The following is a 225,542-nucleotide window of genomic DNA, read 5'->3' as shown; positions in this document are numbered from 1 at the left end:
CTCGCGTTCGCCAACACCGCCACGGTCGTCTACCGCGTCGAGAAGGTCCGCAAGCAGGCCGTCGCGGCCGATGCCGCCGCCGGTGACCAGGGGCCGACGCAGAATCGGTCGGCCGGGTAAACGCCGCGTAGAATCGGGGGCATGACGCAGACGCCCCAGCAGCCCGCCACCGACCAGCCCACGACCGGTACCGACCGGGTCAAGCGGGGCATGGCCGAGATGCTCAAGGGCGGCGTCATCATGGACGTGGTGACCGCCGAGCAGGCGCGCATCGCCGAGGACGCCGGCGCCGTCGCGGTGATGGCCCTCGAGCGGGTCCCCGCCGACATCCGCGCCCAGGGCGGCGTCTCGCGCGCCTCCGACCCCGACATGATCGACTCGATCATCGAGGCCGTCTCGATCCCGGTGATGGCCAAGGCCCGCATCGGCCACTTCGTCGAGGCCCAGGTGCTGCAGAGCCTCGGGGTCGACTACGTCGACGAGTCCGAGGTGCTCACCCCGGCCGACTACGCCAACCACATCGACAAGTGGCAGTTCACGGTGCCGTTCGTCTGCGGCGCCACCAACCTCGGCGAGGCGCTGCGCCGCATCACCGAGGGCGCGGCGATGATCCGCTCGAAGGGCGAGGCCGGCACCGGCGACGTCTCCAACGCCGTCACCCACATGCGCACCATCCTCGGCGAGATCCGCCGCCTCAAGGGCCTGTCGAAGGACGAGCTCTACGTCGCAGCCAAGGAGCTGCAGGCCCCCTACGACCTGGTGGCCGAGGTCGCCGAGCGCGGCAGCCTGCCCGTCGTCCTCTTCACCGCCGGCGGCATCGCCACCCCCGCCGACGCCGCGATGATGATGCAGCTCGGCGCCGACGGCGTCTTCGTGGGCTCGGGCATCTTCAAGTCCGGCAACCCCGCCCAGCGCGCCGAGGCCATCGTCAAGGCCACCACCTTCCACGACGACCCGGCCATGGTCGCCAAGGTCTCCCGCGGCCTGGGCGAGGCGATGGTCGGCCTCAACGTCGACGAGATCCCCGCCCCGCACCGTCTCTCCGAGCGCGGCTGGTGACCCACGCCGACCCGGCCCAGATCTCGCGCTGACCCGGCGCAGATCTCGCGCTGACCCGGCCCGAACTTCGCGTCGACCCGGCGCAGATCGCGCGCCGACCAGTCGATGGTGCGAAATCGACCGGTGGGTGGTGCGAAAGTGACTGCTCGTGCCTCACCTGAGCTCGGGGCAGTCCAGCTGGTCGCGGTCGGCGGCGCCGAGGGCGTCGTAGTCGCCGACCAGGTCGAGCACCCGGCCCCGGGCGTCGAGGTAGGCGCGGAAGTCGTACTGGTCCTGGGCCCACCACAGCTGCGGCTCACCGCCGTCGTCGAGGGTGTACTCGCCGGACGGCTCGCCCATCCGCGCCACGACGTCGCCGCGCTCGGCGCCCACCGCGAGGTCGCACCACTCGCGCACCCAGCGCTGGGGCGCCCCGTCGGTGGCGCCGGGCAGGGGATCGGTGCGGCTCGCGGTGCTCAGCACCCGCCACTGCGCCCGGTGGTAGACCAGCTGCGCGGTCTCGGAGCCTGCGTCGAACCGCGCGGCCACCGTCGCCTTCTCCTCGGTGGCCCGCGTCGTCTCCAGCTCGACCGGGTCGACCTCGCGCAGCGGGTCCTCCCACAGCAGCGCGACGAACCCGGTGCAGGGGTCGCCCAGCTCGGCGCGGTCGAGCAGGATCGCCTCGTAGCGCAGCTCGATCGTCAGCTCGGGCGCGTGCCGCTCGCACGCCGCCGCGGCGTCGCGCGCCCCGAGCGCGTCCAGCCAGGCCAGGTACGCCGCCTGCGGCTCGTCGGCCGCCTGCACCTCCGCCGGGTCCGCGGGCGACCCGGTGGGGTCCACCGAGGCCAGGCTCCGGGGCTCGGCGGCGACCGGCTCGTCGCCGTCGCCGTCGCCGTCGTCGCCGCAGGCGCCGGCTGCCAGCGCGACCACGACCAGGGGCACCGCCAGCCTCGTTGCACGCATGCGACCACTGTGCCACCGGCCGGGAGCGCCCACGCAGCGGTCCCTAGACTCCGCCCGTGCCCTCGCCCCCGCCCGCGCCCGCAGCCCCGCAGCCGACCGTCGGCGTCCTCGCGCTCCAGGGTGACGTGCGCGAGCACGTCGCCGCCCTCGAGCGGCTCGGCTGCGCCACCGTGCGGGTACGCCGCCCCGACGAGCTCGCCGTCTGCGACGCGCTGGTGCTGCCGGGTGGCGAGAGCACCACGATGGCGCGGCTGGCGCGCAGCTTCGGGCTGCTGGAGCCGCTGCGCGAGGCCGTCGCCGGCGGGCTGCCGACCCTGGGCACCTGCGCGGGCATGATCCTGCTCGCCGAGCGCGTCGTCGACGGTGCCGAGGGCCAGGAGACCCTCGGCGGCATCGACATGACGGTGCGCCGCAACGCCTTCGGCCGCCAGGTGGCCTCCTTCGAGGGCGCGGTCACGATGGCCGGTCTCGACGAGCCCGTGCACGGCGTCTTCATCCGCGCACCGTGGGTGGAGGAGGTCGGCCCCGGGGTCGAGGTGCTCGCCCGTGTCGACCACGGCGAGGCCGCGGGTAGGATCGTCGCGGTCCGTGAGGGCCACCTGATGGCGACGTCGTTCCACCCCGAGGTGGGTGGCGACTCCCGGGTCCACCAGCTGCTCGTGGACCTGGTGCGGCCACGCAGCAGAGCCGAGTAGACGGGAAGACGCATGTCTGGACACTCCAAGTGGGCGACCACCAAGCACAAGAAGGCGATCGTCGACGCCAAGCGCGGCAAGATGTTCGCCAAGCTGGTCAAGAACGTCGAGGTCGCGGCCCGGATGGGCGGCGGTGACCCGACGGGCAACCCGACGCTCTACGACGCCATCCAGAAGGCCAAGAAGTCCTCGGTCCCCAACGACAACATCGACCGCGCGGTCAAGCGCGGCTCCGGGGCCGAGACCGGCGGCGCCGACTACCAGACGATCATGTACGAGGGCTACGGCCCCAGCGGCGTGGCGATGCTCATCGAGTGCCTCACCGACAACAAGAACCGGGCCGCCATGGAGGTCCGCACGGCGATGACCCGCAACGGCGGCTCGCTGGCCGACCCGGGCTCGGTCTCGTTCCTCTTCCACCGCAAGGGCGTCGTGGTCGTGGCCAAGGGGCAGGAGGGCCGCACCGTGGCCGAGGACGACCTGCTCGAGGCGACCCTCGACGCGGGCGCCGAGGACGTCAACGACCTGGGGGAGTCCTTCGAGGTCGTCTCCGAGGCCACCGACCTGGTCGGGGTGCGCACCGCGCTGCAGGCCGCCGGCATCGACTACGACTCCGCCGAGGCGCAGTTCGTGCCCGACATGCAGGTCGCGCTCGACAAGGACGGCGCGGCCAAGATGTTCCGCCTCGTCGACATCCTCGAGGACCTCGACGACGTGCAGAACCTCTACGCCAACTTCGACGTCCCCGACGTCGTGCTGGCCGAGCTCGAGGACAGCGAGGACTGAGCGGCCCCGCCGCGTGTCGTACGACGCGCGGACCGGGTGGTCGCGTACCGTCGGCACGTGCGAACAGACGTTCGACGGGAAGGTGGTCCGATGCGCGTGCTGGGGATCGACCCCGGGCTGACCCGCTGCGGGATGGGCGTGGTCGACGGCTCGGTCGGGCGTCCGCTGAGCCTGGTCGACGTCAACGTGCTGCGCACCAGCAGCGACCTGCCGGTCGCCCAACGGCTGGTGACCATCGAGAAGGGCGTCGAGGCCTGGATCGAGGAGCACCGTCCCGACGCGGTCGCGGTCGAGCGGGTCTTCGCCCGCTCCGACGTCTCCACCGTCATGGGCACCGCCCAGGCCAGCGGCATCGCCATGGTGGTGGCCGCCCGGCTGGGCCTGCCGATCGCGCTGCACACCCCGAGCGAGGTCAAGGCGGCCGTCTCCGGCAGCGGCCGGGCCACCAAGCAGCAGGTCGGCGCGATGGTGACGCGCATCCTGCGCCTCGACGCACCGCCCAAGCCCGCCGACGCCGCCGACGCGCTCGCGCTGGCCATCACCCACATCTGGCGCGGGGGAGCGCAGGCGCGCCTCGAGCAGGCCGTGGCCCGCCAGACCCGCGCCGTCCCCAGCCGCGCCGTCCCCACCCGCACGCTTCCCAGGAGGACCCCGTGATCGCCTACGTCCGAGGCCCGGTGGCCGCGGTGACGCTCAACAGCGCGGTGCTGGAGGTGGGCGGCGTCGGCCTCGAGCTGATGTGCACCCCCGGCACCCTGGCCACGCTCTCGCCCAAGATCGGCACCGGCCAGCAGGCCACGCTGCCCACCTCGATGGTGGTGCGGGAGGAGTCGCTGACCCTCTTCGGTTTCCTCGACGACGACGAGAAGGCCTGCTTCGAGCTGCTGCAGACGGCCTCGGGGGTCGGCCCCAAGCTCGCCCAGGCGATGCTCGCCGTCCTGGCGCCCGACGACCTGCGCCGCGCGGTGGGGGCAGAGGACGTCAAGACCCTGACCCGGGTGCCGGGCATCGGCCAGAAGGGCGCCCAGCGGATCATCCTCGAGCTCAAGGACCGCCTCGGCGCTCCCGTCGGCGGGCGCGGGGTCGCCGCCCCGGCCGCCAGCGCGGAGCCCTGGCGCGACCAGGTGCACCAGGGACTCGTCGGGCTCGGCTGGTCGGCCAAGGACGCCGACCGGGCGGTCGACGAGGTGGCGCCGCAGGCCGCGGCGAGCCCCGACGTCGCGACCCTGCTGCGCTCGGCCCTGCGCATGCTCTCGAAGGCCTGATCACCCGTGCACGACGACCCCCACGACGAGTACGCCGCCGCCGAGGAGAGCCACCTGCGCTCGCTGACCGTGGCCGAGGCCGACGGCGACGAGCGCGCCGTCGAGGCCGCCCTGCGCCCGCGCACCCTCGACGAGGTCGTGGGCCAGCAGCGGGTGCGCGACCAGCTCGGGCTGGTCCTCGAGGCCGCCCGGATGCGCGAGCGGGCCCCCGACCACGTGCTGCTCTCGGGCCCTCCCGGTCTGGGCAAGACCACGCTGGCGATGATCATCGCCCACGAGATGAGCGTGCCGCTGCGCCTGACCAGCGGCCCGGCCATCACCCACGCCGGCGACCTCGCGGCGATCCTGTCGGGTCTCAACGAGGGCGACGTGCTCTTCATCGACGAGATCCACCGGATGTCGCGGCCGGCCGAGGAGATGCTCTACATGGCGATGGAGGACTTCCGGGTCGACGTCGTCATCGGCAAGGGCCCCGGCGCCACCGCCATCCCGCTCGAGATCCCGCCGTTCACCCTGGTCGGCGCCACCACCCGTGCCGGGCTGCTCCCCGGTCCGCTGCGCGACCGCTTCGGCTTCACCGCCCAGCTGGAGTTCTACGAGCCCCGCGACCTCGACACGATCGTGCACCGCTCGGCCGGGCTGCTCGGCGTCGACCTGACCAGCGAGGGCTCGGCCCAGATCGCCTCGCGCTCGCGCGGGACCCCGCGCATCGCCAACCGGCTGCTGCGCCGGGTGCGCGACTTCGCGCAGGTGCGCGCCGGCGGGGTGGTCACCCTCGAGGTCGCCGAGGCCGCGCTCGACCTCTACGAGGTCGACGCGCTGGGGCTCGACCGGCTCGACCGCGGCGTCATCGACGTGCTGTGCCGTCGCTTCGGCGGCGGGCCCGTCGGTGTCTCGACCCTCGCGGTCGCCGTGGGGGAGGAGCGCGAGACGGTCGAGGAGGTCGCCGAGCCGTTCCTGGTGCGCATCGGCTTCCTGGCCCGCACCCCGCGGGGACGGGTCGCCACCGCGGCGGCCTGGTCGCACCTGGGGCTCACGCCTCCGGCGGGCGGCGAGGAGACGCTGTTCGGGGTCGAGCCCGACTGAGTCGGCCCCGCGCGCCGCGGCGATGCCGTGGGTCACAGGGGCGCGGCTACACTTTCGCGCGGCCGTCCCCGGGCCAGCTCCCGGCGGTCACCCCCTGTCGTCGTACGTGGAGAGGTCCTTCGTGGAGGCCATCGCCCCCTTCCTGCCCCTGCTGGGCATCGCGTTCGTGTTCTGGCTGCTGATCATCCGTCCGCAGTCCCGGCGCAACCGCGAGCTCGTCTCGATGCAGCAGTCCATCGCCGTCGGTGACGAGGTGATGCTCACCTCCGGCATCCAGGGCACCGTGCGCGGGCTCGCCGAGGACACCTTCGAGCTCGAGGTCGCCCCCGGGGTGGTGCTGCGCGTCGCGCGCGGTGCCGTCGGCCGGATCGTCGCGCGTGACGACGCCCGCGACGAGCCCGCCGGCCCCGAGGAGCTCTGAGGTGGCCCGACGCACCTCCGGCCCCGGCCGGACCCTGGTCGCCTTCTTCGTCTCCACCGCCGTCCTCTTCGGGCTGGTGGCCCTGGCCGGCAGCTGGACGCCCCAGCTGGGCCTCGACCTGCAGGGCGGCACCAGCATCACCCTGCGCGCCGAGGGCGACCCGAGCGAGGAGTCGCTCGAGGAGGCCCGCAAGATCATCGACGACCGCGTCAACGGATCGGGCGTCGCCGAGGCCGAGGTGACCACCCAGGGCGGTCAGGACATCGTCGTGGAGGTGCCCGGCGAGAACCGGCGCGACCTGCTCGACACCGTGCAGCGCACCGCCCAGCTGCGCTTCCGCCTGGTGGCCTGCTCGCAGGTCGACGGGCGCTGCCAGAGCACCACCGGGCTGCCCGACGACATCATCCCGCAGGCGCCGTCCACGAACGGTTCGGGCGGCTCCGACCAGCAGGGCGAGCAGGGCGAGCAGCCCGGGCAGTCCGAGCAGCAGCAGGGCAACAACCGGCCCACGGTCGGCTTCGGCGTCAAGGCCGGCGGCGAGGGCGAGCAGCCCACCGACGAGCCGATCGAGGAGCCCACCCAGCAGGGCAACGGCGGCAACGGCAACGGCAACGGCGGCAAGGGCGGCGACGTCTACGCGCAGTGCGTCACCGCGGCCGCCGACGACCCGCTGACCGACGACCCGCTGGCGTGGATCGACCAGCCGACGTCGGAGTGCGTGGCCGCCTTCAGCCAGTACCAGTGCCCCGCCGACGGCCCGGCCACGCCGATGACCGACGACCCCGACGCCCCGCTGGTGACCTGCGACGAGGACGGCGTGGCCTACCTGCTCTCGCCGGCGATGATCGAGGGCACCGAGCTCTCCGACGCCTCGGCCGCGATCCCTCAGGGCGAGATCGGCTACGTGGTGCAGCTGTCCTTCGACGGTGGTGGCACCAACACCTTCGCGGACATCTCGCGCTCCCTGTTCGGCACCGAGAAGCAGTTCGCCATCGTGCTCGACGGCGAGGTCCTCTCCGCGCCGACCATGAAAGGTGTGATCGTCGACGGCAACGCGCAGATCAGCGGCGACTTCAACGAGGAGACCGCCGGCAGCCTGGCCACCAGCCTGAAGTTCGGCGCGCTGCCGATCGCCTTCGAGGACGACCCGCTGACCCAGGTCGTGGGCCCGACGCTGGCCGGTGACCAGCTCTCCGCCGGCCTGCTGGCCGGCGGCATCGGCCTGGGCGTCGTGATGCTCTACTGCCTGCTCTACTACCGGGGGCTCGGCACCGTGGTGATCGCCTCGCTGGTGGTGGCCGGCGCCGTCACCTACGGCATGGTCCTGCTGCTCAGCGAGACGGCGGGCTTCACGCTGACCCTGCCCGGCATCGCCGGCCTGATCGTGGCCGTCGGCATCACCGCCGACTCGTTCATCGTGCTCTTCGAGCGGATCCGCGACGAGATGCGCGACGGCAAGTCGATGCGTGTCGCGGTCGAGTCGGGCTGGAAGCGGGCCCGCAACACCGCGGTCGCGGCCGACGCCGTCTCGATCCTGGCGGCGGTGATCCTCTACATCTTCGCCGCCGGTGTCGTGAAGGGCTTCGCATTCGCGCTGGGCCTGACCACGATCATCGACCTGGTGGTCTTCTTCTTCTTCACCAAGCCGGCCGTCTCGTGGCTGGCCCGCTTCCCGTTCTTCCACAGCGGTCACAAGCTCTCGGGCCTCAACGCCGAGACGCTCGGCGTCGACCGCGCCCCGGCAGGAGGGACCGCCTGATGGGCCGGTACTCACGACTCGGCAACGCCCTCTACACCGGCGAGCGCTCGGTCGACTTCGTCGGTCGCAAGTGGGTCTGGTACGCCATCTCCGCGGTGCTGGTGGCCGTCGCGGTCCTCGGCATCAGCGTGCGCGGCCTCGACCTGGGCATCGAGTTCACCGGCGGCACGCAGTACCGCGTCAGCGTCGGTGCCGAGGCGACCCAGCAGAACGCCGACGAGCTGCGCGAGGTCGTCGCCGACAGCGGCGTCGAGGGCGCGGCCTCGCCCGTGGTCAGCACCCTGGGCGACGACGCGCTGCTGGTGCAGACCGGCCAGCTCTCGCAGGAGGAGAGCACGACGGTGGCCCAGGTCATCGTCGAGGCCACCGGGGTCGACCCGGCCGCCGACCTGTCCCAGGAGGACATCGGAGCCAGCTGGGGCGCCGACGTGGCCCGCTCCTCGCTGATCGGCCTGGCCGTCTTCCTGTTCTTCGTGGTGCTCTTCATCTGGGCCTACTTCCGCGAGTGGAAGATGTCGGTGGCGGCCCTGGTCGCCCTGGCCCACGACGTGGTCATCACCGTGGGCGTCTACGCCTGGTCCGGCTTCGAGGTCACCCCCGCCACCGTCACCGGCCTGCTGACGATCCTGGCCTTCTCGCTCTACGACACGGTCGTGGTCTTCGACAAGGTGCGCGAGAACACCGCCGGCCTCGGCCGTGGCGGTACGACGTACGCGCGCGCGGCCAACCTGGCGGTCAACCAGACGCTGGTGCGCTCCATCAACACCTCGCTGGTCGCGCTGCTGCCGGTCGGCGCGATCCTCTACGTCGGCGCCGTCCAGCTCGGCGCGAGCTCGCTGCAGGATCTGGCCCTGGCGCTCTTCGTCGGCATGGCGGCCGGCACCTACTCCTCGGTCTTCATCGCCACCCCGGTGCTGGTGGACCTGAAGTCGGGGGAGACCGAGGTCGTGATGGCCGAGCGCCGCGCCAAGGCACGCGCCCGCCAGGGCGACCGCTACGCCGCGGTGCCCGGCTACCGCGACGACCTGCCGCCCGCCGACGAGCCGGGGACCCGCGCCGGCGCGCCGGTGCCGACCACCCTGGCCGGCGAGCCGCGCCAGACCCCGCCGCGCACCGCCCCGCCCCGCGCGCAGGAGCCGATGGGCCGCGGCCGCACGCTACCGACGGCCCGCGGCGAGGTCCGCCCCAGCGGCGCCTCCGGGCGTCAGCAGCCCAGTCGCCAGACCCGTTCGAAGCGGGGCAAGAAGTGAGCCTCGCCGGCGCCCGCGAGGCGCTCGCCCGGCTGGTCCGCGACGTGCCCGACTACCCCGAGCCGGGGGTCGTGTTCAAGGACATCACCCCGCTGCTGGCCGACCACACCGGCCTCGCGGCGGTGGTGGCGGGGCTCGCGCACGCCGGTCGTGACGAGGCCGGCCGCCCGGTCGTCGACGTCGTCGTGGGCATGGAGGCCCGCGGGTTCATCCTCGGCGCCCCCGTGGCGCTCGCCCTGGGCGCCGGGTTCGTGCCCGTGCGCAAGGCCGGCAAGCTGCCGCGCGAGACCCACGCTGTCTCCTACGACCTCGAGTACGGCTCGGCGACCCTGGAGATGCACACCGACGCGGTCGGCGCCGGCAGCCGGGTGCTGCTGGTCGACGACGTCCTGGCCACCGGCGGCACCGCCCGCGCCACCGTCGACCTGGTCGAGCGCTGCGGCGCCGAGGTGGTCGGCGTCGCCGTGCTGATGGACCTGGCGTTCCTGCCCTGGCGCGAGGCCCTGGGCGACGTCGCGGTCACCACCTTGATGAGCGTCGGCGCCGAGCCCTCCCTCGACGCGCCCTAGACTGGTCGCCGTGAGCCAGGACCGACCCGCCCCGACCCCCGAGGCGGGGCCGGAGCGCGTCCACGACGTGGTCCCGGCCTCGGCCCGGAGCATGCGCGCGCGACTGGCCCGGATGGGTCACCGCAGCCCGACGGCCAACCCGGTCCTCGACCCGCTCTTCCGCGCGGTGCGCGCCAACCACCCCAAGGCCGACCTGGCCCTGCTGGAGCGGGCGTACACCACCGCCGAGCGGCTGCACGGCACCCAGATGCGCAAGAGCGGCGACCCCTACATCACCCACCCGCTCGCGGTGACCACGATCCTGGCCGGCATCGGCATGACCGAGCCGACGCTGGCCGCCGCCCTCCTGCACGACACCGTCGAGGACACCTCCTACACGCTCGAGGAGCTGACGACCGACTTCGGCGAGGAGGTGGCGCTGCTGGTCGACGGCGTGACCAAGCTCGACAAGGTCGTCTACGGCGACTCGGCGCAGGCCGAGACGATCCGCAAGATGATCGTGGCGATGTCGCGCGACATCCGGGTGCTGGTCATCAAGCTGGCCGACCGCCTGCACAACATGCGCACGCTGCGCTTCGTGCCGCAGAAGAGCCAGGAGCGCACGGCTCGCGAGACCCTCGACATCTACGCCCCGCTGGCCCACCGGCTGGGCATGAACACCATCAAGTGGGAGCTCGAGGACCTCGCCTTCGCGACCCTGCACCCCAAGATCTACGACGAGATCGTGCGGATGGTCGCCGAGCGCGCACCCTCGCGCGAGCAGTTCATGGCGCAGGTGATCAGCCAGGTCGAGGAGGACCTGCGCGAGGCCCGGATCAAGGCCAAGGTCACCGGCCGGCCCAAGCACTACTACTCGATCTACCAGAAGATGATCGTGGGCGGACGCGAGTTCTCCGACATCTACGACCTGGTCGGCATCCGCGTGCTCGTCGAGGAGGACCGCGACTGCTACGCGGTGCTGGGCATCCTGCACTCGCGCTGGAACCCGGTGCTGGGGCGGTTCAAGGACTACGTCGCGATGCCGAAGTTCAACATGTACCAGTCGCTGCACACCACCGTGATGGGCCCGCAGGGCAAGCCGGTCGAGATGCAGATCCGCACCTTCGCCCAGCACCGGCGCGCCGAGTACGGCGTCGCCGCGCACTGGAAGTACAAGGAGGACGGCCGCGCCGGCGTCGACACCGACCGGCGCGCCGACCAGGCCGCCGGGGCCGGCGACATGTCGTGGGTGCGCCAGCTGCTCGACTGGCAGAGCGAGGTCGAGGATCCGGGCGAGTTCCTGGAGTCGCTGCGCTTCGAGATCAACCGGGCCGAGACCTACGTCTTCACCCCGCGCGGCGACGTGATCGCGCTGCCGGCGGGCTCCACCCCGGTCGACTTCGCCTACGCCGTGCACACCGAGGTCGGTCACCACACCATCGGCGCACGCGTCAACGGTCGCCTGGTGCCGCTGGAGTCGAAGCTCGAGAACGGCGACGTGATCGAGGTCTTCACCTCCAAGTCCGTCAACGCCGGCCCCTCGCGCGACTGGCTGGGCTTCGTGAAGTCGCCCCGCGCGCGCAACAAGATCCGCCAGTGGTTCACCAAGGAGCGGCGCGAGGAGGCGATCGAGCAGGGCAAGGACCAGATCGCCAAGCTGATGCGCAAGGAGGGCCTGCCCCTCAAGCGGCTGCTCTCGCACGAGTCGCTGACGCTGGCCGCCGAGCACTTCAAGATCGCCGACGTCACCGCGCTCTACGCGGCGGTGGGGGAGAACAACCTCTCCGCCCAGGCCGTGGTCAAGCAGGTGCTCGAGCTGCACGGCGGCGCGCAGGGCGCCGAGGAGGACCTCGCCGAGGCGGTCACGATCACCGGGCGACGAGCCCACCGGCGTACGTCGGGCAGCGGCGACGCCGGCGTGGTCGTCAAGGGGGCCTCCGACCTGTGGGTCAAGCTGGCCAAGTGCTGCACCCCCGTGCCGCCCGACCCGATCCTCGGCTTCGTCACCAAGGGCGGCGGGGTCTCGGTGCACCGCCAGGACTGCACCAACGCCTCATCCCTGCAGACCCAGCCCGAGAAGCTCCTCGACGTCGAGTGGGCCCCGACCACGACCTCGACGTTCCTGGTCAACATCCAGGTCGAGGCCCTCGACCGCGCACGCCTGCTCTCCGACATCACCATGGCGCTCTCCGACGCCCACGTGAACATCCTCTCCGCCCAGCTGGCCACCAGCCGCGACCGTGTCGCCAAGAGCCGCTTCACCTTCGAGATGGCCGAGACCAAGCACCTCGACACCGTGCTGCGCGCCGTGCGCGGCGTGCCCGGCGTCTTCGACGCCTACCGCGTCACCCAGTAGCCGCTCCCCGAGCAGTGACGAGCGCCAGCGAGGAGCGTCGCCGAGACCGGGTGAGCGACGCGCTCGCCGTACGCCGGGTGGTCGCGGGGTCTCGGCGTCGCTCGAGCCTTCGGCCCTCGCTGCTCGCCCAACGGGTGGTCGCGGCGTGGAGTGGTCACAGACGACGCTGGCGGGGGCTCAGTGCTCGTCGTTCGTGACCACTGCGGCCCGGTCGTTGGTCGAGCAGTGACGAGCGCCAGCGAGGAGCGTCGCCGAGACCGGGTGAGTGATCCGCTCGCCGTACGCCGGGTGGTCGCGGGGTCTCGGCGTCGCTCGAGCCTTCGGCCCTCGCTGCTCGACCCACGGCGTTGGCGCGGTCGGCCGACGGCAGAGCGAGGAGGGTCAGCCGCCGTACTCGGCCGAGGCGCGGCGGGCCATCTCGAGGAAGGCATGGCGGGAGGCGAGGTTCTCCTCGAGCTCGGCGACCTTCTTCTGGTTGCCGGCGGCGCGGGCCTTCTCGAGGTTCGTCTCGACCTCGTCGATGGCCGCCTGCAGCTTGGCGACCATGTCGTCGGCGCGGGCGGACTTCTCGGGGTCGGAGCGGCGCCACTGCTCGTCCTCGTGGCCGCGGATGGTCTGCTCGACCTTGCGGATGCGGGCCTCGAGCTCCTTCATCCGCGAGCGGGGCACCTTGCCGGCGGCGTCCCAGCGGTCGGCGATGTCGCGGAAGGCGCGCTTGGCGGCCTCGATGTCGCCGCTCTGCTCCAGCGCCGGCAGCAGCGCCTCCGCCTCGACGAGCAGCGCGTCCTTGACCTCGGCGTTGGCGGCGAACTCCTCGTCGAGGGCGGCGTTGGCGGCGTCGCGGGCACCGAAGAAGTGGTCCTGGGCGCCGCGGAAGCGCTTCCAGAGCTTGTCGTCGATGTCCTTGGGGGCCGGGCCGGCGGCCTTCCAGTCGCGCATCAGGTCGCGGTAGCGGCCCGCGGTCGGGCCCCAGTCGGTGGAGTCGGCCAGGGCCTCGGCCTCGACGGCCAGGCGCTCCTTGACCGCCTTGGCGCCCTCGCGCTGCTCGTTGAGCTGGGCGAAGTGGGCCTTGCGGCGACGGGTGTAGCTCGTGCGGGCGGTGGAGAAGCGTCGCCACAGCGCGTCGTCGGAGGCGCGGTCGATGCGCGGGATGGCCTTCCACTGCTCCAGCAGGTCGCGCAGCCGGTTGGCGCCGTGGCGCCAGTCGTCGCTCTCGGCGAGCTTCTCGGCCTGGGCGACCAGCTTCTCCTTGGCCGCACGCGCCTCGGCGCTGCGCTTCTCCTTCTCCGCACGCCGGGCGTCGCGCTGGATCGCCAGGATCGGCGCCAGCGCGTCGAGGCGGGCCTCGAGTCCGGCGAGGTCGCCCACGGCGTTGGCCTCGTGGACCTGGGCGCGCACCGTGCGCACCGACTCGGCGGCCTCCTCCGGCGACATCACCCCGGAGTTCACGCGCTTCTCGAGCAGCTCGACCTCGAAGGCCAGCGCGGCGAAGCGCTCGGTGAAGAAGGCGAGCGCCTCCTCGGGCGTGCCGGCGGGGTAGGACCCCACCGACCGCTCGCCGTCGCTGGTGCGGACGTAGACGGTCCCGTCGTCGGCGACGCGTCCCCACTGGTGGCTCGTCACAAAGATTCCCTGTGTCCTCGGTGCCCCGGTGCGAGAGGCAGGTGCAGATGTGAGGTCACATGCTAGTGGCGCGGTCCTGGTTCGGCTCCCGGCGCCCCGGTCGATAGTGTGGCGCCGTGTTCATCGCCGGCTTCCCCGCAGGTCCCTGGGGCACCAACTGCTACGTCGTCGCCACCGGTCCGGGCTCCGAGTGCGTGGTGGTCGACCCGGGCAAGGACGCCGCCCAGGGCGTCGCCGAGGTGGTGCGCGAGCACCGGCTCAAGCCGGTCTCGGTGCTGGTCACCCACGGCCACGTCGACCACATGTGGTGCGTGGCCCCCGTGGCCGGCAGCTACGACGCCACGGCGTGGATCCATCCCGCCGACCGGCACCTGCTCACCGACCCGATGGCCGGCATGTCTCGCGAGACCACCCAGATGCTGCTGGGCGGCTCCTACGAGTGGGCCGAGCCCGACGACGTCCGCGAGCTCTCCGACACCCAGGTGCTCGAGCTGGCGGGGCTGCGCTTCGTCGTCGACCACGCGCCGGGCCACACCGAGGGGTCGGTCACCTTCCGCACGCCGTACGACGCGCAGGACGTCTCCGAGGTGATGTTCTCGGGCGACCTGCTCTTCGCCGGCTCCATCGGGCGCACCGACCTGCCCGGCGGCGACCACCCCACGATGCTGCGCAGCCTGGCCTCGAAGGTGCTGCCCCTGGCTGACGACATCGTGGTGCTGCCCGGCCACGGCGAGCAGACCTCCATCGGTCGCGAGCGCGCGACCAACCCGTACCTGCAGGACCTCTGAGGACACATGAGCGCCAAGATCCGCCCGCTGAGCGGGTTCCCTGAGCTGCTGCCCGAGCAGCGCGTCGTCGAGCAGCAGGTCATCGACACCCTGCGCCACACCTTCGAGCTGCACGGCTTCGCAGGCATCGAGACCCGCGCCGTCGAGCCCCTCGACCAGCTGCTGCGCAAGGGCGACACCTCCAAGGAGGTCTACCTGCTGCGCCGGCTGCAGGAGGAGTCGCCCGAGGGTCACGCCGGCCTCGGGCTGCACTTCGACCTGACCGTCCCCTTCGCCCGCTACGTCCTCGAGAACGCAGGCAGGCTGGAGTTCCCGTTCCGGCGCTACCAGATCCAGAAGGTGTGGCGCGGCGAGCGGCCGCAGGAGGGTCGGTTCCGGGAGTTCACCCAGGCCGACATCGACATCGTCGGGCGCGACACCCTGGCCTTCCACCACGACATCGAGGTCACCCGGGTGATGCTCGACGCCCTGTCGCGTCTCGAGCTGCTGCCCGGCTTCCGGCTCCAGGTCAACAACCGCAAGCTGATCCAGGGCTTCTACGCGGGGTCGGGCATCGACGACGTCGACGAGGTGATGCGACTGGTCGACAAGCTCGACAAGCTGCCGGTCGACCGGGTCCGCGCCATGCTCGTGGACGAGGCCGGGGTCACCGACGACCAGGCCGAGCAGGTCCTGGCTCTGGCCGCGATCCGCAGCACCGACGCCTCGTTCGTCGAGCGCGTCCGCGCCCTGGGCGTGGAGCACCCGCTCCTCGACGAGGGGCTCACCGAGCTCGAGGCGCTCGTGGCGGGCTGTGCCGGCCTGGTCGACGACCGGGTCCGCATCGAGGCGGACCTGTCGATCGCCCGCGGGCTCGACTACTACACCGGCACCGTCTTCGAGACGCGGCTCGACGGGCACGAGTCCCTGGGCTCGATCTGCTCGGGTGGCCGCTACGACGCCCTGGCCAGCGACGGCCGCACCACCTACCCCGGCGTCGGCATCTCACTCGGCCTGAGCCGGGTGGTGGTCACCCTGCTGGCCCGCACCGGCACGACGGCCGACAGGTCGGTGCCCAGCGCGGTGCTGGTGGCGCTCAACGACGAGGAGTCGCGTCCCGACGCCGACGAGGTCGCCGCGGCCCTGCGCTCGCGCGACATCGCCTGCGAGGTGGCGGCGAGCGCCGCGAAGTTCGGCAAGCAGATCCGCTACGCCGAGCGACGCGGCATCCCCTTCGTCTGGTTCGCCGGCGAGTCCGGCCACCAGGTCAAGGACATCCGCACGGGGGAGCAGGTGGACGCCGATCCGGCCACCTGGGCCCCGCCCTCCGACGACCTCCGACCGAAGGTCGTCTCCCGCACAGATCAGGAGCAGAAGCAGTGATCCGCACCCATGACGCCGGCGCCCTCCGCGCCGAGCACGTCGGCCAGACCGTCACCCTCGCCGGGTGGGTGGCGCGGCGGCGCGATCACGGCGGGGTCGCCTTCCTCGACCTGCGCGAGGCCAGCGGCGTCGTGCAGGTGGTCGTGCGCGACGAGGCCGTGGCCCACCAGCTGCGCAACGAGTACTGCATCAAGGTGACCGGTGAGGTCGGCCTGCGCCCCGAGGGCAACGCCAACGCCAACCTGCCCACCGGTGAGATCGAGGTCGTCACCACCGACCTCGAGGTGCTCAGCGCCGCCGCGCCGCTGCCGTTCCCCATCGACGAGCACGTCGAGGTGGGGGAGGAGGTGCGGCTCAAGCACCGCTACCTCGACCTGCGCCGCTCGGGGCCCGCGCACGCGCTGCGCCTGCGCAGCAAGGTCAACAAGGCCGCGCGCGACGTGCTGGACCGCCACGCCTTCGTCGAGGTCGAGACCCCGACCCTGACTCGCAGCACGCCCGAGGGCGCCCGCGACTTCCTGGTCCCGGCCCGCCTGCACCCCGGCAGCTGGTACGCCCTGCCGCAGAGCCCGCAGCTCTTCAAGCAGCTGCTGATGGTCGGCGGCATGGAGCGCTACTACCAGATCGCGCGCTGCTACCGCGACGAGGACTTCCGCGCCGACCGCCAGCCCGAGTTCACCCAGCTCGACATCGAGATGTCCTTCGTCGAGCAGGAGGACGTGATCGCGCTGATGGAGGACGTCCTCTCGGCGATGTGGGCGCTCATCGACGTCGAGATCCCGCGCCCGATCCCGCGGATGACCTACGCCGACGCGATGGCGCGCTACGGCTCCGACAAGCCCGACCTGCGCATGGGCCAGGAGCTGGTCGAGTGCACCGACTACTTCGCCGAGACCCCGTTCCGGGTCTTCCAGGCCGAGTACGTCGGCGCCGTGGTCATGCCCGGCGGCGCCTCGCAGCCGCGCAAGCAGCTCGACGCCTGGCAGGAGTGGGCCAAGCAGCGCGGCGCACGCGGCCTGGCCTACGTGCTGGTCGGCGAGGACGGCACCCTCGGGGGTCCGGTCGCCAAGAACCTGACCGACGCCGAGAAGGACGGCCTGGCCGCCCACGTGGGCGCCCAGCCCGGCGACTGCGTCTTCTTCGCGGCCGGTGCCACCAAGTCGAGCCGGGCACTCCTCGGCGCGGCGCGCCTCGAGATCGGTCGCCGCTGCGACCTGATCGACGAGTCGGCCTTCGCCTTCACCTGGGTCGTCGACGCGCCGCTCTTCGAGCCGGCCAGCGAGGCGGTCGCCAGCGGCGACGTCGCCGTGGGCGCGGGTGCGTGGACCGCGGTCCACCACGCCTTCACCAGCCCGCAGCCGGAGTTCATGGACTCCCTCGAGTCCGACCCGGGTGCCGCGCTGGCCTACGCCTACGACATCGTCTGCAACGGCAGCGAGCTGGGCGGCGGGTCGATCCGTATCCACCGCGAGGACGTGCAGAAGCGTGTCTTCTCGGTGATGGGCATCGGCGAGGAGGAGGCGGCCGAGAAGTTCGGCTTCCTGCTCGACGCGTTCAAGTACGGCGCGCCCCCGCACGGCGGCATCGCGGTGGGCATGGACCGCATCGTCGCGATCCTCGCGGGCGCCGACTCGATCCGCGACGTCATCGCCTTCCCCAAGTCCGGCGGCGGCTTCGACCCGCTGACCGCCGCTCCCGCGCCGATCACCCCGGAGCAGCGCGCCGAGGCCGGGGTCGACGCCGAGCCCGAGCCCGGGGACACCGACGCGGACGAGAGTGACGGGGCAGCCCCGGCCTGAGCCCCTCGCGACCGGTCGTCGACGACCCCCCTGCGCCCCGGGCGCAGGGGGGTCGTGGCGTCTCGGGGGTCGAGACCAGATCGTTACTCCCGAGTGACCGACGACGCGTCACGTGTCACATAGAGTCCCCTTCGGCGCGCAGGGAGCGCGCGCCGGGAGACCCCCGGCGAACCAACCAGATGGGGTGAGCATGTCGTCGGCACAGACCGCCGGACCCGAGACGCTGGGTCACATGAGCGACGAGCCCCAGGGCAAGGACCCGAGCACCAAGAAGGCGAAGTCGATCACCGGCAAGTCGCCGATGCGGATCGCGATGGGTCGCCTGATGCGCGACAAGATCGCTGTCGTCTGCCTGGCCACCGTGGTCTTCTTCGTGCTCATCGCGGTGTTCTCCGGAGCCCTGCAGCGGCTCTTCGGTGTCGACACCGACACGGTGCTGCCCAGCCAGTTCCTCGACCTCGACGGCGTCCCGCGTCCCGAGTACGGCCCGCCCTACGGCGCGTTCACGATGGAGCACCCGTTCGGCATCGCGCCGCGCACCGCGACCGACAACCTGGCCTTCTGGCTCGAGGGCGCTCGCAACTCCCTGCAGATCGCGACCCTGGCCACGATCGTGGCCACCATCGTGGGCATCACGCTGGGCCTGCTGGCCGGCTTCCTCGGCGGCGTCGTCGACAAGATCATCTCCTTCGCCACCGACTTCTTCCTGACGCTGCCGTTCCTGCTGGCCGCGCTGACCATCGCCCCCATCGTCAGCGAGCGCTTCCAGGACAATCCCAACTACGTGACCATCCAGGTCACCCAGCTGGTGCTGGTGCTGGCCTTCTTCGGCTGGATGGGCCTGGCCCGCCTGATCCGCGGCGAGGTGCTCTCGCTGCGCGAGCGCGAGTTCATCCAGGCCGCCCGCGTGCTGGGCATGCCCACCCACCGGGTGCTGCTACGCGAGCTGATGCCCAACCTCGCCGCCCCCATCGTGGTCAGCACCTCGCTGATGCTGCCGGCCTTCGTCTCCGCCGAGGCGGGCCTGGCCTTCCTCGGCATCGGCATCACCTCCCGGCCCTCGTGGGGCCAGACGCTGACGCAGGCGACCAGCTTCTTCAACGACTACTCCCTCTACCTGTGGCAGCCGCTGCTCGGCATCGTGGCGCTCGTGCTGGCACTCAACCTCTTGGGCGACGCGGTTCGTGACGCGCTCGACCCGAAGACCCGTCGCTGACGGGGCTCGACGTGGTGCGAATCCTCCTCGCGCCACGACCAAGTAACAGGAAAGGCTGGACAATGAGACGGACCAAGCCGCTGGCGGTTGTCGCCGGCGCTGCGCTGTTGACCCTCGCCGCGTGTGGTGGCTCGGGCGACGGTGGCGAGACCAACGCGGGTGAGCGCGAGTTCGACAACGCCTCCGAGACCATCGACAAGGACCCCGAGGCCCAGGGCCCGGCCGAGGACATCGAGGGCGCCACCGCTGGTGGCACCATCACCGTCTTCCTGCCCGGCGACCCCGGCCCGGACGACCTCGACCCCACCAACGGCTGGTCGGTCACCGGCAACTCGATCCAGCAGGCGCTGACCAGCCGCTCGCTGACGCAGTACAAGCGTGACCCCGAGTCGAGCACCGGCGAGATGATCCTGGTCCCCGACCTGGCCGTCGACCTCGGTCAGCCCAACGAGGACTTCACCGAGTGGACCTTCGAGATCCGCGACGACGCCACCTGGGAGGACGGCTCCCCGATCACCGCGGAGGAGGTCGCCTGGGGCATCAACCGGTCGATGGACTCCGAGCAGTTCCCGTCGGGTCCGGGCACCGAGTACTCCCAGCAGTACTTCCTGGGTGCGGGCGAGTACGAGGGCCCCTACACCAGCAAGAACGCCGACTGGGAGGGTGTCGAGTTCGACAACGACGCCTCGACCGTCACCATCAAGATGGCCAAGACCTTCCCCGACATGGACTACTGGGGCGCCTTCATGGCGATGGGCCCGGCTCCGCTCGGCAAGGAGAGCCAGCCCCCGGCCTACGGCCAGAACATCAAGTCGAACGGCCCCTACAAGGTCGACTCGTTCCGCCCCGGCGACGAGCTGGTGCTGGTCAAGAACGACCAGTGGAACCCCGAGTCCGACCCGGCGCGCCACCAGTACGCCGACAAGTGGGTCTTCAAGTTCAACGCCGACGGCGACCAGACCGACCAGATCATGCTCAGCGACAACACCGAGTCGCAGACCGCGCTGTCCACCCAGCTCGGCTCGAGCAGCTACACCGACGGCTCCGACGTCCTCGGCGACCGCCTGGTGCAGCAGTCCTCGCAGTGCACCAGCTTCCTGTACCCCGACTACGAGTCGACGGACCTGAACTGGCGCAAGGCCGTGGCCTACGCCTACCCCTACGAGGACGCGTGGCAGGCCGGCGGTGAGGTGCCGGGCGTGACCCGCGTGCCCGCCAACTCGATCATGCCCCCGGGCATGTCCGGCAAGAGCGACTACTTCGTCGACGGTGAGCAGTTCACCTTCGACCCGGAGAAGGCCAAGGAGCTCCTGGCCGAGTCGGACACGCCGGCCGAGATCTCGATGATCTACTACGAGGCCGACCCGCTGTCCGTCGCGACGCAGAAGGTCATCACCGAGGGCTTCGAGCAGGCCGGCTTCACGGTCGACGCGAAGGGCACCCAGGAGTCGCCGTACTCCACCTGGACCAACCCGGACGACAAGCGCAACCAGAGCCTGAACCTGCGTGGCGTCAACTGGTGCTCGGACTGGCCCTCGGGCCTAACCATGGTCCCGCCGCTGACCCGCACCGGCGCGACCTACAACACCGGTTTCTTCTCCGAGCAGTCGGTGGACGACCGCATGGACGAGATCCCGACCCTGGACCTCGAGGAGCAGGCCGAGGCCTGGGGCCAGCTCGACGAGGACCTGTCGACCGAGTTCTTCCCGATCATCCCGACCGCGTTCCGCAACGACCTCTACGCGTTCGGTTCCAAGATCGGCAACCCGACCGGTGACGGCTCGATCGGTGCCCCGAACTACAAGGACCTCTTCGTGATGCAGTGATCGACCCCGTCGATCAGCACCACGTGAGCCCTTCGGTTCACCGCACCACCGGCTAGTGCACGACCAATAGCACGACAGTGGCGGGGACCCCCGAGACCCGGGGGTCCCCGTCGCCCCGCACGACCTCCCCACGGAAGAGAGATCCTCGATGTTCGCCTACGTCGTCAAACGGCTCCTGGCCGGTGTGCTGGTGCTGTTCCTGGTGTCGATGTCGATCTTCCTGCTCTTCTGGTACGGGCCCAACGAGCCCGCCCGGGTCATGTGCGACACCAAGACCTCCAACCGCTGCAACGCCGAGCGCCTCGACCGCTTCACCGAGGAGCTGGGCTATAACAACGCCTGGTACGCCGAGTACGGCGACTACGTCAAGGGCGTCTTCGTCGGGCGCGACATCACCGTCGCCGCCCAGACCACCCGCTGCGACGCGCCCTGCTTCGGGCTCTCCTACAAGAACGGCAAACCCGTCTGGGAGGACATGAAGGACCGCCTGCCGGCGACCTTCTCCGTGGCCATCGGCGGCGCGACCCTCTACCTCCTGCTCGGAGTGCCACTAGGGGTGGCGGCCGCGCGAAGACGCGGCACCGTGCAGGACAAGGCGCTGGTCTCCAGCTTCCTGTTCCTCAGCTCGGTGCCGTACTACCTCTTCGCCCTGCTGACCTGGCTGTTCTTCTCCCTGAAGTGGGAGGTGCCGATCATCGGCAACACCGGCTACGTGCCGTTCACCGACTCACCAACGGGGTGGTTCGGCGGGCTGGCGCTGGCCTGGATCTGCCTGGGCATCTTCGGCTGCACCCAGTACACCCGCTACGCCCGCGGGGCGATGGTCGAGGCGCTGAGCGAGGACTACATCCGCACCGCCAAGGCCAAGGGGCTGCCCACCCGCACCGTGGTCTACAAGCACGGCCTGCGCGCCGCGCTGGTGCCGATCGTGACGATCTTCGGCATCGACTTCGGCACCCTGCTGGCCGGTACGATCTTCACCGAGCGCATCTTCGACATCGAGGGCATCGGCCTGTGGAGCCTGCGTGCTGTGATTCAGCGCGACCTGCCGATCGTCTCGGCCACCGCGCTCTTCAGCGCCGTCGTGCTGATCCTGGCCAACCTGATCGTCGACCTCGTCTACTCCGTCCTCGACCCGAGAGTGAGGCTCTCGTGAGCGCCACCGAACCGTTCCTCGTGGTGGAGGACCTCACGGTCCGCTTCCCGACCGAGGACGGCATGGTCACGGCCGTGCAGGACCTCAGCTACTCCGTGGAGCAGGGCAAGACCCTCGGCATCGTGGGGGAGTCGGGCTCCGGCAAGTCGGTCTCCTCCATGGCCGTCCTGGGCCTGCACGACGCCCGCACCGCCCGCATCACCGGCTCGATCCGCGTCGACGGCCAGGAGGTCGTGGGCCTCAACGAGGCGGGGCTGCGCAAGCTGCGCGGGCGCCAGATCGCGATGATCTTCCAGGACGCCCTGGCCGCGCTGCACCCCTTCTACAAGATCGGCGGCCAGCTCGCCGAGGCCTACCTGGTCCACCACCCCAAGGCCACCAAGCGCGAGGCCCGCCGCAAGGCCGTGGAGATGCTCGACCGCGTCGGCATCCCGCAGCCCGACCGCCGCGTCGACGACTTCCCCCACCAGTTCTCCGGCGGCATGCGCCAGCGCGCGATGATCGCGATGGGGCTGATCAACGACCCGTCGCTGCTGATCGCCGACGAGCCGACCACCGCGCTCGACGTGACGGTGCAGGCGCAGATCCTCGACCTGCTCCAGGACCTGCAGAGCGAGTTCAACTCCGCGGTCATCATCATCACCCACGACCTCGGCGTGATCGCCGAGATGGCCGACGACGTGCTGGTCATGTACGCCGGTCGCGGCGTGGAGTACGGCCCGGGCAAGGAGATCCTGACCCGGCCGCAGATGCCCTACACCTGGGGCCTGCTCTCCTCGGTGCCCGACGTCACGGGTGACACCGACTCCAAGCTGATCCCGATCCCCGGCAACCCGCCGAGCCTGCTCAACCCGCCGACCGGGTGCGCCTTCCACCCCCGCTGCGTGCACTCCGACAAGGTCGAGGGCGACCTGTGCGCCACCACGATGCCCGCCTTCGAGCAGGGCAACAGCGGCGTCGGACACCTCAAGCGCTGCCACCTGCGCGACCCCGAGGTGATCTTCGAGCGCGAGGTCCTGCCCGTCATCGCCCCTGAGCTGCTCGAGGAGAAGTGATGTCGAACATCAACCTGGACACCGACCCGGAGCGCAACCCGGACAACCCGGAGTCCCAGCACGCCCCCGAGCTGGCCAAGCCCGACGACGTCTCGCACCTGAGCTTCGCCGAGATCGCCGCCCAGGGCCACGGCGCCACCCGCCTGGACCCGAACGCGCCGGCCGTGCTCTCGGTCGACGACCTGAAGATGTACTTCCCGGTGAAGTCCTCGGGCGTCGTGCGTCGCACCATCGGCCACGTCCAGGCCGTCGACGGGATCAGCTTCGAGGTGCCCAAGGGCGGCTCGCTGGGCCTGGTGGGGGAGTCGGGCTGCGGCAAGTCGACCACCGGCCGACTCATCACCCGCCTCTACGAGCCGACGGGCGGCTCGATGCACTTCGGCGAGGACCGGGTCGACCTGGCGAAGCTGTCGAACCGCGCCATGAAGCCGCTGCGCCGCGACGTGCAGATGATCTTCCAGGACCCCTACACCTCGCTGAACCCGCGCCACACCGTCGGGTCGATCGTCGGGGCGCCGCTGTCGGTGCACAAGGTGGTGCCGCAGAACAAGATCAAGGACCGCGTCAAGGAGCTCCTCGAGGTCGTGGGCCTCAACCCGGAGCACTACAACCGCTACCCCAACGAGTTCTCCGGCGGGCAGCGCCAGCGCATCGGCATCGCCCGCGCGCTCACGCTGAACCCCAAGCTGCTGGTGGCCGACGAGCCGGTCTCCGCGCTCGACGTCTCGATCCAGGCCCAGGTGATCAACCTGCTCCAGGAGCTGCAGGCCGAGATGGGCATCGCGTTCCTGTTCATCGCCCACGACCTGGCGATCGTGCGGCACTTCTGCCCCGAGGTCGCGGTGATGTACCTGGGCAAGATCGTCGAGATCGCCGACCGCGAGACGATCTACGGCTCCGCGCACCACCCGTACACGCAGGCGCTGCTCTCGGCGGTGCCCGACGTGAAGCAGGCGGCCATCGGGGGCCGCCGCGAGCGGATCCGGCTCGAGGGCGACGTGCCCAGCCCGATCAACCCGCCGTCGGGCTGCCGCTTCCGCACCCGCTGCCACCTGGCCCAGGACATCTGCGCCAAGGTCGAGCCGCCGCTGCTGCAGATCGGTCCGCGCCACAAGGTGGCCTGCCACTTCGCCGGCGAGCTGGGCGACGCGCCGCGCACCCCGGTCACCTCCGGGCTGCTGGGCGTCGACGCCCAGGGCAGCCCGGACCCCGGGGTCACGCCCGAGGACCTGGCCACCGGTCCCGGCTACGAGAAGCGCTGGTTCGACGTGAAGTCGAGGCAGATGGTCTCGGCCTGAGCACCGGCTCCTAGGCTGTCGGGGTGGACGCACTGTTCGACGCCCCGACGCCCGGGTCCGGCAGGACCGGCGGGGGCTCCCTGGCCGCCAGCTCGCACGCCTCGGCGCCGCTGGCGGTGCGGATGCGCCCGCGCACCCTCGAGGAGCTGGTGGGCCAGTCGCAGCTGCGCGAGCCGGGTTCGCCGCTGCACCAGCTGATCGAGGACCAGCGCTCGCTGTCGCTCCTGCTGTGGGGGCCGCCGGGCACCGGCAAGACCACGATCGCCTCGATCCTGAGCCAGCAGACCGACCGCCGCTTCGTCGAGGTCTCGGCGGTCTCGGCGGGCGTCAAGGAGGTCCGGGCTGCCATCGACAGCGCGCGGGCTGAGCTGGTCGCGACGGGCAACGAGACCGTGCTCTTCGTCGACGAGGTGCACCGCTTCAGCAAGGCCCAGCAGGACGCGCTGCTGCCCGGCGTCGAGAACCGGTGGGTCACGCTGGTGGCCGCCACCACCGAGAACCCGTTCTTCTCGGTCATCTCCCCGCTGCTGTCGCGCAGCCTGCTGCTGCGCCTGGAGTCGCTGAGCGACGACGACGTGCGCGCGGTCATCGACCAGGCGCTGGTCGACGAGCGCGGGCTCGCGGGGGAGTACACCCTGGACGAGGACGCCGCCGAGCACCTGGTGCGCCTGGCCGGCGGCGACGCCCGGCGCAGCCTGACCTATCTCGAGGCCGCGGCCGGCGCGGCACGGGCCCGCGGTGCCACCGCGATCGACCTGCCCACCGCGGAGACGGCCGTCGACCAGGCAGCGGTGCGCTACGACCGCCAGGGCGACCAGCACTACGACGTCACCAGCGCCTTCATCAAGTCGGTGCGCGGCTCCGACGCCGACGCCGCCATGCACTACCTGACCCGGATGATGGAGGCCGGCGAGGACCCGCGCTTCATCGCGCGCCGCCTGGTGGTCCTGGCCAGCGAGGACATCGGGCTGGCCGACCCGTCGGCGCTGACCACCGCGGTGGCCGCCGCCCAGGCCGTCCAGCTGATCGGGATGCCCGAGGCGAAGTTCAACCTGGCCCACGCCACCATCGCGCTGGCCGTGGCGCCCAAGTCCAACGCCGTCACGACCGCGCTGGCCGAGGCGTCCGGCGACGTGCGTGCGGGCAAGGTCGGGCCGGTGCCGGCCCACCTGCGCGACGCCCACTACGCGGGCGCCAAGGACCTGGGCCACGGCCGCAGCTACACCTACAGCCACGACGAGCCCTACGGGGTGGCCGAGCAGCAGTACGCCCCCGACGTGGTCGCCGACGCGACGTACTACCGGCCCAAGGAGATCGGTGCCGAGGCGGCGATCAAGGAGCGGTGGGAGCGAGTTCGTCGCATCATCCGCGGACGGTAGGGTCGGGCACCATGACCGAGCAGTGGAGCGTGCCCGTGTGGGCACTCGTCGCGACCACCGTCGCCGTGCTCCTGCTCGGGCTGCTCGCCGCCGCCGCGCTGGTGGCCGTGGGGCGCGCCCGACGCAGGGCCGCGGCCGATCTCGACGCGGTGCGCCGCAGCGCCGAGGAGCTGGTGGCGCGGGTCGAGGACGTCGAGCACCGGCTGGCCCGTCAGCAGCGGCGCGAGTCGCTCGACGCCCACGAGTACGTCATCACGCACGTGGGCGAGGAGCCCGAGGCACCCAGCGCCGCGGAGGACGGGCAGGACGCGCAGGACGCGCCGACCGTGCCGGCCCCGCTCTTCGCCGACCTGGTGCTGCGCGAGAGCGCCGTGCAGGCCGCGTCGCTGGCCCACGGGCTGCGTCGCGCCCTGGCGCCGGAGACCCGCCACCGCATCCGCTTCGAGATGCGTCGCGAGGTCAAGCGGGCGCGCAAGCAGCGCCGCGCCGACCTGCGCGCCGCGCGTCGCGAGTGGCAGGCCCGGGGCCGCGCCGACCAGGCGGAGCCCGCCGCATGAGCCGCGGGCTCTGGTTCGTGGCCGGAGCCGGCGCCGGGGTCTACGCGATGGTGCGTGGTCGCCGCGCGGCCGAGGCGCTCACCGCCGACGGTCTGCGCGACCGGGTCGGCGCCCTGGCCCTCGGTGCCCGCCTCTTCCGCGACGAGGTCGCCCAGGGCCGGGCCGAGGTCCAGGACGAGCTGCGCGAGCGGCTCGCCGCCGCCGGCCCCCGACAGATCCAGGCGGCCCCCACCGACCACCCCGACACACCCCCACCGACAGCAGGACAGGAAGGCAGCAGCTGATGGAGACCGCGGAGATCCGGCGCAGGTTCGTGGCGCACTTCGAGCGTCACGGGCACACGGTCGTGCCGTCGGCCTCGCTGCTGCTCGACGACCCCAACCTGCTGTTCGTCAACGCCGGCATGGTGCCCTTCAAGCCCTACTTCCTGGGCCAGGAGACCCCCAAGTGGGACCGGGCCACCAGCGTGCAGAAGTGCGTGCGCACCCTCGACATCGAGGAGGTCGGCAAGACCACGCGTCACGGCACCTTCTTCCAGATGTGCGGCAACTTCTCCTTCGGCGACTACTTCAAGGAGGGGGCGATCCGCTTCGCCTGGAGCCTGGTCACCGGCTCCGTCGACGACGGCGGCTTCGGCTTCGACCCCGAGAAGATCTGGGTCACGGTGCTGCCCAGCGACGACGAGGCCAAGCAGCTGTGGCACGAGGTCGCGGGCCTGCCCTTCGAGCGCATCCAGGAGCGCGGCCTCGAGGACAACTACTGGAACATGGGCGTGCCGGGCCCCGGCGGTCCCTGCTCGGAGATCTACGTCGACCGCGGGCCGGCCTACGGCCCCGACGGCGGCCCGAACGCCGACGAGGACCGGTTCCTGGAAATCTGGAACCTCGTGTTCATGCAGGAGTCGCTGAGCCAGGTGCGCTCGAAGGCCGACTTCGACGTCGAGGGCCCGCTGCCGGCCAAGAACATCGACACCGGCATGGGCCTGGAGCGGGTGGCCTACCTGCTGCAGGGCAAGGAGAACCTCTACGAGATCGACGAGGTCTTCCCGGTCATCGAGCGCGCGGCCGAGCTGAGCGGCAGGAAGTACGGCGCCGACCCGGCTGACGACGTGCGCTTCCGCGTCGTGGCCGACCACGTGCGCAGCGCGCTGATGCTGATCAGCGACGGCGTCACCCCCGGCAACGAGGCCCGCGGCTACGTGCTGCGTCGCCTGCTGCGCCGGGCCATCCGCTCCATGCGCCTGCTCGGGTACGACGGCCCGGCGCTGCGCGAGCTGCTGCCGGTCAGCCGCGACCGGATGAAGCTGTCCTACCCCGAGGTCGAGACCGGCTTCGACCGGATCAGCCGGGTCGCCTACGCCGAGGAGGACGCGTTCGCCAAGACGCTGCTCGCCGGCACCCAGCTCTTCGACCGCGCCGCCGACGAGGTCCGCAGCACCGGCCGGGCCCAGCTCTCCGGCGCCCAGGCGTTCACCCTGCACGACACCTACGGCTTCCCGATCGACCTGACCCTCGAGATGGCCTCGGAGGCCGGTCTCGGCGTCGACGAGCAGGGCTTCCGCGGGCTGATGGCCGAGCAGCGCGAGCGCGCCAAGGCCGACGCCAAGGCCAAGAAGGGCCAGCACGCCGACACCGGGGTCTACCGCGGCATCCTCGACGCCCACGGCCCGACCGACTGGCTGGCCTACGAGACGCTGCAGACCGAGTCGCGGGTGCTCGCGGTCCTCTCGGGCGGTGCCGGCGTGCCCGCGCTGGGCGCCGGCGAGGTCGGCGAGGTCGTGCTCGACCGCACCCCGTTCTACGCCGAGTCCGGCGGCCAGGCCGCCGACGCGGGCGTCCTGGTCGGTGACGGCACCCGGCTCGAGGTGCTCGACGTGCAGCGCCCGGTGCGCGGGCTGGTGGTCCACCAGGTGCGCGTGCTCGAGGGCGAGCTCGTGCAGGACGCCCTGCTCGCCGCCCAGGTCGACCCCGAGTGGCGCACCGGCGCGCGCCAGGCCCACTCGGGCACCCACGTGGTGCACGCCGCGCTGCGCGAGGTGCTCGGCCCCTCGGCCCTGCAGTCGGGCTCCTACAACCGTCCCGGCTACCTGCGCCTCGACTTCGGCTGGACCAGCTCGCTGAGCCCCGAGCAGGTGCGCGACATCGAGCAGGTCTCCAACCAGGCGCTGCGCGCCGACCTGCCCGTCGGATGGCAGTACATGACGCTCGAGCAGGCCAAGGAGTGGGGCGCGATCGCGCTCTTCGGCGAGACCTACGACGACACCCAGGTGCGCGTGGTCGAGATCGGCGGCCCGTGGTCGCGCGAGCTGTGCGGCGGCACCCACGTCGAGCACTCCTCCCAGATCGGCACCGTGGTGGTGACCGGCGAGTCGTCGGTGGGCTCGGGCAACCGGCGCATCGAGGCCTTCACCGGCGTCGAGGGCTTCGCCTACCTGGCCCGCGAGCGCGACGTGGTCGCCCAGCTCACCGGCCTGCTCAAGACGCAGCCCGACGACCTCGTCCCGCGGGTCTCCGACCTCGTCGAGCGGCTGCGCTCGGCCGAGAAGGAGGTCGAGAAGGCCCGCCTGTCCCAGCTGCTCTCCGGCGGCGCGGCACTGGCCGCCGGCGCGAGCGACGTGCAGGGCGTCGCCGTCGTGGCCCACCGGGTCGACGGCGCGGGCGGCGGCGACGTGCGCACCCTGGCCACCGACGTGCGCGGCCGGCTGCCACAGGACCGACCCGGTGTGGTGGTCGTGCTCGGCGTCCTCGACGCCAAGGTGTCGGTGGTCGCGGCCACCAACGACGCGGCGCGTGCCCGCGGGCTCAGCGCCAACGACCTGGTGCGCGCGGTCGGTCCGCTCGTCGGCGGCAAGGGCGGCGGCAAGGCCGACGTGGCCCAGGGCGGCGGCACCGACACCACCCGCCTCGACGAGGCGCTCGCCGCGGTCGAGGCCGAGGTCGCGCGCGCGGCCGGGGCCTGAGCCGGGTGCGCCACGGCACCCGCCTGGGCATCGACCCGGGCGACGCCCGGATCGGGGTGGCCCGCAGCGACCCCACGGGGTTCCTGGCCACGCCGGTCGAGACGGTGCGCCGCGGTGGCGGCGACCTGCGACGCCTGGGCGCCATCCTCAAGGAGGTCTCGGAGGACTCCGAGGTCGTCGAGGTGGTCGTCGGGCTGCCCCGCTCGCTGAAGGGCGGCGAGGGTCCGGCGGCGGTGAAGGTCCGTGAGTTCGCGGTCGCGCTGGCGCGCCGGGTCGCCCCGGTGCCGGTGCGGCTGGTCGACGAGCGCCTCACCACCGTCTCGGCGGAGGCTATGCTGCGCGACCGAGGACGCAAGGGCAGCAACCGGCGTGCGGTGGTGGACCAGGCAGCGGCCGTGTTCATCCTCCAGCACGCACTGGACACCGAACGCGCCACGGGCACCGCTCCGGGCGAGATCGTCGAGGAGCAGGCATGAGCGAGCACCAGCCCGACGGGGAGACGGTCGACGCAGCCACGGTGCTGCCCGCCGAACCCGAGTACGTCGCGGGCGGCTCCCGGCGCCGCAAGCGCAGCCGGCTCCCCGGCTGCCTGGCGGTGCTCGTCGCGCTCGCGCTCATCGGCGGCGGGCTGTGGTTCGCCGGCACCAAGGTCACCGACTTCGTCTCCGACCGCTTCTCCTCCGCGCCCGACTACGACGGTCCCGGGCGCGGGCGGGTGCTCTTCGAGGTCAGCAGCGGCGACAGCGCCGCCGCGATCTGCCGCGGCCTCAAGGACGAGGACGTCGTGGCCTCGGTCGACTCCTGCATCTCCGCCGCCCAGGCCGACAGCGAGTCGGCCGGCATCCAGGTCGGCTTCTACGAGCTGCAGAAGGAGATGGCCTCGGCCGACGCGATCGACGTGCTGGTCGATCCCGCCAACCTGCTGACCAGCTCGGTCACGGTCCCGGAGGGCCTCAACGTCGACCAGGTGGTCGACGTGCTGGCCAAGGGCACCGACTTCGGTGCCGGCCGCTTCCGCAACGTGCTCGACCAGCCCCAGAAGATCGGGCTGCCCGACTACGCCGACGGCAACCCCGAGGGCTACCTGTTCCCCTCCACCTACGCCTTCGGCCCGAAGGACAAGCCCAAGGACATGCTCGGCGCGATGGTCGACCGCTGGGAGCAGGCCGCCGAGGAGGCCGACCTCGAGGGCGCCGCCGAGGAGCTCGGCTACACCCCCCACGAGCTGATGACCGTGGCCAGCCTGGTCGAGGCCGAGGGCCGCGGCGACGACATGCCCAAGGTCGCCCGGGTGATCTACAACCGGCTGGAGAACCCCGAGAACGGGGTCACCAACGGGCTGCTGCAGATCGACGCGGCCGTCAACTACGCCCTCGACAAGTCGCCCATCGCCCGGCTCACGCTCGACGAGATCGACTCCGTGGCCGACTCGCCGTACAACACCTACACCCAGCAGGGGCTGCCGCCCGGCCCGATCGAGGCGCCCGGCGACGCGGCCATCGCGGCGGCCGCCGCCCCGGCCGACGGGCCCTGGCTGTTCTACGTGACGGTGAACCTCGAGACCGGCGAGACGAAGTTCACCGAGTCCTACGACGAGTTCCTCGGCTTCCGCCGCGAGCTCGACGAGTACTGCGACACCCAGTCGGACCGCTGCTGAGCACGACGGTGGCTCCTGTGCGCTGCGCCGTGCTCGGCGACCCCGTCGACCACTCCCTGTCGCCGGTGCTGCACCGCGCGGCGTACGACGCACTGGGGCTGGAGGGCTGGACCTACGAGGCGGTGCGGGTGCCGGGCGGGACCCTCGCCGACTTCCTGCGCGGCCTCGACCCCTCGTGGCGCGGGCTGTCGCTGACCATGCCGCTCAAGCGCGAGCTGCTCGACCTCGCCGGCGAGGTCACCGACCGGGCCCGCCTGGTGGGAGCCGCCAACACGCTCGTGCTCGGCGACGACGTCGTCGCCGGAGGGCTGGCGGACAACACCGACCTCCCCGGTGCGGCCGCCGCGGTGCGCGAGCGCTGGGCCGGGGCCGTCGACGACGTGGTGGTGCTCGGCGGCGGGGCCACCGCCGCGTCGACCGCCCTGGCGCTGGTCGAGGAGGGCGCCACCCGGGTGCGGGTGCTGGCCCGCTCGCCGCAGCGCGCGGCGCAGACCGTCGACGCGGTCCGCGCGCACCCCTCGGCACCCCGGGTCGAGGCGCTGGCGCTGCCCACGCAGCCGGTGCGCGCCGACGTGGTGGTCTCCACCGTGCCCGCGAGCGCGCAGGGGCCCGACCTGCTCGCGCTGCTCGAGGCGCCGGTGTTCTTCGAGGTGCTCTACGACCCCTGGCCCACCCCGCTGGCCAGCGCTGCCGGCGGGCGCGGGGCCGTGCTCGTCGGGGGCCTCGACCTGCTCGTCCACCAGGCCGCGCTGCAGGTCGGGCTCTTCCTCGGCGCCGCCTCCTCCGTCGACCGCAGCACCCTGCTCGCCGTGATGCGCGAGGCCGGCGAGCGCGCGCTGCGCGCCCGAGCGCGGGGCTGAGGTGGAGCCGCTGGTCGCCCTGGCGGCGGTCGCGCTCGCGGCCGCCGGAGGCGCCCTGGGGCCGGCCGTCCTGCGCCGGCTGCCCGACCCGCCGCCCGGCGACCACCCGGCCGACGAGCCCGACCCACCGTCGTACGCCGACGTCGCGGCCACCCGGTCCCTCGGGCTGCCCCTCGCGGCCGGGCTCGCCGTCGTGTCGGGCGCGGTGGTCGCCCTGGTCGCGGCACTGCTGGGCACCGGGTGGCTGCTGGCCTACGTCACCGTGGCCGCCCCGGTGTGCGCGCTGCTGGCCCACGTCGACGCCCGCACCCGGCTGCTGCCCAAGCGGGTCGTGCTGCCGGCGACGGGTGCCCTGGTGCTGCTGGCGCTGGGGGAGTGGGCGGTGACCGGTGAGCACACCGACGTGCTGCGCGCGGGCGTCGCGATGCTGGCGCTGCGCTCCTTCTTCTGGGTGCTGTGGTTCGTGCACTCGGCCGGCATGGGCTTCGGCGACGTGCGCCTGGCCGCGCTCGTCGGTCTCGTGCTCGGCCGCGCCGGCGTGGCCGAGACGCTGGTCGGCGCCTACGCGGGCTTCCTGGTGCTGGCCCTGCCGGCGCTGGTGGTGGCGGTGGTGCGGCGTGACCGGTCGAGGCTGCGCCAGGCCAAGCCGTTCGGCCCGGCGATGATCGTGGGCGCCCTGCTTGGACTGCTGGGAGGACCCCTCCTGCTGGCGTGAAAGACTGGGCCACATGCTGCGTTGGCTCACCGCGGGCGAGTCCCACGGCCCCTCTCTTGTCGCGATCCTGGAGGGGCTCCCCGCCCATGTCCAGGTCACCTCCGACGACGTCGCCGAGTCGCTGGCCCGGCGCCGCCTCGGCTACGGCCGCGGGGCCCGGATGAAGTTCGAGCAGGACGAGGTCACCTTCACCGGCGGCGTGCGCCACGGGCGCACCCAGGGCGGGCCGGTCGCGATCATGGTCGGCAACACCGAGTGGCCCAAGTGGGAGAAGGTGATGTCGGCCGACCCGGTCGACCAGGCCGAGCTCGACGCGCTGGCGCGCAACGCCGCGCTGACCCGGCCCCGCCCGGGCCACGCCGACCTGGCCGGCATGCAGAAGTACGACTTCGACGAGGCCCGCCCGGTGCTCGAGCGGGCCTCGGCGCGCGAGACCGCGGCCCGCGTGGCCCTGGGCCGCGTGGCCACCAACTTCCTCGAGCAGGCCTGCGGTGCCGGCGTGGTCTCCCACGTCGTCGAGCTCGGCGGCGTGCGCGCCCCCGACGGCTCCTGGCCCGTCGACGCCTCGGCCGCCACCGTCACCGCGCTCGACGACGACCCCGTGCGCTGCCTCGACCCCGGCACCTCCCAGGCGATGGTCGAGCGCATCGACGCCGCCCACAAGGACGGCGACACCCTCGGCGGCGTCGTCGAGGTCGTGGTGCACGGGCTGCCGCCCGGCCTGGGCTCGCACGTGCACTGGGACCGTCGCCTCGACTCGCGGCTCGCGGGCGCCCTGATGGGCATCCAGGCGATCAAGGGCGTCGAGGTCGGCGACGGGTTCGCGCTGGCCGCGACCCCCGGGTCGCTGGCCCACGACGAGATCGTGCCCGGCCCCGACGGCATCCGGCGCACCAGCGGGCGCGCCGGCGGCACCGAGGGCGGGATGACCACCGGCGAGGCGCTGCGCGTGCGCGCGGCCATGAAGCCGATCGCGACCGTGCCCCGCGCCCTGCGCACCATCGACGTCGCCACCGGCGAGGAGGCCGTGGCCCACCACCAGCGCTCCGACGTCTGCGCGGTGCCGGCCGCCGGCATCGTCGCCGAGGCGATGGTGGCCCTGGTCGTGGCCGACGCGCTGCTGGAGAAGTTCGGCGGCGACTCCGTGGGCGAGACCCGGCGCAACGTCGAGTGCTACCTGCAGGCGCTGAGGTACCGGTGAGCGCTCCCCGCGTGGTCCTCGTGGGCCCGATGGGCGCCGGCAAGACCACCGTGGCCGGGCTGCTGGCCCAGCGCTGGGGCGTGGCCGTGCGCGACACCGACCACGACGTCGAGGCGAGCGCCGGCCGCGAGATCTCCGAGATCTTCGTCGACGACGGCGAGGCGGCCTTCCGCGAGCTCGAGCGCAAGGCCGTCGCCACCGCGCTGGCCGAGCACGACGGCGTGCTGGCTCTCGGTGGGGGAGCGGTGCTCGACCCCGCCACCCGCGAGCAGCTCGCCGGCCAGACCGTGGTCTTCCTGCGCGTCGGCCTCAGCGACGCCGTCAAGCGCGTCGGCCTGGGCGTGGGCCGGCCGCTGCTGCTCGGCAACGTGCGGGCCCGCATCAAGGCCCTGCTCGACGAGCGCACCCCCGTCTACGAGGCCGTCGCCACGCACACCGTGACCACCGACGCCCGCAGCCCCGAGGAGGTCGCCGACGAGGTCGTCGCGCTGCTCGAGGGAGCGGCCCGGTGAGCAGCCCCGCCGCCCCGCCCACCACGCTGCACGTCGGCGGCGCGGCGCCGTACGACGTGGTGGTCGGGCACGGCGTCGCCGACCGGCTCGTCGGGCTGCTCGGCGAGCAGCCCCGCCAGGTCGCGGTGGTGCTGCCCGAGACCCTGCGCGCGCTCGCGGCCCCGGTGCTCGAGGCGCTGCGCGGCACCTACCGCGTCACCGAGCTCGTGGTGCCCGACGGCGAGGCCGCCAAGACCGCGGCGAGCGCCGCCGGGTGCTGGGAGCAGCTCGGGGCGGCCGGCTTCACCCGCTCCGACGCCGTGGTGACCTTCGGCGGCGGCGCCACCACCGACCTGGGCGGCTTCGTGGCCGCCACCTGGCTGCGCGGGGTCCGCGTCGTGCACGTGCCGACCACGCTGCTGGCGATGGTCGACGCGGCGGTGGGCGGCAAGACCGGCGTCAACACCGCGGCCGGCAAGAACCTCGTCGGCTCCTTCCACGAGCCCGCCGGGGTGCTCTGCGACCTGTCCCTGCTCGCGACCCTGCCGCGCGCCGACCTGGTGGCCGGCCTCGGCGAGGTCGTCAAGTGCGGCTTCATCGCCGACCCGCGCATCCTCGAGCTCGTCGAGGGCACCGACCCCGACGCGCTGACCGCCGGCTCCCCGGTGCTGCGCGAGCTCGTCGAGCGCTCGGTGCGGGTCAAGGTCGACGTCGTGGTCGCCGACCTGCGCGAGACCGGCGGCGCCGGCGGGCACCCCGGTCGCGAGGCCCTCAACTACGGCCACACGATGGGCCACGCGATCGAGCGGGCCGAGGGCTACACGATGCGCCACGGCGAGGCCGTGGCCATCGGCTGCGTCTTCGTGGCCGAGCTGGCCCGCCGCGCCGGTCGCCTCGACGACGCCACCGCCGACCGGCACCGCAGCGCCTTCGCCCGGGTCGGGCTGCCGGTCTCCTACGCCGGTGCCGACTACGACACGCTGCGCGCCGCGATGGCGGTCGACAAGAAGTCGCGCGGCGACCAGCTGCGCTTCGTGGTGCTCGAGGAGGTCGGGCGACCCGTCGTGCTCGCCGGGCCCGACGAGGAGCACCTGCGCGGCGCCTACGAGACGATGGCGGGAGCGCGCCCGTGAAGGTCCTGGTGCTCAACGGGCCCAACCTCGGGCGGCTGGGCCGCCGCCAGCCCGAGATCTACGGCACCACCACCCACGCCGAGCTCGTCGAGCGCTGCGTGGCCTGGGGAGCCGAGCGGGGCATGCAGGTCGAGGTGCGCCAGACCAACCACGAGGGCGTCATGGTCGACTGGCTCAACACCGCCGCCGACGACGAGACGCCCGTCGTGCTCAACGCCGCCGCCTGGACCCACTACTCGTACGCCGTCCACGACGCCTGCGCGCAGCTGGTGGCGCCGCTCGTCGAGGTGCACCTCTCCGACCCGCGCACCCGCCCCGAGGAGTTCCGGCACCACTCCGTGGTGACGGCCCACGCCGTCGAGGTCGTCGCCGGCCACGGGGTGGAGGGCTACCGGATGGCCCTCGACGTGCTCGCGACCCGCGCAGCCACGTAGACTCGCGCGCTGTTGTCCCGCCCCTCCTACGACCCTCGACGAAAAGGCTGACGTACGCGCATGGCATCGACCAACGACCTGAAGAACGGCATGGTTCTCTCCATCGACAACGGGCTGTGGTCCGTCGTGGAGTTCCAGCACGTCAAGCCGGGCAAGGGCCCCGCCTTCGTGCGGACCAAGCTGAAGAACGTCGAGTCCAACAAGACCGTCGACAAGACCTTCAACGCCGGCACCAAGGTCGAGACCGCCACGGTCGACCGCCGCACCATGCAGTACCTCTACAACGACGGCACGTCCTACGTGTTCATGGACATCAGCACCTACGACCAGCTCGAGATCGCGCCGGAGATCGTCGGCGACGCCGCGAACTTCCTGCTCGAGAACAACGAGGCGATCGTGGCCACCCACGAGGGCCGGGTGCTCTTCATCGAGCTCCCGCCCTCGGTGGAGCTCGAGATCACCTTCACCGAGCCCGGCCTGGCCGGCGACTCGGCGACCGGTCGCACCAAGCCGGCCACCCTCGAGACCGGGCACGAGATCCAGGTCCCGCTCTTCATCAACCAGAACGAGAAGGTCAAGGTCGACACCCGCGACTCCTCGTACCTGGGCCGCGTCAAGTCGTGACCGCCTGATGTCGGCACGCACCAAGGCCCGCAAGCGCGCCCTCGACGTGCTCTTCTCGTGCGAGCTGCGCGACGAGACCCCGCTCGAGGCGCTCGAGCGCGTCCTCGCCGAGGGCGAGCGCCCCACCACCGAGTACACCGTCACCCTGGTGCGCGGCGTCGCCGAGCACCAGTCGCAGATCGACGAGCTGCTGTCGTCGTACTCCGAGGGCTGGACCCTCTCGAGGATGCCCGCGGTCGACCGCAACGTGCTGCGCCTGGGCGTCTTCGAGCTGCTGCACGTCGACGACGTCCCCGACGGCGTCGCGGTCTCGGAGGCGATGGCGCTGGTGCGCGAGCTGTCGACCGACGAGTCGCCGCAGTTCGTCAACGGGGTGCTCGGCACCATCCAGCGCAACAAGACGAGCATCCTCGGCGGCTGAGGTCTTCATCCCTCCGGGCGGGTGACCTGGGTGTCGTCGGGAGCGGGCATGCTGTCCGGATGAGCGAACCGACACCCGACAGCACCCAGGTCGACCTCGTGGTCGTCGGGCTCGGCCCCGGGGCCGAGCCCCTGGCCACCGGCGCCGCCGAGGCGGGCCTGCGCGTCGTCGCGGTCGACAAGCACCTGGTCGGCGGCGAGTGCCCCTACTACGGCTGCGTGCCGTCGAAGATGATGCTGCGCGCGGCCGACAGCCTGGCCGAGGCCCGGCGCGTCTCCGAGCTCGCCGGCGAGGTGCAGGTGGTCCCCTCGTGGGCCCCGCTGGCCGAGCGGATCTCCGCCGAGGCCACCAGCGGCTGGGACGACCAGGTCGCCGTCGAGCGGCTCGAGGCCGCCGGGGTCGCCTTCCACCACGGCGTCGGGCGTCTCGACGGCCCGGGCCGGGTGGTCGTCGAGCTGCCCGACGGCTCGACCCGGGCCTACGAGGCCGCGCGCGGCGTGGTGCTCAACCCCGGCACCCGCCCGGCCGAGCTGCCGATCGAGGGGCTCGCCGGCACGCCGTACTGGACCAACCGCGACGCGGTGCAGGTCACCTCGCTGCCCGGGTCGCTGGTCGTCATCGGCGGCGGCCCCATCGGCGCCGAGATGGCGCAGGTCTTCCAGCGCTTCGGCGTGCGGGTCACCCTGCTCGAGGCCGGCCCGCGCATCCTGGGCCCCGACGAGCCCGAGGCCTCGCAGGTGCTCGAGGAGGTCTTCGTCGGCGAGGGCATGCGGGTGATGACCGGCGTCGAGATCACCTCGGTCGGCCACGCCGACGGCGGCTTCGAGGTCGCGCTCGGCTCCGGTGACAGCCTGCACGCCGACCGGCTGCTGCTGGCCGCCGGGCGCACCCCCAACCTCGACGACATCGGTCTGGAGACGGTCGGCCTGGACCCCGCGGCGCGCACCGTCGAGGTCGACGAGCGGATGCGGGCGGGAGACCGCCTGTGGGTCATCGGCGACGTGACCGGCAAGGGCGCCTTCACCCACGTGGCGATGTACCAGTCCGCGATCGCGCTGCGTGACATCACCGGGCAGGAGGGTGCGCCGGCGCAATACCACGCGGTGCCGCACGCCACCTTCACCGATCCCGAGGTCGCCGGCGTCGGGATGACCGAGCAGCAGGCCCGCGACGCCGGGCTGCGCGTGCGGGTCGGCACCGCGCCGATGGAGTCCTCCTCCCGCGGCTGGCTGCACGGCCCCGGCGGGCGCGGCCTGGTCAAGGTGGTCGAGGACGCCGACCGCGGCGTGCTCGTCGGCGCCACCGCGATGGGCCCCTCGGGCGGCGAGGTGATCGGCTTCCTGGCCGTCGCCGTGCACGCCGAGGTCCCGGTCGCCACCCTGCGCTCGATGATCTACGCCTACCCCACGTTCCACCGCACCATCGAGACCGCCCTCGGCGACCTGGAAGAGGCTTCCTGATGAGCTCCGCGACAGACTTCGGCAAGGCCGCCGAGGACCACCGGTGGGTCGACCACGCCGCCCGCGCCGGGATGGTCGCCTACGGCGTGGTCAACCTGCTGATCGCCTGGTTGGCGCTGCAGCTGGCCTTCGGCGACCGCGAGGGCAGCACCACCAGCACGGGTGCGATGAGCCAGCTGGCCCAGCAGCCGTTCGGCAAGGCGCTCGTCTGGCTCGTGGCCGTCGGCATGCTGCTGCTCGTCGGGTGGCGCGCGCTCGAGGCCGCCTTCGGCCACGACAGCGAGGACGGCGCCAAGCGCACCGGCAAGCGGGTCTTCAGCGCCGGCAAGGCGCTGATCTACCTCGCGATCGCGATCAGCGCGATCCGTGTCGCCACCAGCTCGGGCAGCGGCGGCGGCAAGGGTGGCGGCAAGGGCGGCGGAGGCACCGACTCCACCACCCGGACCCTGATGGACCTGCCCGGCGGTCAGGTGCTGGTCTTCCTGGTCGGCGCCGGCATCATCGGCTACGGGATCTTCCAGATCTACCACGCGTGGAGCGAGGGCTTCCGCAAGAACCTCACCGCCGAGGGCAAGAGGGGCGACTCCGGCACGGCGTACGTCGCCTTCGGCAAGGCCGGCTACACCGCCAAGGGCATCGCCGTGGGCATCGTCGGCGCCCTGTTCCTCTACGCCGCGGTGACGCACTCGGCCGACAAGTCCGGCGGCCTCGACGTCGCCCTGCAGAAGGTGCTGCAGCAGCCGTTCGGGCCGTTCCTGCTGGGCGCGCTGGCCCTGGGCATCGGCGCCTACGGGCTCTTCTGCTTCGCCCGCGCCCGGCACCTGTCGCGGTGAGCACGACGCACCGGGTCGTCGACGTCGTCGTGCTGGGCGTCGGCTCCGGCGGCGAGCACGTGGCCCGCAAGCTGGGCGCGGCGGGTCTGCGGGTCGCCGCGGTCGAGTCGGGCCTCGTGGGCGGCGAGTGCCCCTTCCACGGGTGCACGCCCTCCAAGCTGATCGTCCGCGCCGCCGACACCCTCGCCGAGGCCCGCCGCGCCGGCGAGCTCGGGGGCACGGTCGACGTGCGGGCGTCCCTGGGCCCGGCCGCCCAGCGGGTGCGCGAGTCGACCCACGACTGGCACGACGACGCCCACGCCGACTCCCTCGAGGAGGCCGGCGTGCGGCTGGTGCGCGGGCACGGCCGCCTGGCCGGGCCCGGGGTCGTCGAGGTCGACACCCCCGGCGGGCTGACCCGCCTGGTCGCGACCCGCGGGGTCGTCCTCAACACCGGCACCGAGCCGGCCGTGCCGCCGGTCGACGGCCTGGCCGCGACGCCGTACTGGACCAACCGCGACGTGCTCGAGATCTCCGAGGCGCCGCGCTCGCTGGCCCTGGTCGGGGGCGGGCCCATCGGGGTCGAGCTGGCCCAGGCCCTGCGCCGCTTCGGCACCCAGGTCACGATCGTCGAGGCCGCCCCGCGCCTGCTGGGCGCCGAGGAGCCCGAGGCCGGCGAGCTGCTGGCCGAGGTGCTGCGCGACGAGGGCGTCGACGTCCGCCTGGGTGCCGACCTGGCCCGGGTCACCCACGACGGCGAGCGGTTCCACCTCGACGTCGACGGCGACGAGGTCGTCGTCGAGCGCCTCCTGGTCGCCACCGGACGCTCGGAGAACCTCCACGACATCGGGCTCGAGACGGTGGGGCTGGACCCCGGCGCCGACCACGTCGAGGTCGACGAGCGGATGCGGGCGGGGGAGCGGCTCTGGGCCGTCGGCGACATCACCGGCCGTGGCCCGTGGACCCACGTCTCGCTCTACCAGGGCGAGCTCGCCGTGCGCGACGTGCTCGGCGACACCGACGGGCCGTGGGCCGACTACCGGGCGGTGAGCCGGGTGACCTTCACCGACCCCGAGGTCGGGGCGGTCGGGCTGACCGAGGCGCAGGCGCGCGAGCAGGGCATCGACGTCGCCGTCGGCACCGCCGACATCGGCAGCGCCCCCCGCGGGTGGATCCACCAGGCGCGGGGGCTGGTCAAGGTGGTCGCCGACCGGCGCTCCGGCGTGGTGGTCGGCGCGACCACGATGGCGCCGTACGGCGGCGAGGTGCTGGGCCTGCTGAGCACCGCGGTGCACGCACAGGTGCCGGTCTCGGTGCTGCGCACCATGCACTTCGCCTACCCGACCTTCCACCGCACCATCGAGGTGGCGCTGAAGGAGACCGGGCTCTAGCGGCTGGGGACGGGCTGGTGTGACGGGGACGGGATCGGGGAAGGAACCCCTCAGCACCCCCATGCCTGAGGAGGACCCATGACCCAGGGCCAGTTCCAGGGCCGCTCGGACACCAGCGACCGGCTCTACACCCGAGACGAGCTCGACCGGTTCGCGGCCGGGGTGGGCGACCCCCTCACCGACCCGCTGGGCCCGCCGCCCCGCTGGACCCCCGACGAGCCGGCGGCGGCGCCGGTCGAGGCCCCGGTCGCCGACGAGACCCGGGAGGTGCCCGCGGCGCCGCCGGTGCCCGTGCGCGCGGAGGAGCCGCGCCGGTTCATGACCGCCACCGACTTCCTCGACCGCCGCGCCGAGGAGACCGGGCAGGGTCCGGCCACGTGGGGCTGGCGCGGGGTGCTGAACCGGCTGGGCGCCGGCCTCGTGCGCCTGCCGATGGGCCCGGCCGAGCAGGCCCACGAGCAGCAGCGCTCGGCGATCCAGCGCGACTTCGACGGCCCGCGCACCATCGCCTTCATCAATCCCAAGGGCGGCGCGGCCAAGACCACCGGTGTGCTCGCGGCCGGCTACACCTTCGGCACCGTGCGCGGTGGCGGGGTGGTGGCCTGGGACAACAACGAGACCCGCGGCACCCTGGGCATCCGCGGCACCCGCAGCACCCACCGCAACACCACTCGCGAGCTGCTCGAGGACCTGGGCCGCTTCAGCGACGTCTACCAGTCGCGCATCGGCGACCTGGGGGCCTTCGTGCGCTCCCAGGGCGACGCCCACTTCGACGTGCTGGCCTCCGACGAGCGCCCCGACGTCACCGGGATGATCCACGCCGACGACTTCGCCGCGGTGCACTCGCTGCTCGAGCGCTTCTACCGGATCATCCTCGTCGACACCGGCAACAACATGCGCGCCGAGAACTGGCTGGCCAGCGCCGAGCAGGCCGACCTGCTCGTGGTGACCAGCACGGTGCGCGAGGACACCGGCTACTCCGGGCTGTGGATGCTCGACGCGCTGCAGGACGCGGGGCACACCGACCTCAAGCACAAGTGCGTCACCGTGCTCTCCGACCCCTCGCCGAAGGTCGACGACAAGCTGGCCCGCGACCTGGTCGACGTCTACGAGCAGCGCACCCGCGCGGTCTACCGGGTGCCCTACGACCCAGCGCTGGTGGCCGGCTCCGTGGTGCCGTACGCCGAGCTGTCGCCCGCCACCCGCCGCTCGTGGCTGGCCGCCTGTGCTGGGATGGCGGAGGGGCTGTAGCGCAGCGCCATTGCAATCACTGCGGCTGCTGCGGGGTCGGCAGGGTCGGGTGCTCGGTGGGGTAGATGCCCACCGCGAACCCGTAGACCGTGTCGCCGGACCGCGGCATCCGGTCGAACTCCTCCACCAGCTCGGCCATCCGGCTCCAGAAGTGCGAGGCCTGCTCCTCCGGGATGCGCGCATGGCGGAGGAAGCCCCAGAGCTCGCCCCGCTCGAATGCCGTCGCCGACTCGCGTGCCGCCACCTCGAAGTCGTTGAAGTCGCCGGAGACCTCACCGGTCGCGAAGGTTGGCTCGGCCGTGACGTGGAACAGGCGCGCGGTGCGCCCGTAGAAGCGCTCCTCGATGGCCCGCACCCTGCGGGTGCGCACCACCCGCAGCAGACCGTTGCGGGTGAGGACCTCCACGTGGTGGGCCACCGTGCTCTTGGGCCGGTCGAGCGCGGTCGCGAGCTCGGTGATGCTCGCGGCCCGTTCATGGAGCAGCTGCAGGATCGTGGTGCGCAGCGGATGGCCCACGGCCCGCACCTGGGCCGGGCTGGTCAGCGCCATCCGGTCGGCCAGCTCGTAGTCCGGGGGGGTGTCTGCCATGGCGAAACAGACTAGCATCACCGAACGTTCCGCCTTTTCCGATCAATGACCGAGGGAGATCGCCGCCATGGCCGAGGTGCTGCTGTTCCACCACATCCAGGGATTGACCGAGGGGGTGCGGGTCTTCGCCGACCAGCTGCGCCAGGACGGTCACACCGTGCACGCTCCCGACCTCTTCGAGGGCCGCACGTTCGCCAGCATCGAGGAGGGGTTCGCATTCGCGCGCGACACCGGGTTCGACGTGGTCCGGCAGCGCGGCGCCGCCGCGGCCGACGAGCTCGGCGCCGGGTCGGGCTCGGGCCTCGTCTACGCGGGCTTCTCGTTCGGCGTGACCATCGCCCAGCGGCTCGCGCAGACCGAGCCCGGCGCCCGCGGTGCGCTCCTGATGTGCTCCTGCCTCCCGGTGTCGGAGTTCGGGCAGGTGTGGCCCGAGGGGGTGCCGGTGCAGATCCACGGCAAGGAGGGGGACGAGTTCTTCGACGAGGACCTGCCGGCCGCCCGCGAGCTGGCGGCCTCGACCCCGGCCGCCGAGCTGTTCGTCTACCCCGGCGAGGAGCACCTCTTCGCCGATTCCTCGCTCGCGGCCCACGACCCGGAGGCCGCGGCGCTGATGGGGGAGCGGGTGCGGGCCTTCCTCGCGGCGCTGTGAGCGGGAACAGACCGGGCACCGGCGTTGCTGGCCCAGTCATGCGAGCAGTCGTCTACAGCCAGACCGGTCCCTCCTCCGTGCTCTCCGTCGTGGAGCGCCCCCTGCCCGAGCCCGGGCGCGGCGAGGTCCGGGTGCGCGTGGTGCGCGCCGGGGTGAACCCCACGGACTGGAAGTTCCGCGCCAACGCGATGAACGGCCCGTGGGACGAGGTCGTGCCGGGCCAGGACGCCGCCGGTGTCGTCGACGCCGTCGGCGAGGGCGTCGAGGGTCTCAGGGTCGGCGACCGGGTCTGGACGATCCTGGCGCAGTGGGCCCGCCCCGGCGGCACGGCCGCCGAGCACACGGTGCTGCCCACGGCCTGCGTGGTCCCGCTGCCCGACGCGGCGTCGTACGACCTGGGTGCCTCGCTGGGCGTGCCGGCGGTGACCGCCCACCGCGCCCTCACCGCGGGCGAGGACGCCACGCGGCTGGGCCCCGGTGCCCTCGAGGGCCGCACGGTCCTGGTCGCGGGCGGCGCCGGCGCGGTCGGCAACGCCGCGATCCAGCTGGCGGTCTGGTCGGGCGCCACGGTGGTGACCACCATCAGCAGCGACGAGAAGGCCGACCTCGCGCGTGCCGCGGGCGCCCACCACGTCGTGAACTACCGCACCGAGGACGCCGCGGCCCGCATCCAGGAGATCGTGCCGCAGGGCGTCGACCTGGTGGTCGAGGTCGCGCTGGCCCAGAACCTCGCCCTCGACGTCGAGGTGCTGCGCAACCGCGGCACGCTGGCCTACTACGCCGACAACGGGGGCGCCGAGGCGGCGCTGCCGGTGCGCGCCGCCTTCGCCAAGAACCTGCGGCTGCAGGGGCTGCTGCTCTACACCCTGGGCGAGGACCTGCTGGCCGCGGCCGCCGAGGACGTCACCGCCGCCGTGGCCGCGGGCGCGCTCCGGGTCGGCGACGACGTCGGGGTGCCGCTGCACCACTTCCCGCTCGAGGAGACCGCCGCCGCGCACGACGCCGTCGAGTCCGGCGCGGTCGGCAAGGTGCTCGTCGACGTCACCGACAGCGCCGAGGTCACCGGGGGCTGAGCCCGGGTTTCAGTCCTGCTTCGCGGCGCCCCAGCCGTGCCAGCGGTCGATGCGCACCCAGGCGCTGGTGCGCGGCGACTCACGGTCGGGGTAGTCGCGTCCGCCGTAGTGCTGCGAGAGCCGGTCGATGTCGACCAGGCCCTCGTCGGGCCGCATGTCGACGACCTCGCCGATCATCGACACGTGGGTGTACCAGCTCTCGGAGTCGAGCACCGAGATGCTGATGCGCGGGTCGCGGCGCAGGTGGCCCAGCCGCACCCGGGTGTCGTCCATGTTGACCAGCACGGTGCCGGCGTGCGGCCCGTCGGTCTCGAGGAGGTACCAGGTGGGGACGGTGACCGGGGTCCCGTCCTTGCGCAGGGTCGCCACCACGCACGGGTTCGGGCGGCGCAGCAGGTCGACGACGTCGTCGGGCAGCGGGGCAGTGGACATGAAGCAAGGGTAGAGGAGCCCGGACCCGGCTAGGCTCCGCTCGTGCTGCACGAACGCGACCGGACCGGTTGGTCGGACTCGTCGGCACGTGACGTGCTGCAGCTGATGGTCGAGTCCGTCGCCGAGCTCGTCGGATTCCGGGTCGCGGCGCTCTCGGTGGTGATCGGCGAGGAGCTGGTGACCACCGCCTACACCGGCCCGCAGGAGCGCGACGAGGACGCCTGGGCCAGCGACCCGGTCGCGGTGCTCGAGGAGATCCTGGCGGTCGCCGAGCCCCGCGGGCGGCTGCACTTCATCGACGGCGAGCAGCACGACGACCTGGCCGGCCACTGGGTCGTGACGCTGGAGGAGGCGGGGGAGGGGCCCGACGCCTGGCACCCCTACGACGGCCTGATCGCGGTCCTGCGCGACGACGACGGCGCCCCCGTGGGCGTGCTCTCGGTCGACCAGCCGGTCTCGGGACGGCGGCCGGGCCCCGACCAGCTGCGGCTGCTGGAGCGCTACGCCGCCCAGGCGGCGCGGGCGGTCGTGACGACCCTGGAGCGCGAGTCGCTGCTGGCACGCGTCGAGCACGCAGAGCGGGCTCGAGGGCTGGTGCGCAGCGCGGCCCTCGGCACCGACGGCACCCTCGAGGACGTCGTCGAGAGCACCCACCGGCCGCTGGCGGAGGGGTTCGCCGCCTCCTCGTCGTGGGTGCAGGTCGCCGACGGCGACGGCAGCGCCGGCGGGCCGGCGCGACTGCGCGACGGCACCCCGGTGGAGCTGCCGGACGTGGTCTGCGAGGTGGCCCGGCGGCTCGCGCCGTCGCTGTGGGCCCGCCAGGAGGCGATGGTCGTCGACCCCGGCCGCGACGGCGACCTGCCCGCGGGCCTGGAGCCCGACCTGGTGGAGGCCGTGCAGGAGGGCCTCGCCTGGCTGGGCCCGGCCCGCCTGCTGGGCGTCCCGCTCGGCGCCGGACCGCAGTCGCTGGGGTTCCTGGTGCTCACGCGGCGCCCGCAGGACCCGCCCTGGTCGCGGGCCGAGACGGCCGCGGCGCTCGAGCTGGGCCACGACCTGGGGGCCGCCCTGGCGACGGCGCGCGCCCTCGAGCGGGAGCGCCGGGTCGTGCACGAGCTGCAGGAGCTGGCCGAGGAACGGGCCCGCCTGGTCGCGACCCTGACCCACGAGCTGCGCACCCCGCTGACGGTGGTGGCCGGCAACCTGGAGATGCTCGAGGACCTCGGCACCTCGCCCGAGGCGCAGCGCCACCACACCGCCCTGGCCCGGGGCACCGAGCGGATGCAGCAGATCGTCGACGACATGCTGCTGCTGGCCCGGGTCAGCGACCCCACCCACCCGCTGGTGGCCCGTGACGTCGACGTGGCGGTCGTGGTCGCCGACCTCGAGGCCCTCATCGCCCCCACCGCCCTGGCCGAGGGTCTGCGGCTGCTCGTCGACGTCGGGGGCGACGACCTGGTCGTCGCCGGCGACCACGACGAGGTCGACCGGGCCCTGGGCAACCTGGTCAGCAACGCCGTGAAGTACACCGGGCGCGGCGGCACCGTGCGCGTCAGCGCCCGCCGCGACGGCGACCGCGTCGTGCTCGAGGTCGGCGACGACGGTCTCGGCATCAGCGACGACGACCAGCAGCGCCTCTTCCGCGCCTTCTACCGCAGCAGCAACCCGGACGCGCTGCGCGAGCCCGGCACCGGGCTGGGGCTGGTCACCGTCGCGCACATCGCCGAGCGCCACGGCGGCAGCGTCACGGTGCGCTCGGAGCTGGGCGTCGGCACCGTCTTCACGCTCCGGCTGCCGGTGGCCCACTGCTAGGGTGCTCCCGATCGACATCCTTTAACGAGCCGTCCCGTGAGGCGGAGAAGGAGGTCCGGCCACGTGAGTGCGCCTCCCGAGACCACCGACGAGGGCCGCGTGGTCCTCGATGCCCGTGACATCGCCCGGGCGCTGACCCGCATCTCCCACGAGATCCTGGAGCGCAACAAGGGCTCCGAGGACCTGGTGCTGCTGGGCATCCCGACCCGCGGCGTGGGCCTGGCCCGGCGCATCGCCGAGCGGATCGCGGCCACCGAGGGCGTCCAGGTGCCGGTGGGCTCCCTCGACATCACCCTCTACCGCGACGACCTGCGCCAGCAGCCGGCCCGCGGCCCCCAGCACACCGAGGTGCCGCCCGGCGGCATCGACGGGCGCACCGTCGTGCTGGTCGACGACGTGCTCTACAGCGGTCGCACCGTGCGCGCCGCGCTCGACGCCATGCGCGACCTGGGCCGCCCCGACGTGGTGCGCCTGGCCGTGCTGGTCGACCGCGGCCACCGCGAGCTGCCGATCCGTGCCGACCACGTCGGCAAGAACCTGCCCAGCGCCCGCACCGAGCGGGTGATGGTGCGCCTCGACGAGTACGACGGCCACGACGAGGTGCGCATCGCCGGCACCGGCGCCGAGCACGACGAGGTGGGCGGCGCGTGAGGAAGCACCTGCTCTCCGTCGACGACCTGAGCGTCGACGACATCGCCACCATCTTCGCCACCGCCGCCGAGATGCACGACGTGCAGCGGCGCGAGGTCAAGAAGCTGCCCGCGCTGCGCGGGCGCACGGTGATCAACCTGTTCTTCGAGGACTCCACACGCACCCGGTCGAGCTTCGAGATCGCCGGCAAGTGGCTCTCGGCCGACACCATCAACATCACCGGCAAGGGCAGCTCGGCCTCCAAGGGCGAGAGCCTGCGCGACACCGTGCTGACCATCACCGCGATGGGCGTCGACGCCCTGGTGATGCGCCACTCCGCCAGCGGGGCGGCCCAGCAGGTCGCGCAGTGGGTCGACGCCAGCGTGATCAACGCCGGCGACGGCACCCACGAGCACCCCTCGCAGGCGCTGCTCGACGCCTACACGCTGCAGCGCAGGCTGGGCACGCTCGAGGGCAGGCGGGTGCTGCTGGTCGGCGACCTGACCCACAGCCGGGTCTTCCGCTCCAACGTCAAGTGCCTGACCCGGCTGGGGGCCGAGGTCACGGTCGTCGCCCCGCCCACGCTGATGCCCAGCGGTGTCGACGCCTGGTCGCGCGAGGCCGGCTTCGCGACGTCGTACGACCTCGACGAGGCGCTGCCCAAGGCCGACGCGGTGATGATGCTGCGCGTCCAGCGCGAGCGGATGAGCGGCGGCTTCTTCCCCAGCGCGCGGGAGTACACCGTGGGCTACGGACTGACCCGCGACCGGCTCGCGGTGCTCGGGCCCGACGTGCCGATCTGCCACCCCGGCCCGATGAACCGTGGCCTCGAGATCGCCGCCGACGCCGCCGACGCCGCGCAGTCGCTGGTGCTCGACCAGGTCTCGTCGGGCCTCGCGGTGCGGATGTCGATCCTCTACCACCTGCTGGCCGGCGAAGGAGCCTCCTGATGACCGAGCAGAACACGATCCTGCTGCGGGGCGCCTCGCTGCTCGGCGAGCAGAGCGCCGACGTGCTCGTCGTCGGCGGGGTGGTCGCCGAGATCGGCTCGCCCTCGGCTGAGGGCGCGCGTGTCGTCGACGCCGACGGGCTGGTGGCGCTGCCGGGCCTCGTCGACCTGCACACCCACCTGCGCGAGCCCGGCCGCGAGGACGCCGAGACGGTGCTCACCGGCTCCCGGGCCGCGGCGGTGGGCGGCTTCACCGCCGTGCTGGCGATGGCCAACACCTCGCCGGTCACCGACACCGCCGAGGCCGCCGAGCGCGTGCACGACCTGGGTCGCGCCGCCGGGCTGGTCGACGTGCACCCGGTGGGCGCGGTCACCAAGGGGCTGGCGGGCGAGGAGCTCGCCGAGCTGGGCCTGATGGCGCGCTCGCGGGCCCGGGTGCGGGTCTTCTCCGACGACGGCCGCTGCGTGGCGAACCCGCGCGTCATGCGGCGCGCGCTCGAGTACGTCAAGGCGTTCGGCGGTGTCGTCAGCCAGCACGCGCAGGACCCCGACCTCGCCGGGCCGCAGTCGTGCTGCCACGAGGGCGAGCTGTCGGGCCGCCTGGGCCTGCCCGGCTGGCCGGGCGTCGCCGAGGAGGTCATCGTGGCCCGCGACGTGATGCTCGCGCGCCACACCGGCTCGCGGGTGCACGTCGCGCACGCCTCGACCGCCGGCACCGTCGAGGTGCTGCGCTGGGCGCGGTCGCAGGGCATCGCGGTGACCGCCGAGGTGACCCCGCACCACCTGCTGCTGACCACCGACCTGCTCGGCGACTACGACCCGACCTACAAGGTCAACCCGCCGCTGCGACCGGCCGAGGACGTCGAGGCGCTGCGCGCCGCGCTCGCCGACGGCACCATCGACGCGGTGGCCACCGACCACGCGCCGCACGCGCGCCACGACAAGGAGCACGCCTTCGTCGACGCCGCCTTCGGCATGCTCGGGCTCGAGACCGCGCTGCCGGTGGTCGCCTCGGTGATGGTCGAGACCGGCTTGATGACCTGGGCCGACGTGGCCCGGGTGATGTCGACGACGCCGGCCGCCATCGCGGGTCTCGAGGGCCAGGGCCGAGGGCTCGAGGTCGGTGCGCCGGCCAACATCGTGCTCGTCGACCCCTCCGCCGACGTGACCGTCGACCGCGACGCCTCGGTCTCGCTCTCGCGCAACAACCCGTGGCACGGGCGCACGTTCGGGGCCTCGGTGCGCCACACGCTGCTGCGCGGGCGGCCCACCGTGCTCGACGGGTCGCTGGTCGAGGGGCGCTGACCTGAGCGACGCGCTGCAGCGGCTGCTGGCCGACCCGCCGGACCTGCCGGTCGTCGGCGGGCTGGCCGCGCTGCGGGCGGCGCTGGCCGAGCGCGGCAGCGCGGTGGTGCAGGCACCGCCGGGCACCGGCAAGACCACGATGGTGCCGCCCGCGGTGGCGCTGCTGTGCGAGGGCCGGGTCGTGGTGACCCAGCCGCGGCGCATCGCGGCGCGCGCCGCGGCCCGACGGCTCGCCTCCCTGCTCGGCGAGCCGGTCGGCCAGACCGTGGGCTACGCCGTGCGCGGCGAGCGGCGTACGTCGGCGGCGACGCGCATCGAGGTCGTCACCACCGGGCTGTTGCTGCGCCGCCTGCAGCGCGACCCCGAGCTGCCCGGGGTGGGCGCGGTGGTGCTCGACGAGGTGCACGAGCGTCAGCTCGACGCCGACCTGACCCTCGCGCTGCTGGTCGACGTGCGCTCGGTGCTGCGCGAGGACCTGCTGTTGGTGGCGATGTCGGCGACCGTCGAGGCCGAGCGCACGGCCGCGCTGCTGGGCGAGGCCCCGGTGCCGGTGGTCGACGTGCCCGGCGCGCTGCACCCGGTCGAGCGGCGCTGGGCGCCGCTGCCGCCCGGCGTGCTGCGGGTGGACGACCGGGGTGTGACGCCGGCATTCCTCGACCACGTCGCGGCCACGACCCGGGTGGCCCTGGCCGAGGGCGAGGGCGACGTGCTGGTGTTCGTGCCCGGGGTGACCGAGGTCGACGGCGTCGTACGCCGCCTGGCGGGGGTCGCCGCCGACGTGCGGCCGCTGCACGGACGGTTGCCGGGGGAGCAGCAGGACCTGGCGCTGGGCCCGGGGCCGCGGCGCCGGGTGGTGGTCTCGACCGCGGTGGCGGAGTCGTCGCTGACGGTGCCCGGGGTCCGCTCGGTCGTCGACGCCGGGTTGTCGCGCGAGCCGCGCACCGACCACCGGCGCGGGCTGGCCGGTCTGGTGACGGTGCGGGTCTCGCGGGCCGGCGCGGCGCAGCGGGCCGGGCGTGCCGGGCGCGAGGGCCCCGGTCGGGTGCACCCGTGCTGGTCGGAGGCCGAGCACGCGCACCTGCCCGAGCACCCCGAGCCCGAGATCGCCGTCGCTGACCTGACGGGCCTGGCGCTCGAGCTGGCCGTGTGGGGCAGCCCCGACGGCTCCGGGCTGGCGCTGCTGGACGCGCCCCCGGCGCCGGCGCTGGCCACGGCGCGCGCGACCCTGGCAGACCTGGGCGCCGTGGACGGTTCGGGCGCCGTGACCGAGCGGGGCCGGGGGATCGCCGGGGTGCCGGTCGACCCGCGCCTGGCCCGGGCGCTGCTCGACGGCGCCGCGCTGATCGGGGGCCGGCGGGCGGCCGAGGTGGCGGCGATGCTCTCGGAGGACGTGCGCCCGCCCGGGGGCGACCTGGTCGCCGGGCTGCGCCAGCTGCGCCGGGGCGGTCCCGGGTCGGGGCCGTGGAAGGCAGCGGTGCAGCGGTTGAGCGGGTACGTCGACACGGCGGCCCGACCGGCCGAGGAGCCGACCGACGACCTGGCGGTGGGTCTCGTGGTGGCCCTGGCGCACCCCGACCGGGTGGCGCGCCGTCGCCCCGGCGGGGCGGCGTACCTGATGGTGGGCGGGACGGGCGCGGTGCTGCCGCGGGGCGAGTCGGCGCTGGCCGGGCTGGAGTGGGTGGCGGTGGCCGACGTCGAGCGCCGGGCGGGGGAGCGGGAGGCCCGGGTGCGCTCGGCGGCCCCGATCGACGCCGACCTGGCGCTCGAGGCCGCCGGCGCGCGCTGGGGCGAGGACGACGAGGTCACCTGGCGCGACGGCCGGGTGGTCGCCCGGCGGGTGACCCGGCTGGGGGCGATCGAGCTGGCCTCGGCGCCGCTGGCCGAGCCGCCGGTCGAGGCGGTGGGGGCGGCGGTGCGTGAGGGCCTGCGCCGCGACGGGCTGGCCGCCCTGCCGTGGAAGGAGTCGGCCCGCGAGCTGCGGGCCCGGTTGGCGTTCCTGCACGCGGCGCTGGGGGAGCCGTGGCCCGACGTGGGAGACGAGGCGCTGCTCGACGGGCTGGACAGCTGGCTCGACCTGTCGCGGGTGCGGTCGGGCCGCGACCTGGCGCGGCTCGACGTGCTGTCGGGGCTGCGGGGGCTGCTGCCCTGGCCCGAGGCGGCCCGGCTCGACGAGCTCGCGCCCGCCCGAGCGGGTCGGCGTGCCGAGCGGGTCGTCGGTGCGGGTCGACTACACCGACCCCGAGCAGCCGGTGCTGGCGGTGAAGCTGCAGGAGGTCTTCGGCTGGGCGAGCACGCCGCGCCTGGCCGACGGGCGGGTGCCGCTGCTGCTGCACCTGCTCTCGCCGGCGCGGCGTCCGTTGGCGGTGACCGCCGACCTGGCGTCGTTCTGGGAGTCGGCCTACCCGGCGGTGCGTGGCGAGATGCGGGGGCGCTACCCACGCCACCCCTGGCCCGAGGACCCGTGGAGCGCACCGGCGACGGCCCGCACGAAGCGGCGCGAGGGCACCTAGGTCGCCGCCGTCGGAGGAGCTGTAAGGCTCAGCGGGCCCGGTAGGTGAGGTAGCCGCCGGTCACCTCGGTGCCGCGGCGCAGGCCGTCGCGGTAGGAGATTTCGGCACCCTTGACCTTGACCACGCCGCGCTTCGTCGTGCGTACAGCCAGGACCAGCTGTTGGCGCGGGGTGCCCTTGCCGGTGAGGAACCGCATGCCGTCGGTGACCGGTTCCAGCGTGCCGCAGACCCTGCTCGGGCGCTTGCGCTGGCCGATGATCGCGCCGTAGGGCGAGTCTGGCGCGATCTCGCAGAGGTAGACGGTCAGCTCGGCCTCTGCGGTGTTGGCGCGAACGACGGGGGTGACCGAACGCAGCTCCAGCTCCCGGCGTTCGTCCCGGCTCGAGGTGGTCACAATCCCGAAGTACATCGTCCGCCCGACCTGGCGCGGGTCGGCGCGGACCCCGTAGCCGCCGGCGTCGTCGAAGACATCGGGGTGGGTGACCCACCAGGTGGTGCTGCCCAGGGCCAGCACGACGGCGCCGACCACCGCGAGCAGCCAGGCGCGGCGTTGGACCCAGCGCAGGGTGGTGCTGCCCATGGTGTCTCCCGAGATGAGCGTCGGTGCAGCGTAGCCCGTCGCCGACTCAGGCGCTGAGCACCCAGTGGCCGGGAGACTCCTCGGTCCAGGTGGGTTCGGGTGGGATGAGGCCGGGTGGGTCGGGGGCGCGGGAGTGGACGGTTTGGCCGGCGGGTGAGGTGGTCTCGACGTCGTGGGGGTCGAGGTCGTAGTGGTGCAGGACGCGGTGGTGCCAGCCGGGTTCTTCCTTGAGCTGGTTGCAGGCGGTGCAGAGGCCTTGGCCGTTGGGGATGCTGGTGGGGCCGCCTTGGTGGTCGGGGGTGATGTGGTCGTGCTGGTGGATGGGGGCGTTGCACCAGGGCGTGCGGCAGGTCCGGTCGCGCAGGGTGATGAACTGGCGCAGCAGGCCGTCGAAGGTCCGCGAGGTTGACTCCATGGCCACGAGCTGCTCGGTGTCGGCGAAGAGGCGGCGGACGCGGGTGCCCATCTCGGGGGCACAGGTGACCAGGCGCCGAGCGACGGAGGCGGGGATGGGTCCGCCGGCGCCGCCGTACATGGGCACGACCTCGGCGGGTTCGTCGCCGTCGCCGAGCAGTGCTTCGGCGGAGATCACGATGTTGAGCGCGATGGGGGTGTGGGTGGCGGTGATCTGGCCGGTGAGGCGGGAGACGAACAGGTCGGCCACGATCTGGGAGTGGGAGCGGTCCTCGTCGGGCTGGTTCTTGAGCTGGGCGGCGCGCAGGTGCAGGGACTGCATGATCGCGGCTGCGTGGACGTCGGAGACGATCGCGGTGATCTGGGTGGTGCCGTCCTCGCGTCGCTGGGAGGTGACGCGGCGGTTGCGGTGGGCGCGTTCGCGGCGTCGGGCGGCGGCCTGGTCGTCGAGGCGCATCGCGATGCGTTGCGCGGCCAGGCGCAGTGCCCGGTCACCCAGCGGCGCACCGGTGCCCAGCAGCTCGCCCAGGGCGGTGTCGTAGTCGGGGCGCAGGGCGGAGTGGACGTGCTCGGCCTCGCTGGCGAGGATCTCGGCGCGGTGCTCGTTGATCAGCCCGTCGTCGAGCGCTTGGAAGACGTGGGGCAGGTCGTCGACCAGGGTGCAGGCCATCGCCAGCAGCCGGCTACCGCGGTGGGGTGACTCGTGGCGGGCGAGCGCGACCTGGGCGCCGACCGAGCGGGCTGAGGCGTCGGCCTGGAGGTCATCGAGGTGCGCGGTGATCCTGGCCTGGCGCGCAGCGAGGTGGGACTTCAGCGCCTCGAGCTCCTCCAGCATCGCGACGCACTCGCCCGCCGTGGCGGGCAGCTCGTCGCTGGTGGTCATGTCTTCGACCCTAGAGACGACCACCGACAGTGACGCTGGACCCGGGATTGATCTCCACAAGCCACGATCAAGCGGCTGCTCTGGGCGTACGCCCATCCCGTCCAGATTGACGTATCTCGGCGGTCGGCCCCGTGGAGGCTTAGGGCTTGAGCTACCTCACGCCCTGTTCTCGACCGTCTTCTTAAACATCTTCGATGTCACCTTGATTCGGCCCTCTCGTTTCAGACGGCCGAACAAAGTGTCGAGTGCGTCGCTTTCGGGATAGGGGAACGTGCTCCCGGGTCCGTTGGTGAGTGCGGCCAGTTCGCCTCCGAGCATGACGAGAGTGTCCACCAGTTGCTCGGTGCTGATGTCTCGACTTACGCGCACCAGCAGCCGCGACACCTTCTCGACATCTTGGGTCTCCCGCGCGATCCGCTGAATCCTGGCCAAGGGAAGCTTCTCGTCCATTGCGACAGCGAACGACGCCGCAGACTTGAGCCCGTTCGCGTCGCCGTCAAGCACGAACAGGTCGAGGTCGTCGAGGACGCGCTGCTTGAACTCGTCTGGAACCACGCGACTGGTCAGCACGCCGCCGGCCACAGAGGCGAACAGGTCGGGCCTGAAGAAACTCTCGGCGGTGCTGGAGGCGCCCAGCGCGTCTTCGACGGCCTCCCAACCGGCGTTCAGGAAGTGACGGAAGGTCGCCTCGTCATCAGCGACGAGCTCCTCGCCCAGAAGAAGTCCAAGGAGTCGAGGCGGCCGGGAGGCGATGTCGGTAACCGGCAGGCTTCGCGGCGGCAGGCCAAGTTGTGCGACCAGACCAACCCGGGCAGCCACGTCCACGATTAGGTCAGCGTTCAACAACGTGACCGCCAGAGACAGCCGGTCGTCCTGACTCGCGTCCTCTTCAACCTCGAGCGTCCGCGGCTGTCCCTCAGCAGGAACCAGGAGACCCGCCAGGGCCTGGTTGACGTCATGCTCGGTCGTGTAGGTGACGAGGTTGGCCACGTTCAAGCGGAGGCGGTCAGCGGCGACCACGCTCGTCCAGTTACCAGGCGGCACGGTCTCGAGGTCTCCAACTGAGGCGTCCGGCGAGGTGAGCTCGAGGAGTGCGCTGACCTCGTCTTCCTCCCATCCGTCGTGATGGTTGGTCAGCACCTCGATCAGGGTCGGCTCCGTTCGAACGGCGAACTCTGTTTGCTCATCCTCGCGGAGGGCCTGGAGGTATGCCGGCAGACTCGCTGCGCAGTACGCCCAGACATCGTCCTTCCCCTTCGCCTCCTCGACTCCAACCGGACCTTCGACACCGAGCGCGGAGCGGAGGTTCGTCGCGGAGAGCTCGTAGGCGCGAGCCCCGATGACGCGGTCGCGAAGTGCGGGGTTCCGCTCCAAGGCACCGAGGTTGGCGACCTTGAGGGATGCCCGTCGAGCGAAAGCGAACACCCGTTCCGCGGTTGTCTCCGTCTGCCATGCGGTGAAGCTCACCAGGCTGGGATGGTTCTCGCGCAGGTACTCGGAAGGGGCCTCACCGAAGGCGTACTCGTCTGAGTCCTCGGAAGCCAAGAGCGCGGCGTCGAAGAGTCGTAAACGGGTCTCGTCGTCGGGCAGTGATTCTTCGGCAACCAGGTACTCGAACACGTCACTCCAGGGAACGAAGGTGAGTTCAGTGATGAGTTCGGCGCAAGGCGCCTCGACGTCGTTCAGGAAGGCGCTCAGGAAGGCGCGGGCGTCAGTGTTGAGCTCGCTTACGATGAAGTCGGCAACTACGTCCATCTCTGGGCGCTCTTCTCGGAGCAGGTAGCTGACGAGGTCGATGTTGAACGCGCTCCGAGTGGTCGTGAAGTCGGAGGGCGCCTCCTCGAGAAGGTTCTTCACGGATGCCGGGCTGTCGAACCTAAAGTCCATCATGACCTGGTTCGGTTGGACACTCCGATTGTAGAAGTGGGCGACGTCGGTTCCGATGAACTTGCCGTAGAAGGTGGCGGAGTACTCAGCGAAGTTGTGAGTCAGGTAGCCACGCTTGACCAGGTCGCGTGCGAGTTCAGAAGTGAGCAACTCGTCGATGACTTCTGCAAAGCTCTTTCCCGCCTCGTTCTGAAACTCGGTGTGCTTCGCGAGCTCGGCGTAGCTGGCACCCTGTAGTAGCGCGACCTGGGCGTCGTACTTGCTCAGCTCTCGACGAAGTTCGGTCTCGTTGAGTGGTTCCCAACGGTTGGGCGTGAGCGCCTCACTGAAGACGTTTCTCAGGACGTCGTCGCTCAAGACGAGAATGGCGCCCACCCCGTAGCGGGTGATGGTGAGCGACCGCTCGGCTGCGACGTCCTTCCAGAACGTCACGGTCGTGACCTCGTCCTCAGGTCGGTCCTGTCCGCCGACAATGATGGAGACCTGCCTGCGTTGCTGCGGGGCGACTGCGTGGGTGCCCGCGACGAGCCCAAGGAGACGTGCACCAATCTTGGCTGCCGTGTCGACCTGGGCCCGTTGGCGTGCCGCGGCGGTCTTCTTAGCCCGCTTGTTACGTTGAGCCTGCTCGATGCAGTGACGAACCAGGGCGAGGCGCTCTCCCTCTAGGCGGTCCAAGGCACTGGCACGTTGCGGGATGCCTTCGAAGTCTGTGAGGTGGAAGTTCTTGTACGCCACGAGGGCAAAAAGATGCTCGTTAGTCATCCCTGGCGCGGGCTTCGGCACCCAGAGAAGCTTCTCGGCGTAGACGGCGAACTCGTTGCAGACGTTGAGCAAGAGACGCATCTCGGTTGCGTGGCGGGCAACCAGGTCTAGGAGACGCCTGTCGACCGCGTCGTTGGGGAACCCGAGATGATCGAGCGCGTCCAGGACGTGATCGCGTGCTGTTCGGTGGGAGATGAACGGAACGACCGGGATGACGACCTCGAAGAACTTGGTGCGGTTAGCACGCTTCACCGCGGCGGTCGCTGCGTCAGGTCGAGCCGCTTCCTCGTCCGCTGCTTGCGGTTTCGAGGCGGGGTGCGGAGCCATTTCGGAGTCGTCGCGTTCAGGCTCCTTCGGGTCTTCCTTCGGTTGGTCACCGAGCTTCTCGAAGAGGCTGTCCTTGATGGCGTAGATGAATCTCAGCGGTTCACTGGCGTCCTTCCAGTTCGCCGAAGTGTTGATGAGGGTGTTCAGTTCTCGCAGCGAGTCAAAAATTTTTGCGTCGTCGAATCGATCGAGGTCCTCGAAGATGACGTACTTCGGCCGAGTATCGTCGAAGTATGTCGGCGGCCACGAGAAACTGCCCGGAGACGGCCACGAGGCTGCCCGCTGGCGGACATGAGAACTGCCCGCTGACGGTCATGGGATCTGCCCGACACGACGTCGTCTGCCTGACCGCCTTGCGCGGTTAAGGCCCCTTCCTCGGGTGCGATGAGCGGTGCTGAAGCGCCCCATTGCCCCCGAGGAAGGGACACCGTGAAGTCTGCCGAGGAGATCATGAAAATCTTGGATGCCTACGACCTGACCGGGTCGTTGCGTGATGCCGGCGAGCTGGCCGGCTGCTCGCACCACACCGTGAAGCACTACATCGAGCGCCGCGCTGCGGCCGGCGTGCTGGACAAGGCAGCGGCGCGCCCGCAGCTGATCGATGCCTACCTGGACAAGGTCGAGGAGTGGGTCGAGCGGTCCCAGGGCAAGGTCCGCGCCGACGTGGCCCACGAGAAGCTCGTGGCGTTGGGCTACACCGGCTCGGAGCGCACCACCCGCCGGGCGGTCGCGAAGGTCAAGACCGACTACCGCGCCGGTCGGGTGCGGGTGCACCGGCCATGGGTCACCGAGCCGGGCATGTGGCTGCAGTACGACTACGGCGACGGCCCGGTCGTCGACGGCGTGAAGACGGTGCTGTTAGTGGCCTGGCTGGCCTGGTCGAGGTTCCGGGTCGTGCTCCCGCTGCGGGACAAGACCATGCCCAGCGTGTTCGCTGCCCTGGACCAGACGTTCCGGCGCCTGGGCGGGGTGCCGACCTACGTGCTGACCGACAACGAGAAGACTGTCACCGTCGAGCACATCGCTGGGATCGCGGTCCGCAACCCGCAGCTGGTCGCGTTCGCCGAGCACTACTCGGTCACCGTGCACACCTGCGTGCCGGCCGATCCGGCGTCCAAGGGCGGCACGGAGTCGTCGGTGAAGATCAGCAAGGCCGACCTCGTGCCGAAGGACACCAACCTACGCGAGGCCTACACCAGCTTCGCTGAGCTCGAGGCGGCGTGCGAGGCGTTCTGCGCCAAGGTCAACACCCGGGCGCATCGGGTCACTCGTCGGGCACCGGTCGAGATGCTCGCCGAAGAGCGGGCCCGGCTGCACCCGGTGGCGGCGGCACCGCACACGGTCGCGTTCGGCACCACTCGCATGGTGCCGGGCAATACGCCGATGGTGACGTTCGAGTCCGGGCAGTACTCGGTCCCGCACACCCTGCTCGGGGCGACGGTGTGGGTGCGCGCCCAGGGCGTCGGTGACGGCGAGCAGGTCGTGATCGTCCACGTCGGCGAGGCTGGCCCACTCGAGGTCGCGCGCCACCGACGGGCCACTCCCGGCAGCCCGCAGCTGATCGATGAGCACTTCCCGGCTCAGCCGTCCGGGCCCCTGGATCGACGACCCCGCGCGAAGAACACCGCCGAATCAGAGTTCCTCGACCTGGGCGAGGGCGCGAGGTTGTGGCTGGTCGAGGCCGCTGCTGCGGGCACCACCAAGATGCGGGTCAAGATGGCCGAAGCGCTCAGCCTGGCCAAGCTGTTCGACCCCGTCGAGGTCGACTGGGCACTGGGTCATGCCGCCGTGCACGGCCGGTTCGCCGAGGCCGACCTGTCCTCGATCCTCGACCACCACGCCCGAGGAGCAGCAGCCGGCGAGCGCGATGTGCACCGAGCCAGCGAAGACTCCTCGCTGACCCAGGGCACCAGCGCGTGGGCCCGACTCGGCCAGCCCGACGCCCACGATGCCCACGACGGCCACGGCGTGGATGGGGTGAGTCGATGACGACCACGACAGCAGCCGCGCCGCCGCTGCCCACCGAACTCGAGGACCTGCTGCGCAAGCTGCGGCTACCGCACATCCGCCGCCACGCCCCCGAGGTGGTGGCAACCGCGAAGGCGCAACGCTGGGAGCCGGTCGAGGTGTTGAAGGCGCTGTTCGTCGAGGAAGTCGCCGGCCGGGAACGCTCCGCCCTGGCCACCCGCCGCGCCGCCGCGGGGTTCCCGACCGGGAAGACCTTCGATGCCTGGCAGCCCGAGATCTCCTCGATCCCAGCACCGACCCAGCAGGCGCTACGAACCCTGGAATGGGTGCACCGCCGCGAGAACCTCGTGCTGTGCGGCCCATCGGGGACCGGGAAGACGTTCCTGCTCGAGGCGCTGGGCCAGCAGGCCGTCGAGGCCGGGCTGAAGGTCGCCTGGTTCACCCTGGAAGACCTCGGGGTGCTGCTGCGCCGCCATCGTGCCGACGACACCGTGTCCAAGGCCATCGCCCGCATCCTGCGAGCCGACCTCGTCATCGTCGACGACATCGGGCTACTCCCGGTCGCCACCGACGCCGCCGAAGGGCTCTACCGCCTCGTCGATGCCGCCTACGAGAAACGCTCGGTCGCGATCTCCTCGAACCTGCACCCAGCCGGGTTCGACGAGCTGATGCCCAAGACGCTGGCCACCGCCACCGTCGACCGGCTGCTGCACCACGCCCACGTCTGCCAGACCTCAGGTGAGTCAGTCCGACTCACTCAGGCACTCGCCGGCCAGGGGGTGAACCCCTTGAGCTGACCACCCTGGACCGGTGGTGGCCAAAGCCCCCCGTGGGCAGATCCCATGGCCACCACCGGGCAGATCTCGTGACCGTCACCCGGGCAGGTTCCATGACCGCCCCTGGGCAGTTCTCACTGGCCCTTGACAAAGTACGTCACGAGCTCGTCGAGGTACTTGTCGAAATAGGTGTCGGGGCCCGCTTCGAGCTGAACAGCGGTGCCGGCGGTTTGGAACTGGGAGATGACTCGGTCTCCGATAACCCACCGCGCGAGCCAGATGACGGCGAAGGCGAGTACGGCGAACGTCACGCTTGCACTAATGCGGACGAACCAATTATGGCCGTCCCCGGTGCCGCTGACGTGTGGAAGTATGTCGAGAAGAGTGAGAAGTGCGCCGAGAACAGCTGTGAGGACCGCGGCTTCCGCCGCCGCCTTGCCTTTGGTCAAGGGCGCGGTCCGTGCGAAGCGTGAACGTCGCAGAAGTCCTGGCTTCGCTCTGTAGATGAGCTGCTTGACCAACTCCTTCTGGATGCGGTTCGTGAGTCCTTCGTTCTCAGCATCGGGCCCGAGGGTGTTGATGCTGATGCGGACGGCGCCGTCCTTATGGTCTTCCTCAAACTGGTCGAGGACACTGGACTTGCCCGAGCCGTAGCGACCCGTGAGCGCGATGTTGCGGTTCTTCTTCTCTGAAACGGCTTCATTGAGATGGCGCAGATAGAGCGAGTGCTGCTCCTCGACGTACTCCGGGGCAAGCGACCGGAGGGTCACCGGGCCGGCAGGCCGCGCACTTCGCCGCGGTTTCGCGCCCTCGGTTGGGTCCTGGGTGGAGGCAGTTGTCGTACTCACGGGTTCAGTATCACCATCGCCACCGACGTAACGGAGAGGCATCCCGGCACCTCGGCCGGGTCCTGTCGAGCGACCGGCTGATTGAGTCATTCCACCGCTCGGCGGACGCCGACCTCGAGCCGAAAGGTGTCGCGTGCCGGGTTCAGTGGAGGCTCTGAAGTGACGCGTCGACGGTAGTCGGCGCGGGGTTGTGCCGGTAGTGCTCTTCCTCGAACTCGACGGGTGGGACGAGTCCGATCTCGCCGTGCAGGCGTCGGTGGTTGAACCAGTCGATGTACTCGGCGACGGCGATCTCGAGGTCGTCGATGTTCTTCCAGGGGCCCTTGTTGCGGATCAGCTCGGCCTTGAACAGCGAGTTGAACGCCTCGGCCAGGGCGTTGTCATACGAGTCGCCCGTCGACCCGACGGATGCGACGGCGCCGGCCTCGGTCAAGCGCTGGGTGTAGCGAACCGCGAGGTATTGAACGCCCTTATCGCTGTGGGCGATGACGCCGGTGGTGTCCTGGCCAGCGTGCTCGCGGGTCCACAGCCCCATCTCGAGAGCGTCCAGCGCCAGGTCGGTGCGCAGGCTCTTCGACAGCTGCCAGCCCACCACTCGGCGGGAGTAGACGTCGATGACGAACGCGGCGTAGACCCAGCCGGCGAAGGTGCGGCAGTAGGTGTAGGGGTCGGACCGGGGCGCCCTGTCAGCCTCTCGACTGGTGGGTTTCCCCGGCCCGCCCTCCGAACCGGACGTGCGACTCTCACCGCATCCGGCTCTCCACGTGGTCATGCCGCTGGGCGGGGAGGAGGCGTTGTTGTACTCGACCATGGTGTCGGGATCTTGGTGCCCCGGTAGCGGTAGCGCTCGATGGGGAACGCGTTGGCTCGGAACATGTCGATCCCTCCGGCATGGATGTGCCATCCGGGCAGGTAGCGCCGGACCAGGGTGTGCATGTTCAGCCCGAGGTGTCGTTTGCGGAGCCACCCCACCACCCGCCAGAAGGCGAAGTGGTCGACGTAGCCGAAGGTCCGCGAGGACACACCGTGGCGGAAGTAGGTGCACCAGCCCCGCAGCGTCGGGTTCAACCGGCGCAGCAGGTCTGCGAGTGTTCGATGTCTTGCACGACGTGTCAGCGTCCGCACCTTGTCGATGATCGAAGTCAGCGACTTCTTCGACGGGTAGGTGTAGATCGCCTTCTTGCCGGTCCGGCTCCGCCAGGCACGGCGCTGGATGCGCCAGCCGAGGAAGTCGAACCCCTCATCGATGTGGCAGACCCTTGTCTTCTCGACCGACAGACGCAGGCCCATCGGCGCGAGCACCGCCCCAACCTCGTCCCACAGCGCTTCGGCGTCTGCGCGTTGCCCGTGGATGAGGACCACGAAGTCGTCGGCGTAGCGGACGAGTTTCATGACCGCACCCCCGGCGCGTCGATGCTTGGCGCGTGTCCATTCCGGGCCGAGCGCTTCCCACTTAGCGGTGAAGTGCTCGTCCAGCACGGACAGGGCGATGTTGGCCAGCAGCGGTGACAGGATCCCGCCTTGAGGTGTGCCGGTGATCGTCTCGCGGTTCAGGCCGTCCTCGGTGAGGACGCCAGCCCGCAAGAAGGCCTTGACCCAGCCCAGGACCCGCTTGTCCCCAACACGTCGCCGCACCCGCTCCATGAGCGCGGTGTGGTCGATCTCGTCGAAGCACGCCTTGATGTCGGCCTCGAAGACCCACTCATAGTTGCGAGTGGGTGATGCGAGGTAGTGAATCTCAGCGATCGCGTCCTGGGCGCGGCGACGAGGACGGAAGCCGTAGGAACACGGCTTGAAGTCCGCCTCGAAGATCGGCTCGAGCACCAGTTTCAACGCAGCCTGCACGACCCGGTCACGAGCAGTCGGAATCCCCAGCGACCGGACCTTGCCCGACGCTTTGGGGATCGTCTTCTGCCGCACCGGCGACGGCACGAACCTACCTGCCTTCAGATCCTCGCGGACCCCGGCCAACAGATCCATCGCCGCCCAGCCGACACCGCGCGGGGTGACCCCGTCGACGCCTGCTGTTCGTGCTCCCTTGTTCCCCCGAACCCGGTGCCACGCCACGACCAAGAAGGCCGGGTCGTAGACCAGGTTGGCGAGGTCATCGAAACGACGGTCGGGATTCTCCGTCGCCCATCGGTGCAGCTTCTTCTGCATCCGTAGTACCCGCCACTCGGCTTCCTCCCGCTCGGGGAAGACGACGCGCGACGGTTCGCCGGTGTTCACCAGCGCACTCCTACGAACGCGTTGATGCTGCGAACACGCTGGGCCCCTTCGCCATGTGACCGGCTTTCCCGGCCTCGGACTACTACGGGCCCTCCGCCCCACCGCGACGACATCGGTCGGCGACGGACCTTCCCGCCGGTCAACAGGCTGCTGACCGGTGAGGGGATCGTCGCGGTGGTTCCCACGTTCACTGTCGAACCGTTCGACGGGGTCGGCGCCCAGCTATGCCCCTGCAGCATCGCCGCGGCTACGCCGCAGACATTCACCACGGCCTCCCGGCTGGCGACATCACCCAGCCAAGGAGTTCCCCGCACCAGAACGCCCGAAGGCGCCTGATGCGGGTGCGCGCTGCTAACCGGCCCTGATCCACCAGGTTCGAGCCGGAGGCTCTCTTGAGGGGCGTTCAACCGCTGGTTCCTCACGTACGCCTTCCCGTCTTGCTAGCCGGACCCGCGCCATCTGGCAGTGCTGACGCGTCCCGTCGTTGTCAGGGCTGCTTCCACCCTCGCCCCCGTCCCGGAGGTTCGGGCTGCCCTCAGCTTCACCGTGCTGCTGCGACAGCACGACGGTGGTGGTCTCTCACCCCCACTCGGTTCAGCAGCGCCTCGTGGCGCTCGATGTCCGCGACCCAGACACGATTCGGTGCAGGTGCCCTGAAGTCGCGGTCCAGCAGGTCCGGGCGGGCATCCGGCCCGGTGCCGGGGATCGTGGTGCGCGGCCCCTTGGCTCTGCTGATCCCGCGCAGCCCCTCGCCGCGCATCAGCCGGTGCACGGTGCACCTAGCGACACGGTGACCGCGCCGGTTGAGCTCGGCGTGCATCTTGCGGACCCCGTAGACGCCGTAGTTGTCGGCGTGGACCTGCCGGATCACCTCCAGGCGCTGCGCGTCGGCGACAGCGCGTGCCGAGGGCGGCCGGGACTTCGCGGCGTAGTAGGTGCTCGGGGCGACCCTCGTGAACACTGCATCCCTGCCTTGCGTAGGACGGTGCAGATCGGCTCGACCCCGAACCTCGCCCGGTGCTGGTCGATGTACTCGACCAGCACCGCCGTGGTCACTTCAGCTTGCGGTCGAGCTCCGCCGCGGCGAAAAAAGCCGAGGCCGTCCGCAAGATCTCGTTGGCTCGCCGTAGCTCCTTGACCTCACGCTCGAGCTCGGCGATGCGCTGCGCCTCGGTGCTGCTGACGCCGGGACGGTGGCCCTCGTCGACCTCGGCCTGGGAGACCCAGTTGCGCAACGTCTCGGGATTGATCCCCAGCTGATCGCCGACCCGCTTCAGTGCGCCGGTCCTGGTCGCCGGGTCACGCCGCAGGTCGACCGCCATCCTGATTGCCCGCTCCCGAAGCTCCTCGGGATACTTCCTCGGTGCTGCCATGACTCTCATCCTTCCGTGGAATGAGAGCCTCCATCAGACCCGGCACGCGACAAGGACTAGCGACGAAGACCCAGACGTCTTGTCTCGGCGCGTCCGTGGGCGCGTCCGGCTAACTGGGGTCGAGGATCTGCGCCTGGTAGTCGAACAGCACCTGATCCGGAACGTTCAGTCCGAACTGCTTGAGCAGGTCTTGGGCGAGTTCAACGCCGACCTGCCGCGGCTCGGTCAGGAGTCGAGCGCTCGCGACCGACTGGTGAGTTTCCAGTGTGTCGAGGGGGCTGATGTAGGGCCCGTAGAGCTGGCGGCGATGATCACCGGAGATCAGTTCGCGTCCGCTGACTCCGCTCACGCCGACGTCGAAAGTGATCGGGGGTCCCTCGAGGTAGGTCGACATTCGGGCGCCGAACTCAGCGACCTCAACCAGGTAGAGAAGCACGTCCCACACGGCGACGGCGCCAGTTGCACTCGGGTCCGCCGGGAGAAGGTCGCTGTGGTCCCTCAGGTCAGATGCAAGCGCTCGGCGCTGAAGGAACTGGCCGCTGCCCCACATGCGCCACGCCTCGTGATGCGGCACCCCGGACGCCTCGAGGTCCTGCCCGACCATCGTCCCCTTCCGGAAGCGGGGAGCCCTGTAGTCCACGAACGGCAGTGGCCACCCACGCAGGCGAACCGTGTTGTCCGTAACGAACGACTCTAAGTCGACGGGCAAGATTCGGCCCGATGAGTAAGTCGTCGGTCGGACGGCGACATCGAAGTAGCCGATCTCGAGGAGGCCGGCGACGACAGGCGAAGGTTCTGCCCATGCCGTAGTGCGTTCCTTCGTGTACTCCTCCTCGTCCAGCTGTTCTTGAGACTTCGTCTCCGTCAGCGGAACGCCGGCGAGGGTTCCGACTCGCACCCACTCGCGTACGCCCTTCGCTGTGGCGAGATCGAGAAGCGCCCGCATCTCGGCGGAGTTGGGCACCGGGACTGACTCCGGTTTCCCGCGGGGCCTCACGTAGGTCATCCCGTCCTGAAGAACCTCGGGGAACGTCTTCTTGCAGACATGCGGGACTACGTCGAACTCGGCGACGTCAAGAACAACAACGTTCGCACCACTAGACAACGCGTACCCCGCCAGCTCGAAGACGACTGCCGGGTCGGAGTACTTCGCAAGTGCAGCAGCGACGTTGTCGTAGTCAGCCCATTCCGACGCTTGGTCATCGTCGAGGCCCGGCTGCATTTCCTTCATCTGCGGCTCGTCGACCCCGACGCACACCACCCCGCCGTCTCGACGATTACCCATGGCCATCACCGCTCGGGCAACCTTCGCGACGAACGGCTTCTCCTTCAGGCTTCCAGGACCCTTTACCTCGAAGGATCGCGACTCGTTGCCAACCGCGAGCAGCTGCTCGACGTCCTCGCGGCGAATCACGAGCCGACCGTACGGCGTGTTCGGCGTCGGTGGAAGTGGTCTACTCCCGGTGCTTCATTGATCACCGGGGAGGGACGCGAGCAGACGCAGCGCGACGGTGGCGCCACACCGTAGCTCGGGGCGGATCGGGACCGCTGCACCTATCGGTGACAACGTAACCTTTCTTGGGTCATCCGCCCTGCATTCCCGTATTTTCGACTTCCGCCGTCTCTGGACGCTGGGACCAGGCCGTCTCTACGACTGACCTGACGTTTCGAGCAGGTACGACTCAACTTCAGCGGCCCATGCTGCAAGGTCATCGGTTTCAATCACGCCTGCCAGGAGCGTTCCTCCTGCCCCCCAGCTGTGCTCATCAGCTCGATTCCCGGTCTTTGCCTGAAAAGAATCTGGAGCAGCGCCGTCCCAGTGCTCCAACGCGTTCCGAAGGGCCACCATGACCCTGGGGTCGTGCCTCGGAGCAGGGACCTTCTTGCGATCACCGTAGATGTCGAGCGCTCGAAGAAGTTGGCGGGCAGCAACGAGAAGAAGGTAGCCCTCTGAGCGCATTTCGTAGAACGGACGACTGTGATCGTGCGTGTACGTTCTGCCGAGCCGGACCTGTTCGTTTGATGCAAGAGCCTTCACCTCTGCGTCGTGAAGTCGGCCTACCTGCCGGACAACTACGTGCGACCACTCAAGAGCCTTTTGGAGGGCCTTCTGCCGTCGAGCCTCTTCTTCGGGTGGAATCATGCATGGACCTTGGCACAGGCCGTGACCGGCTCCTCACAGAAGCCGGCGAGTCACCCCGACATCAGCGAGCAACTTGCATGTACGTCATTTCGCCGCCTGTCCGCGCCTCCTGGAACGTCCGGACATGCCGCTATCCGGTCACCGGTGTCGGTGCCCCCGTTCACTAGGTCGTACCTGTCACCGATATGAAGTTGCCATGTTCTTGGGCCCGAGCGCGATGGGTCCTCTGGCACCCTCGTCGGTGTTCGACAACACCTACGTCCCGCGGGCTGGCAAGCAATCGGCCACTTTGCGTCGCGCGCTCGTCGAGACAAACCCTGTTCTACGGAGCAGGCGAGTCTGGCGCGCTTGACCTAGCCGCCTCACGGCGTGCCGCCACTCGTTTGGCAACCCAACGGAAGTGTGAGTCGCTCCGGATGCGTTCGAAGACGGGTTTGGGTGCCTCCGCCGAGCGCAGCAGGCAGAGTTGGCCGAGCCACAACAACTGGTCGGCCAACTCGCCCTCGACGAGATTCAGATTCGACCGGTAGCGGTCCAAGTGATGGCCAAGCGCGTTGCGGTGGTTCTTCGCACGCTCCGTCCATGCGGCGACCGACTCCCCGACGAGGAGGTCCTCGAACGGGCTGCCGGCGTGGGCGACGCAGAAGCGCAGGCGCTCGACGAGGTAGGTGTCGCCGTCCTTACTGTTGCGACGGGTTCGATCGAACGACTCCAGTGCCGCGACGCAGTGCGCGACCCGGTCTTCGAGGAACATGCCGGCGTTGTATCGAGTTGCGAGAATCCGCCTGAGCTCTGATCTGTACTGGTCGGCGATGGTCATCCAGCGGCGGAGTCCGTCGATGCCCCCGAACTGCTCAAGCGTGAAGACCATGCCGTAGGGACTGAGGCGCTCGTTGTCCGAGTCTCGATTGCTCCATCGCATGTGGAGCTCGAGCTCCTCCTGCCAGTTGCCGAGCGGCTTGCCAGCGAGCGACAGCTTGGGCACGTCGGCGTGCGTGAAGTGGAACCGTTGGATGTTGGCCACCTTGCCGGACGCGATCGTCAGAAGGTCCTGGAAGTCCGCGACCCGATCGGTCAGGTTGTCCATGGATGTTGGTTCACGCGACGAGACTCTAAGCAGGACTCGCTGTTCGAGCGTTGCCTCGTTCCTCTGATCGCCAGCAGTAGAGAGGGCTTGCACCAGCGCCATCTCGAGACCGCCGTCGATGTCTGCGGATTCGGTCGGGATCCGAGTGGCGGTCGCCTGTGCGAAGACGTCAGGCGGCACGTCGTCCCAAATGACGTTCAAGGCGTCGTTGTCGGACCAGGCAGTCAGGTGCTGGAACTCGACCACCGCCTGATTGACCTCGGGTCGATAGTCGCCCACGAACCATGCCCCGGTGATGAGCCAGTTGACATGAACGCTCTCGAAGGCGTCGTCCTCCCGGCAGAGCCCGTCGCTCAGCGAGAGCTGAAACGCGTCCTCGAGGTTGAAGAGTCGGTGGCCCGCTTGCCCGTGTATGCGGGGATAGATCTTGTCCTCGTCGGGGCGGTGACCGATGAACCGTTGGACAGTTCCGTTCGCCAGCTCGTTGTTGATCCAGTTGAGCGGTCGCAACGAGCCCGCCAGACGGAGGTATCCGCCGTTGTCCTGGTCATAGCGGAACCAGCCCGGCACCTTGTGATCAGGAGATTCCGGCAGCCACCACACTCCCTCGACATCCAGCGGCTCGTTCATGGAACATCTCTACAGTTGCGCGGAGAGCAACTGCGCGGGACACGCCGCCGGTCTCGTGACGCCACGGTGTCGCGTGATCAACCGTTCGCTGTCGCGAACGAACTTTTTGAAGGCCTCCGCCGCCATGCCAGCGGGGAAACCAAGCGAAATCAAAGACAGCCAGGGGTCGGCTTACACCTGGGCCATCTTGATGGACCAACGCATCAGACGTGACGCCTGGTAGCTCGGCCCGGGTTGACTTGGGTCTTACCGCCGCGATCGGCTCGGCCCGCGCTCCCTCAGGCACTGACTATCGTTGGGGACGATGATCACCCGCCGCGACGCTGCCCAACGCTTGGACATCCCCCTAGAGATGGCCACCCGACACGGCTTGCCCACGACGCTCACCGAAGCCCAGCTGCGTGAGATAGAGGACAACCCGCCACCGTGGCTGGTCCAGTCCCGTGCCAATCGGACCGGCAAGAAGCCGGTGTGGGTCGATCTGGTCTGCAGTGTCTGCGGGTCTGCCGAGAGAGCTCGGCCGAAGAAGTGGTGGCCGACATTCACCTTCATCAGTTGCGACCACCATCAGCCCTCCGAGCTGCCGCCTCCGCTCCGCGGCGCCCATCGCGAGGAGATCGTGGGGATTGGCAGCCGATTCATCGGCTGGGTCGACACCCCGCTGGACTGAGCGAACCGTCGGCCAGCTCTGGGGCTGAGAATCGGCGCTCCGTCGCCTAGGTATTGGGGGAGGGCTCGAGGCCCCGACGCGGTGGTGAGGGTTCCAGCGCGGTCTAGGGTGACCAGGTGCTTCGAGCCCACGGACGACGGCGTTGGCAGTCGCCCGGCTTCGGTCACCGCGCTGCGCAGCTGGGCGCGCTCGCACTGCTCGTGCGGCCGCTCTACATCGTGAGCGAGTTCGTCGTCGCGGCAGCGACGACGGGTGGCTACAGCTTCGTCTCCGACTCGGTCAGCAGGCTGGGGGAGGTGGGCTGCTCGGTGGCGTACTGCTCGCCGCGTCACGAGGTCATGAACGGGTCGTTCATCGGCTTCGGGCTGTTGCTGGCCGCCGGTGCCGTGCTGCTCTCGCGGTCGCTGGGGCAATGGGTCACGGCGTTGCTCGTGGTCTCCGGGTTGAGCTCGGTCGCCACGGGCCTCGCGCCCCTCGACCAGGATGCCGCCCTGCACGCGACCGCCGCGACACCCTTGTTCGTGGCGCAGCCGGTTGCGCTGGTCGTCCTCGGCGTGCGGTTGAGGAACGAGCGACCGCGCCTGGCCAGGGCGCTGCTGGCTGGGGGAGTCGTGACCGCCGCGGCAGCGGTGGCGTTCGTGCTCTCCGCTGACGGGGCCGCGGCGGGTGCCGTCGAGCGCCTCGCCCTGTGGCCGGTGCTGGTCGGGCTGGCCGCGTTCGCCTGGACGCAGCTCCCCGTCGGTCACCGTCAGCCGGCGGCGGCCGAGGGCGCCGCTGGGCGCACAGCTGGCACGTAGGGCTCCAGCTGGGGTGCCGCCGACATCAGCAGGCCGCGTCGCCACATCCCGTGCACGACGACCCCGGCCACCACGGCGCCCAGGGAGCCGAGCGCGAGGTCGCCGAGGGTGTCGGCGTACGCGTGCCGCTTCTCCGACGACTTGCTGATGAAGGCGAAGTACTCCGCGATCTCCCAGCTGACGGCCGCGGTGACCCCGAAGGCCAACGACCTCTCCAGCACCGCTGCAAGGGTCGAGCTGTGCCGCATCGTCAGCAGGATGATCGCGGCGGTGATCAGCCCGGTGTTCATGAAGTGCATCAGGTCGTCGAACCAGACCACCGAGTCGTAGAGGTCGAGCCGGTTGCCGAGGGTGTCGGTGAAGCACGTGGAGGTGATCATCAGGTCGGCCACCCACGGGAACGACGCCCGCTCGCGCCAGAACACCCACCACACCAGCGGCACGGTGAAGGCCAGCATCGGGTAGGCGGCCGCGCGCAGCCCCGCGGCCTTGTCCTCGACGTTGCCCAGGTCGGGGTAGAGCAGCGACATGACCAGGAGCATCACGAGACCCGCCTTGGCCGTCACGTCGAGCGCCGCCACCAACGGCGGGGTGGCATGGCGCAGGGCGTCGGTCTCGTTCATCCGGCGCAACGGTATGCCACCCCCTGCGCCACGACCGATCTCGCCGCGCTCCGCCCGGGTCAAGATCGGCCCGCACCAGCGCGGGGGCGCGGGAAGAACGACGGGCCCGCGGCGGTTGGCCACCACATGAAGAAGATCGGCTTCCTGTCCTTCGGCCACTGGAACCCCTCGCCGCAGTCGCAGGCGCGCACCGCCTCCGACGTGCTGCTGCAGTCCATCGACCTCGCGGTCGCGGCCGAGGAGCTCGGCGTCGACGGCGCGTACTTCCGCGTGCACCACTTCGCCCGCCAGCTCGCCTCGCCGTTCCCGCTGCTCGCGGCGGCCGGCGCGAGGACGAGCCGGATCGAGCTCGGCACCGGCGTGATCGACATGCGCTACGAGAACCCCCTCTACATGGCCGAGGACGCCGGGGCCGCCGACCTGATCGCCGGCGGCAGGCTGCAGCTCGGCATCAGCCGCGGCTCACCGGAGCAGGTCGTCGAGGGCTACAAGTACTTCGGCCACGACCCCGGCGAGGGCGGCGACCACGCCGAGATGGCGCGCGAGCACACCCGGCGGTTCCTCCGGGCGATCGACGGGGACCGGTTCGCCGAGCCCAACCCACGACCGATGTTCCCCAACCCGCCCGGCCTGCTCGGCATCGAGCCGCAGTCGCCGGGCCTGCGCGAGCGGATCTGGTGGGGCGCCGGCACCCGCCAGACCGCCGTCTGGACCGCCGAGCAGGGCATGCACCTGATGAGCTCGACCCTGCTCACCGAGGACACCGGCGTGCCGTTCCACCAGCTGCAGGCCGAGCAGATCCAGATGTACCGGGACGCGTGGACCGCCGCCGGCCACCAGCGCGAGCCCCGCGTCTCGGTCAGCCGCAGCATCTTCCCGATCGTCAACGGCACCGACCGCGCCTACTTCGGCGTGGCCGGCGGGGGAGGGGACCAGGTCGGCCACATCGACGGTGGCGTGGCCCGCTTCGGCAAGACGTACGCCGGCGAGCCCGACCAGCTCGTCGAGGAGCTCGCCGCCGACGAGGCGATCGCCGCCGCCGACACGCTGCTGCTGACCGTGCCCAACCAGCTCGGCGTCGACTACAACGCGCACCTGCTCGACAGCCTCGTCAGGTACGTCGCGCCCGAGCTCGGGTGGCGCTGAGCCCAGGCGACGCCGGGGCGTGCGCCGGTACGGTGTCGAACCCGGCGACGTGGAGGTCCACATGGAGCAGGACGAGAAGAGGAAGACCCTGCGCTGCTGGGTCGGCGCCCACCGCTGGGTGACCCGCACCAACGCCGGGGCCCGGTGGCACGAGTGCGCCCGGTGCGGCAGGTACAGCAAGAAGGTGAGGGTGGCCCCCCGCTACCCGCCCGGAGGGACAGGGGCCAGCGCCGGCGGCCTCTAGGCCTGCCACCGGCGCCGTGCGCTCAGCAGGTCGGCTGCGGGCCGTCGAGCGCGTCGTTCCAGTGGGCGCGGACCATGAAGCAGGGTCGCTCCTGGTCGGTGGACCCGGGGCCGGGCTGCGGCTCCGGCTCGGGGATGGCGGCGGACGCGCTGCTCGCGAGTGCGAGGCAGAGCAGGGCGCCGGCGGCGGTGACGGTGCTGCGGTGGTGGGACATGGGTGGCTTCTCTCGGGAGTGGGTCTGCTTCTCCCTCGAGACTGCGCCGGTCGACCGGCCGGGGGTATTCGCCGTCAGGCGTATCTCTGCACCCGCTCGAGCAGGTCGAGGTCGGGCTCGTCGCTGCCGCGCAGGACGGCCAACGCCTCCAGACGGGTGTGCACGCCGAGCTTGGCGTAGACGTGCTCGAGGTGCTTGCGCACGGTGCTCGGCGCGATGAACATCGCCTGGGCGATCTCGGCGTTCGAGGCCCCGGTCGCGACGTGCATCAGCACCCGCCGCTCCTGCACGGTGACCGATGCGGGCAGGCGGGGCGTCGGGCGTTCGCGCAGCAGCCGCTGCAGCATCGGCGACACCAGCCGGAGGACCCCCAGGTCGCGCTCCGAGAAGGTGCGCTGACGCCGGTCCAGGGACACCTGGCTGACGTGGTCGCTCCCGACCCGGAAGCCGATCGAGACGGCGTCGGTCCCCGGCATGGCCTCGCAGGCGGCCGCGGCCTGCGGGTGCTGCGACCAGTGCATGAGCCCCAGGTAGGGCGGTCCGTCCTCCCCACCGGTCTCCTCGAGGGCCCGCGGCGGCGCCCAGCCGCCGCCAACGTGGCGACAGGCCACCAGCCGACCCCGGACGTCGACGAGGTCGACCCCCAGGAGGTCCGCCGGCACCAGCACGGCCAGGGCCTCCAGCGCCGCCCGCGAGGGCATCGGGTCGCCCGGCACGGGCTCGGCGGCGGCCAGGACGCCCAGTGCGGACTGCTCATCGGGCCGTAGGACCAGGTCGGCCATCGGGCCTCCTCGAGAGTTGGCTCTCGACGCTACCCCGATGTGCTCTGCCGCGCATCGTCAATTCCCGCCCGTACGCCGCGCTCGACGCACGGACACGTGGTCGGACGCAGGGCCGCGCGCTGCTAGGCTCAGCGCGCTGATCACATCCTTTAACGATCCGTCCTGTGAGGCGGAGAAGGAGGTACGGCGTGCCCGTGCATGCCCCTGCCCCGGCGATCCTCGTGCTCGAGGACGGCCGCACCTTCCACGGCGAGGCGTACGGCGCCCCCGGGGAGACCTTCGGCGAAGCCGTCTTCAACACCGGCATGACCGGCTACCAGGAGACGCTCACCGACCCGTCCTACCACCGCCAGGTGGTCGTGATGACGGCCCCGCACATCGGCAACACCGGGGTCAACGACGACGATCCCGAGTCGCGCCGCATCTGGGTGGCCGGGTACGTCGTGCGCGACCCCGCCCGGGTGCCGAGCAGCTGGCGATCGGTGCGCTCGCTCGACGACGAGCTGCGCGAGCAGGGCGTCGTGGGCATCAGCGGCGTCGACACCCGCGCCCTGACCCGCCACCTGCGCGAGCGCGGCGCGATGCGCGTGGGCATCTCCTCGACCGAGACCGACCCGGCCGCGCTGCTGGAGCGGGTGCGCACCTCCGGCGAGATGACCGGCTCCGAGCTGGCCAGCGAGGTCTCCACGACCGAGGCCTACGTCGTGCCGGCGCACGGCGAGAAGCGCTTCACCGTGGCCGCCCTCGACCTGGGCATCAAGACGATGACCCCGCACCGGATGGCCGAGCGCGGCGTGGAGGTGCACGTGCTGCCCGCCACCGCGAGCCTCGACGACGTGCTCGCCGTCTCGCCCGACGGGCTCTTCTACTCCAACGGCCCCGGTGACCCGGCCGCCACGACCCACCAGGTCGAGGTGCTCCAGGGCGCCCTGGCCCAGGGCGTGCCCTACTTCGGCATCTGCTTCGGCAACCAGCTCTTCGGCCGCGCGCTGGGCTTCGGCACCTACAAGCTCACCTACGGCCACCGCGGCATCAACCAGCCGGTGATGGACCGCACCACCGGCAAGGTCGAGGTCACCGCGCACAACCACGGCTTCGCCGTCGACGCGCCGCTGGCCGGCAGCACCACCACGGCGTACGGCGAGGCCACCGTTAGCCACGTCTGCCTCAACGACGACGTCGTCGAGGGCCTCGAGCTGCGTGACGACCAGGGGGCCCTGAGGGCCTTCTCGGTGCAGTACCACCCGGAGGCGGCCGCCGGCCCGCACGACGCGGCGTACCTCTTCGACCGCTTCGTCGACCTGATGGTTTCGAGACGGTCGCAGGGCGACCTCCTCAACCACCGAACGGGAGCCTGACATGCCCAAGCGCGAGGACATCAAGAGCGTCATGGTCATCGGCTCCGGGCCGATCGTCATCGGCCAGGCCTGCGAGTTCGACTACTCCGGCACCCAGGCCTGCCGGGTGCTCAAGGAGGAGGGCCTGCGGGTCGTCCTGGTCAACTCCAACCCGGCCACGATCATGACCGACCCCGAGTTCGCCGACGCGACGTACGTCGAGCCGATCACCCCCGAGTTCGTCGAGAAGGTGATCGCCAAGGAGCGCCCCGACGCGCTGCTGGCCACCCTCGGCGGCCAGACCGCGCTCAACGCGGCGATGGCCCTCGACAAGGCCGGGGTGCTCGAGAAGTACGGCGTCGAGCTGATCGGCGCCTCGATCGAGGCCATCGACCGCGGCGAGAACCGCCAGGTCTTCAAGAAGATCGTCGAGAGCCTGGGCGGCGAGTCGGCCCGCTCGGCGATCTGCCACAGCATGGACGACTGCCTCGGCGCCGTGGGTGACCTGGGCTACCCCGTCGTCGTGCGGCCCTCCTTCACCATGGGCGGCGCCGGCTCGGGCATGGCCTACGACGAGACCGACCTGCGCCGCATCGCCGGCGCCGGCCTGGCCGCCAGCCCGACCACCGAGGTGCTCCTCGAGGAGTCGATCCTCGGCTGGAAGGAGTACGAGCTCGAGGTGATGCGCGACACCGCCGACAACGTGGTGATCATCTGCTCCATCGAGAACCTCGACCCGATGGGCGTGCACACCGGCGACTCGATCACCGTCGCCCCGGCGATGACGCTGACGGACCGCGAGTACCAGCACATGCGCGACATGGCGATCGGCATCATCCGCGAGGTCGGCGTCGACACCGGCGGCTGCAACATCCAGTACGCCGTCAACCCCCGCGACGGGCGCCTGGTCGTCATCGAGATGAACCCGCGGGTCAGCCGCTCCAGCGCGCTGGCCTCGAAGGCGACCGGCTACCCGATCGCCAAGATCGCCGCGAAGGTGGCCATCGGCTACACCCTCGACGAGATCCCCAACGACATCACCGTGCGCGCCGACGGCACCAGCACCCCGGCGGCCTTCGAGCCCACCCTCGACTACGTCGTGGTCAAGGTGCCGCGCTTCGCCTTCGAGAAGTTCCCCGGCGCCGACCCCACGCTCACCACCCACATGAAGTCGGTGGGCGAGGCGATGGCGATCGGGCGCAGCTTCACCGAGGCGCTGCAGAAGGCGCTGCGCAGCCTGGAGTCCAAGGACGCCGTCTTCGACTGGGAGAAGGAGTTCGTCGACCTCGACAAGCCCGCCCTGCTCGAGGCCGTGCGCACCCCCCACGACGGGCGCCTGCGCAAGGTGATGGACGCGATCCGCGCCGGGGCCAGCGCCGAGGAGGTCTTCGAGGCCACCGGCATCGACCCGTGGTTCGTCGACCAGCTCGCCCTCATCAACGAGGTCGCCGTCGAGGTCACCAACGCCCCCGAGCTGACCCCGGGGCTGCTGCGCCGGGCCAAGCGGCACGGCTTCTCCGACCACCAGATCGGCAAGATCCGCGGGATGAGCGCCGACGTGGTGCGCGGGGTTCGCCACGCGCTGGGCATCCGCCCGGTCTACAAGACCGTCGACACCTGCGCGGCCGAGTTCGCCGCGGCCACGCCCTACCACTACTCGGCCTACGACGAGGAGAGCGAGGTGGCCCCGCGCGAGCGGGAGGCGGTGATCATCCTCGGTTCCGGGCCCAACCGGATCGGCCAGGGCATCGAGTTCGACTACTCGTGCGTGCACGCCTCGCTGGCGCTGTCCGAGGCCGGCTACGAGACCGTGATGGTCAACTGCAACCCCGAGACCGTCTCGACCGACTACGACACCTCCGACCGGCTCTACTTCGAGCCGCTGACCCTCGAGGACGTCCTCGAGGTGGTGCACGCCGAGATGGCCGCCGGCCCGGTCGTCGGCGTGATCTGCCAGCTCGGCGGCCAGACCCCGCTCGGGCTGGCCCAGGGCCTGGCCCGCAACGGGGTCCCGATCGTGGGCACCAGCCCCGACGCCATCGACCTCGCCGAGGAGCGCGGCGCCTTCGGGCGGGTGCTGGCCGAGGCGGGCCTGGTCGCGCCCAAGCACGGCACCGCGACGTCGTACGTCGAGGCGCAGCGCATCGCCGCCGAGATCGGCTACCCGGTGCTGGTGCGGCCCTCCTACGTGCTCGGCGGGCGCGGCATGGAGATCGTCTACGGCGACGAGTCGCTCGAGGTCTACCTCGAGAAGTACGTCGCCGCCGGCCTGATCAGCCACGAGGCGCCGGTGCTGGTCGACCGCTTCCTCGACGACGCCGTCGAGATCGACGTCGACGCCATCTTCGACGGCGAGGAGGTCTTCCTCGGCGGGGTGATGGAGCACATCGAGGAGGCCGGCATCCACTCCGGCGACTCCTCCTGCGCGCTGCCCCCGATCACCCTGGGCGAGCTCGAGATCGGGCGCATCCGCGAGGCGACCGAGGCGATCGCGCGCGGCGTGGGCGTGCGCGGGCTGCTCAACATCCAGTTCGCGCTGGGCTCCGACATCCTCTACGTGCTCGAGGCCAACCCGCGTGCCAGCCGCACCGTCCCCTTCGTCTCCAAGGCGACCGCGACCCCGCTGGCCAAGGCGGCCGCGCGGGTGATGCTCGGCGAGAGCATCGCCGACCTGCGCCGGGTCGGGCTGCTCCCGCCCACCGGCGACGGCGGCACGCTGCCGGCCGACCAGCCGATCGCGGTCAAGGAGGCGGTGATGCCCTTCAACCGCTTCCGCACCGCCGACGGCTCGCAGGTCGACACCGTGCTCGGCCCCGAGATGAAGTCGACCGGCGAGGTGATGGGCTTCGACCGCGACTTCGGCACCGCCTTCGCCAAGGGCCAGGCGGCCGCCTTCGGGCCGCTGCCGACCAGCGGCAAGGTGTTCGTCTCGATGGCCAACCGCGACAAGCGCTCGATGATCTTCCCGGTCAAGGTGCTGGCCGACATGGGCTTCGAGATCCTCGCGACCCAGGGCACCGCCGAGGTGCTGCGGCGCAACGGCGTGGCCGCCACCGTGGTGCGCAAGCACTACGAGGGCCCCGGCCCGGCCGGCGAGAAGACCACGGTGCAGCTCATCCACGACGGCGAGATCCAGCTGATCGTCAACACGCCGTACGGCGCCGGCGGCGGCGGGCACGCCCGTCTCGACGGCTACGAGATCCGCACCGCGGCGGTGATGGCCAACGTGCCCTGCCTGACCACGGTGCAGGGCCTCGGCGCGGCGGTGCAGGGCATCGAGGCGATGCGGCGCGGCGACATCGGCGTGCGCTCGCTGCAGGACTGGGCGGCAGCGCTGAGGGCCACCCGCTCGTGACCGCCTACCGGGTGCTCTTCGACCGGCTCGCGACCCGGGTCGACCCCGAGCGCGCCCACCACGCGGGGTTCCGCGCGGTGCGGGCCGGGGCACCCGTGCTCGGCCGCCTGGGCGTGCCCGGGCGCCCGGTCCAGGCGCTGGGCACCGTCTTCCCCAACGTGCTGGGGATGGCGGCCGGCTTCGACAAGAACGCCGTCGGCATCGACGCCCTCGGGGCGCTCGGCTTCGGCCACGTCGAGGTCGGCACCGTCACCGGTCGCGCGCAGCCCGGCAACCCGCAGCCGCGGCTCTTCCGGCTCGTCGAGGACCGGGCGGTGCTCAACCGGATGGGCTTCAACAACGACGGCGCCGAGGTGGTCGCCGCCCGGCTCGCCGAGCGGGCCCGCCGGCGCGGCGGGCGGCCCGGCCCGGTGCTGGGCGTCAACATCGGCAAGTCCAAGGTGGTGCCCGAGGACGACCAGGCCGCGGTCGAGGCCGACCACGAGCTCAGCGCCCGGCTGCTGGCGCCGTACGCCGACTACCTCGTGGTCAACGTCTCCTCGCCCAACACGCCGGGCCTGCGCTCGCTGCAGGCGGTCGAGCGCCTCGAGCCGCTGCTGGCCCACGTGCGCCGCACCGCCGACGCCGCGAGCGGCGGACGGCGGGTGCCGCTGCTGGTCAAGATCGCCCCCGACCTGGCCGACGCCGACATCGACGCGGTCGCCGACCTGGCCGTGGCCGGGCAGCGCGACGGCGTGCTCGACGGGCTGATCGCCACCAACACCACCATCTCGCGCGACGGCCTGCGCACCCCGGCCGCCGAGGTCGAGGCGCTCGGCGCCGGCGGCATCTCCGGCCGCCCCCTGGCCGCTCGCTCCACCGAGGTGGTGCGGCGCCTGCGCGAGCGGGTCGGGCCCGGCCTGACCCTGGTCGGGGTGGGCGGCATCAGCAGCGTCGAGGACGCCCGTGACCGGCTGGCCGCCGGCGCCGACCTGCTGCAGGCCTACACGGCGTTCGTCTACGAGGGGCCGGGCTGGCCGCGCCGCCTGGTCAGGGGCGCCCAGGCATGACCGGCAGCGGTCCCGCCTCGCCCGTCCACGTCACCGGTGAGGTGCTGGCCAGCAAGCGCATCGGCGCCTTCTGGCACCTGACCCTGGTGGCGCCGGGCGTGGGGGAGCGGTTCCGCCCCGGCACCTTCCTGGCCGTCTCGGTCGGCAGCCCCGACGAGGGCCGCACCCGCCTGGGGCGCCGCGCCCTGTGGATCCACCAGGTCCGCCCGCTGGGCGGGTACGCCGCGACCGTGCAGGTCGTCGTCGAGCCGGTCGGGCCGGGCACCCGCTGGCTGGCCGGGCTCGAGCGCGGTGACCGGCTCGAGGTGACCGGGCCGCTCGGCCGCCCCTTCGCGCTGCCCAAGGAGCCGGTCTCGACGGTGCTGGTCGGCGAGGGGTACGCCGCCGCGCCGCTCTTCTCCCTCGCCGAGCGGCTGCGCGAGCGCGACTGCCCGGTGACGCTGGTGCTCGGCGCCCCCGACGAGGCCCGCCTGCTCAACGCCCTCGAGGCCCGACGCACCGCGCGAGCGGTCACCGTGGTGACCCGCGACGGCTCGGTCGGCGCCCGGGGAGAGATCGCCGACGTGCTCGACGAGGTGCTGCGCCGCGCCGGCGCCGACGTCGTCTACGCCGCCGGTCCCACGCCGGTGCTGCACGCCGTCGCGCTGGCCGCCGAGGCCCACGGCGCCTGGAGCCAGACCGCCCTCGAGCAGCCGCTGACCTGCGCGACCGGGCTGTGCCACGGCTGCCCGGTGCCGGTCGTGGGCGAGGACGGCGTGGCCCGCACCGCCCGCGCCTGCGCCGACGGCCCGGTGCTGCGCGGCGACCGGGTGCGCTGGGACGACCTGGCGGGGGCCCGGTCGTGACCGTGCTCGCCGGGCTGCGCCTGGCCTCCCCGGTGGTCGTGGCCGCCGGCTGCGGCGGCACCGGCCGCGAGCTCGCGGCGTACGGGGCGTTGGAGGCGCTGGGTGCCTTCACCACCCGCACCATCACCCTCGACTCACGCCGGGGCGGTCCGGTGCCGCGGCTGCTCGAGACGCCGTCGGGGCTGCTGCACGCCACCGGCCTGCCCAACCCCGGCGTCGACGGGTTCCTGGCCACCGAGCTGCCCTGGCTGCTGCAGCAGCGGGCCCGGGTCGTGGTCTCGGTGGCCGCGCGCAGCCTCGGTGAGCTGGCCGAGCTGGCGCGCCGCCTGGGCACCGCGCCGGGCGTGACCGCCGTCGAGGTCAACCTCTCGCCGCCCGACACCGGCCCGGAGCCCGAGCTGATGATGGCCCGCGAGCCGTTCCAGGTCGGCGCCGCGGTCGCCGCGGTCGAGCGCGAGCTGCCGCGCGGGGTGCCGGTGCTGGCCAAGCTGCGCCCCGACGCCGTGCGGGTCGCCGAGGCCGCCCGGGCCGCCGTCGAGTCCGGGGCCCAGGGCCTGGTCGTCGGCCAGGCCCTGCCCGCCGCGATGCCCGACGGGCGGGCCGCCGGCCTGAGCGGGCCGGCCGTGGGGCCGCTGGCGCTGCGCTGCCTGACCGAGGTGCTGGGCGCCGTCGACGTGCCGGTCGTGGCCGGCGGGGGCGTCGCCACGGTGGCCGACGTGCGCACGCGGCTCGCGCTCGGTGCCGTCGCCGTGCAGGTCGGTGCCGCGCTGCTGCACGACCCGACCACCGCCGCGCGGCTGGTCGCCGCGCTCGACCCTGACGCGACGAGCGAGGAGACACCCAGCTGATGAGCACCTTCGGAACCCGCCTGCACGACGCGATGGCCGCTCGCGGCCGGCTGTGCGTCGGCATCGACCCGCACGCGGCGCTGCTGCGCGGCTGGGGCCTCGACGACGACGTCGCCGGCCTCGAGCGCTTCGCGCTGTCGGTCGTCGAGGCCGTGGCCCCGGTGGCCTCGGTGGTCAAGCCGCAGTCGGCCTTCTACGAGCGGTTCGGCAGCCGCGGCATCGCCGTGCTCGAGCGCGTCGTGGCCGAGTCGCGGGCCGCCGGGGCGCTGGTGCTGCTCGACGTGAAGCGCGGCGACATCGGCTCCACCTCGCAGGCCTACGCCGACGCCTACCTCGACCCCGCCTCCCCGCTGGGCGTCGACGCGATCACGGTGAGCCCCTACCTCGGCCTGGGCTCCCTCGACCCGTTCGTCGACACCGCGCGCCGCCACGACGCCGGCGTCTTCGTGCTGGCGCTGACCTCCAACCCGGAGGGCCCCGAGGTCCAGCACGCGGTGGGTGCCGACGGGGTGCGGGTCGCCGACCGGGTGCTCGACCACCTGCGCGGGCTCAACGCCGAGGCCGGGTCGCTCGGGCAGCTCGGGTCGTTCGGGGCGGTGGTCGGCGCGACGATCGCGCAGCCCGAGGAGGGGCCCGCCTTCGACCTGGCGACCGGCGGCCCGGTCCTGGCTCCGGGCTTCGGTGCCCAGGGCGGCACCGTCGACGACCTGAGGCGGATCTTCGGCGCCTCCGCCTCCCACGTGCTGGCCAGCTCCTCGCGCGAGGTGCTGGGCCTGGGCCCCGACCGGCTCGCGATGCGCGACGCCGTGCGGGCCACCAACGACGAGCTGGCCGCGCTCGGATGAGGCGGCTCCCGGTCGGGCTCCTGGTGCTCGGGCTCGTGGTGCCCCTGGCGGCCTGCGGCCAGGACCGCTTCGAGGCCTACTGCGAGCGCGTCGAGGAGCACCAGGTGGCGCTGACCGAGGCGGTCGCCGAGGGCGGCCCCGACGCCCTGCTGGGCGTCCTGCCGCGGCTGCAGGAGATCAGCGAGGCCGCCCCGCGCGACGTCACCGACGAGTGGCAGCAGGTCGTGGGTCGGCTGGAGGCCCTCGAGGCCGCGCTCGAGGACGCCGGGGTCGACGCCGCCGACTACGACCGGGCCGAGCCCCCGGCCGGCCTCGCCGACGCCGACCGGGCCGCCATCGACGGTGCGGCCCGCGAGCTGGTGCGTCCCACCACGGTGGCCGCACTGCAGTCGGTCGAGACGCAGGTGCGCGACGTGTGCGGCACCCCGCTGTACCAGTGACCCCGGGCGGGCCCGACCCGGGCGGTTGCGTTGCCGCCCGCTGAGACTTCTGACTAGATTGGCCCCTCCCGACCCTGCTCCCGACCCACCGACACAAGGACCTGAGACGACGTGGCACTCCCTCCGCTCACACCTGAACAACGACAGGCGGCACTCGAGAAGGCAGCCGCCTCCCGTCGGGAGCGGGCCGAGGTGAAGAACCGCCTCAAGAACTCCGGCGCCTCGATCGTCGACGTGCTCGCCGAGGGCCAGACCAACGAGGTCATCGGCAAGCTGCGGGTCGTCGACCTGCTGCAGTCGATGCCCGGGCTGGGCAAGGTGCGCGCCAAGCAGATGATGGAGCGCCTCGGGATCGCCGAGAGCCGTCGGGTGCGCGGGCTGGGCACCAAGCAGGTCGCCGCCCTCGAGAAGGAGTTCAGCTCCCGAGAGGCCCGGTGAGCCCCGCGGAGCCCACGCCCGCGCGTCGTACCCGCCTGGTGGTGCTGGCCGGACCCACGGCCGTCGGCAAGGGCACCGTGGCCGCTGCCGTGCGCGACCTGCACCCCGACGTGTGGATCTCGGTCTCGGCCACCACGCGTGCGCCGCGCCCCGGCGAGGTCGACGGCGTGCACTACCGCTTCGTCAGCGACGAGGAGTTCGACGCGCTGGTCGAGGCCGGCGAGATGCTCGAGTGGGCGGTCGTCCACGGCGCCGCCCGCTACGGCACGCCGCGCGGGCCGGTGGAGGAGGCGCTGGGCGCCGGTCGGCCCTCGATGCTCGAGATCGACCTGCAGGGCGCCCGCCAGGTGCGCGCCACGATGCCCGACGCGCTCTTCGTCTTCCTCAAGCCGCCGTCGTGGGAGGAGCTGGTGCGCCGGCTGGTCGGGCGCGGCACCGAGACCGAGGAGCAGCGCGAGCGTCGCCTGGTCACCGCGCGCGAGGAGCTGGCCGCCGAGCCGGAGTTCGACGTGACCATCGTCAACCACGAAGTTCACGCCGCGGCCCACGACTTGGTAACCTTGATGATGCTCGACCCGAGCAACCACCCCAACGATCTGTGAGGCCTTCTTGTCTGCCCCGAACATCGACGCCGTGGGAGTCACCAACCCCTCGATCGACGACCTGCTGACGAAGACCGACAGCAAGTACAAGCTCGTGCTGTACAGCGCCAAGCGGGCGCGCCAGATCAACGCCTACTACTCCCAGCTCGGCGAGGGCCTGCTGGAGTACGTCGGCCCCCTCGTGGAGACCCACGTGCAGGAGAAGCCGCTGTCGATCGCGCTGCGCGAGATCAACGACGACCTGCTCACCTGCGAGGACGTCGACCCCGCCGAGCTCGCCGCCGAGGAGGCCGCCGCCAAGGCTGCTGCCGCCGACGCCGCGGCGTTCAGCCAGGGCGAGTGAGCTGAGCACCCACGCCACCACGCAGGCCGCTTCCCCGTCGGGGGAGCGGCCCGCTGCGATTTCGAGGCCGCGCGTGGTCCTCGGCGTCGCCGGCGGGATCGCGGCCTACAAGGCCTGCGAGCTGCTGCGGCGCCTGAGCGAGTCGGGCCACGACGTCACCGTGGTGCCCACCGCCGCCGCGCTGCGCTTCGTCGGGGCGCCCACCTGGTCGGCGCTGTCGGGCAAGCCCGTCAGCGACGAGGTCTGGGACGACGTGCACGAGGTGCCGCACGTGCGGATCGGCCAGCAGGCCGACCTGGTCGTGGTCGCGCCCTCCACCGCCGACCTGATGGCCAAGGCCGCGCACGGGCTGGCCGACGACCTGCTCACCAACACGCTGCTCACCGCGCGCTGCCCGGTGGTGCTGGCCCCGGCCATGCACACCGAGATGTGGGAGCACCCCGCCACCCGCGCCAACGTCGCCACCCTGCGCGAGCGCGGCGTGCTGGTGCTCGAGCCCGCCGAGGGCCGCCTGACCGGCGCCGACACCGGCAAGGGGCGCCTGCCCGAGCCGGCCGAGATCTTCGAGGCCTGCCGTGAGGTGCTGGTCGGCGGCGGGCGGCGCGACCTGGCGGGTCGCCACGTGCTGGTCTCGGCGGGCGGCACCCGCGAGCCGCTCGACCCGGTGCGCTACCTGGGCAACCGCTCCTCGGGCCGGCAGGGCTACGCGCTGGCGCGCGCGGCGCTGGCCCGCGGCGCCGAGGTCACGCTGGTCAGCGCGAACGCCTCGCTGCCGGACCCCGCCGGGGTCAAGGTCGTGCACGTCGCGACCACCGCCGAGCTGCGCGAGGCCGTGGTCGGCGCCGCCGGCGGCGCCGACGCCGTGGTGATGGCCGCGGCCCCCGCCGACTTCCGCCCCGTCGACGTCAGCGGCGCCAAGATCAAGAAGCGCGAGGACGGCTCGGTGGCCCCCGTCGAGCTGGTGCAGAACCCCGACGTGCTCCACGAGATCTCCCACGAGCGCGCCCGCGCCGGCCAGGTCGTGGTCGGCTTCGCCGCCGAGACCGGTGACGAGAGCGGCAGCGTCCTCGACCACGCCCGCGCCAAGCTGGCCCGCAAGGGCTGCGACCTGCTCGTCGTCAACGACGTCAGCGGGGGAGCGGTCTTCGGCAGCGAGGACAACCAGGCCCTGGTGCTGGCCGCCGACGGCGAGGGCGTCGACGTACCGCTGGGCTCGAAGTCGCAGCTGGCGCACGTGATCTGGGACCAGGTCGCCATCCGGATGAGGACCTGAGCGACCGCACCCGGTAGAAATGACACGCCCCGCCCGAGGACCGGGCGGGATACCGCAACCGAGGAGCCGAGATGTCCGGACGCCTGTTCACCTCCGAGTCGGTGACCGAGGGTCACCCCGACAAGATCGCCGACCAGATCAGCGACAGCGTCCTCGACGAGATGCTGCGCCAGGACCCGCACAGCCGCGTGGCCGTCGAGACGCTGCTGACCACCGGCCTGGTCGTGGTGGCCGGCGAGGTCGCCACCACCGGCTACGTCGACATCAAGTCGATCGTGCGCCAGCGGATCCTCGACATCGGCTACGACCACTCCGACAAGGGCTTCGACGGCACCACCTGCGGCGTCATGGTCGCCATCGGCGGCCAGTCGGGCGACATCGCCCAGGGCGTCGACACCGGCTACGAGTCGCGCCTGGAGTCCTCGGTCGACGCGATGGACAAGCAGGGCGCCGGCGACCAGGGCCTGATGTTCGGCTACGCCTGCGACGACACCCCCGAGCTGATGCCGCTGCCGATCAAGATCGCGCAGACGCTCTCGGAGCGGCTCTCCGCGGTGCGCAAGGACGGCACGCTGGCCTACCTGCGCCCCGACGGCAAGACCCAGGTCACCGTCGAGTACGACGACGACAACCGGCCGGTGCGCATCGACACCGTCGTGCTCTCCACCCAGCACGCCGAGGACGTCGACCTCGAGACGATGCTGCAGCCCGACATCAAGAAGCACGTCATCGACCCGGTGCTGGCCTCCTTCGACATCCCCAGCGAGGGCTACCGGCTGCTGGTCAACCCCACCGGCCGCTTCGTGGTCGGCGGCCCGATGGGCGACGCCGGCCTGACCGGGCGCAAGATCATCGTCGACACCTACGGCGGCATGGCCCGCCACGGCGGCGGCGCGTTCTCGGGCAAGGACCCCTCGAAGGTCGACCGCTCGGCGGCCTACGCGATGCGCTGGGTGGCCAAGAACGTCGTGGCCGCCGGCCTGGCCCGCCGCTGCGAGGTCCAGGTCGCCTACGCGATCGGCAAGGCCCAGCCCGTCGGCGTCTTCATCGAGACCTTCGGCACCGGCACGGTGGCCGACGACGTGATCCAGAAGGCGGTCCTCGAGGTCTTCGACCTGCGCCCCGCCGCGATCATCGCCGCCCTCGACCTGCTGCGCCCGATCTACGCCCAGAGCGCCGCCTACGGCCACTTCGGCCGTGAGCTGCCCGACTTCACCTGGGAGCGCACCGACCGCGCCGACGCGCTGAAGGCCGCTGTCGGGGGCTGAGCCTCGGCCCCCTGCAGGAGTCCCCGGCCGGCCGGGGACTCCTGCACTGGTCAGGGGTTGCAACACCCATCAAGCGCAGGAGAAGGCTGACAAGTCCGGCCGTCCCCGGCGGCTGCTAGACAACACCCCATGGCCGCAGGACCCGACGACGCCCACCCCGAGCAGCCCGAGCTGCTGCCCGGGCTGGTCCGCGCCACCCTCAAGCAGTCGCAGGCCAAGGCCCGCGCCACGCGTGAGCGCAAGGCCGCCGAGGCCGAGACCGCGGCGGTGCTGCCGGTGGCGCGGGTGCTGGTCGACGTGCCGCTGGCCCACCTCGACCGTCCCTTCGACTTCTCGGTGCCGGCCGCGATGGCCGACGACGCCGTGCCGGGCGTGCGGGTCAAGGTGCGCTTCGCCGGCAAGGAGACCGACGGGTTCCTCGTCGAGCGCGCCGAGACCAGCGAGCACACCGGCACGCTGCTGCCGCTGCGCCGGGTCGTCAGCGCCGAGCCGGTGCTCAGCGCCGAGGTGGCCGCGCTCAGCGCCGCCGTCGCCGAGAGGTACGCCGGCAGCCGCGCCGACGTGCTGCGCCTCGCGGTGCCGCCGCGGCACGCGACCACCGAGAAGGCCGAGGTGGCCGCGCCCCCGCCGGCGCCGACGCACCCGCTCGAGCAGGCCGTCGAGGCGTGGGGCGACCACCCGCACGCCGAGGCGTGGCTGGGCCACCTGCGCTCCGGGGGCGCGCCGCGGGCGGTGTGGAACCCGCCGCCGGGCGCCGACTGGCCGAGCCTGGTCGCCCACGCCGCCCTCAGCGCCCCGGGGGGAGTGGTGGTGTGCCTGCCCGACGGCAAGGACGTCGAGCGGGTCGACGCGGCCCTGGCCGCCCTGGGCGGCGAGCGGCCCGAGCACGCGGTGCTGACCGCCGACCTGGGCCCGGCCGCCCGCTACCGCTCCTTCCTCCAGCTGTCCCGGGGCCACCGGCGCATCGCCGTCGGCACCCGTGCCGCCGCCTTCGCCCCGGTCGCCGACCTGTCCCTGGTCGTGGTGTGGGACGACGGCGACGACCTGCACGGCGAGCCGCGGGCGCCGTACTGCCACACCCGCGAGACGCTGCTGCTGCGCGCCGAGCTCGCGGGCGCCGCGGCGCTGGTCGGCGGCTTCGCCCGCACCGTCGAGGCCGACCACCTGCTGCGCTCGGGCTGGGCCCACGAGCTGGTCGCGGCGCGCGAGCGGGTGCGGGCCGCCGCCCGCGTCGAGGTGGCCGGCGCCACCGACTTCGACCTGGTGCGCGACCCGCGGGCGCGGACCAGCCGGCTGCCCCGCCAGGTGCACGACCTGGTCCGCTCGGCGCTGGCCGAGGGCCCGGTGCTGGTGCAGAACCCCCGCCAGGGCTACGTCGCCTCGCTGGCCTGCGAGCGCTGCCGCACCCCGGCGCGGTGCCCCACCTGCGAGGGACCGCTGCGCCTGCCCTCGCCGACCAGGCCCCCGGCCTGCCGCTGGTGCGGCACGGAGGCGCCCGCCTGGGCCTGCGGCGAGTGCGGCCACCGCGGGCTGCGGGCCCCGGTGCTCGGCGAGGCGCGCACCGCCGAGGAGCTCGGGCGGGCCTTCCCCGCCGTGCGGGTGCGCACCTCCGCCCGCGACGGCGTGCTGGCGCGCGTCGACGACGCCCCCGCCATCGTCGTGGCCACCCCGGGGGCAGAGCCCGTCGCCGAGGGCGGGTACGCCGCCGTGGTGCTGCTCGACGCCTGGCTGCTGCTGGCGCGCCCCGACCTGCGCACCGACGAGGAGGCGCTGCGCCGCTGGGCCAACGCCGTGGGGCTGGTGCGCCCCGGGGGCCGGGCGATGGTGGTGGCCGACGCCGCGCTGACGCCGGTGCAGGCGCTGGTGCGCTGGGACATGGGCGGCTTCGCGGCCCGCGAGGCCGACAGCCGCTCCGAGGCCCACCTGCCGCCGGCCTCGCGGCTGGCCACGATCACCGGCGAGCCGGGGGCCGTCGACGACGCGCTGGTGCTGCTGGAGGTGCCCGAGCCGGCCGAGGTCCTCGGGCCCGTCGAGCTGCCCGACGACGAGGACCGCTGCCGGGTGGTGGTGCGGGTGCCCCGGGCCCAGGGCCCGGCGCTCTCGCGGGCCCTGGGCGACCTGCAGCGGATGCGCTCCTCGCGCAAGCTCGACCCGGTGCGGATCCAGGTCGACCCGCCGAGCCTGTGACCTGCCCCGGGCTCCTAGGATGGCCGCCATGCCCACCCAGCCGATCCGTCTCTTCGGCGACCCCGTGCTGCGCCGGCCGGCCGTCGAGGTCGTCGACTTCGACCGTGAGCTGCGCAAGCTGGTCGAGGACCTGACCGACACCATGCGCGAGGCGCCCGGCTCCGGCCTGGCGGCCCCCCAGATCGGGGTGGGCCTGCGGGTCTTCACCTGGTGGGTCGACGGCGAGCTGGGGCACCTGGTCAACCCGGTGCTCGACCTGTCGGAGGAGGAGCAGGACGGCCCGGAGGGCTGCCTGTCGCTGCCCGACCTGGTCTTCGACACCAAGCGCGCCCTGCGCGTGGTCGCCAAGGGCATGGACATGCACGGCGAGCCGGTGAGCATCGAGGGCTCCGAGCTGCTGGCCCGCGCGATCCAGCACGAGACCGACCACCTCGACGGCATCCTCTTCATCGACCGGCTCGACACCGAGGCCCGCAAGGCCGCGATGCGCGAGATCCGGGAGTCGGAGTGGTTCGGCCTCGAGAAGCCCACCGTCAAGCTCAGCCCGCACGCCACGCGCGGGCTGGGCCTGTGAGGAGAGAGACCACCTGATGCGCGTCGTCTTCGCCGGCACCCCCGAGGTCGCCCTGCCCGCCCTGGACGCGATCGTCGCCTCCGAGCACGAGCTCGTCGGGGTCGTCACCCGCCCCGACGCCCCGGCCGGGCGCGGTCGCAAGCTGGTGGCCAGCCCCGTGGCCCAGCGCGCCGAGGAGCTCGGCGTCCCCGTCCTCAAGCCCGAGCACCCCCGGGAGCCGGAGTTCCAGGAGGCGCTGCGCGCGCTGCGCCCCGACTGCTGCCCCGTCGTGGCGTACGGCGCCCTGCTGCCGCAGTCGGCCCTCGACATCCCCGAGCACGGCTGGGTCAACCTGCACTTCTCGTGCCTGCCCGCCTGGCGCGGCGCGGCGCCGGTGCAGCACTCGATCTGGGCCGGCGACGAGGTCACCGGCGCCACCACCTTCCGCATCGTCAAGGCCATGGACGCCGGCCCGACCTTCGGCGTGATGACCGAGCGGATCCGCGAGCACGACACCGCCGGCGACCTGTTGACCCGCCTCGCCGAGGGCGGCGCCGGGCTGCTGGTCAAGACCCTCGACGGCATCGAGGACGGCTCGCTCGTCGCGCGCGAGCAGCCCGAGGACGGCGTGTCGATGGCGCCCAAGATCCTCGTCGAGGACGCGAAGGTCGACTGGAGCGAGCCCGCGGCCGCCGTCGACCGGCGGATCCGCGCCTGCACGCCCTTCCCGGGCGCCTGGTCGCTCTTCGAGGGCGAGCGCATCAAGATCGGCCCGGTCACCCCTGCCGAGGGCAGCCTCCCGCCGGGCGAGCTGGCGGTCGGCAAGAACCACGTCGTGGTCGGCACCGGCAGCGGTGCGGTGCGCCTGGGCGAGGTCAAGGCCTTCGGCAAGAAGCAGATGGCCGCGGCCGACTGGGCCCGCGGGGTCCGGCTGGCCAGCGGCGCCCGCCTCGGCGACCCGGCCGAGGACTGAGGTGGGCAGGGCGCGGGTCGACCCGGCCCGCAAGGTCGCCTTCGAGGTCCTCAAGGCCGTGCGCGTGCAGGACGCCTACACCAACCTGGCGCTGCCGGCGCTGCTGCGCAAGCACGGGCTCGGGGGGCGCGACGCCGCCTTCGCCACCGAGCTGGCCTCGGGCACGCTGCGCCGCCGCGCGACGTACGACGCCGTGCTCGACGCATGCACCGACCGGCCGCTGCGCAAGATCGAGGCCAAGGTGCTCGACGCCCTGCGGCTGGGCGCCCACCAGCTGCTCGCGATGCGGGTGCCCCAGCACGCCGCGATCTCCACCACCGTCGACCTGGTGCGCTCCGAGGTCGGCCCCGGCGCCGGCGGGTTCGCCAACGCGGTGCTGCGCAAGGTCTCGCAGCGCGACCTCGACGCCTGGCTCGTCGAGCTGGCCCCCGTGCGCGACGCCGACCCGGTCGGCCACGACGCGCTGGTGCACAGCCACCCGACGTGGGTCGTGGAGGCCCTCGGTGCCGCGCTGGAGGGGGTCGGCGCAGGAGCCGAGGTCGGCGACCTGCTGGCCGCCGACAACGTCGCGCCGGCCGTGACGCTCGTGGCCCGCCCCGGCCGGAGCACCCGGGACGAGCTGCCGGGCGAGCCCACCCCCTGGTCGCCGTACGGCGTCGTGCTCGGCTCCGGCGACCCCGGCCAGGTGCCCGCGGTCGCCGAGGGACGGGCGGGGGTGCAGGACGAGGGCTCCCAGCTCGTCGCCGTCGCCCTGGCCGACGCCCCGCTCGAGGGGCCCGACGAGCACTGGCTCGACCTGTGCGCGGGCCCCGGCGGCAAGAGCGCCCTGATGGCGGCGCTGGCCGCCGGCCGTGGCGCCGACCTGCTGGCCGTGGAGCGCCAGCCGCACCGCGCCGAGCTGGTGCGCCGCGCGCTGGCCGGCGCCGACGGCGTGCGCGGCGTGGTCACCGCCGATGGCACCCGTCCGCCGCTGGCGGCCGGGTCGTTCGACCGGGTGCTGGTCGACGCCCCGTGCACCGGCCTGGGGGCGCTGCGCCGCCGGCCGGAGTCGCGCTGGCGGCGCCGCCCCGACGACCTCGACGTGCTGGTCGACCTGCAGCGCCGGCTGCTGACCTCGGCGCTCGACCTGGTGCGCCCCGGCGGCCTGGTGCTCTACGCGACCTGCTCGCCGGTGCTGGCCGAGACCCGCGAGGTGGTCACCGCGACGCTCGGGGCCGTCCCCGGCGCCGAGCTGGTCGACCTGGGCCCGCAGCACGCCGCGGTGCCCGGCGCCGAGGGGCCGCTGGCCGGCACCGTGCAGCTGTGGCCGCACCGGCACCGCACCGACGCGATGTTCATGGCGCTGCTGCGCCGCGGCTGACCCAGCCGTCCTCAGGCGTCCTCAGTCGTCGCGCAGGTGCCGCAGGTAGCGGCCCGGCTCGTCCAGGTAGCGGCGCCAGTGCTGGACCAGCTCGAGGTCCTCCCAGGTGGTGCGGCGCAGGCCCCACGGGCCGACCTCGAGGATGGTGGCGCCCGGCATCGCCGCCAGCACGGGGGAGTGGGTGGCGCAGAGCACCTGACCGCCGTCGTCGACCACCCGGTCGAGCGCGGCGACCAGGCCCAGGGTGGAGGAGAACGACAGCGCGGCCTCCGGCTCGTCGAGGCAGTAGAAGCCGGAGCCGTCGAAGCGGTGGGCGAGCACCGAGAGGAACGACTCGCCGTGGCTCATCTCGTGGAAGGCCGGCTCGTCGGGACGCCGAGCGCCCGCCGGGTGGTCGGTCAGGCTCTCCTCGAGGTAGGTGTACCAGCCGTGCATGGTCTCGGCGCGCAGGAAGAAGCCCCAGCGACCGGCGCCCAGCCCGCGCCGCAGCCGCAGCGCACCGGCCAGCGGCGACTCCGAGGTGCGGGTGCGGTGCCGGCTGCCGGTCGAGCCGCCCTCCGGCGAGAGCCCGTACGCCGCTGCCACGGCCTCGACCAGCGTCGACTTGCCCGACCCGTTCTCGCCGACCAGGAAGGTCACGCCGCGAGGCAGCTCGAGGCCCTCGCGGGCGAGCTGGGCCACGGCGGGCACCGTCATCGGCCAGTCGTCAGCGTGGGGCGCCCGCGCGGGGTCGACCTCCACGCTGACCACCGGCGGCTGGTCGAAGTCCATGGTCGCCCACCCTAGGCTCGGGCCATGCCAGCCCAGTCGCCCGCCGTCGAGATCGAGGTCGACGACAAGGTCGTGCGCGTCAGCAACCCCGACCGGGTCTACTTCCCCGAGTCGGGCGCCACCAAGCTCGACCTCGTCGAGTACTACCTGGCGGTCGGCCCGGGCATCGTCAACGCGCTGTGGGAGCGGCCCTGCATGCTGCACCGCTTCCCGAAGGGTCTGGCCGGCCCGAAGGTGCACCAGAAGCGGCTGCCGAAGGGCGCCCCGGCGTGGGTCGAGACCGTCGAGCTGCACTTCCCGCGCTTCGACCGCACCGCCGACGAGCTGTGCGTGACCGAGCTGGCCTCGGTGATCTGGGCGGTGCAGATGTCGACGGTCGAGTTCCACCCGTGGAACAGCCGGCGCGCCGACACCGAGAAGCCCGACGAGTGGCGCATCGACCTCGACCCGGGTCCCGAGTGCGACTACGCGACGGTCCAGCGCGTGGCTGGAGTGGTGCACGAGGTGCTCGACGAGCTCGGCGCGACCGGCTTCCCCAAGACCAGCGGCAGCAAGGGCCTGCACGTCTACGTCCGGATCCCGGCCGAGCACGGCTTCGCCCAGGTGCGCCGCGCGGCGCTGGCCTTCGCCCGCGAGGTCGAGCGCCGCAGCCCCGACGTCACGACGACCTGGTGGACCAAGGACCGCGACCCGGCGGCGGTCTTCGTCGACTACAACCAGAACGCCCGCGACCACACCATCGCGGCGGCGTACTCGGTGCGGGGGCTGCCCGACGCCCGGGTCTCGACGCCGCTGCGCTGGGACGAGGTCGACGACGCCGACCCGCGCGACCTGACCATCGCCACCGTGCCGCAGCGCTTCGCCGAGCTGGGCGACCTGCACGAGGCGATCGACGAGCACCCCTTCGACGTCGCGCCGCTGCTGGAGTGGGCCGACCGCGACGACCTGCCCGTCGAGGAGGGGGAGGTGTGATGTCCAGGGACGCCGGCCCTGTCGCTGGTCGAGCAGGAGCGCCTCCTCGAGCCGGTGGCCGGTCTGGGAGGATGACGTCTCGTGGGCATCCAGATCACTCCGAGCATCCTCAACGCCGACTTCGCGAGCATCGGGGCGGAGGTGGCCCGCATCCCCAGCGCCGACTGGGTGCACGTCGACGTGATGGACAACCACTTCGTGCCCAACCTGACCTTCGGGCCGACCATGGTCGAGGCGATCGCGCGCTCGACCGGCACCCCGCTCGACGCGCACCTGATGATCAACGACCCCGACCGGCACGCCCCGGCGTACGTCGAGGCCGGCGCCGCGTCGGTGACGTTCCACGTCGAGGCGGCCGCCGCCCCGGTGCGCCTGGCGCGTGAGATCCGCTCCGCGGGTGGTCGGGCCAGCATGGCGCTCAAGCCGGCGACCCCGGTCGAGCCCTACGAGGACCTGCTGCCCGAGCTCGACATGCTGCTGCTGATGACGGTCGAGCCCGGCTTCGGCGGCCAGAAGTTCCTCGACCTGGTGCTGCCCAAGATCCGCCGCGCCCGCGCCCTGATGGACAAGCACGGCGTCGAGACCTGGCTGCAGGTCGACGGCGGCGTCTCGCTCGAGACCATCGAGCGCTGCGCCGAGGCCGGCGCCGACGTGTTCGTGGCCGGGTCGGCCGTCTACTCCGCCGAGGACCCCGACGCGATGGTCGAGAAGCTGCGCGCTTCCGCCGCCGCAGCCCAGGGCTGACGCCCCGCCCCCGCCCAGCCCCGCACCCGTGTGGCGGGGCTCACCCCCGTCGCCGGCGCCGTGTGTGGGAGACTGCGGGGGACGAGTGAACATTGCTCGCGTGCTCTGGGGTCGGTGAAAATCCGAGCCGGCGGTGACTGGCCGAGAGGCCGGAAGTCCGCGACCCGGTCACCGCCAGTGACCGGTTGACCAGGTGTGAGTCCTGGACCGACGGTCAAAGTCCGGATGGGAAGTGCACGCACAGCAGGCTCATCCGCCGACGCTTCGCGCGCGGCGTGGGTCCGCAGTCAGCCCCGGGGTCCGCGACGGACCGAGAAGGGCGGCGGAGATGGCCGGCACGAGCGACGTCGAGCGCGACGCGATGCGTCGTGCGCTCGAGCTCGCCGCACGCCCCGGCGCCCCGCTGCACCCCAACCCCCGGGTCGGGTGCGTGCTCCTGCGCCCCGACGGCAGCACCCTCGCCGAGGGCCACCACCGCGGCGCCGGCACCCCGCACGCCGAGGTCGACGCGCTGGCCCGGGCCGGGGCCGAGGCCCGCGGCGCGACGGCCGTGGTCACCCTCGAGCCGTGCGACCACACCGGCCGCACCGGCCCGTGCTCGCAGGCCCTCGTCGCCGCCGGCGTACGCCGCGTGGTGCTGGCCCAGCGCGACCCCAACCCGCTCGCGACCGGCGGGGTCGAGACCCTGCGTGCCGCCGGCATCGAGGTCGAGGCCGGGCTGATGGCCGCCGAGGCGACCGCCCTCAACCGGGTCTGGACCTTCGCGGTCGAGCACGGCCGCCCGTTCGTGACCTGGAAGCTGGCGACCACCCTCGACGGGCGCAGCGCCGCGGCCGACGGGACGAGCCGCTGGATCAGCGGCACCGCCTCGCGCCGCGACACGCACCGGCTGCGGGCGCTCGCCGACACGATGCTGGTCGGCACCGGCACGGTCGCCGTCGACGACCCGCTGCTGACCGTGCGCGACGCCGACGACCGGCCGCTGCCGCGCCAGCCGCTGCGCGTGGTGATGGGGCGCCGCGACCTCGACCCGGCCGCGCGGGTGCTGGCCCCGGTCGCCGGCGGCGACGACACGCCCACCCTGCACCTGCGCACCCGCGACCCCCACGAGGCCCTGGCCGAGCTCGCCGCCCGCGAGCGGCGCCACGTCTTCCTCGAGGGCGGACCCACCCTGGCCGCGGCGTTCCTGGCCGCCGGTCTCGTCGACGAGGTCGTCGCCTACGTCGCACCGTTCCTGCTCGGGGCCGGGCGCAGCGCCGTGGCCGACCTGGGCATCACCACCATCTCCGGGGCCTGGCGCCCCGAGGTGCTCGACGTCGCGGTGCTCGACCCGGTCGTCGACGGCGAGCAGCCGGACGTCCGGTTCACGCTCGCGCCACCAGCCCCCACCCCACCCGCACGAGGAGACGCCTGATGTTCACCGGCATCGTCGAGGAGCTCGGCACGGTCGCCGCGATCGACGACCTCACCGACGCCGTCCGACTCACCATCGACGCCAGCGAGGTGCTCGAGGGCACCGGCCTGGGCGACTCGATCGCCGTCAACGGCTGCTGCCTGACCGTCGTCTCCGTCGAGGGCGGGGCCTGGACCGCCGACGTGATGAAGGAGTCCCTCGACAAGACGTCGATGGGTGGCCTGCGCCCCGGCGACCCGGTCAACCTCGAGCGCGCGGTCACCGCCGAGAAGCGCCTGGGCGGCCACATCGTCCAGGGCCACGTCGACGGGGTCGGCGAGGTGCTGCGCCGCGAGCCCAGCGAGCACTGGGAGGTCGTGGAGATCTCCCTGCCGCCCGGGCTGGCGCGCTACCTGGTCGACAAGGGCTCGATCACCGTCGACGGGGTCAGCCTCACCGTCGTGGAGGCCGGTCCCACCAGCTTCACCATCAGCCTGATCCCCGAGACCCTCGCACGCACCACGCTCGGGCGGCGCCGGGCAGGGGACCGGGTCAACCTCGAGGTCGACATCCTCGCCAAGCACGTCGAGAAGCTGTTGGCAGCGCAGCTGCCCGGCAGCCAGCAGAAGGAGCACCACGCATGAGCGAGCAGAACCCCACGCTGCAGCGCGTCCGCCTCGACAGCGTCGAGCGGGCCGTCGCCGACATCGCGGCCGGCAGGGCCGTGGTCGTCGTCGACGACGAGGACCGCGAGAACGAGGGCGACATCATCTTCGCCGCCGCCAAGGCCACGCCCGAGCTGATGGCCTTCACCATCCGCCACTCCAGCGGCGTGATCTGCGTGCCGATGCCCGCCGACATGCTCGACCGGCTCGAGATCCCGCTGATGACCCCGCACAACAAGGACAAGCTGCGCACGGCGTACACGATCTCGGTCGACGCCCGCGACGGCGTCTCCACCGGCATCTCGGCCGCCGACCGGGCGCACACCGCCCGGGTGCTGGCCGACTCCGCGACCGAGCCCTGGGAGATCACCCGGCCCGGCCACGTCTTCCCGCTGCGCTACCGCGAGGGCGGGGTGCTGGTGCGCCGCGGCCACACCGAGGCGGCGGTCGACCTGGCCCGGCTCGCCGGGCTCACGCCGGCCGGCGTGCTGGTCGAGGTGGTCAACGACGACGGCACGATGAAGCGGGCCGTCGAGCTGCGCGAGTTCGCCGACGAGCACGACCTGGCGATGATCTCGATCGAGGACCTGGTCCGCTACCGCCGCCGGCACGAGACCCTGGTCGAGCGGGCCGCGGTGACCCGGCTGCCCACCCGCCACGGCGAGTTCACGGCCTACGGCTACCGCATCACCGTCGACGGCTCCGAGCACGTCGCGCTGGTGCACGGCGACCCGGCCGCCCTGGCCACCGACGAGCCGGTGCTGACCCGGGTGCACTCGGAGTGCCTGACCGGCGACGTGCTGCACTCCTTCCGCTGCGACTGCGGGCCCCAGCTCGACGAGGCCCTCGAGCGGGTGGTGGCCGAGGGCCGCGGGGTCGTGGTCTACCTGCGCGGCCACGAGGGCCGCGGCATCGGCCTGCTCGGCAAGCTGCAGGCCTACCAGCTGCAGGACGGCGGGCGCGACACCGTCGACGCCAACCTCGACCTGGGCCTGCCGGCCGACGCGCGCCACTACGGCACGGCCACCCAGATCCTGCGCGACCTCGGGGTGGGCTCGGTGCGGCTGATGACCAACAACCCCGACAAGGTCAGCAGCCTCGAGGACTTCGGGGTGCCGGTGGCCGAGCGGGTCCCGCTGACCCCGCACCCCAACGACCACAACCTTGGCTATCTGCTGACCAAGCGCGACCGGATGGGCCACGTGCTGCCCGACCTCGTCGACCCTGCTGTCGACCCTGCTGTCGACCCTGCCACGAACGGAGCTGTCTGATGAGCGGCCACGGAGCCCCCACCGCCGAGCCCGTCGACTGCAGCGACCTGCGCGTCGCCGTCGTCGCCGCCTCCTGGCACACCGAGGTGATGGACGGACTGCTCGCCGGCGCCCGGCGCGCGGCCGACGACTTCTCGGTGCGCGACCTCGAGGTCGTGCGGGTGCCGGGCACCTTCGAGCTGCCCGTGGTCGCCTCGGCCCTGGCCGAGCGGGGCTACGACGCCGTGATCGCCCTGGGCGTCGTCATCCGCGGCGGCACCCCGCACTTCGACTACGTGTGCAACGCCGCCACCGACGGCCTGGGCCGGGTCGCCCTCGACCACACCGTGCCGGTGGGCTTCGGGGTCCTGACCTGCGACGACGACCAGCAGGCGCTGGACCGCGCCGGGCTGGAGGGGTCGAAGGAGGACAAGGGCTACGAGGCCACCGCCGCCGCCCTGCACACCGCCCGCACGCTGGGCTCGCTGCGCGGCTGAGCCGGTCGAGCCCGCGGGGCGCTGCCGCGTCAGGACGTGCGGCGGTGCCCCGGGCGGTCCTCGGCGATCCAGGCGGCACCCAGCCGCATGCCCTCCGCGATGACGCCGATGGCCAGGTAGATGCCCGAGACGCCGGCGACCACGACCCCGAGGGCGAGCAGCACGACGTTCGAGTCGTCCTGGCGGCCGCCTGTGCCTGCGCCGACGAGCAGCCACCCCAGCACCTGGCCGATCGAGGCCATGACGATGACCGCCCAGGGCCGCCACCGCCCCGAGGCCGTCGTGTGCTCGCCCGAAGGCTGACCGAGCGCCTCGCGCCGCAGCGCGTCGTGGCGCGCGGCCCGCTCGGCGAGGTCGTCCTGGCCAGGCTCGACCATCGGCTTCTCCTTCGTGCTGGTCCCGGAACCTGGGAGATCTCTACCACGTCCGCCCGCGGCGTCGGCTCTGACAGGCTGGGGCGATGAGCGCAGGGCTGACGGGAGTGGTGGTCGCGGTCGTGGTGGCCGCGGGGGTGCTGGTGTGGCTGGGGGCCGAGACGGCGCTGGGCCGAGGCGCTGACCGCTCGCGGCCCCGGCCCCCGGTCGCCGAGCGCTGGCGGCGCCGCCCCGGCCTGCGCAGCGCGGCCCTGGTGCTGCTCGGACTGGGCGTGGGCGCCGGCGTGCTCGGCGCGGCCGCCCTGACCGGGGGCGCCACCGACCGCGGGACCGGGCTCGACCTCGTCGGCCTGGCGACGGCGCTCGTGCTGGCCGGGGTCAGCCTGCTGGCGACCTGGTGGCGCCTGGCCGGCCGGCGTCGGTGAGGCGCGCGCGCCACTCGTCGGCCAGCAGCGCGTAGGCGTAGGAGTCCACCCAGCCCAGGTCGCGGTGCAGCGACTCGGCGACCCGGTGCGCCTCGCGGCGCATCCCGACCCGCTCCATCAGCCGCCACGACGGCGAGTTGGCCGCGAAGCAGTCGGCGGTGACCCGGCGCAGCCCCAGGTCGTCGAAGCAGATCGCCAGCACCGCCTCGAGCGCCTCGGTGGCCAGCCCCCTGCCGGCGTACGCCGGGTCGAGGACCCAGCCGAGGTCCGCCTCCACCGCGTGCGCCCGCCCGGCCACGTCGAGCTGCGCCCAGCCGTCGCCCACCGACACCATCAGGTCGCCGACGACCCGGCCGTCGTGCTCGACCAGCAGCGTCTTGGCCAGCCGGTCCGGGCGGGCGTACCACTCGCGGAAGGCGTCGAGGTCCTCGGTGCGTCCGCCCAGCCACCGACCCACGTCGTCACGGCGCCGGTAGGCCCACACCGCCTCCACGTCGTCGGGCTCGGCGGGCCGCAGCGAGGCGCGGTCGGTGGGGCGGGGCCAGCGCAGACCGGCCAGGGGGTGAGGGGCGTCCACGCGACCATGGTGTCGTGCAGGTCTCGTTCCCGCGATCCGGTACCGGGCGCCGGGGCCCCACCACCTAGGCTGGTGCCTCGTGAAGACGTTCGAGGAGCTGTGGACCGAGCTGGCCGAGAAGGCCCGGACCCGTCCCGAGGGGTCGGGCACCGTGCGAGAGCTCGACGCCGGGGTCCATGCGATCGGCAAGAAGCTGGTCGAGGAGGCCGCCGAGTCCTGGATGGCCGCCGAGCACGAGGGCAAGGAGCGGGCGGCCGAGGAGATCAGCCAGCTGCTCTACCACGTGCAGGTCCTGATGCTCGGGCTCGGCCTCGAGCTCGACGACGTCTACACCCACCTCTGAGAGGCCACCGCCATGTCGTTGCTGAGAGTGGCGGTCCCCAACAAGGGATCGCTGTCCGTCTCCGCCTCCGAGATCCTCAAGGAGAGCGGCTACCGCCAGCGTGAGGACTCCAAGCAGCTCACGCTCACCGACGCCGAGAACGGCGTCGAGTTCTTCTACCTGCGCCCCCGCGACATCGCGCTGTACGTCGGCGAGGGCACCCTCGACGTCGGCATCACCGGGCGCGACCTGCTGCGCGACTCGGGAGCCAAGGCCGACGAGGCGCTCGACCTGGGCTTCGGGCGCAGCCGGTTCCGCTTCGCCGCGCGCCCCGGGCGCTACACCGAGCTCTCCGACCTCGCCGGCGCGCGGATCGCGACGTCGTACACCGGGGTCGTCCGCTCGTTCCTGGAGGAGCGCGGCATCGAGGCCAGCGTCACCCGCCTCGACGGCGCCGTCGAGACCAGCATCCAGCTGGGTGTCGCCGACGTGATCGCCGACGTCGTCGAGACCGGCAGCACGCTGCGCCAGGCCGGCCTCGAGGTCTTCGGCGAGACCATCCTGGAGTCGGAGGCGGTGCTGATCACCCGCTCCGGCGACGTCCCGGAGGGCTTCGAGTCGCTCAAGCGGCGCATCGAGGGCGTCCTGGTGGCGCGCAGCTACGTGATGATGGACTACGACATCCCCAGCGACCAGGTCGCCGACGCGGTGCGCCTGACCCCCGGGATCGAGAGCCCCACGGTCGCCCCGCTGCACCGCGAGGGCTGGTCGGCGGTGCGGGCCATGGTGCCGCGTGCCGGTGCGCAGCGGCTGATGGACCAGCTGTGGCAGCTCGGGGCCCGCGGCATCCTCCTCACCGACATCCATGCCTGCCGCCTCTGAGGGCGGGGCGCCGGCGCTGCCGGTGACCTACCGCCCGCTGGGTCCGCGCATCGTGGGCATCGGGCTGGGCGTCGGCCTGCTCGTGGTCTTCGCCGCGGCCTGGATCAGCTTCGGGCCCGACGTGCGGGCCCGGTTCACCCTCTTCCAGCGCAGCACGCTGGTCTTCCTGGGGGCGTTGGGGTTCGGCTCCATCTTCGCGCTGGTGCGCTCGCGGGTGGTCGCCGAGCGCGGCCGCCTGGTGGTCGTCAACGGCTTCCGGCGCCGCGAGCTGGCGTGGGAGCAGGTGGTCAGCGTGCGGATGCCGCCCGGCGCACCCTGGGCGACCCTCGACCTCACCGACGGCACCACCATCGCCGCGATGGGCATCCAGGGCTCCGACGGCGCCCGCGCGCAGCGGGCGGTGCGCCAGCTGCGCTCGCTCGTCGACGATCCTGCGCGCTGAGCGCGGGCCGGTCGTCGCGGCCGGTCAGTCGACGGCGCGGACGCCCCACGAGCCCGAGTGCTCGTCGCCGGGGCTGCCGGCCGGTGCCAGGACCACCAGGTCGGTGCCCGAGCGCAGCGCGTCGGGCGGCGCGGTCATCGGCTCCACCGCCAGCGAGCGGCGGGCGCTGGGGCCCGCGTCGTCGGCGGTGTAGACCTGCAGGTGGGTCCAGGCCGGATCCACCCACAGGCTCACGCCCTCACCGCTGCGCGGGTCGCGCAGGGTGGTGGTGGCCCGGCCCCACTCGTCGCGCTCGAGGTCGGTGAAGGCGGTGTCGAGCACGGTCGAGCGCAGCGGCCGGGAGATCCGGAAGTCGAGCTCGCCGCCCTCGACCTGCTCGGAGCCGACCGGGCGCTTGAGCTCGTCGGTGCGCAGCGCGGTCGCGGCCGGCAGCGTCAGCTCGAGCTGGTCGACCGGGCCCGCCCCGACGCACAGGTAGGGGTGCGAGCCGGCGGCGTACGGCGCCTCCTCGGGCGACATGTTGGTCGCGGTCACGGTCACCGTCAGGCCGTCGGCGGACAGGTCGTGCACGACGTGCAGGTCGAGGGTCCAGGGCCAGCCCGGGCGGGCCATCAGGCGGTAGGTCAGCGAGACCGAGTGGGCGGTGTGCTCCTCCAGGGTCCACGCCGCCCAGCGCACCAGCCCGTGGGAGGCGTTGCGCAGCTCGGGCTCGGTCAGCGGCAGGACCAGCTCGTGGCCGCCGAAGCTGAAGCGTCCCTCGGCGAGCCGGTTGGGCCAGGGCGCCAGCAGCTGGCCGCGCCCGCCCCAGGAGTGCTCCTCGAGGCCGAACCCGTCGACCAGCGGCCGACCGGCGTACGACAGCTCGCGCAGCGCGGCGCCGCTCTCGGTGACCACGGCGCGGTAGCCGCCGCCGGAGATCTCGAACTGGTCTCCGCTGGGTGCAAGCATGCGCCGCACCCTAGTGGTCCGAGGAGGCGGCGCCGGGCACGACCGTGCGCGGCGGGACGCGACCGGTGCCGTCGACCAGCACGTCGGCCCGGCCGCGGGTGCCCTGGCGCTCGAAGTGGTGGGCCTCGGCCTCGGCCCAGGCCTCCCAGTGCGGCTCGAAGGAGTCGCCGTCGCGCTCAACCCCGCGCCGGCGGCGCAGCTCGGCGGGGGCGTCGACCCAGACCAGCACCGTGGTCAGGGGAGAGATGCGGGCCGTGCCGGCGCCGACGCCCTCGAGCACCAGCAGCGGCACCGGGGTGACGGTCACGTCCTCGCCCGGAGCGCCGGCCCGCCAGTCGTAGCGGGTGTAGCTGCTGGCGGCGTCGCGGTCGAGGGGGCTCAGCAGCTGCTCGAGCTGGTCGGGCAGGTGCGGCAGGCCGTCCCAGCCCTGGTACATGTCGTCGAGGCGCACGACGCGGGTGCGCACCGACGCGGCCCGCTCGACGGCGTCGGCCAGGGTGGACTTGCCGGCGCCCGAGGGGCCGTCGATGCACACCAGCCAGCCCGAGCCGCCCAGCGTGGGCGGGCGGCTGGTGGCCAGGTCGAGGACCAGGCGTGCCACCTCAGAAGGCGAGACCGAGGCCACGGTAGGTCTCCACCTCCGCCTCGAAGCGCTCGCCGGTCAGCAGCCGCACGCTGCGGCCGTGCTCGAACAGCTCGCCGGACTTCGCGTGCCGGAACCACACCAGGTCGCCGATCGAGAGCATCCCCGCCGAGGGACCCACCAGCGGGCTCTGCACCTCGCCGGCACCCTCCAGACCGGTCAGGCGCAGGCCGGGGGGAGCCCAGGGGGTCGGCAGCCGGTCGGGGCCGGCCGCTCCCGAGGCCACCAGCCCGCCGCCGTGCACGGTCGCGACGTCGGCGGAGGGGCGCCGGGTCACCGGGACCCCGAAGAACGCGGCAGGTCGCGGGGCGAAGGAGCGGTAGTGGTCGAACAGGGTCGGGACCAGCAGCCCGGAGCCGGCCGCCACCTCGGTGACGACGGGGTCGGCGGCGCTGGTCTCGACCGACCCGGAGCCGCCGGCGTTCCACAGCTCGAGCCCCTCGGGCCCGACGAGGTCGAGGAGCGCGGTGTGGACCTGTCGGCGCCGCTCGGCCAGCTGGGCGAGCGAGGCGTCCTTGAGCCGGCGCACCACCAGCGAGCGGGCCCGGGCGCTCGGCACGTCGTCGGGCACCCCGGCCACCTGGCCCTCGTAGGTCATCGCCCCGACCAGCGTGAAGCCGGGCCGGGCGACGACCTCGCGGGCCAGGGCGGCCACGGCCTCGGCGTCGCGCAGCGGCGAGCGCTTCGGGCCGACGTGCCGGCCGCCGGCCTGCAGCCCGGCGTCGACGTCGAGCGCGACCCGCACCGGCACCGCCCGCGAGGAGCGCACCGAGTCGACGACGTCGAGGTGGGCCACGTCGTCGACCATCAGTGTGATCCGGCCCGCGGCCCGCGGCGAGACCACGAGCGCGGCGAGCGCGGCCCGGTCGACCGTGGGGTAGGCGACCAGCAGGTCGTCGGTGACGTCGTGCTCCTCGAGCCACAGCGCCTCGGCCAGGGTGTAGGCGAGCACGCCCCGGAAGCCGTCACGGGCCAGGGCGCGCGACATCAGGGCCGGCACCCGCACCGACTTCGAGGCCAGCCGCAGCGGCGTGCCGCCCGCGCGGCGCTCGAGGTCGGCGGCGTTGGCGTCGAAGGCGTCGAGGTCCACGACCAGCAGCGGGGTCGGCGCCGGCTCCTCCAGGGCGCGCACCGCCGCGTCGAGGCGGGCCCACAGCCGGCTGCGCGCCGCCGCGCTGCCCGGGTCGCCCGGGCCGGTGCCGCGGGCCATCAGGAGATGCCGCGCTTGCGCAGCAGTGCCTCGATGTCGGCCAGGTCGTCGTCGATCGCCGGCTTGCCCTTGCCCGCCCGGTCGGCGGGCGAGGCCTCACCGGCTGGGGAGGACAGCTGCTCGCGCCGGGCGCCGTCGACCCGGCGCGAGCCGGAGCGCCGGTCGAGCAGGCCGGCGCCGACCAGCAGCAGCACGGAGGTGCCGGCCAGCGCCGCGCCGATCCACACCACGGGGCTCAGCACCAGCCCGAGCGCCCAGTCGGAGACCGCGCCGGCGATGCGGGTGAACATCTCGAGGGTCCCGGTCAGGTAGGCCGCCGGCACCAGCAGCGTGAGCGCGGCGGCCCGCATGGCCGGCACCGCACCCCGGCGACGCCAGGCCCAGACCGTGACGAGACCGCCCACGACGGTCAAGGTGATCGCGAGCGCTGTCCAGGCTGCCTCGTCCATGCCTCCAGGGTGTCACAGGAGGCCAGCGCGTGGGCGCTGCGACCGGCAGGGATGATGGGGGAGTGGACGACCACGACCATGACCAGACCCCGGACCAGACCCCGGACCAGGCCCCGCACCAGCGCCTGCTGGCCGGCGCCGGCTTCCCCGACGACACCGGCGAGGCCGAGCCGGCCCTCGTGGCCGCGCTCGCGGCGTACGACGCGGCCCCGCGCGACCCCGACACCTACCTGGCCTGCCTCGAGGTGCTGCGCACCGCCCGGCTGCTGGTGCCGGTGGTGGCGCTGCTCGGCGAGGTCGAGGTCGACGAGCGCGGGCTGGCCCACGACAAGTCCAGCGACATGGCCGCGGTGCTGCTCACCGGCGCCGACGGGCGCACCGCCCTGCTCTCCTTCACCGGCACCGCCGCGATGACCGCCTGGGACCCGCAGGCGCGGCCCGTGCCGGTCACCGCGCCGTACGCCGCCCAGGCCGCGGTGCAGGAGGGTGCGGCGGCGCTGCTGGTCGACGTCGCCGGCCCCGCGCGGCTGGTGGTGCAGGGCGGCGACCTCGAGGCGCTGGGCGCCGGGTGGCAGCCGGTGCGGCTGGGCGCGGGCATCGGCTGGCTGCGACCCGGCGAGGCCTGACCGGCCCGAGGTCCGGGGCTTGGGGACTGGGGTTTGGGCGCGCGGCGTTGCGTCGGCTAGAGTCTGACCACGACCGACCAGCCCGTCCTGTGCTCCGCCAGGAGTGCGAGGCAGGCTGATCTCCAAGCGGAGGCCAGGCACGATCGTCTCCCACCCGCATCGACCGCCAGCACCACAGGTCGTCGGGTCCGGTCCCGGACGAGCACCCGTGCTCGTGCGTAGATGCTGAACCCCGCGTCAGGGGGGACGTGTCGCGACTGGCTTCCGCTTGCTGCAAGCGGAAGCCTTTGTTCATTTCTCGGCCCTCTTCCACGGCCGGGACCTGTGCGAGGACCTCCGAGGACATCCCCACCAGGAGGACACATCAGCACCGAGCTCCGAATCAACGACCGGATCCGCGTCCAGGAGGTCCGGCTCGTTGGCCCCAGCGGCGAGACCGTCGGCATCGTTCCCACCGCCGACGCGCTGCGCCTTGCCCAGGAGGCTGACCTCGACCTCGTCGAGATCGCCCCGATGGCCCGCCCCCCGGTCTGCAAGCTCATGGACTACGGGAAGTTCAAGTACGAGAACGCCCAGAAGGCGCGCGAGGCACGGCGCAACCAGACGAACGTGATCATCAAGGAGATGAAGCTTCGTCCCAAGATCGACTCGCACGACTACGAGACCAAGAAGGGTCACGTGGTCCGGTTCCTCAACGCCGGCGACAAGGTCAAGATCACGATCATGTTCCGCGGCCGCGAGCAGCACCGCCCCGAGCTGGGCTTCCGGCTGCTGCAGAAGCTGGCCGAGGACGTCACCGAGCTCGGCTTCGTGGAGTCCTCGCCCAAGCAGGACGGGCGCAACATGACCATGGTCCTGGGCCCGCACAAGAAGAAGGCCGAGGCCAAGGTCGAGCACAAGGCGGCCAAGGAGGCCAAGGCCGCCGAGCGTGCCGCCGAGGAGGCCGAGGAGCGCGCCGAGCGCAACGCCGGTCGCCAGGCTGCTCCGAAGAAGGAGCGCGGTCGCTCCGAGAACCTCGATCCCGAGATCGAGGCCTGAGCACCGCCCGGGGCCGGCACCGGCCCCGCACCGAACTGCCGCAGCACGCAACGAGAGAGAGACACAGATGCCCAAGAACAAGAGCCACTCCGGCGCCGGCAAGCGCTTCCGCGTGACCGGCTCCGGCAAGATCCTTCGCGAGAAGGCCGGCAAGCGCCACAACCTCGAGAAGAAGCCCTCGAAGGTCACGCGCCGCATGACCGGCACCGTCGAGGTGGCCAAGGCCGACACCGCGCGCGCCAAGAAGATGCTCGGCATCTGAGCCTCGCCCACCCGTCAACCACCGGGCCGGCGCACCGGCCCTGACGTCGACCACCACGGTCGGCAGAGCACCAAGGAGACACCATGGCACGCGTCAAGCGCGCAGTGAACGCCCAGAAGAAGCGTCGTACCACCCTCGAGCGCGCCAGCGGCTACCGCGGCCAGCGCTCGCGCCTGTACCGCAAGGCCAAGGAGCAGGTCACCCACTCCCTGGTCTACAACTACAACGACCGGCGCAAGAACAAGGGCAACTTCCGCAAGCTGTGGATCCAGCGGATCAACGCCGCGGCCCGTGCCCAGGGCATGACCTACAACCGCTTCATCCAGGGCCTGAACCTGGCTGGTGTCGAGGTCGACCGCAAGATCCTGGCCGACCTGGCCGTCAACGACATCGCGGCGTTCAACGTCCTGGTCGAGACCGCCAAGAACGCCCTGCCCGAGGACGTCAACGCCCCCAAGGCGGAGGCTTCGGCCTGACTTCCTCCTGGGGCCCCTCGGGCCCCTCGGCTCCCCTCGTCGCGGGCAACACCCGCGTCAAGGACGCACGCAGGCTCAGCCGCCGCTCGGTCCGTTCCGAGCGGCGGCTGTTCCTCGCTGACGGCCCGAAGGCCGTCGAGGGCGCCCTCGAGGTGCCCGGCGCGCTGGTGGAGGTCTTCGCGACCCCCGCGGCCACCGAGCGGTACGCCGCCCTGGCCGACGTCGCGCAGGAGTCCGGCGTCGCCTGGACCCTCGTCGACGACCGCGCCCTGGCCTCGCTGAGCGAGGCCGTCAGCCCGGCCGGGCTGGTCGGGGTGTGCCGGTTCCTCGACACCGACCTCGAGTCCGTGCTGTCCACCGCTCCGCGCCTGGTCGCGGTCTGCGCCGACGTGCGCGACCCCGGCAACGCCGGCACGGTGCTGCGCTGCGCCGACGCCGCCGGCGCCGACGCCGTGGTGCTGGCCGGCAGCTCGGTCGACGCCTACAACCCCAAGACCGTGCGGGCCTCGGTGGGCTCGCTGTTCCACCTGCCGGTCGTGGTCGCCCCCGACGCCGCCGCCGCGGTGCGGGCGCTGCAGGCCGCGGGCCTGCAGGTGCTGGCCGCCGACGGTGCCGGCGAGCGCGACCTCTACGACTCCGCGCCCCTGGCCGGGCCGGTGGCCTGGCTCTTCGGCAACGAGGCCTGGGGCCTGCCCGCCGAGCTCGCCGACCTGGCCGACCACCGCGTCTCGATCCCGATCCACGGTCGCGCCGAGAGCCTCAACCTCTCGACCGCCGCGGCGCTGTGCCTCTACGAGACCGCCCGCACCCAGCGGCGTACCTGACCCGGGTCGTGGCGGCCTCCTAGGGTGGGGCCATGCCGCCGGTCGACTCGCCCCCGCCCTCCGACGAGGCGCGGGCGCTGCTGGACGACCTGCCCGACGGTGTGGTCCTGGCCGGCGCCGACGGGCGCGTGAGGCACGTCTCCGCCCCGGCGGCCCGGATGCTCGGCGTCGAGGCCGACGCGGCCCGGGGCCGGCCGCTGCCCGAGGTGCTGCGCCTGCAGGACCGCGAGGGGGAGTCGTGGTGCGCCTGCAACACGCCCTTCGAGGGGCTGGCCACCCGCACCGCCGTGCCGGAGCAGCCGTGGCTGCTGCCCGACGGCAGCGAGGTGCTGGTGGCCGCGCGCATCCACCGCACGTCGCTGCGCGACCCGGTCGACCGGGTCGCGGTGACGCTGCGCTCGGGCCGGGGCCGGGCGCGCCTCGACCGGGAGCGCTCCGACCTCGTCGCCACCGTGGCCCACGAGCTGCGCTCGCCGCTGACCGGCGTCAAGGGCTTCGTGCAGGCCCTGCTGAACCGCTGGGACAAGCTCAACGACGAGCAGAAGAAGCTGATGCTCACCACGGTCAGCTCCGACTCCGACCGCCTGAGCCGGCTGATCGCCGAGCTGCTCGACGTGGCGCGCATCGACACCGGGCGGCTCCAGCTGCACCGCCGGCCCACCGACGTGGGCGTCGTCGCGGGGCGGGCGGTCGCCTCGGTGCAGGCGGCCACGTCGCGACCGGTGCTGCTCGAGGACCCGGGCGACCTCCCTGACGTGCTGGCCGACCCCGACAAGCTGGCCCAGGTGGTGACCAACCTCGTCGAGAACGCGGTGCGGCACGGCGACGGCACGGTGCGGGTGCGGCTCGAGGCGCTGGCCGCCGGGGCCCCGGGGTCCGCCGAGGCGGGAGGCGCGGTGCGGCTGTGCGTCGACGACGAGGGCGAGGGCATCCCCGAGGAGCTGCGCCGCCGCGTCTTCACCAAGTTCTGGAAGAGCGGGGCGCGTGGAGGCTCCGGCCTGGGCATGTACATCGTGGGCGGCCTGACCCGTGCCCACGGGGGCTCGGTCACCATCACCGACGCGCCCGGCGGGGGCGCGCGGGTGCAGGTGACGTGGCCGGTCGGTCCCGAGGCCTGAGCCGGTCGCGGTCGTCCGTAGACTGCGCGCGAGCACCCAGCGAGAGGCAGTGATGTCGGGCCCGAACAACGATTACGACCCCGTCGAGGTCACCCCGCTCCAGGCGGCGGAGGTCGAGGCGGCACGTGACGCCGCGATCGCCGCGATCGAGCAGGCGGGCGACCTCGAGGCGCTCAAGCAGGCGCGCCTCGAGCACGCGGGCGACCGCTCGCCGCTGGCGCTGGCCAACCGCGAGATCGGGGCCCTGCCCCCGCAGGCGCGCAAGGACGCCGGTCAGCGCATCGGCCAGGCGCGCGGCGCGGTCAACAAGGCTCTCGCAGCCCGCCAGGTGGTGCTCGAGGCCGAGCACGAGGAGCGGATGCTGGTCGAGGAGACCGTCGACGTCACCCTGCCCACCGACCGGCGCCGCGCCGGCGGCCGGCACCCGGTGACGCTGCAGTCCGAGCTGGTCGCCGACCTGTTCGTGGCGATGGGCTGGGAGGTCGCCGAGGGCCCGGTCGTCGAGGCCGAGTGGCTCAACTTCGACGCGCTCAACCTGGGCCCCGACCATCCCGCGCGCACCATGCAGGACACGTTCTGGACCGAGCCGGCCGACCACCACGTCGTGCTGCGCACCCAGACCTCGCCGGTGCAGGCGCGCACCATGCTGACCCGCACGCCCCCGATCTACGTCGTGTGCCCGGGCCGGGTCTTCCGCACCGACGAGTACGACGCCACGCACAGCCCGATGTTCCACCAGGTCGAGGGCCTCGTGGTCGACGAGGGCATCACCATGGCCCACCTCAAGGGCACCCTCGACCACTTCGCAGGCCAGCTCTTCGGCGACGGCATCGACACCCGCTTCCGCCCGTCGTACTTCCCCTTCACCGAGCCGTCGGCCGAGGTCGACGTGCGCTGCTTCGTGTGCCGCGGCGTCGATGCGGAGTCCTGCCGCACCTGCCGCGGTGAGGGCTGGATCGAGTGGGGTGGCTGCGGCGTGGTGAACCCGCGCGTGCTGACCGCCTGCGGCGTCGACCCCGAGGTCTACAGCGGCTTCGCGTTCGGCATGGGCATCGACCGCTCGTTCATGTTCCGCCACGGCCTGGAGGACCTGCGACCGCTCTTCGAGGGCGACGTCCGCTTCAGTGCCGCGTTCGGAACCGAGATCTGAGGAATCATGAAGGCACCCGTCTCCTGGATCCGTGAGCACGTCGACCTGCCCGCCGAGGTGGGCACCGAGGAACTCACCGACCGACTGACCATGCTCGGGCTCAAGCTCGAAGCGATCGAGCGCCCCGGTGAGGAGATCACCGGCCCCCTGGTGGTGGGCCGCGTGCTCACCATGGAGCCCGAGCCGCAGAAGAACGGCAAGACCATCAACTGGTGCACCGTCGACGTCGCCGACGCCAACGGCACCGGCGAGCCGCAGGGCATCGTGTGCGGAGCCCACAACTTCGCCCCCGGCGACCTCGTCGTGACGGTCCTGCCCGGCGGCGTGCTGCCCGGCGGGTTCGCGATCAGCGCCCGCAAGACCTACGGCCACGTCTCGGCCGGGATGATCTGCTCGGCGGCCGAGCTCGGCCTGGGCACCGATCACGACGGCATCATCGTGCTGCCGCCCGGTGCCGGTGAGCCCGGCCAGGACGTGCGTCCGCTGCTCGGCTTCGACGAGGAGATCATCGAGTTCGAGATCAACCCCGACCGGGCCTACGCCCTGTCGCTGCGCGGCATCGCCCGCGAGGCCGCGCTGGGCTTCGACGCCCCGTTCCGCGACCCCGTCGAGCGCGACCTGCCCCCGGCCGACGACGCGGGCCACCCCGTCGAGGTCGACGACCCCGAGGGCTGCCCGGTCTTCGTGGCCCGCACCGTCAGCGGCTTCGACCCCGCCGCCGAGACCCCGGCCTTCATCGCCGACCGGCTGCGGATGGCCGGCATGCGCCCGATCTCGCTGGCCGTCGACGTCACCAACTACGTGATGCTCGAGACCGGCCGGCCGATCCACGGCTACGACCGTGACAAGGTGCAGGGCACCGTGCGCGTGCGCCGGGCCCGCGACGGCGAGCGGCTGACCACCCTCGACGGCAGCAACCGCGAGCTGCACCCCGAGGACCTCGTCGTCACCGACGACTCCGGCGTGATCGGCCTCGGCGGCGTCATGGGCGGCGAGGCCACGGAGATCTCCGCGACCACCACCCGGGTCCTCGTCGAGGCCGCCCACTGGGAGCCGGTCGCGATGTTCCGCACCGGCAAGCGCCACAAGATCTCCTCCGAGGCCGGCAAGCGCAACGAGCGCGGCGCCGACCCGACCACCTGCGAGCCGGCGGCCGACCGCGTGGTCGAGCTGCTGACGACGTACGGCGGCGCCACGGCGGAGCCCGGCGTCACCGTCGTCGGTGCGCCCCAGCCGCGCGACGCCGTGCGCCTCGACGCGGGCCTGGCCTGCCGGGTCAGCGGCATGCCGATCGACGACGAGACCGCGGTCGCGCACCTGCGCGCCGTGGGCTGCGACGTGGTCGTCGAGGGGGAGCACCTCCAGGTCACCCCGCCGCCGTGGCGCCCTGACCTCACCGACCCCCAGGACTTCTCCGAGGAGGTCGTGCGGGTCGTCGGCTACGACAAGGTCCCCTCCGTGCTGCCGACCCCGCCGTCGGGCCGCGGCCTGACCCGCGAGCAGCGCCTGCGCCGCCGCGTCGGGCGCACGATGGCCGGCCAGGGCTTCGTCGAGGTGCTGACCTTCCCATTCATCGGCACCGGCGACCTCGACCTGCTGGGCCTGACCCCCGACGACGACCGGCGCAGCCTGCTGCGGCTGAGCAACCCGCTCAGCGCCGAGGCGCCGTACATGACCAGCACCCTGCTGCCGGGGCTGCTGCGCGCCGCCGAGCGCAACGTCGGCCACGGCACCACGTCGTTCGCCGTCTTCGAGAGCGCGCCGGTCACCGCGCCGCGCGGCAGCGGCCCCGCGCCGATCCTGCCCGTCGACCGCCGGCCCACCGACGCCGAGCTCGAGGAGCTCGAGAAGGCGCTGCCGGCCCAGCCGGTGCACCTGGGCCTGGTGGCCGTCGGCGAGGCCGACGCCTCGGGCTGGTGGGGCACCGGTCGCCATGTCGACTGGTCCGACGCCGTCGAGGCCGTCCGTGGCGTGAGCGACGCGCTGGGCCTGGAGCTGCAGACCCGGGCCGCGGCCCTGGCCCCCTGGCACCCCGGTCGCTGCGCCGAGCTGCTGGTCGAGGGTGTCGTCGTCGGCCACGCCGGCGAGCTGCACCCGCGGGTCTGCACCGCCTTCGGCCTGCCGCCCCGCTCGGTCGCCGCCGAGGTCGACCTCGACCTGCTGCTCGAGCGTGCCGTCGACCTGCGCCCCGCCCCGGTCTTCTCGACCTACCCGGTGGCCAAGGAGGACGTCGCCCTCGTCGTCGACGCCGACGTGCCGGCCGCGTCGGTCGAGGCGGCGCTGCGCGAGGGCGCGGGTGAGCTGCTCGAGTCGGTGCGCCTCTTCGACGTCTACACCGGTGACCAGGTGGGGGAGGGGCGCAAGTCCCTGGCCTTCGCGCTGCGCCTGCGCGCCCACGACCGCACCCTGGTCGAGGGCGAGGCGGCCACCGCCCGCGACGCCGCCGTGGCCCTCGCCGCCGAGCGCACCGGAGCCACCCAGCGCTGACCCGTCCCAAATCTTCCGCCGACCCGTCCCAAACTTCACCCTGACCCGTCCCAAATCTCACCCTGACCCGGCCCGGACCGACACCCCGTCGGTCCGGGCCGGCTCGGCTGGAGATCCTGGCCGGGTCAGCGCGAAGTCTGGGCCGGGTCACGTGAGGGGCTGGTCGAGGACCGCGGCGAAGCGGGCGTGCACGTCGGGGTCGCCGGTGACGTCGGGCCGGGCGGCGGTGTCGGGGTCGTGGGCGCCCGCACGGTGCCACAGCCAGGTGAGCAGGAGGTCGGCCGGCCCGGAGACCACCACGTCCGGGGCGCGGCCGGGGTCGCCGACCACCCCGATGTCGGGCTCGTCGTACGACGTGCCGGTGCGCGGGTCGGTGCCGGTGAAGCGGCCCAGCTCGACCCAGACCCGGTCGCCGGTGTCGGTGCAGTCGACCCGCACGTGCTCGCCCCCGCCGGCGAAGCGTCCCCAGGGCGGGGTGCCGCCGTACATCACGTCGAGCGCCTCGAGCACCCCGTCGGCGGCCAGCGCCGGGTCGATCGGCGTCACCACGCCCGCGGCCTGCTCGGCGTCGACGCGGTGCACCAGCGCCTCGAGCGCCTGGCGGCGGTAGGTGAAGCCCACCGTCTGCTCACTCGACCAGGTCCAGGCCGGCTCGGCGGGGTCGGCGCCGCGCAGCTGCTCGAGCAGCGCGGCGCTGTGCTGGTCGAAGAGCGCCAGCAGGTCGTCGTACGCCGCTGGGCGCACCGGGGCCGGTGCGTCCTCGGCGGGCGCCGCGGGGCGGGTGCGCACCACCTCGGCCCAGAACCGCTGCACCTCGGTGAGGTGCCACAGCAGGTCGGCGGCCGACCAGTCGGGGCAGCCCGGCACGCGCGCCACCGCAGGGGTGGTGGCGAGCACCTCGCGGAAGCGGGTTGACTCCCGGTGCAGGTGCGCCAGGAGGTCGGTGGGCTCGAGTGCCGTCATGGTCGCGAACCTAGGCCGCGACGCCCCGCACTGCCACCGGGTTCTCCGCCGCCCACCCCCCCCGGTTGCACATGAACATGCAGATCTGCGTATAGTCATGCACATGGCGAGAGTGCGAGTGGCCGTGGCCGGAGCGAGCGGGTACGCCGGAGGTGAGGTCCTGCGGCTGCTGCTGTCCCATCCCGAGGTGGAGATCGGCGCGCTGACGGGCGCGTCCAACGCGGGCCAGCCGCTGGGGGCCCTGCAGCCGCACCTCGTGCCGCTGGCCGACCGGGTGCTCGAGCCCACCACCATCGAGGTGCTGACCGGCCACGACGTCGTCTTCCTCGCGCTGCCGCACGGCCAGTCCGGCGAGGTCGCCGCCCAGCTCGGCGACGACACCGTCGTCATCGACTGCGGCGCCGACTTCCGGCTGCGCGACGCGGGGGAGTGGGAGAAGTTCTACGGCGGCGAGCACGCCGGCACCTGGCCCTACGGACTGCCCGAGCTGCCCGGCCGGCGCGAGGAGCTGCGCGGTGCGCGCCGCATCGCCGTGCCCGGGTGCTACCCGACCATCTCGACGCTGAGCCTGGCCCCCGCCGTCGCCGCCGGCATCATCGAGCCCAACGTCTCGGTGGTCGCGGTCAGCGGCACCAGCGGGGCCGGCAAGGCCGCCAAGGCCCACCTGCTCGGCTCCGAGATCATGGGCAACGCCAGCGCGTACGGCGTCGGCGGCGGCCACCGCCACACGCCCGAGATCACCCAGAACCTCTCGGCGTTGACCGACGCCACGGTCGCGGTGAGCTTCACACCGCTGCTGGTGCCGATGCCGCGCGGCATCCTGGCCACCTGCTCGGCCGACCTGGTCGGCGAGGTGAGCGCCGACCAGGCCTACGCGGTCTACGCCGAGGCCTACGCCGACGAGCCGTTCGTCCACGTGCTGCCCCAGGGCCAGTGGCCCCAGACCAAGTCGGTGACCGGCTCCAACACCGTGCAGCTGCAGGTCACCGTCGACGAGACCGCCGGGCGCCTGGTCGCCGTCGGCGCCGTCGACAACCTGGCCAAGGGCACCGGCGGCGCCGCCGTCCAGTGCATGAACCTCGCGCTCGGCCTCGACGAGGGCACGGGCCTGACCACGATCGGACTGGCACCCTGATGAGCATCACCACCCCCCAGGGCTTCACCGCCGCCGGCGTCCCCGCCGGGCTGAAGTCGACCGGCGCCAAGGACGTCGCGCTGGTCGTCAACGCGGGCCCGCGCTTCGACTCCGCCTCGGTCTTCACCGCCAACCGCTGCAAGGCCAACCCGATCCTGTGGAGCCAGGAGGTCGTCAAGGACGGCACCGTCAAGGCGGTCGTCCTCAACTCCGGCGGCGCCAACTGCTACACCGGCCCCGAGGGCTTCCAGACCACGCACGCGGTCGCCGAGCGGGTGGCCGAGCACGTCGGCATCGGGGCCGGCGACGTGGTCGTGTGCTCCACCGGCCTGATCGGGCTGACCAACGACCGCGAGCAGGTGCTCGCCGGCGTCGACGCGGCGTACGACGCGCTGTCGGGCGAGGGCGGCGACGACGCGGCCGCGGCGATCATGACCACCGACTCGGTCAGCAAGCAGGTCGTGGTCGAGGGCGCCGGGTGGAGCATCGGCGGGATGGCCAAGGGCGCCGGCATGCTCGCGCCCCAGCTGGCCACGATGCTGGTGGTCCTGACCACCGACGCCGTGGTGCCCGCGGCCGAGCTCGACACCGCGCTGCGCGCCGCGACCCGGGTCTCCTTCGACCGTCTCGACTCCGACGGGTGCATGTCGACCAACGACACCGTCACCGTGATGGCCAGCGGGGCCAGCGGCATCACGCCCAGCCCCGACGACTTCACCGCCGCGCTCACCCAGGCCTGCACCGACCTGGCGATGCAGCTGCTCAAGGACGCCGAGGGCGCCGACCACGAGATCGCGATCACCACCCTCAACGCCGCCACCGAGGACGAGGCGGTGGAGGTCAGCCGCAGCGTGGCCCGCTCCAACCTCTTCAAGGCCGCGATCTTCGGCAACGACCCCAACTGGGGCCGGGTGCTGGCCAGCATCGGCACCACCGACGCCACCTTCGACCCCGCCGACCTCGACGTCGCCATGAACGGCGTCTGGGTCTGCCGGCAGTCCACCCCCCACGCCGACCCCGAGAGCGTCGACCTGACCTCGCGGGAGGTCAGCGTGACGATCGACCTGAAGTCCGGGTCCGAGCGGGCGACCGTGTGGACCAACGACCTGACCCACGCCTACGTCCACGAGAACAGCGCCTACTCCTCATGAGCACTCCTACGAACGACAGCGACCAGATGATCCGCAGCGAGGTCCCGCCCGCCGACCCGGACAAGGCGGAGATCCTCTCCGACGCCCTGCCCTGGCTCAAGCGCTACCACGGCAAGGTCGTGGTGGTGAAGTACGGCGGCAACGCGATGACCGACGACACCCTCAAGCGCGCCTTCGCCGAGGACATCGCGTTCCTGCGCTTCGCCGGGTTCCGGCCCGTCGTCGTGCACGGCGGCGGCCCGCAGATCTCCGCGATGCTCGACAAGCTCGACATCAAGTCGGAGTTCCGCGGCGGCCTGCGGGTGACCACCCCCGAGGCGATGGACGTGGTGCGCATGGTCCTGGTGGGCCAGGTGCAGCGCGAGCTCGTGGGCCTGATCAACGAGCACGGCCCGCTGGCCGTCGGCCTGTCCGGCGAGGACGCGGGGCTCTTCACCGCCGAGCCGGCCAACACCATCGTCGACGGCGAGGAGGTCGATCTCGGGCTCGTCGGGGAGGTCGCCAAGGTCCGCCCCGAGGCGGTGCGCGACCTCATCGAGGCCGGCCGCATCCCGGTCGTCTCCAGCGTCGCCCCCGACGTCGACGGCCTGGTGCACAACGTCAACGCCGACACCGCCGCGGCCGCCCTGGCGGTGGCGCTGGACGCCGAGAAGCTGCTGGTGCTCACCGACGTCGAGGGGCTCTTCCGCGACTGGCCCGACAGCGACGACGTGATCTACGAGATCAGCCCCGAGGCGCTGGCCGACCTGATGCCGAGCCTCGCCAGCGGGATGGTGCCCAAGATGGAGGCCTGCCGCAAGGCGGTCGACGAGGGCGTGCCGCGCGCCACCGTCGTCGACGGGCGCGAGAAGCACGCGGTGCTGCTCGAGCTCTTCACCAACGAGGGCGTCGGCACCCAGGTGCTGCCCGGGGTGGAGACCAAGGTCCGCAAGGCCCGGTCGAAGGCGGTGCGCAAGTGAGCGGCTCGACCGACCAGACCGACCCCACCAACCCGACCAACCGGCAGCTGGGGGAGCGCTACACCCACTCGCTGATGAACACGTTCGGCCCGCCCAAGCTCGCGCTGGTGCGCGGCGAGGGCGCCCACGTGTGGGACGCCGACGGCAAGGAGTACGTCGACCTGCTCGGCGGCATCGCCGTCAACACCCTGGGCCACGCCCACCCGGCGCTGGTCGCGGCGGTCACCGAGCAGATGTCCACGCTGGGCCACATCTCCAACTTCTTCACCTCCGGCCCCCAGGTCGAGCTCGCCGAGACGCTGCTGCGCCTGGTCGGCGCCGGGCCCGGCAAGGTCTTCCTGGCCAACTCCGGCACCGAGGCCAACGAGGCCGCCTTCAAGCTGACCCGCCGCACCGGGCGCACCCAGGTCGTGGTGGCCGAGGGCGGCTTCCACGGGCGCACCATGGGCGCCCTCGCGCTGACCTCGAAGGCCGCCTACCGCGAGCCGTTCGAGCCGCTGCCCGGCCACGTCACCTTCGTCCCGTACGGCGACGCCGACGCGCTGCGCGAGGCCGTCAGCGACCAGACCGCGGCCATCCTGCTCGAGCCGATCCAGGGCGAGGCCGGGGTCGTGCCGGCCCCCGACGGCTACCTGCACGCGGCCCGGGCCCTGGCCGACGAGTCCGGGGCGCTGCTGTGGCTCGACGAGGTGCAGACCGGCATGGGCCGCACCGGCGAGTGGTTCGCCCACGCCGGCCAGGTCGTGCCCGACGTGCTGACCCTGGCCAAGGGCCTGGGCGGCGGCTACCCGATCGGGGCGGTCATCGGCCTCGGCCGCGCCGCCGACCTCCTCGAGCCCGGCAACCACGGCACCACCTTCGGCGGCAGCCCGGTGGCGTGCGCCGCCGCGCTCGCGGTGATCCGCACCGTCGAGTCGGAGGGGCTGCTCGAGCACGCCCGGGCCGCCGGCGAGCGGCTGCGCGAGGGCCTGGGCGCCGACCCGCGGGTCACCGAGGTGCGCGGCCGAGGGCTGCTCATCGGCCTCGACCTGGTCTCCGAGACCGCCGCGGCCGTCGTCGACGCCGCCCAGGAGGCGGGGTGGATCGTCAACATGCCGACGCCGGACCGGATCCGCCTGGCTCCGCCCCTGGTGCTCACCGACGCCGACGTCGAGGCCTTCCTGCAGGCCTGGCCGGCGATCCTCGACAAGGCCGGCACCTGATGACGCGCCACTTCCTGCGCGACGACGACCTCACCCCGGCCGAGCAGGCCCGGGTGCTGGACCTCGCGGCGGCGATGAAGCGGGCGCCGTACGACGCCAAGCCGCTGGCCGGGCCGCAGTCGGTGGCGATGATCTTCGACAAGCCGACCCTGCGCACCCAGACCTCCTTCGGCGCCGGCATCGCCGAGCTCGGCGGCAACCCGATGCTGGTCGAGGGGCGCCTGGCCGGCATCGGCATCCGCGAGTCGGTCGAGGACGTCGCCCGGGTCCTGGGCCGCCAGGTCTCGGTCGTGGTCTGGCGCACCTTCCACCAGTCCGACCTCGAGCTGATGGCCGCCCACGCCGGGGTGCCGGTGGTCAACGCGCTGACCGACGACTTCCATCCCTGCCAGCTCATCGCCGACCTCCTGACCGTGCGCGAGCAGCGCGGGCGCCTCGAGGGCCTGAGCGTCGCCTTCGTCGGCGACGCCGCCTGCAACATGGGCAACTCGTGGCTGCTGGCCGGCGCGACCGCCGGGATGCACGTGCGGGTCAGCGGCCCCGAGGGGTTCCTGCCCCACCAGGAGGTCCTCGACCGCGCCGCCGAGATCGGCGCCGCGACCGGCGGCTCGGCGCGCGCCGAGGCCGACCCGGTCAAGGCCGTGGCCGGCGCCGACGTCGTGGTCACCGACACCTGGATCTCGATGGGCAAGGAGAGCGAGGAGCAGGCCCGCGAGCTGGTCTTCGCCGACTGGTCGCTGACCCCCGAGCTGCTGGCGCACGCCGCTCCCGACGCGGTCGTGCTGCACTGCCTGCCGGCCTACCGCGGCAAGGAGATCTCCGCCGAGGTGCTGGAGGGCCCGCAGAGCGCGGTGTGGAACGAGGCCGAGAACCGGCGCCACGCCCAGAAGGCGGTGCTGGCCTTCCTCCTCGCCGGCGGCGAGCAGCCCGCGGTCGGAGGTGTCACGTGACCGAGTTCGCGATGCGCCCCACCACCAAGAACGCGCGCCACCAGCGCATCGTGGAGCTGGTCGGCACCCACGAGGTGCACTCCCAGGGCGAGCTGGCGCTGCTGCTGGCCGAGAGCGGCGTGCGGGTCACCCAGGCCACGCTCTCGCGCGACCTCGTCGAGCTCGAGGCCGTCAAGGTCCGCGCCGCCTCCGGCGCCCTGGTCTACGCCGTGCCCGCCGAGGGCGGCGACCGGCGACCGGTCGCGCCCACCGACTCCTCGGCCGGGCGCGCGCGCCTGGCCCGGTTGTGCGCCGAGCTGCTCGTCAGCGCCGACGCCACCGCCAACCTCGTGGTCCTGCGCACGCCCCCGGGCGCAGCGCAGTTCCTGGGCTCGGCCTTCGACAAGGCCGAGTTCCCCGACGTCCTCGGCACCATCGCCGGCGACGACACGGTCCTGGTCATCGGCCGCGAGCCGACCGGGGGCGACGCCCTGGCGCGCCGCTTCCTGGAGATGGCCGACCACTCGACGTACGACCCGACCTTCACCCCCCAGATCGAGGAGCACCCATGAGCAAGGTCCTGACCACGCTGCCCAAGGGGGAGCGCGTGGGCATCGCGTTCTCCGGAGGTCTCGACACCTCCGTCGCGGTCGCCTGGATGCGCGACAAGGGCGCGGTCCCCTGCACCTACACCGCCGACATCGGCCAGTACGACGAGCCCGACATCTCCGGCGTGCCCGGCCGGGCCGTGGAGTACGGCGCCGAGATCGCGCGCGCCGTCGACTGCCGCACCCAGCTGGTCGAGGAGGGCTTCGCGGCGATCGCCTGCGGCGCCTTCCACATCCGCTCCGGCGGCCGCACCTACTTCAACACCACGCCGCTGGGCCGCGCGGTCACCGGCACCATGCTGGTGCGCGCCATGCACGAGGACGGCGTCGACATCTGGGGCGACGGCTCGACCTTCAAGGGCAACGACATCGAGCGGTTCTACCGCTACGGGCTGATGGCCAACCCCGACCTGCGCATCTACAAGCCGTGGCTCGACGCCGACTTCGTGCATGAGCTCGGCGGGCGCGACGAGATGAGCCAGTGGCTCACCGAGCACGGCCTGCCCTACCGCGACTCCAAGGAGAAGGCCTACTCCACCGACGCCAACATCTGGGGCGCCACCCACGAGGCCAAGACCCTCGAGCACCTCGACACCTCGCTCGAGGTCGTCGAGCCGATCATGGGCGTGAAGTTCTGGGACCCCTCGGTGGAGATCCCCACCGAGGACGTCACCATCGCCTACGAGGCCGGCCGCCCGGTCGCCATCAACGGGGTGCGCTTCGACGACCCGGTCGCGCTGGTCCACGAGGCCAACACGATCGGCGGGCGCCACGGGCTGGGCATGTCCGACCAGATCGAGAACCGCATCATCGAGGCCAAGTCGCGCGGCATCTACGAGGCCCCGGGCATGGCGCTGCTGTGGATCGCCTACGAGCGCCTGCTCAACGCGATCCACAACGAGGACACGATCGCCAGCTTCCACAACGACGGGCGCCGGCTCGGGCGGCTGATGTACGAGGGCCGCTGGCTCGACCCGCAGTCGCTGATGATCCGTGAGGCGCTGCAGCGCTGGGTCGCCTCGCTGGTCACCGGCGAGGTCGTGCTGCGGCTGCGCCGCGGCGAGGACTACTCGATCGTCTCCACCGACGGTCCCGCGTTCTCCTACCACCCCGACAAGCTGTCGATGGAGCGCACCGAGAACGCCGCGTTCGGCCCGCTGGACCGCATCGGCCAGCTCACGATGCGCAACCTCGACATCGCCGACAGCCGCGCCAAGCTCGAGCTGTACGCCGACCAGCCGCTCGACCAGGGCCAGGTGCTGGTCGAGAACGGCACGCTCTACGGCGAGATCGAGCCCGGCGGCTACGACCGGATCACCCAGAACCCCCGCTCGGGCGACGACATCGACGACGAGGCGCTCGACGCCGCGGCGATGGAGTCCGGCACCGACTGATGGGGCCGCGTTGATGGAGCCGGTGCTGCGCGCGACCGCCCGGGTGCTCCCGGTCAGCGCGGCGGGCGAGTGCCTGCTGCTGCTCGACCAGGACCCCGGGCGGCCCGGCGAGCTGCGCTGGGGCACCATCGGCGGCGCCCTGGACCCGGGGGAGGACCACGTGGGCGCCGCGCTGCGCGAGCTGCGCGAGGAGACCGGCGTGGTGGTCGCGGCCGACGCGCTCGTGGGGCCCTTCCACCGCGACCACCGGCACTTCACCTACGACGGGCGCGCCTACCTGGGCGACTCGACCTTCTTCGCGCTGCGGCTCTCGAGCGACGTCGCGATCACCTTCGAGCACCTCGAGCCCGGTGAGGTCGACAACGTCATCGAGGCGCGGTGGTGGACGCCGCACGACGTCGCCGCCGACGGCCGCCTGGTCGCCCCCGACCTGCCTGAGATCATGAGCGCCGCGATCGTCGCGGCGAGAGGAGCAGCACCAGCGTGAGCACGGAACAGCCCGGCAAGCAGGACGCGACCAACACCGGCAAGCTCTGGGGCGGCCGGTTCGCCGGGGGACCCTCGCCGGAGCTCGAGGCGCTCTCGCGCTCGACGCACTTCGACTGGCGCCTGACGCCCTACGACCTCGCCGGGTCGCGGGCGCACGCCAACGCGCTGCACCGGGCCGGGCTGCTCGTCGACGCCGACCACGCCGAGCTGCTGCGCGGCCTCGACGTCCTGGGGCGGCGCTACGCCGCCGGCGAGCTGCACCCGGACCCCTCCGACGAGGACGTGCACGGCGCCCTGGAGCGGCTGCTGCTCGAGGAGGTCGGCCCCGACGTGGGAGGCCGGCTGCGCGCCGGCCGCTCGCGCAACGACCAGATCGCCACGCTGTTCAAGGTCTTCCTGCGCGACCACGCCCGGGTGGTCGCCGGGCAGGTGCTCGACCTGGTCGACGCGCTGGCCCAGCAGGCGCGCACGCACCTGGGCGAGGACGGTGCCGAGCCCACGATCATGCCGGGGCGCACGCACCTGCAGCACGCGCAGCCGGTGCTGCTCTCGCACCACCTGATGGCGCACGCCTGGCCGCTGCTGCGCGACGTCGACCGGCTGGGCGACTGGGACGCCCGCGTGGCCGGCGACTCGCCGTACGGCTCGGGCGCGCTGGCGGGCCAGAGCCTGGGCCTCGACCCGACGCTGGTGGCCGCCGAGCTCGGCTTCACCGGGTCGAGCGCCAACTCCATCGACGGCACCTCGGCGCGCGACTTCGTCGCCGAGCTCGCCTTCGTCACCGCGCAGATCGGCATCGACGTGAGCCGGCTCGCCGAGGAGGTCATCCTCTGGGCCACCAAGGAGCTCGGCTTCGTGACCCTGCACGACTCCTGGTCGACCGGGTCGAGCATCATGCCGCAGAAGAAGAACCCCGACATCGCCGAGCTGGCCCGGGGCAAGGCCGGGCGGCTGGTCGGCAACCTGACCGGGCTGCTGGCCACGCTCAAGGCGCTGCCGCTGGCCTACAACCGCGACCTGCAGGAGGACAAGGAGCCGGTCTTCGACTCCGTCGACACCCTCGAGGTGCTGCTGCCGGCCTTCACGGGCATGGTCGCCACCTTGGAGTTCGACGGCGAGCGCACCGGCGAGCTGGCGCCACAGGGCTTCTCGCTGGCCACCGACGTCGCGGAGTGGCTGGTGCGCCAGAACGTGCCGTTCCGCATCGCCCACGAGGTCGCCGGCGCGTGCGTTCGCCGCTGCGAGGAGCTCGGCATCGAGCTGAACGAGCTGTCCGACGAGCAGTTCGCCGAGATCTCCCCGGAGCTGACCCCACAGGTGCGCGAGGTGCTGACGGCCCCCGGCTCGGTGGCCTCCCGCGACGGGCGCGGCGGCACCGCGCCGGTGCGGGTGCGCGAGCAGCTCGACGAGCTGCTGGCCCGAGCGGACACCCTGCGTGGCCGCCTCGCCTGAGCGGCCGGGCCTCCTCCCGCTGCTCGCGGGGCGTCCCGAGGAGGTCGCGCCGCTCCTGCTCGGGGCGGTGCTGCGCCACGGCGACGTGGCGCTGCGGCTCACCGAGGTCGAGGCGTACGCCGGCGAGGACGACCCCGGCTCGCACGCGTACCGGGGTCCGACCCCGCGGACCGAGGTGATGTTCGGGCCGGCGGGCCGGCTCTACACCTACTTCAGCTACGGCATGCACGTGTGCGCCAACGTGGTGGTGGGCGAGGAGGGGACCGCGGCCGCCGTCCTCCTGCGCGCCGGCGAGGTCGTCGAGGGACGCGACATCGTGCGGCAGCGCCGACCCCGGTCCAGCGAGCGCGACCTGGCCCGCGGCCCGGCACGGCTGTGCCAGGCACTTGACATCACCCTCGAGCACGGTGGCGCCGACCTGGGCACCGGCCCGGTCACGATCGAGCCGGGTCCGGTGCGGCCACGGTGGGAGAGCGGTCCACGGGTCGGGCTGCGCCAGGCCGCCGAACGGCCGTGGCGGTTCTGGCTGCCGGGGGAGCCGAGCGTCTCCACCTACCGGCCGGCGGCCCCCAGACCGCCCCGCTGAGGGGCCTCCCCGTACGTGCGGCACCCCGATTTTGGGCCATGGTCAACCGTGTGTAATGTTCTGTCTCGCCGGAGCACGCAGCTCCACTCGCGGCCCACAGGGTCGAAAACGAGTGGCTGAGGCATGTCCCGGCAAAGAAACGCATCGTACGGCGTGAGACCGGCTCCACGGAGTTGACTCGCACAAGCCGGATCGGTAAGTTTCTGCAGGTTGCCCCGCCGCTGGTGCCGAGAGGTGCTGGGACGGTGTGCGTCTGATTCTTGAGAACTCAACAGTGTGTCATAGTCGACGAATTAGTTTGTTATGCCCCGTCGATCATGGATGTCTTTGGACTGATGTGGTTGATGGTTTCTTTGGTAAGACGATGATTCTGGCAATTGTCAGTTTTGTTCTCTTGTCAGGCATCTCTTTTTCTGCACTGGCCTTTTGGTTGGTGTGGTGTTGTTTTTCAACGGAGAGTTTGATCCTGGCTCAGGACGAACGCTGGCGGCGTGCTTAACACATGCAAGTCGAGCGGTAAGGCCCTTCGGGGTACACGAGCGGCGAACGGGTGAGTAACACGTGAGTAATCTGCCCTTCACTTCGGGATAAGCCTCGGAAACGGGGTCTAATACCGGATATGACCGCTTCACGCATGTGATGGTGGTGGAAAGTTTTTCGGTGGGGGATGTGCTCGCGGCCTATCAGCTTGTTGGTGGGGTAATGGCCTACCAAGGCTTCGACGGGTAGCCGGCCTGAGAGGGTGACCGGCCACACTGGGACTGAGACACGGCCCAGACTCCTACGGGAGGCAGCAGTGGGGAATATTGGACAATGGGCGGAAGCCTGATCCAGCAACGCCGCGTGAGGGATGACGGCCTTCGGGTTGTAAACCTCTTTCAGTAGGGACGAAGCGCAAGTGACGGTACCTACAGAAGAAGCACCGGCCAACTACGTGCCAGCAGCCGCGGTAATACGTAGGGTGCGAGCGTTGTCCGGAATTATTGGGCGTAAAGGGCTCGTAGGCGGTTTGTCGCGTCGGGAGTGAAAACACTGGGCTTAACTCAGTGCTTGCTTCCGATACGGGCAGACTAGAGGTATTCAGGGGAGAACGGAATTCCTGGTGTAGCGGTGAAATGCGCAGATATCAGGAGGAACACCGGTGGCGAAGGCGGTTCTCTGGGAATTACCTGACGCTGAGGAGCGAAAGTGTGGGGAGCGAACAGGATTAGATACCCTGGTAGTCCACACCGTAAACGTTGGGCGCTAGGTGTGGGGTCCATTCCACGGATTCCGTGCCGCAGCTAACGCATTAAGCGCCCCGCCTGGGGAGTACGGCCGCAAGGCTAAAACTCAAAGGAATTGACGGGGGCCCGCACAAGCGGCGGAGCATGCGGATTAATTCGATGCAACGCGAAGAACCTTACCTGGGTTTGACATACACCGGAAAGCTGCAGAGATGTAGCCCCTTTTAGTCGGTGTACAGGTGGTGCATGGCTGTCGTCAGCTCGTGTCGTGAGATGTTGGGTTAAGTCCCGCAACGAGCGCAACCCTCGTCCTATGTTGCCAGCAAGCCTTCGGGTGTTGGGGACTCATAGGAGACTGCCGGGGTCAACTCGGAGGAAGGTGGGGATGACGTCAAGTCATCATGCCCCTTATGTCCAGGGCTTCACGCATGCTACAATGGCCGGTACAAAGGGCTGCGATCCCGTGAGGGGGAGCGAATCCCAAAAAGCCGGTCTCAGTTCGGATTGGGGTCTGCAACTCGACCCCATGAAGTCGGAGTCGCTAGTAATCGCAGATCAGCAACGCTGCGGTGAATACGTTCCCGGGCCTTGTACACACCGCCCGTCACGTCACGAAAGTCGGCAACACCCGAAGCCGGTGGCCTAACCCCTTGTGGGAGGGAGCCGTCGAAGGTGGGGCTGGCGATTGGGACGAAGTCGTAACAAGGTAGCCGTACCGGAAGGTGCGGCTGGATCACCTCCTTTCTAAGGAGCACACGCCCCGATGCCAGACGCCTGTTCTGGTACGTATGGTGGTGTTCACTAGTGGAATCGTCGATGATGCTTCGCCTTGGTGGGCGGGGTCTTCTCAGTACTGCTCGCACATGCGCTCTTTGAGTGGGTGTGGGGGTGTGGAACGTGGAGGCTCTCGTTTGTTGGGGTGGGGTTGGCACACTGTTGAGCTTTGAGGGATCAGGTGACTGGTCTGCTCGATGCCTCCTGGTATCCCAGGTCCACCGGATGGTGGGGCTGGGGGCTTGGTGGGCTGGTTGTTTGTGAATTGGATAGTGGACGCGAGCATCTGACGCGACAGTACGCATCTGCCTCTTGTGTGGGGTGGGTGTGGGTGTCGTGTCTTTCTAGATGTAATTAATTCTAGTCTTTGTAGTTTTTGTTGAGTGTTTGTGAGACAAGCTATGAAGGGCACATGGTGGATGCCTTGGCATCAAGAGCCGATGAAGGACGTAGGAGCCTGCGATAAGCCCTGGGGAGTTGGCAACCAAGCTGTGATCCGGGGGTGTCCGAATGGGGAAACCCAGCTGGAGTCATGTCCAGTTACCCGCGCCTGAATATATAGGGTGTGTGGAGGGAACGTGGGGAAGTGAAACATCTCAGTACCCACAGGAAGAGAAAACAATAGTGATTCCGAGAGTAGTGGCGAGCGAAATCGGATGAGGCCAAACCACGTACATGTGATACCCGGCAGGGGTTGTGTATGTGGGGTTGTGGGATCGCATGGGTGGGTCTGCCGGCCTGCCACACAGTAAGAAACTCGTGATGAAGTTGAAGTCCGCTGGAAAGTGGCGCCGTAGAGGGTGATAGCCCCGTAAGTGTAAGTCGCGAGCTGTGATGCGTCATCCCAAGTAACACGGAACCCCTGAAATTCCGTGTGAATCTGGCGGGACCACCCGTTAAGCCTAAATACTCCTTGATGACCGATAGCGGACAAGTACCGTGAGGGAAAGGTGAAAAGTACCCCTGGCGGGGAGTGAAATAGTACCTGAAACCGTGTGCCTACAATCCGTCGGAGCCTTGCTCACACTTGTGTGACGGGGTGACGGCGTGCCTTTTGAAGAATGAGCCTGCGAGTTTGCGTTGTGTTGCGAGGTTAACCCGTGTGGGGAAGCCGTAGCGAAAGCGAGTCCGAATAGGGCGTGCCAGTAGCACGATCAAGACCCGAAGCGAAGTGATCTATCCATGGGCAGGTTGAAGCGCGGGTAAGACCGCGTGGAGGACCGAACCCACTTAGGTTGAAAACTGAGGGGATGACCTGTGGATAGGGGTGAAAGGCCAATCAAACTTCGTGATAGCTGGTTCTCCCCGAAATGCATTTAGGTGCAGCGTTGCGTGTTTCTTGCCGGAGGTAGAGCACTGGATAGCCGATGGGCCCGACCAGGTTACTGACGTTAACCAAACTCCGAATGCCGGTAAGTGAGAGCGCAGCAGTGAGACTGCGGGGGATAAGCTCCGTAGTCGAGAGGGAAACAGCCCAGACCATCAGCTAAGGCCCCTAAGCGGTGACTAAGTGGAAAAGGATGTGGAGTCGCACTGACAACCAGGAGGTTGGCTTGGAAGCAGCCACCCTTGAAAGAGTGCGTAATAGCTCACTGGTCAAGTGATTCCGCGCCGACAATGTAGCGGGGCTCAAGTCATCCGCCGAAGCTATGGCATTCACATAAGCCCAGCACCCACTTGATGGGTGTTCAGGTGTGTGGATGGGTAGGGGAGCGTCGTGTCGCGAGTGAAGCGCCGGAGTGATCCAGGTGTGGATGCGACACGAGTGAGAATGCAGGCATGAGTAGCGAATCACGTGTGAGAAACACGTGCGCCGAATGATCAAGGGTTCCAGGGTCAAGCTAATCTGCCCTGGGTAAGTCGGGACCTAAGGCGAGGCCGACAGGCGTAGTCGATGGACAACGGGTTGATATTCCCGTACCGGCAAAGTAGCGCCCATGACGAACCTGGTGATGCTAACCATCTGAAACATCCGTGATCGGACCCTTCGGGGCGAGACGCGGGTGCGTAGCGTGGGACCCGAACTGGTAGTAGTCAAGCGATGGGGTGACGCAGGAAGGTAGTCCAACCGTACCGATGGTTGTGTACGGCTAAGCATGTAGGGCGAGATCTAGGCAAATCCGGATCTCTGACTTTAATGTCGGGCTTGAGATGTGATGGGGACCCCGTTGGGGGGAAGTGGATGATCCTATGCTGTCGAGAAAAACCTCTAGCGAGCTATGCGCCGCCCGTACCCCAAACCGACTCAGGTGATCAGGTAGAGAATACTAAGGCGATCGAGCGAACCACGGTTAAGGAACTCGGCAAAATGCCCCCGTAACTTCGGGAGAAGGGGGGCCCGGAACGTGAACACCCATGCGGTGGGAGCGGGAAGGGCCGCAGAGACCAGGCCCAAGCGACTGTTTACTAAAAACACAGGTCCGTGCGAAGTTGTAAGACGATGTATACGGACTGACTCCTGCCCGGTGCTGGAAGGTTAAGAGGACCTGTTAGGTAGCAATACCGAAGCGGAGAATTTAAGCCCCAGTAAACGGCGGTGGTAACTATAACCATCCTAAGGTAGCGAAATTCCTTGTCGGGTAAGTTCCGACCTGCACGAATGGAGTAACGACTTGGGCGCTGTCTCAACCGTGGACTCGGCGAAATTGCACTACGAGTAAAGATGCTCGTTACGCGCGGCAGGACGGAAAGACCCCGGGACCTTTACTATAGTTTGGTATTGGTGTTTGGTTCGGCTTGTGTAGGATAGGTGGGAGACTGTGAAGCATTCACGCCAGTGAGTGTGGAGTCATCGTTGAAATACCACTCTGGTCGTACTAGATGTCTAACCTAGGTCCGTTATCCGGATCAGGGACAGTGCCTGATGGGTAGTTTAACTGGGGCGGTTGCCTCCTAAAGAGTAACGGAGGCGCTCAAAGGTTCCCTCAGCCTGGTTGGCAATCAGGTGGCGAGTGTAAGTGCACAAGGGAGCTTGACTGTGAGACAGACATGTCGAGCAGGGACGAAAGTCGGAACTAGTGATCCGGCGTCGGCATGTGGAAGCGACGTCGCTCAACGGATAAAAGGTACCCCGGGGATAACAGGCTGATCTTCCCCAAGAGTCCATATCGACGGGATGGTTTGGCACCTCGATGTCGGCTCGTCGCATCCTGGGGCTGGAGTAGGTCCCAAGGGTTGGGCTGTTCGCCCATTAAAGCGGCACGCGAGCTGGGTTTAGAACGTCGTGAGACAGTTCGGTCCCTATCCGCCGCGCGCGCAGGAAACTTGAGAAAGGCTGTCCCTAGTACGAGAGGACCGGGATGGACGAACCTCTGGTGTGCCAGTTGTCCCGCCAGGGGCACGGCTGGTTAGCTACGTTCGGAAGTGATAACCGCTGAATGCATCTAAGCGGGAAGCACGTTTCAAGATGAGGTTTCCCACCGGGTCAACCGGGTAAGGCCCCCAGCAGAACACTGGGTTGATAGGCCGGAGGTGTACAGCAGCAATGCCTAGCCGACCGGTACTAATAGGCCGAGGGCTTGTCCCACAACCACTCAGCTGAACCTACAAGGTGAGCTGCTCGCGTCCACGAATCCACACACACAAACCACCACACGTGACACATCCACATGTGAATAATGGCTTGGCACACACCACTACCCAGTGAACATGACCCTGGGTGTGTGTGCCGCAAGAGTTACGGCGGCCATAGCGAAAGGGAAACACCCGGTCCCATCCCGAACCCGGAAGTTAAGCCTTTCAGCGCCGATGGTACTGCAACCGAGAGGTTGTGGGAGAGTAGGACGCCGCCGGACAATTCTTCGCAGCAGCCCCACCGCCCCGCGGTGGGGCTGCTGTCATTTGGGCCCGTCAGCTCCAGCACTCCCGGTAGCCGTCCGGCCACCAGCCGTCGTCATGCCGGGACACGTCGAAGACGCGGAAGACGGAGCCATCGGCGCGCAGGCCGAGAACTGACGTGCGCTCGCCCCCATCTCGCGCGACCAGCTCCAGCGCACCGGCGTGGGGTGCGACCGCCTCCTCAGGCGTTGGCCGACCAGGACCTGGGACGTCCAAGGCCACCCGCGTCTGGTCGGCCTCGTCGCAAGGCAGGGAGGAGACCATCACGGTCTGGGACGTCGAGGAGCGAGCCGCGGTCGTGCCTGGGGCGGGGCCGTCCCCGCATCCGGCTGCGAGCACGAGCAGCACGACGCTCATCCCTACCTGTGCGGATCCCATGGGTGCCCCTTCGCTCGTCAACGACTGGGACGCCTGGCAGTGTCATCGGGTTCCGCCAGCAGGCGGATCCAGGTGCCGAGGCGGCAGCCGGTGCGGTCGCAGCCCGGGGTGCTCGGAGGCAGCCCGACTCCTGGCGCGCACAGGGAGGTGGCCACGCCGACTTCTCCACAGGGTCTCGGTGGGGGCTCCCACGCCGGATGGATGCTTGTCACCCTGGTGGCCAGGAGGTGGTGCGGAATGCCCACGAAGGAGCAGTCAGAGGATCGCGAGGCGGTCAACGAGGTGCGGCTGCAGGGCCGGCTCGCACAGGACCCGCAGCTGCGCGAGCTGCCCAGCGGTGACCGGTTGTGGACCTTCCGGGTCGTCGTGGGCCGCCCGCCCCGGCCGGCGCAGGCCGACGGGCGCGGTCCCCGGGGCGCCGTGGACGCCATCGAGTGCGCGGTGTGGGACGCGCGGGTGCGTCGCAGCGTGGAGCGCTGGCACGCCGGAGACGTGGTGGCGGTCGAGGGGGCGGTGCGCCGGCGCTTCTTCCGCAGCGGCGCCGGGACGGCCTCGCGGGTGGAGATCGAGGTCAGGTCCGGTCGTCGACTCCGTCGCGCACCGGGCGCATGAGCACGCCCACGCTGGGCTTGGGCTGGAACGACGTCGCCTTCTCCGGCAGCAACCTGCCGGCGCGCAGCACCCGCATCACCTCGTCGAGCTCCAGCGCGGGCAGCAGGACGGCCGTGCCGGCGGCGTTGTCGGCGCCGGAGAGCGCCTGGTCGGCGGTGTGCAGGTGGTCGACGGCAGGCGACGGCAGCCCCGCCGCGGCCAGGGCCGGAAGCAGGTCGTGGTGCAGCAGCTCCACGGGCAGCCGATCGGCAGGCACCCGGATCCAGGCGGCGTCGCGCCGGTCGGCCACCACCAGCACCTGCCGGTCGAGCGCCTCGAGCGCCTGGGCACGGCTGCCGGTGCGCACGTCGAGCCCGTGGGCGCGGGCCCGGTCGACGAGGTCCGCGACGCTGGCGCCGCGCAGCAACCGGTGGATGGCGCCGAGGAACAGCGGGGTGTCGTCGTGGTCGACCAGCATCGCCAGGCCCCGGCCCCACGGACCGTCCGCGCCGTGCTCGGCGCACAGCCTCAGGTACGCCGCGTAGCGGTGGTGCCCGTCGGCGATCAGCGCCTGGGTGCCGGCCAGGCACCGGGCGAGCTCGTCGGCGGTGCCGGGATCGGTCACGGCCCACGCCCGGTGGCGCTGGCCGCTGGGGTCGTCGACCTCGAGGTCCGGCTCGCCCGCGACCACCCGGTCGACCAGGGAGCGCTGCTGGGGGCCGGCACGGTGGGCCAGCAGGATGGCCGCCGGCTGCAGCTGCATCTGGTGCATCCGCCGCTCCAGCTCGTCGACCTGCGCGGGCAGCACCCGCTCGTGCGGGAGCACCGCCGGGGTGGCGCCCGGGACCGCCTGCCGGGACAGGTCGAGAGCCCCGACCACACCACGCACGGTCATCCCGCGGGCGGTGTACTCGTGCACCCACACCGCGGGGGTGTCCTCCTCGACGGCGAGGCCCTCGCGCAGCCAGCCGGCCAGCCGCTGCGGCACGCGCCCGTGCGGCGAGGCGAAGGCCCGGGCGCCCGCCGCGCTGCCCACGCGGTCGGCGGCCAGGTGCAACGCCCGGAAAGGGTGCAGCACCACGGGTCCGGCGAGGGCGGGCGGGCAGACCACAGCGCTCTCGTCCATCGGTGCATCGTAGGGTGCGGTCCGAACCGCGACGGGGAGGGGACACACGTGCTGCGTGGGACGAGCGAGGCGCTGACCGAGCGCCACGACCTGGCGATGCTCGACCTCGACGGCGTCGTGTACGTCGACGGCGAGGCCGTGCCGCGCGCCGCGGAGTCGATCTCGAGTGCCCGCGAGGCGGGGATGCGGGTCGCCTTCATCACCAACAACGCCTCGCGCACCCCCACGACGGTGGCCGAGCACCTGTGCCGCCTGGGGGTCCGGGCCGATGCCGCCGACGTCGTGACCTCCGCGCAGGCCGCGGCTCGGGTCCTGGTCGAGGAGCTGGGGGAGGGCGCCCGGGTCGTGCTGCTCGGCGCCGAGGGGTTGGACGAGGCGGTGCGCGCCGTCGGGCTCGAGCCCGTCGGGGTGGAGGACGACGCCGCGGCGGTCGTGACCGGCTACGGCCCCGACGTGCGCTGGCGCGAGGTGATGCGCGCCGCGGTCCGCATCCGCGACGGGCTGTGGTGGGTGGCCAGCAACACCGACCTCTCGATCCCCACGGCGTACGGCACCGCACCCGGGCACGGCGTGCTCGTCGAGACGCTGCAGCGCTTCAGCGGCGTCGACCCGGTCGTCGCCGGCAAACCTGCGCGGCCGCTGCTCGACGAGACCGTGCGCCGGGTGGGCGGCCAGCGGCCGCTGATGGTGGGGGACCGGCTCGACACCGACATCGAGGGAGCCGTCGCCACCGGCGTCGAGGCGCTGCTGGTGCTGACGGGGGTCACCGACCTGGCGGCCCTGCTCTCCGCGCGTGCGCAGGAGCGGCCGACGTACCTGCACCTCGACCTGCGCGGGCTCCTCGAGCCGCACCCCGAGGTGGTCGTCGACGGCACCGGCGCGATCTGCGGCGGATGGACGGCCCGGGTCGACGACGGCCGGCTGGTGGTGCAGGGCCAGGGCGACGAGACCGACTGGTGGCGCTCCGCCGCCGTCGCCGGCTGGGCGCACCTCGACGCCACCGGGGACGTCGCGTCGACCGGCGACCTGGTCGGGCCGCCGACCCCGGTGTCGCGGTAGCCTCGCGGCCATGGACGAGCAGCACCCCGCGGCACCCGACGGCCCGCACGCGGCCGAGGGACCGCACACCGGTGTGGCCGCGGTCGACGAGGTGACGGCCTCCATCGACGCGCTGCACGCGCGCCCCGTCGGCGAGCACGTGGCGGTCTTCGAGGCCGCCCACGACGCCCTGCGCCGCGCCCTCGACAGCGACCCTGACAGCGATCCCGACACGGGGACCAGCGCCCCGCACGAGGACTGAGCCGGTGCCGCCTCGTCGCCTGCGTCTCGACGCGGAGCTGGTCCGCCGCGGCCTGGCCCGCTCGCGCGAGCACGCCTCCGAGCTGGTGGCCCAGGGGCGGGTCAAGGTCTCCGGCGCCGTCGCCTCCAAGCCGGCGACGGGGGTGACCACCGACGTGGCCATCCTGGTCACCGAGGTCGACGGGGTGCCCGACTTCGTCTCCCGCGGCGGGCACAAGCTCAGCGGGGCGCTGGCCGCCTTCGGCCCGCACGGCTTCTCGGTCGCCGGTCGGCGCTGCCTCGACGCCGGGGCGTCCACCGGCGGCTTCACCGACGTGCTGCTGCGCGCCGGCGCCGCCGAGGTGGTCGCCGTCGACGTCGGCTACGGCCAGCTGGCCTGGTCGCTGCGCCAGGACGAGCGGGTGCGCGTGCACGACCGCACCAACATCCGCGAGCTGACCCCGGAGCTGGTCGGCGGCCCGGTCGAGGTGGTGGTCGGCGACCTGTCGTTCATCTCCCTGGTGCTGGTGCTCGACGCGGTGCTCTCGGTCTGCGCCGACGACGCCGACCTGGCCCTGATGGTCAAGCCGCAGTTCGAGGTGGGCAAGGACCGCGTCGGCAAGGGCGGGGTGGTGCGCGACCTCGACCTGCGCGCCGAGGCGGTGACCACCGTCGCCGCCGCCGCCGCGCAGCACGGCTGGGGCGCGGTGATGGCGACCACCAGCCCCCTGCCCGGTCCCTCGGGCAACGTGGAGTTCTTCCTGTGGCTGCGGCGCGGCCCCGCTCGCGTCGACGCCGACGACCTCGCCCGTCTCGTGCGGGGCGAGGACCCGGTGGGGGAGCCGGGTGAGAGGGTGGAGCGGTGAGCCAGACCAGCACCCCACCGTCGCCCGACGCCACTGCCGCCGCCGACGGTGCCCGGCCGGTACGCCGGGTGCTGATGCTGACCCACACCGGTCGCGAGGAGGCCCGCAGCGCCGCGCGTGAGGTCGCCGCCGCGCTGGCCGGGCACGGGATGGTCGTGCGGATGATCGCCCGCGAGGCCCTCGACCTGGACATGAGCGTCGACGTCGAGACCACGCAGGACGAGTCGGGCGCCAGCGCCGGCTGCGAGCTCACGCTGGTCATCGGTGGCGACGGCACGATCCTGCGCGCCGCCGAGATCACCCGCGACTCCGGCACCCCGGTGCTCGGCGTCAACCTCGGCCACGTCGGCTTCCTGGCCGAGGCCGAGCACGACGACCTCGCCTCGGTCATCGACGCGGTGGTGGCCCAGCGCTACACCGTCGAGGACCGGATGAGCATCGACGTGCGGGTGCTGCGCGACGGCGAGGTCGTCACCTCGACCTTCGCGCTCAACGAGGCCAGCGTCGAGAAGGCCGCCCGCGAGCGGATGCTCGAGGTGGTCGTCGAGGTCGACGGCCGTCCGCTCTCGCGCTGGGGCTGCGACGGGGTCGTGTGCGCCACCCCGACCGGCTCGACCGCCTACAACTTCTCCGCCGGCGGCCCCGTGGTCTGGCCCGGCGTCGAGGCGCTGCTGATGGTGCCGATCAGCGCCCACGCGCTCTTCGCGCGTCCGCTGGTGGTGGCGCCCACCTCGGTGCTCGCGGTCGAGGTGCTCGCGCGCACCGACTCGGCCGGTGTGCTGTGGTGCGACGGCCGGCGCGCCGTCGACCTGCCGCCCGGCGCCCGGATCGAGGTGCGCCGCGGCGAGCGGCCCGTCCGCCTGGCCCGCCTGCACGAGGCGCCCTTCACCGACCGGCTCGTGGCCAAGTTCGGGCTGCCCGTCGAGGGCTGGCGCGGCTCGGCCGAGCGGCGACGCAGGGGGCAGCACGCATGATCGAGGAGATCCGCATCAGCTCGCTGGGCGTCATCGACGCCTCCACGCTCGAGCTGGGGCCCGGTCTGACCGTGATCACCGGTGAGACCGGCGCCGGCAAGACGATGATCGTGACCGCCCTGGGCCTGCTCCTCGGCGGACGCAGCGACAGCGGCGCCGTGCGCGTGGGCGCCCGCACCGCACGCGTCGAGGGCGTGGTCGCCACCGGCGACCTGCCCGACCTGGTGACCGCGGTCGAGGAGGCCGGCGGGGAGGTCGAGGACCAGCGCGTGGTGCTGGCCCGCAACGTCTCCGCCGAGGGCCGCTCCCGCGCGTTCGTGGGCGGCGCGGGGGTGCCGGTCTCGGCGCTGGCCGCGGTCGCCGAGCCCCTGGTCGCCGTGCACGGCCAGTCCGACCAGCACCGGCTGCTGCAGCCGCGGGCCCAGCGCGGGGCCCTCGACCGCTTCGGCGGCAAGCCCCTGGCGGCCCTGCTGGAGTCGTGGACCACCCTCTTCGACCGGCTGCGCGCGGTGGAGACCGAGCTCGAGGACGTCGTCACCCACGCCCGTGAGCGGGCCCGTGAGGCCGACCTGCTGCGCTTCGGCCTCGGCGAGGTCGAGGCGGTCTCGCCCGAGCCCGGCGAGGAGGAGGAGCTCGGCGCCGAGGAGACCCGGCTGGGCTTCGCCGACACCCTGCGCACCGCCGCCGAGCACGCCCGGGAGGCGCTCTCGAGCGAGGACGGCGCCCCCGACGCGCTGGCCACCGCCTCGGCCGCCCGCACCGCCCTCGAGGCGGTGCGCGAGCACGACCCCGAGGCCGGCGCCCTGGCCGACCGGCTCGCCGACGTGACCTACCTGCTCTCCGACGTCGCCGCCGACGTCGCGGGCTACGCCAGCCGGATCGACGTCGACCCCGCGCGGCTCGCCGGGGTCTCCGAGCGGCGCGCCGCCCTGACCGCGCTGACCCGCAAGTACGGCGACACGGTCGAGGAGGTGCTGGCCTGGGCCGAGCGGTCGGCCGCCCGCCTGCTCGAGCTCGACGGCACCGACGAGCGCATCGAGCAGCTGCGCGGCGAGCAGGCCCGGCTGCGCGAGCAGCTCGCCGAGGCGGGCGAGCAGCTCACCGCCGCCCGGCGCGCCGCCGCCGAGCGGCTCGCCGCGGAGGTCACCTCCGAGCTCGGGCTGCTCGCCATGCCGCACGCCCGGCTGGGCATCAGCGTCCACCAGCACGAGAGCGCCGCGCCCGCCGAGGGCGAGCCGCAGCCCGGGGCACCGCTCCACGTGGGCGGCCGGTGGCTGCGCTACGCCCGCTCGGGCCTCGACGAGGTGGAGATGCTGCTGGCCGCCAACACCGGCAGCGAGCCCCGTCCCCTGCACAAGGGCGCCTCGGGCGGTGAGCTGTCACGGGTGATGCTGGCCCTCGAGGTGGCCCTGGCCGGCACCAGCCCGGTGCCCACCTTCGTCTTCGACGAGGTCGACGCGGGTGTCGGGGGTGCGGCCGCCGTCGAGGTCGGTCGCCGCCTGGCCCAGCTGGCCCGCAACGCGCAGGTGCTGGTGGTGACCCACCTGCCCCAGGTGGCGGCGTACGCCGACCGCCACGTGGTGGTGCGCAAGTCGCGGGACGGCACCATCACCAGCTCGGGCCTCACGCTCCTCGACGAGGCGGCCCGCGAGGTCGAGCTGTCGCGGATGATGGCGGGGCTGGCCGGCTCCGACACGGCCGTCGCGCACGCCCGCGAGCTGCTCGAGGTGGCCCAGCCGGCACGCGCCCTGGCCTGAGACCCGGGTCACAGCCCACCGCCGCGCGACACGGCGCACGCCTTCCATCAAGCGCCCCGCGACGGTGCGACAGTGGAGGGACATGAAGCTCTCGACCCGCCGCCGCCCCGCCCCCGTGCTGCCCGGCCTGACCGCCACCGCACGCGTGGAGCGCCGCCCCCGGACCCTGCTGACCCGCCTGCGCCCCGGCGACGTGGCGGTCGTCGACCACAGCGACCTCGACCGCGCTACCGCCCAGTCGCTCGTCGACGCCGGCGTCGTCGCGGTCGTCAACGCCGCTCCGATGCTCTCGGGCCGCTACCCCGCCCAGGGCCCCGGGCTGCTGGCCAGCCACGGCGTGCTGCTCCTCGACCGGGTCGGCGCCGCGGCCGGTGGGGTCGAGGACGGCACGAGCGTGCGCCTCCACGACGGGGTGCTGCACCTCGACGACGGCCGGGCCCTCGAGGGTCGGCTGCTCGAGGCGGCCGACCTCGAGGAGGAGACCACCCGCGCCCGGCTCGGCCTGGCCTCCCAGCTCGAGACCCTGACCCACAACGCCGCCGAGCTGCTGCGCCGCGAGGAGGAGCTGCTGCTGCACGGGCGCGGCCTGCCCACGCTGGCGACCAGCTTCGAGGGACGCGCCGCCGTCGTCGCGGTCGAGGGTCCCGAGCTCGCGGCCGAGCTGGCGCTCGTGACGCCCTACGTGCGCGAGCAGCACCCGGTCGTGATCGCCGTCCACCACGCCGCCGACCGGCTCGTGGCCGCCGGACTGCGCCCCGACGTGGTGGTCGTCGACGGACGCAGCGACCTCGACCCCCCGCGCGCCGCGACGCTGAGCGCGGCCGCCGACGTGGTGGTGGTCGTGGCTCCCGGCGCGGGGCACTCCCTGACCGCCGCCGTCGAGCGGACGGGGGTGCGGGCCGCGACGCTGAGCACCACCGCCACCGCCGAGGACGCCGCCCTCCTGCTGGCCAAGGCGGGGGAGTCGACCCCCGTGATCGGGGTGGGGCTGCACGCCGACCTCGAGGACTTCCTCGACCGCGACCGCGGCGGCGTCGCCAGCACCTACCTGACCCGGCTGGCGCTCGGCCCCCGGCTGGTCGACGCCACGGCCGTGCCGCTGCTCTACACCGGGCGGGTCCGCCCCCGTCACCTCTACGTCGTGATGCTCGCCGGCCTGGTGGCGCTGCTCTGCGCCCTGGCGGTCACCCCCGTGGGCCAGGAGTGGGCCACGCTCTGGGGCGAACGCCTCACCGGCTGGGCCGACGCCCTGACCGACCGACTTCCCGACCTCTCGAGGTAGCACCGTGATCACCTACCGCCACCACGTCGTCTCCCTCGTCGCCGTCTTCCTGGCCCTCGCGGTCGGGGTCGTGCTCGGCGGCGGCCCGCTCGCCGACGCCGACGAGGGCAGCGACGACCAGGCCCCCGCGGCCTCCGCCGACGCCGCCCAGGACGCCCGGGGCGAGTACGCCGACGTGTTCGCCGCCGCCAGCGCCTCCCGCCTGCTCGAGGACGGCCTCGAGGGCCGCTCGGTGGCGCTGGTCAGCGCCGGCGGACCCGATGACGAGGTGCTGGGCGCCCTGACCGCCCACGTCGAGGAGGCCGGCGGCGAGGTGGCCGCGCGCTACGAGCTGCTCGACCGGCTGGTGGGCGGCTCCTCGACCTCGCTGGTCGACACGCTCGGCCAGCGCCTGGCCGAGGAGGTCGACGACGGTGCGATCGACCCCGACGCGCCGGCGTACGACCGGCTGGGCCAGCTCCTGGGGCTCGCGCTGGCCACCTCGGCCCCCGACGGCACGCCCGCGGGCGGCAACGCCCGTACGGTGCGCCAGGGCCTCGTCGGGGCCGACCTGCTGGCCACCAGCGACGCCGAGGCCTCCCGGGCCCCGCTGGTGCTGCTGGTGCTGGGCGAGGACACCGACCCCGACGTGCTGACCGGGCTGGCCTCGGGGCTGGCCACGGTCGCCGGTGGCACCGTGCTCGCCGGCGGCTCGGACTCGGCGCAGGACGGCACCCTGGCCGCGGTGCGCGAGGCCGGCACCCCCGGTGGCGTGGTCAGCGTCGACGGGGTCGAGACCCCCGCGGGGCAGGTCACGGCCGCCCTCGCGCTGCTGGTGGCCGGCAGCGGCGCCGGTGGCGACTACGGGCCCGCCGGGGTCGACGGGGCCGTCCCGCTCACCTGACCCCGCGCGTCGGTTCGAGGTCACCGCGCCGCTGGGATAGCATGGAGTTCCGTGAGGAACTCAGGCCCGACCAAGCACGTGTTCGTGACCGGAGGCGTCGCCTCCTCGCTCGGGAAGGGACTCACGGCCTCCAGCCTGGGTCGGCTGCTGCGCTCGCGCGGCCTCCGGGTGACGATGCAGAAGCTCGATCCGTACCTCAACGTCGACCCCGGGACGATGAACCCGTTCCAGCACGGCGAGGTCTTCGTGACCGACGACGGCGCCGAGACCGACCTCGACATCGGGCACTACGAGCGCTTCCTCGACACCGACCTCTCCCAGATCGCCAACGTCACCACCGGGCAGGTCTACTCGCAGGTCATCGCCAAGGAGCGCCGCGGCGACTACCTCGGTGACACGGTGCAGGTGATCCCCCACATCACCAACGAGATCAAGGACCGCGTGCTCGCCATGGGCGGCGCCGACATCGACGTGGTGATCACCGAGGTCGGGGGCACCGTCGGCGACATCGAGTCGCTGCCGTTCCTCGAGGCCGCGCGCCAGGTGCGCCACGACGTGGGTCGCGACAACTGCTTCTTCATCCACGTCTCGCTGGTGCCCTACATCGGGCCCTCCGGCGAGCTGAAGACCAAGCCCACCCAGCACTCGGTGGCCGCCCTGCGCCAGGTCGGCATCCAGCCCGACGCGATCGTGTGCCGCGCCGACCGCGAGCTGCCGATCTCGATCAAGCGCAAGATCGCGCTGATGTGCGACGTCGACGACGAGGCGGTCGTCACCGCCGCCGACGCGCCCTCGATCTACGACATCCCCAAGGTGCTGCACCGCGAGGGCCTCGACGCCTACCTGGTGCGCCGCCTCGACCTGCCCTTCCGCGACGTCGACTGGACGCTGTGGGACGACCTGCTCGAGCGGGTGCACCACCCCGAGGAGGAGGTCACCGTCGGCCTCGTCGGCAAGTACGTCGACCTGCCCGACGCCTACCTCTCGGTCGCCGAGGCCCTGCGGGCGGGCGGCTTCGCGCACAGCGCCAAGGTCAACCTGCGCTGGATCCCCTCCGACGAGTGCGCGACCCCCGCCGGTGCCGCCAAGCACCTCAGCGACGTCGACGCGGTCTGCGTGCCCGGCGGCTTCGGCATCCGCGGCCTCGACGGCAAGCTCGGCGCGCTGACCTACACCCGCACCCACGGCATCCCCACGCTGGGGCTGTGCCTGGGCCTGCAGTGCATGGTCATCGAGTACTCCCGCGAGGTGCTGGGCCTGGAGAAGGCCGGCTCGACCGAGTTCGACCCGCAGACCCCCGAGCCGGTCATCGCCACGATGGCCGAGCAGGTCGCCATCGTCGACGGCGAGGGCGACCTCGGCGGCACGATGCGCCTGGGGCTCTACCCGGCCGCGCTCAAGGAGGGCTCCGTGGTGCGCGCGGCGTACGGCGAGGCGCAGGTGCACGAGCGCCACCGCCACCGCTACGAGGTCAACAACGCCTACCGCGAGGACCTCGAGGCGGCCGGCCTGGTCTTCTCGGGCACCTCGCCGGACAACAACCTGGTCGAGTTCGTCGAGCTGCCCCGCGAGGTGCACCCCTACTACGTCTCGACCCAGGCGCACCCCGAGTACCGCTCGCGCCCGACCCGTCCGCACCCGCTCTTCGCGGGCCTGGTCGGCGCCGCCATCACCCGGCAGCGCGAGCTGCGGTTCCCGATCGACGAGAAGGGCCTGCGCCGCAAGCCCGCCGACGACTGAGACGCGTGCCGCCCGGTAGCGTCGAGACCATGGACCACCCGCCGCTGCGAGACGTGCCCACGACCTGGCCGGTCGCCGAGTCGGCCGACCTGCACCGCGACGGCTGGGTCGTGGCGCTGCGCGAGGACCGGATCCGGCGCCCCGGCCACCCCGACGAGGAGCCGTTCCGCCGGGTCGTCCTCGAGCACCCCGGCGCGGCCGTGGTGCTCGCGGTCGACGAGCGCGAGCGGGTGCTGTGCCTGTGGCAGTACCGCCACGCCGCCGGGCACCGCTTCGTCGAGATCCCCGCCGGGCTGATGGACGGTGAGGACGAGGACCCGCTCGACGTCGCGCGCCGCGAGCTGGGCGAGGAGGCCGGGCTGGCGGCGGGGGAGTGGACCCACCTGGTCTCGACCTACGCCTCGCCCGGCATCTCCGCGGAGCTGGCGCACATCTACCTGGCGCGCGACCTGAGCGACGTCGGCCGGGGCGACTTCGAGCCCCAGCACGAGGAGGCCGAGATGGAGGCCGCCTGGGTGCCCTTCGACGACCTGCTGGCCGGCGTGCTGGAGGGGCGGTTGTGTGACGCACCTCTCGTCATCGCGATACTGGTGGCGCACGCTCGCGGACTCGCGGGAGCCGCCCGGCACGACGGGGTGCCGGCGGAAGTGCAGAAGGAAGGTGCAGCCACGTGAAGGTCGGCGTCCCCAAGGAAGTCAAGAACCACGAGTACCGGGTGGCGATCACGCCCCTGGGAGTCAACGAGCTCGTCTCTGCCGGCCACCAGGTCGTCATCGAGGCCGGTGCCGGGCTGGGCTCGCAGGTCACCGACGAGGAGTACGTCGCCGCGGGCGCCGAGATGCTCCCCGACGCCGACGCGGTGTGGGGCAGCGCCGACATGATCTTGAAGGTCAAGGAGCCCGTCGCCGAGGAGTACCACCGGATGCGGGAGGGCCAGGTGCTCTTCACCTACCTCCACCTGGCGGCCGACAAGACCCTGACCGAGGAGCTGCTGGCCCGCAAGGTCACCGCGATCGCCTACGAGACCGTGCAGCAGGACAACGGCGCCCTGCCGCTGCTCTACCCGATGTCGGAGGTCGCCGGCTGCCTGGCGCCCCAGGTCGGCGCGCACTCGCTGCTCAAGGCCCAGGGCGGGCGCGGCGTGCTGCTCGGCGGGGTCGGCGGCGTGGCCAACGCCAAGGTCGTCATCATCGGCGCCGGCGTCTCGGGCCAGAACGCCGCCAACATCGCGCTGGGCATGGGCGCCGACGTCACCCTGCTCGACACCGACCTCGAGAAGCTGCGGATGTCGTTCTGGCGCTACAACAACAAGGTGCACGGGCTGGCCTCCTCGAAGCTCGCGATCGAGCAGCACGTCACCGAGGCCGACATGGTCATCGGCGCGGTGCTGATCCCCGGCGCGGCCGCGCCCAAGCTGGTCAGCAACGAGCTGGTCTCGCGGATGAAGCCGGGCTCGGTGCTCGTCGACATCGCCGTCGACCAGGGCGGCTGCTTCGAGGACACCCGCGCCACCACCCACGCCGACCCGACGTTCATGGTCCACGACTCGGTCTTCTACTGCGTGGCCAACATGCCGGGCGCGGTGCCGACCACGTCGACGTACGCCTTGACCAACGCCACCATGCCGTACGCCGTCGCGCTGGCCGCCAAGGGCTGGCGCCAGGCGCTGCGCGACGACCGGTGCCTGGCCAAGGGGCTCAACACCCACGACGGCCAGCTGACCAACGGCCCCGTCGGCGCGGCGACCGGCATCGACGCCGTGGCGCTGGAGCAGGTGCTGTCCTGAGCGTGCCCGCCCTCGACGCGCCCACCGCGGCCGCCACCGACCAGCCGGCGGCCGCGGTGCGCACCTACCTCGACCACCTCTCGGTGGAGCGGGGCCTGGCGCCGAACACGCTCGCCTCCTACCGCCGCGACCTGCGCCGCTACCTGGCGCACCTCGCGGCGACGGGGGTCGAGCGTCTCGACGACGTCACCGAGGCGGGCGTGAGCGCGTTCCTGGTGCACCTGCGCGAGGGCGACGCCGACCACCCGCCGCTGAGCGCGACCTCGGCGGCGCGCACGGTGGTGGCGGTGCGCGGCTTCCACCGCTTCGCGCTGGCCGACGGGCTGGCGGCCCACGACCCGGCCAGCGGGGTCAAGCCCCCGACACCGGCCAAGCGGCTGCCCAAGGCGCTGCCGCTCGCCGACGTCGAGGCGATCCTGGAGGCGGCCGGCTCGCCGGGCACGTCGCTGGCGCTGCGCGACCGGGCGCTGCTCGAGCTGCTCTACGGCACCGGTGCCCGGATCTCCGAGGCGGTGGGTCTCGACGTCGACGACCTCGACCTGGCTCCGCACGACGGGGACCCGCACGGCGGGGACCGGCAGGAGGGAGCGGGGGACGCCTTCGAGGGCACCGTCCTGCTGCGCGGCAAGGGCGGCAAGCAGCGCGTCGTGCCGGTCGGCTCCTACGCCATCGAGGCGGTGCGCGCCTACCTGGTGCGCGCCCGCCCCGAGCTGGCCGGCCTCGGCGGCCCCGCCGGCACCGGTGGCGCGCTGTTCCTCAACGCCCGCGGCGGCCGGCTCTCGCGCCAGTCGGCCTGGACCGTGCTGACCCGCGCCGCCGAGCGCGCCGGCGTCACCCGCGACGTCTCCCCGCACACGCTGCGCCACTCCTTCGCCACCCACCTGCTCGACGGCGGCGCCGACGTGCGCGTCGTCCAGGAGCTGCTGGGCCACGCGTCGGTGACCACCACCCAGGTCTACACCCTGGTGACCGTCGACAACCTGCGTGAGGTCTTCGCGACCGCGCACCCGAGAGCCCGAGGCTGATGACCCAGCAGGACACCCGCACCACCGACCACCTGCAGGGCTTCGACTGGCCGCGGGCCGGGTCGGACGCCGACGCGGTCTACGAGGCGGTGGCGGCGTACGCCGCGAGCAAGGGCCTCGACCTCTACCCGCACCAGGACGAGGCGGTGCTCGAGCTGCTGGCGGGCAGCAACGTGGTGCTCGCGACCCCGACCGGGTCGGGCAAGTCGCTGGTGGCGCTGGCCGCGCACGCCACCGCGCTGGCCGACGACCGGGTCTCGTTCTACACCGCGCCGATCAAGGCGCTGGTGAGCGAGAAGTTCTTCGACCTGTGCACCGTCTTCGGCGCCGACAACGTCGGGATGCTGACCGGGGACGCCGCGGTCAACGCGGACGCGCCGATCATCTGCTGCACCGCGGAGGTGCTGGCCAACGTGGCGCTGCGCGAGGGACGCGCCGCCGACGTCGGGCTGGTGGTGATGGACGAGTTCCACTACTACGGCGAGCCCGACCGCGGCTGGGCCTGGCAGGTGCCGCTGCTGGAGCTGCCGCAGGCCCAGTTCCTGCTGATGTCGGCCACCCTGGGCGACGTCAGCGCGCTGGGCATCGACCTGACGCGGCGCAACGGTCGCGAGACCGCGGTCGTCGACGACGCCGAACGCCCGGTGCCGCTGTCGTTCACCTGGTCGCTCGACCCGCTGCCCGAGCGGCTCGAGGAGATCGTGACCACCGGCCAGGCGCCGGTCTACGTCGTGCACTTCACCCAGGCCGCCGCCGTCGAGCACGCCACCTCGCTGCTCAACGCGAGCTGGATCCCCAAGCCGGAGGGGATGACCGAGCGGCTGGCCGGCACCCGCTTCGGCGCCGGCTTCGGCAAGACCCTGGCCAAGCTGCTCAAGCGCGGCATCGGCGTGCACCACGCCGGCATGCTCCCGCGCTACCGCCGCCTGGTCGAGCAGCTGGCCCAGGCCGGGGAGCTGTCGGTGATCTGCGGCACCGACACCCTGGGGGTCGGCATCAACGTGCCGATCCGCACCGTGCTCTTCACCGGTCTGGCGAAGTTCGACGGCACCCGCCAGCGGGTCCTGCGCACCCGCGAGTTCCTCCAGATCGCCGGTCGTGCCGGCCGGGCCGGCTTCGACACCGCCGGCTACGTCGTGGTCCAGGCCCCCGAGCACACCATCGAGAACGAGAGGGCCAAGGCGAAGGCGGCGGCCAAGAACGCCACGATGAGCGCCGAGAAGCAGGCCAAGCGCAAGTCGAAGGCCCAGCTGAAGAAGCCGCCCGAGGGCACGGTGGTGTGGACCGAGCAGACCTTCGACAAGCTCGTGGCCGGCGAGCCCGAGGCGCTGGCCTCGCGGATGAAGGTCGACAACTCGATGCTCCTCAACGTGGTCTCGCGCGAGGAGGACGCCTTCCCGGTGCTGCGCCGGCTGCTCACCGACAACCACGAGGAGCCACGCCAGCAGCGCCGGCTGGCCCGTCGGGCGCTGCGCCTGGCCCGCTCGCTCGTCACCTCGGGGGTGCTGGTGCGCCTCGCGGAGCCCGACGAGCACGGACGCCGCTACCGGCTGACCCACGACCTGCCGCCCGACTTCGCGCTCAACCAGCCGTTGGCCCACTTCGCGCTCGAGGCGTTCGACGTGCTCACGCCCGCGGAGGAGTCCGGCGACCCGGTGACCCACGCCCTCGACGTGGTCTCGGTCGTCGAGTCCGTCCTCGACTCGCCGCGCCAGGTGCTGATGGCCCAGCAGTGGGCCGCGCGCGGCGAGGCCGTCAACGAGATGAAGGCCGACGGCATCGAGTACGAGGAGCGGATGGCGCTGCTCGAGGAGATCACCTGGCCGCAGCCGCTCGCCGAGCTGCTCGGGGCGGCGTACGAGCTCTACCGCGGCGCGCACCCGTGGCTGCCCGAGGACGCGCTGGACCCCAAGTCGGTCGTGCGGCAGATGTACGAGCAGGGGATGAGCTTCACCGACCTGGTGGGGCGCTACCAGCTGGCCCGCTCGGAGGGTCTGGTGCTGCGCTACCTCACCGACGCCTACCGCACGCTGCGCCAGAGCGTCCCCGAGCAGCACCGCTCCGAGGAGCTGGAGGGGCTGGTGGAGTGGCTGGGCGAGACGGTGCGCCAGACCGACTCCTCGCTGCTCGACGAGTGGGAGGCCCTCACCGACCCGGCGGCCGCGCTGGCCCGCCTGGGCGACGAGCTGACCCACCACGCCCCGCCGCCACCGCCTCGGCCGCTGTCGCAGCAGGGCCGCTCCTTCGACGTGATGGTGCGCAACGCGATGTTCCGCCGCGTCGAGCTGGTGGCGCGCGACGACCTCACCGGGCTGATGGCGCTCGAGCGGGCCGCGGCCGACCGCACCGAGCCGCCCCGCGAGGTGGTGATGGGTCGCTCGGCGTGGGACGGCGCGATCGAGGAGTACTACGCCGAGCACGACAGCGTCGACCTCGGGCCGGACGCGCGGGGGCCGCGCCTGCTGGTCACGACCACCAGCACGGGCGTCCCGCCCGGCCTCGACGGCGACGGGCCCGCGGCCCGGCTGCTCGAGGTGCGCCAGACGGTGCACGACCCCGCGGGGCACCACGACTGGGTCATCGACGCGGTGGCCGACCTGGACGCCTCCGACGAGCTGGGCGAGCTGGTGATGCCCACCGTGGCCTTCCACCGGCTCGGCTGAGGTGGCTGCGTGAGCCGCCTGATCAGGCCGCCCAGCTCGGTCCTGCTCCTGGTGGGGCGTGAGGACTTCACCCCGCCGACCTCCTTCGGCGGGGCCCCCTGCGCCGCGACCCCCGACTGCCTGGCGGTCGCGGTGCGCGACGTCGAGGACGGGCCGACCCTGGCCGAGCTCACCGACGACCCGGGAGCCGCGGGGCTCCAGGACCTGATGACGCTCGGCGACGTGCGGCTGGAGTCGGAGGGCCTGCTGGTGCTGCGCGACGTCTACAGCCGCGAGTACGGCACGGTCGGGGTCGAGGCGGGCACCGTGCGGGTGCGCGTGCTGGCCGACGACGACTCCGAGCCCGGACACGTGGTGTTCCTGGTCGGCGGCCCGCCGCAGGGGTGAGGGGCGCCGACCTAGCATCGGGCCCATGAGCGACCTCACCGTGACCGACCAGCCCGAGCAGCAGCGCTACGTGGCCCACGTCGACGGCGTCGAGGCCGGGGCGGCGCAGTACGAGCTGGCCGACGACCCGGCGCGCATCGTCTTCACCCACACCGTGGTCGACGATGGTTTCGAGGGCGAGGGGGTCGGCTCCGCGCTGGCCCGCACCGCCCTGGACGACGTGCGCGCGGCGGGGGAGCGCAGCGTCGTGGCCCGGTGCTCCTTCGTCGCCGGCTGGATCGACAAGCACCCCGACTACCAGGACCTGCTGGCCGGCTGACGGCACGCGAGTTCTCCACAGATTTCTCCACAGGTGGGGGATCGCCTGTGCAGGCCCACCGGGGGCTCGTGCACAGATCGGGGCACCCGACCGGACCGCGGCGGCGAACCTCGCCAGATGCTTGTGGGCGGCCCGGAGCGGTCCTAGGCTCGCCCGCAACCCGGACCCGGTCGACCGTGTCGACAAGTCGTCGTGCCGCCGTGGGCGGGGCCGGTGGAGGAGCAGCAGATGAGCGATGGTGGGATGTCCCCGGGGACCGGAGCAGGTCACGGCGGCGCCAGCGCACCCGAGGTGCCGCCACTGGTCCGTGCCCCTGCCCAGCCGCCCGCCCCCGATCTCGGAGACGATCTGTCCGTGAGCGACCCCCTGCCCTTCGAGCGTCCGGCGCGCCGTGACGCCGGCGCCCCGGTCCTCGGCCCCACCGGCCGGCCGATGCCGGACTTCCCCGAGCCAGGCCCCGTCGCCGAGCACGGCAAGGCCCGCGTCGTGGCGATGTGCAACCAGAAGGGCGGCGTCGGCAAGACGACGACCACCATCAACCTCGGCGCGTCGCTGGCCGAGTACGGCCGCAAGGTGCTGCTGGTCGACTTCGACCCCCAGGGCTCGCTGTCGGTGGGTCTCGGGCTCAACCCGCACGAGATGGACCTCTCGGTCTACAACCTGCTGATGGAGCGTGACGTCACCCTCGACGACGTCGTCGTGCCCTCCGGCGTGCCCGGCATGGACCTGCTGCCCTCCAACATCGACCTCTCGGCCGCCGAGGTGCAGCTGGTCCACGAGGTCGCGCGCGAGCAGACCCTGCAGCGCGTGCTCGCCCCGGCGCTCGAGCAGTACGACGTCGTGCTCATCGACTGCCAGCCCTCGCTGGGCCTGCTGACCGTCAACGCGCTGACCGCCGCCCACGGGGTCCTCGTGCCCCTGGAGTGCGAGTACTTCGCGCTGCGCGGGGTGGCGCTGCTCAAGACGACGATCGACAAGGTCCGCGAGCGGCTCAACCCGGGTCTCGAGATCGACGGCGTGCTCGGCACCATGTTCGACGGCCGCACCCTGCACTCGCGCGAGGTGATGGAGCGCCTGGTGCAGGCGTGGGGCGACAAGGTCTTCCACACCGTCATCCGTCGCACCGTGAAGTTCTCCGACTCCACCGTCGCCGGTGAGCCGATCACCAGCTACGCCTCGTCCTCCGCCGGCGCGGAGTCCTACCGGCAGTTGTCGCGGGAGGTGCTGGCTCGTTGGCTCGACGGGTGAGCATGCCGGCCGCCGACGACCTGTTCCGCCCCACGGCCCCGCAGCAGAGCGAGCCTCGCGAGGAGCCGCCGAAGGAGCAGGCCAAGCCGGCCGCGCGCTCCCGGCCCAGCGGGCGGGTGCGCCACGACGAGAAGATGACGGTCTACATCACCTCCGAGGAGCTGCTGGCCGTCGAGCAGGCCCGCCTGGCGCTGCGCAGCGGCCACGGCCTGGCCGTCGACCGCGGCCGGCTGGTGCGTGAGGCGCTGGCCATGACACTGGCCGACTTCGAGGCCCGCGGCGAGGACAGCGCGCTCGTACGCCGCCTCGCCGAGGAGTGAGCAGCACCATGAGCACCGGGGCGGGCGCCGTCGAGACCGACGCCGACGCCACGAGCCCCGCGTTCGCCGTGCGTCTCGACAACTTCGAGGGCCCCTTCGACCTGCTGCTCAACCTGATCGCCAAGCACAAGCTCGACATCACCGAGGTGTCGCTCTCGAGGGTCACCGACGAGTTCATCGCCCACGTCAAGGCGCTGCGCAGCGCACCCGCCGCGGCGTCCGCGACCGGGCGCGACGCCTCGCTCGACCTGGAGCAGACCACGTCGTTCCTGCTGGTCGCCTCCACGCTGCTCGACCTGAAGGCGGCCCGGCTGCTGCCCCAGGGCGACGTGGAGGACGAGGAGGACCTGGCGCTGCTCGAGGCCCGCGACCTGCTCTTCGCCCGGCTGATCCAGTACCGCGCCTACAAGCAGGTCGCCGCGGTCGTGGAGGGCCGGCTGCTCGACGAGGCGCGCCGCTACCCCCGCGCCGTCGGCCTCGAGGACCGCTTCGCCTCGCTGCTGCCCGAGGTGCTCATCGGCATCGGGCTCGAGCAGTTCGCCGCGCTGGCCGCGAAGGCGATGGCGCCCAAGCCGGTCGTCGAGGTCTCCCTGCAGCACATCCACGCCGCCCGGGTCTCGGTGCGCGAGCAGGCCGCGATCGTGGTCGAGCGGCTGCGCCGCGCCGGCACCACCACCTTCGCCGCGCTGTGCCGCGACTCCCCGGACACCCTGACCACCGTGGCCCGCTTCCTCTCGCTGCTCGAGCTCTTCCGCGAGGGCGTCGTGGTCTTCGACCAGGTCACGCCGCTGGGCGTGCTCACGCTGCGCTGGACCGGTGACGACGACGTCGACGCCGACGCCCTGGTCACCGACGAGTTCGAGGGCGCCCCGCCCGCTCCCACCGACACCCCCGAGGAGGGCCTCGCGTGAGCGACCCCCTGATCGAGACACCCGAGCCGCTGGCCCAGCCGCTCGCCCGGCCGTTGACACTGCGCCCGGCGCTGGAGGCGGTGCTGATGGTGGCCGACCAGCCCCTCGACGCGGTCAGCCTGGCCACGGCCGTGGGGCACCCCGTCGAGGTCGTCGTCGGCGCCCTGCAGACGCTGGCCGAGCAGTACGACGAGCAGGACCGCGGCTTCGAGCTGCGCCACGTGGCCGGCGGGTGGCGCTACTACACCCGCGAGGCCTACGCCCCCGCGGTGGAGCGGTTCGTGCTCGAGGGCCAGCAGGCCCGGCTGACGCAGGCGGCGCTTGAGACGCTCGCGGTGGTGGCCTACCAGCAGCCGGTCTCGCGGGCCCGGGTCTCGGCGGTGCGCGGCGTCAACGTCGACGGCGTCATGCGCACCCTGCTGACGCGGGGCCTGGTCGAGGAGTCCGGGCAGGACGCCGGCACCGGCGCCCACCTCTACCGCACCACCACCTACTTCCTCGAGCGGATCGGGATCAGCTCGCTCGACGAGCTGCCCGAGCTCGCGCCCTACCTGCCCGAGATGGCCGACCTCGAGGACGAGCTCGAGCGCGTGGGAGGGTTCACCGCAGAGCCCGACGACCACGTCGCCGCCCCGACCGAGGAGACCCCGTGACCCGCCCGCCGCACGACCGCCCCGCCCCCCTCGGTGAGGACGACGGTCGCGAGATCCCGCTCGACGACGACGGGCAGGTGCGGCTGCAGAAGCTGCTGGCCCAGTCGGGCGTGGCCTCGCGGCGCAAGTGCGAGGAGCTGATGCTCGCCGGGCTCGTCGAGGTCGACGGCGAGGTGGTCACGCGGCTGGGCACCAAGGTCGACCCGCGCACCGCGGTGGTGCGCGTCGAGGGCCACCGGCTGCCGCCCACGAGCCCCCACGTCTACCTGGTGCTCAACAAGCCGCGCGGGGTGGTCTCGACCATGTCGGACCCCGAGGGGCGGCGCACCCTGGGCGACGTCGTGGCCGAGCGCCCCGAGCGGCTCTTCCACGTCGGGCGCCTCGACACCGACACCTCGGGGCTGATCCTGCTCACCAACGACGGCGACTTCGCCCACCGCATGGCCCACCCGTCGTACGAGGTGGACAAGACCTACGTCGCCGAGGTCGAGGGCCAGGTGCACCGCGGCACCATCAAGAAGCTGTTGGCCGGGGTGGAGCTCGAGGACGGGCCGGTGACGGTGAGCCGCGCGCGGCTGGTCGAGGGCAGCCACGGCCGCACCGACCGCGAGCGCAGCATCGTCGAGCTGGTCATCCACGAGGGCCGCAACCGCATCGTGCGCCGCCTGCTCGACCACGTCGGCCACCCGGTGCGCCGGCTGACGCGCACGGAGCTGGGTCCGGTGCGCCTGGGCGGGCTGCAGCCCGGTGAGCTGCGCGAGCTGACCCGCACCGAGCTGGGCAGCCTGCTGGACCGCGCTCAGCTGTGAGCAACGGGCCCCGATAGCCTGGGGCCCCGGCAACCGGGTGGACGAGGCAGATGGAGGAGCAGACGTGGCGGTGCGAGCGGTCCGGGGCGCGACCCAGCTCGAGGAGGACACGCGCGACCACATGCTCGAGCGGGTCGCGGAGATGGTGCTCGACGTGATGGCCTCCAACGGTCTGGAGGTCGACGACTTCATCTCGGTGATCTTCACCGCCACCTCCGACCTGGTCGCGGAGTTCCCGGCGTACGCCGCTCGGCGGCTGGGCTTCGGCGAGGTGCCGCTGATCTGTGCCCGCGAGCTCGAGATCGAGCGGTCGATGCCGCGGGTGGTGCGGATGATGGCGCACGTCGAGACCGACCTGCCGCGCGGCGAGATCACGCACAGCTACCTGCACGGCGCCGCGGCGCTGCGCAGCGACCTGACCCGCGTGCGCTCGGTGCCCGACGCCGATGGCTGAGACCGGTCGGCTGGTCGGGCCCGTCGAGGTCGTCGGCACCGGCCTGGTCGGCACCTCCGTCGCGCTGGCCTGCCGCCGCGCCGGGCTCGAGGTGCTGCTCAGCGACCGCAGCGACGAGCACGTGCGCACCGCCAGCGGGCTGGGCGCCGGCCGCGCCCGACGCCCCGACGACCGGCCCCAGCTGGTGGTCGTCGCGGTGCCGCCCGACGCGCTCGGGCCCGTGATCACCGCGGCGCTCGCCGCCTCCGACGCGGTCGTCACCGACGTGGGCAGCATCAAGGCCCGCCCGCTGGCGCACGTGCTCGAGGACCCGGCGGCGGCCAGGCACGCCTCCCGCTACGTCGGCAGCCACCCGATGGCGGGCAGCGAGCACTCCGGCCCGCTGGCCGCGACCGAGACGCTCTTCGAGGGCCGGCCGTGGGCGATCACGCCGCACCCCGGGGCCGACGTGGGCGCCGTCGAGCTCGTCGAGGACCTGGTGCGCGTGGTGGGCGCCGTGGTCGCGTGGCTGACCCCCGAGGAGCACGACCGGGCCGTCGCCCGCATCTCGCACGTGCCGCACCTGGTCTCCTCGCTGGTGGCCGCGCGGCTGGCCGGCGCCCCCGACAACCACCTCTCGCTGTCGGGACAGGGCGTGCGCGACGTGACCCGCGTGGCGGCAGGCGACCCTCGGCTCTACGGCCAGATCGTGGCCGGCAACGCCGCGGCCGTGGGCGAGCTGCTGGTCGAGCTGCGCGGCGACCTCGACGCGATGATCGCGGCCATCGGCGCCGACGAGCGCGGCGACCTCGAGCAGCTGCTCGAGGTCGGCGTGGCCGGCACCCGGGCCATCCCGGGCAAGCACGGCGCGCCCGCGACGGCCACGGTCTCGGTCTTCGTCACCGTGCCCGACCACCCCGGCGAGCTGGCCCGGCTGCTGGCCGACGCGGTGGCCAGCGAGGTCAACGTCGAGGACATCCGCATCGACCACGACACCAGCCGGCCCACCGGCCTGGTCGAGCTCGTGGTCGACGAGCGCAGCGGCGAGCGGCTCCTGGTGTCGCTGGAATCCCGCGGCTGGGTGACGCACCGGTAGGCTGCGGGCCCGTGATCACCAAGCCGACCGACCCCGACCCGACGCACGGGACCGGCATCGTGGTGGCCGTCGACGGCACCTCGGGCTCCGGCAAGTCCAGCACGTGCCGTGGCGTGGCCTCCCGACTGGGCCTGCGCTACCTCGACACCGGTGCGATGTACCGGGCGATGACCTGGTGGATGCTCGAGCACGGCGTCGACGTGCACGACGCCGAGGCCGTGGCCGCGCGCTGCACCGAGCCGGTCATCGACTCCGGCACCGACCCCCTCGGGCCCACGATCCACGTCGACGGCCACGACGTGGGTGTCGCGATCCGCACCGAGCAGGTCACCGGCTCGGTCTCGCCCGTCTCCACCGTGCCCGCGGTGCGCGCCCGGCTGGTGCAGGTGCAGCGTGCCGAGATCGCCGCCGCGGTCGAGGGGGCGGGCATCGTGGTCGAGGGCCGCGACATCGGCTCGGTCGTCGCCCCCGACGCGCCCGTCAAGCTCTACCTCACCGCCGACCCCGCGGCTCGTGCCGCGCGACGGGCCGCCGAGGAGGGCGGCTCCGACGTGGCGGCGGTCGAGAGGTCGCTGCGCGGTCGCGACGAGATCGACTCCGGGCGCGCGGTCTCGCCGCTGACGATGGTCGAGGGGGCCGTGCACCTCGACACCACGGCGTACACGCTCGAGGAGGTCGTGGACCTGGTCGTCGGCCTCGTCGAGGCGGTGGAGAGCCCCGCGTGAGCACCGCGCCGTCGCCGCGGCTGCGCACCACGCACTCCGACCCGCCCCGCACGGCGCAGGAGCCCCACCCGCCCCGCTTCCTGCTGCACTCGCTGCGGCCGGTGTCGCGCTGGCTGATCCGGCGCCGCTACCGCGTCGAGGTGCTGGGAGCCGAGAACGTGCCGGCCAGCGGTCCCGTGGTGCTGGCGGCCAACCACGTCGGGGTGATCGACGGCCCGATGCTGGCGATCTTCGCGCCGCGCCCGGTGCACGCCCTGACCAAGCACGAGATGTTCAGCGGACGCCTCGGGCGCTTCCTGCACCTGTCGGGGCAGCTGCCGCTCGACCGGTTCCACACCGACGTGGCGGCCGCCCGCAGCTGCCTGCGGGTGCTGCGCGACGACGGCGTGATCGGGATCTTCCCCGAGGGACGCCGCGGCCCGGGCGACCTCCAGCGCTTCCACCGGGGGGCGGCCTACTTCGCCCTCGCGGCGGGTGCGACGGTGGTGCCGGTCTCCTTCTTCGGCACCCGTGAGCCGGGCGGGCGCAGCAGCTCGCTGCCGCGCAGGGGCGCGCCGATGCACGTGGTCTTCGGTCGACCCGTCACCATCGACGCAGTGGCCTTTCCGCGCACCAAGGAACAAGTGGAGACCACCTCGCAGTTGTTGTGGACGCACATGACGCGCGAGCTGGAGTCCGCCCGGGCCCGCACGGGCCGCGAGCTGCCGGGCCCCCTGCCCGCAGGAGACCTCGAACCCGACCCCGCCACCGGGGTCACCGATCTAGGAGCACCATGACCGAGCACGCCGACGGCATCCCCACCGAGGGGCCGCTCGTCGACGGCCCCCTGCCCGTCCTGGCCATCATCGGCCGGCCCAACGTGGGCAAGTCGACGCTGGTGAACCGCTTCATCGGCCGTCGCGAGGCGGTCGTCGAGGACGTCCCGGGCGTCACCCGTGACCGGGTGTCCTACGACGCGCACTGGAACGGGCGCGCCTTCACCGTCGTCGACACCGGCGGCTGGGACCCCGACGCGCGCGGTCTCGCGGAGCGGATCGCCGCCCAGGCCGAGATCGCGATCTCGCTGGCCGACGCGGTGCTCTTCGTGGTCGACGCGACCGTGGGCATCACCGACGCCGACGAGGCAGTGGTGCGGATCCTGCGCAAGGCCGGCAAGCCGGTCGTGCTGGCGGCCAACAAGGTCGACGACGAGCGCACCGAGGCCGAGGCCTACGGCCTGTGGAACCTGGGTCTCGGCGAGCCCTTCCCGGTCTCGGCCCTGCACGGGCGCGGCTCGGGCGACCTGCTCGACGCCGTGCTGGCCGCCCTGCCCGAGCCGCCGCCCGAGCGCGACGCCGAGGTCGGCGGCCCCCGGCGCATCGCGATCGTCGGCAAGCCCAACGTCGGCAAGTCCTCGCTGCTCAACCGGCTGGCGGGGGAGGAGCGGGTGGTCGTCGACAACGTCGCCGGCACCACCGTCGACCCGGTCGACGAGCTGGTCTCGCTGGGCGGGCGCGACTGGCGCTTCATCGACACCGCGGGCATCCGCAAGCGCGTCAAGGAGGCCTCGGGGCACGAGTACTACGCCTCGCTGCGCACCTCGATCGCCATCGACCGCGCCGAGGTCGCCGTGCTGGTGCTCGACGGCGGGCTGTCGATCTCCGAGCAGGACGTGCGGATCCTCCAGACCGTCCGCGAGGCCGGCCGCGCGCTGGTCATCGCGTTCAACAAGTGGGACCTCGTCGACGAGGAGCGCCGCTACTACCTCGAGCGCGAGATCGAGCGCGAGCTCGTGCAGGTCCAGTGGGCCCCGCGCATCAACGTCACCGCCCGCACCGGCTGGCACGTCGACCGGCTGGTGCCGGCGCTCGACAAGGCGCTGGAGGGCTGGGAGACCCGCGTGCCCACCGGTGCGCTGAACGCGTTCCTGGGTCGCCTGGTCGCCGAGCACCCGCACCCGGTGCGCAGCGGCAAGCAGCCCAAGATCATGTTCGGCACCCAGCCCTCGACGGCGCCGCCGACCTTCGTGCTCTTCACCTCCGGCAAGCTCGACGACGGCTACGAGCGCTACATCGAGCGGCGCCTGCGCGAGGAGTTCGGCTTCGTCGGCACCCCCATCGTGATCAACCAGCGGGTGCGCGAGAAGCGCAAGCGCTGAGCCCCGGTCCCGCCCGGGGTGCCGATGTCGGACCTCGGGTGGGGCTGTTGTAGTGTTCACGCGTCGCGAGGCGCTGCAGTGCAGCGGATCGCGCAGTTCGGGCTGTGGCGCAGCTTGGTAGCGCACTTGACTGGGGGTCAAGGGGTCGCAGGTTCAAATCCTGTCAGCCCGACCGGACTCGGACCGCCCCTGATCTGCGACTGCGCAGATCAGGGGCGGTCCTGTCGTTGGCGGGCCTCCGCACCGCTCGCTCGCACGCGCGGCTCCTCGGTCAGCTTCGAGGTGGGCAGCAGGAAGCAGTGGCGCTGCAGGCACTGGATCCTGACGTGCTCGACCGGCCCGTCCGTCGACTCGACACGGTCTCGCCAGAGCACCTCGGCGATCGATGCGCACTCGGGACACAGGGTCAGGTCCATGGCGGGCTCCTCCGGGTTCGACGCGGCGTTCACCCGGGAGGCGCGACCCGGCCGGTCGCACCGCGACGGGTGCCGTCGCGTGCCCGTGCGTGGCACGATGCTGTCGGAGACTGCCGATGCGAATGCCGGAGACGCGCTACGTCCGGGCCGGGGACGCCGAGATCGCCTACCAGACGATCGGGTCCGGTCCGGTGGACCTGGTGTGGGCGTACGGCATGCTGACGCACCTCGAGGTCAAGTGGGAGGAGCCGTCGCTCGCGGCGATGCTCCGAGAGCTCTCCCGCTTCAGCCGGCTGATCCTCTTCGACCGGCGCGGGTGCGGCCTCTCCGACCGCGGCGACCGCCACCTGTCGCCCACGCTCGAGGAGCGGGTCGAGGACGTCGTCGCGGTGCTCGACGCGGTCGGTTCGCAGCAGGCCTCCTTCTTCGGCGTGTCCGAAGGCTGTGGCCTGGCGGCGCTCTTCGCCTCCATGCACCCCGAGCGGACCCACCGGCTGGTGCTGTACGGCGGCATCTCGCGCCTGCTCCGGGACGCCGAGCACCCCTGGGGGGTCATGGACGCCGCGGCGTACGACGCCGCCTTCGCGCCGGTGTTCCGCCAGTGGGGCACCGTGGAGGGCGCCGCGGCGATGGTAGGTCTGGTCGCGCCCTCCGCCGCAGGGGACCGCGACTACCTCGCCTGGTTCGCCCGGCAGCAGCGGCTCTCGCTGAGTCGTGACGCGGTGGTGCGCTTCATGGCGACGGTGGTCGACTACGACCTGGACGCGGTCTTCCCGACCGTGCGCGTGCCCACCCTGGTCCTGCACCGCTCCGGCGACACGGTGGTGCCGCTCAGCAGCCCCCGACGACTGGCGTCCAGGATCCCGGGCGCCCGCCTGGTCGAGCTGCCCGGGACCGACCACCTTCCCTACGTCGGTGACTCCGCCTCCGTGGTCGAGGCCGTGCGGGCGTTCCTCGGCGCGGCCATCGCGCGTGCACCCGCGAGCAGCAGGTTGGTGACTCTGCTCGCCACCGACGCGCGCACGCCGGCGGCCGTCGCCCTCGTGCGTCGCCACGTGCGGCGCATGGACGGGGCAGAGGTGACCAGCCCGTCGGGCGAGGAGCTGGTGTGGTTCGACTCGGCGACGCGTGCCCTGCGGTGTGCGATGGGTGCGCTGCGGGCGGCCCACGCCCAGGGGATCGAGCTGCGCGCCGTGGTGCACGCCGGTGAGTGCGAGGTCGGTCGGGGCAGCGTCGACGGAGCACCTGTCGTCGTCCCCACCGCCCTGCTGCGGCAGGCACCGGCGGGTCGGGTCCTGGCCACCGCCACCGTGCGCGACATCGTGCCGGGCTCGGACATCACCCTGACCGACCCGTGGCGCGTCCGACTGCCAGGCACGGGCGGGGTGCTCACGGTGACGACGGCGGCGGCCGGCGAGACCCTCTCGGCGGGCGGTGTGGGCGGCGGCGGTCATGGCGGCGGTGCGGAGCGGGTCTTCCGCAAGGACGGTGAGTACTGGACCCTCGCCTTCGAGGGGCGGACGGTGCGGCTGCGAGACAGCAAGGGCATGGCCGACCTGATGACGCTGCTCGCTGAGCCCGGCCGCGAGCGCCACGTCCTCGATCTCGTCGCCGGGACGCCCGGCACGTCTGCGGTGCACGCCGCGCTGCACCGGTCGGCGCCGCAGCCGGTCATCGACGCGCAGGCCCGCGGCCGCTACCGCCAGCGGCTCGCCGAGGTGGACGAGGCCCTGGGCGGCAGCGACGTCGACACCGTCGTGAGCGCGCGCCTCCTCGAGGAGAAGGACTGGCTACTGCGCGAGCTCACGGCGGCCTACGGCCTGGGAGATCGGGCACGAGCGGTGCCCGACGAGGTCGAACGGGCTCGCAAGGCCGTCTACCGCCGGGTCGCCGACGCCCTTCGCCGGGTGGAGCGGGCCCACCCCGGGCTCGGGCGTCACCTGCGGTGCTCGGTGCACACCGGCGTCTACTGCAGCTACGACCCGGAACGAGATCTCGCCTGGACCACAGGTCGCCAGGATCCGCCGACCGACTAGTCGGGGAGGGCGGCTCCCGGGTGGTCACGGAGGTGTCGCAGCAGGACCCCGGCGAGCTGCGGAGCGTGGGTGCTCGCGACCGTGTGGTCGGCCCCGTCGACGAGCACCTCGGTCGCGTGCGGCAGCAGCCGGACCAGCCGACGCCTCATCTCGCTGAACCACGGCGCGGTCCGGCCGCCGCCGACGAGAAGGACCGGGCACCGGATGGCCCGGGCCTCCTGCGCGCCGAACCGCCAGGACCGCAGGGCAGGGAGGTCCCAGGCGAAGAAGGTCGCGGCGTCGCGCTCCATACGTTGAACCGAGTCGGGGGCGCCGAGGTCGCGCCAGCTCTCGCCGAGCAGCACGGTCATGAAGTCGTCGAGCGCCACGCCCGCACCGGCGGTCTCGAACTTCTCCACCAGAGTCGAGCAGGCACGGCGGAAGTCCACCCCTCCTGGGGTGCCCGTCGGCGGTGGCTCGACCACGCTCAAGGAGTGCACCAGCTCCGGATCGGTGTGGGCCAGGCGCAGCGCGACCGCCGCGCTGTAGCTGACGCCCACCACGTGTGCCGGGGCAACACCCATCGCGCGGACGACCTCGGCCGCGTCGGCGGCATCGCGGGCCAGGGACGGACGCCCACGCGGCGCACTGCTGCCGGCGTAGCCCCGCCGGTGGTACTGCAGGACCCGGTGGCGGCCGGGGGTGGCCAGGTGGCGGCCGAGGGGTCGCAGCTCGTCGGCATCGAGGGCGGTCTGGAGCACGACCACGGGCTCCCCGCGGCCGGAGACCTCGACCTCGAGCTGCCCCTGGGGCACGTCGAGGAGCTGCCAGCGACCCTCCACCCGTCGAGGATCCCGCTGCGCGGCGCCGTGCGCAACGGGGCGGCGCGCGGGCTTCACACGGGTAGGGTCCGGGTCCTGCCACCCGCGCCCAGGAGCCCCCTATGCCTGCCCAGCCCGACAGTGCCCCCCACGCCGACAGCGTCCCCGAGACCTTCGACGAGGCGGTCGCGCGCCACATCGCGCTCTTCCGTCCCCGGCCGGAGTCCTGGTCGACCACCGTGCCCAGCCCCACGGTCGACCAGCGTGGTCTCGACGCGCGCCAGCGCAGCGAGGTGGTGATGAAGGTCGGGTTCCTGTGTTCCGCCTTCACACCTGCCTTCGTGCTCGTGCCCTACTCGGGCGTCCCCGTGGTGGCTGCCTGGGTGCTGGCCGGGCTCTGGTTCTTCGTGTGTTTCGTCGTCTTCGTCGTGCCCGCCTTCACGGTCACGTCCGCGGATGCCGAGCCGTCGTGGGTCGATGTGCCCGACGACGCGGCCAGAGCGCACGAGGCATTCCCGGGAGCCCTGGCCCGGCTGCGTGCCGGTGACGCTGCCCCCGACGTCATCGCGGCCGTCGAGGCCCAGCGACCGGTCCTGGACGCGAGCCTGGTGCACCTGGGTCGCCTGCGCGCCGACAACGACCCCGGCTCACGACTGAGCGTCGCGCTGCGCGACCGGATCGTCACCATCGTCGCCCAGGTCCAGGCGCTGGTCGACCTGGACACCCGTCGCCACGACCTGGCACACGCGGCTCTGCTCGTGGAGGGCCTGCCCGATCCGTCGGCCGCGCGTCTCGCCGAGGCGGCGCAGTCGATCGTGGACGAGACCCGCATCATCGAGAGCACGTTGGCCGCCCGAGCCGGCGACAGCAGAGGGCGGTCCTGACAGACGGCGCGACAGGTCGGGAGGACGAGCGCCGGGCCGTGCACGTCCAGCGTCGTTGTCGGTGGTCACCTCTAGGGTCGAAGACATGACCACCAGCGACGAGCTGCCCGCCACGGCGGGCGAGTGTGTCGCGATGCTGGAGGAGCTCGAGGCGCTGAAGTCCCACCTGGCTGCGCGCCAGGCCAGACTCGCCGCTCGTCTCGAGGACCTCCAGGCCGACGCCTCAGCCCGCTCGGTCGGCGCCCAGGTCGCGCTCGCTCGCCACGAGTCACCCCACCGCGGCACCCGGCTGCTGTCGATGGCCTGCACCCTGGTCGACGACCTGCCCCACGTCCTCCAAGCGCTCGAGGACGGGCTGATCAACGAGCACCGCGCCGAGATCCTCGCCAGCGAGGCCGAGCACGTCCACTCCGCGCTGCGCCCCGACTACGACACCGCCCTGGGCGAGCTGCTGGGCACCGGTGCACCGCTGGGCGACCGGGCGCTGCGCCTGGCCGCGCAGCGCATCGCGATGCGCCTCGACGACCAGGCCGCTGCCCGACGCCGCGAGCGCGCGCACCGCAATCGCCGCGTCACCTCCTGGCGCCGCGAGGACGGCACCACCCAGATCACCGCGGTCGTCTCCGACGTCCACGCCGCCGCGATCATGCAGTCCCTGCACCAACGCGCCGAGGCACTCAAGACCCAGCCCGACGAGGACCGCTCCCACTCCCAGATCGTGGCCGACCTGTTCGTCTCCCGCCTGACCGGCCAGATCACCGCCACCCACACCCCCGTCGCGCTCAACATCGTGATCTCCGCCGAAGCACTGCTCGGCGACGGTGACGAGCCCGCCGAGGTCGTGCCCATGTACGGCGGCGCCGGCGGACCCATCCCCGCCTCCGTGGCCCGCAAGCTCGTCTGCAGCGCCCCCGAGATGGGCACCCGCGTCCGGCGCCTGTTCGCCGACACCGACCAGCTCGTCGCCATGGAATCGACCTCGCGGACCTTCGACGGGCTGCTGCGCCAGTTCATCACCCTGCGCGACCGGACCTGTCGCACTCCCTGGTGCAACGCCCCCATCCGCCAGCACGACCACATCACCCCCGACCACCAAGGCGGCCCCACCAGCATCCCCAACGGCCAAGGCCTGTGCACCGCGTGCAACCAGCTCAAGGAAGAACCCGGCTGGCACCACCGCGTCCTGCACCACTACGACCTCGACCCCCACGACGTCGAGATCACCTCACCCGCCGGCCAGACCGTCCACTCCCGCGCCCCCGACCCACCCGGCCTCATCCCACCCGAACCCACCTGGACCGAGGAATCACCCGGCCACTGGGTGCTCAGCGCCTGATCCGGCTGCTGGAGTCGGCGCGGACGTCAGGCGTCGTAGTCGACCCGCAGCTCCTCGCTGACCGGGTGCGCCTGGCAGGTGAGCACGTAGCCCTCGGAGCGCTCGGCCTCGTCGAGTGCGTGGTCCTGGTCCATCACCGCGCGGCCGAGCAGCACCTTGGCCCGACAGGTGCCGCAGGCCCCGCCGGCGCAGGAGTACGGCGCGTCGACACCCTGCCGCAGCGCGGCGTCGAGCACGGTCTCGCCCGTCGAGCGCAGCTCGAACGTGGTCTCGCGGCCGCCGAGGGCGACCGTCACCCGGCTCTCCACGTCGAGCGCGACCGAGGTCGCCGCGTCCTCGGTGTGGAAGACCTCCGCCAGGACGTGCTGGCCGCGCTCGGCCAGGGTCTCGCGCAGGTCGTGCACGAGCTGCTCGGGGCCGCACAGGAACCAGGTGTCCACCTCGTGCGCGACGAGGGTGTCGACCAGGTCGGCGTCGACCCGGCCGGCCAGTGCGGCCGAAGGCTCGCGCGACAGCACGTGGTGCACCTCGAGCCGGCCCCCGAACCTGGCGACCATGGCCTCGAGGTCGTCGCGCAGCATCGTCGACGCGACGCTGCGGTTGCCGTAGACCAGCGTGGCCCGGCTGTCGGGCTCGGCCTCGAGCGTGGCGTCGAGGATCGAGAGCACGGGGGTGATGCCCGAGCCGGCCGCGACGGCGGCGTACGAGCGCGCGGCGCCGGGCGACGCGTCGTGGCCGAAGCGACCGGCCGGCGTCATCACGTCGAGGATGTCGTCGGCCTCGAGACGCTCTTGGACGTAGCCCGAGAAGACCCCGCCCTCGACCCGCTTGACCGCGACCCGCAGCGTGCCCTCCTCACGGGGCGGCAGGAGGGAGTAGGAGCGCCGTACGTCGTCGCCGTCGAGGACTGCACGCAGCGTCACGTGCTGGCCCGCGCGGTGCCGGTAGGCCGGGGCCAGGTCGGCGGGCACCGTGAAGGTCACCACCGTGCTGTCGGCGGTGAGCGGTTCGACCGAGGCGACCCGCAACGGGTGGAAGGTCGCACGCCCCGGCTTCGGCGCCGCCTCGGCGAGGTCATCGGTCAGGCGCCGCCACGTGCGGTACTCCGCCGGGGTGAGCGAGCGCCCGAAGACGGTCGAGATCGCCGCGTTGCGGTCGAGGTAGGCCTGCTCGTTGCGGCGCCACGCGCGCACGTAGCGGTAGAAGGGCACGCTGGGGTGCAGGTGGTGCACCAGGTGGTAGTTCTGGTAGACGAACAGCGGCGTGGCCCACCACTCGCCGCCGACCCGGAGCCGCGTCGCGCGGTACTTGTCCTGGCGGCCGGTGAAGGGCAGTCCGTGGTGCGGCAGGTAGTCGAACCACCAGGCGAGCACCACCAGCCCGAGCCGCTGGGGCAGCAGGAAGGCCACGACGAGGGCGGTGCCGTGGCCGGCGGCCACGAGCGCCACGGTGCCGGCGACCACCACGGCGGCCGCCACCGCCGTCGCGACCACCTCGCCGACGGGGCGCTGCCGGACGCGGCGCGCGTAGAAGACGACGTACCAGGCGTCGAGGGTCGCCCAGCGGAAGGGCAGCTGCCACCAGGGGCCCTCGCTGGTCCAAGCGTCGGGATCCACCGACTTCTGCTCGTTGGTGTTGCGGTGGTGCTCGATGTGGATGAAGCGGAACATCCCGTAGCCGGCGTACGGCGCGACCAGCGGCACGGACAGGTGGCCCATCAGGTCGTTGAGCCGGCTGTCGGTGCTGACCGCGTGGTGGGTGGCCTCGTGCAGCACGCTGAACATCAAGAACGTGACGGCCGCGCCCATCGGCACCGTCGCCCACGGTGACCAGCCGGCCCCGAGCACCCCGTAGAGCTCGAGCGCGAACAGCGTTGCGGCGCCGACGTACAACCCGATCGTCGGCCAGGCGACGGGGGGCACCCGCTCGCCGGGGTCGGGCAGGCCCAGCGCCGGTGTCGTCGGCGGAGTGGCGGTGGGGAGGGTCTGCGTCATCGGGGGTCCTTCGGTGGGGGATGGGCTCAGGGTTTACAGAAATGACCAAGATGTCAAGAGATGCGGGCGGGTGGCGACAGCGGGCGCACGGGCTGTGAGGGTGGGGGCATGGAGCAGCCCACGCCCCGCAGCCACGAGGAGTCCGTCCGGATCGAGGCCAGGCCGGAGGCGGTCTACGACCTCGTCTCCGACATCACGCGCACGGGGGAGTGGAGCCCGGTGTGCACGGCCTGCTGGTGGGACGACGACAGCCAGGCGGGCCAGGTGGGTGCCTGGTTCACCGGTCGCAACCAGACCCCGGTGCGCACGTGGGAGACCCGGTCGGTGGTGGTGGCGGCCGAGCGCGGCCGCGAGTTCGCCTGGGTGGTCGGCGACGGCTTCGTGCGCTGGGGCTTCCGGCTCGCGCCCGACGGCGACGGCACCACGCTCACCGAGTCGTGGGAGTTCCTGCCTGCCGGGATCGCGATGTTCGAGGCGAAGTTCGGCGAGCAGGCGCCCGAGCAGGTGGCCGACCGCACCGAGCAGGCCCTCGACGGCATCCCGCGCACCCTCGCCGCCGTCAAGCGGATCGCCGAGGCACCGGTCGGCTGACAGGCCGAGCGGCGTGGACCCGGATGTGTCGTCGCACACGTCCGGGGTCCGGCGGGAATGAACCCCTGGGGGCGCAGGTTGGCCCCCGCGTGCGAGGACCGGTGACCGAGGGTGAGCTGCTGACGCGGCGCATCGTCATCGACCTCCAGCGGCGCCAGTGCGCCGATTGTCGCAGCTGACTGAGCCCCTTCATCCCTCCTCGGTCCCCGAGCCGACGGCGTACGCCGTGCGGCCGCTGCGAAAGGCACCACCCGTGAGCTCCACCCTGCCCGCTCCCACCCCCACCCGCCGCCTGCGGATGCCCTCCTTCGGTGTCCAGGTGCTCCTCGGCCTCGTCCTGGGCGTCGTCCTCGGCCTCGTGGCCCGCTCGATGGGCCCCGACGGCGTCTCCGCCACCGGCGAGGTCGACCCCAACTGGCTGACGGAGACCCTCACCACCGTCGGCGGCACCTTCGTCACCCTGCTCAAGGCAGTCGTGCCGGCCCTGGTCTTCCTGGCGATCGTCGCCTCGATCGCCAACCTCCGCGACGTCGCAGGGGCCGCCAGGCTGGCCTGGAAGACGCTGGCGTGGTTCGCCGGCACGGCGCTGATCGCCGTCTCCATCGGCATCACGCTCGGGCTGGTGCTCCAGCCCGGCTCGCGCACCAGCGTCTCCGCGGACGCGGCCTCGGAGCCCGCGAGCAGCGGGTCGTGGCTGGACTTCCTCAACGGCCTGGTGCCCGCCAACGTGCTGGGCCTGCAGGCCAGCGGCGGCGACGACGGCAGCGTCGCGCTCTCCTTCAACGTGCTGCAGATCCTGGTCGTCGCGATCGCCGTCGGCATCGCCACGCTCAAGGTCGGCGAGGCCGCGGAGCCCTTCCTGGTCGTGGTGCGCTCGGCACTGGCCGTGGTGCAGAAGGCGCTCTGGTGGGTCATCCTGCTGGCCCCGGTCGCCACGGTGGGCCTGCTCGGCAAGGCGGTCGCGACGTACGGCTGGGACGCGCTGGGCTCCCTCGGCGTCTTCACCGGCGCGATCTACGCCGGGCTGCTGCTGGTGCTGCTCGTGGTCTACCCCGTGCTGCTGCGTGTCAACGGTCTTTCGGTGCGCCAGTTCTTCTCCGGCGCGTGGCCGGCCATCTCGCTGGCCTTCGTCTCGCGCTCCTCGGTCGGCACGATGCCGGTCACCGAGTCGGTCACCGAGCGCAACCTGGGCGTGCCGCGCGCCTACTCCTCGTTCGCGGTGCCGCTCGGCGCGACCACCAAGATGGACGGCTGCGCCTCGATCTACCCGGCGATCTCCGCGATCTTCGTGGCTCAGTTCTTCGGGGTCGACCTGGCGGTCACCGACTACCTGCTCATCGTGGTGGTCTCGGTGATCGGCTCGGCCGCCACGGCCGGGGTCACCGGCGCCACGGTGATGCTCACGCTGACCCTCTCGACGCTGGGCCTGCCCCTCGAAGGCGTCGGCCTGCTGCTGGCGATCGACCCGATCCTCGACATGGGCCGCACCGCGGTCAACGTCACCGGCCAGGCGCTGGTGCCGACCCTGGTGGCCAAGCGTGAGGGCATCCTCGACCACGAGGTGTACGACGCTCCGCGCACCGGTGGCTGGGTCCGCGCCGCGGCGGTCGAGGAGGACCGGCCGTCGGCGACCGTGTCGACCGTGTCGACCGGCCCGTCGCTCGAGCCGTCCGCCCGCGTCTGAGCCGACGCGCCGGGCCCCGTCACCTGCTCCGGCGGGCTCGGCGGGGCTCGGTGCCATCGCGGCCCACCAGGCCCCCGCCGCTGACCACCCAGTTCGTCTCCTGGGCCAGGGACGGCGGGGCCTCGTCCAGGTCGTGCGACGGCGTGCCGGTCGCCCCGCCCCGGTCCGTCAGGGGACGACCGCCTCGACGGGCCACCGTACGGGCGATGCTGCGGGTGCTCGCGCGCACCCTGGTGCTGAGACAGGTCGGCATCCGGCTCCTCCTCGTGTCGTCGGACTGTGCCGTCGTGCCGGTACCCGGACGACCACCGCGCCACGCGTGCGGGTGGTCACACCGGGCTCAGGCCCCGCGGGACTGGCAGGCCGGGCAGCGGAACCCGTGCCGGCCGGCGGCGGTGAAGCGCTCGACCGGTCCGCCGCAACGTGGGCACCGGGCGCCGTCGTCGCGTCTGTGCAGCAACCACCCGCGCGGGAAGTCGCGGACCTCTCCCGCGACCGCCCGCTCGATCACCCGGCGCAGCTGGCGGTGCAGCCGTCGTGCCTCGCCGCGCGAGACCTCCGCGGCCGGGGCCCGTGGGTCGAGGCGGGCCTGGAAGAGGACCTCGTCGCTGTAGATGTTGCCCAGGCCCGCCATGCGGCCCTGGTCCATCAGCGTCGGCTTCAGCGCCCCACGGCTCCGGGCCAGCACCGCCCGCAGGCCCGCCAGGTCGAGGTCGAGCGCGTCCGGTCCGAGGCCGCGCTGCACCACGTCGTCGTCGACGCACCCCACGAGGCCGACCTCGCCCAGCTTGCGCTGGTCGACCAGCAGCAGCCGACGCCCCTGCGAGAGGGCCAGGACGACCCGCGTGTGCCGGGGCAGCTCCTCGTCGGCGGCCCCCGTGGCCAGGTGCCCGGTCATCCCGAAGTGCAGCCGCAGCCGGGGGCCGTCGCCGAGGCCGACGTAGAGCTGCTTGCCGTGCCGGCGGGTGCCGGTCACCCGGCTGCCGGCCAGGGCCCGGTCGAGCTCGGCCGAGGTGGTCGCCAGGACGTCGCCGTCGAGCACGTCGACCCCCTCGATGCGGCGATCGGTCGTGGCCTCGACCAGGCGACGGCGGAAGACCTCGACGTCGGGCAGCTCCGGCATGCCCGACCGGTACCCCACGGGGGCGTCGCCCACACGCATGACTGCGGTGCGTACCGGGTACCAGGAGCGCGACACCAGATCGACCCCGACAGGCAGGAGCACCGATGGCAGGCGTCCCGAGCCCGGCTCTCGCCACGCTGAGCCACGAGCGCTCCTGGCGCGAGGGGTGGATCTACGAGCGCAAGCTCGACGGCCAGCGGGTGCTGGCGGTGCGCGACGGGTCGGGCGCCCGCCTCTACTCCCGATCGGGGCGCGACGTCACGGCAGCGTTCCCCGAGGTCGCCGAGGCGCTCGCCGCACAAGAGGCGCCCGAGTTCGTGGTGGACGGCGAGGTGGTGGCCTTCGAGGGCTCGCGCACCAGCTTTGCGCGGCTCCAGCCACGCATCCACCTCTCGGACCCCGAGCGGGCCCGCCGCACCGGTGTGGCGGTCTGGTTCTACGTCTTCGACGTGCTCGAGATCGGCGAGCGCGACCTGCGGGGCGAGCCGCTGCTCGAGCGCAAGCGTGCGCTGCGGGGCCTCTTGACGTGGCGGCGCCCCCTGCGCAGCACCCCGCACCGGGTACGCGGCGGCGAGGACTGGTTCGCCGAGGTCTGCCGGCGCGGCTGGGAGGGCCTGATCGCCAAGCGTGCCGACGCGGCGTACCCCTCGGGACGCACGGACGCCTGGTTGAAGTTCAAGTGCGAGGCCGGTCAGGAGCTCGTCGTGGTGGGCTGGAGCGAGCCGACCGGCTCACGCGTCGCCCTGGGAGCGCTCCTGCTGGGCTACCACGACGGTGACGACCTGGTCTACGCCGGCAAGGTCGGCACCGGCTTCTCCGAGAGGGTGCTGCGCGACCTCCACGAGCGGCTCACCGACCTCGAGGTGCCCACGTCGCCGTGCACCCGCGGCGCGCTGCCCGGGTCCGGGAGGCGGCGTGGCGGGGTGCACTGGGCACGACCGGTGCTGGTCGCGGAGGTCGCCTTCACGGAGTGGACCTCGGCGGGCCAGCTGCGGCACCCGCGCTTCCTCGGGCTGCGGCACGACAAGCCGGCCGGCGACGTGGTGAGGGAGGCCCGATGAGTGAGGAGGCCGAGGTGGCGGGCGTCCGGGTGACCAAGCCCGCCAAGGTCCTGGTGCCCGGAGCAGGGGAGGCGCCGGAGGTCACCAAGCTCGACCTGGCGCGCTACCACCAGGCGGTCGCCGACCTGGTGCTGCCGCACCTGCGAGACCGTCCCATCTCGATGCAGCGCTTCCCCGACGGGCTCGGCGGGGCATCGTTCTACGAGAAGAAGGTCCCGGCGCACTTCCCCGACTTCGTGCGCACCGTCGAGGTCGCCACGGGGGAGGGGCCCCAGCGCCAGGTGGTGGTCTCCGACACCCGGACCCTGGTCCTCCTGGCCCAGCAGGCGTGCCTGACCCCGCACGCGTGGCTGAGCAGGGCCGACCGGCTCGAGCGCCCCGACCAGCTGGTCTTCGACCTCGATCCCTCGGTGCCGGGCCTGGCCGCGGTGCGCAGGGCCACCACCCTGGTCGGCGAGCTGCTCGACGACCTCGGCCTCACCTCCGTGGTCAAGACCAGCGGGTCGCGGGGCTACCACGTGGTGGTGCCGCTGCGCCGGCTCCAGGGCTTCGACGAGGTGCGCGACTTCGCCCGCCAGGTCGCTCAGGTGCTCGTCGAGCGCGAGCCCGACCTGCTCACGCTCGAGGCGCGCAAGGACCGCAGGGGCGAGCGGGTGCTCGTGGACGTGATGCGCAACGGCTACGGGCAGACCCTGGTGCCGCCGTACGCCGTGCGCGCCCGGCCCGGGGCGCCGGTCTCGGCCCCGATCACCTGGGCCGAGCTGGGCAGTGTCGAGCCCGACCAGGTGCGGCTGCACGACCTCGACCGACGCCTGCAGCGCGCGGGCGACCCGTGGTCCGAGCTGCCACGCGGCCAGGGCCTCGGCGCGGCCCGGCGGCGGCTGGCCCGAGAGTCGTAGCCCTCACGAGGGGTCGCGCGCGAGATCCTCGTTGGTGCGTCCGCTGAGGACCGACTCGTTCTGCGTCGACGTCGGGCGCCGCCGGCGGTCGGCGCCCTCGTCGTCGACCTTGACCAGCATCCAGGCCGCGTCGTCGCCGCCCATCCGGGTGTGGGTCAGGGCGAAGGCGCCGCTCAGCTTCTCGCCGTGCAGACGGACCTTGAGGTGCCCGGCGTCCAGGGCGTCCTGAGCCTCCTGCGGCTCGCCGTCCCTCTCGGTCAGGTTCTCGTAGGTCCCGGTGTCCCACACCACGACGGTGCCGGCGCCGTAGCCCTCGTCGATGCGGCCCTCGAAGCCGGCGTAGTCCAACGGGTGGTCCTCGGTACGCCGCGCCAGGCGCTTGTCGGAGGGGTCCACCGACGGTCCCTTGGGCACCGCCCACGAGACGAGTACGCCCTCGATCTCGAGCCGCAGGTCGAAGTGCAGGCTCGAGGCGTCGTGGCGCTGGACCACGAACACCGGCTCGTGCCCCGCACCGGCGGGACCGCTGCTGCCCGCCGGCTCGGGGCTGGTGCTCGATCGTCTGTCGCGGTACTCCTCGAGCCTGTCCTGTGCCATGCAGGCCCTGTACCCGTCGCGCGGTCCGACGATGCCTCGCGGCCTCGCGCGATACGCCTGCGCGGCCACCCGCCGCAGTGCATGCTGGGGGCATGACGACCACGCGCACGGCACGTTCCTCCGCTTTCCTGGCCGCGGCCGTGCTCAGCCTGCCGCTGGCGCTGGGCGCTTGCAGCTCCGGCGACGACGTGGAGGCCTACTGCGCCGAGCTGGCCGACTCCGTGGACGAGCTGGGCGCGCTCGGCAGCGGCGGCGACGTCAGCTTCGGCGAGGTCGCCGACGCCTTCGACCAGCTCGGTGACGCCGCCCCCGACGAGGTCGCCGAACAGTGGGAGACGCTCAACGAGGGCTTGGCCGAGGTCGAGGACCGGCTCGACGAGGCGGGCCTGAGCATGGACGAGCTCGACACCATGATGAGCGGCGAGGGCGACCCGGAGGCCGACCTCGAGAAGCTGGAGGCCATGGGCAGCGCGCTCGAGGGCCTCGAGGGCGAGGAGCTGGACGCCGCGGGCGAGGAGATCGAGGAGCACGCCCTGGCGGAGTGCGACATCACGCTGGAGTGAGGGGCCGGGCGGGTCAGGGCCGGAACCCGTCGTTCGGCACCACCACGGCCCGTCCCGAGACCGTGCCGCTGGCCAGGTCGCGGTAGGCCTGGGCCGCGTCTGCGAGCGTGTACAGCGTGGTGTGCGACCGGAGCAGCCCGCGAGCCCCGAGGTCGAGCACGTCGACGAGCTCGCGGCGGTTGCCCCAGTAGGTCGACTGCACGCTCGCCTCGTAGGGCACCCCGAAGAAGGAGACCGGCAGGGTCCCGCCGCCGAGGCCCACGATGGTCAGGTCGCCGAGCTGGCGCAGGCACGCCGCGCCGGTCGCCAGGGTCTCGTCGGAGCCGACCATGTCGAGCACGACGTCGACGCCGACCCCCTGGGTGGCCTCCCGCACCTCGGCGACCAGGTCGTCACCGGGCGCAAGAGCGAGGTCGGCTCCGCACTCCAGGGCCAGGTCGCGGGCCGAGCCGCGCGGGTCGACGGCCACGACCCGTGCCGCGGTGGTCGCGCGGAGCACCTGCACGCACAGGTGGCCCAGGCCGCCGACCCCGATCACCAGCACGGTCGCGGTCGGGCCGAGCTTGGGCCACGAGCGGCGTACGGCGTGGTAGGGCGTCAGGCCCGCGTCGGTCAGCGGCGCGGCGTCGGTCGGCTCGAGGCCCTCGGGCAGCGCGACCACGTGCCGGGCGGCCGGCACCAGCAGGAACTCCGCCATCCCGCCGTCGAGGCCCAGGCCGCCGCCGCCCCCCGGCACCGGCGCCAGGTCGGGGCGCTCGCAGTAGGTCTCGAGGCCGTCCAGGCAGCGCCGGCAGGTGCCGCACCCCCACGCCCCGACGACCGCGACGGGCTGCCCCGGCTCGAGCCCGCGCACGCCGGAGCCCAGCGTGTGCACCCAGCCGGCGTTCTCGTGGCCGAGCGTGAACGGAGGTCCCCACGGCAGGGCCCCCGCCTCGAACTCGTGCATCAGGTGCAGGTCGGAGTGGCAGGCGCCGGAGGCTCCCACCTGCACCAGCACCTCACCGGGGCCCGGCTCGGGCACCGCCACCTCCTCCAGCTCGGGCTCGCTGTGCCACTGCTTGAGACGTAGTGCCTGCATGCCGGTCCTCCCCGCGTGCGTCCTGGTCGCGTTTCCTCCACCGTGGTGCCCCGCTGGGCTGGCCACCCAGGGCCCAAGGCACGCGCAGCCGTGGACCTTGGTCCCTGTGGCGGGCGCCGGAGGACCGTGAGGCTGGAGCCGGACCCAGCCGGGTCGGACCCAGGAGGCCCCGATGAGCCAGCCCACCCCTCACCCCGTCGTCGTCGCCCTGGGCGAGCAGCCGGCCGACGCGGCCCTGGCCTTCGCCGTGGACGAGGCACGGCGACGAGGGTGCGGCGTGCACCTGCTGCACGTCGTGCACGCCCTCCCGCAGGGGCCCGAGATGGTGCTGGTGCAGTCGGTCGACGTCGAGGCGATCGGCCGCCGGAGCCTGCGCGAGGCCTTCGACCTGTGCCGTGGCATGGCGGGAGAGACGATCCCGGTCACCGGGCGGCTGCTGCTGGGCACCGTCGTGCACGAGCTCGTCGACGCCGTCGCCGACCTCGAGGCGGCCCGGATGGTGGTGCTCCAGCACCGTGACCTCTCGCGCGTACGTCGCCTGGTGTCGCGCTCGACCACCAGCGGGCTGGCCGCGCGCCTGCACGTGCCGCTGGTCTCGGTGCCGACGGGCTGGGTCGCGCCGCCCGACGACGCGGCGCCCGGCCTGGTGACCGCGGGCGTGGACGTGCCGCACCGCAGCGACGCGGTGCTGCGCGCCGCCGTCGACGCGGCCCGCGCGAGGGGGGCTCGCCTGGAGCTGGTGCACTCGTGGTCGCTGCCCGGGCTGCACGACGACCCCTCGCTGGCCCGGGTGCACGGGGAGAGCATCGCGGTGCAGGAGGCCGAGGAGATCCGCGACCGGCTGGTCGAGCTGGGCCTGGACCTCGACGGCCTCGAGGTCGAGGTGCGCACCCCGCAGTCGCCGGCCGCCGAGCGGCTGGTCGAGGCCAGCGAGGCGTCGAGCCTGCTGGTCGTGGGCAAGCACGACCCGATGGTGCCGCTCGGATCCCACGTGGGCCCGGTCGCCGGGGCCGTGCTGCGCGAGGCGCAGTGCCCGGTGATGCTCGTCGACCCGCACCGGCCGGGCTGAGGGGGAGTCGTGGACGAGACGAGCCCGCCGCCCGTCGTCGTGGCGGTCGGCAGCGACGGTGCCGGTCGCGCGGCCCTCGACTTCGCCGTGGACGAGGCGGTGCGGGCGGGCTGCGGCGTACACCTGCTGCACGTCGCGCCGGCCTTCGTGCACGGCCCCGACAGCATCCTGGTCACCTCGCCCGAGGTGCAGGAGCGCGGCCGCCGCGTGCTCGACGAGGCGTTCCGGGTGGCCAGGCGGGTGGTCCCGCCCACGACCGCGCTGACCGCCGACCTGGGCGTCGGGCCGGTTGTGGAGTCGTTGCGCGAGACCACCCGGGGGGCCCGGATGGTCGTCGTGCAGCACCGCGACCTGTCCCGGGTGCACCGGCTGGTCTCACGATCGGTGACCAACAGCCTCGGCGCCCACCTGCGGGTGCCGGTCGTGGCGGTCCCGTCGACGTGGAGCCCGGGGCACGCTCCCGGCCAGGAGCCGCGGGTCACCGTCGGCGTCGACGTGCCGGTGCGTTCCGAACGGGTGCTGCGCGCCGCCGTCGCCGAGGCGGCCGGGCGCGGCGCGAGCCTGCACGCCCTGCACGCCTGGCGGCTGACGGGGATGTACGACGGGGGCGTCACCTCGCGGGCGCAGGTGCAGGAGCTGGCCGAGCGGGCGGCCGACGAGATCCGCCAGGCCCTGGGGGCCGCCGGCGTCGACGCGATGCAGGTGCGGGCCACGGTGGGGACCCGGCGCGGCTCGCCCGCGGAGGTCCTGGTCGAGGCCAGCGGCAGCTCCGACCTGCTGGTCCTGGGCCGCCACGACCCCCTGGTGCCGCTCGGCTCCCACCTCGGTCCGGTGGCCCGCGGGGTGCTGCACGAGGCCCGCTGCCCGGTGCTGCTCGTCGACCCGCACGACTCCACGCACCGTCGTGGCAGGCTCGGGACGTGATCCTGCTCGCCTCGTTCGTCCTGCTCGTCGTCGCGTCCGCCGTCGGCTTCGCGATCGGCAGGTCCGGCGCGCCGCGAGCGCCCGACCCGGCCACCACCACCGCGGTGCGTCGCCGCGACGCCTTCATCGAGCACCTGCGCGAGGTCGCCTGGCGCGATCGCGACATCGCTCCCGAGCTGTCCACCGTGCTGCTCGACGACATCCGCCGCTTCACCGCCGACCCCGACGGCTGGGACCCCCGCTCGCTGGGGTGAGGCCCGGCCGGCCGCTGGAGTCCCCGGCCGGCCGGGGACTCCTGCAGTGGCTAGGGTGCAGCGGTGACCCGCTCCGAGAAGTTCACCTTCCCCGGCTCCGGCGGCCACGACCTGGCTGGGCGCCTCGACCTGCCCGAGCAGCGACCGCGCGCGCTGGCGCTCTTCGCCCACTGCTTCACCTGCGGCAAGGACGTGGTCGCGGCCTCGCGGATCAGCCGGCGGCTGGTCGAGCGGGGGTTCGGGGTGCTGCGCTTCGACTTCACCGGGCTCGGCGGCAGCGACGGCGAGTTCGCCAACACCGACTTCACCTCCAACGTCGAGGACCTCGTCGCGGCCGCGTCGGCGCTCGAGGAGCGCCACGCGGCGCCGTCGCTGCTGATCGGGCACAGCCTCGGCGGGGCCGCGGTGGTCGCGGCCGCGGCACGCATCGAGTCGGTCACCGCGGTGGCCACCATCGGCGCACCGGCCGACCCCGGGCACGTCGCCCGGGTCTTCGACGACGACGACCGGGCGCGCATCCGTCGAGAGGGCCGGGCCGAGGTGGTCCTGGCCGGGCGGCGCTTCACCGTCGGGGCCGGCCTGCTCGAGGACGTCGAGACCCAGCGGCTCGAGGCCGCGCTGGGCGGGCTGGAGCGGGCGCTGCTGGTGATGCACGCCCCCGGCGACCAGCAGGTCGACATCGACAACGCCCGTCGGCTCTACGAGTGGGCGCGCCACCCCAAGAGCTTCGTCACCCTCGACGGCGCCGACCACCTGCTCACCGTGCCTCGCGACGCCGAGTACGTCGCCGGCGTGCTCTCGGTCTGGGCGGCGCGCTACCTGCCCGAGCCGGCGCCAGCGACGGCCCAGGATCCCGAGCACCCCGACGAGCCCGACGAGAGCGCCGGCTCGGTCCTGGTCGAGGAGACCCACGAGGGGCGCCTGGTGCAGTCGGTGCAGGCGGGCCGGCACACCTGGCGGGCCGACGAGCCGCTGGGCGTGGGCGACGACACCGGGCCGACGCCCTACGACCTGCTGCTCTCGGCGCTGGGCACCTGCACCTCGATGACGCTGCGGATGTACGCCGACCGCAAGCGGCTCGCGCTCGAGCACGTCGCCGTGCGCCTGTCCCACCGGCGCAACCACCCCGACGACTGCGCCGCCGTCGACGGTCCTGATGGTCCCGGCGGCCCGTGCCGGGTGGAGGCGATCCACCGCGAGATCACCCTGGTCGGCGACCTCGACGACGCGGAGCGCGAGCGGCTGCTGCAGATCGCCGACCGGTGCCCGGTGCACCGCACGGTCACCGGCGACGTCCACATCGTGAGCGTGCTCGCGCCCAGGCCTTAACTCTGCTCGAGTTAACCCATATGCTGAACTCATGGTGGTCCTGGTCACGCTGATCGGCGACATGGTCGGCTCTCGACAGCTCCCCGACCGGGCCGCGGTGCAGCGCCGGCTCGCTGACGTGCTCGCCGAGGTGACCGACCTGCTCGAGCCCGCCCAGCGCCTCGAGACGACGGTCGGCGACGAGTTCCAGGGCGCGTTCCGCGACGTCGGCACCGCGACGCTGGCGGCGCTGCTGGTGCGGCTCGCGATGCTGCCCGAGGTCGACGTGCGCTGCGGGCTGGGCCACGGTGACGTCACCGTGCACGACGCCACGCGCTCACCCCTGCTGCAGGACGGACCCGGCTGGTGGGCGGCCCGGGCCGCGCTCGAGGAGCTCGCCCGCCCCCGCCGCTCGGCGGCCCGCACCTGGTTCGAGGGACCCGGCCAGGGCGGTGTCAACGCGTTCCTGCTGACCCGCGACGCCCTGGTCGACCGGCTCGGCGAGCGCGGGCTGCGGCTGCTCGCCGCGTCGTTGCGCGGCGCCACCCAGAGCGACATCGCCGCCAGCGAGTCGATCTCGCGGTCCGCGGTCAGCCAGCAGTTCGCCCGCGGTGTCGGCGCGGTGCGCGATGCTCAGGCCCTCATGTCCCCGCCGGGGGCCGGGCGAGGGGACGACGAGTGAGCCTGGCCCTGCTCGGCACCTGGCTGGCCGCCGTGGGTGCCGGCGACCTCGCGCGGGCGTCGTACGACGTCGTCTCGCTGCGGCGCGCCGCCGCCTGCATCGCGGTGGGCCTGGGCGTGCTGCTGGCCGGCCTGCTGGTGCTCGACCTCGAGCCCGCGCGGGTGCTCCTGCTCTGGGTGCTGCTGGGCTCCCTGCAGGCGGTGTGGCTGCTGGGCTCGGCGCTGGCGGTCGGTCCCGACCGCACCGGCCCGTGGCGCGACCGGGCCCGGGCCCTGGCCCTGCTGGCGCTCGGCGCCGGCGCCGTCGCGGCCGTGCTCGGCGCGGCCCTGCTGACGACCGAGCCCACGCTGCCGACCCGGCTGGCCGGCACGGTCCTGGGCCGCTGGCCGGTCTCCGACGTGCTGGTCGCCACCGGTGTCGTGCTCGTGCAGCTGGCGAGCGCCAACGTGGCGGTGCGCCTGGTGCTCGACGCTGTGGGGGTGCCGGCGACCTCCAACGAGAAGCAGCTCAAGGGCGGACGGGTGCTCGGGCCGATGGAGCGGCTCTTCATCGTCGGGCTCGGCGCCGTCGGCGAGCTGACCGCCGCGGCCGTGGTGATCGGCGCCAAGGGCCTGCTGCGCTTCCCCGAGCTGCAGCGCGCCCAGCAGCAGCGCCCGCCCGCCGGGCCGAGCGACGTGACCGAGTACTTCCTCGTCGGCAGCTTCGCCAGCTGGCTCGTCGCCCTCGGGGGCGCCGCGCTGATCCACCTCGCCTGACCCGCCCAGCCCGCCTCGTCCCCAGGAGTCCCCGTGCCCGACCTCGCCGACCCGCTCGTCCTGCCCAGCGGCCTGCGCCTGCCCAACCGCCTGGTCAAGGCCGCGATGACCGAGAACCTGGCGGACGCCCGCAACCAGCCCACCACCGCCCACGAGCGGCTCTACCGGCGCTGGGCCGCGGGCGGCTCGGGGCTGCTGGTGACCGGCAACCTGATGGTCGACCGGCGTTTCCTCGAGCGCAGCCGCAACATCGTGGCCGACGCCCACCTCGACGTCGAGCGCCTCGCCCGGGTGCGCCGTGCCGCCGCCGGGGTGCCGCTGGTGGCCCAGCTCAGCCACCCGGGGCGCCAGACCAACCGCTTCGTCTCCCGCGAGCCGGTGGCCCCCAGCGACGGCGGGGCCGTGGCGATGATGGGGCTCTTCCGCCGCCCCCGGGCGCTCAGCGCCGCCGAGGTCGACGACGTCGTGCGCGGCTTCGGCGCCGCCGCGGCGCGCTGCGAGGAGGCCGGTCTCGACGGCGTGCAGGTGCACGCCGCGCACGGCTACCTGCTGGCCCAGTTCCTCTCGCCGCACGTCAACCGGCGGACCGACCGCTGGGGCGGCGACGTGGCCGGCCGGGCCGCGGCGCTGCTGTCCACGGTGCGTGCGGTGCGCGAGCGCACCCGCGACGGCTTCACCGTCGCGGTGAAGCTCAACTCCTCCGACTTCCGCCACGGTGGCTTCACCGAGGACGACGCCGAGGAGGTCGTGCGGCTGCTGGTGCAGGAGGGCGTCGACCTCGTCGAGGTCTCCGGCGGCACCTACGAGAACCCGGCGCTCTTCGGTGTGGGCGTCGACGCCGCGACGGCGGCGACCACGGTCAAGGAGGCCTACTTCGCCGCGTTCGCGGCCCGGGCCCGGGCGGCGGCGCCGGGGGTGCCGATCATGCTCACCGGCGGCATCCGCACCCGCGCCGCGATGCAGGGCCTGCTCGACTCGGGCGCGGTCGACCTGGTGGGCCTGGGCCGGCCGCTGGCCATCGACCCCGAGCTGCCCGGCAAGCTGCTGGCCGGCGACCCCGGCGCCGAGCTGCCGGCCTACCGGCTGCCCACCGTGGCCGGGGTGGCGGGGGAGTCGGAGTGGTACGAGACCCAGCTGCGCCGCATCGGCGCCGGCCGTGACGTGCACCCCGGGCTGAGCGCCGTGCGCGCGGCCTCGGGGTTCGTCACCGGGGAGGCCGTGCGCGGCCTGCGCGAGCGTCGCCGTCGCCTGGCGCTGGCCGCGACGGCGGGGCCCCCGTCGGGCTCCTAGGACACCGTCGACGGGGGACGAGGCACCTCGGTCCTGGCATGCTGCGCCCATGGGCCACCTCGAGCTGCCACGCGCCACCCGCTTCGGCGACCTCGTCCTCGACGTCCGCACCTGGGGCCCCGACGACGGCGTGCCCGTGGTGCTGCTGCACGGCTTCCCCCAGAGCGCGGCCAGCTGGGCACCGGTGGCCGGGCTGCTCGAGGGCGCCGGCCTGCGACTGGTGGCCCCCGACCAGCGCGGCTACTCCGCGCGTGCCCGCCCCGACGACGTGGCGGCGTACGCCGTCGAGGAGCTCGCCGGCGACGTGCTGGCCCTCGTCGACGCGCTGGTCGAGGGGTCGGGCCACGAGCGCGTGCACCTGGTCGGCCACGACTGGGGAGCCTCGGTGGCGTGGTGGGTCGCCGCGCACCACCCCGAGCGGCTGCACACCCTCACCGCGCTCTCCGTGCCGCACCTCGCGGCCTTCGGGCGCGCGCTGGTGAGCGACCCCGAGCAGCGCGAGCGCTCGGCGTACCTCAAGGTCTTCCGCCGTCCGGGCGCCGCCGAGGAGCAGCTGCTGGCCGACGGCGAGGCCGGGCTGCGGGCCGTCTACGCCGGCCGGGTCCCGCCCGAGGCCGTGGAGCGCGACGTGGCGCTGATGCGCGACGGGGCGCTCGGCCCTGCGCTGGGCTGGTACCGGGCGATGACCGACATGTCCGACCTGCCGCCCGTGCGGGTGCCCACGACGTTCGTCTGGGGCGAGGACGACCAGGCCACGGCTCCCGCCGCCGCGCACGGCTGCGGCGAGCACGTCGACGCCGACTACCGCTTCGTGGCGCTCGAGGGCGTCTCGCACTGGTCGCTCGACGAGGTGCCCGAGGTCGTCGCGGCCGAGGTCCGGCGGCGGGTCGGGACGCCGGGCGGGTGACGTCGACGCTGCGGGTGCGGGCCATGGGGCCCGCCGACCTCGCCGCGGCCGTCGACCTGCTGGCCGACGCGTTCGCCGAGGGCACCAACCTCGCCTCCTTCGTGCCCGAGCGCGGGCGTCGCGAGCGGCTGCGGCGCTTCTTCACCGTCGCCGGCGAGGTCGACGTGCTCGCCCACGGCGTGGCCGAGGTCGCGGTGAGCGGCGTGGGCGCCCACGAGCGGCTGCTCGCCGTGGCCTGGTGGCACCCGCCCCGGGCCGTGGAGGCGGTCGCGCCGGTGTCGTGGTCGTGGCGCGAGGTGCCCAGCGCCCTGGCCGTCTTCGGCGTACGCCGCCTGCTCGCGGTCGCGCGCTCCCGGCGGGCCTCCGAGCGGGCCCGCCCCGCCGCCGCGCACTGGCACCTGGCCTACCTGGCCTCGCGCCCCGAGCCCGCAGCCAGGGGAGCGGCCTCCGCGCTGCTGGTGCACCGGCTCGCGCAGGCCGACGCCGAGGGGGTCGGCTCGCACCTCGAGTCGTCGTCGGTGGCCACCATCGGCTTCTACGAGCGGTTCGGCTGGCGGGTCAGCGGCCTCGTTGACGGACCGGGCGGTCGACGCACCACCGCCATGTGGCGCCCGGCCGGGGGAGCATGAGCACGGGGGCGGGCGACGAGGTCGAGGTGGTCGCCACCGAGCGTCCCGACGCCTACCTCGTGCGGGTCGGGGGCCGCGACCAGTCCCTGGTCGACCTCGCGGACCCGCACCACCTGGCCTTCGACTACGTGCGTCGCATCGCCGACGTGGTCGACGACCACGCGGTGCCGGGCGAGCCGCTGCGGGTGCTGCACGTGGGTGGTGCCGGGCTCACCCTGCCCCGCTACGTGCACGCCACCCGCCCCGGGTCCTGGCAGGTCGTCCTCGAGCCCGACGCGGCCCTCACCGAGCGGGTGCGCGAGGAGCTGCCGCTGCCGCGTCGCAGCGGGATCAGGGTGCGGGCCCAGGACGGACGCACCGGCCTGGCGGGGGTGCGCGACGACACCGTCGACCTCGTGGTGGTCGACGCCTTCGTCGACGGGGAGGTCCCGGGCGATCTTGTCACCCTGGAGGCCGTCGCCGAGGTCGCCCGCGTGCTGGCCCCGGGCGGCCTGCTGCTGGCCAACCTCAGCGACCGGGCCCCGTTCCCGCTCGCCCGTGACCTGGTCGCGGCGCTGCGCGAGCACCTGCCGCACGTGCTGGTCTCCGCCGAGCCGGCCACGCTGCGGGCCCGCCGGGCCGGCAACCTGCTGGTCGTGGCGGGCGCCGCGGGGGTCCCGCGCGCGGCCCTGGCCGCCCGCGCCCGCAGCGCCGGGGCGCCGTACCGGGTGCTCGACGACGTGGCGGTCGCAAGCTCGTTCGGGGGCGGGCGGGTGCGTCGCGACCCGGGAGGAGGGCCCGGCGGCTCCTGAGCGCTAGACTCGGCGCTCGATCTGGCCCTGACCTGCAAAGGACCCTGAACACCCCCGATGGACGGCTCCCAAAGTCGCCCGCTCTCCTCGAGCCCGCACCGGTGTGACCACCGCGCCGCGGCCGCCCCCGGAGAGCGCCTGTGACCGCCACCCTGCTGCTCCTCGCAGCCCTGTTCCTCGTGATCGCCTGCGGCGTGTTCGTCGCCGCGGAGTTCGCGCTCGTCACCGTCGACCGCACCAAGGTCGAGCAGGCCGCAGCCGACGGTGACGCCGCGGCGATCGGCGTGCAGAGCGCGCTGCGCTCGTTGTCGACCCAGCTCTCCGGGGCCCAGGTCGGCATCACGCTGACCAACCTGGGCATCGGATTCCTCTCCGAGCCCGCGATCGCCGACCTCATCGACGGCCCGCTCGGCTCGGCCGGGCTGCCCGACAGCGCGGTCACGCCGGTGGCGCTCGCGGTCGCGCTGTCGCTGAGCACGATCGTGACCATGCTCTTCGGCGAGCTGGTGCCCAAGAACCTCGCCATCGCGCTGCCGCTGGCCACCGCCCGCGCCACCCAGGCCCCGATGCGCTTCTTCACCGCGGCCAACAAGGGCCCGATCCGGGTCCTCAACGGCGCCGCCAACGCGCTGGTGCGCCGGCTGGGCGTCGAGCCGCAGGAGGAGCTGCGCTCGGCGCGCAGCTCCACCGAGCTGGCCTCGCTCATCGCGCGCTCGGCCGACGAGGGCACCCTCGACGCCGACACCGCCGAGCTGATGGAGCGCTCGGTGGAGTTCGCGACCCGCACCGCGGGCGAGATCATGACCCCGCGGGTGCGCACCCGCTCCCTCGAGCTCAACGACCGCGCCGCGGCCGTGATCGAGCTGACGCGTCAGTCGGGGCACTCCCGCTTCCCCGTGCTCGACGACGACGACGTGGTGGTCGGCACCGTGCACGTCAAGAACGCGGTCGCGCTGCCCGTGCACGAGCGGGCCACGACGAAGGTCAAGCACCTGATGGCCAAGCCGATCGTGGTGCCCGACTCGCTGCGCCTCGACCCGCTCCTGCAGCTGCTGCGCGAGGACGGCTTCCAGATGGCCGTGGTGCTCGACGAGTACGGCGGCCACGCGGGCATCGTGACCCTCGAGGACGTCGTCGAGGAGATCGTCGGCGACATCGCCGACGAGCACGACCGGCTCGGCTCGCGTGCCCGTCAGCGCCGCGACGGCAGCTGGGTGCTCTCGGGCCTCCTGCGCCCCGACGAGGTCGAGGACATCACCGGCATCGAGCTGCCCGAGGACGAGGCCTACGACACCATCGCCGGTCTCGTGCTGCAGGTGCTGGGCCGGGTCCCGGTCGCCGGCGACCTGGCCGAGGTGCCGGTGCCCGACCGCTCCGACCCCGACGAGCCGCGCGAGCGCCTGGCGGTGCTCAGTGTCGAGCACATGGACGGCCTGCGGGTCGACCGGCTGACGCTGCGACTGCTCGAGGGCGACACCGCGGAGAGCGGCGAGGAGCCGGGCACGAGGACCGACCGGTCGGAGGACGACGATGAGTGACCTGACCGGAGTGCTGGTCGCGATCGGCCTGCTGGCCTTCAACGCCTTCTTCGTGGGTGCGGAGTTCGCGCTGATCTCGGCGCGCCGCAGCCAGATCGAGCCGCGTGCCCAGGCGGGCTCGCGGGTGGCGCGCACCACCCTGCGGGCCATGGAGAACGTCTCGCTGATGATGGCCGGCGCCCAGCTGGGCATCACCATCTGCTCGGTCGGCCTGGGCGCCGTCGGCGAGCCGGCGGTCGCCCACCTCATCGAGCCGCTCTTCGAGAGCGCCGGCGTGCCCGAGGCGCTGGTGCACCCGGTGGCGTTCGTGATCGCCCTGGCCGTCGTGGTGTTCCTGCACGTCGTGCTCGGCGAGATGGTGCCCAAGAACATCGCCATCGCCGGCCCCGAGCGCTCGGCGCTGGTGCTCGGCCCCCCGATGTTCTTCGTGGTGACACTGCTGCGCCCGATCATCGTGGCCCTCAACGCCGTGGCCAACACGACGCTGCGGCTGCTGCGCGTCGAGCCGAAGGACGAGATCAGCTCGGCCTTCACCCGCGAGGAGGTCGCGGCGCTGGTCGAGGAGTCGCGCGGCGAGGGGCTCATCGAGGCCGACGAGTACGACCGGCTGGCGGGCGCGCTCGGCTTCACCGAGAAGGCGGTCACCTCGGTGCTGATGCCGGCCTCCTCGCTGACGACGGTGCGTCGCGGATCGACCCCGGCCGAGGTCGAGGCGCTCTGCGCCGCGACCGGCTTCAGCCGCTTCCCGGTCGAGGCCGACGACGGCGAGCTCCTGGGCTACCTGCACATCAAGGACGTGCTCGAGCCCGACGAGGAGCGCCGCTCGCGGCCCCTCGAGGACAAGTGGATCCGTCCCTTCGCGCCGGTCACCCCCGACGACGCCCTGCACGACGCGCTCGAGCAGCTGCAGCGACGCGGCGCGCACATGGCCCGGGTCGTGACCACCGAGGGCACCACCCTGGGCCTGGCCACCCTCGAGGACGTGCTCGAGGAGCTCGTCGGCGAGATCCGCGACGCCGCCCACCACGACGACGGGGCGTCCGCCGACACCGGTGCCTGACCTCGTCTAGGGTGTGCTCGCCGGGCCCGCCCGGTGACGAGGACGCGACCGACGAGCCAGACGGTGGAGTGCAGGCAGCTGTGGTGGACGACGTGGAGCGCAGCACCCGGGTCTGGACGCTCCCCAACGTGCTCAGCGCGCTCCGGCTGGCCGGCGTGCCGGTGTTCCTGTGGCTGGTGCTGGGCCCCGAGGCCGACGGCTGGGCCCTGGGCCTGCTGGTCGTCTCGGGCATCACCGACTTCCTCGACGGCTGGCTCGCGCGGCGCTGGGGGCAGACCTCCGTCCTGGGCCAGGTGCTCGACCCGGTCGCCGACCGCCTCTACATCCTGGCCGTCGTCGTCGGCCTGGCGCTGCGCGACGTCATCCCGTGGTGGATGGCGGTCTCCCTGCCGCTGCGCGACGCCCTGATGTGGGGCCTGGTGCCGCTGCTGCGCACCCGTGGCTACAGCTCGCTGCCGGTGCACTTCCTGGGCAAGGCGGCCACCTTCAACCTGCTCTACGCCTTCCCGCTGCTGCTCCTGGGCGACGGCGAGGGCGCCGTGGCCACCCTGGCCCAGGTCTTCGGCTGGTCCTTCGCCCTGTGGGGCATCGGACTCTACTGGTGGGCGGGGGTCCTGTACGCCTGGCAGGTCAGGCGGCTGCTGGCCACCACCGAGCGCCGGAGCCTGAGGCATGCCTGAGCGACCCGCCGCCCCGCAGCCGCAGGAGGACGCCGGGCGGGCCCCCCTGCCGCCGCAGGTCACCACGCCGCTGCTGACGCTGATCACCCAGCAGTCGATGGACGAGGACTACCTCCACGTCGCCGAGCGCCGCGGTCGCGGCCAGCTCCCGTCCGCGGGCTCGCGCTCGCGCCCGCACCGCACCGCCGCCGTGGTCGTGGCCGTCTTCGGCGTCCTGGTCACCACCGCGGCCGTGCAGACCGCCCAGGACGCAGACGAGAACAGGGCCGGTCGCGCCACGCTGGTCGAGCGGGTCAACGACCGTCGCGCCACCGTCTCCGACCTCCAGGACCGCATCGTGGAGCTGCGCGAGCAGAACGAGCTGGCCACCCAGAACGTCGCCCGGCTCACCGAGACCGCCGTCGAGGCCCAGAGCCGGCTGCGCCGGCTGCAGGTCACCACCGGCTACCTGCCCGTGCAGGGGGAGGGGGTGCGCCTGACGCTGGAGAACCCCGTGGCGGGCGACAACCTGATCCGCGACATCGACCTGCAGAAGGCGGCCAACGGGCTGTGGCTCGCCGGCGCCGAGGCGGTGGCGGTCAACGGGCAGCGCCTGACCGCGGTCAGCGCGATCCGCAACTCCGGGGTGGTCGTCAACGTCAACTCGGTGCCCATCGCCGCGCCGTACGTCGTGACGGCGATCGGCGACAGCCGCAGCCTGCTCGCGCGGTTCCAGGAGACCGCCAGCGGCAGCGCGCTCATCAACGTGGCGCAGGCGCTGGGCTTCGCCTACCGCCAGGAGACCCTGACCTCCGTGAAGCTGCCCGCGGCCCGACGTCGTACGCTCCTGTCGGCCGCACCACTGACCACCGACGAGCCGCGCGCGGAGAACGAGGAGGGCGCCCGATGATCGCCGCCCTCGGCCTGCTGCTGGGCATCGTGCTCGGCCTCGTGCTCCAGCCCGACGTGCCGACGTCGATGGAGGCCTACCTGCCGATCGCGGTCGTCGCCGCGCTCGACGCCGTCTTCGGCGGGCTGCGCGCCTACCTCGACGGGATCTTCGACGACAAGGTCTTCGTGATCTCGTTCGTCAGCAACGTCGTCATCGCGGCGGCCATCGTGTTCATGGGCGACAAGCTCGGCGTGGGCAACCAGCTCACGACCGGTGTCATCGTGGTGCTCGGGATCCGCATCTTCTCCAACGCCGCCGCCATCCGGCGCCACCTCTTCCATGCCTGAGCCCGACCCGCAGCGCCAGGGCGAGCCCCAGTCGGGCCGCAACCGGCTGCTGCACGCACTGAGGACGCCGAGCCGCAACCAGGTGGTCGTCGCCGTGCTCCTGGCCCTGGTGGCGTTCGCCGCCGTCGTGCAGGTGCGCTCGACCGAGGCCGACGACACCTACGCCGGCTACCGCGACGAGGACCTGATCGCGGTCCTCGACGGCCTGGCCGGCACCAGCCAGCGCGCCCGCGCCGAGATCGAGCGCCTCGAGACGACCCGCGACCAGCTGGCCTCCGACAGCGCCGACCAGCGCACGGCGCTGCAGCAGGCGCAGTCGGAGGCCGACACGCTCGCGATCCTCGCCGGGCTGGTGCCGGTGCGCGGGCCCGGGGTGCGCATCACCATCAGCGAGGTGACCGCCCCGGTCAACGCCGACACGGTCGTCGACATGATCCAGAGCCTGCGCGTGGCCGGCGCCGAGGCGATCCAGGTCAACGGCCAGGTGCGCCTGGTCGCCCAGAGCGCCTTCACCGACGTCACCGGCGGGCTCGAGGTCGACGGCCAGGTGCTCAGCGCGCCGTACGTCTTCGACGTGATCGGGCCGCCGTCGGCGCTGACCAACGCAATGACGATCCTCGAGGGCCCCCGTGTGGACCTGCAGGACGAGGGCGCGGAGGTCGAGATCACCGAGCAGGCCTCGATCGACATCGAGGCCGTGGCCGAACCGCTCGATCCGGACTTCGCCCGCCCCCAGGACGCGCAGTAGCCTGCGCGCACCGCCAGCCAGAGGAGACGCCATGTACCCCGACGACCTGTCCTACACCAGCGAGCACGAGTGGGTCCGCACGCCCGGCGAGCACGAGGGGGCGGTGCGGATCGGGATCACCCAGTACGCGCAGGACGCCCTCGGTGACATCGTCTACGTCTCGCTGCCCGAGATCGGCGAGAGCCTCGAGGCCGGCAGCACCTGCGGCGAGCTGGAGTCGACCAAGTCGGTCAGCGACATCTACGCCCCGCTCAGCGGCGAGGTCGTGGCCCGCAACGAGTCCCTCGACGCCACCCCCGAGCTGGTCAACAACGACCCCTACGGCGGCGGCTGGCTCTTCGAGGTCGTGCCCACCGACACCGGTGCGCTCGACGCCCTGATGGACGCCGCGGCGTACGAGGCCTCGCTCGAGGCATGAGCCCTCGCGGTCCGGCTTGCCGGACCCTGCCGGACTGATAGGTTCGGGGCCAACCTTCACCCTCCAGCCGGTGGTGAGGGTTGGCGCCCCGTCGTACAGGAGGAGACAGCGATGCCGTTCTGCACCGCGTGTGGCAGGAAGAACCCCGACGACGCACGCTTCTGCTCCCAGTGCGGCACCCGCCTGGTGACGGCCGACACCGACCAGCCCACCGAGCCCTCGGGCGAGGGGCCGGGGGAGTCGACGGCCACGATCTCGGTGCAGGCCGGCGCGATGGGCACCTCGGGCACGGGCGAGTCCAGCCGGGTCGAGACCTCCGACCGCCAGCTCAACGCGGTCGACGCGGCCGCGGTCGACGCGCTGCCGCCGGGCCACGCGCTGCTCGTGGTGCAGAAGGGCCCGGGCTCGGGCAGCAGGTTCCTGCTCGACGCCGACGTGGTCACCGCCGGGCGCCACCCCGACAGCGAGATCTTCCTCGACGACGTCACGGTCTCGCGCCGCCACGCCGAGTTCCACCGCAGCGGCCCCAGCTTCAGCGTCAGCGACGCCGGGAGCCTCAACGGCACCTACGTCAACCGCGACCGCATCGACCGGGTCCGGCTCAGCGACGGCGACGAGGTGCAGATCGGCAAGTACCGGCTGGTGTTCTTCTCGGGGCACGAGGGCGGCTGAGCCGTGGTCCCAGGTCCGGTCCCGGTCGACGCGGCCTCGGGCGGTGCGCGCGCCCGGATGAACATCGGGCAGGTCCTCGACCTGCTGCGTCCCGACTTCCCGCAGGTCACCATCCCCAAGATCCGGTTCCTGGAGGACAAGGGGCTGATCAAGCCCGAGCGCACGCCCGCGGGCTACCGCAAGTTCGCCGACGCCGACGTCGACCGGCTGCGCTACGTGCTGCGCATGCAGCGCGACCACTACCTGCCGCTGAAGGTGATCGGCGAGCACCTCGACGCGATCGACCGTGGCCTGGAGCCGCCGCCGATCGAGCCGGTGGTGCCCACGGTGCCCTCGGTCGCGCTGGCCGCCGACGGGCTGCCCAGCCCGGCCTCCTTCGCCCGGCGCGACGACCTGCGTCTCTCGCGCCGCGAGCTGCTGAAGGTCGCCGAGATCACCGAGGCGCTGCTCGACCAGCTCGAGCAGTTCGGGCTGCTGACCCCGCGCCCCGGCACGGGGCACTACGACACCGACGCGCTGGTCATCGCCCGCACCGCGCGCGAGCTGGCCGACTTCGGCTTCGAGCCGCGTCACCTGCGCGCCTTCAAGACGGCCGCCGACCGGGAGGTCGGGCTGGTCCAGCAGGTCGTCGCGCCGATGGAGCGGGGCCGCGACGCGGGCGCCAAGGGACGAGCGGCCGAGGCGGTCACCGAGATCGCGGCCCTGTCGGTGCGCCTGCACGCCACGCTCGTCAAGGCCGGGCTGCGCTGATCGGGCGCGGGCACGCCGGGACCACCCGGGGCCCGCGCGACCTCACTACCTGCGGCGTAAGGTGATCGTGTGCGCGAAGTCGATGTCATGGGTGTCCGGGTCGAGATGCCCTCGAACCAGCCGATCGTGCTGCTGCGCGAGGTGACGGGGGAGCGCTACCTCCCGATCTGGATCGGGGCCGTGGAGGCGACCGCGATCGCCTTCGCCCAGCAGGGGGTGACCCCGCCCCGGCCGCTGACCCACGACCTGCTCAAGGACGTGCTGGGCGCGACCGGCAACGAGCTGGTCGAGGTGCGCATCACCGACGTGCGCGACGGCGTCTTCTACGCCACGCTCGTGCTCGGCTCGGGCGTCGAGGTCAGCGCCCGCCCCTCCGACTCGATCGCCCTGGCGCTGCGCACCGGCACCCGGATCGTGTGCTCCGAGGAGGTCCTCGACGAGGCCGGCCTCGCCGTGCCCGCCGAGCAGGAGGACGAGGTCGAGAAGTTCCGCGAGTTCCTCGACCACGTCACCCCCGAGGACTTCGACGGGCCGCAGGAGTAGCCACGACCTCACCCTCGACCTCAGGTTGAGGGTTGCGACACGCCGCGAGAGTCTTTGACCCCCGTCCCCCGGGGGCATACGTTGAGGATGTCTTCGTTGTAACTCCACCGTTGTGGTCGCCTCGGCAGCCACGGCTCCTTCCCTGGGGGTTACGTCCCAGCGGAGTAGACCCACGGAGGACCGCGTGAACGAGCACGAGCAGGAGCTGCGGGCGACCCGCGACGCCGCCGCAGCGGCCGAGGCCGCCGACGAGCAGGGACTCCTCTTCACCGACGACGTCTCACCCCTGCCCAGCGACACCGGCTACCGCGGGCCCACGGCCTGCAACGCCGCGGGCATCACCTACCGCCAGCTCGACTACTGGGCCCGCACCGGGCTCGTCGAGCCGACCGTGCGCGGGGCCAAGGGCTCCGGGTCGCAGCGGCTCTACTCCTTCCGCGACATCTTGATCCTCAAGGTGATCAAGCGCCTGCTCGACGCCGGCATCTCGCTGCAGCAGATCCGCACCGCGGTGCAGCACCTGCGAGCGCGCGGCACCGACGACCTGACCCGTGTCACGTTGATGAGCGACGGCGCCTCGGTCTACGAGTGCACGAGCAACGACGAGGTCATCGACCTGCTCCAGGGCGGCCAGGGCGTCTTCGGCATCGCCATCGGCGGCGTGTGGCGCGAGATCGAGGGCACGCTCGCCGAGCTGCCCAGCGAGCGCACCGCGGCCGACGACGAGGCCACCTCCGGCGCCGGCGACGAGCTCGCCGCCCGCCGCGCCGCCCGCAGCGCCGGCTGAGCCGCACCCCACAGCACCACCTCCACGACCCGCCCGGGCTCCCGGGCGGGTCGTGGTGCGCGTGGGGGGTAGTAGATTGGGCCGCGCTGACCATCCCGTGCGGGAGAGTCCCCGGCGCCGGCCACCACGGCGGCGTGCCGGGGCGCCGAAGGGGCAATTCCTCCCCGGAACCTCTCAGGCGCCAGGACCACGCGGGCCAGGCAACTCTGGAGCGCCCTGCGCGTGACAGAGGGGGAGGCACCCGGACGACCCACACCCGAGGAGCCCGCCACCGTGTCAGACCAGCCCACGCTCGCCCAGCTCGACTCCGCCTCGCCGTTCGTCGATCGCCACGTGGGCCTGCGCCCCGACGACGTCGCCACGATGCTCGAGCGGCTCGGCTTCGACTCCCTCGACGCGCTGATGGATGCGGCCGTGCCGGGCGGGATCCGCCAAGCGGGCGAGCTGGCGCTGCCGCCGGCCATCAGCGAGGCGGAGGCCTCGCGCGAGCTGCGCGCCCTCGCCTCGGCCAACCGGCCCGCCGAGGCGATGATCGGACTGGGCTACCACGCGACCATCACGCCGCCGGTCGTGCGCCGCAACGTGCTCGAGGACCCCTCCTGGTACACCGCCTACACGCCGTACCAGCCCGAGATCTCGCAGGGCCGGCTCGAGGCCCTGATCAACTTCCAGACCGTGGTGGGCGACCTCACCGGCCTGCCCACGGCCAACGCCTCGCTGCTCGACGAGGGCACCGCCGCCGCCGAGGCGATGACGCTGGTGCGTCGCGGCAACCGCAAGGCCAGCGGACCCTTCGTCGTCGACGCCGACGCCCTGCCCCAGACGATCGACGTCGTGCGCACCCGGGCCGAGGGCCTGGGCATCGAGGTCGTCGTGGCCGACCTGGCCGGTGGCCTGCCCGACGGCGAGCTGTGCGGGGTGCTGGTGCAGTACCCCGGTGCCTCGGGCCGGGTGCTCGACCCCCGCCCGCTCATCGACGCCACCCACGAGCGTGGCGCGCTCGCGGTGGTCGCGGCCGACCTGCTGGCCCTGACCCTGCTCGAGGCGCCCGGGGCGATGGGCGCCGACGTGGTGGTCGGCTCCTCGCAGCGCTTCGGCGTGCCGCTGTTCTACGGCGGCCCGCACGCCGGCTACATGTCGGTGGCCCAGGGCCTCGAGCGGCACCTGCCCGGGCGCCTGGTCGGCGTCTCGGTCGACGCCGAGGGCCGTCCGGCCTACCGGCTGGCGCTGCAGACCCGCGAGCAGCACATCCGCCGCGACAAGGCCACCTCCAACATCTGCACCGCCCAGGTGCTGCTCGCCGTGGTCGCCTCGATGTACGCCGTGCACCACGGGCCCGAGGGCCTGCGCGCGATCGCGACCCGCACCCACCGCTACGCGGCGGTCCTGGCCGCCGCGCTGCGCGACGCCGGTCACCCGGTGGCCCACGAGCGGTTCTTCGACACCCTGAGCGTGCCGGTGCCGGGTCGTGCCGCCGAGGTCGTGGCGGCCGCGCGCGAGCTCGGGCTGCACCTGCGCCTGACCGACGACGACACCGTGGGGATCTCGACCTCCGAGACCACCACGGCCTCCACCCTGGTGCGGGTCCTGCAGGCCTTCTCCACGGGCACCGGCCGCACGGCCCTCGACGACGCCGGCATCGAGGCGCTCGACCGCGCCACCCCCGACGCGCTGCCCGACGACCTGCGCCGCAGCACCGACTACCTGACCCACGAGGTCTTCTCGCTGCACCGCAGCGAGACCCAGATGCTGCGCTACCTGCGCCGGCTCTCGGCTCGCGACTACGCCCTCGACCGCGGCATGATCCCGCTCGGCTCGTGCACGATGAAGCTCAACGCCACCACCGAGATGGAGCCGGTCTCGCTGCCCGGCTTCGCCGACCTGCACCCCTTCGCGCCGGCCCAGGACGCCCAGGGCTACCGCGAGCTCGTCGACCAGCTCGAGGAGTGGCTCGGCGAGGTCACCGGCTACGACCGGGTCTCCATCCAGCCCAACGCCGGCTCGCAGGGCGAGCTCGCGGGCCTGCTGGCCATCCGCGGCTACCACCGCGCCAACGGCGACACCGCCCGCGACGTGTGCCTGATCCCCAGCTCGGCGCACGGCACCAACGCGGCGTCCGCGGTGATGGCCGGCATGCGGGTCGTGGTCGTCAAGGCCGGCGACGACGGGTCGGTCGACCTCGACGACCTGCGCGCGCAGTGCGAGAAGCACGCCGACGACCTGGCCGCGATCATGGTCACCTACCCCTCGACCCACGGTGCCTACGAGGAGTCGATCACCGAGCTGTGCCGTGTCGTGCACGAGCACGGCGGGCAGGTCTACGTCGACGGGGCGAACCTCAACGCGCTGCTCGGCTACGCCAAGCCGGGCGAGTTCGGTGGCGACGTCTCGCACCTCAACCTGCACAAGACCTTCTGCATCCCGCACGGCGGCGGCGGCCCGGGCGTGGGCCCGGTCGCGGTGCGCGCCCACCTGGCGCCGTACCTGCCCTCGCACGCCCTGCACCCCGAGGCCGACAAGCGCGAGGGCATCGGCCCCATCTCGGCGGCGCCGTACGGCTCGGCGGGGATCCTGCCGATCTCGTGGGCCTACGTGCGGATGATGGGCGCCGAGGGGCTGACCCGGGCGACCGCGTCGGCCGTGCTCTCGGCCAACTACGTCGCGGCGCGCCTGGGCGAGCACTTCCCCGTGCTCTACCGCGGCCACAGCGACCTGGTGGCCCACGAGTGCATCCTCGACGTGCGCGGGCTGACCAAGGACACCGGCGTGAGCGTCGACGACGTCGCCAAGCGCCTGGTCGACTACGGCTTCCACGCGCCCACCATGTCGTTCCCCGTCGCCGGCACCTTGATGGTCGAGCCGACCGAGTCGGAGGACCTGGCCGAGATCGACCGGTTCTGCGAGGCGATGATCGCCATCAAGGGCGAGATCGACCGGGTCGGTGCGGGGGAGTGGAGCGCCGAGCGGTCGCCGTTGCGCGGCGCCCCGCACACCGCGCGCTGCCTGGTGGGCGAGTGGGACCGCGACTACGACCGCGAGCTCGGTGTCTTCCCCACCGGCATCGACCCCGACAAGTACTGGCCGCCGGTCGCGCGCATCGACCAGGCCTACGGCGACCGCAACCTGGTCTGCGCCTGCCCGCCGCTGGAGGCCTTCGCCGAGTAGCGCTCAGGCCGGGGTCGTCGTGACCTGCAGGTCGTAGGCGAACCCGGTGCACTCCAGCGGTGCACCACGACCACGCCAGACCAGCGCGAGGTCGACGTCGAGCATCCGGTGCACGCCGTCGACGACCACGTGCTGGCCGGCGTCGTCGTGCTCCTCGTGGACCGTGCTGCGCACCCCGGTGCGGGACACGGTGCCGCTGAGCCGGGCCGGGCGCCCGCCGAGGTCGAGGGTGGCGCGCACCCGGCCGTCGCGGATGAAGCGGCGCTCCTGGGTCCGGGCGGCGCCCACCTCGCGGCGGCCCTCCCCGACCTGCACGGAGACCTCGTTGACGACCCCGCGGTTCTCGTAGACCGACGCGAGGACCGGACGCTGCATCCACGTGCCGGTGCACTCGAGCAGGCGGCCGACCTCGCGGTGGGTGGTGGCCCCGGGTCCCGGGTCGTCCGACGCCGCGGCCAGACCGGCGGTGGCGGTGGACAGGACGGCCGCGGCGGCCAGGGTGGACAGGGTGGTGGTGACGGGTCGCATGGTGCGTCCTCTCGGTGCTGCCCCGCAGGGGCGGTGGTGGTTGTCAGGTGGAGTACGCGCGAGCGGGCCGCACGGTTGCACCGCACCCGCACGGTGGTGGTCAGGGGACAGGTGCGTCCGGTAGACCGGGGGACGTGAGCGAGCACCACGAGATCGAGCGGACCTTCGGCCCCGTCCCGCCGGACCTCGCGCTGCCGGGCCTCGTCGGGGTGGCCGGCGTGGCCGAGCTGGGAGAGGCGCAGGAGTCGCTGCTCGAAGCGACGTACGTCGACACCGCCGACCTGCGGCTGGTCCGGGCGGGGATCACGCTGCGCCGCCGCACCGGCGGAGCCGACGCGGGCTGGCACCTCAAGCTGCCGGCCGGCGAGGGCCGGGACGAGGTGCACGCGCCGCTGGGTCGACGCACCGACCACGTGCCCGTCGCGCTGCGCCGCCTCGTGCTGGCCCGCACCCGCGGCGCCGAGCTGGCCCCCGTCGCCACCGTGGTGACGCGGCGCAGCACGACCGACCTCCTGGACGACCAGGGCCGGCGGCTGGCGGAGGTCTCCGACGACTGCGTCGAGGGTCAGGCGCCGGGCGAGGACGGCACGGACCGGCAGAGCGCCTGGCGGGAGTGGGAGGTCGAGCTGGTCGACGGCGACCCCGCCCTGCTGGACGCGGTGGAGGAGCACCTGCGTGCGAGCGGCGTCGCCCGGTCGCCGGTGCAGCGCAAGGTCGTGCAGGTGCTGGGCGAGCGGGCAGACCCGCCCGAGGCGCCACCCCGGCCCACGTGGAGGGGGCCCGCGTCGCAGGTGCTGCACGCACGGCTGGCCACCCTGGTCGACACGCTGCAGCGCCAGGACGTGGCGATCCGGCGTGGTGACCCCGAGGGGGTGCACCGGGCCAGGATCGCCTGCCGGCGGATACGCACGGCGCTGGCGACCTTCCGGCCCCTGGTCGAGCGCGAGGTGACCGACCCGCTGCGCGACGAGCTGAGGTGGCTGGGCCGCGAGCTCGCGCCGGCGCGCGACGCGCAGGTGGCCCGCGACCACCTGCTGCAACGGCTCGACGAGCAGCCCCGCGAAGCCCTGGTGGGTCCGGTGCGCCAGCGGGTGCGCCGAGAGCTCGACGCGGACGCGCGCGACGCCCTCCGCGCGGCGCAGGCCACGCTCGAGTCGGAGCGCTACCTCGCGCTCGTCGACCGGCTCGTGCAGCTGGCGTCGGCACCGCCCTGGACCGCCACGGCTCACCGCAAGGCCCGGAAGCGGCTGCCGCGCCGAGTGCGCAAGGACGTCGCACGCCTGCTCGACCGGCTCGCCGCGGCGGAGGCGGCCACCGGCGACGGACGTGATGAGGCCTGGCACGCGGCCCGCAAGGCGGCCAAGCGGCTGCGCTACACCGGGGAGGCCCTGGAGCCAGCGGCGGGCAAGTCCGCCCGCCGACTGCGCAAGGCGGCCAAGCAGGTCACCACGGCGCTCGGCGCCCGGCAGGACACGGTCGTGGCGCGCGAGCAGCTGGTCCGGCTCGCCGCGCTGGCCCGCGAGGACGGCGAGAGCGACTTCACCTACGGCCTGCTCGTGGGTCAGGAGCAGGCGCGGGCCGCGGAGGCCGAGCGCGCCGCGCTCGGGGCCCGGGGGCGGGTGGAGAAGCGGCGCGACGACTGGGGCTGAGCCGACCTCGCAGGGCCGGGATCTCACCGGGCTACGCTCTAATCTGCTGTCATGAGCAGTCCTGTGCCGGGCCCGATGCGGCCGCCCACAGACAACCCGAAGTTCAACGTGTTGGTGTACTACGCCATGGGCGCCTTGGTCGCGACATTCTCCCTCGCGATCCTCACACCCGGGTACTGGCGGTTGCTGGCGATCGCGTCTGGGGCCCTCGCCGTCTTCCTCGTCGTGGCGGCAGTTCGAGCGGGGGCAGCCGCTGAGAAGCGCGAGCTCGATCAACACTGATCACTCGGACTCCCTGCCACAGCGGCCCATCCCGACTTCCGCTCATCGGCAGCCGCGCACGCTACTCGGCAGGACCGTGTGGACAGCGGCAGATGATCGCGCGCTGACGCGCGGGTTACGCGGCGTGGCCGTACGCTTCGTGTCCTGGCGATCGCATACCGTGCCTCCGTGAAGAAGCTGGTCTTGGCGGTGGTGGGGCTCCTGGTGCTGTCAGTCGCCGTTGCCGGGTACGTCCGCGTCGGCTGGTGGCGGATGGAATCCGCCTGCTCCCGCGATGACTCCGCCAGTTCGAGGCACGACTCCGTGTCGTACGACTGGAGTTGGCAGCCGCTCGGGTTCCAGTGCACGTACGGTGACGGCACCGGCGAGACGTCCCTCTGGTTCTAGCCGACAGACCAGCCCGACACTGGCATGGTCGGAGGCGACCATCCATCAACCGTGTCCCGATGGAGTTGCCTCGCGCATGGCGTCAGCGTGAGAACAGAGACCTGTTCGCTTCGATCCACGCAATCTCTGCTTCTTCTTCGTCGAGGCTGCCCTCAGCGACCCAGGTCTTCTGAGGTTCTTGCCCTTGGTCCGCGAGGAATCGGACGCGGTCGATGGTCGCGTGGCGGCGTCGGGCAACGGCGTCGGCGACGTCGAAATCAGCCGGTATCCCGTAGGCGTCTAGGAAAGTCTCGATGCGCGCGCGGCGGTTGGGTACTTGCGCGAAGTGGTGCCACGTGAGCGCCGCCTCGTCGTCCCGCATCGGGGCGAACCACAGAAGGGCGTACGCCACGTCGTCGAGCCTGGGCGCGCGGTGAAGGAAGTCCCAGTCGATGAGCGCGACCGCCTCTCCGTCCCGCCAGACGAAGTTCCAAGGTCCGGGATCCCCATTGACGTAGACGTCACCGCCCTCGGCCATCGGAGTGGCAAACACGGCGTTGTCGGGTGGCACCCAGTCAGCAGAGGCGTCGTGAATTCGTCGCAGCAACTTCGCTGCCGAGCGCAACCCCTGCTCGTCGTGCTGGTTCTTCCAACCATCACCGCCGCTATCACCCTCAATGAAGCGAAGTGTCTCGGTCTCATCGTCTAGCGAAATCGGCTGGGGAACGCAGTCCAGGCCCTTCTCGCGAAGGTGCCGCAGGAATGAATGCACGGTCTGGGTGTGTGGCCCGGCGGGTCGAGTGACTGTCTCAGCCGACAACTCGGTCGAGCGGAACTGCTCGTTTACTTCCGCCGCTCTGTTCAACGCCTCGTCGTTCGCCATGGTTGGCACCGTGGCACGAGCGGCGGCTAGCTCACCACTGAGTTTCCGAGCCAGTGCCCACGCTCTTTGGCACGATCTTGCGGGTCGCGGTGTGAGCGATCACTAACAGGTCCGCCGTGCACTAGGTTCTGCTCCACCTCGTTCGGAGCCAGGTCATGTCCTGTGGCGCTCTCGCCTGGCCAGTTGAGCCCCACACGGAGCCTGTCGCGCCCACGTCCTGAGAGCCAGCGACCGCGCCACTCGTCGAGCGGAACAGGCACCACCTCGAACCCGTCGTAGGCCGGGACGGCGCTGGTGATGCGCTCGGCTCGACTCCTCAGCGACCAGAACGGCATCGCGCGCCGCGCCCCTGCGGCGTTTCGGGGGCGGGGAAGCCGTCGGCGTCCCTGATGCCCCAGACGAGTTGATGCTCTAGTGCCTCGCGGTAGAAGGCGTCAGCTTGGGCGGCGCTTGCGCTCATGACGTCAGCCTGAGTCACTCCGGCGACCTTCGCCACCCGGCCGCTCATCGGCAGAGTCGGATGCCAGCCCCGCGTCAGTTCCGCTGGAACAGGTCGTAGTCGAACGGGCACAACAGCCCGTCGCGCCGTGCGCCCCTGCGGAGAGCCGGTGTCGGGGCTGCCTGGCGAAGCGTTGTGCCCGTTCGGCTACGGGCCCGGAGCGGAGTCCCTGGGCTCCACGGACCTCGGCAGGTGAGTGCGTTTCGGTCTCACTAGGGACACACCCGGTTACAGGGCCTGCGATACGCTCGACATGTTGAAGTCGGGCACCCGCAGCGCTGGGGTGGCGGTGCGGCTGAAGTAGTCGTCGCCCCACTCGCGGCTGAAGCTGGGCACCGTCGCCGAGGCTGCCGAGAAGCGCTGCAGCAGGTCGACCGGGCTCTCGTTGAACCGGAAGTTGTTGACCAGGCCGCGCACCTCCCCGTCCTCGACCAGGTAGACGCCGTCGCGGGTCAGGCCGGTGAGCAGCAGCGACTGCGGGTCGACCTCGCGGATGTACCACAGGCAGGTCAGCAGCAGGCCGCGCTCGGTGCCGGCGACGAGGTCGTCGAGCCGCCCGGCACCGCCGTCGACGTCGAGCACCAGGTTGTCGACGTACGGCGTCACCGGTTGGTCGGTGAGCCCGGCCGAGTGCCGCGTCTGCGCCAACGCCTCGAGCCGGCCGTCACGGATCCAGTCGGTGCGCGCCAGGCCCAGGCCGTTGTCGAAGACCGAGGTCTCGTTGGAGGAGGAGGCGGCGGCCACGAAGGGCGCGCACTCCAGGCCCGGGTGGGCGGGATCGGAGTAGAGGTGCACCCCCGAGGAGGCCACCTGCTCGCCGATCCGGGTGCCGCCGCCGCGACCGCTGAAGACCGACTGGCCCTCGTGGGCCACCCGCGCGCCGGCGGCCCAGTAGGTCGAGACCAGCAGGTCGGCGACCGACGACGGCGGGAGGATCGTGTCGTAGCGCCCCGCTGGCAGGTCGTGGCGCCCGCGCGCGCCCCAGGCGAGACGCTCGGCGACGGCGGCGTCCATGGCGAGCGCGTCGACGTCGCTGACGTCGCGGGTGGCGCCCCCGACCCAGGCGCTCTGCGTGAGGGCGGCGTCCTTGCCGGTGCACCCGTAGTGGCCGGTGGGCTGGACGTGGCGCAGCCGCAGCCCGGTCGTCGAGCCCAGGTAGGTGGTGGCGACCTCGTGGCTGATGAAGCCGTAGAGCACCCGGGCCTCGGCGCGGGCGCGCCCGAAGGCCTCGCCGAGGGCGGGCGCGAAGGCCGAGTAGGTGTGCACGTCGGTGGTCACTGGCGACTCCTCCCAGTCGGGGGAGACGCGGTCGCGCACCAGCTCGGCGGCGTCCTCGGCCGGGTCGGCGCTGCGGGCCGCGGCGTCGGCGGCGCGCACCAGCTCGGTGACCTGCGCCTGGGTGGTCGCGGTCGAAGAGACTGTGCCGGTGCCGACGCCGTCGGCCCCGCGCACGAACGAGACGACGCTGACCTGCACCCCGTGGGCGACGCCGTTGGTGGTCAGGGTGTTGTTGGCCCAGCGCAGGTTGGCGCTGGTGGTGTCGCGCACGATCACGACGCAGTCGTCGGCCACGCTCGCGGCCAGGCCCTGCTCGACCAGCGACTGCGGGGTGGTGCGGTGCGTGGCGTGGCTCGGGGAGGTCATCAGTGACCCGCCTCCTCGGTGGTGTTCAGGATCCGCACGTCGCGGAAGAGCGAGGTCGGGCAGCCGTGGCTGACCGAGGCGACCTGGCCGGGCTGGGCCTTGCCGCAGTTGAAGGCGCCACCCACGACGTAGGTCTGCGGGCCGCCGACCGCCTCGAGGGAGCCCCAGTAGTCGGTCGTGGTGGCCTGGTAGGCCACGTCGCGCACCTGGCCGGCGAGCTCGCCGTCGACGATGCGGTGGAAGCGCTGACCCGTGAACTGGAAGTTGAAGCGCTGCATGTCGATCGACCACGACCGGTCGCCCACCACGTAGATGCCGCGCTCGACCCTGCTGATCAGCTCCTCGGTGCTCGGGCCGTCGGGGGCGGGCTGCAGCGACACGTTGGCCATCCGCTGGATCGGCACGTGGCCGGGGGAGTCGGCGTACGCGCAGCCGTTGGAGCGGCCCTGCGGGTGGTCGGGGCCGGACAGTTCGGGCTTCATCGCGGCCATCGAGCGGTCGAGCTGGTAGCCGACGAGCACGCCCTCGGAGACGATGTCCCACGACTGGGCCGCGACCCCCTCGTCGTCGTAGCCGACCGTGGCCAGTCCGTGCGGGGTGGTGCGGTCCCCAGTCACGTGCATCACCGGGGAGCCGTAGCGCAGCGAGCCCAGCTGGTCGTAGGTGGCGAAGGAGGTGCCGGCGTAGTTGGCCTCGTAGCCCAGCGCCCGGTCGAGCTCGGTGGCGTGCCCGATCGACTCGTGGATGGTCAGCCACAGGTTCGAGGGGTGCACCACCAGGTCGTAGCGCCCCGCCTCGACGCTGGGGGCCGCCAGCTTCTCGGCCAGCAGGCCCGGCACCTCGGCCACCTCGGCGTCGAAGTCCCAGGCGACCGCGGGGGAGCCCACGACGTACTCCCACCCCCGGCCCACCGGCGGAGCGAGGGAGGCCATGGAGTCGAAGAGGTCGCCGCGCGAGCCCATCGCCTCGAAGCCGGGCTGCAGCCGGACCCGCTGCTGGGTGGTGCGGGTGCCGTGCAGGTCGGCGTAGTACTTGTTCTCGCGCACAGCGGCGAGGAACGACGCGGCGTGCTCGACCCCGGGGTGCTCGCGCAGCCGCCGGGTCCACCCGACGAGCACCTCGGCCTTCTCGGCGGTCGGCACCTCGATCGGGTCGATCTCGTGGTCGGAGATCCAGGTGACGTCGTCGTACGTCGGCTCGGGCGCGAGCTCGACGGGGGTGCTGGTCATGGTCGCGGCGACCTCGGCGAGCGCGACCGCCTGCTCGGCGACCCGGCGGGCCTCGTCGTCGGTGAGCAGCACGCCGGAGGCGAAGCCCCAGGCGCCGCGGTGGACGACCCGCACGGCGAAGCCCACGTCGACGGAGTCGTCGGCGGCCTGCAGCACGCCGTCGCGGGCGGTCAGGTCCTGGTAGCGCACCCGCTCGAAGCGGAAGTCGGCGTGGCTGACGCCGAGCTCGGCGGCCCGCGCCAGGGCGACCTCACCGAGTCGACGGTGCGGCAGGGCCTGGAAGGTCGGGTCGAGGCGGGGTCCGCTCATGGAGGTGAACCTACAGACCGGCCGCCGCGACCACGAGGCTCGACCCGCTGCGCGACTTGTGCACCCGCAGTTGGGTGGGGATCCGGTCGCGCATCTCGGCGACGTGGCTGACCACGCCGACGACCCGGCCACCCTCGCGCAGCGAGTCGAGGACGTCCATCACGTCCTCGAGGGTCTCGGCGTCGAGGGACCCGAAGCCCTCGTCGACGAAGAGCGTGTCGAGCTCGGCGCCACCTGCCTCGGCGGTGATGACGTCGGCGAGGCCCAGCGCGAGGGCCAGGGACACCACGAACGTCTCGCCGCCCGACAGCGTCGCGGGGTCGCGGGCCTCGCCGGACCAGTCGTCGCGCACCCGCAGGCTCAGCCCGCCCCGGGTCTCGCCGGCTCCGCGCTGGGCGGTGTGCTCGAGGCTGTAGCGGTGCTCCGACATGCGGGCCAGGCGCTCGTTGGCGGCCGCCACCACCTGGGAGAGCCGGTAGGCCAGGACGTAGGCGGACAGGCGCATCTGCAGGTGGTTGTCGGCCGAGCGGCCCTCGACGAAGGTGCCCAGCCGGGTCGCCAGCGCGAGGGCGGCGCGCAGCGGGGCCCAGGCCCGCAGCCTCTCCGCGAGCCCTGCTGCCAGGCCCTCGAGCCTCTCGTGGCGCGCCGCGAGCGTGGCGACCTCGGCGCCGACCCCCTCGGCGTGGCGGCGAGCGGACCGGTGCGCCGCCTCCAGTCCTGGCAGGCCGTCCAGACCGGGCCGATCGTTCGGACCCGGCAGGTCGGGCAGCTCCTCGAGCCGCCGGGCCACCTCGGCGAGCACCTGCTCGACGCGGTCGAGGCGGCGCTGGTGCTCGCTGGTGCGCTGCTCGAGGGAGCGCACCCCCACCTCGTCGAGGTAGGCCGCCTCCGCGGCCTCGACGTCGGCGAGCCCCTGTTGGTGGGCGGCCTGCTCCGCGGCGTGCCCGGCCTCCCGGGCGGCCTGCCGGGCGGCGTCGAGCGCGTCCAGGGCCGTGCACAGCTCCTCGGCGGCACCGGAGCGGGCGCGGTGGTGCTCGAGCAGCGACTCGAGCCGCCGGGCCAGGGCGTCGGCGTGGGTCTCCTGCTCGTCGTCGGCCGCGGCCCGGGCCTCGGCCCCCTCGAGCGCGTCGACGACCTCGCCCCGGGTCGAGGCCACCTCCTGGTCCAGCGCGGCGATGTGGGCCTCGCGGCCGGCTCGCTCCGCCAGCAGGGCGGTGTGGCGCCGCGAGGCGTCGGCCATGGCCTGCTCGAGGTCGGCGAGCCGGTGGGCGGCGCTGGAGCGGGCGGTGCGCGCCTCGGCGGCCTCGGCCAGCCGGGCGCGCAGGCGGGCGGCCTCCTCGACGAGCTCGGCGCGGTCCTGGCCGCCGGTGCGCTCGCGCTCCACCTCGAGCCGCACGAGCAGGTCGCGGTGGCGGGTGTCGAGCAGGTGCTCGTGGGCCTTCGCGTCGTCGAGGCCGCGCTGGGCGGCGCGCTCGGCGCCGGCATCGGCGGCGCCGGCCGCGGCGACGGCCTTGGCAGGGTGCTCGGCGGAGCCGCAGACGGGGCAGCAGCCGCCGGCGGCCAGGCCGCCGGCGAGCTCGGCGGCCATGGACTCGATGCGGGCCTCGCGGACACCGAGCAGGTGCTCGTGGGCGAGCATCGCCGCCTCCCGGGCCTCGAGCCACTCCAGGCGCGCCTGGGCGGCGGTGGTCGTCAGGGTCGCGACCTGGTCGTGGGCGCCGACCCGGGCGAGCACGACCTCGAGCCGCTCCTCGAGGTCGTCGGCGCGCTCGGCCCGGGCGAGCAGCCCTGCGTGGTGCTCGCGCGCCCCGCGCACCGCGTCGGGCAGGCGGGCCAGCTCGGCCTCGAGCTCGTCGACCTGGTGCAGGTCGCGCTCGTGGACGCGGCGCAGGTCGTCGAGGCGCACCGCGGCCTCGTGGAGCCGACGCAGCCGCGGGCGCACCGCCTCGAGGGTGCTGAGGGTGGCGCGGGCCTCGCGGTGGGCGGCAGCGAGGGCGGTCGGGTCGTCGAGGAGGTGCTGGTCATCGAGGACGGCTGTCGCGACCTCCCGGCACGCCTCGACCCGGGCGGCGGCGCTCGCCGCCCGGTCGTCGGCTCGCCGGGCCAGTCGCGCCAGGGGCGCCACCACGGCCGCCCGGCGCGCGCCCGCCAGCCGCTCGAGGTCGGCGCGCTGGCGGGTCGCTGCCGCGGCCAGGCCGTCCTGCTCGACGAGGGCCAGGCGGTGGCGCTCGTGCAGGGCGCTGCGCTCGCGGGCCAGGTCGAGGACCTGCGCAGCCTCGGCCTCGGCGGCCACGGCCTGCTCGAGGTCGACCCGGCGACTGGTCAGGGCCCGCGCGGTCGAGGCGGTGAGGTCGTCGGCCCACGCCTGGAGGCTGCCGTCGTCGGCCAGCAGCCCCAGGTCGGGGGCTGCAGTGTCGTCGCCGTCGCCGTCGCCGTCGGCGGTGCTTGCACCGGGCAGGTCGGCGCGCGCGGCCTCGCTCAGCCGGCTGGTGAGGTCGGCGACCTGCTCCTCGGCCTCCTGCGAACGCCGCCGCAGCCGCACCCGGCGATCCTTGAGCCAGGCCTCCACCTGCTCGAAGCGCCCGGTGCGGAAGAGCTGCTGGAGCAGCCGGTGGCGCTCGTCGGAGCGGGCGCGCAGGAAGGCCTGGAAGCGGCCCTGGGGGAGGAGTGCCACCTGGGTGAACTGGACCAGGTTCATGCCGAGCAGGTCACCGACGAGGTAGCCGGTCTCGTCGAGCCGGGTGGACAGGGTCTCCCACGCTTCGTCGCGTCGCTCGGCCAGCACCACGTGGGCGGGCTCGGTGGTCGTGCCGGTGCCGCGCTTCTTGGGCCGCTCCCAGGCCGGGGAGCGGACCACCCGGAAGCGCCGGCCGGAGATGGTCAGCTCGAGCTCGACACGGGGGGCCACGCCGGGGGCGGCCTGGTCGCAGCGCAGCCGCTTGGCGCTCGAGCGCTCGCCGGGCACGTCGCCGTAGAGCGCGAAGCACACGGCGTCGAGGACGCTGGTCTTGCCGGCGCCGGTGGGGCCGGTGAGCAGGAACAGCCCGCTCTCGCTGAGCCGGTCGAGGTCGACCTCGACGGTGTCGGGGAAGGGGCCGAAGGCGGTGATCTCGAGGCGGTGCAGGCGCATCAGCCGGCCTCGCGCTCTGGGGACGTGGCGACCGGGTCGGCGGTGGAGTCCTCGCAGCACGACTCGACGGCCTCGCGCAGCAGGGCGCTCTCGGCGTCGCTGGGGCCGGTGCCCCGCACGGTGCGCACGAAGTCGGCGACCACGTCGTGGTCGCTGCGTCCGGTGCTCGGGCGCGCGGGCAGGGCGCCGAGACCGGGGACGCGGCCCTCGAAGGAGAGCACCATCGTGTGCGGGAAGCGGCGCCGCAGCCGGTCCATGGCCTGCACCGGGCGCTCGTCGTCGGTGAGGCTCACCTGCACCCAGGAGTGCTCGTGCCGCTCGAGCGCCGGGTCGCTGAGCAGCGCCTCGATCGTGCCGCGCAGCCGGGCCAGCGGGCGTGGCACCGGTGCCTCGACGAACTCGGCGGCCCGGACGCCGTCGGGGCCCAGGTCGACCAGCCAGGATCCCTTGCGGTGCTCGGCCTCGGAGAAGGAGTAGGCCAGCGGGGAGCCGGAGTAGCGCACGGTCTCGGACAGCACGTGGTGCCCGTGCAGGTGGCCCAGGGCGGTGTAGTCGACGCCCTCGAAGAGCGAGGTCGGCACCAGCGAGACGCCGCCGACGCTGATGTCGCGCTCGGAGTCGCTGGGACGCACCGTGTCGACGGAGCCGCCGACGAAGGCGTGCGCCATCACGACCGACCGGGCCCGCGGGCGGGTGGCCAGGTCGGCGCGCACGCGCCGCATCGCCTCGCCGAGCGCCGCCTCGTGGGAGCGGGAGCCCAGCCCCCACGGCTCGCGCACCGCGTCGGGGTCGAGGTAGGGCAGCGCGTGCACCGCGACCTCGCCGTGCTCGTCGCCGAGCAGCACGGGCACGCCCACGCCCGCCGGGTCGGTGCGCAGGTGGACCCCCGCGGCGTCGATGAGCCGTGAGCTGAAGCCCAGGCGGCGCGCGGAGTCGTGGTTGCCGCTGCTGATCACCACCCGGGCGCGCGACGCGGCGAGCCGCGACAGCGTCTCGTCGGCCAGGCGGACGGCGTCGACCTGGGGCAGGGCCCGGTCGTAGACGTCGCCGGCGACCAGCACCACGTCGACCTGCTCGCTCTCGACGACCTCGAGCAGGTGGTCGAGGTAGGCGGCCTGGTGCGTGAGCATCCCCTCACGGTGGAAGGACCGGCCCAGGTGCCAGTCGGAGGTGTGCAGGATGCGCATGCCCCAGACGCTAGGAGGGGCCACCGACAACGAGGTGGTCCCACGCCGCGGGGGTGCTGGCAGGCTGGTCACATGGGAGCGCGCGAGGTCGTCGTGGTGGGTGCCGGGATCAGCGGTGTGGCGTGCGCGCGCGAGCTCCGGTCGGCGGGCGTGGACGTGCGCCTGCTCGACCGCGGCCGACGCCCGGGCGGGCGGATGGCCAGCCGCCGCTTCGACGGTCGCCCCGCCGACATCGGCGCGTCCTACCTGACGGTGAGCGACGACGACTTCGCCGCCGTCGTCGAGCAGTGGCGCGCCGCCGGCCTGGCCCGTCCCTGGACCGACACGTTCACCGCGCTCACGCCCGGCGCCGAGCCCGAGAGCAAGCAGGGGCCGGTGCGTTGGGGCACCCCGGGCGGCATCCGGACCCTGGTCGAGGCCCTCGCCGACGGGCTCGACGTCGTGCCCGGTCACGAGGTGGGCCGGGTGGCCCGAGGCCGCGACGGCGCTCTCGAGGTCGACGGCGAGCCGGCCCGCGCGGTCGTGCTCGCCATGCCCGACCCCCAGGCGGCGCGGTTGCTCGACCCCGCCGCCCACGCGAGCGCGCACACCGCGCTCGACGTGGAGTTCGAGCCGGTGCTGGCGCTGACCGCGACGTACGCCGGCCGGTGCTGGCGCGACCTGCCGCACGGCGCGTTCGTCAACGACGACCCCGCGCTGTCCTGGATCGCCGACGACGGCCGTCGGCGCGGCGACGAGGCGCCGGTGCTGGTCGCCCACTCGACCCCCGGCCTGGCCGCCCGGCACCTCGACGACCCCGCGGCGGCCGGCCCCGAGCTGGTGGAGGCGCTGGGCCGCCTGGTCGGCGCGACCCAGCACCCGGAGCAGGCCCACGTGCACCGGTGGAGCCTGGCGCGCCCGGCTCGCGGCCGCGAGCACGCGACGTACCTGCTCACCGACGACCTGCTGGGGGTCTGCGGCGATGCCTGGTCGGCCAGGCCGCGCGTCGAGGGTGCCTGGCTCAGCGGTCGGGACCTGGGGCGCGAGCTGGTGCGGCGCATCGGCTGAGTGCGCCGCGACACGCCCGCACCCGATCTTGTCTTGAACCGTTCCAGACAAGTCGGGCATACTGGTCGACATGACGACCAGCGACGCCGCGCCTCTGTCCGAGGACGTGCCCGCCGGCACGGGCGCCGGCACCTTCGAGGCGATGCTGCGTGCTGCCTCGTTGCGGGTGACCCGTCCCCGGGTCGCGGTGCTGACCGCTGTGCAGGAACGACCGCACAGCGACACCGACACGATCCTGCGCAGCGTGCGCGCCGACCTGGGCGAGGTCTCGCACCAGGCCGTGTACGACGTGCTGCGGGCGCTCACCGCGGCCGGGCTGGTGCGGCGCATCCAGCCCGCCGGCTCGGTGGCGCGCTACGAGACCCGTGTCGGCGACAACCACCACCACCTGGTGTGCCGCGGCTGCGGCGCGATCGTCGACGTCGCGTGCGCCGTCGGCGAGGCTCCGTGCCTCGACGCCAGCGAGCACCACGGCTTCGACATCGACGAGGCCGAGGTCGTCTACTGGGGCACCTGCCCCGCCTGCACGACAGCCTGACCAGCACCACCGACCGAAGCCCAGCGCGCAAGCCGTACGGAAAGGCAGAGAATGACCAACGACCAGGAGCGTTGCCCCGTGAGCCACGCGGCCGAGGAGAGCGCCACCCAGAAGCACGGCGGCACCGAGAGCGAGAACCCGGGCATCCCGGGCCCTACCCCCCGCGAGGGCGTCACCCCGCGCAGCAACCAGGACTGGTGGCCCAACCGGCTCGACCTGTCCCCGCTGCGCGTGCACTCCTCGAAGGGCGACCCGCTCGGGCCCGACTTCGACTACCAGCGCGAGCTCGAGGGCCTCGACGTCGACGCGCTCAAGGCCGACGTCGTCGACGTGCTGCGCACCTCCCAGGACTGGTGGCCGGCCGACTTCGGGCACTACGGCGGCCTGATGATCCGCCTGAGCTGGCACGCCGCCGGCACCTACCGGCTCTTCGACGGCCGTGGCGGCGCCGGTCAGGGCATGCAGCGCTACGCCCCGCTCAACTCCTGGCCCGACAACGCGAACCTCGACAAGGCCCGCCGCCTCCTGTGGCCGGTCAAGCAGAAGTACGGCCAGAAGGTCTCGTGGGCCGACCTGCTCGTGCTCGCCGGCAACGTGGCGCTCGAGGACATGGGCTTCGACACCTTCGGCTTCGCGTTCGGCCGCTCCGACGTCTGGGAGCCCGAGGAGGTCTTCTGGGGCTCCGAGGAGGAGTGGCTGGCCGACGGCCGCTACACCGGCGACGGCACCATGGTCGAGGACCTCGGTGCCACCGAGATGGGCCTGATCTACGTCAACCCAGAGGGCCCGCAGGGCGAGCCCGACCCGTTGAAGGCGGCGCACTACATCCGCGAGACGTTCGCGCGGATGGCGATGAACGACGAGGAGACCGTCGCGCTCATCGCCGGTGGCCACACCTTCGGCAAGACCCACGGCGCTGCGATCGCCGACGACCACGTGGGCCCCGAGCCCGAGGCCGCCGAGCTGACCGAGCAGGGCCTGGGCTGGACCAGCAGCTACGGCAGCGGCAAGGGTGCCGACGCCATCACGTCGGGCCTCGAGGTCACCTGGACGCCCACCCCCACCCAGTGGGGCAACGGCTTCTTCGACATGCTCTTCGGCCACGAGTGGGAGCTCGTCAAGAGCCCCGGCGGCGCGTGGCAGTGGGAGGCCAAGGACGCCGAGGACATCATCCCCGGCCCGACCGAGGACTCGCCGAAGCGCAAGCCGACCATGCTCACCACCGACCTCGCGCTGCGCACGGACCCGGCGTACGAGAAGATCTCGCGCCGCTTCCACGAGAACCTCGACGAGTTCGCCGACGCCTTCGCGCGCGCCTGGTACAAGCTGCTGCACCGAGACATGGGGCCGGTCGAGCGGCTGCGGGGTCCCTGGGTCCCCGAGGCCCAGCTGTGGCAGGACCCGGTGCCGGCGCTCGACCACGACCTCGTGGACGACGCCGACATCGCCGGCCTCAAGACCACGCTGCTCGAGTCGGGCCTCAGCGCCCAGCGCCTGATCAGCACCGCGTGGGCCTCCGCCGCGTCGTTCCGCAAGACCGACCTGCGCGGCGGCGCCAACGGTGCCCGCATCCGCCTGGCCCCGCAGAAGGACTGGGAGGCCAACGAGCCCGAGGAGCTCGCGAGCGCCCTGGCCACCCTCGAGCGGGTGCAGCAGGAGTTCAACGACGCCCAGTCGGGCGGCAAGCGGGTCTCGCTGGCCGACCTGATCGTCCTCGGTGGCGTCGCCGCCGTGGAGCAGGCCGCCCGCGAGGGTGGCGTCGAGGTCACCGTGCCGTTCCGCCCCGGTCGCACCGACGCGACGGCCGAGCAGACCGACGCCGACTCGTTCCGCTTCCTCGAGCCCCGCGCCGACGCCTTCCGCGGCTACCTGCGCAGCGGCGAGAAGATCCCGGCCGAGGCGCTGATGGTCGACCGTGCCTACATGCTCGACCTCACCGCCCCCGAGCTGACCGTCCTGCTCGGCGGCATGCGCAGCCTCGGGGCGACGGTCGGCGGGTCGCGCCACGGCGTGCTCACCGACCGCCCGGGCGTGCTCTCGACCGACTTCTTCGTCAACCTGCTCACGCCCGGCAACCGGGTGCGTGCCTCGCGCGACGACGAGAACGTCTACGAGATCCAGGACGCCGTGAGCGGCGAGACGCGCTGGACCGCCACCGCTGCCGACCTGGCCTTCGGCTCGAACTCCGAGCTGCGGGCCCTCGCCGAGGTCTACGCCAGCGACGACGCGCGCGAGAAGTTCGTGCACGACTTCGTCGCCGCCTGGGACAAGGTGATGGAGGCCGACCGCTTCGACCGCGGCTGAGCCACCAGCAGCACCAGCAGCACCGCACCAGCACCCGACCCCCGTCGCCAGCAGGCGGCGGGGGTCCGGTGCGTCTAGCAGTAGCGCACGGCGCGGTGGCCGCGCACGAAGCCCCACAGTCCCAGCCCCCGCTCGGCGGCCAGGCGCGCCGACAGCGAGGTGGGGGCGCCGACGGCGACCAGCGAGCCGACACCGGCCGAGACCGCCTTCTGCACCAGCTCGAAGCCGGCGCGCCCGCTGACGACCAAGCAGGCCTCGGCGACCGGCTCGCCCGCGAGCAGCCGTGCGCCGGTCACCTTGTCGACGGCGTTGTGGCGGCCGATGTCCTCGCGCACCACGAGCAACTCGCCGTCGGCGCGGGCCAGCGCCGCCGCGTGCACGCCACCGGTGCGGTCGAAGACCCGCTGCGCCTCGCGCACCAGGTCGGGAAGGCGGCGTACGACGTCGGGCGTGGGCAGCGGGCCTGCCCAGGGCTCGGCGGGGGTCACCGAGAGCGCGTCGGCCACGCTGTCGGCGCCGCAGACGCCGCAGGCCGAGGAGCCTGCTGAGAGCCCCTCGTGGCGGTGCCCGGGCTCACGGGCGGGCGCGGAGTCCAGCGCCACCGTGACGACGTTGAGCTCCTGCTCGCGGGTCAGGTCGGCGTCGGTGCAGTAGGCCACGCCGGCGAGCCCGGTGCCGGCGCCGAGCAGGCCCTCGTGGCGCACCCAGCCGGCGGCCAGCTCGAAGTCGTGCCCGGGGGTGCGCATGGTCACCCAGACGCGGCGGGCCGGCGCTCCCGGCCAGGTGAGCCGGACCTCGAGCGGCTCCTCGGTGGCCAGGCGGTCCTCGTGGCGGCGCACCTGGTCGCCCACGTGCTCCTCGACCCGGGTGCGCACGGTGGGGCCGGGGCGGCGGGGGAGACCGGTCATGCTCAGGCCTCCCGGTAGGCCCGGACGACCGCGAGGCGGTGCTCGAGCTCGTCGGTGGTGTCGACGACCCGCCGTCGCAGCGACGAGTCGAGGTCGTCGCGGGCGAGCAGCGCGTGGGCCCGGCGCACGGTGGTCTCGTCGAGGCTGCTCAGCGGGAAGAACGCCTCGGCGACGTCGGCGAGCACCCAGCCGCTGTGCACCTCGGCCGTGCCGGGCAGCTCGTCGAAGTAGCGCTCGACGTAGGGCGCCAGCAGCTCCTCCTGGCCCGCGCGCCACATGCCCTCGCCGGCCGCCTCGAGCTCGTAGTTGGGCGCCGTGGCAGCGCCGTTGAAGCGCTCCCAGGCCCAGGCCTTCGCCTCGGCGGTGGGCAGCGAGGCGACGGCGCGGGTGTGCTCCACGCGGGAGACCGCGGTGGGCTCGGCCTCGAGGTGCGCGTCGAGCGACTCCCGGTCGACGGCCCCGAGCACGGCCAGGCGCACCAGCACCCGCCAGCGCAGCGCCAGGTCGAGCTCGACGCCCCGCGGCAGGTCGCGGCCCATCAGCCAGCCCTCGAGCACCTCGGTCGAGGCGCACGACGAGACGGCAGCCTGGTAGGCGGCCAGCTGCAGGGTCGAGCCGGCATCGGCGGTGCGAGCGGCCGCCAGGGCGGCGACGTGCACCCGCGCCGACGCGGCGGCGGGGTCGGCGGCCAGCGGCACGACCTTCGCCAGCACCCAGCCCAGCGTGAACTGCACGGCGGCGTCCTGGTCCTCCACGACCAGCCACGGCTCGAGCAGGTCGAGCACCGCGCCCGGCGCGACGCGGGCGTGGTGGAAGGCGCTGCGCACCGAGTTCCACATGCCGGCGCGCAGCATCGGGTCGTCCGTCGAGCCGACCAGGTCGGGCAGCCGCGACATCGTCACCGGGTCGGGCTCGGTGACCGCCCAGGTGTCCTCGAAGGGGTCGAGAAGCACCGCCTCGCCGGCGCCGACGTCGTACGCCGTCTCGGCGGCGTCGACGACCAGCTCGCGCACCTGCCAGGCGGCGTCGTCGGGGCCCCGGGTGGCGGCGCGCAGCGTGTGGGACCGGTCGGCCGGGTGGCCCTCCGGCGGCGTGCGCAGCAGCCGCGCCTCGCCCGGTGCGTCGCCGGTGCCGCGGTCGAGCACGATGCGGTCGGGCCCGGCGGTGACCAGCCAGCTGTCGGCGAAGGCGTCGAGGTCGCCCGCGCCGGCGCGGGTCCAGCTGTCGAGCAGGTCGTGCATCGTGGCGTTGCCGTAGAAGTGCCCGTGCAGGTGGTCGCGCACGCCGGCCAGGAAGACCTCGTCGCCCATCGTGGCGTTGAGCTGCTTGAGGATGCTGGAGCCCTTGGCGTAGGAGATGCCGTCGAAGTTCTGCAGCGCCGCGGTCGCGTCGTCCTCGCCGTTGCCGGCCACCGGGTGGGTGCTGGGGCGCTGGTCGGCCAGCAGCCCCCACTGGCGCCGGGCGTAGGCGTTCTGCACCCAGGCGTCGGCGTACTCGGTGACGGCCGCGGTGACCCGGTTGCCCATGTACTCGGCGAAGGACTCGTTGAGCCACAGGTCGTCCCACCACAGCGGCGTGGTGATGTTGCCGAACCACTGGTGGGCCATCTCGTGGGCGACGGTGGTGGCCCGTGAGATGCGCTGGCCGCGGGTGACGCGGCTGGTGAAGACCAGCGGGTCGCGGAACGTCACGCAGCCGGGGTTCTCCATCGCGCCGGCGTTGAACTCGGGCACGAAGGCCTGGTGGTAGTCGCCGAACGGGTAGCGGATCCCGAAGAGCCGGTGCATCTCGTCGAAGGACTGCCTGGTCAGCGTGAGCAGCTCGTCGGCGTCGGCCTCGAGGTCGGCCGCGATCGACTGGCGGCACGACAGCCCGAGCGGGATGCCGTCGTGCTCGTCGCGCAGCAGGTGGTAGGGCCCGGCGACCAGGGTCACGAAGTAGGTCGACAGCGGCTTGCTGGGCCCGAGCTCCCACACGCCCGGCTCGGGGTTGGTGCCGGGGGAGTTGCCCACGACGACCCAGTCCTCGGGCGCACGCACGTGGAAGGTGTAGGGCGCCTTGAGGTCGGGCTGGTCGAAGCAGGCGAAGATGCTGGGCGCGGCGTCCATGAACGACATGCCGTAGACGTAGTGGCGGCCGTCGGCGGGGTCGACCGAGCGGTGCAGGCCCTCGCCGTCGTTGCGGAAGGCCATCACCGCGTCGACGACCAGCTGGTTGGGGCCCTCGACGGTCTCCAGCGGCACCCGTCCGCGCTGCAGCAGGTCGACGTCGACGGGCCGGCCGTTGAGGTGGATGCTGCGCACCGAGCGCGGCTTGAGGTCGACGAAGGTCGACCCGCCCCGCGAGGTGAAGTCGAGCCGGGTGGTCGAGGCGAAGGTCTCCTCCGACGAGGCGAGGTCGAGCGTCACGTCGTACGACGTCACCTCGAGCAGCTCGGCGCGGGCGAGGGCCTCGCTGCGCTGCAGTCCACGGGCGGCGGTGGCGGGGTGCTGGTGGGTCACCCGCACACCCTAGGCCGGGCATCATTTTACTTTTGGTAACGGTTCGGGAGCAGCGCGGAGCGGCGGCAACCTTTTCCGGGCGTGCGGCGTCAACATGACAGCGGGGCGTCCTCTTCGCCCCCACCTCACGGGAGGAACCACACGCGATGAAGCGTTCACACACGCGCCAGGGAAAGGCCCTGGCGTCCACCACCGCCGCGCTCGGACTGATGATCTCGGGGCTCGCCCTCTCCTCCGGGCCCGCTCAGTCCGCACCGGCGAACGACTGCGCCGCCCCGGTCGACGTCTCGACGCTCGCCGAGGGTGACACCCTGACCGCGCTCAGCGTGGTCAGGGGCACCACCCCCCAGGAGTTCACCGGCACCGTCATCGGCACCATCGACGACGGCATCGCCGTCGGGCTCGACATGCTGGTCGTCGACTTCGAGGACCCCGACGCCGCCTCGGCGATGTCGAAGGCCGGAGGCATCTGGCAGGGCATGTCGGGCTCGCCGGTCTACGTCGGCGACCCCGCCGACGGCAACCTCGTCGGCGCGATCGCCTACGGGCTGTCGTGGGGACCCTCGCCGGTCGCCGGCGTCACCCCCTTCAGCGAGATGGACGACTACCTCGACGCCCAGGCGCCGCGGCGGGTGCGCGTGGACGGCACCCAGGCCCGCGACATCGCCCGCGAGACCAGCACGACGCGGGCCCAGGTCCAGGAGGGCTTCTCCCAGCTGCGGCTCCCGGTGGGGGTCAGCGGCATCTCCGGCAGCCGGCTGCAGCAGGCCCGCGAGGCCGCGGTCGAGCGTGGGGCCCGCTACTTCCGCGGCGACGAGATGGCCGCTGTGCGCGGCGGGCGCGACGACGCCTCCCGCGCCACCGACGACGACCTGGTGGCCGGCGGCAACATGGGCGCCTCGTTCTCCTACGGCGACATCACCTACGCCGGCGTCGGCACCGTCACCTCGGTGTGCGGTGGCCAGGTGGTCGGCTTCGGGCACCCGATGGGCTTCCTGGGCGAGACCACCCTGGGCCTGCACCCGGCCGACGCGCTCTTCGTGCAGCCCGACTCCTTGGGTGCGCCCTTCAAGGTCGCCAACATCAGCCCGGCCGTGGGCACCGTCACCGACGACCGCCTGGCCGGCATCACCGGCGTGCTCGGCCCGCTGCCCGAGGCGATGACCGTCACCTCCGACGTGCAGTACGGCGCCCGCGAGCGCACCGGCTCCACCGACGTGCACGTGTCGGAGTGGGCCGCGGAGGTCGCGTTCTCGCAGCACCTGGCCAACCACGACCGCGTGCTCGACGGCATCATCGGCGGCACGTCGGCGATGGGCATCGTCGTGGAGGGCACCGACGAGGCGGGCGAGCCGTTCACCCTCGACGCCTCCGACCTCTTCGTCGACGACCAGGACATCACCTGGGCCGCCGCGTGGGACATCGGTGACCTGGTCTGGGCGCTCTCGCGGATCCCCGAGGCCAGCGTCGACTCGGTCGACCTCGACTCGGTGGTCACCGACGCGACCGACACCCTGCGCGTCGCCGGTCTCGAGCAGCGCCGGGGCGGCGAGTGGACCAAGGTCAGCAACCGTCGCCAGGGCGTCGTCGCCCAGGCGGGCAAGGTGCTGCGCCTGCGCGCGGTGCTGCGCGCCGAGGACGACTCGCTCAGCTACGTCCCCTTCCGCACCCGGATCGCCGACAAGGCCCGCTCGGGCTACCTCTCGGTGATGGGCGGCTCGTCCGCCTGGACCAACCTCTACCGCGCGAAGACCGTGGCCAAGGTGGTCGAGGCCGTCGAGTCCTCGCCGCGCAACGACGAGGTCCTCTTCGAGCTGCGCCTGCGCCGCAACGGTGGCCGTCTCGAGCAGACCGCCGGGCCGCAGAGCACCGTGGTTCAGGGCCGCAAGGGGTTCTTCGTGCGGGTGGCCGGCGGCCGACGCGGGTAGCCGCTCGGCGGGGCGGGACCACACGGTCCCGCCCCGCCGTTCCTATGCTGGGGCCATGGCAGCAGGGGAGTGCGCACGCGAGGACCGGGACCGGCTGCTGGAGACGGTGCGGACCTCCGTCATCGGCGAGGACCAGGTGATGGCCACGCCCTACGGCCCGCGCCGGGTCACCTACGCCGACTACACCGCCTCGGGGCGCGCGCTGTCCTTCATCGAGGACTTCGTGCGCGACCAGGTGCTGCCGGCCTACGCCAACACCCACACCGAGTCCTCGGGCACGGGGCTGCAGACCACCCGGCTGCGCGAGGAGGCCCGCGAGACGATCCGCCAGGTGTGTGGCGGCGACGCGTCGAGCGTGGTGCTCTTCGCCGGCTCCGGCAGCACCGGGGCCATCGCCAAGCTGATCGGGGTGCTCGGGCTGCGGGTGCCCTCGGTCCTCGACGACCTGCACCGCCTCAGCGACCACATCCCCGCCGACCAGCGCCCGGTGGTCTTCGTCGGGCCCTACGAGCACCACTCCAACGAGGTGCCCTGGCGCGAGACGATCGCCGACGTCGTGGTGATCGCCGAGGACGCCGACGGCCACATCGACCAGGACCTCCTGCGGCGCCGGCTCGAGGAGCACGCCGACCGGCCGCTGCTGATCGGGTCGTTCTCGGCCGCCAGCAACGTGACCGGCATCCTCTCGGACACCGCCGGCATCGCGGAGGTCCTCCACGAGCACGGCGCACTGTCGCTGTGGGACTTCGCCGCGGCGGCGCCGTACGTCGACATCGAGATGGGTGCGCTCGAGGGCCGGCCGCTGTCCTACAAGGACGCGGTCTTCTTCTCCCCGCACAAGTTCATCGGCGGCCCCTCGACCCCGGGGGTGCTGGTGGCGCGCCGCGAGCTCTTCGCCAACCGGGTGCCCGACGTGCCCGGCGGCGGCACGGTGGCCTACGTCAACGACGACGACCACCGCTACCTGGCCGACCCCACGCACCGCGAGGAGGGCGGCACCCCCGCCATCATCGAGTCGATCCGCGCCGGGCTGGTCGTCGGGCTCAAGCAGGCCGTGGGCACCGACACGATCCGCGAGCAGGAGGAGCGCCACCTCTCCCGCGCCGTCGCGGCGTGGCGCGAGGAGCCCGCGCTCGAGCTGCTGGGCAGCCTCGACGCGCAGCGGCTCTCCATCGTCTCGTTCGTGGTCCGCTCGCCCTCGGGCCGCTACCTGCACCACAACTTCGTGGTCGCGCTGCTCAACGACCTCTTCGGGATCCAGTCGCGCGGCGGCTGCTCGTGCGCCGGGCCCTACGGCCACCGGCTGCTGGGCATCGACCTCGAGCGCTCCCACGAGTTCGAGCGCGAGATCGCCGGCGGCTGCGAGGGGATCAAGCCCGGGTGGGTGCGGGTGAACTTCAACTACTTCGTCTCCGACACGGTCGTGGACTACCTCGTCGAGGCGGTGCGGATGGTCGCCCGCGACGGGTGGCGGCTGCTGGGCGACTACCGCTTCGAGGTCGCCACGGGGCTCTGGCGCCACCGCGAGGGGCTCGTCGAGCCCCCGCTGTCGCTGCGCCAGGTCTCGTACGCCGGCGGGGTGCCGCACATGCCCCAGCACCGCGAGCGCGGCGGCGAGGAGATGCTCGCCGAGCACCTGCTCGAGGCCAGGAGGGTGCTCGAGGGCGCGCAGGTCACGCCGATGCCCGACCTCGAGGAGCACCCGGGCCAGGTCTCGCCCGACTTCGAGCACCTGCGCTGGTTCGACCTGCCCCGGGCCTGCCTGGCCTGACGCCCGCGATCAGAGGCGCACGATCATCTTGCCGGTGTTGCGGCCCGAGAGCAGGCCGAGGAAGGCGTCGACGGTGCTGTCGAGCCCGTCGCTGACGGTCTCGCGGGCCACCAGCTCGCCGTCGGCGACCCACTGGCCGGCGCGGCGGTAGAACTCGCCGGCGGCCTCGGCGTGGTCGCTGACGATGAAGCCGCGCAGCATCAGCCGCTTCTGCACCAGCATCATCATGTTGCGCGGGCCGGCCGGGGCCTCGGTGGCGTTGTAGGAGGCGATCGCGCCGCAGGCCGCGACCCGGCCGAAGTCGTTGAGGTTGCTGATCGCGGCCTCGAGGTGCTCGCCGCCGACGTTGTCGAAGTAGACGTCGATGGGGCCGTGCTCGCGCAGCTGCTTGCCGACCGGGCCGTCGTGGTAGTCGAAGGCGGCGTCGAAGCCGAGCTCCTCGGTCAGCCAGCGCACCTTCTCGGGGGTGCCGGCCGAGCCGATCACCTTGGACGCGCCGAGGTGGCGCGCCATCTGGCCCGCGAGCGAGCCGACGGCGCCGGCCGCGCCGGAGACGAAGACGACGTCGCCCTCCTTCATCTCCGCGACGCGCGTCAGCCCGACGTACGCCGTCAGGCCGGGCATGCCGAGCACCCCGAGGTAGGCGGAGGCCGGGATCGCCGAGGTGTCGATCCGGCGGGCGGCCGAGGCGGGCAGCACGGCGTGCTCGCGCCAGCCGGCCATGTGGAGTACGGTGTCGCCGGGGGAGAGGGAGTCGTCGTTGCTCTCGACGACCTCGCCGACGGCGCCGCCCTCCATGGGCGCGTCGAGGGCGTAGGGCGGGACGTAGGACTTGGTGTCGTTCATCCGACCGCGCATGTAGGGGTCGACGGACAGGAAGGTGTTGCGCACCAGGACCTCCCCGGCGCCCGGCGCGGGCAGCTCGGTCTCGACGGTGCGGAAGTCGGTGGGCGCCGGCTCCCCGTGCGGGCGGGCGGTCAGCTGGATCTGTCGCGTGGGGGTGCTCATGGCCCCGATCCTGCCAGTGGGTCGATGGGGCCCCGACGGGCCCCGTGGTGGCCGGGGAGGGGTGCCTGAGATCACAGCGCCGGTAAAGAGGGGCCGTGGTGTAGCGACCGCTACAGTGTAAGTGTCGTCGAAGGAGATGACTCATGACCACGAGGGTCATGGACCGGCACCACGAGACCTGGCCCGAGACGGGCCGAGAGGGATGAGAATCATGAGCACGCAGCTGGACCTGGCCAACGGCATCGCCGCCGGACGGCGTCGCCCGGACCAGGAGCACGCACTGCTGCGCAACGTCGAGCTGGCCGCGGAGGCCCCGCGCCCCAAGCGGCGCACCCGTCGGCTGCTGGGCCGCTGAGCGACCCCCTCACGCACGACGAGAGCCCCGGACCGTGACGGTCCGGGGCTCTCGTGGCGTTCTGGGGCGCGAGGCCTACTGCTGCAGGCCCAGCGCGAACTCGACCTTGCCGCTGGGGTCGACGGCGGCGTCGAGCACCTTGTCGTCGAGCATGGTGGCGGCGGACTCGTCGAGGTAGACGGTCGCACCGGCCTGCTCGACCACCTGGTCGCCGGGCTGGCCCGCGTCGGCGGCGGTGACGGCGAAGCTGGGGTCGGACTCGGACTCCGAGGTGATCCGGAGGCCGGCGGTCTCGGGGAGGCCCTCCTGGGAGGCGATCTCCTTGACGATGAGGCTGGCGTTCTCGGTGAGGGTGAGCATGTGGACTCGCTTTCCTCGGATGGGGTGCAGAAGCCCTCCACACAACCCGACACGTCGCCCAGGTTCAACTCGGCGCGGTCCCCGGGCGTGTCGCTCGTGCGAGGCTGGGCCCCATGAACCCGAGCATCCCAGGCACCAGTGACCCGAGCCTGCGCAGTGTCGACCTGGTCAAGATCGGCCCCGAGCGCTTCAAGGCCACCAACGGCCGGGGCGGGGTGCTGCCCATCGGCTCGGGCGACGACCCCGACTTCACCCCCGTGGAGCTGATGCTGGCCGCCGTGGCCGGCTGCGGGGCGATCGACCTGACCCTGATCACCGGCAAGCGGGCCGAGCCGACCGCGTTCGGCGCCCACGTCGAGGGCCGCAAGGTCCGCGACGAGCACGGCAGCCGGATCACCGGGATCACGGTGACCTTCGAGGTCGAGTTCCCCGAGGGCGAGGCCGGGGACGCCGCCCGCGCGGTGGTGCCGCGCACGCTGCGCCAGGTCGAGGAGCGGCTGTGCACCGTGGGGCGCACCATCACCGTGGGCGACCAGGTGCGCTACCGCAGCGCCGACGAGGCCGCCGACGACCGGCCCGACCCGGCCTGAGGTCCTAGCCGACGGTGACGCCCTCGATGTCGACGGCCGTCTTGGGCGTGCCGTCGCCGGGGCCGTTGCGGTCGTCGGAGCCGGCCTCCGCCGCCTCGGCGACAGCCTCGACGCCCGCGGCGTCGACGGTGCCGAAGACGGTGTATTGCGGGGGCAGCGGGGTGTCCTCGTAGACGATGAAGAACTGCGAGCCGCCCGAATCGGGGTAGGGCGTCTTGGCCATCGCCAGGGTGCCCGCGGGGTAGGACTCCTGCCCGCTGAGCTCGTCGGGGATCGTGTAGCCCGGACCGCCGGTGCCGGTGGCGGTGGGGTCGCCGCACTGCAGCACGAAGATGCCCTGCGTGGTGAGGCGGTGGCAGGTGGTGCCGGCGAAGTAGTCCTGCTCGGCCAGGGACACGAAGGAGCCCACGGTGCAGGGGGTGCTGGACGCGTCGAGCGTGGCGCTGAGCTCGCCGATGCTGGTGGCCATCGTGACGTCGACCTCGCCCTCGACGGTCGGGTCGGCGGGCGGCAGCTCGACCTCCTTGGCCGGGTTGCCGTCCTCGACGTAGGAGCACTCGCCGTCGGCCGCGGGCGAGAAGGAGCCGGTGTCGCCCGACTCGGTCGACTCGGTCGACCCGGGGCTCTGGGAGCTCTCCGAGGAGGCGTCGGAGGCGGTCTCGTCGTTCTCGGAGCCGCAGGCGGCGAGGGCGCCGACGCAGGCCAGGACGGCCGCGGCGGCGAGGGGTCGGGTCAGCATGGCGTGCATCGTAGGGGAGCCCCCTGAGCGGCTCCTGAGCGGCTCCTGAGCGCCCTTCGCGCCCTCGGCGCGGCCGGCGGCGCGCTCAGGCGTTGAGGCCGCGGGCGGTGACGGGCCACGGGCGCAGCCCCCCGGCCTCCTCCACCCACAGCTCGGAGGCGAGGTTCACCGCCGCGCAGACGTGGTTGGGCACCACGTCGACCTGGTCCCCGAGCCGGGGACGCCGCCCCGGGCCGGGCTCGACCACGGCGTGGTGCTCGGCGAGCGAGACGATGCGGGCCTCGGGGCGGTGCAGCAGCCGCCCGAACCCGCTGGCGTACGACGCCCGGTCGGCGCCCAGGACCTTGCTCCCGGCGTCGAGGACCATCCGGCCGCCGGCCAGGCTGACCACGGTGGCGCGGGCGGTCAGGGCGATGTCGTCGGGCGTGCAGGTGCCCAGCTCCCACTGCTGGGCGTCGCCGAAGACGTAGACGCCCGGGCGCAGCTCGACCTCGGTGGTGTCGTCGTCGTCGCGGTAGGCGCGGGCGCCGGAGAGGCTGGCGGCCAGGGTCGGGGTGGACCCGCCGGAGACGACCGGGACGGCGAGCCCGGTCGCCTCGACCGACGACGTGGCGGCACGCAGCGACAGGGCCTCCGCGGCAGCGACCTTGGCCACCGCGCCGGGTGCGTAGCCGTGGCCGGGGAAGGTGAAGACGCCGCGCACGGGCAGCCCGGCCCGGCGCGCGGCCTGAGCCACCACACCGGCCTTGTCGGGCTCGATGCCGGTCCGGTGGTGGCCGGAGTCGATCTCGACCATCACCTCGATGCCGCTGCCGCCCAGGCGTCGGCCGGTGTTGGCGGCGCCGTACAACGAGTCGACCCCGACCGCCACGCGGGCGACCTCCGCGAGGTCGCGCAGGCGGGCGCCCCGGTCGTCGTCGACCCACACGGGGTAGGCGATGAAGACGTCGGTGCAGCCGAGCCGCACGAACGCCTCGGCCTCGCCGACGGTCGCGACGGTGATCCCGCGGGCCCCGGAGACCAGCTGGAGCCGAGCGATCTCGATGCTCTTGTGCGTCTTGACGTGCGGCCGCAGGCTGACCCGCGAGCTGGCCGCGTGGTCGGCCGCGCGCCGTACGTTGTGGCGCAGCCGGTCGAGGTCCACGCGCAGGTGCGGGGTGGGCACGGGCATGCTCGCAGCCTAGGTCGCTGGGCGGCTCACTCCTCGCCGGGGGTGACCCCGGGGCGGGCGGTGTGGTGGGGGAGTCCGTGGGTGCGGCGCTCCTCCTTCATCTCGGCCTCGAAGAGGTGGCGCCGACCGCCCACGAGCTCGTCGCGGGCCTGCTTCTCGAGGCGCTTGAAGTCGGCGTAGTAGCCGTCGTCGTACTCCTCCATCACCTGGAAGGTCCACCGGCCGTCGAGCACGTTGCGCCCCACGAGCTCGCGGTCGATGAGGTCGGCGAGCTTGCCGTGCCCGGCCTCACGCAGCTGCTCGACCCCCTCGCCGAGGGTCAGGTCGGCGGTCCCGGAGAGGCGGTGGAAGGTGTAGAGGTGGCCCCGGGCGATCTCGATGGCCTCGAGCGCCTCGGAGACCTTGCCGAGCGCCTCGACCGTCTTGTCGTTGGTGCCCTCGGGGCGCTGGTGCTCGGCGTCGGGGCGGTCGCTCACCGCAGCACCTGGCCGGCGTCGGCCGAGCCGTTGGCCTCGATCTCCTCGGTCAGGGCGGCGACCTGCTCGTCGGCGAGCTCGATGCCGGCCTCGCTGAGCCCGCCGCGCAGGTGGGACTCCACGGTGCCCTCCGGGGCGGTCTCCTGGTAGCTGTTGACGCGGTCGACGACGCCCTGCACCGCGGTGATCTGCTCGTCGGTCAGGGAGGACTGGTTGCTCTCGGTCATGGCAGCGAACGTACGTCGCCGCCTCGGCGCCACAACCCACCCGCAGAGGGGGTCGGGCTCAGCGGAAGCTGGCGTAGCCGGCCCTGAACGCCTCGAACGAGCCGGGGCTGCTCCAGATCCGCCAGTCGGCCTCCTTGTGGAAGTGGAACCAGGTCAGGCCCCGGACCGACGGGGTCCGGTCGAGCCAGGCCCACATGTCGCGCAGCCAGGCGGCCTTGTCGCCGCCGTGCTCGGCGCTGCCGATCTCGCCGATGTGGAAGGGGCGCGAGCTGAACGCCTCGATCTCGGCGAGGCCGGGGCCGAAGACCTCCTCGGCGCTCTGCCAGGTCGACCACGGCTGCGTGGTGCCCCAGTTGTAGCCGTCGAGGCCGACGCGGTCGACGACGTCGTCACCGGGGTAGAGCCCGGCCAGCGGCACCGAGCCCTCGTAGGGCACGTTGGGGGCCCAGGACCAGGAGACGTTCGTGACCCGCTGGTCGCGGAAGACCCCCACGACGTGCCGCCAGGCGGCGCGGTAGTCGCCGGGCCGGTTGCCGTTGACGCCCTCGGCCCACGGGTACCACGAGCCGTTCATCTCGTGCGCCATCCGGATGACCAGGGGAGCGCCGTAGGAGCGGACCTGGCGGGCCCAGCGCCGGAGGTAGGCGTCGTGGTCGCCTGCGGCGATGCGCTCGAGCGCGTACGCCGGCTGGGTGGTGCCGGCGGCGGGGTCCCAGGGCTCCCAGGTCAGCTCGGGGACGGCCCCCGCCGCGGCGATCCGGGCGGCGTCGGCGGCCGGGAAGTCGGCGACCGTGGCCCAGGCCGCGTAGAAGGTGATCTGCTCGGGGCGACGGCCCAGGGCGCCGGCGAGGTCCTCGTACTCCTGGAGGTCGGTGGGCGCACCGGGCACGGCCACGCCGAGCAGCCGCTCGGTAGGCTGCGGCGACGCCACTGCTGTCGACGGGCTCTTGCGCGGCCGGGCCGCGCCAGCGGGATCCGTCAGCAGCAGCATGCCCAGGGCGGCCACGGCCAGGCAGACGAGCGCCGTGGTGGTGCGGTGCAGCAGGCAGCGGCGCAGGGGCAGGACGGACATGGGGATCCTCGGGGGTCGGACCGTGGGTGCCGACCGGGGGTGCGGCGCGTCCCGGAGGTCACCGGGACGGCACCATCGTCCCGTCTTGAGGCGATCTTGTGCTCATCTTGAGCACTTCTTCAGGTTGCGGGCCCGTTGGAGGCTCGCAGCGCCGCACGCACCACCGGCTCGAAGGCGTCGGCGATGGCGGCGTAGCCCGCCTCGTTGGGGTGGAAGAAGTCGGCGGCCAGCCTGCCCCGCCACGAGGACGGTCCGTCGGTGCGCAGGTCGACCACCCGCAGGTGGCCGCGCAGCGCGGCCCCGTCGAGGTGGCGGTTGGCCTGCCGGGCTGCGGCGCGCGGCTGGGGGAGCGTGGTCACGACGCTGCCGGAGGGCAGCCGGGTCACGAGCTCGGCCATCGCTCCCGGCAGGCGGGCGCGGTGCCGGGCCCCGCTGAAGAGGTCGTTCGACCCGATCATCACGGTGACCAGGTCGGGCAGCGGCGAGCGCGACGGCGGCAGGGCCGACCAGGCCGGCAGCTGCTGGTCGAGCACGTCGGGCACGCGCGCGCCGGTGGCCGACAGGTTGACCACCCTCAGGTCGTGGCCCGCCGGACCCAGGCGCCCGAGCAGCTGGTCGACCCAGCCGCGGTCGGGGCCGGTGGCGCCGATCGCCTGCGACATGGAGTCGCCGAGCACCACCCAGCGACGCCCGGGCGCGACAGCCGCGGAGCGGGTGCGCTCCTGCCAGGCGTCGGCGTACGGCTCGGCCTGCGCCCGCACCCGCGCGATGCCGGGCAGCACCGCGCCCAGGGCGCGCACGGAGCGCCCGGGCGGGCGGCCGGTGCGGTTGGTGTAGACGGGTGGCCGGCTCATGTGACGATCATGGCCGAGCGGTCCACGGGAGGCGCCATGACGACACTGCACCTGCTCACCCACCCCGAGGCGACCCACGTGGTCGACGGCCTGGTCGGTGGCTGGTACGACGCGGACCTCACCGAGCGCGGGACCCAGGAGGCCCACGCGGTCGCCGCCGAGGTGGCCGCACGGCTGTCGCCGGCGCTGGCAGCCGGCGAGCGCGTGGCCGTCGTCTCCTCCGACCTCGTGCGCTGCCGCCGCACGGCCGAGCTGGTGGCGACCGCGCTCGGAGAGGGGGTCCCGGTGCGCCTCGACCGGCGCCTGCGCGAGCAGTCGTACGGCGCCGCGGAGGGACGCCCCGTGGGCAGCTGCGCGTGGCGACCCCCGGCGTCCGGCGACGACGCGCTGCACCACCACGACGGGGTGCCCGGCTCGGAGACCCGGTGGCAGGTGGCCGACCGGGTGCAGGCGTCGGTGCGCGAGCACCTGGCCGCGGCGCCCGAGCACCTGGTCCTGGTGACCCACGGGGGCGCGGCGACCTACGTGGTGACGACGTTCGTCGGCATGGCGGTCGAGGCTGTCGGCCCGGTGCGGTTCGTGACGCCCCCGGGCAGCATCAGCACGCTGCGGCTCGACCCGGCGACCGGGGACCGCCGCGTCGAGTCGGTGGGCGACCTGGGCCACCTGGGCCACCTGGGCCACCTCGAGCGGAGCAGCCGGTGAGCGGCGTCCCGCCTTCGGCCTCGGAGCATCCCGCGACCGGGAGGTTCGACTACCCGATCTACCACGCCGAGACCCGTCCGCAGCTGCGTGCCTGGCTGGCGGCGCACCACGCCACCGTCCGCGGTGTCTGGCTGTGCTCGTGGCGCAGCGGCACCGGCCGGCCTGCCTGCCCCTACCCCGAGGTGGTCGAGGAGGCGATCTGCTTCGGCTGGATCGACTCGACGGCGGGTCGCCTCGACGACGAACGGGGGCTCCAGCTCCTCACGCCGCGCCGTGCTCGCAGCACCTGGACCCGGTTGAACCGGCGACGGGCGGCCGACATGGAGGCCGCGGGACTGATGACCGACGCCGGCCGCAGGGCCGTCGGGGCCGCACGGGCCAACGGCTGGTGGACGATCCTCGACCCGGTCGAGGACCTCCTCGAGCCCGCCGACCTCGCCGCCGCGCTCGACGCCGTGCCGGCGGCCCGGGCGACGTGGGACTCCTTCCCGGCGGGCGCCCGCAAGGCGATGCTGTGGTGGGTGCTCAGCGCGGCGCGGCCGGAGACCAGGGCCGGCCGGGTCGCCCAGGTCGTGGACGGCGCCCGGCGCGGGGAACGCGCCCGCGGCTGAGGGACCGGGCGACCCCCGGGACTCAGCGCTGCTGGCGGGCCTGCCAGCGCTCGATGTCGACCCCGGCGCGGCGCGCCGCGCGCTGGGCCCGGCGGCTGTCGAGGTCGGGGGCCCGGACGACCGCGGGCTCGATGCCGGCGTCGAGCTCGGCGTACGGCCGCTGCGTGCGGGCGATCTCGGCCGGCGCGACCCGGGTCGCGCCGGTGGGCCGGGCCAGGCCGGCGGGCAGCTGGGCCTCGACGACGGGCAGGTAGCCCTGCCCGTGGCCGGGCCCGTTGGGGTGGTAGCTCTCCACGACCGGGTAGGACAGGCCGTTGATCCACTCGGCGTCGGCGCACACGGCGTGCCCCGAGAAGCGGCCGGTCGGGTCGGCGAAGGCGAAGCCGCGGGCCGCGGCCTGCTCGCGCAACCGCCGGTTGAGCAGGTCGGCGGTGGCGTTGAGGCTGGAGCGCTCGGAGCCGGAGAAGAACGTCAGGGCGTTGCAGTCCTCGTCGCCGAAGACCCGCGGGTAGCCCACGACGACCACCCGCGCCTGGGGCGCGCGGGTCCGGATCTGGGAGTAGAGGGTGGCGAGCCGGCCCGGCAGGGTGGCGTTGATGAACGAGCGGGCCCGGTCGACGGCCCGGGAGCAGCTGGCCATCCACCACGGCGTCGCGCACGTGGTCAGCACGTCGGCGAAGCCGGCGTCGTTGCCGCCGACCGAGATCGTGACGTAGGCGGTCGCGGCGCTGAGCGCACCGAGCTGGGCGCTGGTGACGTCGGCGACCACGGCCCCCGAGCAGGCCCGCAGGTCGAGCGTGTAGCCGCGGCGGGCGGCCACGAGGCTCGGGTAGGCCTTCGAGGAGCGCAGGCAGCTGGTGCCGTCGGCGACGTAGGAGCGGGTGCCGGTGCCGGAGGAGTAGGAGTCGCCGAGGGCGACGTACGCCGGGGCGGCGCGGGAGGCGCGGGCGGCCGGGTCTATCGAGGGGGCGGAGGCCGCCGGGCCGGTGGGGGCGAGCAGCGCGCCGACGACGGCGAGGGGCGCGACGGCGCGCAGCAGGGCAGCACCGTGGAGACGAGGGGCCACGAGGGACTCCGATCCGAGAGACGAGGTCACCCCGAGTGACCTGGGTCACCAAGGAGTACCACACCGGGTATCGCGGCGTGCGGTTCAGTCGATCCTGGCGATGGGCGCGCCCTGCCGGATCGTCGCCTCCTCCGCGCACAGCAGGTGCACCACCCCGCCGACCGGCGCCGGGACCTCGGCGGCGACCTTGTCGACCTGGACCTCGGCGAGCAGCTGGTCGGCGCCCACCGTGTCCCCGTCGCGCACGAACCAGGTCGAGAGGACCCCCTCGGCGCCGGGTTCCTCCTTGGAGAGCGGGGGGAAGAGCACATCGGTCACCCGGCCACCACCCGGCGCACGGCGGCCTCGATCCGGTCCTGCCGCGGCAGGACGGCGTACTCCAGGTCGTGGGCGTAGGGGATGGGCACGTCCGGCACCGCCACCCGCTCGACCGGTCGGCTCAGCAGGCCGGGGTCGTGGTCGGTGATCGTGGCGACCACCTCGCCCGACATGCCGAAGGAGCGGTAGTCCTCGTCGACCACCACCAGCCGCCGCGTCTTGGCCACCGACGACAGGATCGCCTCGCGGTCCAGCGGTACGAGGCTGCGCAGGTCGAGCACCTCGACGTCGATCTCGCCGGCGAGCTCCTCGGCCACGTCGAGCGCGTGGTGGACCGACAGCGAGATCGTCACGACCGAGACGTCGGTCCCCTCACGCACCACGGAGGCGCTGCCGATGGGGATCTCGTAGTCGTCGGCGGGCACCTCGTCGGTCGCCCGCGGGTTCTTGGCCATCCAGGGCAGCCCCATCACCCCCTTGTGGAACATGTAGACGACGGGGTTGTCGTCGCGGATCGCCGCGGTCATCAGGCCCTTGGCGTCCGCGGGACCGCTCGGGACGACGACCTTCATGCCGGGCAGGTGCGCGAAGGTGCCCCACAGGCACTGCGAGTGCTGGGCGCCGTCGGAGTAGCCACCTCCCGCGGCCGTCGTCAGCACCATCGGCACCCGGACGTTGCCCCCGGACTCGAAGTGGATCTTGGCCATGTGGTTGTAGATCTGGTCGAGGCACACCCCCATGAAGTCGGCGAACATCAGCTCGACGACCGGGCGCATGCCCTCGACGGCGGCGCCGATGCCGAGCCCGATGAAGGCGGACTCCGAGATCGGTGTGTCGATCACCCGGTCGGGGCCGAACCGGTCGAGCAGCCCGCCGGTGGAGCCGAAGATCCCGCCGTAGGAGCCGACGTCCTCGCCCAGGTAGAAGACCGACGGGTCGCGCTCCATCTCGAAGGCGATGGCCTCGACCATCGCCTTGGACGTCGTCAGCCGGCGGGAGTGCGTGGCCGGGCTGGCGGGGGCGTGCGTGGTGGTCATGGTGGCCTCCTCAGGCGAAGACGTAGGACGTGGCGGACGCGGGGTCGGGCACCGGGCTGCTCATGGCGAAGGCGATCGCGTCCTCGACCCGCTCGCTCGCGGCGCTCCTGATCTGCTCGACCGCGGTGTCGTCGAGCACGCCGGCCTCCCGCAGCCGGGCCTCGTAGCGCGGTAGCGGGTCGTGGCTGGGTGCCTCCTCGAGGTCGAAGCGGTAGCCCTGCGCGTCACCCTCGAAGTGGCCCCACAGGCGCAGCGTGTGCACCTCGATCAGCGAGGGACCCTCGCCGGCCCGGGCCCGGGCGACCGCTCGTCGTGCCGCGTCGTGGACCGCCTCGACCTCGTTGCCCTCGATCCGCTCGCCCGGGATGCCGTAGGCCACGGCCCGGTCGGCGTTGGAGTCGACCGCGGTCGAGGCGGTGCGGGCCACGGAGATGCCCCAGTCGTTGTCCTCGACGACGAAGACCACCGGGAGCCTCCACCGGGCGGCGAGGTTGAGCGACTCGTGGAAGGCGCCCTGGTTGGCGGCGCCCTCACCGGTGACGGCGACCGCGATCCGGTCGGTGCCCTGGCGGTGGAAGGCGAAGGCCTGTCCCAGCGCGGGCGGGTAGCCCTCGGCGATGATCCCGGAGCAGGAGAAGTGGGTGGCGGGGTCGAAGAGATGCATGTGCCCGCCGCGTCCACGGCCCAGGCCACCTTCGCGGCCGAAGATCTCGGCGGTCATCCGGCGCAGGTCGACGCCGTGCGCCACCGCGAAGTGGTGCGGGCGGTGGGTGGCGGTGACCGCGTCGTCGGTGGTCAGGTGCGCGCAGATCCCCGCCGCCACCGGCTCCTGGCCCGCGGAGAGGTGCATCTCGCCGGGGATGAGCCCCTTCCCGATGTCGAAGCCCGGTCCCTTGTCGGCGTGGTACTCGCGCAGGATCGCCTCCTCGTAGGTGCGCGAGAGCACCATGGTCTCGTAGAGGCCGCGCCGCACGGCCGGGTCGAGCGCGTCGCCGGCGGCCCCGCCGGAGGGTTGGGGGATCGACGGTCGTGCTGCACGGGTGGTCATGGCGTCCTCCGCGGGATGGGTCCTGCTCGGGAACCTAGACCCGGCCCCGGCGCGCGGACAGGGCGAGGATTTCAGATGGTGACAGGCGGGTCGGGCCGCTCGCCCGCCCCCGCGTAGGCGATGAGCCGAGCCGCGCGGCGGATCGCGTCGCCGCGCTCCAGCACCCGGCCGAGCTGGTCGGCCCGCACCGAGACGGCCACCGCCGCCGCGACGGTGGGGGAGGGGACCGCCACCGCGACGCAGGCCGTGCCCACCGCGAACTCCTCGCGGTCCAGCGCCACGTCGGAGCCCGAGTCGAGCTCGCGCAGCAGCCTCGGCGGGCTGGTGACCGTGTGCGGGGTGAGGTCTGCCAGCTCGTGCGCAGCGACGTAGTCGCGCCTGGCCCGGTCGGGCAACGTCGACAGCACCGCCTTGCCCAGGGCGGTCGCGTGCGCGGCGTGGTGGAAGCCCACCCACATGTCGACACGGGGGCACGACCGGCTGTCCGCGACGTCGGCGAGACGGATCTCGCCGTCGTCGAGGACGGAGAGGTAGGCCGGCGCGTGCAGCTCGTCGCGCAGGTGCTCGAGGACCTGGTGGGCGTGCGCCGGGTGCATCCCGACGGCGCGACCGCCCGCCAGCGACAAGGCACGGTCGCCGAGCACGTAGCCGCCCTCCTCGCGGGCGAGGTAGCCGTCGTGGACCAGGGTGCGCAGCAGGTGGTACGCCGTCGGCAGCGCCAGCCCGGACTGCCGGGCCAGGCACTTCGCGGTGACCGGGCGTGCCGACCCGCCGACCGCGTCGAGCAGGGCCAGCGCCCTGCTGACCGACTGGATCAGGGTGCGCTGCGTCGCCACTGGGCCCTCCCCGGGTGCTGGCTGCCTCGTCCCACCCGGCGAGTCAACCCCGCCGTCGACCGGGGTGGCAGGGCCGAACGTCACGAGATCCGCGCCGGCCCGGCGTGGCCGCGCGTCCGGGACGTTCTGCTCCTCCAGCGGGGGACCTGTGACCGTGGCGGCCCCGCCGCCCACGGCCACGATGGGAGGAGTCGAGGTGGAGCGGAGGGACCATGGACATCACCGAGGTCTTCAGCACGGTCAAGGACACGGCCACGGTCAAGCGCGTGTTCGCCGAGCCGTACGAGAAGGACGGCCTCACGGTCATCCCCGTCGCGCTGGTCGGCGGGGGAGCAGGCGGCGGCAGCGGGCACGACGAGAAGGGTGGCGAGGGCGAGGGCGGCGGGTTCGCCGTCAGCAGCAGGCCCGCCGGCGTCTACGTCATCAAGGACGGCCGCGTCGACTGGCGCCCCGCCGTCGACCCCAACAGGATCGTGACGGTGGCCGGCGTCGTGCTGGTCGCCTTCCTGCTCACCCGACCGCGGGTGGTGCGGGCCCACGCCGCGCCAGGAGCTCGGCGAGCACGTCGGGCTCGTCGCTGATCACCCCGCTCACCCCTGCTGCGAGCACGGCGTCGAGGGTGCCGACGTCGTTGACCGGCCAGGTCATCACCACCTCGACCGCACGGTGGAGCTCGGCGACGAGGCGGGGCTCGACCAGCGAGCGGTGCACCGAGACGCCGTACGCCGGCGCGGCGCCCGGGGGCGGGGCGCCCAGGCGGCGGCGGAGCCGGGCCAGCTCGACGCGGTTGCGCGCCGAGAGGACCGGACGCACGGACCGGCCCCGGGCGGCGAGCCGGTCGACCACGCCCCACTGGCGACCGCAGGCCAGCACCTCGCCGCCGGGGAGGTCGAGCAGCTGCTGGGCGACGGCGGCGGCCATGTCGCCACGGGCGTCGCCCTTGAGGTCGAGCATGATCGCGGTGCCGTGCGACCGCGCGGCGAGCACCTCGTCGAGGCCCAGGCGTGGAGCGGAGGCCGGCGCCAGCTCCCAGCGGTCCCAGAGGAACGGCAGCGGACCGGCGCTCTTGAGGTGCCGCACCTCGAGCCGGTCGCGCCCGGTGCGCACGTCGCACTCGACGACGTCGACGCCCATCTCGACGGCCTCCCGCAGCGCGGCCAGGGAGTTGCCCGCGCGGTGCGCGATCGCCAGCGGCAGCCTCACGACGTCGCCGGCCTTCGTCGGTGCCGCAGCCGCTCGAGCCGCAGCGCAGCGGCATGGCCCACCAGGGCGAGCGCGAGACCGGCGACGACGTCGAGGAGGTAGTGGTTGCCGGTGACCACCACCGAGATCGTCATCAGCACCGGCAGCAGCCACCCGACCGCGCGGAGCCACGCGGTGCCGGCGGCGGTGACCACGGCGATGCCCACGAGGAGGTCCCAGCCGGCGTGCAGGCTGGGCAGCGCGGCGTACTGGTTGGTCAGCTGGGGTGGTTGGAGGACGCGGTAGGCGTCGTTCTCGCGGGTGATGGTGTCGACGACCCCGACGTGGGCCAGGCGCGGCGGAGCCAGGGGGTAGGCGGCGAAGACGACCATGCCGACCAGGCCCGAGACGATCATGGCGTCGCGCAGCCGCTGGAACACCGCGCGGTGGCGCCACACCGTCCAGAGCATGACGAGCGTGATCACCGGCCAGTGACCGTAGATGTAGACGCTGTTGGCCGCCGTGGCCAACAGCCCGGAGCCCAGGAACGGCTCCTGCAGGGTCTCCTCGACGGCGATCCCGAGACGCTGCTCGAGGGCGACGAGGTCGCGGGCGTGCGCGACGGCCACCTCGTGGGAGCCCTCGGTGAGGTGCCGGATGCGGAAGTAGAGGTAGACGCTGGCCGTCACGAGCAGGGCCTGGCCGAGGGTCCAGAGCACCTGGTCGCGACGCAGGTCGGGTGTCGACGGACGCAGCACGCGAGCTCCCTCCACTCCCGGTCCAGTCTCCGACGCCGCGGCCCGGCGCTGAAGGGACCAAGGGCCCGGGTCGGCGGACCGGTCAGGCCACGCCCGGCGCCGGCTCCGGGAGCACGCGCCGGCGCAGCTCGCGGCGGGTCACCAGCAGGCTGGTGCCACCCAGCACGAGCGCGGGCAGCCAGGCCACCGCCGCCTTGACCGCCACCGCGGCGGCCGCGGCGAGCCAGGGCACGCCGAGGGCGACCAGGCCCACCACGAGCGCGCCGTCGCGGGGACTCGCGCCGTGCGGTCCGGGCAGGGCGCCGGCGACCTGGCTGGCGCCGAAGGCCGCCAGGACCTCCAGCGGGGCCAGGGTGTGGCCGGTGGCCGCCACGGAGCCGAGCAGCAGCGCCGCGGTGGTGGCCTGGTATCCGGCGGAGAGCAGCAGGCCGTGGGCGAGCGGACGCGGGCCGGGGAGCGGCCGGCTCGGCAGCAGGCCGGGGCGCACGACCCGCAGGACCAGCAGCACACCCAGGACCAGGGCCGCCACGCCGATCGCGATCGCGATGGTGCGCAGCGGCAGCGCCGTGCCCGCGAAGACGACGAAGACGGACAGGCCGATGGCGCCCACGAACCGGTCGAGCGCGACGCTGGTCACCGCGTCGGCCCGGCCCAGCCCGCCGGTGGTGAGGCGGCGCAGCCGCCACAGGTCGGCGCCGACGTGGCCCGGGGTGACCAGGCCCAGCAGCTCGGACTCCGCGTAGGCGCGCAGGTGCCAGCGTCGGCTGAACCCCGCGTCGGTGAGGGCGTGCCAGCGCAGCGGGCACAGCACGTACTTGCCGACCACCCACGGCAGCAGGCCCAGCAGCAGCGGCAGCAG

Annotated in this window: 219 protein-coding genes, 1 tRNA gene, 3 rRNA genes, 2 pseudogenes, 2 riboswitches and 1 other annotated feature (2 of these 228 cut by a window edge); of the genes and pseudogenes, 167 read left to right on the top strand and 58 right to left on the bottom strand. The window is 72.8% G+C overall.

The window, feature by feature from the left end:
• Together pgsA and pdxS are read left to right on the top strand one after the other, a co-directional pair.
• A protein-coding gene (pgsA, locus tag JOE61_RS01675; RefSeq protein ID WP_193669345.1) for a phosphatidylinositol phosphate synthase crosses the window boundary here: on the top strand, window positions 1-120 show its 3' portion. 537 nt of this gene lie to the left of the window's left edge; 120 of the gene's 657 nt are visible here — the last part of the coding sequence; its start codon lies off the left edge, out of view; the stop codon is at window positions 118-120.
• A 21-nt stretch (window positions 121-141) separates the two neighbouring features.
• Complete coding sequence (gene pdxS / locus JOE61_RS01670) at window positions 142-1,059, top strand: pyridoxal 5'-phosphate synthase lyase subunit PdxS (protein WP_193669346.1); 918 nt, start codon at window positions 142-144, stop codon at window positions 1,057-1,059.
• Between the two features lie 153 nt (window positions 1,060-1,212).
• Here the strand turns inward: pdxS and JOE61_RS01665 are convergent, their stop codons facing one another.
• Window positions 1,213-2,001: a hypothetical protein gene (locus tag JOE61_RS01665; RefSeq protein WP_193669347.1), complete on the bottom strand. Its 789-nt coding sequence runs from the start codon at window positions 1,999-2,001 to the stop codon at window positions 1,213-1,215.
• Window positions 2,002-2,057: 56 nt separating this feature from the next.
• Here JOE61_RS01665 and pdxT point away from each other — a divergent pair, with 56 nt between their 5' ends.
• The 10 genes from pdxT to JOE61_RS01615 all read left to right on the top strand — a co-directional run bounded on the left by pdxT (window position 2,058) and on the right by JOE61_RS01615 (window position 12,167).
• Window positions 2,058-2,696, top strand: a complete 639-nt coding sequence (gene pdxT / locus JOE61_RS01660; protein ID WP_193669348.1) for a pyridoxal 5'-phosphate synthase glutaminase subunit PdxT — start codon at window positions 2,058-2,060, stop codon at window positions 2,694-2,696.
• A 12-nt stretch (window positions 2,697-2,708) separates the two neighbouring features.
• The gene (locus JOE61_RS01655; RefSeq protein WP_193669349.1) at window positions 2,709-3,482 is read left to right on the top strand and encodes a YebC/PmpR family DNA-binding transcriptional regulator; all 774 of its coding nucleotides are present in this window, start codon (window positions 2,709-2,711) and stop codon (window positions 3,480-3,482) included.
• 99 nt (window positions 3,483-3,581) lie between these two features.
• Window positions 3,582-4,139 (top strand): crossover junction endodeoxyribonuclease RuvC, encoded by a 558-nt coding sequence (gene ruvC / locus JOE61_RS01650; protein ID WP_227491860.1) that lies wholly within the window; start codon window positions 3,582-3,584, stop codon window positions 4,137-4,139.
• Window positions 4,136-4,747: a Holliday junction branch migration protein RuvA gene (ruvA, locus tag JOE61_RS01645; RefSeq protein ID WP_193669351.1), complete on the top strand. Its 612-nt coding sequence runs from the start codon at window positions 4,136-4,138 to the stop codon at window positions 4,745-4,747. Before ruvC ends, ruvA begins: the two co-directional genes overlap by 4 nt.
• Before the next feature lie 54 nt (window positions 4,748-4,801).
• Window positions 4,802-5,833 carry a Holliday junction branch migration DNA helicase RuvB gene (ruvB, locus tag JOE61_RS01640; protein WP_227491862.1) on the top strand — a complete coding sequence of 344 codons (1,032 nt, stop codon included), beginning with the start codon at window positions 4,802-4,804 and terminating at the stop codon, window positions 5,831-5,833.
• 121 nt (window positions 5,834-5,954) lie between these two features.
• Complete coding sequence (yajC, locus tag JOE61_RS01635; protein WP_307822753.1) at window positions 5,955-6,254, top strand: preprotein translocase subunit YajC; 300 nt, start codon at window positions 5,955-5,957, stop codon at window positions 6,252-6,254.
• A 1-nt stretch (window position 6,255) separates the two neighbouring features.
• Complete coding sequence (gene secD, locus JOE61_RS01630) at window positions 6,256-8,013, top strand: protein translocase subunit SecD (RefSeq protein WP_307822752.1); 1,758 nt, start codon at window positions 6,256-6,258, stop codon at window positions 8,011-8,013.
• Entirely contained in the window at window positions 8,013-9,263 is a 1,251-nt protein-coding gene (gene secF / locus JOE61_RS01625) for a protein translocase subunit SecF (protein WP_193669353.1), read from the top strand. The genes secD and secF overlap by 1 nt, the downstream gene beginning before the upstream one ends.
• Window positions 9,260-9,832 carry an adenine phosphoribosyltransferase gene (locus JOE61_RS01620; RefSeq protein ID WP_193669354.1) on the top strand — a complete coding sequence of 191 codons (573 nt, stop codon included), beginning with the start codon at window positions 9,260-9,262 and terminating at the stop codon, window positions 9,830-9,832. The genes secF and JOE61_RS01620 overlap by 4 nt, the downstream gene beginning before the upstream one ends.
• 91 nt (window positions 9,833-9,923) lie before the next feature.
• The gene (locus JOE61_RS01615; RefSeq protein WP_193669410.1) at window positions 9,924-12,167 is read left to right on the top strand and encodes a RelA/SpoT family protein; all 2,244 of its coding nucleotides are present in this window, start codon (window positions 9,924-9,926) and stop codon (window positions 12,165-12,167) included.
• A gap of 381 nt (window positions 12,168-12,548) precedes the next feature.
• On the opposite strand, the gene JOE61_RS01610 is transcribed toward JOE61_RS01615, so the two are convergent.
• Window positions 12,549-13,790 (bottom strand): DUF349 domain-containing protein, encoded by a 1,242-nt coding sequence (locus tag JOE61_RS01610; protein WP_193669355.1) that lies wholly within the window; start codon window positions 13,788-13,790, stop codon window positions 12,549-12,551.
• Between the two features lie 116 nt (window positions 13,791-13,906).
• Between JOE61_RS01610 and JOE61_RS01605 the strand changes: the two genes are divergently transcribed.
• From JOE61_RS01605 to JOE61_RS01480, 26 genes are all read left to right on the top strand, one after another.
• Complete coding sequence (locus JOE61_RS01605) at window positions 13,907-14,578, top strand: MBL fold metallo-hydrolase (RefSeq protein WP_193669356.1); 672 nt, start codon at window positions 13,907-13,909, stop codon at window positions 14,576-14,578.
• A gap of 6 nt (window positions 14,579-14,584) precedes the next feature.
• Complete coding sequence (hisS, locus tag JOE61_RS01600) at window positions 14,585-15,940, top strand: histidine--tRNA ligase (protein ID WP_193669357.1); 1,356 nt, start codon at window positions 14,585-14,587, stop codon at window positions 15,938-15,940.
• Entirely contained in the window at window positions 15,937-17,739 is a 1,803-nt protein-coding gene (aspS, locus tag JOE61_RS01595; protein ID WP_193669358.1) for an aspartate--tRNA ligase, read from the top strand. Before hisS ends, aspS begins: the two co-directional genes overlap by 4 nt.
• A gap of 232 nt (window positions 17,740-17,971) precedes the next feature.
• A complete protein-coding gene (locus JOE61_RS01590; protein ID WP_193669359.1) occupies window positions 17,972-18,955 on the top strand; it encodes an ABC transporter permease in 984 nt (327 codons plus the stop codon).
• 62 nt (window positions 18,956-19,017) lie between these two features.
• A complete protein-coding gene (locus tag JOE61_RS01585) occupies window positions 19,018-20,781 on the top strand; it encodes an ABC transporter substrate-binding protein (protein ID WP_193669360.1) in 1,764 nt (587 codons plus the stop codon).
• Between the two features lie 148 nt (window positions 20,782-20,929).
• Window positions 20,930-21,937 (top strand): ABC transporter permease, encoded by a 1,008-nt coding sequence (locus JOE61_RS01580; protein ID WP_193669361.1) that lies wholly within the window; start codon window positions 20,930-20,932, stop codon window positions 21,935-21,937.
• Window positions 21,934-22,992 (top strand): ABC transporter ATP-binding protein, encoded by a 1,059-nt coding sequence (locus JOE61_RS01575; RefSeq protein ID WP_307822751.1) that lies wholly within the window; start codon window positions 21,934-21,936, stop codon window positions 22,990-22,992. Before JOE61_RS01580 ends, JOE61_RS01575 begins: the two co-directional genes overlap by 4 nt.
• 188 nt (window positions 22,993-23,180) lie before the next feature.
• A complete protein-coding gene (locus tag JOE61_RS01570) occupies window positions 23,181-24,290 on the top strand; it encodes an ABC transporter ATP-binding protein (protein WP_193669414.1) in 1,110 nt (369 codons plus the stop codon).
• Between the two features lie 23 nt (window positions 24,291-24,313).
• The gene (locus JOE61_RS01565; RefSeq protein ID WP_307822750.1) at window positions 24,314-25,669 is read left to right on the top strand and encodes a replication-associated recombination protein A; all 1,356 of its coding nucleotides are present in this window, start codon (window positions 24,314-24,316) and stop codon (window positions 25,667-25,669) included.
• Between the two features lie 11 nt (window positions 25,670-25,680).
• The gene (locus JOE61_RS01560) at window positions 25,681-26,226 is read left to right on the top strand and encodes a hypothetical protein (RefSeq protein WP_193669362.1); all 546 of its coding nucleotides are present in this window, start codon (window positions 25,681-25,683) and stop codon (window positions 26,224-26,226) included.
• Entirely contained in the window at window positions 26,223-26,510 is a 288-nt protein-coding gene (locus JOE61_RS01555) for a DUF6167 family protein (RefSeq protein WP_227491815.1), read from the top strand. The genes JOE61_RS01560 and JOE61_RS01555 overlap by 4 nt, the downstream gene beginning before the upstream one ends.
• On the top strand, window positions 26,510-29,185 hold the full coding sequence (gene alaS, locus JOE61_RS01550; protein WP_193669363.1) for an alanine--tRNA ligase: 2,676 nt from the start codon (window positions 26,510-26,512) through the stop codon (window positions 29,183-29,185). Before JOE61_RS01555 ends, alaS begins: the two co-directional genes overlap by 1 nt.
• 5 nt (window positions 29,186-29,190) lie before the next feature.
• Window positions 29,191-29,661 carry a Holliday junction resolvase RuvX gene (gene ruvX, locus JOE61_RS01545; RefSeq protein ID WP_193669364.1) on the top strand — a complete coding sequence of 157 codons (471 nt, stop codon included), beginning with the start codon at window positions 29,191-29,193 and terminating at the stop codon, window positions 29,659-29,661.
• Entirely contained in the window at window positions 29,658-30,842 is a 1,185-nt protein-coding gene (gene mltG, locus JOE61_RS01540; protein ID WP_193669365.1) for an endolytic transglycosylase MltG, read from the top strand. Before ruvX ends, mltG begins: the two co-directional genes overlap by 4 nt.
• A gap of 8 nt (window positions 30,843-30,850) precedes the next feature.
• Window positions 30,851-31,702, top strand: coding sequence for a shikimate dehydrogenase (locus JOE61_RS01535; RefSeq protein WP_307822749.1), 852 nt, complete (start codon window positions 30,851-30,853; stop codon window positions 31,700-31,702).
• Between the two features lies 1 nt (window position 31,703).
• Window positions 31,704-32,417 (top strand): prepilin peptidase, encoded by a 714-nt coding sequence (locus JOE61_RS01530; protein WP_193669366.1) that lies wholly within the window; start codon window positions 31,704-31,706, stop codon window positions 32,415-32,417.
• A 13-nt stretch (window positions 32,418-32,430) separates the two neighbouring features.
• Window positions 32,431-33,618 (top strand): chorismate synthase, encoded by a 1,188-nt coding sequence (aroC, locus tag JOE61_RS01525; RefSeq protein WP_193669367.1) that lies wholly within the window; start codon window positions 32,431-32,433, stop codon window positions 33,616-33,618.
• A gap of 29 nt (window positions 33,619-33,647) precedes the next feature.
• Window positions 33,648-34,130, top strand: a complete 483-nt coding sequence (locus JOE61_RS01520; RefSeq protein WP_204797344.1) for a shikimate kinase — start codon at window positions 33,648-33,650, stop codon at window positions 34,128-34,130.
• Window positions 34,127-35,242, top strand: coding sequence for a 3-dehydroquinate synthase (aroB, locus tag JOE61_RS01515; RefSeq protein ID WP_204797119.1), 1,116 nt, complete (start codon window positions 34,127-34,129; stop codon window positions 35,240-35,242). The genes JOE61_RS01520 and aroB overlap by 4 nt, the downstream gene beginning before the upstream one ends.
• Window positions 35,239-35,676: a type II 3-dehydroquinate dehydratase gene (locus tag JOE61_RS01510; RefSeq protein WP_193669368.1), complete on the top strand. Its 438-nt coding sequence runs from the start codon at window positions 35,239-35,241 to the stop codon at window positions 35,674-35,676. The genes aroB and JOE61_RS01510 overlap by 4 nt, the downstream gene beginning before the upstream one ends.
• 60 nt (window positions 35,677-35,736) lie before the next feature.
• Window positions 35,737-36,300: an elongation factor P gene (gene efp, locus JOE61_RS01505; RefSeq protein WP_193669369.1), complete on the top strand. Its 564-nt coding sequence runs from the start codon at window positions 35,737-35,739 to the stop codon at window positions 36,298-36,300.
• 7 nt (window positions 36,301-36,307) lie between these two features.
• Window positions 36,308-36,721, top strand: coding sequence for a transcription antitermination factor NusB (gene nusB, locus JOE61_RS01500; protein WP_193669370.1), 414 nt, complete (start codon window positions 36,308-36,310; stop codon window positions 36,719-36,721).
• Window positions 36,722-36,780: 59 nt separating this feature from the next.
• On the top strand, window positions 36,781-38,181 hold the full coding sequence (locus JOE61_RS01495; protein ID WP_193669371.1) for a dihydrolipoyl dehydrogenase family protein: 1,401 nt from the start codon (window positions 36,781-36,783) through the stop codon (window positions 38,179-38,181).
• The gene (locus JOE61_RS01490) at window positions 38,181-39,014 is read left to right on the top strand and encodes a DUF1206 domain-containing protein (protein ID WP_193669372.1); all 834 of its coding nucleotides are present in this window, start codon (window positions 38,181-38,183) and stop codon (window positions 39,012-39,014) included. The genes JOE61_RS01495 and JOE61_RS01490 overlap by 1 nt, the downstream gene beginning before the upstream one ends.
• Window positions 39,011-40,384 (top strand): dihydrolipoyl dehydrogenase family protein, encoded by a 1,374-nt coding sequence (locus tag JOE61_RS01485; RefSeq protein WP_193669373.1) that lies wholly within the window; start codon window positions 39,011-39,013, stop codon window positions 40,382-40,384. The genes JOE61_RS01490 and JOE61_RS01485 overlap by 4 nt, the downstream gene beginning before the upstream one ends.
• A gap of 78 nt (window positions 40,385-40,462) precedes the next feature.
• Complete coding sequence (locus JOE61_RS01480; protein ID WP_193669374.1) at window positions 40,463-41,635, top strand: MinD/ParA family ATP-binding protein; 1,173 nt, start codon at window positions 40,463-40,465, stop codon at window positions 41,633-41,635.
• Window positions 41,636-41,651: 16 nt separating this feature from the next.
• Here the strand turns inward: JOE61_RS01480 and JOE61_RS01475 are convergent, their stop codons facing one another.
• On the bottom strand, window positions 41,652-42,224 hold the full coding sequence (locus JOE61_RS01475) for a winged helix-turn-helix domain-containing protein (protein WP_193669375.1): 573 nt from the start codon (window positions 42,222-42,224) through the stop codon (window positions 41,652-41,654).
• A gap of 67 nt (window positions 42,225-42,291) precedes the next feature.
• Between JOE61_RS01475 and JOE61_RS01470 the strand changes: the two genes are divergently transcribed.
• Together JOE61_RS01470 and JOE61_RS01465 are read left to right on the top strand one after the other, a co-directional pair.
• Entirely contained in the window at window positions 42,292-42,873 is a 582-nt protein-coding gene (locus JOE61_RS01470; protein ID WP_193669376.1) for a dienelactone hydrolase family protein, read from the top strand.
• 38 nt (window positions 42,874-42,911) lie between these two features.
• Complete coding sequence (locus tag JOE61_RS01465) at window positions 42,912-43,946, top strand: NADPH:quinone reductase (RefSeq protein ID WP_193669377.1); 1,035 nt, start codon at window positions 42,912-42,914, stop codon at window positions 43,944-43,946.
• 9 nt (window positions 43,947-43,955) lie between these two features.
• Here the strand turns inward: JOE61_RS01465 and JOE61_RS01460 are convergent, their stop codons facing one another.
• Complete coding sequence (locus JOE61_RS01460; protein WP_193669378.1) at window positions 43,956-44,378, bottom strand: PPOX class F420-dependent oxidoreductase; 423 nt, start codon at window positions 44,376-44,378, stop codon at window positions 43,956-43,958.
• Window positions 44,379-44,420: 42 nt separating this feature from the next.
• Between JOE61_RS01460 and JOE61_RS01455 the strand changes: the two genes are divergently transcribed.
• From JOE61_RS01455 to hrpB, 5 genes and pseudogenes are all read left to right on the top strand, one after another.
• The gene (locus tag JOE61_RS01455) at window positions 44,421-46,187 is read left to right on the top strand and encodes a sensor histidine kinase (RefSeq protein ID WP_193669379.1); all 1,767 of its coding nucleotides are present in this window, start codon (window positions 44,421-44,423) and stop codon (window positions 46,185-46,187) included.
• Between the two features lie 63 nt (window positions 46,188-46,250).
• A complete protein-coding gene (pyrR, locus tag JOE61_RS01450; RefSeq protein ID WP_193669380.1) occupies window positions 46,251-46,838 on the top strand; it encodes a bifunctional pyr operon transcriptional regulator/uracil phosphoribosyltransferase PyrR in 588 nt (195 codons plus the stop codon).
• Complete coding sequence (locus JOE61_RS01445; protein ID WP_193669381.1) at window positions 46,835-47,767, top strand: aspartate carbamoyltransferase catalytic subunit; 933 nt, start codon at window positions 46,835-46,837, stop codon at window positions 47,765-47,767. Before pyrR ends, JOE61_RS01445 begins: the two co-directional genes overlap by 4 nt.
• Window positions 47,767-49,071, top strand: coding sequence for a dihydroorotase (locus tag JOE61_RS01440; protein WP_193669382.1), 1,305 nt, complete (start codon window positions 47,767-47,769; stop codon window positions 49,069-49,071). Before JOE61_RS01445 ends, JOE61_RS01440 begins: the two co-directional genes overlap by 1 nt.
• Window positions 49,072-49,096: 25 nt before the next feature.
• Window positions 49,097-51,581: pseudogene (gene hrpB, locus JOE61_RS01435) on the top strand (ATP-dependent helicase HrpB).
• Window positions 51,582-51,609: 28 nt separating this feature from the next.
• On the opposite strand, the gene JOE61_RS01430 reads toward hrpB, so the two are convergent.
• From JOE61_RS01430 to JOE61_RS01420, 3 genes and pseudogenes are all read right to left on the bottom strand, one after another.
• Window positions 51,610-52,161 (bottom strand): hypothetical protein, encoded by a 552-nt coding sequence (locus JOE61_RS01430; protein WP_193669383.1) that lies wholly within the window; start codon window positions 52,159-52,161, stop codon window positions 51,610-51,612.
• A gap of 46 nt (window positions 52,162-52,207) precedes the next feature.
• The gene (locus JOE61_RS01425) at window positions 52,208-53,458 is read right to left on the bottom strand and encodes an HNH endonuclease (RefSeq protein ID WP_193669384.1); all 1,251 of its coding nucleotides are present in this window, start codon (window positions 53,456-53,458) and stop codon (window positions 52,208-52,210) included.
• Between the two features lie 156 nt (window positions 53,459-53,614).
• Window positions 53,615-56,656, bottom strand: a pseudogene (locus tag JOE61_RS01420) (YobI family P-loop NTPase); the annotation flags it as partial.
• A gap of 207 nt (window positions 56,657-56,863) precedes the next feature.
• On the opposite strand from JOE61_RS01420, the gene istA reads away from it, so the two are divergent.
• Together istA and istB are read left to right on the top strand one after the other, a co-directional pair.
• Complete coding sequence (istA, locus tag JOE61_RS01415) at window positions 56,864-58,423, top strand: IS21 family transposase (RefSeq protein WP_193669386.1); 1,560 nt, start codon at window positions 56,864-56,866, stop codon at window positions 58,421-58,423.
• Window positions 58,420-59,199: an IS21-like element helper ATPase IstB gene (istB, locus tag JOE61_RS01410; protein ID WP_193669387.1), complete on the top strand. Its 780-nt coding sequence runs from the start codon at window positions 58,420-58,422 to the stop codon at window positions 59,197-59,199. The genes istA and istB overlap by 4 nt, the downstream gene beginning before the upstream one ends.
• Before the next feature lie 113 nt (window positions 59,200-59,312).
• On the opposite strand, the gene JOE61_RS01405 is transcribed toward istB, so the two are convergent.
• The 8 genes from JOE61_RS01405 to JOE61_RS01370 all read right to left on the bottom strand — a co-directional run bounded on the left by JOE61_RS01405 (window position 59,313) and on the right by JOE61_RS01370 (window position 67,488).
• On the bottom strand, window positions 59,313-60,026 hold the full coding sequence (locus JOE61_RS01405) for a YobI family P-loop NTPase (RefSeq protein ID WP_193669388.1): 714 nt from the start codon (window positions 60,024-60,026) through the stop codon (window positions 59,313-59,315).
• 142 nt (window positions 60,027-60,168) lie between these two features.
• Window positions 60,169-60,837 (bottom strand): IS3 family transposase, encoded by a 669-nt coding sequence (locus tag JOE61_RS01400; RefSeq protein ID WP_204797118.1) that lies wholly within the window; start codon window positions 60,835-60,837, stop codon window positions 60,169-60,171.
• Complete coding sequence (ltrA, locus tag JOE61_RS01395) at window positions 60,795-62,255, bottom strand: group II intron reverse transcriptase/maturase (protein ID WP_307822747.1); 1,461 nt, start codon at window positions 62,253-62,255, stop codon at window positions 60,795-60,797. Before ltrA ends, JOE61_RS01400 begins: the two co-directional genes overlap by 43 nt.
• Window positions 62,256-62,796: 541 nt before the next feature.
• The gene (locus tag JOE61_RS01390) at window positions 62,797-63,216 is read right to left on the bottom strand and encodes an IS3 family transposase (RefSeq protein ID WP_193670808.1); all 420 of its coding nucleotides are present in this window, start codon (window positions 63,214-63,216) and stop codon (window positions 62,797-62,799) included.
• Window positions 63,196-63,350: a sequence feature (AL1L pseudoknot), on the bottom strand. (Overlaps the previous gene by 21 nt.)
• Window positions 63,308-63,628: a transposase gene (locus JOE61_RS01385; protein ID WP_193670807.1), complete on the bottom strand. Its 321-nt coding sequence runs from the start codon at window positions 63,626-63,628 to the stop codon at window positions 63,308-63,310. Its footprint overlaps the feature before it by 43 nt.
• Before the next feature lie 109 nt (window positions 63,629-63,737).
• A complete protein-coding gene (locus JOE61_RS01380) occupies window positions 63,738-65,042 on the bottom strand; it encodes an AlbA family DNA-binding domain-containing protein (RefSeq protein ID WP_193670806.1) in 1,305 nt (434 codons plus the stop codon).
• A gap of 234 nt (window positions 65,043-65,276) precedes the next feature.
• Window positions 65,277-65,771, bottom strand: a complete 495-nt coding sequence (locus JOE61_RS01375) for a hypothetical protein (RefSeq protein ID WP_193670805.1) — start codon at window positions 65,769-65,771, stop codon at window positions 65,277-65,279.
• Window positions 65,772-66,093: 322 nt separating this feature from the next.
• Complete coding sequence (locus tag JOE61_RS01370) at window positions 66,094-67,488, bottom strand: ApeA N-terminal domain 1-containing protein (protein WP_193670804.1); 1,395 nt, start codon at window positions 67,486-67,488, stop codon at window positions 66,094-66,096.
• A gap of 304 nt (window positions 67,489-67,792) precedes the next feature.
• On the opposite strand from JOE61_RS01370, the gene JOE61_RS01365 reads away from it, so the two are divergent.
• Window positions 67,793-68,158, top strand: a complete 366-nt coding sequence (locus tag JOE61_RS01365) for a hypothetical protein (protein WP_193670803.1) — start codon at window positions 67,793-67,795, stop codon at window positions 68,156-68,158.
• Between the two features lie 116 nt (window positions 68,159-68,274).
• Complete coding sequence (locus JOE61_RS01360; RefSeq protein WP_193670802.1) at window positions 68,275-68,955, top strand: DUF998 domain-containing protein; 681 nt, start codon at window positions 68,275-68,277, stop codon at window positions 68,953-68,955.
• On the opposite strand, the gene JOE61_RS01355 is transcribed toward JOE61_RS01360, so the two are convergent.
• Window positions 68,907-69,578, bottom strand: coding sequence for a DUF2238 domain-containing protein (locus JOE61_RS01355; RefSeq protein WP_193670801.1), 672 nt, complete (start codon window positions 69,576-69,578; stop codon window positions 68,907-68,909). The two genes, JOE61_RS01360 and JOE61_RS01355, sit on opposite strands and share 49 nt — an antisense overlap.
• Before the next feature lie 126 nt (window positions 69,579-69,704).
• Between JOE61_RS01355 and JOE61_RS01350 the strand changes: the two genes are divergently transcribed.
• Together JOE61_RS01350 and JOE61_RS01345 are read left to right on the top strand one after the other, a co-directional pair.
• Window positions 69,705-70,724 (top strand): LLM class flavin-dependent oxidoreductase, encoded by a 1,020-nt coding sequence (locus JOE61_RS01350; protein ID WP_193670800.1) that lies wholly within the window; start codon window positions 69,705-69,707, stop codon window positions 70,722-70,724.
• Window positions 70,725-70,785: 61 nt separating this feature from the next.
• Window positions 70,786-70,968, top strand: a complete 183-nt coding sequence (locus JOE61_RS01345) for a zinc finger domain-containing protein (RefSeq protein ID WP_193670799.1) — start codon at window positions 70,786-70,788, stop codon at window positions 70,966-70,968.
• Window positions 70,969-70,990: 22 nt separating this feature from the next.
• Here the strand turns inward: JOE61_RS01345 and JOE61_RS01340 are convergent, their stop codons facing one another.
• Together JOE61_RS01340 and JOE61_RS01335 are read right to left on the bottom strand one after the other, a co-directional pair.
• A complete protein-coding gene (locus JOE61_RS01340; protein WP_193670798.1) occupies window positions 70,991-71,182 on the bottom strand; it encodes a hypothetical protein in 192 nt (63 codons plus the stop codon).
• A 74-nt stretch (window positions 71,183-71,256) separates the two neighbouring features.
• Window positions 71,257-71,964: a helix-turn-helix transcriptional regulator gene (locus JOE61_RS01335; RefSeq protein WP_193670797.1), complete on the bottom strand. Its 708-nt coding sequence runs from the start codon at window positions 71,962-71,964 to the stop codon at window positions 71,257-71,259.
• Window positions 71,965-72,152: 188 nt separating this feature from the next.
• Between JOE61_RS01335 and carA the strand changes: the two genes are divergently transcribed.
• The 16 genes from carA to JOE61_RS01255 all read left to right on the top strand — a co-directional run bounded on the left by carA (window position 72,153) and on the right by JOE61_RS01255 (window position 89,680).
• Window positions 72,153-73,322, top strand: coding sequence for a glutamine-hydrolyzing carbamoyl-phosphate synthase small subunit (gene carA / locus JOE61_RS01330; RefSeq protein WP_193670796.1), 1,170 nt, complete (start codon window positions 72,153-72,155; stop codon window positions 73,320-73,322).
• 1 nt (window position 73,323) lies between these two features.
• A complete protein-coding gene (gene carB, locus JOE61_RS01325) occupies window positions 73,324-76,656 on the top strand; it encodes a carbamoyl-phosphate synthase large subunit (protein WP_193670795.1) in 3,333 nt (1,110 codons plus the stop codon).
• Window positions 76,653-77,705 carry a quinone-dependent dihydroorotate dehydrogenase gene (locus tag JOE61_RS01320; protein ID WP_193670794.1) on the top strand — a complete coding sequence of 351 codons (1,053 nt, stop codon included), beginning with the start codon at window positions 76,653-76,655 and terminating at the stop codon, window positions 77,703-77,705. Before carB ends, JOE61_RS01320 begins: the two co-directional genes overlap by 4 nt.
• Window positions 77,702-78,550 carry an iron-sulfur cluster-binding protein gene (locus JOE61_RS01315; RefSeq protein WP_193670793.1) on the top strand — a complete coding sequence of 283 codons (849 nt, stop codon included), beginning with the start codon at window positions 77,702-77,704 and terminating at the stop codon, window positions 78,548-78,550. The genes JOE61_RS01320 and JOE61_RS01315 overlap by 4 nt, the downstream gene beginning before the upstream one ends.
• A complete protein-coding gene (locus JOE61_RS01310) occupies window positions 78,547-79,398 on the top strand; it encodes a nitronate monooxygenase (RefSeq protein ID WP_193670792.1) in 852 nt (283 codons plus the stop codon). The genes JOE61_RS01315 and JOE61_RS01310 overlap by 4 nt, the downstream gene beginning before the upstream one ends.
• Window positions 79,398-80,243: an orotidine-5'-phosphate decarboxylase gene (gene pyrF, locus JOE61_RS01305; RefSeq protein WP_193670791.1), complete on the top strand. Its 846-nt coding sequence runs from the start codon at window positions 79,398-79,400 to the stop codon at window positions 80,241-80,243. The genes JOE61_RS01310 and pyrF overlap by 1 nt, the downstream gene beginning before the upstream one ends.
• Entirely contained in the window at window positions 80,240-80,683 is a 444-nt protein-coding gene (locus tag JOE61_RS01300; RefSeq protein WP_193670790.1) for a hypothetical protein, read from the top strand. The genes pyrF and JOE61_RS01300 overlap by 4 nt, the downstream gene beginning before the upstream one ends.
• A gap of 111 nt (window positions 80,684-80,794) precedes the next feature.
• On the top strand, window positions 80,795-81,121 hold the full coding sequence (mihF, locus tag JOE61_RS01295) for an integration host factor, actinobacterial type (protein WP_193670789.1): 327 nt from the start codon (window positions 80,795-80,797) through the stop codon (window positions 81,119-81,121).
• Window positions 81,118-81,723 carry a guanylate kinase gene (gene gmk, locus JOE61_RS01290; RefSeq protein WP_193670788.1) on the top strand — a complete coding sequence of 202 codons (606 nt, stop codon included), beginning with the start codon at window positions 81,118-81,120 and terminating at the stop codon, window positions 81,721-81,723. The genes mihF and gmk overlap by 4 nt, the downstream gene beginning before the upstream one ends.
• 7 nt (window positions 81,724-81,730) lie before the next feature.
• The gene (gene rpoZ, locus JOE61_RS01285; protein WP_193670787.1) at window positions 81,731-82,066 is read left to right on the top strand and encodes a DNA-directed RNA polymerase subunit omega; all 336 of its coding nucleotides are present in this window, start codon (window positions 81,731-81,733) and stop codon (window positions 82,064-82,066) included.
• 58 nt (window positions 82,067-82,124) lie between these two features.
• Complete coding sequence (gene coaBC, locus JOE61_RS01280) at window positions 82,125-83,339, top strand: bifunctional phosphopantothenoylcysteine decarboxylase/phosphopantothenate--cysteine ligase CoaBC (RefSeq protein WP_193670815.1); 1,215 nt, start codon at window positions 82,125-82,127, stop codon at window positions 83,337-83,339.
• Between the two features lie 71 nt (window positions 83,340-83,410).
• Window positions 83,411-84,607, top strand: a complete 1,197-nt coding sequence (gene metK / locus JOE61_RS01275) for a methionine adenosyltransferase (RefSeq protein WP_193670786.1) — start codon at window positions 83,411-83,413, stop codon at window positions 84,605-84,607.
• Window positions 84,608-84,736: 129 nt separating this feature from the next.
• Entirely contained in the window at window positions 84,737-86,794 is a 2,058-nt protein-coding gene (locus JOE61_RS01270) for a primosomal protein N' (RefSeq protein WP_193670785.1), read from the top strand.
• A 28-nt stretch (window positions 86,795-86,822) separates the two neighbouring features.
• Window positions 86,823-87,368, top strand: a complete 546-nt coding sequence (gene def, locus JOE61_RS01265; protein ID WP_193670784.1) for a peptide deformylase — start codon at window positions 86,823-86,825, stop codon at window positions 87,366-87,368.
• A gap of 16 nt (window positions 87,369-87,384) precedes the next feature.
• Window positions 87,385-88,320, top strand: a complete 936-nt coding sequence (gene fmt, locus JOE61_RS01260) for a methionyl-tRNA formyltransferase (protein WP_193670783.1) — start codon at window positions 87,385-87,387, stop codon at window positions 88,318-88,320.
• 1 nt (window position 88,321) lies between these two features.
• A complete protein-coding gene (locus JOE61_RS01255) occupies window positions 88,322-89,680 on the top strand; it encodes an RsmB/NOP family class I SAM-dependent RNA methyltransferase (RefSeq protein ID WP_193670782.1) in 1,359 nt (452 codons plus the stop codon).
• Window positions 89,681-89,701: 21 nt separating this feature from the next.
• Here JOE61_RS01255 and JOE61_RS01250 read toward each other — a convergent pair whose 3' ends face one another.
• Window positions 89,702-90,451 (bottom strand): AAA family ATPase, encoded by a 750-nt coding sequence (locus tag JOE61_RS01250; RefSeq protein WP_193670781.1) that lies wholly within the window; start codon window positions 90,449-90,451, stop codon window positions 89,702-89,704.
• A 24-nt stretch (window positions 90,452-90,475) separates the two neighbouring features.
• Here JOE61_RS01250 and ligD (JOE61_RS01245) point away from each other — a divergent pair, with 24 nt between their 5' ends.
• From ligD (JOE61_RS01245) to ribH, 6 genes are all read left to right on the top strand, one after another.
• Window positions 90,476-91,423, top strand: a complete 948-nt coding sequence (gene ligD / locus JOE61_RS01245; RefSeq protein ID WP_193670780.1) for a non-homologous end-joining DNA ligase — start codon at window positions 90,476-90,478, stop codon at window positions 91,421-91,423.
• An 81-nt stretch (window positions 91,424-91,504) separates the two neighbouring features.
• Window positions 91,505-92,167 carry a ribulose-phosphate 3-epimerase gene (rpe, locus tag JOE61_RS01240; protein WP_193670779.1) on the top strand — a complete coding sequence of 221 codons (663 nt, stop codon included), beginning with the start codon at window positions 91,505-91,507 and terminating at the stop codon, window positions 92,165-92,167.
• Window positions 92,168-92,263: 96 nt separating this feature from the next.
• Window positions 92,264-92,409: riboswitch (FMN riboswitch) on the top strand.
• Window positions 92,410-92,495: 86 nt separating this feature from the next.
• Window positions 92,496-93,581 carry a bifunctional diaminohydroxyphosphoribosylaminopyrimidine deaminase/5-amino-6-(5-phosphoribosylamino)uracil reductase RibD gene (gene ribD, locus JOE61_RS01235; protein WP_227492297.1) on the top strand — a complete coding sequence of 362 codons (1,086 nt, stop codon included), beginning with the start codon at window positions 92,496-92,498 and terminating at the stop codon, window positions 93,579-93,581.
• Complete coding sequence (locus JOE61_RS01230; RefSeq protein ID WP_193670778.1) at window positions 93,581-94,204, top strand: riboflavin synthase; 624 nt, start codon at window positions 93,581-93,583, stop codon at window positions 94,202-94,204. Before ribD ends, JOE61_RS01230 begins: the two co-directional genes overlap by 1 nt.
• Window positions 94,201-95,496 carry a bifunctional 3,4-dihydroxy-2-butanone-4-phosphate synthase/GTP cyclohydrolase II gene (locus JOE61_RS01225; RefSeq protein ID WP_193670777.1) on the top strand — a complete coding sequence of 432 codons (1,296 nt, stop codon included), beginning with the start codon at window positions 94,201-94,203 and terminating at the stop codon, window positions 95,494-95,496. Before JOE61_RS01230 ends, JOE61_RS01225 begins: the two co-directional genes overlap by 4 nt.
• Window positions 95,496-95,972: a 6,7-dimethyl-8-ribityllumazine synthase gene (ribH, locus tag JOE61_RS01220; protein WP_193670776.1), complete on the top strand. Its 477-nt coding sequence runs from the start codon at window positions 95,496-95,498 to the stop codon at window positions 95,970-95,972. Before JOE61_RS01225 ends, ribH begins: the two co-directional genes overlap by 1 nt.
• Before the next feature lie 29 nt (window positions 95,973-96,001).
• On the opposite strand, the gene JOE61_RS01215 is transcribed toward ribH, so the two are convergent.
• Entirely contained in the window at window positions 96,002-96,349 is a 348-nt protein-coding gene (locus JOE61_RS01215) for a hypothetical protein (RefSeq protein WP_193670775.1), read from the bottom strand.
• A gap of 83 nt (window positions 96,350-96,432) precedes the next feature.
• On the opposite strand from JOE61_RS01215, the gene JOE61_RS01210 reads away from it, so the two are divergent.
• A complete protein-coding gene (locus JOE61_RS01210; protein ID WP_193670774.1) occupies window positions 96,433-96,771 on the top strand; it encodes a hypothetical protein in 339 nt (112 codons plus the stop codon).
• Here JOE61_RS01210 and JOE61_RS01205 read toward each other — a convergent pair.
• Complete coding sequence (locus tag JOE61_RS01205) at window positions 96,725-97,348, bottom strand: GNAT family N-acetyltransferase (protein ID WP_193670773.1); 624 nt, start codon at window positions 97,346-97,348, stop codon at window positions 96,725-96,727. The genes JOE61_RS01210 and JOE61_RS01205 overlap by 47 nt on opposite strands.
• Before the next feature lie 79 nt (window positions 97,349-97,427).
• On the opposite strand from JOE61_RS01205, the gene JOE61_RS01200 reads away from it, so the two are divergent.
• From JOE61_RS01200 to JOE61_RS01190, 3 genes are read left to right on the top strand one after another with little or no spacing between them, the layout of a single operon-like run.
• Window positions 97,428-97,691 carry a phosphoribosyl-ATP diphosphatase gene (locus JOE61_RS01200; RefSeq protein WP_179616417.1) on the top strand — a complete coding sequence of 88 codons (264 nt, stop codon included), beginning with the start codon at window positions 97,428-97,430 and terminating at the stop codon, window positions 97,689-97,691.
• Window positions 97,692-97,703: 12 nt separating this feature from the next.
• A complete protein-coding gene (gene hisG, locus JOE61_RS01195; RefSeq protein ID WP_193670772.1) occupies window positions 97,704-98,552 on the top strand; it encodes an ATP phosphoribosyltransferase in 849 nt (282 codons plus the stop codon).
• Window positions 98,536-98,994, top strand: coding sequence for a PH domain-containing protein (locus tag JOE61_RS01190; protein WP_193670771.1), 459 nt, complete (start codon window positions 98,536-98,538; stop codon window positions 98,992-98,994). The genes hisG and JOE61_RS01190 overlap by 17 nt, the downstream gene beginning before the upstream one ends.
• 24 nt (window positions 98,995-99,018) lie before the next feature.
• Here JOE61_RS01190 and JOE61_RS01185 read toward each other — a convergent pair whose 3' ends face one another.
• The 4 genes from JOE61_RS01185 to JOE61_RS01170 are packed head-to-tail and all read right to left on the bottom strand — an operon-like array spanning window position 99,019 to window position 102,244.
• Complete coding sequence (locus tag JOE61_RS01185) at window positions 99,019-99,942, bottom strand: aldose 1-epimerase family protein (RefSeq protein ID WP_193670770.1); 924 nt, start codon at window positions 99,940-99,942, stop codon at window positions 99,019-99,021.
• Window positions 99,943-99,952: 10 nt separating this feature from the next.
• On the bottom strand, window positions 99,953-100,543 hold the full coding sequence (locus tag JOE61_RS01180) for a nucleoside/nucleotide kinase family protein (protein ID WP_307822742.1): 591 nt from the start codon (window positions 100,541-100,543) through the stop codon (window positions 99,953-99,955).
• 1 nt (window position 100,544) lies between these two features.
• Window positions 100,545-101,795 carry an amino acid deaminase/aldolase gene (locus JOE61_RS01175; protein ID WP_193670769.1) on the bottom strand — a complete coding sequence of 417 codons (1,251 nt, stop codon included), beginning with the start codon at window positions 101,793-101,795 and terminating at the stop codon, window positions 100,545-100,547.
• Window positions 101,795-102,244 carry a cellulose synthase gene (locus tag JOE61_RS01170; protein ID WP_193670768.1) on the bottom strand — a complete coding sequence of 150 codons (450 nt, stop codon included), beginning with the start codon at window positions 102,242-102,244 and terminating at the stop codon, window positions 101,795-101,797. The genes JOE61_RS01175 and JOE61_RS01170 overlap by 1 nt, the downstream gene beginning before the upstream one ends.
• 62 nt (window positions 102,245-102,306) lie before the next feature.
• Here JOE61_RS01170 and JOE61_RS01165 point away from each other — a divergent pair, with 62 nt between their 5' ends.
• From JOE61_RS01165 to pheT, 8 genes are all read left to right on the top strand, one after another.
• Window positions 102,307-102,870 (top strand): SseB family protein, encoded by a 564-nt coding sequence (locus JOE61_RS01165; protein ID WP_193670767.1) that lies wholly within the window; start codon window positions 102,307-102,309, stop codon window positions 102,868-102,870.
• A 324-nt stretch (window positions 102,871-103,194) separates the two neighbouring features.
• Window positions 103,195-103,908 (top strand): translation initiation factor IF-3, encoded by a 714-nt coding sequence (infC, locus tag JOE61_RS01160; RefSeq protein WP_307822741.1) that lies wholly within the window; start codon window positions 103,195-103,197, stop codon window positions 103,906-103,908.
• A gap of 67 nt (window positions 103,909-103,975) precedes the next feature.
• On the top strand, window positions 103,976-104,170 hold the full coding sequence (gene rpmI / locus JOE61_RS01155; protein ID WP_179616425.1) for a 50S ribosomal protein L35: 195 nt from the start codon (window positions 103,976-103,978) through the stop codon (window positions 104,168-104,170).
• A gap of 83 nt (window positions 104,171-104,253) precedes the next feature.
• Entirely contained in the window at window positions 104,254-104,646 is a 393-nt protein-coding gene (gene rplT / locus JOE61_RS01150) for a 50S ribosomal protein L20 (protein WP_179616426.1), read from the top strand.
• Window positions 104,643-105,470: a TrmH family RNA methyltransferase gene (locus JOE61_RS01145; protein ID WP_193670812.1), complete on the top strand. Its 828-nt coding sequence runs from the start codon at window positions 104,643-104,645 to the stop codon at window positions 105,468-105,470. The genes rplT and JOE61_RS01145 overlap by 4 nt, the downstream gene beginning before the upstream one ends.
• A gap of 32 nt (window positions 105,471-105,502) precedes the next feature.
• Entirely contained in the window at window positions 105,503-106,588 is a 1,086-nt protein-coding gene (locus JOE61_RS01140; RefSeq protein WP_193670765.1) for a sensor histidine kinase, read from the top strand.
• 52 nt (window positions 106,589-106,640) lie between these two features.
• Window positions 106,641-107,738, top strand: a complete 1,098-nt coding sequence (pheS, locus tag JOE61_RS01135) for a phenylalanine--tRNA ligase subunit alpha (RefSeq protein WP_193670764.1) — start codon at window positions 106,641-106,643, stop codon at window positions 107,736-107,738.
• 6 nt (window positions 107,739-107,744) lie between these two features.
• Complete coding sequence (pheT, locus tag JOE61_RS01130) at window positions 107,745-110,225, top strand: phenylalanine--tRNA ligase subunit beta (RefSeq protein ID WP_193670763.1); 2,481 nt, start codon at window positions 107,745-107,747, stop codon at window positions 110,223-110,225.
• Between the two features lie 147 nt (window positions 110,226-110,372).
• Here pheT and JOE61_RS01125 read toward each other — a convergent pair whose 3' ends face one another.
• Window positions 110,373-111,188 (bottom strand): maleylpyruvate isomerase family mycothiol-dependent enzyme, encoded by an 816-nt coding sequence (locus JOE61_RS01125; protein WP_193670762.1) that lies wholly within the window; start codon window positions 111,186-111,188, stop codon window positions 110,373-110,375.
• 97 nt (window positions 111,189-111,285) lie between these two features.
• On the opposite strand from JOE61_RS01125, the gene argC reads away from it, so the two are divergent.
• The 14 genes from argC to JOE61_RS01055 all read left to right on the top strand — a co-directional run bounded on the left by argC (window position 111,286) and on the right by JOE61_RS01055 (window position 127,920).
• Window positions 111,286-112,323 carry an N-acetyl-gamma-glutamyl-phosphate reductase gene (gene argC / locus JOE61_RS01120; protein ID WP_193670761.1) on the top strand — a complete coding sequence of 346 codons (1,038 nt, stop codon included), beginning with the start codon at window positions 111,286-111,288 and terminating at the stop codon, window positions 112,321-112,323.
• Window positions 112,323-113,474, top strand: coding sequence for a bifunctional glutamate N-acetyltransferase/amino-acid acetyltransferase ArgJ (argJ, locus tag JOE61_RS01115; RefSeq protein ID WP_193670760.1), 1,152 nt, complete (start codon window positions 112,323-112,325; stop codon window positions 113,472-113,474). The genes argC and argJ overlap by 1 nt, the downstream gene beginning before the upstream one ends.
• Window positions 113,475-113,500: 26 nt before the next feature.
• Window positions 113,501-114,433: an acetylglutamate kinase gene (gene argB, locus JOE61_RS01110; RefSeq protein ID WP_193670811.1), complete on the top strand. Its 933-nt coding sequence runs from the start codon at window positions 113,501-113,503 to the stop codon at window positions 114,431-114,433.
• Entirely contained in the window at window positions 114,430-115,635 is a 1,206-nt protein-coding gene (locus JOE61_RS01105; protein WP_307822739.1) for an acetylornithine transaminase, read from the top strand. The genes argB and JOE61_RS01105 overlap by 4 nt, the downstream gene beginning before the upstream one ends.
• Window positions 115,635-116,585: an ornithine carbamoyltransferase gene (argF, locus tag JOE61_RS01100; protein WP_193670759.1), complete on the top strand. Its 951-nt coding sequence runs from the start codon at window positions 115,635-115,637 to the stop codon at window positions 116,583-116,585. The genes JOE61_RS01105 and argF overlap by 1 nt, the downstream gene beginning before the upstream one ends.
• Window positions 116,582-117,136, top strand: coding sequence for an arginine repressor (locus JOE61_RS01095; protein ID WP_372440044.1), 555 nt, complete (start codon window positions 116,582-116,584; stop codon window positions 117,134-117,136). Before argF ends, JOE61_RS01095 begins: the two co-directional genes overlap by 4 nt.
• Complete coding sequence (gene argG, locus JOE61_RS01090) at window positions 117,133-118,566, top strand: argininosuccinate synthase (RefSeq protein ID WP_193670758.1); 1,434 nt, start codon at window positions 117,133-117,135, stop codon at window positions 118,564-118,566. Before JOE61_RS01095 ends, argG begins: the two co-directional genes overlap by 4 nt.
• Before the next feature lie 22 nt (window positions 118,567-118,588).
• Window positions 118,589-119,053: an NUDIX hydrolase gene (locus tag JOE61_RS01085; protein ID WP_307822738.1), complete on the top strand. Its 465-nt coding sequence runs from the start codon at window positions 118,589-118,591 to the stop codon at window positions 119,051-119,053.
• Window positions 119,050-120,507 carry an argininosuccinate lyase gene (gene argH, locus JOE61_RS01080; RefSeq protein WP_193670756.1) on the top strand — a complete coding sequence of 486 codons (1,458 nt, stop codon included), beginning with the start codon at window positions 119,050-119,052 and terminating at the stop codon, window positions 120,505-120,507. The genes JOE61_RS01085 and argH overlap by 4 nt, the downstream gene beginning before the upstream one ends.
• Window positions 120,491-121,093, top strand: coding sequence for a DNA-3-methyladenine glycosylase (locus tag JOE61_RS01075; RefSeq protein WP_193670755.1), 603 nt, complete (start codon window positions 120,491-120,493; stop codon window positions 121,091-121,093). Before argH ends, JOE61_RS01075 begins: the two co-directional genes overlap by 17 nt.
• 448 nt (window positions 121,094-121,541) lie before the next feature.
• Window positions 121,542-123,063: ribosomal RNA gene (locus JOE61_RS01070) — 16S ribosomal RNA — on the top strand.
• A 422-nt stretch (window positions 123,064-123,485) separates the two neighbouring features.
• Window positions 123,486-126,619: ribosomal RNA gene (locus tag JOE61_RS01065) — 23S ribosomal RNA — on the top strand.
• Window positions 126,620-126,770: 151 nt separating this feature from the next.
• Window positions 126,771-126,887: ribosomal RNA gene (rrf, locus tag JOE61_RS01060) — 5S ribosomal RNA — on the top strand.
• Together the 16S, 23S and 5S rRNA genes form the textbook arrangement of a ribosomal RNA operon.
• Before the next feature lie 658 nt (window positions 126,888-127,545).
• Window positions 127,546-127,920 carry a single-stranded DNA-binding protein gene (locus tag JOE61_RS01055; protein ID WP_193668698.1) on the top strand — a complete coding sequence of 125 codons (375 nt, stop codon included), beginning with the start codon at window positions 127,546-127,548 and terminating at the stop codon, window positions 127,918-127,920.
• Here the strand turns inward: JOE61_RS01055 and JOE61_RS01050 are convergent.
• Complete coding sequence (locus tag JOE61_RS01050) at window positions 127,880-129,025, bottom strand: DUF1015 family protein (RefSeq protein ID WP_193668699.1); 1,146 nt, start codon at window positions 129,023-129,025, stop codon at window positions 127,880-127,882. The genes JOE61_RS01055 and JOE61_RS01050 overlap by 41 nt on opposite strands.
• A 48-nt stretch (window positions 129,026-129,073) precedes the next feature.
• On the opposite strand from JOE61_RS01050, the gene JOE61_RS01045 reads away from it, so the two are divergent.
• The 25 genes from JOE61_RS01045 (at window position 129,074) to JOE61_RS00925 (ending at window position 152,489) form a co-directional block, all read left to right on the top strand.
• Window positions 129,074-130,084, top strand: coding sequence for an HAD-IIA family hydrolase (locus JOE61_RS01045; protein ID WP_307822737.1), 1,011 nt, complete (start codon window positions 129,074-129,076; stop codon window positions 130,082-130,084).
• Window positions 130,085-130,094: 10 nt separating this feature from the next.
• On the top strand, window positions 130,095-130,325 hold the full coding sequence (locus tag JOE61_RS01040; RefSeq protein WP_193668700.1) for a hypothetical protein: 231 nt from the start codon (window positions 130,095-130,097) through the stop codon (window positions 130,323-130,325).
• A 4-nt stretch (window positions 130,326-130,329) separates the two neighbouring features.
• Window positions 130,330-131,169 (top strand): TlyA family RNA methyltransferase, encoded by an 840-nt coding sequence (locus tag JOE61_RS01035; protein ID WP_193668701.1) that lies wholly within the window; start codon window positions 130,330-130,332, stop codon window positions 131,167-131,169.
• Window positions 131,170-131,243: 74 nt separating this feature from the next.
• Window positions 131,244-132,143, top strand: coding sequence for an NAD kinase (locus JOE61_RS01030; RefSeq protein WP_193668917.1), 900 nt, complete (start codon window positions 131,244-131,246; stop codon window positions 132,141-132,143).
• Complete coding sequence (recN, locus tag JOE61_RS01025) at window positions 132,140-133,900, top strand: DNA repair protein RecN (protein ID WP_193668702.1); 1,761 nt, start codon at window positions 132,140-132,142, stop codon at window positions 133,898-133,900. The genes JOE61_RS01030 and recN overlap by 4 nt, the downstream gene beginning before the upstream one ends.
• Before the next feature lie 82 nt (window positions 133,901-133,982).
• Window positions 133,983-135,182: a putative cytokinetic ring protein SteA gene (steA, locus tag JOE61_RS01020; RefSeq protein WP_193668703.1), complete on the top strand. Its 1,200-nt coding sequence runs from the start codon at window positions 133,983-133,985 to the stop codon at window positions 135,180-135,182.
• Window positions 135,183-135,186: 4 nt separating this feature from the next.
• Complete coding sequence (locus tag JOE61_RS01015; RefSeq protein ID WP_193668704.1) at window positions 135,187-136,065, top strand: copper transporter; 879 nt, start codon at window positions 135,187-135,189, stop codon at window positions 136,063-136,065.
• Between the two features lie 51 nt (window positions 136,066-136,116).
• Window positions 136,117-137,805, top strand: coding sequence for a CTP synthase (gene pyrG / locus JOE61_RS01010; RefSeq protein ID WP_193668705.1), 1,689 nt, complete (start codon window positions 136,117-136,119; stop codon window positions 137,803-137,805).
• Between the two features lie 29 nt (window positions 137,806-137,834).
• A complete protein-coding gene (locus JOE61_RS01005) occupies window positions 137,835-138,479 on the top strand; it encodes an NUDIX domain-containing protein (RefSeq protein WP_193668706.1) in 645 nt (214 codons plus the stop codon).
• Window positions 138,476-139,591, top strand: a complete 1,116-nt coding sequence (gene ald / locus JOE61_RS01000) for an alanine dehydrogenase (protein WP_193668707.1) — start codon at window positions 138,476-138,478, stop codon at window positions 139,589-139,591. The genes JOE61_RS01005 and ald overlap by 4 nt, the downstream gene beginning before the upstream one ends.
• Window positions 139,592-139,593: 2 nt before the next feature.
• Complete coding sequence (locus JOE61_RS00995; protein ID WP_307822735.1) at window positions 139,594-140,616, top strand: site-specific tyrosine recombinase XerD; 1,023 nt, start codon at window positions 139,594-139,596, stop codon at window positions 140,614-140,616.
• Window positions 140,616-143,279: a DEAD/DEAH box helicase gene (locus JOE61_RS00990; protein ID WP_193668708.1), complete on the top strand. Its 2,664-nt coding sequence runs from the start codon at window positions 140,616-140,618 to the stop codon at window positions 143,277-143,279. Before JOE61_RS00995 ends, JOE61_RS00990 begins: the two co-directional genes overlap by 1 nt.
• A gap of 9 nt (window positions 143,280-143,288) precedes the next feature.
• The gene (locus JOE61_RS00985) at window positions 143,289-143,666 is read left to right on the top strand and encodes a hypothetical protein (protein ID WP_193668709.1); all 378 of its coding nucleotides are present in this window, start codon (window positions 143,289-143,291) and stop codon (window positions 143,664-143,666) included.
• 25 nt (window positions 143,667-143,691) lie between these two features.
• Window positions 143,692-143,985: a GNAT family N-acetyltransferase gene (locus tag JOE61_RS00980; protein WP_193668710.1), complete on the top strand. Its 294-nt coding sequence runs from the start codon at window positions 143,692-143,694 to the stop codon at window positions 143,983-143,985.
• A gap of 348 nt (window positions 143,986-144,333) precedes the next feature.
• Window positions 144,334-145,233 carry a ParA family protein gene (locus JOE61_RS00975; protein WP_443678579.1) on the top strand — a complete coding sequence of 300 codons (900 nt, stop codon included), beginning with the start codon at window positions 144,334-144,336 and terminating at the stop codon, window positions 145,231-145,233.
• Window positions 145,218-145,553 (top strand): hypothetical protein, encoded by a 336-nt coding sequence (locus tag JOE61_RS00970; protein ID WP_193668711.1) that lies wholly within the window; start codon window positions 145,218-145,220, stop codon window positions 145,551-145,553. The genes JOE61_RS00975 and JOE61_RS00970 overlap by 16 nt, the downstream gene beginning before the upstream one ends.
• Before the next feature lie 8 nt (window positions 145,554-145,561).
• Complete coding sequence (locus JOE61_RS00965; RefSeq protein WP_193668712.1) at window positions 145,562-146,464, top strand: segregation and condensation protein A; 903 nt, start codon at window positions 145,562-145,564, stop codon at window positions 146,462-146,464.
• On the top strand, window positions 146,461-147,117 hold the full coding sequence (gene scpB / locus JOE61_RS00960; RefSeq protein WP_307822733.1) for an SMC-Scp complex subunit ScpB: 657 nt from the start codon (window positions 146,461-146,463) through the stop codon (window positions 147,115-147,117). The genes JOE61_RS00965 and scpB overlap by 4 nt, the downstream gene beginning before the upstream one ends.
• A gap of 53 nt (window positions 147,118-147,170) precedes the next feature.
• Window positions 147,171-147,926, top strand: a complete 756-nt coding sequence (locus tag JOE61_RS00955) for a pseudouridine synthase (protein WP_204797340.1) — start codon at window positions 147,171-147,173, stop codon at window positions 147,924-147,926.
• A gap of 64 nt (window positions 147,927-147,990) precedes the next feature.
• Window positions 147,991-148,380, top strand: coding sequence for a chorismate mutase (gene aroH, locus JOE61_RS00950; RefSeq protein ID WP_193668714.1), 390 nt, complete (start codon window positions 147,991-147,993; stop codon window positions 148,378-148,380).
• Window positions 148,373-149,455 (top strand): prephenate dehydrogenase, encoded by a 1,083-nt coding sequence (locus JOE61_RS00945; RefSeq protein ID WP_193668715.1) that lies wholly within the window; start codon window positions 148,373-148,375, stop codon window positions 149,453-149,455. Before aroH ends, JOE61_RS00945 begins: the two co-directional genes overlap by 8 nt.
• Before the next feature lie 11 nt (window positions 149,456-149,466).
• Window positions 149,467-150,180, top strand: coding sequence for a (d)CMP kinase (gene cmk, locus JOE61_RS00940; RefSeq protein WP_307822732.1), 714 nt, complete (start codon window positions 149,467-149,469; stop codon window positions 150,178-150,180).
• Window positions 150,177-150,956, top strand: coding sequence for a lysophospholipid acyltransferase family protein (locus JOE61_RS00935; protein ID WP_307822731.1), 780 nt, complete (start codon window positions 150,177-150,179; stop codon window positions 150,954-150,956). Before cmk ends, JOE61_RS00935 begins: the two co-directional genes overlap by 4 nt.
• Complete coding sequence (der, locus tag JOE61_RS00930; RefSeq protein ID WP_193668716.1) at window positions 150,953-152,317, top strand: ribosome biogenesis GTPase Der; 1,365 nt, start codon at window positions 150,953-150,955, stop codon at window positions 152,315-152,317. The genes JOE61_RS00935 and der overlap by 4 nt, the downstream gene beginning before the upstream one ends.
• 98 nt (window positions 152,318-152,415) lie before the next feature.
• Window positions 152,416-152,489 (top strand) — tRNA-Pro (locus JOE61_RS00925).
• 37 nt (window positions 152,490-152,526) lie between these two features.
• Here JOE61_RS00925 and JOE61_RS00920 read toward each other — a convergent pair.
• On the bottom strand, window positions 152,527-152,733 hold the full coding sequence (locus JOE61_RS00920; protein ID WP_193668717.1) for a hypothetical protein: 207 nt from the start codon (window positions 152,731-152,733) through the stop codon (window positions 152,527-152,529).
• Between the two features lie 122 nt (window positions 152,734-152,855).
• On the opposite strand from JOE61_RS00920, the gene JOE61_RS00915 reads away from it, so the two are divergent.
• On the top strand, window positions 152,856-154,769 hold the full coding sequence (locus tag JOE61_RS00915; RefSeq protein WP_193668718.1) for an alpha/beta fold hydrolase: 1,914 nt from the start codon (window positions 152,856-152,858) through the stop codon (window positions 154,767-154,769).
• On the opposite strand, the gene JOE61_RS00910 is transcribed toward JOE61_RS00915, so the two are convergent.
• A complete protein-coding gene (locus JOE61_RS00910; RefSeq protein WP_193668719.1) occupies window positions 154,766-155,590 on the bottom strand; it encodes an alpha/beta fold hydrolase in 825 nt (274 codons plus the stop codon). The two genes, JOE61_RS00915 and JOE61_RS00910, sit on opposite strands and share 4 nt — an antisense overlap.
• Before the next feature lie 101 nt (window positions 155,591-155,691).
• Between JOE61_RS00910 and JOE61_RS00905 the strand changes: the two genes are divergently transcribed.
• Window positions 155,692-156,453 (top strand): hypothetical protein, encoded by a 762-nt coding sequence (locus tag JOE61_RS00905; RefSeq protein WP_193668720.1) that lies wholly within the window; start codon window positions 155,692-155,694, stop codon window positions 156,451-156,453.
• An 85-nt stretch (window positions 156,454-156,538) separates the two neighbouring features.
• Window positions 156,539-157,789 carry an HNH endonuclease gene (locus JOE61_RS00900; RefSeq protein ID WP_193668721.1) on the top strand — a complete coding sequence of 417 codons (1,251 nt, stop codon included), beginning with the start codon at window positions 156,539-156,541 and terminating at the stop codon, window positions 157,787-157,789.
• A 26-nt stretch (window positions 157,790-157,815) separates the two neighbouring features.
• Here JOE61_RS00900 and JOE61_RS00895 read toward each other — a convergent pair whose 3' ends face one another.
• On the bottom strand, window positions 157,816-159,783 hold the full coding sequence (locus JOE61_RS00895; RefSeq protein ID WP_193668722.1) for a fatty acid desaturase: 1,968 nt from the start codon (window positions 159,781-159,783) through the stop codon (window positions 157,816-157,818).
• 108 nt (window positions 159,784-159,891) lie between these two features.
• Between JOE61_RS00895 and JOE61_RS00890 the strand changes: the two genes are divergently transcribed.
• Together JOE61_RS00890 and JOE61_RS00885 are read left to right on the top strand one after the other, a co-directional pair.
• Window positions 159,892-160,374: an SRPBCC family protein gene (locus JOE61_RS00890; RefSeq protein WP_193668723.1), complete on the top strand. Its 483-nt coding sequence runs from the start codon at window positions 159,892-159,894 to the stop codon at window positions 160,372-160,374.
• Between the two features lie 253 nt (window positions 160,375-160,627).
• Window positions 160,628-162,058 carry a dicarboxylate/amino acid:cation symporter gene (locus tag JOE61_RS00885; RefSeq protein WP_307822729.1) on the top strand — a complete coding sequence of 477 codons (1,431 nt, stop codon included), beginning with the start codon at window positions 160,628-160,630 and terminating at the stop codon, window positions 162,056-162,058.
• Between the two features lie 340 nt (window positions 162,059-162,398).
• Here the strand turns inward: JOE61_RS00885 and JOE61_RS00880 are convergent, their stop codons facing one another.
• Complete coding sequence (locus JOE61_RS00880) at window positions 162,399-163,181, bottom strand: Fpg/Nei family DNA glycosylase (RefSeq protein ID WP_193668724.1); 783 nt, start codon at window positions 163,179-163,181, stop codon at window positions 162,399-162,401.
• Between the two features lie 104 nt (window positions 163,182-163,285).
• On the opposite strand from JOE61_RS00880, the gene ligD (JOE61_RS00875) reads away from it, so the two are divergent.
• Entirely contained in the window at window positions 163,286-164,242 is a 957-nt protein-coding gene (gene ligD, locus JOE61_RS00875) for a non-homologous end-joining DNA ligase (RefSeq protein WP_193668725.1), read from the top strand.
• Window positions 164,239-165,141, top strand: a complete 903-nt coding sequence (gene ligD, locus JOE61_RS00870; protein WP_193668726.1) for a non-homologous end-joining DNA ligase — start codon at window positions 164,239-164,241, stop codon at window positions 165,139-165,141. The genes ligD (JOE61_RS00875) and ligD (JOE61_RS00870) overlap by 4 nt, the downstream gene beginning before the upstream one ends.
• 3 nt (window positions 165,142-165,144) lie before the next feature.
• Here the strand turns inward: ligD (JOE61_RS00870) and JOE61_RS00865 are convergent, their stop codons facing one another.
• Window positions 165,145-165,738 carry a DNA polymerase ligase N-terminal domain-containing protein gene (locus JOE61_RS00865; protein ID WP_193668727.1) on the bottom strand — a complete coding sequence of 198 codons (594 nt, stop codon included), beginning with the start codon at window positions 165,736-165,738 and terminating at the stop codon, window positions 165,145-165,147.
• A 92-nt stretch (window positions 165,739-165,830) separates the two neighbouring features.
• Here JOE61_RS00865 and JOE61_RS00860 point away from each other — a divergent pair, with 92 nt between their 5' ends.
• Window positions 165,831-166,301 carry a hypothetical protein gene (locus JOE61_RS00860; RefSeq protein ID WP_193668728.1) on the top strand — a complete coding sequence of 157 codons (471 nt, stop codon included), beginning with the start codon at window positions 165,831-165,833 and terminating at the stop codon, window positions 166,299-166,301.
• A gap of 13 nt (window positions 166,302-166,314) precedes the next feature.
• On the opposite strand, the gene JOE61_RS00855 is transcribed toward JOE61_RS00860, so the two are convergent.
• Window positions 166,315-167,379: an NAD(P)-dependent alcohol dehydrogenase gene (locus JOE61_RS00855; RefSeq protein WP_193668729.1), complete on the bottom strand. Its 1,065-nt coding sequence runs from the start codon at window positions 167,377-167,379 to the stop codon at window positions 166,315-166,317.
• A 172-nt stretch (window positions 167,380-167,551) separates the two neighbouring features.
• On the opposite strand from JOE61_RS00855, the gene JOE61_RS00850 reads away from it, so the two are divergent.
• The 22 genes from JOE61_RS00850 to gcvP all read left to right on the top strand — a co-directional run bounded on the left by JOE61_RS00850 (window position 167,552) and on the right by gcvP (window position 187,567).
• Complete coding sequence (locus JOE61_RS00850) at window positions 167,552-168,448, top strand: universal stress protein (RefSeq protein ID WP_193668730.1); 897 nt, start codon at window positions 167,552-167,554, stop codon at window positions 168,446-168,448.
• 9 nt (window positions 168,449-168,457) lie between these two features.
• On the top strand, window positions 168,458-169,372 hold the full coding sequence (locus JOE61_RS22375; RefSeq protein ID WP_193668731.1) for a universal stress protein: 915 nt from the start codon (window positions 168,458-168,460) through the stop codon (window positions 169,370-169,372).
• Window positions 169,369-169,626 (top strand): hypothetical protein, encoded by a 258-nt coding sequence (locus tag JOE61_RS00840; protein WP_193668732.1) that lies wholly within the window; start codon window positions 169,369-169,371, stop codon window positions 169,624-169,626. The genes JOE61_RS22375 and JOE61_RS00840 overlap by 4 nt, the downstream gene beginning before the upstream one ends.
• A 63-nt stretch (window positions 169,627-169,689) precedes the next feature.
• A complete protein-coding gene (locus JOE61_RS00835; RefSeq protein ID WP_193668733.1) occupies window positions 169,690-170,955 on the top strand; it encodes a bifunctional alpha/beta hydrolase/OsmC family protein in 1,266 nt (421 codons plus the stop codon).
• A gap of 31 nt (window positions 170,956-170,986) precedes the next feature.
• Window positions 170,987-171,616, top strand: coding sequence for a SatD family protein (locus JOE61_RS00830; protein WP_204797117.1), 630 nt, complete (start codon window positions 170,987-170,989; stop codon window positions 171,614-171,616).
• Complete coding sequence (locus JOE61_RS00825) at window positions 171,613-172,371, top strand: hypothetical protein (RefSeq protein ID WP_193668734.1); 759 nt, start codon at window positions 171,613-171,615, stop codon at window positions 172,369-172,371. Before JOE61_RS00830 ends, JOE61_RS00825 begins: the two co-directional genes overlap by 4 nt.
• 33 nt (window positions 172,372-172,404) lie before the next feature.
• On the top strand, window positions 172,405-173,661 hold the full coding sequence (locus tag JOE61_RS00820; RefSeq protein ID WP_193668735.1) for an oxidoreductase: 1,257 nt from the start codon (window positions 172,405-172,407) through the stop codon (window positions 173,659-173,661).
• A gap of 49 nt (window positions 173,662-173,710) precedes the next feature.
• On the top strand, window positions 173,711-174,568 hold the full coding sequence (locus JOE61_RS00815; RefSeq protein ID WP_193668736.1) for an alpha/beta fold hydrolase: 858 nt from the start codon (window positions 173,711-173,713) through the stop codon (window positions 174,566-174,568).
• On the top strand, window positions 174,565-175,197 hold the full coding sequence (locus JOE61_RS00810) for an N-acetyltransferase (RefSeq protein ID WP_193668737.1): 633 nt from the start codon (window positions 174,565-174,567) through the stop codon (window positions 175,195-175,197). Before JOE61_RS00815 ends, JOE61_RS00810 begins: the two co-directional genes overlap by 4 nt.
• Entirely contained in the window at window positions 175,194-175,988 is a 795-nt protein-coding gene (locus JOE61_RS00805; RefSeq protein ID WP_193668738.1) for a spermidine synthase, read from the top strand. Before JOE61_RS00810 ends, JOE61_RS00805 begins: the two co-directional genes overlap by 4 nt.
• Window positions 175,989-176,128: 140 nt before the next feature.
• The gene (locus JOE61_RS00800) at window positions 176,129-177,526 is read left to right on the top strand and encodes a hemolysin family protein (protein ID WP_193668739.1); all 1,398 of its coding nucleotides are present in this window, start codon (window positions 176,129-176,131) and stop codon (window positions 177,524-177,526) included.
• On the top strand, window positions 177,519-178,586 hold the full coding sequence (locus JOE61_RS00795; protein WP_193668740.1) for a hemolysin family protein: 1,068 nt from the start codon (window positions 177,519-177,521) through the stop codon (window positions 178,584-178,586). Before JOE61_RS00800 ends, JOE61_RS00795 begins: the two co-directional genes overlap by 8 nt.
• A gap of 80 nt (window positions 178,587-178,666) precedes the next feature.
• Window positions 178,667-179,266, top strand: coding sequence for a cardiolipin synthase ClsA (clsA, locus tag JOE61_RS00790; protein ID WP_193668741.1), 600 nt, complete (start codon window positions 178,667-178,669; stop codon window positions 179,264-179,266).
• Window positions 179,259-180,155, top strand: a complete 897-nt coding sequence (locus JOE61_RS00785; protein WP_193668742.1) for a DUF881 domain-containing protein — start codon at window positions 179,259-179,261, stop codon at window positions 180,153-180,155. The genes clsA and JOE61_RS00785 overlap by 8 nt, the downstream gene beginning before the upstream one ends.
• Window positions 180,152-180,484, top strand: a complete 333-nt coding sequence (locus tag JOE61_RS00780; protein ID WP_193668743.1) for a small basic family protein — start codon at window positions 180,152-180,154, stop codon at window positions 180,482-180,484. The genes JOE61_RS00785 and JOE61_RS00780 overlap by 4 nt, the downstream gene beginning before the upstream one ends.
• Window positions 180,477-181,232: a DUF881 domain-containing protein gene (locus tag JOE61_RS00775; RefSeq protein ID WP_193668744.1), complete on the top strand. Its 756-nt coding sequence runs from the start codon at window positions 180,477-180,479 to the stop codon at window positions 181,230-181,232. The genes JOE61_RS00780 and JOE61_RS00775 overlap by 8 nt, the downstream gene beginning before the upstream one ends.
• A gap of 31 nt (window positions 181,233-181,263) precedes the next feature.
• A complete protein-coding gene (gcvH, locus tag JOE61_RS00770) occupies window positions 181,264-181,650 on the top strand; it encodes a glycine cleavage system protein GcvH (RefSeq protein ID WP_193668745.1) in 387 nt (128 codons plus the stop codon).
• Between the two features lie 111 nt (window positions 181,651-181,761).
• The gene (locus JOE61_RS00765) at window positions 181,762-182,322 is read left to right on the top strand and encodes a zinc-ribbon and FHA domain-containing protein (protein ID WP_193668746.1); all 561 of its coding nucleotides are present in this window, start codon (window positions 181,762-181,764) and stop codon (window positions 182,320-182,322) included.
• Between the two features lie 3 nt (window positions 182,323-182,325).
• The gene (ftsR, locus tag JOE61_RS00760; protein ID WP_443678565.1) at window positions 182,326-183,072 is read left to right on the top strand and encodes a transcriptional regulator FtsR; all 747 of its coding nucleotides are present in this window, start codon (window positions 182,326-182,328) and stop codon (window positions 183,070-183,072) included.
• 69 nt (window positions 183,073-183,141) lie between these two features.
• Window positions 183,142-183,615 carry a bifunctional nuclease family protein gene (locus JOE61_RS00755; RefSeq protein ID WP_193668747.1) on the top strand — a complete coding sequence of 158 codons (474 nt, stop codon included), beginning with the start codon at window positions 183,142-183,144 and terminating at the stop codon, window positions 183,613-183,615.
• Window positions 183,616-183,820: 205 nt separating this feature from the next.
• Complete coding sequence (locus JOE61_RS00750; RefSeq protein ID WP_227491680.1) at window positions 183,821-184,402, top strand: MerR family transcriptional regulator; 582 nt, start codon at window positions 183,821-183,823, stop codon at window positions 184,400-184,402.
• Between the two features lie 90 nt (window positions 184,403-184,492).
• Window positions 184,493-184,602: riboswitch (glycine riboswitch) on the top strand.
• A 73-nt stretch (window positions 184,603-184,675) separates the two neighbouring features.
• Window positions 184,676-187,567, top strand: coding sequence for an aminomethyl-transferring glycine dehydrogenase (gene gcvP, locus JOE61_RS00745; RefSeq protein ID WP_193668749.1), 2,892 nt, complete (start codon window positions 184,676-184,678; stop codon window positions 187,565-187,567).
• A 3-nt stretch (window positions 187,568-187,570) separates the two neighbouring features.
• Here the strand turns inward: gcvP and JOE61_RS00740 are convergent, their stop codons facing one another.
• The gene (locus JOE61_RS00740) at window positions 187,571-188,095 is read right to left on the bottom strand and encodes a hypothetical protein (protein ID WP_193668750.1); all 525 of its coding nucleotides are present in this window, start codon (window positions 188,093-188,095) and stop codon (window positions 187,571-187,573) included.
• Between the two features lie 134 nt (window positions 188,096-188,229).
• On the opposite strand from JOE61_RS00740, the gene JOE61_RS00735 reads away from it, so the two are divergent.
• From JOE61_RS00735 to JOE61_RS00725, 3 genes are all read left to right on the top strand, one after another.
• Window positions 188,230-189,744, top strand: coding sequence for a CYTH and CHAD domain-containing protein (locus JOE61_RS00735; protein ID WP_193668751.1), 1,515 nt, complete (start codon window positions 188,230-188,232; stop codon window positions 189,742-189,744).
• A gap of 51 nt (window positions 189,745-189,795) precedes the next feature.
• Window positions 189,796-190,026: a hypothetical protein gene (locus tag JOE61_RS00730; protein WP_193668752.1), complete on the top strand. Its 231-nt coding sequence runs from the start codon at window positions 189,796-189,798 to the stop codon at window positions 190,024-190,026.
• Between the two features lie 168 nt (window positions 190,027-190,194).
• Window positions 190,195-190,413, top strand: coding sequence for a hypothetical protein (locus JOE61_RS00725; RefSeq protein WP_193668753.1), 219 nt, complete (start codon window positions 190,195-190,197; stop codon window positions 190,411-190,413).
• Window positions 190,414-190,495: 82 nt separating this feature from the next.
• Here JOE61_RS00725 and JOE61_RS00720 read toward each other — a convergent pair whose 3' ends face one another.
• The 6 genes from JOE61_RS00720 to JOE61_RS00695 all read right to left on the bottom strand — a co-directional run bounded on the left by JOE61_RS00720 (window position 190,496) and on the right by JOE61_RS00695 (window position 199,273).
• Window positions 190,496-191,275, bottom strand: coding sequence for a phosphotransferase (locus tag JOE61_RS00720; RefSeq protein WP_193668754.1), 780 nt, complete (start codon window positions 191,273-191,275; stop codon window positions 190,496-190,498).
• Window positions 191,276-191,301: 26 nt separating this feature from the next.
• Window positions 191,302-191,610, bottom strand: coding sequence for a DUF2750 domain-containing protein (locus JOE61_RS22665; RefSeq protein ID WP_193668755.1), 309 nt, complete (start codon window positions 191,608-191,610; stop codon window positions 191,302-191,304).
• A 392-nt stretch (window positions 191,611-192,002) separates the two neighbouring features.
• On the bottom strand, window positions 192,003-193,418 hold the full coding sequence (locus tag JOE61_RS00710; RefSeq protein ID WP_193668756.1) for a metallopeptidase TldD-related protein: 1,416 nt from the start codon (window positions 193,416-193,418) through the stop codon (window positions 192,003-192,005).
• Window positions 193,418-194,956 carry a TldD/PmbA family protein gene (locus JOE61_RS00705; protein WP_193668757.1) on the bottom strand — a complete coding sequence of 513 codons (1,539 nt, stop codon included), beginning with the start codon at window positions 194,954-194,956 and terminating at the stop codon, window positions 193,418-193,420. Before JOE61_RS00705 ends, JOE61_RS00710 begins: the two co-directional genes overlap by 1 nt.
• 10 nt (window positions 194,957-194,966) lie before the next feature.
• Window positions 194,967-198,086 carry an AAA family ATPase gene (locus JOE61_RS00700; protein ID WP_193668758.1) on the bottom strand — a complete coding sequence of 1,040 codons (3,120 nt, stop codon included), beginning with the start codon at window positions 198,084-198,086 and terminating at the stop codon, window positions 194,967-194,969.
• On the bottom strand, window positions 198,086-199,273 hold the full coding sequence (locus JOE61_RS00695; protein ID WP_193668759.1) for an exonuclease SbcCD subunit D: 1,188 nt from the start codon (window positions 199,271-199,273) through the stop codon (window positions 198,086-198,088). The genes JOE61_RS00700 and JOE61_RS00695 overlap by 1 nt, the downstream gene beginning before the upstream one ends.
• 72 nt (window positions 199,274-199,345) lie before the next feature.
• Between JOE61_RS00695 and JOE61_RS00690 the strand changes: the two genes are divergently transcribed.
• The 3 genes from JOE61_RS00690 to katG all read left to right on the top strand — a co-directional run bounded on the left by JOE61_RS00690 (window position 199,346) and on the right by katG (window position 203,162).
• On the top strand, window positions 199,346-200,320 hold the full coding sequence (locus JOE61_RS00690; RefSeq protein WP_193668760.1) for an NAD(P)/FAD-dependent oxidoreductase: 975 nt from the start codon (window positions 199,346-199,348) through the stop codon (window positions 200,318-200,320).
• Between the two features lie 142 nt (window positions 200,321-200,462).
• On the top strand, window positions 200,463-200,858 hold the full coding sequence (locus tag JOE61_RS00685) for a Fur family transcriptional regulator (protein ID WP_193668926.1): 396 nt from the start codon (window positions 200,463-200,465) through the stop codon (window positions 200,856-200,858).
• Window positions 200,859-200,909: 51 nt separating this feature from the next.
• Complete coding sequence (gene katG, locus JOE61_RS00680) at window positions 200,910-203,162, top strand: catalase/peroxidase HPI (RefSeq protein ID WP_193668761.1); 2,253 nt, start codon at window positions 200,910-200,912, stop codon at window positions 203,160-203,162.
• Window positions 203,163-203,236: 74 nt separating this feature from the next.
• Here katG and JOE61_RS00675 read toward each other — a convergent pair whose 3' ends face one another.
• Together JOE61_RS00675 and pepN are read right to left on the bottom strand one after the other, a co-directional pair.
• Window positions 203,237-204,070: a formate dehydrogenase accessory sulfurtransferase FdhD gene (locus tag JOE61_RS00675; RefSeq protein WP_193668762.1), complete on the bottom strand. Its 834-nt coding sequence runs from the start codon at window positions 204,068-204,070 to the stop codon at window positions 203,237-203,239.
• Window positions 204,071-204,072: 2 nt separating this feature from the next.
• Window positions 204,073-206,571, bottom strand: a complete 2,499-nt coding sequence (gene pepN / locus JOE61_RS00670) for an aminopeptidase N (protein WP_193668763.1) — start codon at window positions 206,569-206,571, stop codon at window positions 204,073-204,075.
• 146 nt (window positions 206,572-206,717) lie between these two features.
• Here pepN and JOE61_RS00665 point away from each other — a divergent pair, with 146 nt between their 5' ends.
• Together JOE61_RS00665 and JOE61_RS00660 are read left to right on the top strand one after the other, a co-directional pair.
• On the top strand, window positions 206,718-208,499 hold the full coding sequence (locus JOE61_RS00665; RefSeq protein ID WP_193668764.1) for a hypothetical protein: 1,782 nt from the start codon (window positions 206,718-206,720) through the stop codon (window positions 208,497-208,499).
• Window positions 208,500-208,554: 55 nt separating this feature from the next.
• Complete coding sequence (locus JOE61_RS00660; RefSeq protein ID WP_193668765.1) at window positions 208,555-210,270, top strand: aminotransferase class V-fold PLP-dependent enzyme; 1,716 nt, start codon at window positions 208,555-208,557, stop codon at window positions 210,268-210,270.
• 9 nt (window positions 210,271-210,279) lie between these two features.
• Here JOE61_RS00660 and JOE61_RS00655 read toward each other — a convergent pair whose 3' ends face one another.
• Complete coding sequence (locus tag JOE61_RS00655; RefSeq protein ID WP_193668766.1) at window positions 210,280-211,278, bottom strand: NADP-dependent oxidoreductase; 999 nt, start codon at window positions 211,276-211,278, stop codon at window positions 210,280-210,282.
• 211 nt (window positions 211,279-211,489) lie between these two features.
• On the opposite strand from JOE61_RS00655, the gene JOE61_RS00650 reads away from it, so the two are divergent.
• Window positions 211,490-211,633: a hypothetical protein gene (locus tag JOE61_RS00650; protein ID WP_193668767.1), complete on the top strand. Its 144-nt coding sequence runs from the start codon at window positions 211,490-211,492 to the stop codon at window positions 211,631-211,633.
• Window positions 211,634-211,708: 75 nt separating this feature from the next.
• On the opposite strand, the gene JOE61_RS00645 is transcribed toward JOE61_RS00650, so the two are convergent.
• Window positions 211,709-211,993, bottom strand: a complete 285-nt coding sequence (locus JOE61_RS00645; RefSeq protein WP_193668768.1) for a Fe-S cluster assembly protein HesB — start codon at window positions 211,991-211,993, stop codon at window positions 211,709-211,711.
• 113 nt (window positions 211,994-212,106) lie between these two features.
• Between JOE61_RS00645 and JOE61_RS00640 the strand changes: the two genes are divergently transcribed.
• Window positions 212,107-212,583, top strand: a complete 477-nt coding sequence (locus JOE61_RS00640) for an OsmC family protein (RefSeq protein WP_193668769.1) — start codon at window positions 212,107-212,109, stop codon at window positions 212,581-212,583.
• Window positions 212,584-212,587: 4 nt separating this feature from the next.
• Here the strand turns inward: JOE61_RS00640 and JOE61_RS00635 are convergent, their stop codons facing one another.
• From JOE61_RS00635 to JOE61_RS00610, 6 genes are all read right to left on the bottom strand, one after another.
• Window positions 212,588-213,322 (bottom strand): peptidylprolyl isomerase, encoded by a 735-nt coding sequence (locus tag JOE61_RS00635; RefSeq protein ID WP_193668770.1) that lies wholly within the window; start codon window positions 213,320-213,322, stop codon window positions 212,588-212,590.
• 85 nt (window positions 213,323-213,407) lie between these two features.
• Window positions 213,408-214,493, bottom strand: a complete 1,086-nt coding sequence (locus JOE61_RS00630; RefSeq protein WP_193668771.1) for an alanine racemase — start codon at window positions 214,491-214,493, stop codon at window positions 213,408-213,410.
• A gap of 26 nt (window positions 214,494-214,519) precedes the next feature.
• Window positions 214,520-214,969 carry a hypothetical protein gene (locus JOE61_RS00625; protein ID WP_193668772.1) on the bottom strand — a complete coding sequence of 150 codons (450 nt, stop codon included), beginning with the start codon at window positions 214,967-214,969 and terminating at the stop codon, window positions 214,520-214,522.
• Window positions 214,966-215,196, bottom strand: a complete 231-nt coding sequence (locus JOE61_RS00620; RefSeq protein WP_193668773.1) for a hypothetical protein — start codon at window positions 215,194-215,196, stop codon at window positions 214,966-214,968. The genes JOE61_RS00625 and JOE61_RS00620 overlap by 4 nt, the downstream gene beginning before the upstream one ends.
• Window positions 215,197-215,254: 58 nt before the next feature.
• A complete protein-coding gene (locus JOE61_RS00615; RefSeq protein WP_193668774.1) occupies window positions 215,255-216,268 on the bottom strand; it encodes a glycoside hydrolase family 26 protein in 1,014 nt (337 codons plus the stop codon).
• A gap of 119 nt (window positions 216,269-216,387) precedes the next feature.
• Window positions 216,388-217,122, bottom strand: a complete 735-nt coding sequence (locus tag JOE61_RS00610; protein WP_193668775.1) for an SGNH/GDSL hydrolase family protein — start codon at window positions 217,120-217,122, stop codon at window positions 216,388-216,390.
• Window positions 217,123-217,158: 36 nt separating this feature from the next.
• Here JOE61_RS00610 and JOE61_RS00605 point away from each other — a divergent pair, with 36 nt between their 5' ends.
• Together JOE61_RS00605 and JOE61_RS22370 are read left to right on the top strand one after the other, a co-directional pair.
• Window positions 217,159-217,827, top strand: coding sequence for a histidine phosphatase family protein (locus tag JOE61_RS00605; protein WP_193668776.1), 669 nt, complete (start codon window positions 217,159-217,161; stop codon window positions 217,825-217,827).
• Window positions 217,824-218,438: a YdeI/OmpD-associated family protein gene (locus JOE61_RS22370; RefSeq protein WP_193668777.1), complete on the top strand. Its 615-nt coding sequence runs from the start codon at window positions 217,824-217,826 to the stop codon at window positions 218,436-218,438. Before JOE61_RS00605 ends, JOE61_RS22370 begins: the two co-directional genes overlap by 4 nt.
• A gap of 22 nt (window positions 218,439-218,460) precedes the next feature.
• Here JOE61_RS22370 and JOE61_RS00595 read toward each other — a convergent pair whose 3' ends face one another.
• The 5 genes from JOE61_RS00595 to JOE61_RS00575 form a co-directional block, all read right to left on the bottom strand.
• A complete protein-coding gene (locus JOE61_RS00595) occupies window positions 218,461-219,504 on the bottom strand; it encodes an SGNH/GDSL hydrolase family protein (RefSeq protein ID WP_307822727.1) in 1,044 nt (347 codons plus the stop codon).
• 84 nt (window positions 219,505-219,588) lie between these two features.
• Window positions 219,589-219,822, bottom strand: a complete 234-nt coding sequence (locus JOE61_RS21400) for a biotin/lipoyl-containing protein (protein ID WP_193668778.1) — start codon at window positions 219,820-219,822, stop codon at window positions 219,589-219,591.
• On the bottom strand, window positions 219,819-220,859 hold the full coding sequence (locus JOE61_RS00585) for an alpha-ketoacid dehydrogenase subunit beta (protein ID WP_193668779.1): 1,041 nt from the start codon (window positions 220,857-220,859) through the stop codon (window positions 219,819-219,821). The genes JOE61_RS21400 and JOE61_RS00585 overlap by 4 nt, the downstream gene beginning before the upstream one ends.
• A 10-nt stretch (window positions 220,860-220,869) precedes the next feature.
• Entirely contained in the window at window positions 220,870-221,907 is a 1,038-nt protein-coding gene (locus JOE61_RS00580) for a thiamine pyrophosphate-dependent dehydrogenase E1 component subunit alpha (protein WP_204797116.1), read from the bottom strand.
• Window positions 221,908-221,978: 71 nt separating this feature from the next.
• Window positions 221,979-222,743, bottom strand: coding sequence for an IclR family transcriptional regulator (locus tag JOE61_RS00575; protein WP_193668780.1), 765 nt, complete (start codon window positions 222,741-222,743; stop codon window positions 221,979-221,981).
• Window positions 222,744-222,955: 212 nt separating this feature from the next.
• On the opposite strand from JOE61_RS00575, the gene JOE61_RS00570 reads away from it, so the two are divergent.
• A complete protein-coding gene (locus JOE61_RS00570; RefSeq protein WP_193668781.1) occupies window positions 222,956-223,324 on the top strand; it encodes a spore germination protein GerW family protein in 369 nt (122 codons plus the stop codon).
• Here JOE61_RS00570 and JOE61_RS00565 read toward each other — a convergent pair.
• The 3 genes from JOE61_RS00565 to JOE61_RS00555 form a co-directional block, all read right to left on the bottom strand.
• Window positions 223,254-223,946, bottom strand: coding sequence for a glycerophosphodiester phosphodiesterase (locus JOE61_RS00565; RefSeq protein ID WP_193668782.1), 693 nt, complete (start codon window positions 223,944-223,946; stop codon window positions 223,254-223,256). The genes JOE61_RS00570 and JOE61_RS00565 overlap by 71 nt on opposite strands.
• Complete coding sequence (locus JOE61_RS00560) at window positions 223,943-224,683, bottom strand: phosphatase PAP2 family protein (protein WP_193668783.1); 741 nt, start codon at window positions 224,681-224,683, stop codon at window positions 223,943-223,945. The genes JOE61_RS00565 and JOE61_RS00560 overlap by 4 nt, the downstream gene beginning before the upstream one ends.
• An 82-nt stretch (window positions 224,684-224,765) precedes the next feature.
• On the bottom strand, window positions 224,766-225,542 hold the 3' portion of the coding sequence (locus JOE61_RS00555; RefSeq protein ID WP_193668784.1) for a lysylphosphatidylglycerol synthase domain-containing protein. 108 nt of this gene lie beyond the right edge of the window; the window shows 777 of its 885 coding nt (coding positions 109-885); its start codon lies off the right edge, out of view — the gene reads right to left on this strand; it ends in the stop codon at window positions 224,766-224,768.

This window comes from Nocardioides salarius, assembly GCF_016907435.1.
Lineage (GTDB): Bacteria > Actinomycetota > Actinomycetes > Propionibacteriales > Nocardioidaceae > Nocardioides > Nocardioides salarius.
The sequence above is the reverse complement of the archived record's forward strand: the minus strand, read 5'-3'. Positions and strand labels throughout refer to the sequence as shown.

Coding starts and splice junctions, on each gene's coding strand:
- steA (WP_193668703.1), top strand. CDS start 133,983: ATGAAGCTCTCGACCCGCCGCCGCCCCGCCCCCGTGCTGCCCGGCCTG.
- JOE61_RS00890 (WP_193668723.1), top strand. CDS start 159,892: ATGGAGCAGCCCACGCCCCGCAGCCACGAGGAGTCCGTCCGGATCGAG.
- JOE61_RS00945 (WP_193668715.1), top strand. CDS start 148,373: ATGGCTGAGACCGGTCGGCTGGTCGGGCCCGTCGAGGTCGTCGGCACC.
- JOE61_RS01555 (WP_227491815.1), top strand. CDS start 26,223: ATGAGCCGCGGGCTCTGGTTCGTGGCCGGAGCCGGCGCCGGGGTCTAC.
- argJ (WP_193670760.1), top strand. CDS start 112,323: ATGAGCATCACCACCCCCCAGGGCTTCACCGCCGCCGGCGTCCCCGCC.
- JOE61_RS01475 (WP_193669375.1), bottom strand. CDS start 42,224: ATGGCAGACACCCCCCCGGACTACGAGCTGGCCGACCGGATGGCGCTG.
- JOE61_RS00905 (WP_193668720.1), top strand. CDS start 155,692: ATGCCTGCCCAGCCCGACAGTGCCCCCCACGCCGACAGCGTCCCCGAG.
- hisG (WP_193670772.1), top strand. CDS start 97,704: ATGTCGTTGCTGAGAGTGGCGGTCCCCAACAAGGGATCGCTGTCCGTC.
- secF (WP_193669353.1), top strand. CDS start 8,013: ATGGGCCGGTACTCACGACTCGGCAACGCCCTCTACACCGGCGAGCGC.
- JOE61_RS01345 (WP_193670799.1), top strand. CDS start 70,786: ATGGAGCAGGACGAGAAGAGGAAGACCCTGCGCTGCTGGGTCGGCGCC.
- JOE61_RS00795 (WP_193668740.1), top strand. CDS start 177,519: ATGAGTGACCTGACCGGAGTGCTGGTCGCGATCGGCCTGCTGGCCTTC.
- argF (WP_193670759.1), top strand. CDS start 115,635: ATGACGCGCCACTTCCTGCGCGACGACGACCTCACCCCGGCCGAGCAG.
- JOE61_RS01580 (WP_193669361.1), top strand. CDS start 20,930: ATGTTCGCCTACGTCGTCAAACGGCTCCTGGCCGGTGTGCTGGTGCTG.
- JOE61_RS01005 (WP_193668706.1), top strand. CDS start 137,835: ATGGACCACCCGCCGCTGCGAGACGTGCCCACGACCTGGCCGGTCGCC.
- pheT (WP_193670763.1), top strand. CDS start 107,745: ATGAAGGCACCCGTCTCCTGGATCCGTGAGCACGTCGACCTGCCCGCC.
- JOE61_RS01665 (WP_193669347.1), bottom strand. CDS start 2,001: ATGCGTGCAACGAGGCTGGCGGTGCCCCTGGTCGTGGTCGCGCTGGCA.
- JOE61_RS01230 (WP_193670778.1), top strand. CDS start 93,581: ATGTTCACCGGCATCGTCGAGGAGCTCGGCACGGTCGCCGCGATCGAC.
- JOE61_RS00685 (WP_193668926.1), top strand. CDS start 200,463: ATGCTGCGTGCTGCCTCGTTGCGGGTGACCCGTCCCCGGGTCGCGGTG.
- gcvH (WP_193668745.1), top strand. CDS start 181,264: ATGTACCCCGACGACCTGTCCTACACCAGCGAGCACGAGTGGGTCCGC.
- JOE61_RS00830 (WP_204797117.1), top strand. CDS start 170,987: ATGGTGGTCCTGGTCACGCTGATCGGCGACATGGTCGGCTCTCGACAG.
- JOE61_RS01590 (WP_193669359.1), top strand. CDS start 17,972: ATGAGCGACGAGCCCCAGGGCAAGGACCCGAGCACCAAGAAGGCGAAG.
- JOE61_RS00585 (WP_193668779.1), bottom strand. CDS start 220,859: ATGACCACCACGCACGCCCCCGCCAGCCCGGCCACGCACTCCCGCCGG.
- metK (WP_193670786.1), top strand. CDS start 83,411: ATGTCCGGACGCCTGTTCACCTCCGAGTCGGTGACCGAGGGTCACCCC.
- JOE61_RS01440 (WP_193669382.1), top strand. CDS start 47,767: ATGACCGAGCAGAACACGATCCTGCTGCGGGGCGCCTCGCTGCTCGGC.
- ligD (WP_193668725.1), top strand. CDS start 163,286: ATGGCAGGCGTCCCGAGCCCGGCTCTCGCCACGCTGAGCCACGAGCGC.
- JOE61_RS00570 (WP_193668781.1), top strand. CDS start 222,956: ATGGACATCACCGAGGTCTTCAGCACGGTCAAGGACACGGCCACGGTC.
- JOE61_RS00620 (WP_193668773.1), bottom strand. CDS start 215,196: ATGACCGAGAGCAACCAGTCCTCCCTGACCGACGAGCAGATCACCGCG.
- JOE61_RS00610 (WP_193668775.1), bottom strand. CDS start 217,122: ATGAGCCGGCCACCCGTCTACACCAACCGCACCGGCCGCCCGCCCGGG.
- JOE61_RS00865 (WP_193668727.1), bottom strand. CDS start 165,738: ATGGCACAGGACAGGCTCGAGGAGTACCGCGACAGACGATCGAGCACC.
- JOE61_RS01460 (WP_193669378.1), bottom strand. CDS start 44,378: ATGTCCACTGCCCCGCTGCCCGACGACGTCGTCGACCTGCTGCGCCGC.
- JOE61_RS00780 (WP_193668743.1), top strand. CDS start 180,152: ATGATCGCCGCCCTCGGCCTGCTGCTGGGCATCGTGCTCGGCCTCGTG.
- ligD (WP_193668726.1), top strand. CDS start 164,239: ATGAGTGAGGAGGCCGAGGTGGCGGGCGTCCGGGTGACCAAGCCCGCC.
- rplT (WP_179616426.1), top strand. CDS start 104,254: ATGGCACGCGTCAAGCGCGCAGTGAACGCCCAGAAGAAGCGTCGTACC.
- JOE61_RS01300 (WP_193670790.1), top strand. CDS start 80,240: ATGAGGCGGCTCCCGGTCGGGCTCCTGGTGCTCGGGCTCGTGGTGCCC.
- JOE61_RS01270 (WP_193670785.1), top strand. CDS start 84,737: ATGGCCGCAGGACCCGACGACGCCCACCCCGAGCAGCCCGAGCTGCTG.
- fmt (WP_193670783.1), top strand. CDS start 87,385: ATGCGCGTCGTCTTCGCCGGCACCCCCGAGGTCGCCCTGCCCGCCCTG.
- JOE61_RS01470 (WP_193669376.1), top strand. CDS start 42,292: ATGGCCGAGGTGCTGCTGTTCCACCACATCCAGGGATTGACCGAGGGG.
- argB (WP_193670811.1), top strand. CDS start 113,501: ATGATCCGCAGCGAGGTCCCGCCCGCCGACCCGGACAAGGCGGAGATC.
- JOE61_RS00900 (WP_193668721.1), top strand. CDS start 156,539: ATGACCACCAGCGACGAGCTGCCCGCCACGGCGGGCGAGTGTGTCGCG.
- JOE61_RS01250 (WP_193670781.1), bottom strand. CDS start 90,451: ATGGACTTCGACCAGCCGCCGGTGGTCAGCGTGGAGGTCGACCCCGCG.
- JOE61_RS00850 (WP_193668730.1), top strand. CDS start 167,552: ATGAGCCAGCCCACCCCTCACCCCGTCGTCGTCGCCCTGGGCGAGCAG.
- JOE61_RS00705 (WP_193668757.1), bottom strand. CDS start 194,956: ATGAGCGGACCCCGCCTCGACCCGACCTTCCAGGCCCTGCCGCACCGT.
- JOE61_RS00580 (WP_204797116.1), bottom strand. CDS start 221,907: ATGACCACCCGTGCAGCACGACCGTCGATCCCCCAACCCTCCGGCGGG.
- JOE61_RS00640 (WP_193668769.1), top strand. CDS start 212,107: ATGAACCCGAGCATCCCAGGCACCAGTGACCCGAGCCTGCGCAGTGTC.
- JOE61_RS00730 (WP_193668752.1), top strand. CDS start 189,796: ATGAGCAGTCCTGTGCCGGGCCCGATGCGGCCGCCCACAGACAACCCG.
- ribD (WP_227492297.1), top strand. CDS start 92,496: ATGGCCGGCACGAGCGACGTCGAGCGCGACGCGATGCGTCGTGCGCTC.
- JOE61_RS01615 (WP_193669410.1), top strand. CDS start 9,924: ATGCGCGCGCGACTGGCCCGGATGGGTCACCGCAGCCCGACGGCCAAC.
- JOE61_RS01190 (WP_193670771.1), top strand. CDS start 98,536: ATGCCTGCCGCCTCTGAGGGCGGGGCGCCGGCGCTGCCGGTGACCTAC.
- JOE61_RS00860 (WP_193668728.1), top strand. CDS start 165,831: ATGACGACCACGCGCACGGCACGTTCCTCCGCTTTCCTGGCCGCGGCC.
- JOE61_RS00695 (WP_193668759.1), bottom strand. CDS start 199,273: ATGCGCATCCTGCACACCTCCGACTGGCACCTGGGCCGGTCCTTCCAC.
- rpmI (WP_179616425.1), top strand. CDS start 103,976: ATGCCCAAGAACAAGAGCCACTCCGGCGCCGGCAAGCGCTTCCGCGTG.
- JOE61_RS00915 (WP_193668718.1), top strand. CDS start 152,856: ATGCCGGAGACGCGCTACGTCCGGGCCGGGGACGCCGAGATCGCCTAC.
- JOE61_RS01520 (WP_204797344.1), top strand. CDS start 33,648: ATGGGCGCCGGCAAGACCACCGTGGCCGGGCTGCTGGCCCAGCGCTGG.
- JOE61_RS22665 (WP_193668755.1), bottom strand. CDS start 191,610: ATGCCGTTCTGGTCGCTGAGGAGTCGAGCCGAGCGCATCACCAGCGCC.
- JOE61_RS00785 (WP_193668742.1), top strand. CDS start 179,259: ATGCCTGAGCGACCCGCCGCCCCGCAGCCGCAGGAGGACGCCGGGCGG.
- mltG (WP_193669365.1), top strand. CDS start 29,658: ATGAGCGAGCACCAGCCCGACGGGGAGACGGTCGACGCAGCCACGGTG.
- JOE61_RS01210 (WP_193670774.1), top strand. CDS start 96,433: ATGAGCGCAGGGCTGACGGGAGTGGTGGTCGCGGTCGTGGTGGCCGCG.
- efp (WP_193669369.1), top strand. CDS start 35,737: ATGGCATCGACCAACGACCTGAAGAACGGCATGGTTCTCTCCATCGAC.
- JOE61_RS01350 (WP_193670800.1), top strand. CDS start 69,705: ATGAAGAAGATCGGCTTCCTGTCCTTCGGCCACTGGAACCCCTCGCCG.
- JOE61_RS01430 (WP_193669383.1), bottom strand. CDS start 52,161: ATGGGCAGCACCACCCTGCGCTGGGTCCAACGCCGCGCCTGGCTGCTC.
- JOE61_RS01185 (WP_193670770.1), bottom strand. CDS start 99,942: ATGCTTGCACCCAGCGGAGACCAGTTCGAGATCTCCGGCGGCGGCTAC.
- istB (WP_193669387.1), top strand. CDS start 58,420: ATGACGACCACGACAGCAGCCGCGCCGCCGCTGCCCACCGAACTCGAG.
- JOE61_RS01125 (WP_193670762.1), bottom strand. CDS start 111,188: ATGACGGCACTCGAGCCCACCGACCTCCTGGCGCACCTGCACCGGGAG.
- JOE61_RS01140 (WP_193670765.1), top strand. CDS start 105,503: ATGCCGCCGGTCGACTCGCCCCCGCCCTCCGACGAGGCGCGGGCGCTG.
- carB (WP_193670795.1), top strand. CDS start 73,324: ATGCCCAAGCGCGAGGACATCAAGAGCGTCATGGTCATCGGCTCCGGG.
- JOE61_RS01375 (WP_193670805.1), bottom strand. CDS start 65,771: ATGATTCCACCCGAAGAAGAGGCTCGACGGCAGAAGGCCCTCCAAAAG.
- JOE61_RS01655 (WP_193669349.1), top strand. CDS start 2,709: ATGTCTGGACACTCCAAGTGGGCGACCACCAAGCACAAGAAGGCGATC.
- ligD (WP_193670780.1), top strand. CDS start 90,476: ATGCCAGCCCAGTCGCCCGCCGTCGAGATCGAGGTCGACGACAAGGTC.
- JOE61_RS01585 (WP_193669360.1), top strand. CDS start 19,018: ATGAGACGGACCAAGCCGCTGGCGGTTGTCGCCGGCGCTGCGCTGTTG.
- JOE61_RS00690 (WP_193668760.1), top strand. CDS start 199,346: ATGGGAGCGCGCGAGGTCGTCGTGGTGGGTGCCGGGATCAGCGGTGTG.
- JOE61_RS00880 (WP_193668724.1), bottom strand. CDS start 163,181: ATGCCGGAGCTGCCCGACGTCGAGGTCTTCCGCCGTCGCCTGGTCGAG.
- JOE61_RS00765 (WP_193668746.1), top strand. CDS start 181,762: ATGCCGTTCTGCACCGCGTGTGGCAGGAAGAACCCCGACGACGCACGC.
- JOE61_RS00660 (WP_193668765.1), top strand. CDS start 208,555: ATGGCAGCAGGGGAGTGCGCACGCGAGGACCGGGACCGGCTGCTGGAG.
- JOE61_RS00655 (WP_193668766.1), bottom strand. CDS start 211,278: ATGAGCACCCCCACGCGACAGATCCAGCTGACCGCCCGCCCGCACGGG.
- recN (WP_193668702.1), top strand. CDS start 132,140: ATGATCGAGGAGATCCGCATCAGCTCGCTGGGCGTCATCGACGCCTCC.
- JOE61_RS01040 (WP_193668700.1), top strand. CDS start 130,095: ATGGACGAGCAGCACCCCGCGGCACCCGACGGCCCGCACGCGGCCGAG.
- ribH (WP_193670776.1), top strand. CDS start 95,496: ATGAGCGGCCACGGAGCCCCCACCGCCGAGCCCGTCGACTGCAGCGAC.
- JOE61_RS00775 (WP_193668744.1), top strand. CDS start 180,477: ATGCCTGAGCCCGACCCGCAGCGCCAGGGCGAGCCCCAGTCGGGCCGC.
- pyrF (WP_193670791.1), top strand. CDS start 79,398: ATGAGCACCTTCGGAACCCGCCTGCACGACGCGATGGCCGCTCGCGGC.
- JOE61_RS01170 (WP_193670768.1), bottom strand. CDS start 102,244: ATGGACGAGGCAGCCTGGACAGCGCTCGCGATCACCTTGACCGTCGTG.
- argC (WP_193670761.1), top strand. CDS start 111,286: ATGCACATGGCGAGAGTGCGAGTGGCCGTGGCCGGAGCGAGCGGGTAC.
- JOE61_RS01495 (WP_193669371.1), top strand. CDS start 36,781: ATGAGCGAACCGACACCCGACAGCACCCAGGTCGACCTCGTGGTCGTC.
- JOE61_RS00740 (WP_193668750.1), bottom strand. CDS start 188,095: ATGCGACCCGTCACCACCACCCTGTCCACCCTGGCCGCCGCGGCCGTC.
- aroC (WP_193669367.1), top strand. CDS start 32,431: ATGCTGCGTTGGCTCACCGCGGGCGAGTCCCACGGCCCCTCTCTTGTC.
- JOE61_RS00895 (WP_193668722.1), bottom strand. CDS start 159,783: ATGACGCAGACCCTCCCCACCGCCACTCCGCCGACGACACCGGCGCTG.
- alaS (WP_193669363.1), top strand. CDS start 26,510: ATGGAGACCGCGGAGATCCGGCGCAGGTTCGTGGCGCACTTCGAGCGT.
- JOE61_RS01385 (WP_193670807.1), bottom strand. CDS start 63,628: ATGGCAGCACCGAGGAAGTATCCCGAGGAGCTTCGGGAGCGGGCAATC.
- JOE61_RS00635 (WP_193668770.1), bottom strand. CDS start 213,322: ATGCTGACCCGACCCCTCGCCGCCGCGGCCGTCCTGGCCTGCGTCGGC.
- argG (WP_193670758.1), top strand. CDS start 117,133: ATGAGCAAGGTCCTGACCACGCTGCCCAAGGGGGAGCGCGTGGGCATC.
- JOE61_RS01215 (WP_193670775.1), bottom strand. CDS start 96,349: ATGGTCGAGCCTGGCCAGGACGACCTCGCCGAGCGGGCCGCGCGCCAC.
- JOE61_RS01315 (WP_193670793.1), top strand. CDS start 77,702: ATGACCGGCAGCGGTCCCGCCTCGCCCGTCCACGTCACCGGTGAGGTG.
- JOE61_RS00700 (WP_193668758.1), bottom strand. CDS start 198,086: ATGCGCCTGCACCGCCTCGAGATCACCGCCTTCGGCCCCTTCCCCGAC.
- JOE61_RS01490 (WP_193669372.1), top strand. CDS start 38,181: ATGAGCTCCGCGACAGACTTCGGCAAGGCCGCCGAGGACCACCGGTGG.
- JOE61_RS00605 (WP_193668776.1), top strand. CDS start 217,159: ATGACGACACTGCACCTGCTCACCCACCCCGAGGCGACCCACGTGGTC.
- JOE61_RS01570 (WP_193669414.1), top strand. CDS start 23,181: ATGTACTTCCCGGTGAAGTCCTCGGGCGTCGTGCGTCGCACCATCGGC.
- nusB (WP_193669370.1), top strand. CDS start 36,308: ATGTCGGCACGCACCAAGGCCCGCAAGCGCGCCCTCGACGTGCTCTTC.
- pdxS (WP_193669346.1), top strand. CDS start 142: ATGACGCAGACGCCCCAGCAGCCCGCCACCGACCAGCCCACGACCGGT.
- def (WP_193670784.1), top strand. CDS start 86,823: ATGCCCACCCAGCCGATCCGTCTCTTCGGCGACCCCGTGCTGCGCCGG.
- JOE61_RS01335 (WP_193670797.1), bottom strand. CDS start 71,964: ATGGCCGACCTGGTCCTACGGCCCGATGAGCAGTCCGCACTGGGCGTC.
- JOE61_RS00615 (WP_193668774.1), bottom strand. CDS start 216,268: ATGTCCGTCCTGCCCCTGCGCCGCTGCCTGCTGCACCGCACCACCACG.
- JOE61_RS01465 (WP_193669377.1), top strand. CDS start 42,912: ATGCGAGCAGTCGTCTACAGCCAGACCGGTCCCTCCTCCGTGCTCTCC.
- JOE61_RS01355 (WP_193670801.1), bottom strand. CDS start 69,578: ATGAACGAGACCGACGCCCTGCGCCATGCCACCCCGCCGTTGGTGGCG.
- hisS (WP_193669357.1), top strand. CDS start 14,585: ATGAGCGCCAAGATCCGCCCGCTGAGCGGGTTCCCTGAGCTGCTGCCC.
- JOE61_RS01370 (WP_193670804.1), bottom strand. CDS start 67,488: ATGAACGAGCCGCTGGATGTCGAGGGAGTGTGGTGGCTGCCGGAATCT.
- JOE61_RS01560 (WP_193669362.1), top strand. CDS start 25,681: ATGACCGAGCAGTGGAGCGTGCCCGTGTGGGCACTCGTCGCGACCACC.
- JOE61_RS00990 (WP_193668708.1), top strand. CDS start 140,616: ATGACCCAGCAGGACACCCGCACCACCGACCACCTGCAGGGCTTCGAC.
- JOE61_RS00630 (WP_193668771.1), bottom strand. CDS start 214,493: ATGCCCGTGCCCACCCCGCACCTGCGCGTGGACCTCGACCGGCTGCGC.
- JOE61_RS01425 (WP_193669384.1), bottom strand. CDS start 53,458: ATGACCACCAGCGACGAGCTGCCCGCCACGGCGGGCGAGTGCGTCGCG.
- JOE61_RS01175 (WP_193670769.1), bottom strand. CDS start 101,795: ATGGCCCGCGGCACCGGCCCGGGCGACCCGGGCAGCGCGGCGGCGCGC.
- JOE61_RS01055 (WP_193668698.1), top strand. CDS start 127,546: ATGCCCACGAAGGAGCAGTCAGAGGATCGCGAGGCGGTCAACGAGGTG.
- JOE61_RS01365 (WP_193670803.1), top strand. CDS start 67,793: ATGATCACCCGCCGCGACGCTGCCCAACGCTTGGACATCCCCCTAGAG.
- JOE61_RS01400 (WP_204797118.1), bottom strand. CDS start 60,837: ATGGTCGAGTACAACAACGCCTCCTCCCCGCCCAGCGGCATGACCACG.
- JOE61_RS00720 (WP_193668754.1), bottom strand. CDS start 191,275: ATGGCGAACGACGAGGCGTTGAACAGAGCGGCGGAAGTAAACGAGCAG.
- katG (WP_193668761.1), top strand. CDS start 200,910: ATGACCAACGACCAGGAGCGTTGCCCCGTGAGCCACGCGGCCGAGGAG.
- JOE61_RS01480 (WP_193669374.1), top strand. CDS start 40,463: ATGACCCAGGGCCAGTTCCAGGGCCGCTCGGACACCAGCGACCGGCTC.
- JOE61_RS01050 (WP_193668699.1), bottom strand. CDS start 129,025: ATGGACGAGAGCGCTGTGGTCTGCCCGCCCGCCCTCGCCGGACCCGTG.
- JOE61_RS01225 (WP_193670777.1), top strand. CDS start 94,201: ATGAGCGAGCAGAACCCCACGCTGCAGCGCGTCCGCCTCGACAGCGTC.
- JOE61_RS00980 (WP_193668710.1), top strand. CDS start 143,692: ATGAGCGACCTCACCGTGACCGACCAGCCCGAGCAGCAGCGCTACGTG.
- JOE61_RS00650 (WP_193668767.1), top strand. CDS start 211,490: ATGAGCACGCAGCTGGACCTGGCCAACGGCATCGCCGCCGGACGGCGT.
- der (WP_193668716.1), top strand. CDS start 150,953: ATGACCGAGCACGCCGACGGCATCCCCACCGAGGGGCCGCTCGTCGAC.
- JOE61_RS00805 (WP_193668738.1), top strand. CDS start 175,194: ATGAGCACGGGGGCGGGCGACGAGGTCGAGGTGGTCGCCACCGAGCGT.
- JOE61_RS00710 (WP_193668756.1), bottom strand. CDS start 193,418: ATGACCTCCCCGAGCCACGCCACGCACCGCACCACCCCGCAGTCGCTG.
- JOE61_RS00920 (WP_193668717.1), bottom strand. CDS start 152,733: ATGGACCTGACCCTGTGTCCCGAGTGCGCATCGATCGCCGAGGTGCTC.
- JOE61_RS00815 (WP_193668736.1), top strand. CDS start 173,711: ATGGGCCACCTCGAGCTGCCACGCGCCACCCGCTTCGGCGACCTCGTC.
- JOE61_RS00675 (WP_193668762.1), bottom strand. CDS start 204,070: ATGACCGGTCTCCCCCGCCGCCCCGGCCCCACCGTGCGCACCCGGGTC.
- pheS (WP_193670764.1), top strand. CDS start 106,641: ATGTCGGGCCCGAACAACGATTACGACCCCGTCGAGGTCACCCCGCTC.
- JOE61_RS01340 (WP_193670798.1), bottom strand. CDS start 71,182: ATGTCCCACCACCGCAGCACCGTCACCGCCGCCGGCGCCCTGCTCTGC.
- JOE61_RS00855 (WP_193668729.1), bottom strand. CDS start 167,379: ATGCAGGCACTACGTCTCAAGCAGTGGCACAGCGAGCCCGAGCTGGAG.
- JOE61_RS00665 (WP_193668764.1), top strand. CDS start 206,718: ATGAAGCGTTCACACACGCGCCAGGGAAAGGCCCTGGCGTCCACCACC.
- JOE61_RS00645 (WP_193668768.1), bottom strand. CDS start 211,993: ATGCTCACCCTCACCGAGAACGCCAGCCTCATCGTCAAGGAGATCGCC.
- JOE61_RS00965 (WP_193668712.1), top strand. CDS start 145,562: ATGAGCACCGGGGCGGGCGCCGTCGAGACCGACGCCGACGCCACGAGC.
- JOE61_RS01030 (WP_193668917.1), top strand. CDS start 131,244: ATGCTGACCCACACCGGTCGCGAGGAGGCCCGCAGCGCCGCGCGTGAG.